The following is a 193728-nucleotide window of genomic DNA, read 5'->3' as shown; positions in this document are numbered from 1 at the left end:
GGAAATGGCTACCCTCGGCTGGGTCGACTGGTTCAACAACCGGCGCCTGCTTGGCCCCATCGGAAACATCCCGCCAGCAGAGGCTGAAGAGAACTTCTATGCACAGCACGACGTGCTCGATATGGTCGCGTGAAATGAAGCTATAGGTCTCCGGTGAAACCGGGGCGATTCATTTTTACGCTCGGATTCCTGTCCGCCTGCGGCCAGCCAGACGCGGCCATCGGCCTCTGCCCTGTGCCGGACACCCTCCAGCAAGGCGGTTTTTCCGTGGCCCGGATCGGCCTTGATAATGGCCAGCCGGGGCAGGGGAGCGTCTTGCGAGATCACATCGCACAAGGCGTCCAGTTCGCCTGTGCGCTCGAATAGCGCGCTTTGCGTCCCGCACTGCGGGGGCATCGTGCCATGGCGCGTATTGCCGGGCTGGGGCTTGCGGTGGTCCGTCTGGGCTTGGATGCCTTCTGGCACCAGCGCCGCAATTTCCTCGGCGGCGCGCAGGGTTCCGGGTGCAGCCTGCGTCATCATCAGGGCCGCGCGGTTCATTGTGTTTCCAATGGCGTCGTAGCGCCAGCACCGCGCGTCACCGACAACCCCGACCAGCGTTGCGCCCCGAGCCAGCCCGATGCGCATCTCCACAGATGCACGGCGTCCTTGCTCAAGCAGATCGGCCGCCGCCTCGAAGGCGCGCAATGTGTCGTCCTCATGCGCGACGGGCGCCCCGAAGATGCAGGAAATATAGGTTCCCTTGGCGTCCGTGTTGACGTTAAGGACAGTGCCGCCACGCGTTTGGACCGCCCATTGGGTCTCTCGAACTGCGCGTGCCGCAGCCTGCATCGCGTTTTCAGCCTTCGCAGGGTCCATGATTTGCAGGAAAAGGGCGGTCAGCGTGCGGATCTCTGCCATTTCGCCCAACGTGCCCAAGGTCGCGGCACGCCTGAGCATTGCCCGCGCGGAACTGGGGATCCAGGCCAGCGCGGTTTCAGTATCGACGGGTCGCAAGGGGCGCGGGCTTACAGGGTCAGCCGACACCGCGTTGAGTATTCCGGCATGCGCCTGCGGCAGCTCGATCACCTTTGCGCCGCTTGGTTGAAGAAGCGTTTGCGTCCGCGCGCAGACAAGTATCGGCAGGTCGGCCCTCCTTGGCAGGTGGTCGAGTTCGGCCAACCGGGTCATGACCGGACCGCCCGCAATTTCAAGCCGGCCATGTATCGGGTCGCCCACAAGGTTCTGCTTTAGCAGACCGCTGGCGATGGTCAGACGAAGCCGAGTGCCCATGTAAGAAAAAGGCTTGGCGAGTGCGAGCGCGCAGGCAGAGGCCTGTCTTGCCGCGGTTGCGTCGCCCCCGTAATCCTCTGCATCGAACCAAAGGGTCAGTGCGTCCCCGGCATGCGCGATCACCGTGCCGCGGTGCTGCGCTCCCATTCGGATGACACCTCCAAGCTGTTCTCCAAGTAACTCATGCAGGCGTTCAGCCCCGACACGCCGTCCATGCGCGGCCAAAAGGCGTTCAGATGTTTCATTGAACCCCGCAACATCGCAGAATAGCGCGCTGCCTGTTCCCGATGCGCGCCATGGCTCTGTTGTGCCTTGTGCCAGCCGAAACCGCTCCGGGACAAATCCCGACAGACCCTCGTCGCCTATGTCGTTCATGTCCCTCTTGCCCCTTTTGCAAAGGTTGTGCCGTCCTCTGCTTGCCGCCGTCTGACTGTCCAGCCTAACACGTTTTGTTCCTTCAGATCAGAGTTATCCCCAGATTACGCAACCAACACGAACACCATCACCAGATAAGTGAGCTGGTGGGCAAGCTGATCCAGACCGAAGAGCCGCCAGAAGTCGTTCGACTGCACCCCAAGGCTTCGACGGCGGACAATCCGCTCTTTGGCCCAGTCAATATGATAATGCGCAAGCCCTTCACCGACCAGAACCGCGACAATAGGTGAGCTGAAGCCCATCACTGGCAGCAGGATAAGCGCACTTCCCGCGACATGGACAAGCCCATGCCAGACGCCACCGGCGTAACCGTAGCGCCCCTTCTCGTTGCGCATCCGCTTTGTTTGCAACAGGAAGTCCGCCGCGAAATGCTTGCTTTGCAGACCTGCGATAATGCGCAGCAGATCGGCGCTTGTCATGTCGTGGGGACCGGGAGATCGGCGCGGCAAACACGTCGTCGTGCCTGCGCCGCGCCGCAGCCGTGCCGTGGCTTTAAGGCGCAATCATTGGCCCTGGTTTTGTTAAATCTGCGCATGCATGGATCCAAGCGTTCTGGCTTCAAACGCCGGAACCTTAGCGCGGCTCTGAAAACTCGGCTGTGACCGGGATCACAGCATTTCGCTGAGTCGCGCCAGCCGTTCCATATCCGGTATCTCGATCCGGCGGCCAACCTTGCGGATGTGGCCATCGTGGCGCATGGCAATGATTTGCCGGTTCACCGCCTCTCGGCTGACCCCCAGCATACGGGCCATTTCCTCTTGCGAGAAGGCCCGATCAAACACCATGCCGGTCGGCGTAGCTTTGGCATGCGACTGGGCAAGATCAAGCAGCTTTCGGCACAGTCGGGAACGCAGGGGCAGGAAGGCGGCCTCGATCAGCGCCTCATTGGACCCTCTAAGCCGTTCTGCAAGCAACTTTACCAGGTGGCGCGAGATCGCGGGTTCTTGCTTTTGCAGACGTCCGAAATCGGGCGCATCCAGATACAGTAATTGCCCGGGTCCGATGATAGAGGCGCTGGCGGACCGTGGCTGACCGTCAATCAATGCCATCTCGCCGACAGCGTCCCCGCCGCCCAAGAGCGCAAGTGTAAGTTCATTGCCCTCGGCGTCCCCAAGCCAGACACGAACATGTCCCTCTGCAATCAGGTATAACCCATCAGGCTGATCGCCTTGCGAAAATAGCATGTGGCCCGCCTTTGCATGGACACGCACACAACAGGCGGCAATGCTCTCAACGATACGATCGTCGAGGCCGGAAAATAACGCACAGCGCTTCACTGCCTGAAATGCCGTGATCTTGCGCGCCGCCATTGCTCTTCTGCCTTCTCGCAACACCTTGACCTGAATTTCGGCAGTGCCAATCCACGTCAATATAGTGTCGAAAGCGGTCTGCATTTGCAACAATGTGATCCAACGGGACGGGCGGCGCACCGCGTTTTGAAAGCGGCGGCTTATATTTTGCCCACCATCCGGTCTGGTCGGTCGCCCCTGCCTGATTGCGCATCACCGCCCGCGGCTGTCAGCGCATTGGCAAACTGGCCAGTGTTTGGATCAAGGCATCGGCTTGCATCGGCCACCCCGGAAGGCGCACATCATAACCGCGCATACCACAGGCGGTTGCTGCATGCAGCCCTTCCGCGCTGTCTTCCAGCACGATGCAATCCTGACGGGCGACGCCAAGTCGCGCGGCGGCGGTCAGGTAGAGATCGGGCGCAGGTTTTGGGTCGCGGGCGTCTTCGCGGGTAATTACCAGGTCGAAGAGGTGGCGCAATCCGGTAGCGGCCAAAAAGGCCTCGGCAATGGGCGCTTCGCTATTTGTGACCACGGCCATCGGCAGACGCCCATGCGCCTTGCGGGCCAAATTGACGACAGTCGGGTTTTCGCGCGCCGCTGCGGCGTTCAGGACCGTTTGCGCAATACTGTCCGACGTGGCGCGGGGCAAATCCAGTGCAACCGGGTGCTCGGACCGGAAGCGCGCAAACAGGTCGTCGCGCCCCATGCCCGTCAGCGCCATATACCAATCACGGGTCATCCGCGCCCCTTGCTGCAAGAGGGCGTCCGAGATCGCCTTGAAATGCAGATCGCCCGTCAGCAACAATGTTCCGTCGCAATCGAACAGAAGCGCCGCAGGCATCGCGATGTCGGGTAGTCCCGTCCCCGATCTGCATTGGTCAGGGGAGTGCAGCTGTGTCATGTGTCCAGTCTTTCGCAGTAAGACGCGCCAATGCGCGCTGTAGGGCTTCGTAGGTCAGTGGTTTGGGCAAGGTGATGATCCGTCCGGGAAACTGCGCGCTGAGCGGGTCGCTATGCGGCAGATGGCCTGAAACGACAATCGCCTGCACATTGGGCCAACGCGTGAGGGCGAATTCGGCCAGTTGCCATCCCGCGATCTGCCCATGCAGCGACAGATCGGTGATGATCAGGTCAAACGGTTTTGCAAGCTCCGACAGGGCGGTCTGTGCGTCGCAGGCAAGTTCCAGCCGGGTCGCCATAGGGGCCAGCAGCTTCTGTGCGGCAATGCGGTCCTTGGGGTTGTCCTCTACCAACAGCACATCGCCAAGGTTGCCCGATATCTGCTGTGCTGTGCAAAGCGGCAGGGACAGGCGGACCGTGGTGCCTTTTCCCAGCTCAGAGGATATCTGCACATCGCCCCCGGATTGGCCGATAAACCCGTAGACCATGGCAAGCCCCAGCCCGGTGCCGGTGCCATCGGCGCGGGCGGTAAAGAAGGGTTCCATTGCATGCGCCAGCACATCGGGCGCCATTCCTGCGCCGGTATCGGCCACCTCTATGACCGCATTGGGGCCGGATTGCCGCACGCTCAGCGTGACACGGCCTTTGCCGGTGATGGCCTGACCCGCGTTCAGGCACAGGTTCAGAAGGGCGCTCTCCATCTGGCCGGGGTCTACGCGCACGGGCAAAGGTGCCGCGCCGGTAGAGATGTCCAGTTCTATCCCGTCGCGCAGCGCGAATCCGACCAGATCGGCGATGCCGTCAACCAAAAGCGGCAGGTCAACGGTTTCGGGCTCCAGATGCTGACGCCGCGCGAAAGCCAGAAGCCGCCCGGTCAGCGATGCTCCCAGATCGACCGCCGAACTTATGCTCTGACGCAGCGCGGCTTGGCGCGCGGGCGAGGCCGTGTCCATCATGTGCAGGTTGCCAGCGATGGTCGACAGGATATTGCCGAAATCATGCGCCACTTCGCCCGAAACCTTTCCCAAGGCTTCGATGCGCTGGATCTGGCGCAAACGATCTTCCATCTGGCGGCGCTCTGTGGCGTCTGCGATCAGCACCACCGCCCCGCCACCGGGCAGCGCGCTTTCCCGTAATTCGATCACCGACCCGGTGGCGCTAGACAGGCTGGACAATCCGGCGGGGCCGTCGGTGTCTTGCCAGCCAGCGGACTCGATGACCTCGGCCAGTTTCGGGCGGTCTGCGAACTGTGCAGGCTCGACCCGCAAAAGCGGTGCCAGTCGCTCATTATACGCCACGATCTGCCCTTGTTCCGACAGGATCGCCACGCCGTCGCTGATCCCGGCCATCATGTTTTCATAAAGCGCTGTGCGTTGCTCCATTTGCCGGTGCGAACGGTCCAGCCGCAGCGCATTGGCCCGGAAAGCCCGGAATGCATGAAACAGCTTGCCGATCTCGTCGCCCTGACCTTCGCCGCGTGGCAGGCGTGTCTGGCGGTCGCCCCCGGCAAGGCGCATCATCGCATCGGAAATCGCGCGCAGATTGGCCGTTACATGGCCCGACACATACAGGGCCGCTGTCAATGCCAGCACGGCACTTGCGACCACCACCGCCAGCAAGGTGGATTTGGCCAGCGCGATCGCGGTTGTGGTGCTTGCGCGCTCTGCCGCGATCAGCATTTGCGCGTCTTGCGTAACGGCGGCGGCATGCGCGGTGACGGCAGCGGCACCTTGGCGAATACGCACCAGCGCGGCTTCGGCCCCGATCTGGCGTGCCAACTCAAACCGCCGCAATTCGAATAGCCCGTTTGGGCCTTCGGCCACCTGACGCAGCCGGGCAAGCCCCGGATCGTCGCGCAGCATCGCCAGTCGGCTGGTCAGCCGCACATATTCGCGCTGAAACTCCCCCACGCCAATCAGGTTCTCGGCGCGTCCTGCACCCAGAAGGGCGGCTGCGACACTTTGCAAAGACAACCCGCGTTGACGATTGGCGAGTGTCGCATCAGGCCGGGCCGAGAGCGCCGCGAAGTCGCGTTCCAGCGTGGCAAGCTCTGCATTCAGGCGCAAGGTTCGGTCCCGCAATTCGGCGCGGGCAGAGTTGTCGCGCACGACAGCCGCGATCGCGTCTTTGGTCTGGACCAAGGCGTATTGCAGATCGTGGTCTGCGGGCAAACCGGCGCTGAGGACTTCAACAAGTTCGGTTGCTTCCTGGCCTTCCTGCGCAATGCGGAACGGGCTGTCCAAGGTCAGCAGATAGGGCGCGAGCGTAGCAAGATCGGCGGCCTTGCGCGACAAGGTCAAGGCGCGGTCCACGCCCAACACGGTTTCGCCCAGCAACCGGTCCAGCCTGTCATTGCCGCGGGTCAGTGCCCCCCATGCGATCAACCCGACACACAGCACCGCCACCGCCAAGGCGCCAAGCGCCACCAGCAACCGGGCGCGAACAGACAAGCGCCACGGCAGACGCATCATGGTTGAGGTCCGGTCACGAATATATAGCCTTGTCCGCGACGGGTCTGCAAATGCACGGGTTTTGACGGCACATGTTCGACCTTGCGGCGCAATCGCAGGATCAGCACATCAATCGTGCGGTCCATGTATTGCGACAGGTCATTGCCCAGTTCGGTCAACAATTCGGTGCGCGGGATAACCCGGTTGGGATGGCGCAGGAAATACTCCAGCAACCGATACTCGGCATTGGTCAAGGCAATTTCAGACCCGTCGGGACCAAGCAATTCGCGGCGGCTTTGGTCCAGCCGGAACTGGCCGAAAGCGCGGATTGTGCTGGCGCTACGGTCGGTCGGCTGAAGCGCGGGATGGCCCGCGCGGCGTAACACGGCGCGCAAGCGGGCCAGCAATTCGCGTGGGTTGAAGGGTTTCATCATGTAATCATCCGCGCCGGTTTCCAGCCCGATGATCTTGTCCATCTCGTCGCCGCGCCCGGTCAGCATCATGATGGGCAGCCCAAGGGTCTCGCGGATGCGGATTGCAAGGGTCAACCCATTCTCGCCGCTCAATCGCAGGTCGATCAGCGCCAGATCAACGCGCGGGCGCGGCCCCAGTGCCATGAAAGACGCCCCGTCTGCCAAGGGCAGCGGGGTAAAGCCGTTCTCGGCCAGCAATTCGGCAACACTGCGCCGCAAGTCCGGGTCGTCATCAATGATTGCAACGACAGGACCGCCCGGCACCGCCGGGTCACAGGTGGTGGCCTGTGCACCCCAATTCGTGGACGTCTCCTCCATCGCGCCCGATCCTCCTGCGCCTATCTTGTCGCAACTGACGCGCACCGCAATCGGGATCGTATGCGCAGAATGACAAGCTTGCGGGTGTTTTGTAATATTGTTCATCATTTCGCTGCCCTGATGACAGGTTGTTAACCTGCCGTGTCTCGTCCCATAGCCACGTCTGTGGAACAGTTCGACTGCACCGCCGCAAGAGAGAGGCGGTCAATTCGGGAGGAGAGTTACATGAAATTATCCAGCATCAGCGCGATTGCGCTGTCTACTGCCTTGGTCGCCGCAGGTGCGGCCCAAGCGCAAAGCCTGAACGTCGTATGTTCCAACGAACAGTCTTGGTGCGACCTGATGGCCCAAAATTTCAAGATCGATACCGGCATCGATGTGGCCATGGTGCGTAAATCCACCGGCGAGGTTCTGGCACAGGTCCGCGCCGAGGCCGGCAACCCGAAGGTCGATGTCTGGTGGGGCGGCACGGGCGACCCGCATCTGATTGCCGCCAATGAGGGTCTGAGCACCCCGTCTGGCGTAGACACGTCTGGCCTGTTGGGCTGGGCGCAGAACATGGCCGATATGTCTGAAGGCCGCGCCATCGGCGTGCATGTGGGCCTTCTGGGTATGCTTTACAACACAGAGGTTCTGGCCGAAAAGGGCTTGCCCGCTCCGGCCTGCTGGCGCGATCTGGCCAAGCCCGATTACAAGGGCGAAGTGACCGTGTCGAACCCGCAATCGTCGGGCACCGCCTACACCCAGCTTGCAACCCTTGTGCAGTTGTTCGGAGAGGATGAAGCCTTTGCCCTGCTGGCCGATATCGGCAGCAATGTGAACCAGCACACGAAATCCGGCTCTGCGCCCGGCAAGATGGCTGCGCGTGGGGAAACCACCATTGCAGTGGGCTTCATGCATGACATGGTCAACCTGAAGAAGCAGGGCTTCCCGGTCGAGATCGTCTCTCCCTGCGAAGGCACGGGCTACGAGGTCGGTGCAGTCAGTGTTATCAACGGCACGCCCCATATGGAGGCCGCGAAAGCCTGGGTCGAGTATGTCATCAGCCCAGACGCGCAGTCGCGCGGGCTGGAGGTGGGCGTGTTCAACATTCCGTCGCACCCGGCCTCTGCCACCGACCCGGATGCGCCGGATATGACCTCTGTCAAGCTGATCGACTATGATTTCGCAACCTATGGCGCGTCGGAAACCCGCGAGCGCCTGCTGGCCCGCTGGGAAGGCGAGGTGAAATCCAAGGGCGGCAATTTCGAGTGATCGACTGACGCCAGAACGACCCGCGCCGAAATGGCGCGGGTCTTGCTTTCACGCAGGATGAACACGATGCAACGCACGGCGAAGCTATGGCTTCTGATCGGGCTGGCGGCTTATGCTGTTTTGCCCTGGTACATGGTCCCCGGCGGGTTCTGGTCCTTCGGCTGGCTACAGGCATGGTCTGCCGATGCGCGCCCGGCGCTTGTCTGGGCGCTGGGGGGGCATGCATGGTTGCTTGCGCCGGTAATCGGGCTGTTGGGTGCGGCGCTTGCGCTGGCAACGACGCGCGGCCTGGCGCTGGCCCGCGCCCTTGTTGTCAGTGGTGCGCTTGGTCTGTTGCTGATGGCCGGGCAGGGGCTGGCTATCCTTGGCAACCGCGCCCGGTTCGAGGCTTTGGACGGGCTGACCCAACCGGGAATGGGCGCGGGCGCATTGCTGGTCGCGGCGGCGCTGTTGTTCATCTTGACCACGGGAATTTCCGGGCTTGGACGCGGACGGGGCGATGTGTTCATTACCGGCATGGTCGGCGCAATCGTCGCGCTGGTCGGGGTATTCGTGTTCTACCCCATGAGCTTTATCCTGATCCGCGCGTTCGAGCTGCGCGGCGGGGCGGGCCTTGGCGTGTCAGAGTTCCTGCCGCGCTTTCTGGCGCCCGACATCTGGTCCATCGCATGTCTGTTGGGCACCGGCTATTGCGGCGCGGCGATGAATTCGCTGCTGCTGGGCTTGGCCACCGCGACGGGCACGACCATCATGGGGCTGGCCTTCGCGCTGATTTTCACGCGCACGGCCTTTCCGGCCAAACGGTTCCTGCGGGTGCTGACGATCCTGCCCATCATCACGCCACCCTTCGTGATCGGGCTGGTGTTGATCTTGCTGTTCGGACGTTCCGGCACCATCACGGAATTCTTCTCTGATGCGTTCGGTTGGGAAAAGACTCGCTGGCTATACGGCTTCTGGGGCGTGTGGCTGGCGCAGATGCTGTCTTTCACGCCGATTGCCTTTCTGGTGCTGATTGGTGTGGTCGAAGGCGTCAACCCCTCGGTCGAAGAAGCCAGCCAGACGCTGGATGCAAATCGCTGGCAGACCTTTCGCTTTGTCAGCCTGCCGCTGATGCGTCCGGGATTGGCCAATGCGTTCCTGCTGGGTTTCATTGAAAGCCTTGCTGATTTCGGCAATCCGCTGGTGCTGGGCGGAAATTTCAACGTGCTCTCGACAGAGATCTACTTTGCCATTGTCGGCACTGTCGCGGACCCGGCCAAGGCCGCGATCCTGTCGCTGACGCTGCTGTCCATGACGTTGGGCGCTTTCCTGGCGCAGCGCACATGGCTGGGCAAAAAGAACTACGCCACCGTCACCGGCAAGGGCGATAGCGGACAACATGCAGGTCTGAACCCGGCGCTGCGCTGGGCCTGTTATGCGCTGGCGCTGCCCTGGGCGCTGTTCACGATGGTGCTGTATGCGCTCATCATGTTCGGCAGTTTTGTCAAACTTTGGGGCTATGACCACACGCTGACGTTGGAGCATTACCGCCGCGCCTTCGGCATTGTCGTGCGCAACGGCGTTCATCTGACCGGCTCTGCTTGGGACAGCTTCCTGACCACGCTGACCATTGCGGCCATTGCCGCGCCCTTGACCGCGGCTGTCGGGCTTGCCACCGCGTATCTGCTGGTGCGGCAGAAATTCGCCGGCAAGGACGCGTTCGAGTTTTCGACCATGCTGTCTTTCGCCATTCCCGGCACGGTCATCGGGGTGGCCTATGTCATGGCCTTCAACTTCCCGCCCATAGAGCTGACCGGGACCGGGCTGATCCTGATTATCGTCTTCATCTTCCGCAACATGCCGGTGGGTGTGCGCGGCGGGATCGCGGCCATGAGCCAGCTTGACCGCTCGCTCGACGAAGCCTCTGTCACGCTGGGGGCCAGCAGTGCCACAACGCTGCGTCGGGTTATTCTGCCCTTGATGGGGCCGGCCATTCTGGCTGCGCTGACCTATTCTTTCGTGCGCGCGATCACCTCTGTCTCGGCGGTGATCTTCCTTGTGTCGGCGCGTTACAACATGGCGACCAGTTTCATCGTTGGCCGGGTCGAGAATGGCGAATTCGGGATCGCCATTGCCTATGCGGCGGTGCTGATCGTCACCATGCTGCTGGCCATCCTTGCCCTGCAATTGCTGATCGGGCGGCGCAAACTGCGCCGGGCCGACCGGCTTCAAGCCACCTGAGGGAAGACCATGAAAGGTTCCGTCCGTTTTGAAAACGTCACCAAACGCTTTGGCGATGTCGTCGCGCTCAAGCCGCTATCCTTGGACATAACGCCGGGCACGCTGGTGACGCTGCTGGGGCCTTCCGGCTGCGGCAAGACCACGACGCTGCGCCTGATCGCGGGGCTGGAAAGCGCCAGCGAAGGCCGTATCCTGATTGGCGGGCAGGATGTGACGCATCTGTCGGCCACCTATCGGGCGGTTTCGATGGTGTTTCAGTCCTATGCGCTGTTTCCACATATGAGCGTGTTGGAAAATGTGGGCTACGGGCTGCGGGTAAAGGGGATGCCCAAATCAGAGGTCAAGGCGCGGGCCGAACACGGGTTGGAGCAGGTCGGCCTGAAAGGCTTTGGCGAACGCCTGCCGTCGGAACTATCGGGCGGACAGCAACAACGCGTCGCGGTTGCCCGCGCAATCGTGCTGGAACCCGAAGTGCTGCTGCTGGATGAACCGCTTTCCAACCTGGATGCGAAGCTGCGCCGCCATGTCCGCGAGGAAATCCGCCAGATTCAGCAGCAGTTGGGTCTGACCGCCGTATATGTCACCCATGACCAGGAAGAAGCGATGGCCGTCAGCGACCGAATTATCGTGATGAAGAATGCCGAAATCGCGCAAGAAGGCACGCCGCAAGACCTGTATGACCGCCCCGCCAGTGCCTTCATTGCGGATTTCATCGGGGATGCGAATCTGCTCGATGTTGAGATCTGCCGTTCGGGGCAGGACACAGAAATTGTGCTGCTTGACCGCAAGCTGACCCTGCCGGTGCAAAGCGCGGCGACAGGTGCGGCGCAAATGGTTCTGCGCCCGCATGATATCCGCCTTGAACGCAGCCCGGCCCCCGACCGGCTGCCCGCAAAGATCGTCTATGCCGCTTGGTTGGGAAATACGGTTCAATACACTTTGGCCACCGAAGCCGGATCAATCTTCGTCATCGCACCGCCGCAGGCAGACCCGTTCTGCACCGGCGACACTGTTTATCTGGCCTTCGATCCGCAAAAGGTGCGTCTGGTCACAAGCTAGTGTTTCCAGCGTTCCAAATGGCGCGCGCAGGGCTTTCAAGGGGTTTCCCCTGCGTATGGCAGGGATGATCCTGCCTGCCGCGCTTGACTTCGGCCACGCCCCCGCCCATGACACGCGCATTACACTTCAGCAGCGGATACAGGGCGTATGGCAAGCAGTGATGGTAAAAAAGACGGGCTTTGGGAGAATATCAAAACGATCTTCTACGCGCTCTTGATCGCAGGGGTGTTCCGCACCTTGTTTTTCCAGCCATTCTGGATTCCATCCGGGTCGATGAAGGAAACCCTGCTGATCGGGGATTTCCTGTTCGTCAACAAGATGGCCTATGGCTATTCGCGCTATTCCTGCCCCTTCGCGATTTGCCCGATTTCGGGACGGATATTTGCGTCTGACCCCGAACGCGGTGACATTGTCGTGTTCCGGCACCCCGGCACCGGGGCGGATTACATCAAGCGGTTGATCGGGCTGCCGGGCGACACCGTGCAGCTGCGCGACGGGCAGATCATCCTGAATGGCGATCCTGTTCCGCAAACCCCTGATGGCAATTTCGTCGAGGAATACGCGCGCCAAGGGTCGTCCGGCCAGTTCCCACGCTGCGAGAACGCGCCTGTGGGCCAAGGTGGTGATTGCCTGAAATCCCGCGTGGTAGAAACGCTTCCAAATGGCGTCAGCTACCCTGTGCTGAACATTACCAGCACCGGTGCCGCCGACAATACGCCGGTCTTTACCGTCCCGGCGGGAGAGTTCTTTTTCATGGGTGACAACCGTGACAATTCGCTCGACAGCCGGATGCCGCGCAGCGTGGGTGGCGTGGGCTTCGTGCCGTTCGACCATCTGATCGGACGGGCGCGCCATGTTGTCTTTTCCGCCGAAGGACGCTCGCTTTACATGTTCTGGACATGGCGGGGGGATCGCTTCTTCGAGGGGCTTCGGTGAAGCTCTCGCGTGAAATCAATGCGTTCATGCAACGGCTTGGGCATGAGTTCGACCGCCCCGAACTTTTGCTGCGCGCGCTGACGCATCCGTCCATCGCCACGCCTGCGCGACCCGACAACCAGCGGTTTGAATTTTTGGGCGACCGTGTCTTGGGGCTGGTGATGGCAGAGGCGTTGCTGGCGGCCGACAAAACTGCCCGCGAAGGCCAGCTTGCACCGCGTTTCAACGCGCTGGTGCGCAAGGAAACCTGCGCCGAGATCGCGCGCGCGATTGATCTGGGCGCGGTGCTGCGGCTTGGCCGGTCCGAGATGATCTCTGGCGGGCGACGCAAGCAAGCAATTCTGGGCGATGCGATGGAAGCGGTGATTGCCGCCGTCTATCTGGACAGCGGCTTCAACGTGGCGCGCGATGTCATCCTGACGCTTTGGGGCGACCGTATCACACAGGTCGAGGCGGATTCGCGCGATGCCAAGACATTGTTGCAGGAATGGGCGCAAGCGCGCGGAATGGCCCTGCCGGATTATACCGAGGCCGCGCGCTCCGGCCCGGACCATGCGCCGGTTTTCACGATCGATGTGCGGCTGGAGAATGGCGCGACCGCACAGGCCACCGCCGGCAGTAAACGGCAGGCAGAGCAGCAGGCAGCGAGCGCGCTTTTGGCGCTTTTGGATCGGCCAGAGTGACTGGACAGAGAAAACCGGGCGGCGTGAACTGAACCGTGTGTCAGAGCCCGCCCGGCGCCCCGTTGAGCGGCCCGATCAGGTAAAGCCCGAACACAAGCCCAAGCGCCATCAGCGCATAGACCACAATAACAGAGGCATAGCCCAAAGCAGGCCGATACCATGCCGCCCTGTATGTATAAAGCTTGAGGTCAATCAGTTTATAGGCATAGGCCGCAACGCCAAGGGATAGCGCGAAGCCGATGATATCAGAGGTGAAAACCCCAAGCCCCGGTAGCCTGCTGGCGATTATGCTGGCCACGAACAGGCCTATCCAATGATTGAGATACATCGGAAACGAGATGCCACCCGCCCACTTGCCCAGCCGTGTCCGATGCCCCGGACGGGCACAAAGCAGCACGACGACCACGGCTAAGAGCGGAACCAGATACCTGTATTCGACGGTTCCGGCGACCCAGAAGGCAATTGCCAGCCCGCCTGCACCGATCAGGGCCAGAATAGCCCCTGGATGTATGTGCCAGTTTCCGAAACGGCGCTGCAAGAGCGCGGCCAGAACACCGGCGGAGACGCTGCCATACCAGGTGCCAAGTAGGGTCGCCAAGATGGCGATTGCCACCCATGTCATCCAGTATTTCGCAAATGATACGAACAGGATCACGATCGGGGCCATAAGGTAGAATTGCTCTTCGACGGCAATCGACCAGAAATGCGCGCCAGTGCCGTTCATTGGCAGGGCTGCGATCACCTCGGGGGTCTTTTGAATGAAGAAGTTGTGAGTAAATGTAAGGTCATAAGCAAGGCTTTGCCAGAAATATGGCGCGGCACCTTCTTTCAGGTAGGCGACGCTGTAAAGCAGGGTAACTGCGGCAAAGAAAGGTAGCCAGATGCGTATCGTGCGGTTGTAAAAGAACCTTGGCAGGTCCGCTTTGTTCATGTTCAGAATGATGCCGCCGATCAGAAAGCCGCTGAGTGCGAAGAATACCTGCACGAACAAATCGCCCGCGAAATTGAAATGCTCCACCGATCCGGCATGGACCCAGAAGACGGCCGAAGCGAGGAATATCCTTAACCAGTCGAAGTCGGGGTAATCGGTCGTGCTGATAGGTGCAAGAGCCGCGCGATGCCGGTCTTTGATAATGAAATCTGACTCTGGCGGTTTGAACATTGCTGGCTTTCCACATTTTGCGCATGTGTGAACTATTGCGAAAACGCGTCAGAATTTGGGCAAACTCGGGTCTGGGTTGCGGTGCTTGCGCTGCATCATGCGTCGCTTTGCATTTATGGGCCGGGGTGGCTGGCTGCTGCGCGGGGTTCGCCCATAAGCTCTGGCGGGATGGCGCGAAACCAGCTAAACGCGGCAGCTAAAGGCAAACGGGGCTTCTTCCATGACCACACGCGCGGGCTTTATTGCCCTTATCGGCGAACCAAATGCAGGCAAATCCACCCTGACCAACAAGATGGTGGGGGCGAAGGTCAGCATTGTCACGCACAAGGTGCAGACAACGCGCACACGCATTCGCGGCGTGGCCCTTGAAGGCGCGGCGCAGCTTGTCTTTGTCGACACGCCGGGGTTGTTTCGCCCGCGCCGCCGTCTGGACCGCGCCATGGTTGCGGCTGCGTGGGGCGGGGCTGCCGATGCCGATGTGATCGTCCTGCTGATAGAGGCGCATCGCGGGCTGACCGACGGAGTGCAGACCATCCTTGATACACTGCGTGAGCGCGTGAGCCCAAAGCAGACCGTGGCGCTGGCCATCAACAAGATCGACCGGGTGAAGTCTGAAGCACTATTGGCGCTGACCGCAAAGCTGAACGATGCCTATCCATTTGCGCAGACCTTCCTCATTTCTGCCGAGCGCGGGCATGGCGTGGACGATCTGCGCCGCTGGCTGGCCGGGCAATTACCCGAAAGCCCATGGCTTTACCCAGAAGACCAGATCGCCGATCTGCCCATGCGCATGATTGCGGCGGAAATGACGCGCGAGAAGCTGACCCTGCGCCTGCATGAAGAATTGCCCTACCAGTTGACGGTCGAGTCCGAGAATTGGGAAGAGCGCAAGGACGGTTCGGCCCGCATTGACCAGACGATCTATGTCATGCGCGACGGTCACAAAGGCATTGTGCTTGGCCATAAGGGCGAAACCATCAAGGCCATTTCCACCGCCGCGCGGGCCGAAATTGCCGAATTCCTTGGCCGGCCCGTCCACCTGTTCTTACAGGTAAAAGTGCGTGAGAACTGGATGGAAGAATCCGAGCGCTATTCCGAAATGGGGCTGGAGTTCCGCGACGGCAACGCATGACCGGAGCGCGGCTGGCCACAGGTATCTGGGTTGCGGCCTATCTGCACCGGCTGCAACTGGCGGGGATTCCCGCCTATGTAATTGCCAAAGGCGACACCACGGCGGGCGCGGTGCTGGTAAAGCTGGCACGGATGGATTGCACCGCCTGCGCCTACACCCGCCGCTTTGATTTCGAGCAGGACGCGCGGGTCTGGGATGTGCTCTGCGATGGGCCAGAGGCCGAAGTCGATGCCGCGATCAGCCGACAGCGCAGCTTTGACAGCGACCTATGGGTGATCGAGCTTGAGGACGCGCGCGGTCGCCATCTGTTGGATGAGGACGGGCTTGGCTAGGCACGTTCTGGACCAGACTGGCCATTTTGGCGAATGGCTGCAAGGGCGACTGGGGCCGAATGGACCGGTGGCTCTGGTCAGCCTGTCATGTCCTATACCGGTCTTGCGGGCCACATATCTGCCCGGACGCGGTGCGCTGCGGCTGCAAGGCGCGGGTCTGACCGCTGGGCGTGCGCAGCGCTTCTTGCAGGATCTGGGCTGCAATCTGCCGGGCCGGGTTCGGCTGCGCCCTCATGTGCCCGCGGGACAGGGCAGGGGCGTGTCAACCGCAAGCCTTGTTGCGCTGGCGCGTCTGGCCGGGTTTGCCGGTCCCAAATCTGCGCTGGCCCGCGCTTGCCTGCGCGCCGAAGGGGCAAGCGATCCGCTCTGGCACGCGCAGCCCGAACACCTGCTCTGGGCGTCGCGGTTGGGGGTCGGTCTTCAGCCTTTGCCTGCCTTGCCCCACTACGAGATCGTCGGGGGTTTGTGGGGCAGGGGGCAACGCACCGATCCGTGCGACATGCGCTTTCCGGGTATCGAGGATCTTGTCGTGCAATGGCGTCAGGCGCGCAAGCTGGCAGAGTTCGCGGCGCTGGCCTCTGCCAGCGCGGAACGGTGCCTTGCCCTGCGCGGCCCAATGAATGACCCGACCGCGCGGCTTGCCGCTCAGACTGGCGCGCTGGGATGGGTGGCTGCCCATACCGGTAGTGCGCGCGGGCTTGTTTTCGCGCCCGGCACCGTGCCGCATGGCCTAACCGCACAGATGCGTGCTGCCGGGTTTCGGGACGTTCTGACGTTTCGCGGGGGCGGTGATGTCCCCGCTCAGACCGATTGGAACCCGCGCAACAATTGACGCAATCCCAGCAGCGCGCCGACAACAATGCTCAGGAACACCACCGGGGCCGAATAGGAGAGCGTTGCCATGGCAGAGGCGCCTTGGCCGACCGAACAGCCCATGGCGATCACGCCACCAACCCCCATCAGGCTTGCTCCGGCAACCTGACGGCCCAGCTCGCGGGGGTCTTCGCAGGCTTCCCACCGGAACCGTCTGCGCCACGCGGCAGCAAGTGCCGCACCCAGAACCACGCCCAGAACAGAGCCGATGGCAAAATTCAGCCCGCCCGCACTGGCGGTCATCAGATACAGAATCGCGCGGCCCAGTGGCACGGTGAAGGTAAACCCCTCAACCGGCACGGCGTCGAGCGTGGCGCGGTGCAGCGCCGATGTTGCGATAAACGCCCCTGCAATGGCCAGACCGACAATCACAGACCAGCCGATGGTCGCCCGGTTGCCGCGCAGGTCGGGATGCCGGAGTGCGACCCAGATCAGCCCCAATGCAATCGGGGCGGCGAAAAGTAGCGGCGGCAGGTCGGTCAGCCGCGCGAAAGCGTGGGCAAAGCCTTGGGGCACCGTGGTTTCCACCTCTGGAAACAGGGCCACGCGCAGCGGCGATAGCGGCCCGGCCAGCGTGATGAACCCGGCAATCGCCATGATGATGACAATCAGGAATGACCGCAGATCGCCGCCTCCCAGCCGGATCAGCGCGCCGAAGCCACAATTCCCGGCCAAGGCCATGCCATATCCGAATACCAACCCCCCAAAAACTGCGGCGAACGGGTTAAACACGATCTGGTGGTAGGGGCTTTCAGATATAAGCGCGAAGCCCAACGCATCTGCGCCGAACAAGGTCAGAATAGCGATGCCAAGAACAACGCCCCAAAGCCGCGCACGGCGTTGGTCGCCGCCATAGGCAGCGCTTTCAATTGCACCCAAAGTGCAGAAATCACCCATGCGCGCCGCCACGCCCAGAATGATGCCGATCAGAAGACCAGCACTACCGGCCAACACCGGCGCGGGTAAATCCCACATTCAATTCCTCCAATGGGTTGGCCCGCACAAGATGCGGGCCTGCCGTATATCAGAGTATACAGAATGCCCGATGCAGCGTCACGAAAAATCAGGAATTGGCCTGCGCGCAGAACATGTCATAGACCACCGCGATCAGGCGTTCCGCCTTTTGGTCGTGCAGCGCGTAATAGATGGTCTTGCCTTCGCGGCGGCAGGTCACGATCCCTTCCAGACGCAATCGCGCAAGTTGCTGGCTGACGGCCGCTTGGCGTGATTGCAGAAGGTCTTCCAATTCGCCCACCGATTTTTCACCGGTCGACAGATGGCACAGGATCATCAGGCGACCTTCATGCGCAAGCGCCTTCAAAAAGGCCGATGCCGCCTGCGCCTGATCCAGCATATCGGTTGGTGCAAGGCTGCTGCAAGTGCCGGGCTCTGCCGGGTCATGTTGCTCCAGGTCCAAACTCTGCGTGTCCAGAGACATATCTCTTTCCCCCAATAAGCCGCTTACCCTTCGGCTGTATGAAAAATATTCAGTTGCAGTTGCTTGAATATGTAGAGCGCTGTCCAGCTTAGAACAAGCCTGCGCCCTAGCATTAGATCAATATGTTCGCGTCAAAGCCGAACTGTCGGGAAAATTGCCCATAAATCCGGCAAAGATCGGTACAAAAACAAACACCCGCCAGCGAACCGGCGGGTGTTCAAATCTGCAAAGCAGGTTTGCTCAGGCGTCGCGCGGGTCTTCGCTGTCGCCTTTGCCGCGCGGATCGTAATCGTCATCATCCATCCCGGCGCTGCCGATTTCATCGAACAGTTCAGAGATTTCGAATTCCGCGGCTGCTTCTTCCTCGGCGGCCAGTTCCTGAATGGACTTGCCAGAGGCCTGCAATTCAGCTTCTTCGACCGAGCGGGCCACGTTCAGACGAATGTCCGAAGCGACTTCGGGGTGCAGGTTCAGCGTGACGGTGTGAATGCCGAGGATCTTGATCGGCTGACCAATCACGATCTGGCGGCGTTCAACGGTGACAGCAGCTTCTGCCAACAGGTCTGCCACGTCGCGGGTGCTGACGGAACCATAGAGCGCGCCTGCATCCGATGCCTGACGGATCACGACATAGGTCGTGCCATTCAGACGCTCGGCCACAGCAGCGGCTTCTTTTTTGGTTTCAAGGTTCTGCGCTTCCAGATCGGCCTTGCGGGCTTCGAACGACTTCACATTGTCGTCCGACGCGCGCAGCGCCTTGCCTTGCGGCAGCAGGAAGTTGCGCGCATAGCCGGGCTTGACGCTGACGACATCGCCCATCTGGCCAAGCTTGGCCACGCGTTCCAGTAGGATAACTTGCATGTTTTGTGCTCCTTACTTCACGGCGTAGGGCAGAAGCGCAAGGAAACGGGCGCGCTTGATGGCGCGGGCCAGTTCACGTTGCTTCTTGGCCGACACGGCGGTGATACGCGAGGGCACGATCTTGCCACGCTCGGAGATGTAGCGTTGCAGCAGGCGCGTGTCCTTGTAGTCGATTTTCGGAGCATTGTCGCCCGAGAACGGGCAGACCTTGCGGCGGCGGAAAAACGGTTTTGTAGCCATGGATCAGCTCTCCTTACGATGCGCGGCGGCGCGGTTCGCGCTCGTCACGTTTCTGCATCTGGACCGAAGGGCCCTCGGCGTGCGCGTCGACCTTGATGGTCAGAACGCGCATGACATCGTCATGCAGGCGCATCAGGCGTTCCATTTCCTGCACGGCAGCGGCGGGCGCGTCCGAACGCAGAAAGGCATAGTGGCCCTTGCGGTTCTTGTTGATCTTGTAGGACATGGTTTTCACGCCCCAATATTCGTGATCAACCAGTTTACCGCCATTATCGGCCAGAACCGTGCCGAAATGTTCGATAAGCGCTTCGGCCTGCGTGTTCGACAGATCCTGACGCGCGATCATGACATGCTCGTAAAGCGGCATGCGATCTCCATTCATGTGCTGGGCGCATTTCAAAAAGCAGGGCAATGACCTTTCCGCCCCTGCCTACGAGAGCTGCACCGGTGAAAGCTTCGCGGAAAGATGTGTCCCCTTAGCGGCAAACCGGGCAGGGTGCAAGCGCGCGCCGCGTGCGCGCAAACAAATGCGCGCACTCTTGTCAGCGCGCCATGTCTGTCGCATAAGTGGCGCAAGAATGTTTCGCAAAAAGGGGGCTTTCATGGCTCATACTCCTCTGATGACATCGCTTGGCGCCGATAGCTCGCTTGTCCGCAAGGTCGCTATGGTGGCCTTCGGTTCGGTGCTGGTGGCAATGTCCGCGCAAATCAGCGTGCCGATGTTCCCGGTCCCGATGACGTTGCAGACACTGGCCATCATGCTGATCGGCCTGACCTACGGGGCGCGTCTGGCGGGGGCCACGCTGGTGGCTTACCTTGCGCAAGGTGCGATGGGCTTTCCGGTATTCGCCGGGGGTGCGGCAGGACTTGCACCGCTGATGGGGCCGACCGCTGGCTTCCTGTTCGGATTTGTTGCAATGGCCTTCGTCATGGGCTGGCTGGTCGAGCGCGGGTTTGACCGTGGCTTTGGCCTGTTCGGTGCGGCGCTGATCGCAACCGCGCTGTTGTTTGTGCCGGGGATTGCATGGCTGACCGCCGTCACGCCGCTGAACCTGCAAGGCGCATTCATGGCCGGGGCTGCACCCTTCTTGCTGGGTGAACTGGTCAAAGTGGCTGTTGCTGCGCTGATCGTCTCTGGCGCGTTCAAGGCGCTGAAAGACCGTGTGACGTAATTACGCTAAAGTTTTGAAAAGGCGGGTCTTTGGCCCGCCTTTTTTTATGCGTTGTTGATGTGCAGGCGGCTGAGGGCGGCTTCGCACAGACCCAACTCCAACCACGCACAGCCCGCGCAAAGCGTCTGCAAATCGCCGGGCGCAACATGTGCGCGAATGCGTGCTTGCGCGTCGTCCCATGTCAGGCAATCGCCATCCGCCAGCCGCAAGGCGGCAGCATGGCGCTTGTCCAAAGCTGTAATCTTGGCGGATTTCGCGCAACCCAGACCGCGTTTATGCGGGCAGGGCGCGCAAATTGCATCGGCCTGATGTGTCACGTGCAACACCACATCGCCACCATCCGGCCCGCGCAGACGGTTCACGATCTTGGCCATATTGGCGGTGAAGCTGTCGGAATAGCCCTTGCCCTGAAACCCCAGCGCGCAGAGGAAATGATGCGGCCGAAACCGGATCATTCCGCCGCGTGTTTGGGCTGAAATCCGCGTTCCAGCATGTCGTGTGGGGCGACCGGATATTCGCCCGAAAAACACGCGTCGCAATATTGCGGGCAGGCATCGTTGCGGCCCTCGGCCTCGCCCGCTGCCCGATACAAACCGTTCAGCGACACAAAGCGCAGGCTATCCACGCCGATATGGTCGCGCATCTCATCTTCGGTCATGCGCGCGGCCAGCAGGTTCTCGCGGTCAGGGGTATCGACCCCGTAGAAACACGGCCATGCGGTGGGAGGCGAGGCGATTCGAAAATGCACCTCTTTCGCACCCGCTTCCAGGATCATTTCCTTGATCTTCTGACTGGTCGTGCCGCGCACCACCGAATCATCGACCAGAATGATGCGCTTGCCGCGAATAAGCGCGCGGTTCACGTTCAGCTTCAAGCGCACTCCCATGGAGCGGATCTGCTGCGATGGCTCGATAAAGGTGCGCCCCATATACTGGTTGCGCGTAATCCCCAGCGCGAATTCGATACCCGATTCCTGACTGTAGCCAATGGCGGCAGGCGTGCCGCTATCGGGCACAGGGCAGACAAGGTCTGCATCGACCGGGGCTTCGCGTGCCAGTTCCACCCCGATACGGCGGCGGGTTTCATAAACCGACCGCCCGCCGAAAAAGCTGTCGGGGCGCGAGAAATAGACATGCTCGAACAGGCAAAACCGCGATTTCTGCGGCGCGAAGGGGCGCATGGTTTCAACGCCTTTGTCGGTGATGACCACCATTTCGCCCGGCTCGATCTCTCGGACGAAATCGGCCCCGATAATGTCGAGCGCGCAGGTTTCCGATGCCAGCACCCATCCGCCGTTCAGGCTGCCCAAGACCAACGGGCGCACGCCCAGCGGGTCACGCACGCCGATCAACTTTGTGCGCGTCATGGCAACCACCGAAAACGCGCCTTCCGCCCGGCGCAGCGCGTCCTTCATCCGTTCGGGAATGGTTTTCTGGAACGAGCGCGCCATCAGGTGAATCAGGCATTCGCTGTCGGAACTGGACTGGAAAATAGAGCCGCGTTCGATCAATTCGCGCCGGATCGCATCGGCATTCGTGATATTGCCGTTATGCGCAAGCGCCGCGCCGCCCATGGCGAATTCGCCAAAGAAGGGCTGCACGTCACGGATTTGCGTGGCACCCTTGGACCCGGCAGTTGAATACCGCACATGGCCGATCCCAATGCGCCCCGGCAGCGTTTCGATCACACCTTGTTTCGTGAAATTGTCACGAACAAGTCCGAACCTGTGGGCAGACTGAAACCCCGATTCGGCATGATGCGTGATGATCCCACCCGCTTCTTGCCCGCGATGTTGCAACGCATGCAGGCCCAAGGCCACAAAACTTGCGGCATCGTCCATCCCGATACATCCGAATACGCCGCATTCTTCGCGTAGCTTGTCATCATCGAACGGGTGGCTGAGCATGGGGGCAACTCGCGGCTGGCCTGAAGTTGCGCCCCCTCTAGCGTATTGTGATGGGGCTGTCACCTGTTTGTCGGTCAGCTTGCGGTGCGCCGCAGGGTCATCAGGTTCGCGATGCCATGAAACGCGGCCGCGAACATTTCGGCCATAAATGCCGTGCGCAAGCGGCGGGCCTCATGTTCCAGACGGGTCAGGTCGGCCATGTCGGCGGCGAAATCGGGGCGGTCTTGCATCATATGCTCCATGCAAAGGTTTACAGGTTTGACGCTTATCTAGATGCCGCGTTGCAGCATTGCATCCGACAGTTTCGCAATCCCGCTTTGCGCCAATTGCAAGGCTCACCGGTTACCATTGATTTGTTAGCGCTAACTTGCTACATCCTTATCAAACGCCGCACAGCCTTTGACCGGAGGATACGCCATGCCGCTCAACCCAACCATAGATGCCGTGACCGACCGCATCCGCGCGCGCTCCAAAGCCAGCCGCGATGCTTACCTGGAGCGCATAGCCCGCGCGGCCGAAGCGGGACCGGTGCGCGCGCATCTGTCTTGCGGCAATCAGGCCCATGCCTATGCCGCGATGGGCGATGACAAAGACGCGCTGGCGGGCGGGCGCGCGCCCAATCTGGGGATTGTGACGGCCTATAACGATATGCTCTCGGCGCATCAGCCGTTCGAGCATTACCCGGAGAAAATTCGCGCTGCCGCCCGCGCCGTGGGGGCCACCGCGCAGGTCGCAGGCGGCGTGCCCGCCATGTGTGACGGTGTGACCCAAGGTCAGCCGGGGATGGAATTGTCGCTGTTCTCGCGCGACACGATCGCCTTGGCCGCCGGTGTCGCCATGAGCCACAACTGTTTTGACGCAGCCGTTTATCTGGGCGTGTGCGACAAGATCGTGCCGGGCTTGATTATCGCGGCGGCCACCTTCGGCCATGTGCCGACGGTCTTTGTGCCGGCCGGGCCCATGGTCAGCGGCCTGCCCAATGACGAGAAAGCGCGCGTCCGCCAGCAATTCGCCAAGGGCGAGATCAGCCGCGAGGAATTGATGAAAGCCGAGATGGCCAGCTATCACGGCCCCGGCACCTGCACTTTCTACGGCACGGCCAATACCAACCAGATGTTGATGGAATTCATGGGCCTGCACCTGCCCGGTGCCAGCTTCGTCAATCCCGGCACGCCTTTGCGAGAGGCGCTGACCACGGCGTCTGCCCAACGCGCGCTGGAAATCACGGCGCTTGGCAATGACTACCGCCCCGCCGGGCAAATCCTGGATGAACGCGCCTTCGTCAATGGCATGGTCGGGCTGATGGCCACGGGCGGCTCCACCAATCTTGTGCTGCATCTGCCCGCCATGGCGCGCGCGGCTGGCATTCACCTTGCGCTCGAAGATTTCGCCGACATTTCGGCAACCGTCCCGCTGATGGCCAAGGTCTATCCCAATGGTCTGGCCGATGTGAACCATTTCCACGCCGCCGGGGGCTTGGGCTTCATGATCGGCGAATTGCTCGAGGCCGGGCTTCTGCATGATGATGTCAGCACCATCGCGGGTGACGGTCTGAGGCGTTACGCTCAGGAACCCAAGTTGAAGGATGGCGCGCTGGTCTGGGAAGATGGCGCGGGCGAAACCCTCAACGCCAAGATCCTGCGGCCCATGTCCGACCCGTTCCAGTCCACGGGTGGTCTGACGCAGCTTTCCGGCAATCTGGGGCAGGGCGTCATCAAAGTGTCGGCCGTGGACCCGTCGCGCCACATCATAGAGGCCCGGGCCCGCATTTTCCACGATCAGGTATCGGTCAAGACAGCCTTTCAAGCGGGCGAGATCACCGAAGATACGATCATCGTTGTCCGTTTTCAGGGTCCGGCGGCCAATGGCATGCCGGAATTGCACTCGCTGACGCCCATCCTGTCGGTGTTGCAAGATCGCGGGCTGAAGGTCGCGCTTGTTACCGATGGGCGCATGTCGGGTGCCAGCGGCAAAGTGCCCGCCGCGATCCATGTCGCGCCCGAAGCTGCCAAGGGCGGCCCGCTCGCCAGGCTGCGTGACGGCGACAAGCTGCTGCTCGATGCGACCACTGGCGCGCTCGACGTGCTGGAACCCGATTTCGACAGCCGCACGCCCCTGACCATCGACCTGTCCGAAAACGATTACGGCATTGGGCGCGAATTGTTCCGGGCGTTCCGGGCCACAGTGGGCGATTCCACCGAAGGGGCGGGCGTCGTCATCTGACCCATTCATCCTTGCAAAAATATCCCGGGGGAGGGGCGCGGCCGCGCACCGGGGGCAGCGCCCCCAAAAAGGCAACGGCCAGCGCCCCCCTTTAATTTTTGGGGCTCAGTTTCCAGCGGGCCTCGTTCTCCTCGATGGCGCGGATACGGTCCTCGGTGGAGGGATGGCTCATCATCCATGCGGGCATTCCGCCGCCGACCCCGGTCAGCGTGTTCAGCTTGAGGAACAGCGATTTCTGCGGTCCGGTCCCAATTCCGGCTTTGACCATCAGCGCAGACGCGTAGGCATCGGCCTCATATTCATCATTGCGGCTAAGTTTCGACGCCAGCAGCGATGTCAGCGCATTGGCAATCAGCACGCCCAGGCCCGGAAGAAAGCGGTTGAACACCGCCGCCAAGGCCATGCGAATGGCATTGGTGCCGGAAAAGTCGATCATCCGTTTGCGGGTATGGCCAAGGGCGACATGGCCCAACTCATGCGCGATGACGCTGGCCATTTCCGCCGCAGTCACCTCGCCTGCGCGATACTTGTTGTAAAAACCGCGCGTGATGAAGATGCGCCCATCGGGCGCGGCCAGCCCGTTCACCGGCTCTATCTCGTAAATATGCACCTTGATTGCAGGCACGCCGACCGCTCCCGCGAAGTGATCCGTCAGCGTTTTCAGCTTCGGGTCGGCCAATTCGGTCGAATGCGCGTCCAGCTCGCGCTTGGTGCGCCAGCTAGAGAAAAGATACATCACCAGCGCGTAGCCGATGGCCAGAAGAATGGGTGAGAGTTTCAACATGTCCCAGATATGGGGCGTTGCGGCCTCTCTGGCAATGCGGTTTCAACGCCGCAGGCGCGCCAGTTTGCCTTGTTTGCGCAATTGGTGTTAGCTGGCCGCACAAGGGTCGCGCGGCGACCATGTCAGAACAGGGGCGACGCATGCGGATCGAAAGCTGGGGCGGTGCGCGTATTCTTTTCCAGATGGCGGCTGCACCGGAATACGGGCCGCATCTGCAAGCCCGCATCCAGCCGCTTATCACCGGCATCGGCCCGATAGAGGCGGCGGTGGTCATGGCCGCGACCCTTGAAGGGCTGGCCCGTGACGGGGGCCTGCCTGATCTGGTGGTCAGCCTTGGGTCTGCCGGCGCGGCGCGTCTGGAGCATTGCGCGGTGTATCAGGCCAGCCACGTGGCCTATCGCGACATGGATGCCTCTGCGCTGGGGTTCGAAAAAGGGGCCACCCCGCTGCTGGACCTGCCCGCAATTCAGCCGCTTGCGCCTCTGGTGCCGGGTCTGGCCTTGGCCAGCCTGTCGACCGGGGCAAATGTCGTGACGGGTGCGGGATATGACACGATCGCGCAGGATATGGTCGATATGGAAAGTTTCGCCGTGCTGCGCGCGTGCCAACGCCACGGTCTGCCCCTGATCGCGCTGCGCGGCATATCCGACGGTGCGACCCCACTGGAAGGGCTGCATAGCTGGACCGAATACCTGCATATCGTTGATGAAAATCTGGCACTTGCGCTGGATCATCTGCGCGCGGCACTGGAACAGGGCTTGCCGCTCTAGCCGCCTGTTTGCGCGACCACAGGGCCGCACCCTTGCGCAGCCCCGCAAACCGGACTACGCAAGTGCCATCTTTTTGACAGAGCCGGAGACACATCATGGCCAGACCCAAAATTGCACTTATCGGTGCCGGACAGATTGGCGGGACGCTCGCGCATCTCGTCGCCCTCAAGGAACTGGGCGATGTCGTCCTGTTCGACATTGCAGATGGCACCCCGCAGGGCAAGGCGCTGGACATTGCCGAATCCGGCCCGTCCGAAGGGTTCGATGCGGCGCTGAAGGGCACCACCGATTACGCCGATATCGCGGGCGCCGATGTCTGCATCGTGACCGCCGGCGTGCCGCGCAAACCGGGGATGAGCCGCGACGACCTGCTGGGCATTAACCTGAAGGTCATGAAATCCGTGGGCGAGGGGATTGCCGCCAATGCGCCCGACGCGTTCGTGATCTGCATCACCAACCCGCTGGACGCGATGGTCTGGGCGCTGCGCGAGTTTTCCGGCCTGCCGCATAACAAGGTTGTCGGCATGGCAGGCGTTCTGGATTCGGCGCGCTTCCGTCACTTCCTGAGCGTGGAATTCAACGTCTCCATGCGCGATGTGACCGCTTTCGTGCTGGGCGGCCATGGCGACACGATGGTGCCCCTGACCCGCTATTCCACCGTGGCCGGCATTCCGCTGCCCGATCTGGTCAGCATGGGCTGGACCACCCAGGACAAGCTGGATGCCATCGTGCAGCGCACCCGCGATGGTGGCGCCGAAATCGTTGGTCTGCTGAAAACCGGGTCGGCCTTTTACGCGCCTGCGACCAGTGCCATTGAAATGGCCGAAGCCTACCTGAAAGATCAGCGCCGCCTGCTGCCCTGTGCCGCCTATTGCGACGGCGAATTCGGGCTGAAGGGCATGTATGTCGGCGTTCCCACCATCATCGGCGCGAATGGCATCGAGAAGGTCATCGACATCAAGCTGGCCAAAGATGAACAGGCGATGTTCGACAAATCCGTTGATGCGGTCAAAGGGCTGGTTGAGGCCTGCAAGGGGATCGACCCGACGCTGGCGTAACCCGGCACACCCCATGATCCCGAGAAAGGGCCGCCCGAGTCGCGGCCCTTTTTCCGTTTTGCCGCGCATAAGGCTGTGGTAGCGCAACCGTTTGCTATTTGTGATCACAGTTTTCAATCAAGTGATCACAAAATTCCGATTTCGCGCAGGTTGCGAGATTTTGACGCAGTTTGTCATTGTTTTTTGTCATGATTCTGCCATGCACGGCGCAACTGAAAGCCGAAATGGGACAGTGTCATGAATATTCACGAATACCAGGCCAAGGGGCTGCTGCGCTCTTACGGGGTGCCGGTGTCGGATGGTCGCGTTGTGCTGCGCGCCGAAGAAGCGAAAACCGCTGCGGGCGAATTGGACGGCCCGCTTTGGGTGGTCAAGGCGCAGATCCATGCAGGCGGTCGCGGCAAAGGCAGCTTCAAAGAAGCGTCGGCTGGCGAAAAAGGCGGTGTGCGTCTGGCCAAGTCGGTAGGCGAGGCGGAAGAAATGGCCAAGCAGATGCTGGGCCGCACGCTGGTCACGCATCAGACCGGCCCCGCAGGCAAGCAGGTTGGCCGTATTTACATCGAAGACGGCTCTGACATCGAGCGCGAATTGTATCTGGCGCTGTTGGTCGACCGTGTCAGCAGCCGCATCAGCTTTGTCGTGTCCACCGAAGGCGGCATGGACATTGAAGAAGTGGCGGCCAACACGCCCGAAAAAATCCTGTCTTTCTCGGTCGATCCGGCCACGGGCATTCAGGGCTTCCACGGCCGCCGTGTGGCCTTTGCGCTTGGGCTGCAAGGCAAGCAGATCAAGCAATGCGTCGATCTGGTCGGCAAGCTTTACAAGCTGTTCGTCGAGCGTGACGCCGAGATGATCGAAATCAACCCGCTGATCGTCAGCGACTCGGGCGATCTGAAATGCCTCGACGCGAAGATGGGCTTCGATTCCAACGCGCTTTACCGCCAGTCCGACATTCTGGCCCTGCGCGATGAGACGGAAGAAGACCCCAAGGAACTGCAGGCCAGCAAATACGACCTGAACTATATCGCGCTCGATGGCGAGATTGGCTGCATGGTCAATGGCGCAGGTCTGGCCATGGCGACAATGGACATCATCAAGCTGTATGGTGCCGAACCCGCCAACTTCCTGGACGTGGGCGGTGGTGCAACGACAGAGAAGGTGACGGAAGCCTTCAAGATCATCACATCCGATCCGAACGTCAAAGGCATTCTGGTCAACATCTTCGGCGGCATCATGCGCTGCGACATCATCGCCGAGGGCGTCATCGCCGCGGTCAAAGAAGTCGGCCTGCAAGTGCCGCTGGTGGTGCGCCTTGAAGGCACGAATGTGGAACAAGGCAAGGAAATCATTGCGAATTCCGGGCTGAACGTGATCGCGGCGGACGACCTGAAAGATGGCGCGCAGAAGATCGTCAAAGCGGTGAAGGGGTAAGACTAATGGCTGTTCTCGTAGATAAAAACACCAAGGTCATCTGTCAGGGCTTCACTGGCTCGCAGGGCACCTTCCACTCTGAACAAGCTATCGCTTATGGCACGCAAATGGTCGGCGGCGTCACGCCCGGCAAAGGTGGCCAGACCCATCTGGACCTGCCGGTGTTCGACAGCGTGCATGAAGCAAAGGCCAAGACAGAAGCCAACGCGTCGGTCATCTATGTGCCGCCGCCCTTCGCGGCTGATTCCATTCTGGAAGCGATTGACGCCGAGATGGAACTGATCGTCTGCATCACCGAAGGCATCCCGGTGCTGGATATGATGCGCGTGAAGCGCGCGCTGGAAGGCAGCCGGTCCAAGCTGATTGGCCCGAACTGCCCCGGTGTCATCACGCCAGACGCTTGCAAAATCGGTATTATGCCCGGCCATATCCACCGTCGCGGGTCCGTCGGCGTTGTGTCGCGCTCTGGCACGCTGACCTATGAGGCCGTGAAGCAGACCACTGATGTGGGCCTTGGGCAGTCGACCTGCGTGGGCATTGGCGGCGACCCCATCAAGGGGACCGAGCATATTGACGTTTTGGAATGGTTTTTGGCCGATGATGAGACGCATTCGATCATCATGATCGGGGAAATCGGGGGGAGTGCCGAAGAAGAAGCCGCGCAATTCCTGAAAGATGAAGCCAAGCGCGGGCGCAAGAAGCCCGTTGCCGGGTTCATTGCCGGGCGCACAGCGCCTCCCGGTCGTCGCATGGGCCATGCCGGCGCAATCGTGGCTGGCGGCAAAGGCGGCGCAGAGGATAAGATCGAAGCGATGAAAAGTGCGGGCATTGTCGTGGCGGAAAGCCCCGCCGGTTTGGGCGAGGCGGTTCTGGCAGCTATCGGCAAATAGCCGCGCGCCCGCCCAAGGAGTAACGGGAATGACCTTCAGTAACGCCATTATCAGCGGGTTTCGCAACGCCTTTACCTTTAAGGGCCGCGCGCGCAGGCCGGAATACTGGTGGTTTTTCCTGTTCGTTTTCGGCGGTGCTTTTCTGCTTGGGCTGTTGGAAATGGCGATCTTTGGATCGGGGCGCGGCGCGTTGGTCGCGCTTTTCCAGCTTGCCGTTTTCATCCCGTTCCTTGCGGTTGGCTGGCGGCGATTGCAGGATACGGGCCGCCCCGGTTGGTGGTTGCTGATCCCGTCGGGAATTGTCGTTGTCAGCACGCTGATGAGCGGCAGCCTGACCCGCGCCATGTTCGCCGGTGGCATTGGCGGCATCGGTCAAAGCGGCGGCGTGTTCAGCGGAAGCAATGTCGCGGTCGATGTCTCTATCACGACTTTTGTGGCGCTTGGCGTGGCGCAGCTTTGCGCGGGCATGGTGATTGTGTGGTGGATGTCGCGGCCCAGCCAGCGCGGCGCCAATGCTTACGGCCCGGAACCGCGCGTCCGGTAACGCGCAGGCACTCTTCTCGACCTTACAGGTGATGAAATGAACGATCACAGCCCGAATAACGGCATGACCAGCGAGAGCTTTCTGGCCGGTCACAACGCCGACTATGTCGAAGCCTTGCAGGCGCGCCACGCGACAGACCCCGCGTCGGTCGATGATGTCTGGCAGGCCTATTTCCAGTCACTGAACGAGTCTGCGCAAGACGCGCAGGCCGCGGCGAATGGCCCAAGCTGGGCGCGCGGCGACTGGCCGCCCATGCCCGCGGATGAGCTGACCTCTGCCCTGACCGGCGAATGGCCGGCCCCGCCCGAGCAGAAGGACGCCGCCAAGAAGATCACCGGGAAAGCCGCAGAAAAAGGCATCAGCCTGTCGGATGCGCAGGTGCGCGCGGCCGTGCTGGATTCGGTGCGCGCGTTGATGATTATCCGGGCCTACCGTATCCGGGGCCACTTGGTGGCAGAGCTGGACCCGCTGGAGATGCGCAAGGAAGAACCGCATCCCGAACTGGACCCGCGCAGCTATGGTTTTACCGATGCGGATATGGACCGCCCCATCTTCCTCGACAATGTCCTGGGGATGGAGGTTGCAAGCCTGAACCAGATCCTCGACATTCTGAAACGCACCTATTGCGGTACTTTCGCGCTGCAATTCATGCATATTTCCGACCCCGAACAGGTTGGCTGGCTGAAAGAACGGATCGAAGGGCTTGGAAAGGAAATTGCCTTTACCAAGCAAGGTCGCCGCGCGATTCTGAACAAGCTGGTCGAGGCCGAGGGCTTTGAGAAATTCCTGCATGTCAAATACATGGGCACCAAGCGTTTTGGTCTGGACGGGGCCGAAGCGACGATCCCGGCGATGGAGCAGATCATCAAACGCGGCGGTGCGCTTGGGGTGAAGGAAATCGCCATCGGGATGCCGCATCGGGGCCGTTTGAACATTCTGGCCAACGTGATGGGCAAACCCTACCGCGCCATTTTCAACGAATTTCAGGGCGGCAGCTTCAAGCCCGAAGATGTCGATGGCTCTGGCGATGTGAAATACCATCTTGGCGCGTCTTCGGACCGTGAGTTCGACGGCAACGCCGTGCACCTGTCGCTGACCGCCAACCCCTCGCATCTGGAGGCGGTGAACCCCGTTGTCTTGGGCAAGGTCCGCGCCAAGCAAGATCAGGTCAACGACACCGAACGCCGTTCGGTGCTGGGTATTTTGCTGCATGGTGACGCGGCGTTTGCCGGTCAGGGTGTGGTAGCCGAAGGCTTTGGCCTGTCCGGCCTGCGCGGTCATCGCACCGGCGGCACCATTCATATCGTGGTCAACAACCAGATCGGGTTTACCACCGCGCCCAGCTTCAGCCGGTCCTCGCCCTATCCGACCGACATTGCACTGATGGTCGAAGCGCCGATCTTCCATGTCAACGGCGACGACCCGGAAGCGGTCGTCCACGCCGCCAAGGTCGCCACCGAATACCGCCAGAAATTCCTGAAAGATGTGGTCATTGATATCATCTGTTATCGCCGCTTCGGCCATAACGAAGGTGATGAACCGATGTTCACCAACCCGTCGATGTATACACGCATCAAGAAGCACAAATCGACGCTTCAGCTTTATACGGAACGGTTGGTGCAGGATGGTCTGATCCCCGAGGGTGAAATCGAGGACATGAAGGCCGCCTTTCAGGCGTTCCTGAATGACGAGTTCGAGACTGGCAAAACCTACAAGCCCAACAAGGCCGACTGGCTGGATGGGCGCTGGTCTCACATGAACCGCAAGGGTGAAGAATACCAGCGCGGCCAGACCTCTATCGCGCCCGAGACGATGGTCCAAATCGGCACTGCGCTGACCACGATTCCCGAGGGTTTCAATATTCACAAGACTGTCGCGCGGCAATTGGACGCCAAGAAAGAAATGTTTTACAGCGGCAAGGGGTTCGATTGGGCCACCGCCGAGGCGCTTGCTTTCGGCAGCCTTGCCGTTGAGGGCTACCCCGTGCGCCTGTCAGGTCAGGACAGCACGCGCGGCACGTTCAGCCAGCGCCATTCCGCCTTTGTCGACCAGCAAACCGAGGACCGCCATTACCCCTTGAACCACATCAAGGAAGGTCAGGCGCGGTATGAGGTCATCGATTCCATGCTGTCGGAATACGCGGTGCTGGGGTTCGAGTATGGCTATTCCTTGGCCGAACCGAACGCTTTGGTGCTGTGGGAAGCGCAATTTGGCGATTTCGCCAATGGCGCGCAGATCATGTTCGACCAGTTCATTTCGTCGGGCGAAAGCAAATGGTTGCGCATGTCGGGGCTGGTTATGCTGCTGCCGCATGGATTTGAAGGGCAGGGGCCGGAACATTCCTCGGCCCGATTGGAACGGTTCTTGCAACAATGCGCGCAGGATAACTGGATTGTCGCCAATTGCTCGACCCCGGCGAACTACTTTCACATCTTGCGCCGGCAGTTGCACCGCACCTTCCGCAAACCATTGGTGCTTATGACGCCAAAGTCGCTCTTGCGCCACAAGATGTGCATCTCAGAGGCCAGCGATTTCACTGACGGGTCCAGCTTCCACCGGGTGCTGTGGGATGACGCCGAACGCGGCAACAGCGATCTGAAACTGAAAGCGGATGACAATATCCGCCGCGTCGTCATCTCTTCGGGCAAGGTCTATTTCGACCTGCTGGAAGAACGCGATGCGCGCGGGGCGGATGATGTCTACTTGCTGCGCTTGGAACAGTTCTACCCCTTCCCGGCCATGTCGCTGCTGAAGGAACTGGAACGCTTCCCGAATGCCGATGTGGTCTGGTGCCAGGAAGAACCCAAGAACCAAGGCGCGTGGTCGTTCATCGAACCGAACCTTGAATGGGTTCTGGGCCGTCTGAAAGGCAAGACCAAACGTCCAAGCTATGTCGGTCGCGTGGCTTCTGCCTCTCCGGCAACGGGGCTGGCCAGCCAACACAAAGCACAACAGCATGCGCTCGTGAACGAAGCGCTGACAATCGAGGGATAACAAAACTATGTCCACCGAAGTTCGAGTGCCCACTCTGGGCGAAAGCGTAACCGAGGCGACCGTCGCCACATGGTTCAAGAAGCCCGGCGACCCGGTTGCAGCCGATGAAATGCTGTGCGAGCTGGAAACCGACAAGGTGACGGTCGAAGTGCCCAGCCCCGTCGCGGGCACAATGGGAGAGATCGTCGCACAAGAAGGTGAGACTGTCGGTGTCGACGCGCTATTGGCGATGATCGGTGCGGGCGAGGCGGCGGCCCCGGCCCCTAAGTCGGAACCAAAAGCCGAAGCCTCCAAGGTAGAGGCTGTGGACGTGATGGTGCCTGCATTGGGCGAAAGCGTGTCAGAAGCCACGGTTGCAAGCTGGTTCAAGAAACCGGGCGACGCGGTCGCAGTCGATGAGATGCTCTGTGAGCTGGAAACCGACAAAGTGTCGGTCGAAGTGCCCAGCCCCGCGGCCGGCGTATTGGGTGAAATCCTTGCTGCCGAAGGTGCGACCGTGCAGGCTGGCGGAAAATTGGCGGTGATCTCGGGTGAGGCTGGGGCGCAAGCCCCCGTGGTGCCCGATGCGGCCCCGGCAATGGGCGGCACGGGCGGCGCAAGCCGCGATGTGGAAGATGCGCCATCGGCCAAGAAGCTGATGGCCGAAAAAGGGCTGTCGCGCGATCAGGTTGCTGGCTCTGGCCGCGACGGTCGCATCATGAAGGAAGATGTGCAGAAGGCAGGGTCGGCCCCGGCGCCGCAGGCTACGCCCGCGCCGACCGCGCCCGCCCAACCTGCCCAAACCCCGCGCGCCCCCAGCACCGCCGATGACGCCGCCCGCGAAGAGCGTGTGCGCATGACCAAGCTGCGCCAGACCATCGCGCGCCGCCTGAAAGAAGCGCAGAACACCGCCGCCATGCTGACCACCTATAACGAGGCGGATATGGGCGGCATCATGGAGCTGCGCAACGAGTACAAGGACGCGTTTGAAAAGAAGCACGGCGTGAAGATGGGGTTCATGTCCTTCTTCGTGAAAGCCTGCTGTCATGCCCTGAATGAAGTGCCCGAGGTGAATGCCGAGATTGACGGCACGGACGTGGTCTACAAGAATTACGTTCATATGGGTGTCGCGGTGGGCACGCCGAACGGGTTGGTGGTGCCGGTGCTGCGTGACGCCCACAAGATGGGCTTTGCCGAGATCGAAAAGACCATCGCCGCCATGGGGCGCCGCGCCCGCGACGGCAAGCTCTCGATGGCCGATATGCAGGGCGGCAGCTTTACCATCTCGAATGGTGGCGTCTATGGCTCGCTCATGTCCTCGCCCATTCTGAACCCGCCGCAATCGGGTATTTTGGGCATGCACAAGATCCAGGAACGCCCCATGGTCGTCAAAGGCCAGATCGTTGCGCGCCCGATGATGTATCTGGCGCTCAGCTACGATCACCGGATCGTGGACGGCAAAGGCGCCGTGACCTTCCTTGTGCGGGTGAAAGAGGCGCTGGAAGACCCGCGCCGCCTGTTGATGGACCTGTAAGCAAGCGTAGCGCGCGTTGCTTGGCAGCGCGCGCAACCCGGCCAGCAAGGGCTGTTTATGACCTCCTCCTCGCAAACCAAGCCATTGAACGACGTTTTCGCGGCGCCCTTGCGTGACCATGCCGCGCAGCGCGCCGCGACCGATCCCGCGTTCCGGTCGCTGCCCGATGCGTTTGCCAACCGCAACAGGTTGCACCAGTATTTCCTCTATACCTTCGTGCCGCGCAATCTGGCCTGGGCGTTCAAGCCCAATAACAAGGCCGGCTCCAGTTCGGTGCTGGCATTTCTGTTCGCGCTGGAATTTGGTCAACCGCTGAGCGCCGAGATCGCCAATCCGTTCGAGCAAGACACGATCACCCACCGGCTGGCAGAGGCGCGGCTTCTGGCACGCCTGCCCGAACATCCTGATGTGTCTGATGCGCAGGCCGCCTTGGGGCAATGCCTGCGTTTCACAACGGTGCGCCACCCGGCCAGCCGCGCGCTATCGGGGTATTTCTATATCTGCCGCGCGCAGCAAGCCGGGTCCGAAGCTTTCGCCCGTCATCGCCTGCGCATGACCGCGCTTGTGGGCTTTGACTGGGCGCGCCACATTGGCACGCCCGACGGGTTTGTGCGGTTCCTTGATTGGGTCGCCGCCGAAGACGCGCTTGGCGGTTGGATGGCCGATGCTCATTTCCGCCCGCAAACCACCAATATCCGCCCAGAAATCCTGCGCCCGGACATCATCGGTCGCACCGAAGACTTTGGCAGCTTTTATGCAGAGGTTTGCGCGCGGCTGGGTCGCGAACTGCCCCATAGCGCAATGCAGCCGCGGAACCGGCAGCCTAAAACCGACCCGACCCCGTTTTTCACCCCGGAGGCGCGCGCCCGCATCGCGTCCATCTTCGCGGCCGATTTCGCGGCTTTCGGTTACGAACCCGACCGGATAGAGGGGGTTGCATGAGCTTAGAGTTGATCTGCCTCGCCAGCGCTGGCCTGCTTTGGGCCGCGCAACTGGCGCATGTCGCGTTGAGGGCCAATCTGGAAATCGGGTCGCGCTATTTTATCTCGCCACGCGACACCGATCCACCGCAGCCGCTTTCACCGGGCACTGCGCGGCTACAGCGCGCCTATCAAAACCATCAAGAGGCGCTGCTACTCTTTGCCGTGGCCGTGACCACTGTCACACTCGCAGGCAAGGAAAGCCTGCTTACCGGCGCGCTCGCGCTTGCCTATCTGGGCGCACGCTTCCTCTTTGTGCCAGCCTATCTGTTTGGCTGGCAACCTTGGCGTTCGGTCTTCTTCGGAATCGGATATCTTTGCTCTATCCTGCTCCTTGTGATTGCGCTTCTCTAGTGTTTCATCCTTGCCCAAATATCCTCGGGGGGTGAGGGCCGACAGGCCCGAGGGGGGCGAAGCGCCCCCTGACCCCGGCAACAAAAAGGAAATCTCATGTCCTACGATCTCATCGTCATCGGTTCCGGCCCCGGCGGCTATGTCTGTGCCATCCGCGCGGCCCAGCTTGGCCTGAAGGTGGCCTGCGTCGAAGGGCGCGAGACCTTGGGCGGCACCTGCCTGAACGTTGGCTGCATCCCGTCGAAGGCGCTGCTGCACGCCACGCATCAGTTGCACGAAGCAGCCCATAATTTTGACGCGATGGGCCTGACCGGGGCGAAGCCCAAGGTCGACTGGAAAAAGATGCTGTCTTACAAGGCCGATACGATCGGTCAGAACACCAAGGGCATCGAGTTTCTGTTCAAAAAGAACAAGGTCGACTGGTTGAAAGGCTGGGCCAGCATCCCCGCGCCCGGTCAGGTGAAAGTGGGCGACACGGTGCATGAGGCCAAAAAGATCGTCATCGCCTCCGGGTCGGAAAGCAGCCCGCTGCCGGGCGTAGAGGTGGATGAAAAGGTGATTGTCACCTCGACCGGCGCGCTGGAACTTGGCAAGATTCCGAAAAAGCTGGTCGTGATCGGCGCAGGTGTGATCGGGCTGGAAATGGGCTCTGTCTATGCGCGTCTGGGGGCAGAGGTGACGGTGGTCGAATACCTTGACCGCATCATCCCCGGCAATGATGCAGAGGTGGCCAAGACCTTCCAGAAGCTACTGACCAAGCAGGGCCTGAAGTTTGTTCTGGGTGCGGCGGTGCAGGGGGCCACGGCGACCAAGACCAAGGCCACCGTCACCTACAAGCTGCGCAAGGATGATAGCGAACACACGCTCGATGCCGACACGGTGCTGCTGGCCACGGGGCGCCGCCCCTATACCGATGGTCTTGGGCTGGAGGCGTTGGGGGTCGAGATCACCAAGCGCGGCCAGATCGCCACCGACAGCCATTACAAGACCAGCGTTGACGGCATCTACGCGATTGGCGACGCGATCGACGGCCCAATGCTCGCGCATAAAGCCGAGGATGAAGGCATGGCCGTGGCCGAAGTGCTGGCGGGGCAGGCGGGCCATGTCAATTACGGCGTTATTCCCGGCGTGATCTACACCTGGCCAGAGGTCGCGTCCGTGGGTGAAACCGAAGAGACGCTCAAGGATCAAGGCCGCGCCTACAAGGTTGGCAAGTTCAGCTTTATGGGCAATGGCCGCGCGAAGGCGAATTTCGCGGCGGACGGGTTTGTTAAAATCCTTGCCGATAAGGACAGCGACCGCATCCTTGGCGCGCATATCATCGGGCCTTATGCGGGCGACCTGATCCATGAAATTTGCGTGGCTATGGAATTTGGCGCCGCTGCCGAAGACTTGGCGCGCACCTGCCATGCGCACCCGACCTATTCCGAAGCGGTGCGCGAAGCGGCGTTGGCCTGCGGCGACGGTGCGATCCACGCCTGAGGCCGGTTGGTCGCAGAAAAAGCCGCGCGACAGGCTCGCGCGGCTTTTTGCGTGCTTAACGCACGCCGATTCCCAGTTGCATCAGCGTCCGGCGCATCGGAGCTGCTGAATACATCGCGTTCAGTGCTGCGGCGCGGGCGTCGCGCAAGGGGCGTGCGTCCAGCATCGACGCGCGGTTCAGCATCCCCACGCCCGTCACCCGCAGCGCGACATCGGGCATACGTTGCCGTGTATAGGCCGCAAGCGGTGCGGCTTCGCCCAGATTGTCCGGCGTCATCAACCGGGTCAGCGCCGTCAGATCGGCCATAGACATATTCAGCCCTTGCGCCCCGATGGGCGGGACGACATGCGCGGCTTCGGCCATCAGCGCCGTGCGCTGCCCGTGAAACCGCTCTGCAATCTGGCTGATGATCGGCCAGACTGTGCGGCGCGAGGCCAGCGTTAACCGCCCGAACAGCCCGCATGACCGGCGGTTCATCTCACGTTCGAACTCGGGCACGGGCAGGGCGGCCAGGCGCGCGGCCTCGACCCCGGTTTCCATCCAGACAATGGCGGAACAGGGTTTTCCGTCACGGTCGGGCAGCGGCACGAAGGTGAACGGGCCACCAGAGCGGTGAATCTCTGTCGAGACATTCTCATGCGGAACCGGATGTGTGACGGCGAAGGCCAGCGCCTTTTGCCCAAAGCGCGTGGTGCGCACCCCGATACCCAGCGCCTGCCGCATCGGTGAATTGCGGCCATCAGCGGCGACCAGCAGCCGCGCCTCGACCGAGGTGCCATCGCTCAGTCCCACGATGGCAGCACTTTCACGCGTTGTCAGGCGGCGCGTGCCAATACCGGGTCGAAAGGTGACATTGGGCAGCTCTTCCAGCCGCGCGACGCATTCGCGGCGCAGCAGCCAGTTAGGCAGGTTCCATCCGAAAGGTTGCTCTGAAATATCGGCGGCGTCAAAGTCATGGCTGACACGCGGTTCGGGCTGGTCGCCACCCGCATCGACAATGCGCATCACCTGCAAGGGGGTGGCGTGAGCTTTGTAACGTTCCCAAAGGCCCGCAAGTTCCAAAACCGCGACCGAGGGTTGCAAAAACGCTGTGGTGCGCAGATCCGATGTCGGGTCTGCTTCGGCCATCACCGGGGGCGTCGGGTCCACGCATAGAACGCTGTAGCCCTGCGATCCGAAGACAGCCGCCGCACTTAGCCCCGCAATTCCGCCACCCGATACGACAATATCAAAACGCGCCCGCATCTGCTCTCTCCTTCTACGTGGAGCACAGCATAATACGCGCGCGTCAAAGGGCAATGCGGCAGCTTGCCCTGTTACATGCCTTCGGTGACAATCCGCAGCAGGATAAGGACCATCCCAAGAGCAGCCGGCACCATGACCGCGACCAGCCCGACCAGACCAAAGATTGCTGCCGACCCGCCCAAGACGGTCAGGAACACCGCGATGGCGACCCAGATCGCGACAGTCGAATTCGGGTCCTTGGCGGTGGCGTTGGTATTTCCGGCGTCGAGGGTCATGGTCATTGGGTGGTTCCTCCAAAAGATTTGAAGTGGAAATACGTTTTCGCACGCGGCAGCGCAGCATGGCAGATTGTCGCGCGGCACAATCGCGCAGGTGTCCGGCCTAGCGTGTCAGCGCAGCCAGAAACCCTGTCAAATCGGGGGTGTGATGGTGGATGTGGATGGCATCTTCCGGGTCTGGCGCAACATGCACGGTGCGCAAGCCCATGGCATGTGGTGCCGCCAGATTGCGGGGATCATCCTCGAACATAGCTGCGGCCTTCGGGTCCAGCCCATCCAATGCAAAGACCGTTGCAAAGGCATCGGCTTCGGGCTTTGGCCGATAACCGGCATGTTCCACGCCATAAAGCGCACCAAACAGACCATCCAGCCCGCGCGCTTCCAGCACACGCTGAGCATAGGGTGCCGACCCGTTGGTGTAGACAATTTTGCGCCCCGGCAGCGCCGCGATCCGGGCGCGCAAATCCGCATCCGGCGAGAGCACCGAAAAGTCGATATCATGCACCGCGATCATATAAGGTTCGGGGTCCATGTCATGCTCGCGCATCAGCCCGGCCAGCGTGGTGCCGTAGCGTTGCCAGTAATCATGGCGCATCCGGTCCGCCGCCGCGCGCTCCAGCCCCAGCGCGTCCATGATATAGGCCGTCATGCGCCTGTCGATCTGGTCGAACACCCCCATATGCGAGGGGTAGAGAGTGTTGTCGAGGTCGAAGACCCAAGTGCGGACATGGCTGAAAAAAGCGGCTGGCATGGGACGTAGCATAGCCGCGCGGCGCAGAGTGGCAAGGATTGCGGGTTGTCTTTCTGTCAAAATCGCTGTTTTGTCGAAGTCCACGACACAAGAGCACAAGATGACCGAGACCAAACTCCTCAAGGACGCGTATTCCCTGATACTGGAAGCGATAGATGTCGGCGTTTACAAGCCCGGCGACCGTTTGGTGGAATCGGAACTGGCGGATCGTTTCGGCGTGTCGCGCACCCCGATCCGCGAAGCCCTGCAACGGCTGGAAACGCAATCCTTGCTGACACGCGACGGGCGCTCGCTGATCGTGGCGTCGCTTGACCACAACCAACTGGCCGAACTTTATATTGTGCGCTCGGAACTGGAGGGGCTGGCCGCCCGGCTTGCGGCACGCCACGCGACCGATGAAGAAGTGCGGTTGCTGCGGATCATGATAGAGGAAGACGCGCGGCTGATGGGCGACCCTCAGGCGCTAAGCCGGGCCAACCGCCGGTTTCACAAGCAGATCCACCTTGCCTCGCATAATCGCTACCTTGTGCAACAACTTGACCTTGTCCATCGGTCGATGGCGCTCTTGGCCAGCACCTCGATTTCGGTGGCCGGGCGGGGCGAACGCACGCTGGAAGAGCATTCCGCCATTGTCGAAGCCATTGCCTCTGGCGACGGCGACGCTGCCTACAATGCGCTGAAAGAACACATCTCACGCGCATTTGAGACCCGCTTGCGGCAGGACTCGATCGCGGCGGAGCGTTTTTCGCTTTAGCTTTGCATAAGGCGCCCGCGACAGCTTATCAAACCGCGTTCGATGCCATGCCCTCGGCCCGGCTGCGCGCTTCGTGCAAGAGCGCGGTCATCACCAGCACATGTTAAGCGGGATGCCAGCTTGCGTCGTGATTGCGCCGCGCGCGCTCCATTTCGGCCTCGCGGCGCACAAGGGTATCCTGCGCCGTGGCCGCGTCGGGCAAGCCTTATCCCAGCGGCAGGCCCAACAGGCGCCCAAGGCTGCGCGCGCGGTCATATTGCGCCAGCCCATGTCGTGCGGCGACAACCATAAGGCGAGGCCGGATCGTGGTTTGCAAGCCATGTGTGGATTGGTCCATCTGCGAACTCCTGAAACAAACAGAGCTGAATAATCGCACAGCTTTCCAAGTGTTGCGTTTTCAGCGTGCCTCAGCGCGCGCTGCGTTCAACCGTGTTTAGGGATTTCCCGGCATCCTTGCGCAATCGGATCACGGTTAACCGCCCGGTAATAAATGCAACTATAGGCTGTTTTTCGAAAAGGAGCACGGCGCGGCATGTCAGCACAAACCCGCGTGGACCCCGGTTGCACCTTGGTGGTCGGCGCATCCTTGCCCGACTGGGTGCCCAAGGGCGCACGGCTTTACCTGTCGCACACGGCAGAAGGCCTGTCGCTGCGTGCGCTTGCGCGCAATTCCGGGTGCCATGCCTCGACCGTGCTGCGCCAGGTCCGCCGGTTTGAGAACCGGCGCGACGACCCTTTGGTGGATGATGCGCTGAACCGGCTGGACCAGGTGCTGCGCGAACCACCGCCCCCCCAAAACAAGACGGAGCGTTCCGATATGGCCCAATCCACTTGCCTTGTGCATGACGCCACCGCCCCCACGTGGTCCTCTGGCGACCTTGTGTCAGTGTTGCGCGATCTAGATATGCCGGGCGCACAGCTTGTCGTGGCCCCCGACATGCCCAAGGCGATGGTCTTGCGGGACATGGGGCAGGGCCGCACCGAACGGGTGCGCGTGTTCGACCGAACTCTGGCCGAAATGCTGGCGCTGAAGGCGTGGATTACCTGTTGTCGCGAAGGTCGGGTGCGCAGCTATGTCGCAAGCCCCGAAGGCTTGGCCGCGTTGCGGGCGCAGGATGATGACAGCCCCACGGCCCGCCGGGTCCGCTACGGGACAGTGGAAACCCCGATCGCCGTTCTGGCGCGTCGGCGCGACAAGTCGGGCACAGCCTTTCTTGTGCCCGAACTGGTGCATGCGGCCGACCGGCTGCGCGAGGATTTCGTGATGGCGCAACTTGACCGGCTGGAGCCGATGCCCGTGGACCGTCTGACCCGCGCGCTTCAGAAACGTGCGCTGCCCGGCCCCAATATTGCCCCACCCGGCACGCGGGCTGCGCGGGGCCGAGTGCTGGGCGCGCTGCAAGACCTTGGCCCTGGCCTGTCGGACATGGTGCTGCGCGTTTGTTGCCACCTTGAAGGGGTGGAAAGCGCCGAACAGGCAATGGGCTGGTGCGCGCGCTCGGGCAAGATCGTGCTGCGCATTGGGTTGCAACGCCTGAAGCTGCATTACGACCGGCTGGGCGCGGATGATATGCTCATGGGCTAAAGCACGCCGCGCAAAATTGTGAACCGGTTTTGCGTTTGCGGGACATTCGTTATCAACAGGTTAGAGCGTATCGCGTAACCGCGATACATTCTAGGCGGTGGCTTTCTCGTAGCTTTCCTGCGCGGCGATCCAAAGCGCCTCGGCACGGTCCATCGCGTCCATCACCTCGGCGTATTTGGCTTGCCATACGCGCAGATCGCCGGCGCGCTCTTCTTCATAGATCGCAGGGTCGGCCAACTTTTTCGCCAGCTTGTCGCGCATATCTTCCAGCTTGGCGATGCGCGCTTCGGCGCGGCTGACCTCTTGGCGCATAGAGCTGATCTCGTCGCGGCTGGCGCGTTTGGGTTTTGGCGCCGGGGCACGGGCGGGTTTGTCGTCCCCTGCAAGAAGCGTCGCGCGATAAGCGTCCAGATCCCCTTCATAGGGGCGCACATTGCCGTCCTTGACCAACCATAGCCGGTCCGCGACCAGCGACAGCAAATGCATGTCATGGCTGACCAGAATGACCGCGCCGGTATAGGCGGTCAGCGCCTCGACCAGCGCCTCGCGGGATTCGATGTCAAGGTGGTTGGTCGGCTCATCCAATATCAGCATATGCGGCGCATCCAGCGTCGCCAGCAGCAGAGACAGCCGCGCCTTCTGCCCGCCCGACAGTTTGCGCACGATGGTTTCGGCTTGCTCGGCCATCAGCCCAAAACCCGCCAAACGCGCGCGCAGGCGCGGCGGGGCTTCATGCGGGCGTTCGCGCTGCAAATGCTGCAAGGGTGTCTCGTCGAGTTCCAGCTCATCGACCTGATGCTGGGCGAAATAGCCCACCCGCAGCTTGGTCGCGCGCGTCAGTGTGCCGCTGCCGTCCAGCTTGCCAGCCAGCAGCTTTGACAGCGTCGATTTGCCCTCCCCATTGCGCCCCAACAGCGCGATGCGGTCATCCTGGTCAATCCGCAGGTCCAAGCCCCGCAGCACCGGCGGGCCGTCATAGCCCACGCTTGCTCCTTCCAGCCGCAGAATGGGGGGCGATAGCTCCTCGGGTTCGGGAAAGCTGAACACATGGCGCGCGGCCTCGGCAGGGGGTGTGATGGGCGACAGCTTCTCCAGCATCTTCAGCCGCGATTGCGCCTGCTTGGCCTTGGTCGCCTGCGCGCGGAAGCGGTCGACGAATTTCTGCATATGCGCACGCTTGGCCGCCACCTTGTCAGCCTCGGCGGCAAGTGCGGCGCGGCGCTCGGCCCGCAGTTTGGCAAACCCGTCATAACCGCCGGTATACAGCGTCAGCTTGCGGTCTTCGAGGTGCAGGATGTGCCCCACCGCGCGGTTCAACAGGCCCCGATCATGGCTGATAATCAGCACCGTATGCGGGTAGCGCATCAGGTAGCCTTCCAGCCACAAAGCGCCTTCCAGATCCAGATAGTTGGTCGGTTCATCCAGCAGCAACAAGTCGGGCTGCGCGAACAACACCCCGGCCAAAGCCACCCGCATCCGCCAACCGCCCGAGAAATCGGAACAAGGCCGCGCCTGCGCTTGCGCGTCAAAGCCCAAGCCTTTCAGGATGGTCGCCGCGCGCCCTTCAGCCGACCATGCGTCAATATCGGCCAGCCGCGTTTGCACGGCGGCAATGCGTTCCGGGTCCGTCGCGGTCTCGGCTTCGGCCATCAGCGCCGCGCGCTCGGTATCGGCTTCCAGCACCGTGTCCAGCAAGGATGTGGACGAGGACGGCACCTCTTGTGCCACGCCGCCGATCTTGGCGCGGGCGGGTAGGTCTATCTTGCCGCCTTCGAGCGGGTATTCGCCGCGCAATATGCGAAAGAGCGTGGTTTTCCCCGCCCCGTTGCGCCCGACAATGCCCACCTTGTGGCCAGTCGGAATGGTCGCAGAGGCACCCTCAAACAATGGGTTGCCCTGCATGGCGAAGGTGATGTTGTCAATCCTGAGCATGGCGCTGCATTGCCTGACAAGCGCGGAAGGGTCAAGCAGCCCTCTTCATCTTGCCGCAAATACTCTCAGGGGGGTGTGGGGGGCAGAATGCCCCCCCACGTCTGGCCAGGTTCAGCCCGCGCTCGACATCAGCGCCGACAGGTTGCCCCGATGCTGGTGCATCACCAGCCGGTTCAACGCGTTGACATAAGCCTTGGCGCTGGCAACCACTGTGTCAGTGTCCGAGGACTGCCCGGAATAGACCACGCCATCCAGCGCCAGCCGCACACTGACCGTGGCCTGTGCATCGGTGCCCTCGGTCACGGCATGAACCTGGTACAGTTCCAGCCGGGCCTCATGGGGGTGCAGCATTTTCACCGCGTTGAAGGTGGCATCCACCGGGCCATCCCCGGTGGCATCGACAAAGCGTTCGACGCCGCCAATGCGCATTGTCAGTTCTGCTTCCTGCGGCCCCTCGGTGCCACAGATTACGCGCAGGCGCTTGACTTGCAGATAGGCATCCTCATCCGACAGGCTCGTTTCGGCCATCAGCGCGATCAGGTCGTCGTCGTAAACTTCCTTCTTGCGATCGGCCAGCGCCTTGAACCGCACGAACACATCCTTCAACTGGTTGTCGCCCAACTCATAGCCCAGTTCCGACAGCTTGGCGCGCAATGCCGCGCGGCCCGAATGCTTGCCCATCACAAGGTTTGTCGCCGCCAAGCCAATATCCTCGGGGCGCATGATCTCGAAGGTTTCTTTGTTCTTCAGCATCCCGTCCTGATGAATACCGGATTCATGCGCAAACGCGTTCTTGCCGACGACAGCCTTGTTATACTGCACCGGAAAGCCCGACACGGCGGCAACCATGCGCGACAGGCCCATGATCTTGGTGGTGTCGATGCCGGTGGCGTAGGGCAGAATGTCGCCGCGCACGCGCAGCGCCATGACCACCTCTTCCAAAGCGGTGTTGCCCGCGCGCTCGCCCAGACCGTTGATCGTGCATTCCACCTGCCGCGCGCCCGCCTCAACAGCGGCCAAGGCGTTGGCGGTGGCCATGCCAAGGTCATTATGGCAATGCGTGGCGAAGGTGATCGCATCGGCACCGGGCACGCGCTCCAGCAACATACGGATCAGCTCGGCCGACTCGCGCGGGTAGGTATAGCCCACCGTATCGGGAATGTTGATCGTGGTCGCGCCCGCCTTGATCGCGGTTTCCACCACCCGGCACAGGAAATCATGCTCGGTGCGGGTGGCATCCATGGGCGACCATTGCACATCATCGCACAGGTTGCGCGCATGGGTGACGGTGTCGTGAATACGCGCGACCATCCCGTCCATATCCAGCGCCGTGATGTCGCGGTGCAGGGGCGAGGTGCCGATGAATGTATGAATCCGCCCTTGCGGCGCGTGTTTCACAGCCTCCCATGCGCGGTCGATATCGCCAAGATTGGCGCGCGCCAGCCCACAGATCACGGCGTTGCGGGCGTTTTTCGCAATCTCCGAGACGGCCTGGAAATCGCCCTCGCTGGCAATGGGAAAGCCCGCTTCAATGATATCCACGCCCATCTCGTCCAGAAGGCTCGCGATTTCCAGCTTTTCGCTGTGGGACATGGTCGCGCCGGGGCTTTGTTCGCCATCGCGCAGGGTGGTGTCGAAAATCAGGACGCGGTCCTGTTTGCTCTCGGTCATGGGGGTATTCCTTGGGGTCTGCTGCGGTTGGTCCGGGCGCATCTCACCTCTGAGCGGCGCGCCCGTCCGGCACGCTCAGAGGCCCCTAAGTAGAGCCAGGCTTTCAAGCGCAATCGCGCGGATATGGTGCAGCATGGTCATATTCGCGACTATAGGCGCGGGCGCGCGGGTTGAAAAGCCCCGAAATCGGGCCTTAGCGCCGCGCGCGCGGGCCGAAGAGCAGCCACAGGATGAACCCCAGAAGCGGCAGGAAGAACACGATCAGACACCACAGCACCTTGCGCCCGGTAGAGGCGCCGGAATTGATCGTCGAAATGATCGCCCACAGCGCGAGCGCGAGGATGATGAAACCGCCAATGCCGGTGAGTTCGAGCATGATGCCTGTCCTTCGGTAGCGTCGCGCGAGGGTAGCAGGTTTGGGGGTGGGTGCAATCTCATCACCCTGCCACATTAACGAACAAACCTTTTCACTCCGAAAGTCTGACTATCCATCTTTGAATTCGTCATCGCGATAGGTGACCCAATCAGGTAGACGAGTCTCGTTCTCATCCAGTGCTTTGTAGTCTCGGACAGCCAGATGCCTTCTTCGCTCAGCTTCAATCCGAAGCATTTCTTGCTTACCCAAATATATCGTTTGGATTATTTTAACTTCATCGTCGCCAAGATTCGAAATTGGATGTGTTACCAAGTGAGTGTCGAGAGCGACGCTGTAGTATAGGCGAACGCAATCACATATTCTATCAATCGCGTTTGTTACATCACGTCTACTTCCTCGTGTTATCAAAACCCCTCGATTATTCCTCGCATCATCATCCGAATGTGCCAACAGCTTGTTGCGAAGAGTTTTCGCGAAAGCAGACGCTGCGACGGCCTCTGAAATGCTCTTTTGTATTTCTTCCTTGGAACGCTCTTCAATGAGGTCTTCGAGTCTAGTTATCGATACATTTTTAGACTTTCCTTTGAGGCTAGTCTTTGGATCACTGAGGCGACAAATACGAAATATTACTTCATGCCATAGCGAATTCTCAAGAACGAGAGCAGTCGTTCCCGAGATCGAGTTGAGCATGTCAACTCTTTCTTTGCTAGTTCCAAAAAATGACCGATAAATTCGCCAGTGTAGTCTTAAAGATGCGCAATCCGTTCGCAAATTATCTACAAGCTCTCCATTCTCTTGACCAAGGGTTTGAATTAGCTCTTGCCGTGCTTCAGCGGCGGACCGTTCCATACCAAATCACCATGATTTTTTGTTTCAGCATACACGAAGAGAAACGAGGAAAATCACCCTCACCCCCTCTGCAACTTCACCGGCTCCGTCCGGGCCAGCCGCAGCACATGCGCCATGAAGGGTTTCGCCGAATCCTCTTCCCGCACCGCCGCATACAGCCGCCGCGTTAGCCCCTGCGCTGTCAGCCGTTTGGTGACGTAATCCGAATGATACCGCACCTCGCGCAGCACCCAGTCGGGCAGGACCGACACGCCGCGCCCGGATGCGACCAGCAGCAGGATGACCGCTGTCAGTTCCACCGGGCGCACCGCGCGCGGCTCCACCCGTGCAGGTGTCAGAAGCTGGGTGAACACGTCCAGCCGCGTGCGCTCCACCGGGTAGGTAATCAGCGTCTGGTCGCGGAAATCCTCGGCCTCGATGAATTCTTTCTTGGCCAGCGGGTGCCCCTTGGCGGCGACGAACACCGGTTCATAGTCGAACAGCGGCAGGAATTGCACCCCGTCCAGATCCTCCGGGTCAGAAGAGATCACCAGATCCACCTCCTCGCGCCGCAACGCGGGCAAGGCGTCAAACGCCAGACCGGGGCGGATATCGACATCGACATCCGGCCACGCCTTGCGGAACTGCTCCAGCACCGGGAACAGCCAGTCGAAACAGGCATGGCATTCGATGGCAATATGCAGCCGCCCCGAACTGCCCTTGACCAGCCCGGTGAATTCATCCTCCAGCGCCGTGACACGCGGCAGGATGTCTTCGGCGGCGCGCAGCATTTTCAGCCCGGCCGCCGACAGCTTAAGGGGTTTCGAGCGGCGCACGAACAATTCCACCCCCGCCTGATCCTCCAGCCCCTTGACCTGATGCGACAGCGCCGATTGCGTCATATTCAGCAGGTCGGCGGCGCGCGCCAGCCCGCCCGCATCGTGAATGGCCTTGATCGTGCGCAGGTGGCGGAATTCTATATGCATGTCGCGCTCATAATCATGATGAAGATAATGAATTGGTTTCACATCCGTAGCTGTGGCACAAGATGCGAAATCAACCGGAGTTTTATCCATGTCTGCACCGCGCGTCTCGTTTGAATTCTTCCCGCCCAAGACGCTGGAAGCCAGCTTCAAGCTGTGGGACACGGTGCGCATGTTGGCGCCGCTTGGCCCGGAATTTGTGTCCGTGACCTATGGCGCGGGCGGCACCACGCGGCAGTTGACGCATGAGGCGGTGACAACCATCGGCAAACAGTTCGACCTGAACGTTTCCGCGCACCTGACCTGTGTGGACGCCACCCGCGCGGAAACATTGGCCATTGCCGACAGCTACGCCAAGGCGGGCGTGTCGGAAATTGTGGCGCTGCGGGGCGATCCGCCGAAAGGGCAGGGCGGGTTCACGGCACATCCCGAGGGGTTCGCCAATTCGATCGAGCTGATCGAGGCGCTGGCCGCGACCGGCAATTTCAACCTACGTGTGGGCGCTTACCCGGAACCGCACCCCGAAGCCGCCGACAGCTTGGCCGATGTGCGGTGGTTGAAGCGCAAATTCGCCGCCGGCGCGCATTCTGCGATCACCCAGTTCTTTTTCGAGCCGGACACCTTCCTGCGGTTTCGCGATGCCTGCGCGGCCGAAGGGATTGACCGCCCGATCATTCCCGGCATTGTCCCGATTGAGAACTGGCCCGGCATTCGCAAATTCGCGCTGGCCACGGGGGCCACTGTGCCCGCTTGGCTGGATGATGCCTTCGAGAAGGCCAAGCGTGACGGGCGTGAGGATCTGCTGGCGACCGCGCTGTGCACCGAGCTATGCGACAAACTGATGCGCGAGGGTGTGCAGGACCTGCATTTCTACACGCTGAACCGCCCGCATCTGACCCGCGATGTCTGCCACGCGCTGGGTGTGCAGCCGCAGGTCGCGCTGGAGAATGTCGCCTGAGAACATTTGCGTTCTGGAAAGAAAAAGCCGCATTCAATGATGCGGCTTTTTTGTATGTGCGGGGCGCGGTTCAGTTCCAGCAGGATACAAGCACCGTCAGATCGCCCGCAACCCGCGTCAACTGTTCGGGCGGGACTGTGACACCGCTGCGTAGCGTCCCGCTGGAGACGCCGTTTTCCGACAGAAAGCCCCGGATCGCGTCGGCCGAGACGGCGAAATTCACCTCTGGCGGCAGTTGGCGGTTGTCCATTGGTGGCTGCCCCGAAAGCAAGCCCAGAACCGCGCCGTTCGGACCAAAGACCGGCCCGCCCAGATCGCCCTGTGCCACGGTGGCGTTCAGACGCAGCACACCGGCCTCGCCGTTTAGCCCGCCCTCTGCATCCAGCCGACCAAAGGTGAGCACCGGGCGGGTCAGCATATCTTCAAAGGAAAACCCGGAAATCGTGATCTCTTGCCCGAGCGGCATATCGCCTTCGGCGAATTGCGCGAAGGCCAGTGGCACCAGCGGTGTTTCGGGTTCCAGCACGGCGATGTTCAGCGCGTCATCGCGGGCACGGACGCGGGCTGTGTAAGCCTCATCAAGGGTGACGCGGTCGCATTGGGCGACAGCCGCGGCGGTGGTCACGGTTGTGCCGGTCGCGTCGATATAGAAGCCCGACCGTGAATAATCAGGCCGCCGGACGCTCAGCCCCGCCAGCAGCGCGCTGCGCGCGACCTGGCTGGCCTGGCCGGTGCTTTCGGGAAGGGTGCCGCCGAAGGTCGTGAAGCTATCTTGCATCATCGGCAGCACGCGGGCCATCTGGTCGTCGCGCTCGGGCGTCCAGACCAGTGTGTAGCCCTTGATTTGCCCGTTGCGGAACTCTGCGACGGTATGCGACCGCAAGTTTTCAGTCTGTCCGGTCAGGGTGAAGGAATTCGACCGTCGTTCGCGCTCCCCGTCCAGAGGGACGATTTCCAGCGTTTGCATGATCTCATACAAGCCGAACAGGGTCGCCTGATTGCCGGGCTGGCTGAGCAGCAAGACCTGCACACCGCTGTCATCTTTGGCCATGAAATGCGAGAAAGGCGCCTCGTGACGGTCGAACGCGACCATGGCCAGCGGCAGCGCAATCTCTATGCCCGCATCTTCGTCGCGAATGGTCTGCATCCCCAAAGCGGCCAATTCGCCCTGATATTCGGCCAGCAATTGCGCGCGCTGGCGGGTGGTCAGCACCCCGGTATCGTCGAACCCGCGATCTGCCTGCCATGCCGCCATGGATCTGCGCGTGCCGGGGCCGAAAGCGGCGTCAATGCGTTGCGTGTAAAAGCCGAACCATTGCAGCGCGGTTTGCAGTTCGGCGCGGGCGTCGCGGTCGAGTTGCCGCTCGGAGGCCTGCGCCTCGCGCAGGGTTTCCTCGGGCTCTGGTTCGGGTGCGGCCACGACCAGAGGCTCCGGCTCTGCGGCCGGAGCAGCTTGCGACGTCACAACAGGCGCCACAGCCGCCCCGTCTGTCGGGAAAAACCGCGCGCCGTAATTCTCGCCATTCGACACGAAAGCGTCGGCCGGTATGGCGCGTTCGGCGCGCAACTGGCGGCGAACCTCGAAAGCGTCGGTATCGGTCTCAAATGGGCCAAGGGTCAGCGCATACCAGTCCGAGGGCAATTGAAACCCGCTGACATTGCCGATGCTGGATTGATATTCTTGCGCGCGGGTCAGCGCCACATCCAACTCGCGATGCGCTTCAAGTTGCACCCATCGGCTGTCTTGCGCAAGCGCCGGACCAAGCGCCAACCCCGAAACGCCTGCGGCCAGAAATGCCGCAATGCTGAAATACCGTGTCATTTTGTTCAATTCCTTCCCCGTATCCAGTTGCCGGACCCAAGCGCCCGGTTTCGGCGTTGACCCTTGACGGATGCTTGCCTATGCAGACGCAGCTTTACGAGATTGCGCTGACATGGCAAGGGGCCGACATGGCGGAAGCCGCTGAAAACCGTTCACAAAAGCCTGCATGCTTTCAGGAAATCATCCTGAGGTTGCAAAACTACTGGGCCGCCAAAGGCTGCGCGGTGCTGCAACCCTATGACATGGAAGTGGGCGCGGGCACGTTTCACCCGGCCACGACCTTGCGCGCTTTGGGAACCAGGCATTGGGCCGCGGCCTATGTGCAACCCTCGCGCCGCCCGACCGACGGGCGCTACGGTGAGAACCCGAACCGCTTGCAGCATTATTACCAGTATCAGGTCATCATCAAACCCTCGCCGCCCGATCTGCAAGAGCTGTATTTGGGCAGCTTGCGCGCCATCGGGATTGATGATGCGCTGCATGACATCCGCTTTGTCGAGGATGACTGGGAATCGCCCACGCTTGGCGCTTGGGGTCTGGGCTGGGAAGTCTGGTGCGACGGTATGGAAGTGTCGCAATTCACCTATTTCCAGCAGGTCGGTGGGCATGATTGCAAGCCGGTCTCTGGCGAATTAACTTACGGCTTGGAACGTCTGGCGATGTATGTTCTGGGCGTGGATCACGTCATGGACATGCCGTTCAACGCGCCCGATGCGTTGATCCCGCTGACATATGGCGATGTGTTCCGCCAGACCGAACAGGAATATTCGCGTTGGAATTTCGATCAGGCGGATACCGACACGCTTTTGCAGCATTTCAAAGATGCCGAAGCCGAATGCCAACGCATCCTGACCGCCGACACCACCGACAGCGCAGGTCGCAGCATCATCATGGCGCACCCGGCCTATGACCAATGCATCAAGGCGTCGCATCTCTTCAACCTGCTCGATGCGCGCGGCGTTATTTCCGTGACCGAACGCCAAGCCTATATCGGGCGGGTGCGGGCGCTGGCCAAAATGTGCGCCGATGCTTTCGTGCAGACCGAAGCGGGTGGGGCATAATGGGCCGTTTCCTTGTTGTCATTCTGCTGGCCAGTGCCGCTTTGGGCGGCGCGGGCATGTGGTATTTGCAGGTTTACGGCTATTACGACACGCTGCCGGAACAGAACAGCATTGCGCTGACCTATGCGGGCGACACAACGCCGACCGAGGTGCCCGTGACCGGGTTCGAAGGGATCGATGCGATTTCCTCTCCGATCCGGTTTCGCGCCTGTTTCACGCTGGCAGAGCCTGCCGATTTCGCGCCCTATGACAATGCAACCCCGCTAAACGCCCCCGGCTGGTTCGACTGTTTCGACGCTGCCGCCATTGGCGCGGCTCTGGACAATGGCAGCGCGCAGGCCGTTACGGCGCAGGCCAATATCACCTACGGCATTGATCGCGTTGCCGCCATTTTCTCCGATGGTCGCGGCTATGCGTGGCACCAGATCAACGCCTGCGGCACCGCGCATTTCGATGGTGACCCGGTGCCGCCGGGCTGCCCCCCTCCGCCCCAACGGACCGAATGACCCATGGCTGACCTATTGATCGAACTCTTCTCCGAGGAAATTCCGGCGCGGATGCAGGCGGGCGCGTCGGACGCGCTGAAAAAGCTTGTCACGGATGGGCTGGTAGAGGCGGGGCTGACCTATGCCCATGCGCAAGCTTTTGCCACGCCGCGCCGTCTGGCGCTGGCGGTGCAGGGGCTGACGGAGCATAGCCCGACCCTGCGCGAGGAACGGCGTGGGCCAAAGGTTGGCGCGCCGGAAAAGGCCATTGAGGGGTTCCTGCGCTCAACGGGTCTGAGCATGGACGACCTGAGCATTCAGGACGACAAGAAGGGGCAGGTTTACGTTGCCACCGTCACGACCGAAGGGCGCGCCGCCCCCATGATCGTGGCCGAAGTGCTGGAGCGCACGATCCGCAACTTCCCATGGCCGAAGTCGATGCGCTGGGGCGAAGGCGCGTTGCGCTGGGTGCGGCCATTGCATTCCATCCTGTGCATCCTGTCGCGTGAGGATGGGGCCGAAGTGGTCCCGTTGGACGTGGACGGGATCGTGTCGGGTGACACCACGCGCGGGCATCGCTTCATGGCGCCGGATACGTTTTCTGTCGCGAATTTCGAGGATTACGCGGCGAAGCTAAAGCGTTCCAAGGTGATCTTGGACCCATCCGAGCGCGCGGGCCATATTTGGAACGAGGCGTCGCAGTTGGCCTTCGCCCAAGGGTTGGAACTGGTCGAGGATAAGGGCCTGCTGGCCGAGGTCGCGGGACTGGTCGAATGGCCTGTGGTGTTGATGGGGCGGATTGAAGAACAGTTCTTGGACCTACCGCCGGAAGTGCTGCAAACCTCTATGAAGGAACACCAGAAGTTTTTCTCGGTGCGCGACCCGAAATCTGGCCAGATCGTGGGGTTTGTCACGGTCGCCAACCGCGATACGGCGGATCAGGGCGCGACCATTCTGGCGGGGAATCAAAAGGTTCTGGCGGCCAGGCTGTCAGATGCGAAATTCTTCTGGGACAACGACTTGCGGCTGGTTTCTGATGTGAAACTCGAAGGCATGGGGGCAGGGCTGTCCGATGTGACCTTCCACAACAAGCTGGGGTCACAGGCCGACCGGATTGACCGCATCGCGGCGCTGGCGAGAGAGATTGCGCCGCTGGTGGGGGCCGATGCCGAAATGGCAGAACAGGCCGCCCGCGTGGCCAAGGCCGATCTGCGCTCGGGCATGGTGGGGGAATTCCCGGAACTTCAAGGGGTTATGGGGCGGTATTACGCGCTGCAAGGTGGCTATGCGCCGGAAGTGGCCGATGCCTGCCGCGACCATTACTCCCCCCTCGGCCCGTCCGACGCTGTGCCCACCGCGCCGGTGACGGTTGCCGTGGCTTTGGCCGACAAGCTGGACACGCTGACCGGGTTCTGGGCGATTGACGAAAAGCCCACCGGCTCGAAAGACCCTTTCGCGCTGCGCCGATCGGCGTTGGGGGTTATTCGGTTGGTGTTAGAGGGGCAGTTAACGATCCCTTTGAAGCTATATCTGCCAGTTCAATTATGTGAGCACCTCGGCATTTCCCACGATATGCTTGATGAGGAACTACTAGATGGTCCGACAGCCGAGGACGAGGGTTTGTCAAAGATCATGAAAATAAAAGCAGGCTTCGAAAAGGGCTTATTTGACGAAGAGTTGGCGCTCTTAGGGCTTTCACAAGTTCTGTCTGACAAAAAGCGTGCGCTTTCTGAGTTGGAGAGTTCAAATATTTTGTTGCAAAGAATGCTTGAAAGTGCGGTTGGCTTAACCTCGTTTTTCCACGACCGCCTCAAGGTTTACCTGCGCGATCAAGGCATCCGGCATGACGTCATCGACGCCTGCCTTGCCATGCCCGGCAATGATGACCTGACGCTTCTGGTCAAACGCGCCGAGGCGTTGAGCGATCTGCTGAAAACCGACGATGGCGAGAACCTGTTGCAGGGCTTCAAGCGGGCGAACAACATTCTGACGCAAGCCGAGGACAAGGACGGGGTGGAATACAGCTTCGGCCCCGATCCGAAACTGGCCGAAACCGACGCGGAACGCGCGTTGTTCGCGGCGCTGGACCAAGCCGAGGCCGCGATCACCCCCGCCATGCAATCCGAGGATTTCGCCACCGCCATGCAGGCCATGGCGGGACTGCGCGCGCCGATTGATGCGTTTTTCGACGCCGTTCAGATCAATGCCGAAAACCAGATCCTGCGCCGCAACCGCCTGAACCTGCTGCACCGTATTCGCGCGACCTGCTTGCAGGTGGCGGATTTGACGAAGGTGAGCGGCTGACCCTCGCCCGTGGTTAACAGGCGCGTAGCGCCCCACGGGCAGCGGATGGCCGGTCCGGCGGCCAGCCGCTTTGGCTGACGCAAGTGCGTCGTTGGCAGGTCCGACGGATTTGGCTGCCATAAAGTGCCTATCGCCACGGACGGAAGCGGCAGGCCCCGGCCATCCGCTGCCCGCTAGCCCGCCGCATCCTGAAACCGCCACCCCTTGCGGCGGGGCACGCGCACGGCGAGCATCGGCTTTAGCAGCGGTTGGGCGTAGCGGCGCAGGTCAAGCGCTTCATGCACGCCCACAGACGGCTCTCCGTCGATGACCGTCCGCACGGCAGAGCGGGTGTAGAACGGCGCGTCCAGCATGGGCATGATCTGTCGTGGCACAACACCCGCATCCGCCCGCGTTTCGCGCCGCACGGCCCATAGGCTGCGGGCAAAGCGCGCGCGGGGCGGGGCGGTGATATGCTCCATCCGCCCGTCGCGGTGGAAATGCAAAGCCGTGGATTGTTCCGACCCGTCGCGCAGCACGGCATCGTAAAAGCAAGTGGCCCCGTGGCTGCGCGGGAAGCGGCCCCATGTCCAGTAGTTGAAATCATCTTCCAGCGCCGCTGACCCGAAATTGGCATCAAAATAGCCGTGGCCCTGCCATGTGTGGCCGGGCGACAGGTCTACCTCTATGCGCGCGATGGGGGCGAAGGGCTGCCACGAATGGCTACCGTCCGGTGTCAGGTCGTGCACCTGCCCGAACAGCGCTTCGGGATGCAGCGTGATCGTGCCGCGCACCCGGCTGATAAGCGGGGGGGAGGAGATCTCATTGACCTCGATCACCAGCTTGTCGCCCTCCCAGCGCATCGACGACGGGCCAACCTCGAACACATCTTCGGACTGGCGCAGGGCCGCGCGGCCCCGGTCGGTCATGGTGAACCGCCCTTTGGGGCCATAGGTCGCCACGTTGATGCAGCAATGATTGGCCGGATCGCGCCGCCCGGACCATTTATACCACGGCGAGAAAACCGACCCTATGAACCCGATGACCGAGATGGCGCGGGTGCCGCAATCGCTGATGCCGTCGACATACCACCAAGCATAGCCGTTCGGGCCGACCTGACGGGTGAAATCCGGTCGCTGAGCGCCGCTGCCGCCGCGTGCCCCCCCGAGATCAGCGCCATCGGCACGCCCGCTCCCGGATGCACCCCGCCCCCCGCCAGATACAGACCCTTGATTTTCGTGCGCGCCGTGGGCCGCAGGAAGGTCGCGGCGGCACCGTTCGGTGATAGCCCGTAGAGTGCCCCCTGGCTGTGCGGGAACAGCGCCGCGAAGTGTTGTGGTGTCGTCAGGCTGTCCGCTGTGGGGCGCGGGGTCAGATGCAGGCCGAAACGCGCCAGCCGGTCGAAGGGGTGAGTTTGACATGATGGCTCTTTCTCGGCTTCGCCCGGCGTGGTTGCAGGCGCATTAAGGATGAACTGAAACCGCTCTGGCCCCTGCGGCGCGTGGCCCGATGCGCGGTCCTGCGCGCAGACATAGATGGTCGGGTCTTGCGGTGTGCGGCCCTTGGACAGCGGCGCGAATTCCGCTTGCGGGGTGTCTGCGAAAAACAGGGTGTGATAGGCCAGCGCGTCGCGGCCCAAACCCTTGGGCGCGACTTCGGCGGCAAAGGTCCAGACGCGCGCCGACAGGCTGCGCGGATGGGTCTGGCGGCGTTTGGGCGCTTTGGCGGGTTGCTCCAACAGGTAGGGCAGCGCCGCCGGGTCGCCATTGAAGACGATCTGGCGGGTGCCTATGCGTGTGCCATCGGCCAGATGCAGGCCGGTGGCGTGGCCATGTTCGGTCAGGATGCGCGCAACAGGTGTGTTCAATCGCAGCGTTCCGCCCAGACGTTCGAACACCGTGGCCAAGGCATGTGCCAGCCGCGCCATGCCGCCTTGCACCGCCCAGACGCCCGCCGCTTCGGCCTGCCAGACAAGCCCCAGCACGGCGGGGGCCAGAAGCGGGTTGCCGCCGACATAGGTTGCATAGCGCCCGAAGAGCTGGCGCAGGCGCGGGTCCGACAGGCGGGCGTGCAACATGGCATCCAGCGACCGTCCGGGCGCGAGCCACGGCAGGGTTGCGCGCGCTGCGAGCGCAGCACGGGCAGAGGCCAGAACGCCGGGGCGGGCGCTGCGCATGATGGGCGCGTCAAAGGCTTGGAACAGCGCGCGGGTCTCGACGCTGAAACGCTCGAACTCGCGCGCGGCTTTGGCCCCCATCGCATCGGCAATGGCGGCGGTGTTTTGGGCCGGGTCATGCGTCAGGTCCAGCCGCGTGCCATCGGTCCAGAAATGCCGGGCCAGAATGGGAAGGGGCGTTAGGGTGACGTGGTCTTCTGTCGCGCTGCCTGTGGCGGCGAACAGGTCATCCAAGACATCGCGCAGGGTCAGCACCGTTGGCCCGGCATCGACCGGGCCTGCGTCCGTGGGCACCGTGCGCATCTTGCCGCCCGGCCAGCCATGCGACTCGTATATCGTCACCTCATGCCCGGAGGCAGCAAGACGAATGCCCGCGGCCAGCCCGCCCATCCCGGCGCCGACAATGGCGATCTGGTGATCTTCAAGGGTCATGTCAGGAATTCTTGACTCTTTGTGCGAAACTGTCCAGTGTAATTTACACATACATGTCCATTTGTTCTGACAGATGCAGCCAAGGGAGGTCGCCATGGACCTGAGCCACCGAATCGACAAGGCGATGAGCGCCGCGATTTCCCGCGCCCAAGGGGCAAGCGCGCCCGATGGCGCGGTGCCGGGTCGCTTGGCCGCAGCGCTGCATTACGCGGTCACGCCGGGTGGCGCGCGCATCCGTCCCACGATCTGCCTGTCGGTTGCCAAGGCTTGCGGCGATGACCGCCCTGCGATGGCCGATTCGGCAGCGATTGCGCTAGAGCTGATCCATTGCGCGAGCCTTGTGCATGATGATCTGCCTGCCTTTGACAATGCCGATTTCCGGCGCGGCAAACCGACTGTGCATCTGGCGTTTTCCGAACCCTTGGCGGTGCTGACGGGTGACAGCCTGATTATTGCGGCATTCGACGAGTTGGGCCGCGCGGCCGACCAAGACGCCGCGCGCGCGTTGAAACTGGTGCGTTTGCTGGCACGACACACGGGCATGCCGCATGGCATTTGCGCGGGGCAGGGCTGGGAAAGCGAGGCACAGGTCGATCTGCGCGCCTATCATATGTCGAAAACCGCCGCGCTGTTCGTGGCTGCAACCCAGATGGGCGCGCTGGCCGCCGGGCAAGAGCCCGAACCCTGGGAAGAACTTGGCGCGCGTATTGGCGAGGCGTTTCAGGTGGCCGATGACCTGCGCGATGCGCTCTATGACGAAGCCGCGCTTGGCAAGCCCGCCGGTCAAGATGCCGCCAATGCCCGCCCCTCGGCGGTCGAGGAATTGGGCGTGCAAGGTGCCATCAAGCATTTGCAGGATATCCTGTCGGGCGCGATTGCGTCCATTCCGTCTTGCCCCGGCGAAGGGCAGTTGGCGCAGCTTGTCCGGCTTTATGCCGAGCGGATGACCCCTGTCGCACCGGTTCGGGTGTAAACTATGTCTGACATGACCGCCCCAGAGCAGCCCTTCCGACCGGCGGGGCTGGTGAACCGGCTGGCGGCGTCCCCCCGGTTTCAGGCGTTTTGCGCACGGGTTCCCGGATTGCGGGGCATTGCCCGGCGCGAGGGCGCGGCGCTGTTCGATCTGATGCAAGGCTTCGTGCAAAGCCAGATGCTGACCGCCCTGGTGGAATTGCGTGTGTTGCACATGCTGGCCGATGGGCCTGCGACGGCAGATGCCCTGGCCCTGCGCGCGCAAGTGCCGCCCGAGCGTATGGCGATCCTGGCGCAAGCCGGGGCCGCGATGGGCGTGATGGTCCGGCGTGGCGCGAAGTTCAAACTGTCGCGGCGCGGTGCGGCGTTCCTGGGTGTGCCAGGGCTGGCCGACATGGTGCGGCACCACTCGGTTCTGTATAATGACCTGACCGACCCGGTTGCCTTTATCCGGGGCGAAACCGATCCCGATCTGGCGCGGTTCTGGCCCTATGTCTTCGGCGCGACTGGCCCGATGGACCCGGATGTAACCGCGCGCTATTCGCGGCTGATGACCGACAGTCAGGGCCTTGTGGCGCAAGATGCATTGCGCAAGCTGGACCTGCGGGGCGTCACGCGGCTGTTGGATATTGGCGGTGGCACCGGCGCGTTTCTGCGCGCGGTGCGCGCGCGCTATCCAGATATTGCCCTGTCGCTGTTTGACTTGCCCGATGTGGTCGCGCAAGCCGCTCTGCCTGCCGATGTCGCGCGCCATGGCGGGTCTTTCCGCGCCGATCCGCTGCCGGGTGGGGCCGATGCGATCAGCTTGGTGCGGGTGCTTTACGACCATGCCGATGCCACCGTCGAGGCGCTGTTGGCATCAGTCTATGCCGCCCTGCCACCGGGTGGGCGCGTTCTGGTCATCGAACCCATGTCGGGCGGCCCAAAACCCGACCCGCAAACCGATGTGTATTTCGCAGTTTACACTTTGGCCATGCAAACCGGGCGCACGCGTTCGGTTGGTGAAATCAGCGCCGCGCTCGCAAAAGCGGGTTTTACGGGCATTTCAGCGCCCAAAACCGCCCGTTCCTACGTTACAGGGGTGGTCGAGGCGCGCAAACCAGCACTGCCTAAAGATCGGGCAAAATAACTGTCAATAAAGATTGACAGTTGGTGCTGTATCATTAAGATTACACATAGGGGCCGAGTCACGTCAGTGTGACACCCCCTTGAAGGACGAACGAGGACGCTCTGTGCAGACCCAAGCCATCATCCTTTCCGCACCCCGCCAGTTGAAGCTGGGTGCTGTGAAATTGACAGCCGCGGGCCCGCAGGATCTGGTCATCCGTGTCGACCATTCGGGCGTGTCCACCGGCACCGAAAAATTGTTCTGGACCGGCGACATGCCGCCATTTCCCGGCATGGGCTACCCGCTGGTTCCCGGCTACGAGGCTTGCGGCGAAGTGATCGAGGCGGGTGCCGATAGCGGCTACAAGCCCGGCGAGCGCGTGTTTGTGCCCGGTGCGAATTGCTTTGCGCCCGGCGAATCGGGTCCGGTGTTTGGCCTGTTCGGCGCGGCGTCGCGCCATCTGGTCAGCAATGCCGCCCGCGTTACCCGTGTTGACCGCGCCATGGGGGCAGAAGGCGCGCTGCTGGCCTTGGCCGCAACTGCGCGCCATGCTTTGGCTGGGCCGAATGCCACTATGCCAGAGCTGATTATCGGCCATGGCGTGCTGGGCCGCCTGATGGCGCGCATTGCTATCGCGATGGGCGCACCAGCCCCCACGGTGTGGGAGGTGAACCCGGCGCGCAGCACCGGCGCCGAAGGCTACGAGGTGCTGCACCCCGACGCCGACCCACGCCGCGATTACAACGTCATTATGGACGCATCGGGCGCCGAAGGGCTGCTGGACAGCCTGATCGGGCGCATTGCCAAGGGTGGCGAAGTGGTGCTGGCCGGGTTTTACACCAAGCCCATCCAGTTCAATTTCGTGCCCGCCTTCATGCGCGAAGCACGCCTGCGCATCGCCGCCGAGTGGCAGGCCGAGGATCTGATCGCCACGCGCGAGTTGATTGACACGGGCCGCCTGTCGCTCTCCGGCCTGATTACCCACCACGCACGCCCCGACCGGGCTGGCCCCGCCTACGAGACGGCCTTCAGCGATCCTGACTGCCTGAAGATGATCATCGACTGGGAGGCAACTGCATGACCCTCGACATACCGAACCTCAAAGACTTCGACCAGCGCCTGCGCGACGAGGCCAATGAAGAGCCGACGCTGGAAGTGCCGCAATCGGAGCCGACCAAGCACACCCAGATCATCGCGATCTATGGCAAGGGCGGGATCGGCAAGTCGTTCACGCTGGCAAACCTGTCTTGCATGATGGCCGAAATGGGCAAGCGCGTCTTGCTTATCGGCTGCGACCCGAAATCCGACACCACCTCGCTTTTGTTTGGCGGCAAAGCCTGCCCCACGATTATCGAGACATCCTCTGCCAAGAAGCTTGCCGGCGAGGAAGTGGCCATCGGTGATGTCTGCTTCAAACGCAACGGCGTTTTCGCGATGGAACTTGGTGGTCCGGAAGTGGGCCGCGGTTGCGGTGGTCGCGGCATTATCCACGGCTTTGAACTGCTGGAAAAGCTGGGCTTCCACGATTGGGATTTCGACTATGTCCTGCTCGATTTCCTGGGCGATGTGGTCTGCGGCGGCTTCGGCCTGCCGATTGCCCGCGACATGGCGCAAAAGGTGATCCTGGTCGCCAGTAACGATCTGCAATCGCTGTATGTGGCCAATAACGTCTGCTCGGCGGTGGAATATTTCCGCAAGATGGGCGGCAATGTCGGCGTGGCCGGGCTTGTCATCAACAAGGATGACGGCACCGGAGAGGCGCAGGCTTTCGCCAAGGCCGTGGACATTCCGGTTCTGGCCGCCATCCCGGCCCATGACGATCTGCGCAAGAAATCCGCCAATTACCAGATTGTCGGCACCTCTGCCGGGCAATGGGGGCCGATGTTCGAAGGTTTGGCCGATGCCGTGGGCATTGCCCCGCCCGTGCGCCCGGTGCCGCTGGATCAGAACGGCCTGCTGGGCCTGTTCGACAGTAAGGATACCGGCGGCGACGTGGTGCTGGAACCGGCAACCGACACCGATATGCGCGGCAAGAACGCGGTGGAAAAGGTTTCGCTGGAAGTGGTCTATGACGATGCCTGAGGATTTCGGAGCACCCACGGGGGGCCAGCCCCCCGCCGCCTGCGGCGACTCCCCCCGGAGTATTTCGGGCAAGATGAAGGGTGAAGTCAGCTACGATGCCGCAGCCGAAGTTGAGGTTGACGTGCTGGACAGCGATTTGCCTGAGGCGGATGCCCCAGAAGCTGTCGCCCCCGACGGTATGGGCTGCCATGCGCCTGCCGAGCAGATGGCCGCGCAAGCGCGCGCCTCTGGCAATGGGGCGGTGCTGGACCAATTCGCCAAGGATTACCCGCAAGGGCCGCATGACCGCCCCGAATCCATGTGCCCTGCCTTTGGGTCTTTGCGTGTGGGCCTGCGGATGCGGCGTGTGGCGACGGTTCTGAGTGGTTCAGCCTGCTGTGTGTATGGCCTGACATTCGTGTCGCATTTCTACGGTGCGCGGCGCTCGGTCGGCTATGTGCCGTTCAATTCGGAAACGCTGGTCACGGGCAAGCTGTTCGAGGATATCCGCGATTCCGTGCATGAAATGGCCGACCCGGAGCGCTATGACGCGATCGTGGTGACGAACCTGTGCGTGCCCACCGCCAGCGGCGTGCCGCTGCGGCTGTTGCCCAAGGAAATTAACGGGGTGCGGATTATCGGCATTGATGTGCCGGGGTTTGGCATTCCGACCCATGCCGAAGCGAAAGACGTGCTGGCCGGTGCCATGCTGAACTATGCGCGCCAGGAAGTGGCCGCCGGGCCGGTGCCTGCGCCGAAAGCGGGCCGGTCTGATCGCCCGACCGTGACGCTGCTGGGCGAGATGTTCCCCGCCGACCCGATGATGATTGGTGCGATGCTGGCCCCGATGGGCTTGGCTGCTGGCCCTGTTGTGCCCACGCGCGAATGGCGTGAGATGTATGCCGCGCTCGATTGCGGGGCGGTGGCGGCGATCCACCCGTTCTATTCGGCGGCGGTGCGCGAATTTGAAGCGGCAGGCCGCCCCATTGTCGGCTCTGCGCCCGTGGGCGTGGACGGCACGCATGACTGGCTGGCCGCGATTGGCGATGCGATGGGCGTGAACCCCGCGCAGGTGGCTGCGGCGCAAAACGCCTTCATCCCCGCGATCAAGGGCGCGCTGGCCGCGAACCCGATCAAGGGGCGGATCACCTTGTCGGGCTATGAAGGCTCTGAATTGATCGTCGCACGCCTGCTGATCGAAAGCGGCGCGGATGTGGCTTATGTAGGCACGGCTTGCGCGGCCTCGCGCTGGAGCCAAGCCGACCGCGAGTGGCTGGAAGCGCGCGGCGTGGCCGTGAAATTCCGCGCGTCGCTGGCAGATGATCTGGCGGCAGCGGATGGGCTTGACCCCGACTTGGTCATCGGCACCACGCCCGTGGTGCAGCACGCCAAGCAAAAGGGCACGCCGTCGCTCTATTTCACCAACCTCATTTCCGCGCGCCCCTTGATGGGGCCAGCCGGGGCCGGGTCTTTGGGTGAAGTTGTCAACGCTGCAATCGCCGGGAAAGAGCGCATGGACAAGATGCGCGACTTCTTTGAGGGCGTGGGCGAGGGCGACACGGCAGGTATCTGGGAAGGGTCGCCAAACCTGCGCCCTGATTTCCGCGCCGCGCACCAAAAGAAGCTGGACAAAGCTGCGCGCGCTGCCAAAGCGCAGGAGATGATCTGATGCTGATACAAGATCACGACAGGGCAGGCGGGTATTGGGGCGCGGTCTATGCGTTCTGCGCCGTCAAGGGCTTGCAGGTGGTTATCGACGGCCCGGTGGGCTGCGAAAACCTGCCAGTGACATCGGTGCTTCATTACACCGATGCGCTGCCGCCGCATGAATTGCCCATTGTCGTTACGGGCCTCGGCGAGGAGGAGTTGGGTCGGGACGGAACCGAGGGCGCCATGAAACGCGCCTGGAAAACGCTCGACCCCGCTTTGCCCGCCGTGGTGGTGACAGGGTCCATTGCAGAGATGATTGGCGGCGGTGTGACCCCGCAAGGCACCAATATTCAACGCTTTTTGCCGCGCACCATCGACGAGGACCAGTGGGAAGCCGCTGACCGTGCGATGACCTGGATCTTCACCGAATTCGGGATGACCAAGGGCCGGATGCCGCCGGAGAAGAAGCGCGAAGAGGGCGCTCGCCCGCGCGTGAATATTCTGGGGCCGATGTATGGCACGTTCAACATGCCGTCTGATCTGGCCGAAATCCGCCGCCTTGTCGAAGGCATCGGGGCAGAGGTCAACATGGTCATGCCACTGGGCGCGCATCTGGCCGAGATGCGCAACCTTGTGAATGCCGATGTGAACATCTGCATGTATCGCGAATTTGGGCGCGGATTGTGCGAAGTTTTGGGCAAGCCTTATCTGCAAGCGCCGATCGGGATGGACAGCACGACGAAATTCCTGCGCCAGCTTGGGGACATGCTGGGGCTGGACCCGGAGCCGTTCATCACCCGCGAGAAGCATTCGACGCTGAAGCCGATGTGGGATCTGTGGCGTTCTGTCACGCAGGATTTCTACGCCACTGCCAGTTTCGCCGTGGTCGCCAATGAAACCTATGCGCGCGGGCTGCGGAACTATCTGGAAAACGATCTGGGCATGCCCTGCGCCTTTGCGGTGGCCCGCACGCGCGGCAAGAAAACCGACAATGGCCGCGTGCGTGCCATGATGGCGGAAAAACGTCCGCTGATCGTATTCGGGTCCATCAATGAGAAGATGTATCTGGCCGAATTGAAGGCCGGGCACGGACCTGCGCCTGCGTTCATCCCCGCGAGCTTTCCGGGCGCGGCGATCCGCCGTCATACCGGCACGCCGATGATGGGCTATGCGGGCGCAACCTATGTCTTGCAGGAAGTCTGCAACGGGCTGTTTGATGCCTTGTTCCATATTCTGCCACTGGGCAGCGAGATGGACGCGGCAGAGGCCACGCCCGCCGAACTGAGACGCGACCTGCCGTGGTCCGATGCGGCGAAAGCCGAACTGGACCGCATTGTCGCACAGCACCCCATTCTGACCCGTATCTCGGCGGCGCGCACCATGCGTGACGCGGTCGAGAAAGCCGCGCTGGCCCAAGGCGCGGACGAGGTCGACACCGCATTGGTTCGGGGTATTGCCCCCGCGCCGGCCAGAGCCTGATAGCAGGAGGAACCAACCATGGCTGACTACACCGTCAATACCCCGAAGGCTTATCATCAACCGCGTGATGGCGGCTGGGAATACAGCTTTTATTTCGCCACCGTTTTCGCGTTGGCGCTGGTTGTGGGTTTGCTGACCTGGTCGTGGCGCATCGTCACCACGGGCCGCCTGCCGCGCCTTGGCCCATGGGGCCGCGCCGTGGCTGATGCCCGCGCGATCGCGCCGATCATTTACCGCAGCTAAGGCGCTGCGCGACAAGAATTCCCGCGGGCTGCGTCCGTGGGTAGGGCAGGGGGAAACCCTTGCCAACCCCGCCGCAGGGGGTGCGGCACAGTCTTATATCCGGAGGATACTATGGCTGAAAATTCTGATCTGTCGTTTACAGGTCTCACCGACGAGCAGGCCCAGGAACTGCACTCGGTCTATATGAGCGGGCTTTGGCTGTTTTCGGTCGTTGCCATCGTGGCTCATTTGGCCGTGTTCATCTGGCGTCCGTGGTTCTGAGGGGGATTGAGAAATGAGCAAGTTTTACAAAATCTGGCTGATCTTCGATCCGCGCCGCGTTTTCGTGGCACAGGGCGTGTTCCTGTTCCTTCTGGCCGCGATGATCCATCTCGTGCTGCTGTCGAACCCGTCCTACAACTGGTTCACGATTGCTGCCGAGAAGTACGAGCGTCCGCTCGACTAAACATAGTGCCGCGGGCATGGGCAGTCATGCCTTTGCCCGTGGCCAACTTCACCATTCATTGACGGCCTTGACGGCCGCCGCACCTTAGCGGAGGGAAGCATGGCGCTGCTGAGCTTCGAGCGCAAATACCGTGTGCCAGGTGGCACATTGGTCGGCGGAAACCTGTTCGACTTTTGGGTCGGGCCGTTTTACGTCGGTTTTTTCGGGGTAACGACCGTGTTCTTCGCGGTTCTCGGAACGCTCTTGATCTTTTGGGGGGCCGTGCTGCAAGGCACCTGGAACCCCTGGCTTATTTCAATAAATCCCCCACCCCTGTCCTATGGGTTGGGTCCGGCACCGCTGCTTGAAGGCGGGCTATGGCAGGTTGTGACCATCTGCGCGATCGGGGCCTTCGTGTCCTGGGCGCTGCGAGAGGTCGAAATCTGCCGCAAACTGGGCATGGGCTATCATGTGCCCTTCGCCTTTGGTGTGGCGATTTTCGCCTATCTGACGCTGGTTGTCATTCGCCCTGTGCTGATGGGTGCTTGGGGACATGCGTTCCCGTATGGCATCTGGACGCATCTCGATTGGGTGTCGAATGTCGGCTACACTTACGGCAACTTCCACTACAACCCGGCGCATATGATCGCGGTGACGTTCTTCTTCACTACGACACTGGCGCTGGCGCTGCATGGAGCGCTGGTTCTGTCGGCAGCAAACCCCAAGAAGGGCGAGCTGATGAAGACGCCCGACCACGAGGACACGTTCTTCCGTGACTTGATCGGGTATTCGGTCGGCACGCTGGGCATTCACCGGGTCGGTCTGCTTCTGGCGCTCAATGCCGGGTTCTGGTCGGCGGTCTGTATCGTCATCTCTGGCACCATCTGGTTCGACCAGTGGGTCTATTGGTGGGATTGGTGGCTGAACCTGCCTTGGTGGTCCGATATCGCAGGAGGCGTCAATGGCTGAGTATCAGAACATCTTTACACAGGTGCAGGTGCGCGCCGCCCCGGAAATGGGTCTGGTTGAAGGCGTAGAGCTGGAAAACCGCACCAAGTCTGCCAGCTTCTCGACCTTGTTGGGCTGGTTTGGCAATGCACAGCTTGGGCCCATCTATCTGGGCACGCTGGGTGTTATCTCACTGGCGACCGGCATCATCTGGTTCGTGATGGTGGGTCTGTGGTTCTGGGATCAGGCGGGCTATAACCCGGCGGTCTTCCTGCGCGATCTGTTCTGGCTGTCGCTGGACCCGCCCGCGCCGGAATATGGCCTGAGCATCCCGCCGATGCGTGAAGGGGGCTATTTCCTGATTGCGTCCTTCTTCCTGCTCATCTCGGTCATGACCTGGTGGGCGCGGACCTATCTGCGGGCAGAAGCCTTGGGCATGGGCAAACATGTGGCCTGGGCCTTCGCCTCTGCCATCTGGCTGTTCCTTGTGCTGGGTCTGTTCCGTCCGCTGCTGATGGGATCGTGGTCGGAAGCAGTGCCTTACGGTATCTTCACCCACCTTGACTGGACCAACCTGTTCAGCCTGCGCTACGGCAACTTGTTCTACAATCCGTTCCACGCGCTTTCGATCGTGTTCCTTTATGGCTCGGCCTTGCTGTTCGCCATGCATGGGGCAACCATCCTTGCTGTCTCTCGCTTCGGCGGCGACCGCGAGCTGGAGCAGATCGTGGACCGTGGCACGGCAAGTGAACGGGCGGCCTTGTTCTGGCGCTGGACCATGGGCTTTAATGCCACGATGGAAGGTATCCACCGTTGGGCCTGGTGGTTCGCAGTTCTGACCACGCTGACCGGCGGGATCGGTATCCTGCTGACCGGCACGGTCGTGGATAACTGGGCGATCTGGGCTGAAACGCGCGGCTATCGTCCCACCTACTGATCGAGGAGGTCAACATGGCACAGCATGACTATATCGAAGAGTCGCCCGGCCAAAGGCTGCGCAACTGGATCCTGTCAGAAATGTTGCGGGGTGCTGGTTATGCCGCCGCGGTGCTTCTGGGGATCGGTGCGATCATCGGGCTGATCTGGGTCGTCGGGCAATTCCTGCCCGAGGACAGCAAGAACGCGCCGCCGCCGATGCCCTATAGTGCATTGGAAGCGCCGGTGCCAACCGCGACGGCCTAAGCGCCGGGTGGTTCAAGGAATTGGGGCAGGGCGGTTTGCCCGGCCTGCCCCTCAAGAGGTTCGAACCATTAGCCGGTTCGAACACGGGCCGTGACGCCCGGTTCCCTTTCCTGTTGGCGACAGGAAACTGGTGCCGTGCGGGTCAAGCGCCCCACGGCATCTTTTTTCATATAAACCCGCCGCATCGAAAGGGAACCCCCATGGACCAAAGCCGCACCCCGCATCTGGACCGTGTTGCAGGCCCCGCCGATATGCGCGATTTCGACCTGCTTGAGCTGACCGCGCTGGCCGATGAACTGCGCCAGGAAACGATTGAAACCGTCAGCCGCACGGGCGGGCATCTTGGATCATCGCTTGGTGTGGTAGAACTGACCGTGGCCCTGCACGCGGTCTTTCGCACCCCCTTTGACAAGCTGATCTGGGACGTGGCGCACCAATGCTATCCGCATAAAATTCTTACCGGTCGCCGCCACCGCATGCATACCTTGCGCCAGGAAGGCGGGCTGTCGGGCTTTACCAAGCGCAGCGAATCCGTATTCGACCCGTTCGGCGCGGCGCATAGCTCGACAAGCATTTCGGCGGCTTTGGGCTTTACCATTGGCCGCGACATGGGCCAGCCCACGGGCGACGCGATTGCGGTCATCGGCGACGGGTCGATCACCGCTGGCATGGCGTATGAGGCGCTGAACAACGCCGGTGCCGAAGGGCGGCGTATGTTCGTTATCCTCAACGACAACGACATGTCCATCGCCCCACCGGTGGGCGCCATGAACAGCTACCTCAACCGCCTGAACGCGCCCCATGCGTCGCTGTCCGAAGTGGCCCAGGGCTTCATGTCGGCCCTGCCGCAATCCTTGCGCGAACAGGCTTTGGCCGCGCGTGCCCGCGCCTGCGGTGGGCCGCCCGATGCCACCATGTTCGAGCATCTGGGCTTTACCTATATCGGCCCCATTGATGGCCATTCCATGCCCGACCTGATGGCGACCTTGCGCATGGCGCGCGACCGTGCAGAAGGGCCGGTTCTGATCCATGTGCGCACCGTCAAGGGCAAGGGTTATGCGCCCGCAGAGGCGTCAGGCTGCTGCTATCACGGTGTTTCGAAATTTGACGTGGCGACCGGCGCGCAGGCCAAATCCAAGCCCAATGCGCCCAGCTATACTGGCGTGTTCGGGCGCGCGCTGACCGATGCGGCGGCGCGTGATCCGAGTATCGTGGCGGTGACCGCTGCCATGCCCGGCGGAACAGGGCTGGACATTATGCAAGACCGGTTCCCCCGCCGGGTGTTCGATGTGGGGATTGCCGAGCAACACGCCGTGACCTTCGCGGCGGGCATGGCGGCATCGGGCCTCAAACCCTTCTGCGCGATTTATTCCACCTTCCTGCAACGCGGCTATGACCAAGTGGTGCATGATGTGGCGCTGCAAGGCCTGCCCGTGCGCTTTGCCATCGACCGCGCGGGGCTTGTGGGCGCGGATGGCGCGACCCATGCGGGCGCGTTCGACGTGGGCTTCATGACCAACCTGCCGGGCATGGTGGTTATGGCGGCCGGGGACGAGGCGGAACTGGTCCACATGACAGAAACCGCCGCGGCCTATGACGACGGCCCCATCGCACTGCGCTACCCGCGCGGGAATGGGGTGGGCGCGCAAATGCCCGAGCGCGGCCAGGTTTTGGAAATCGGCAAAGGCCGTGTCGTGGCCGAGGGTGAGCATGTCGCCTTCCTGTCCTTCGGCGCGCATCTGTCCGAAGTGCGGCTGGCTGCCGAGTCGCTTGCGGCGCGCGGGATCACCTGCACCATTGCCGATGCCCGTTTTGCCAAGCCGCTCGACCATGGCCTGATCGACCAACTTATCCGCCATCACGCTGCGGTTGTCACGGTCGAGCAAGGGGCACAGGGCGGCTTTGGGGCGCAGGTTCTGCATTACCTTGCCAATTCTGGGCAGTTGCAATCGGGTGCCGCATTGCGCTGCATGACCTTGGCCGACACATTTATCGAACAGGCCAGCCCCGAAGTGATGTATGCTCAGGCAGGGCTAAGCGCGCGCGACATTGCCGCGACCGCCTTGCAGGCGCTGGGGCTGGAGGCGTTTCCATCCAGTGCGACACAGCCTCTGCGCGCTTGAGACTTGCGTTAAGAAACGACAGGAAGGAATTGAAATAAATGGCACATTCAGAATTCAAGGAAGCCCCGCCGCTGCATGGCTGGGCCATCGCCGTTGGGGCGGGCGCGCTGATGTTTGGCGTCTCGCTTGTTGTCATCGGGATTGATGGGAACGGCTCTGTCGCAATCGGTGCGGTTGTCGCGCTCGTCGTGGGGCTGATCTTTACCGTTGCCGAGCGCGCCCCGAAAACCGCTGTTGTGGCGGAAACCGTTGCGGAACCTGCCGCAACGCCCGCGCCGGTTTCAGAGCGGTCCGCCGCGCCAGAGGCCAATCTAGCGCCAAAAGCGGCCGCCGCACCTGAGACGACAGAAGCCGCATCTGCCGCGCCGGCCGCTGAAAAACCCGCCTCCACACCCGCTGCCGCGCCCAAGGCGGCTGTGGCGGAACCGGCGACCACTGAAACGGCGTCACCTGAAGCCAGCAAACCCGCCGGGCTGGATGCTCCTATGGGCGAAAAAGACGACCTAAAGCGCATAAGCGGTGTCGGTCCGGTGCTGGAAGGCAAGCTGAACGGGCTTGGCTTTTATCATTTCTGGCAGATCAGCCGCTGGACCCGTGCAGAGGTCGATTGGGTTGATGGTTATCTGAGCTTCAAGGGCCGGATTGACCGCGACAACTGGATTTCGCAGGCCACCAAGCTGGCAGAGGACTCGCCCTCGAAACCCCCGGCCTAACGCTTGCCCCCACAGGGTCGCGGGCCATATCGTGGTCCGTGACGCTGCGCTGAAGGGCAAGACATGGTTAACGCACCTCCCATTACCACTGGCCGCGCGCTGGATTTGCTGCTGGCCGGGTGGGATGCGCAGAGGCAAGGCGCGCTTACCACGTCTTGGATGCTGCATGGCCGCCCCGGCATTGGCAAAACCGAAGTGGTGCAGACGCTTGCCAGCCGCATTGGCGCGCGCCTCTATGACCTGCGCCTGACCACGATAGAACCGCAAGACCTGCGCGGCTTGCCGTTTTTCGACATGGACCGCCAGCGCACAATCTGGTTCCGGCCAGAGGATTTGCCGGATGATCCCACAACGCCATCGGTGCTGTTTCTGGACGAATTGACCGCCGCCGCGCCGCAGTTGCAGCCCACGGTTTACGGGTTGTTGCAGGAACGTCGCGTCGGGCCGCACCGCTTGCCGGATAGCTGTTTCGTGGTGGCAGCAGGCAACACGGTCGAAGATGGGGCCATCGCTTACGAGATGGGCAGCGCCTTGTCGGATCGGCTGGTGCATCTGAACCTAGTGGCAGAGGCGGGTGATTGGGTGCAGGGCTTTGCTGTGCCGCAGGGGCTGGACCCTGCCGTGATCGCCTTCATCCGCACCCGGCCTGACCTGCTGGACACGAACGAGGCCGCGTTGCGCCGGGGCGACATGATCGCCTGCACGCCAAGGTCTTGGGCGCGGGCATCGGCCTTGATGGGCGCTTTGCCCGACCGCGCTTTGCGCAACACCGCGATTGCGGGTGTGCTGGGCGAAGCGGTTGCCGCCGAATTCCTGTTAATCGCAGATGAAATCGCGGCGACCGTGCAGCTTGATGACCTGTTAGAGGCAACGGCGAAGGCGCGCGCAGAGCTTTACCCGCCCTCCATGCATGGCATGACCGCGCTGATCTATGCGCTGGTGGCGCGGGCGGATGCGGGCAATATGGGTGTTATCATAGAGATCATGGCCGAAGCGCGCAGCTTGCGAGCGCCACCCTTCAGCGCGATGCCCTTGGCAGAATTGGGCGCGCATGGGTTCGAGATGCTGATCCGCAAGGCTTTGGACAATGACATGGCCGAGGCTTTTCTCGACTCGTCCGCTTATGCCGCCTATGCCGAGGAGCGGCGCGCAGCAGGGCTGGAATGACGCATTCGGCGCGGGCCACGCGCGCGTTGCAAACGCTGACCGAACGCGACCCCGCGCTTGCCGCACTCTCGCTGTGGTGTCAGCACCGGGATGTCGCCGTGTTGGATGTTCCGGCAGAAACCACCGGCACAACCATCCGCTATGGCCCTGATTTCGAAACCCTCTCCCCGCATGAGCAAATCGGGCTGGCGGGCCATCATATCTTGCATGTGGCCTTGCAGCATTCCGACCGAATGGCGGCCATGGCCGCGCGCATGGGAGATGGGTTCGCACCCGACCTGTGGCAGATCGCATCGGACGCCATCGTGAACGAAGCCATCTTGCAGGCGGGGCATGCCTTGCCGCGCCCGGCGCTGACGCTGTCGAAGCTGCTGGGCAGGTTGAACGAACAGGGCGGCTTGGCCGATTGGGATTGCGAGCGGCTGTATCGCCGCATGGCCGACACGCCAGAGGGCGCAGGCCGCGCACGCAGGCAAGCGGCAGAGGATGGGCAAAAGCCCGACTTGCAGCCGTCCGGGGGGGCGGGCGGCGACAGAGGCACCGATCGCGGCGGCACCGGCCAAGCCGAGTGGCGTGCGCATTTGGCCCGCGCCATGACGGCGGGGGCGGCGGCGGGGTTCGGGCTGGGCGTGCTGGGGCGGCGCATGGCTGATCTGCCCACACCGCGCACCCCGTGGGAAGTGATTTTGCGTCGCTTGCTGGCCCGCGCGACGCTGCACCGCCCCGAACCTGCGCCCTTGCGCCCGGCGCGCGCGTGGCTGGCCGGGGCAGGGCGCGCCTTGCAGGACCACGCGCCTTTGCCGCCGTTTCAGCCGCGCATGACGTGGCAGGCCAGCGCCCCGCGTCTTGTGCTGGGCTTGGATTGCTCGGCCTCGCTGAGTGATGACAGCCTGCGCCTGTTGCTGGCCGAAATGCTGGCGATTTCGCGGCGCGCGCAGGCAAGTTTGCACCTGCTGACATTCGATGAGGGGCTGCATCATGACATGCCCCTTGACCCGGCCACCGCGCGCGCAACCCTGCACGGGCTGGAACTGCCCGAAGGGGGTGGCACCGATTTCCGGCCTGTCATCGCGCGGGCGGCGGAGTTGGCTCCGTCGGCGCTTGTGATCTTGTCGGATATGGACGGGCCCACCGGGCCACGGCCCCGCTTTCCGGTTATCTGGGCCGCGCCGCAACCCGACCCGCCGCACGCGCCGTTCGGGCATGTGCTGTCACTGGGCGCCTGAGCGCGCGGCCATCATCGCGGCCAGACGCGCATGGGCCGACACTTCGCGCGCCTCCAGCCCGATATCATGCAACGCGATCTTGCGGGCCAAGCCGATTTTTTGCAATTCGCGTTCGGTCAGCGGTGGCTGCAAGAGCGTGCTTTCCACCAGCGCCCGTTCGTCGCGGGACAGGTCCAGAATGTCCGGCCCATCCTCGGATTGCACCGACACCAGCGATAGGGCGGGCACGCGCAGCATCTCGGATTGTTCAATCACAAGGTGCAGGCGTCCTGCCTCGATCCCGCGCCCGGCGGCGATTTTGGTCAGGATTTTGCGCGCCCGGTCGCGCAGCAGGTCCAGCCCGCGCTCGGCCTCTGCCTCTGACACCAGCGTGTGGCGTTGGCCGGGCGGCACGCGCAGCAGCCGTCCTTCGACCAGATAGATCAGGATCAGCATGGGGATAGGGGCCTGCGCGATGGCCAATGCATATTCGCGCCAGATAAGCGTTGCCACCACGAAGGGCGACAGCGCCGCAAAATAGCGCAGGAATTCGACCTCGAATATCAGCCGTGCCCATAGCCCAAAGCTGCCCCCGCGCGGCCACAGCGTGGTGCGGCCCATGAACTTGCGCGGCACGCGGCGGATATGCAGCGCGCCTCGGTTCAAAACGGTCGAGCGAGAGATCAGAAACATGGCGCATAACTGCGGCCCCTGCGCGGGGTGTCAAGTTTCGCTTTTCCTGCGCGCGTCGCTGGCCTACATCCGTTGCCATGAGCGATGATATGCTAGATGCGCGCGGCCTGCGGTGTCCGCTACCTGTGTTGCGTGCGCGCAAGGCGCTGTTGGCCATGCCGCCGGGCGCAGAGTTGCGTGTGCTGGCAGATGATCCGGTCGCGGTGGTGGACATGCCACATTTCTGCGCCGAGGCCGGGCACGACCTGCTGTCGCAGTCGGACCTGCTGGGCGCGCAGCTTTACGTCATCAAGCGCGGGCCGGGCTAACCCTCTTCGCCATGCGCGCCGCGTTCGCGGTAGGGCGTGGTGTCGTAATGCGCGCGGTAGCATTTGGAAAAATGCGAGGGCGAGGTGAAGCCTGCGGCCAGCGCCACGTTGATAACGCTCATATCGGTCTGCATCAGCAGGTTGCGGGCGCGTTCCAGCCGCAATTCCATGTAATAGCGTTTCGGGCTGCGGTTCAGGTAGCGGCGGAACAGGCGTTCCAACTGGCGGGTGGACATGTCCACCGCTTCGGCCAGATCGGACGGGCTGATCGGGTCTTCTATGTGGCTTTCCATGATCTCGATGACCCGCGCCAGCTTGGGGTGGCGGACGCCGATGCGCGCCGGGATCGACAGGCGCTGCGTGTCGCGGTTGGTGCGGATCGACGAATAGACAAGCTGGTCTGCCACCGAATTGGCCAGATCGCTGCCATGCGCCGACGCGATCAGCGCCAAGGTCAGGTCCAGCGACGCAATGCCCCCCGCCGCCGTCACCCGCGCTCCATCGACCACGAAAACCGAGCGTGACAGATCAACCTCTGGAAAATCCTCTGCCATGGCGTTGAAGTTTTCCCAATGGATGGTGGCGCGTTTGCCATCCAGCAGCCCGGCCTTGGCCAAGGCCCATGACGCCGTGCAGATTCCGCCGATGCGGTTGCCATAGCGCGCGCGTTTGCGCAGCCATGACAGCACGGTCGTATTGGTTGCGCGTTGCACATCGACCCCGCCACAGACCACGATCAGGCTGTCATGGGGCAAGTCATCCTGCTTGGTTGTGACGGAAATCTCGGTGCCGTTGGAACATTTCACAGGCCCGCCATTTTCGCTGACAAGCTGCCATGTATAGAGCGTTTGTCCCGCAACACGATTGGCCAGCCGCAACGGTTCTATCGCTGCGGCAAAGGCAATCAGCGTAAAACGGTCCAGAAGCAGGAACGCTACATGGGCCGGGTTGGGCTGGCTGGAAATCTTGGACATTCTGAACGATCACTGACGTCGCGGAGTTGCGCGACACAATCAGGTTTCATTTTCCCGTGCAAGAGCAAACGCATTTGCAAGCCATGGATCGCTTTTGTATAGGGACGACAGGCGCGGCATGGTTGCGCAATCAGTTACCCGGAGGGCATGATGACACAAGGCTGGACGAAATCTTCATGGCGGCAAAGGCCGCGCATCCAGATGCCCGACTATCCGGACTCCGATGCGTTGGCGCAGGTCGAAGCGCGCCTGTCCAGCTACCCGCCGCTGGTCTTTGCCGGCGAAGCGCGCGCGCTCAAGCGCAAGCTGGGGGCTGCGGCGCGCGGTGACGCGTTCTTGCTGCAAGGTGGCGACTGCGCCGAAAGCTTTGCCGAATTCAACGCCGACAGCATTCGTGACACGTTCAAAGTGCTGTTGCAGATGGCGATTGTGCTGACCTATGGCGCGAAAGTGCCGGTGGTGAAGGTGGGCCGTATGGCCGGCCAGTTTGCCAAGCCGCGCTCTGCGCCCATGGAAATCGTGGACGGTGTGGAATTGCCCAGCTACCGGGGCGATATCATCAACGGGTTCGAGTTTACGCCGGATGCTCGCATCCCCGACCCGGCGCGCATGTTGCAGGCCTATACGCAAGCGGCGGCCAGCCTGAACCTGCTGCGCGCGTTTTCGACGGGTGGCTATGCCGACATGCACCGTGTCCACGCCTGGACGCTGGGCTTTGCCGAGGGCGAAAAGGCCGAGCGTTACCGCGAAATGACCGCGCGGATTTCCGACACGCTGGATTTTCTGACGGCAGCGGGCATTACCTCTGAAACCAGCCGCGACCTGGCCACGGTGGATTTCTACACCAGCCACGAGGCGCTGTTGCTGGAATACGAAGAGGCGTTGGCCCGCGTGGATTCGACCAGCGGACAGAACATCGCAGGCTCTGGCCATCTGATCTGGATCGGCGACCGCACGCGCCAGCCCGATGGCGCGCATGTCGAATTCTGCCGCGGTGTGCAGAACCCGATTGGCCTGAAATGCGGCCCCTCGCTGACAGCGGACGACCTGAAAGTGCTGCTGGCCAAGCTGAACCCGGAGAATGAGGCAGGCCGTCTGACCCTGATCGCGCGCTTTGGTGCAGGGCAGGTGGGCGATCACCTGCCGCGCCTGATTAAAGCGGTGCAGGAAGAAGGCGCCAATGTGCTCTGGACCTGCGATCCGATGCACGGCAACGTCATCAAGTCGTCCACCGGGTATAAAACCCGTCCGTTCGAATCCATCCTGCGCGAGGTGCGCGAGTTCTTTGCCGTGCATAATTCCGAAGGCACCATCCCCGGTGGCGTGCATTTCGAGATGACGGGCAAGGATGTGACCGAATGCACCGGCGGTCTGCATGCTGTCAGCGATGAAGACCTGTCGAAGCGTTACCACACCGCCTGCGATCCGCGTCTGAATGCCAGCCAGTCCTTGGAACTGGCCTTTCTGGTGGCCGAAGAATTGGTTGGCCGCCGCGAAAAACTGGCCGCCGCGAGTTAAGCGCGCGACCGGTGCGATCAGGGCCGGGCGGCATAACGCCGTTCCGGCCCTTTTTTCATCAGCGTTTGCCGCCGATAATAACGCGCAACATTGGCGCGCTGTCCTCGATCACGGGTGCGGTCCGGGCGGTGGCAAAGCGGCGCGGGCGCCGCCCGATCTGGCCGCGCCGTTCCAGCACACCCAGCACATGGGTAATCCGACCATCTGCCCCGGTAAGCGGCATCAAGGCCAGTTGAGCGGTCATTTCTGGCTGGCCAAAGCCCGGTTCCGCCTGCAAGGCCAGCATTGCCCGCACCCCGCGCCCGACCTGTTCCAGCGCGGCCATGATGTCGTCGCGCGCGTCTGATCCGAACAGCGCGGTCAGCGGCATGCCGCGCAAATCCATACCCATCACATCTTCTACCCCGTGACCGCAGAGCCGGATGCGCGCCACGCGCGGGCTGACCAGTTCGCCAAGAAAGACATGCGGCAATGCCTCTGCCAGCGCGGCGGGGTCCAGCGCGCCGCGTGCGGGCAAGGCATGGCGGGTGCGTAACCCGGCCCAATGGGCACAGACCTTGGCGACCAGCGGAAACGCATCTTCTACGTCCGGGCGGGGGGTGAAGGTGGTGTCACTCATGGCATGTCTCTTTACGCAATCGGTGCCGGGCACCGGGTTTCATCTTTGAGCAAGCTCTATTAACACGATCTTAATAGACCAGATTTTGTCCATTTTCTGCCACATTCTGGACACAGGGTTAACCGGCGCTGTCCGGGGACAGGAGCACCGATGCTGAATTCCATGACCGGCTATGCCAGCCATCTGGGCGATGCCGAGCTGTCGGGCCTGCGGATAGTTTGGGAATGGGATCTGCGCGCGGTCAATGGACGTGGGTTGGATATTCGGTTGCGCTTGCCAGAAGGTTATGGATTCCTTGAAAAACCTCTGCGTGACAAGGTGGCGGCCAAGGTCACACGCGGCAATCTGGCACTGTCCTTACGGCTGCGCCAAGACCGGGCAGAGGGTGCACCTGCGATAGAGGAAGCCGCGCTCGCGGGCCTGTTCCAGACCCTTCTTCATGTCCAAAGGCAGGCCGCAGGGGCCGGTCTGGACCTGCGCGCGCCGACCTCGCTAGAGGTGCTGACATGGCGCGGGCTGAACCCTCAGGGCCAAGATTCCGCCACATTTGACCCGGCAGAATTGGGCCAGCTACTGCTGGCGGATGCCGATGTTCTGCTGGGGGCATTCTGCGCCGCGCGCGCCTCTGAAGGGGCCGCCTTGCAGACCATCCTGTCGGAACAGATTGCCCAGACCGAAGCACTGCTCGCGCAGGCGCGCGCGCAGGTGCCATGCCGGGCCGAGGCGATGCGCGCGCAGTTCCAGACCATTCTCGCGCAGTTTTCCGATATATCGCCGCCGGACCCGTCGCGGCTGGAACAGGAATTGGCGGTGCTGGCGGTCAAGGCCGACCTGACAGAAGAACTGGACCGGCTGGACGCGCATTGCGCCAGCGCCAAGACATTGCTGGCCGAAGGTGGCGCGGTGGGTCGCCGTCTGGAGTTTCTGACGCAGGAATTTAACCGCGAGGCCAACACCCTATGCGCCAAGGCGCAGCATATGGAGTTGACGCGCATCGGTCTGGCGTTGAAAAGCGTCATCGACCAAATGCGCGAGCAAGTTCAGAACCTGGAGTAGTTGCATGATCCGACGCGGGCTTCTCATCATCCTGTCATCGCCCTCTGGTGCGGGCAAATCCACGCTGGCCAAGCGCCTGATGGCCTGGGATGACAGCCTGCGCTTTTCGGTCTCTGCCACCACGCGCCCCCCGCGCGAGGGCGAAGTGGATGGGCGCGAATATTACTTCAAGACGCATCAGGACTTCGCCACCATGATCGCGGCGGGCGACATGCTGGAACATGCCGAGGTGTTCGGCAATTTCTACGGCTCGCCCAAAGGGCCGGTTGTTCAGGCAATGGAGGCCGGGCGCGACACGCTTTTCGATATTGATTGGCAAGGCGGGCAACAGATCCGCAATTCCAGCCTGGGCAAGGATGTGATCTCTATCTTTATCCTGCCGCCGTCGATTACCGAATTGGACCGCCGTTTGCGCAGCCGTGGGCAGGATAGTGACGCCGTGATCGACGACCGGATGCGCAAGTCGCGCGATGAGATAAGCCATTGGGCGGAATATGATTATGTTCTTGTCAACGCGGATCTGGACGCCACCGAAGCGCGTCTGCGCAGCATCATAGAAGGCGAGCGGCTGCGGCGTGACCGCCAACCGGGCCTGAATGATTTTGTGCGCGGTCTGAATACCGAATTCGACCGCAACCGTGGCTGACGCGCGCGTTTAACCTTCCAGCAAGGTTTTAAAGGTAGCGTCGCGCTATCTGTTGGCGTTGAGGGGGTGCATATGATCGTCTTGCATGTTGTAATCGCGTTGCTCTTTGGTTTGGTCGGATTGGTCTATGGGCTGATGCTTGGCCTTTCGGCGGGTCATCTTGGGGTGCTTTACGGGTTGTGCGGCGGGCTTGGGTTGCTGTTGTCGATTACGGCACGCATGGCTTTGGCCGAGATGTCGGATTGGGCGCGCAAACCGGCGCAAGGCGGGTAGCGCGGGCAAAGCGTGTCATGGTGCACTGGGCCTGCGGAATTTGGGCAAGGGATGCGCATGGACAAATCGGCACATCGGGACGCAGCAGCCAAACGCCGGGCTGTAGCCCATACAGGCAACGGTGCAGATGCGGCGCAACATGCCTGTCGCGCCGTTGCGCACCATCTGGAGGGTGCTTTTGGCAGCAAGCTGTCACGGGTTGTGCTGGCCGGGTATATGCCCATGCGGTCCGAAATCTCTCCCCTACCGCTTATGATGGCGCATCCCGGCCCGGTTTGCGTGCCGGTGATCGTCGCGCGCGACACGCCGCTGGAATTTCATCGCTGGACCACCGACGCCGCGATGCAACCGGGGCGCTTCGGGGCAGAGATTCCGCTGCTGGCAGAGAAGATTGTGCCGCAGGTGCTGATCGTGCCGCTTCTGGCTTTCGACCAGCGTGGCTATCGGCTGGGCTATGGCGGCGGGTTCTACGACCGCACATTGGCGCAGTTGCGCGCGCGGGGCGAGGTGTTGGCGATTGGCCTTGCCTATGGCGCACAGGCGCAGCCAGCCGTCCCGATCGAGCCGACGGATGAACCGCTGGACCTGATCGCCACTGAAGCGGGGCTTTTGCATGTCCAAGGGCGCGGTGTGGCTTAGACGACAGGCTCTGCTCGTTCCGCCTCCCTGTTATTGCCTTGAAAAAGACCAGCGCAAGGCTGCTGCGACCCGTTTCGCGGGGGGGCGGCAAGGTAACGCTCAGACCCGCCATTTGGCAATGGACCCCACGTCCGAGTGACATGCTTTACGCGGATAATGGCGCCAGATGCAGCCCGTTGCCATAATCCTGCACATGCCAGCGTGCAGGCGGGGTCATCCGGGCGCGCAGACGTGAGAGTTGCCATGCCGCGCCCACAGGCTCTGTTGCGGAAAGGTCCCGCGCCGGGCAGGGGGCCATGTGCCAGCGGGTTTCCACCCCCGGCGTGCCACCCTCGCCGGGTGTCAGTACCAGCGCGCGAACCCCGCCACCCGGACGCCGCGCGCAGCCTTCCTCTGCGGCCAGATGCAGGCGGCGCAAAGGTGTCATCGCCACGGGTTCGGCCAGATCGACCACCACCAACGCACAGGCGCCGCTGCGCAAGCCATCCTCGGCACAGCCCAGCAGTTCGGTGTCGCGCGTGGCGTCGGCCAGAATCAGCCCGCCCGGCGCGGCCCAGTCCGCCAGCCCTTGCGGATAGGGCCGGTCGGGATTGTGCCGCAGCCGCAACCACAGCACTGGCGCTGCCCAGCCCATGACCCAAGCCGTCAGAACCCGCCGCGCCGGGCCGCAGAATTCATGCGCGCGCCCCGGTGCCAAGACCAGAGTATCGGACACGGCGCATTTGGAAACGTCCAGCATTTCACCCCAATGTTTACACTTTGTTCTATATATTGGAGATATCCTGCCGCAAGGCAAGAAAACGGTTTAACTTGGGGGCAGAGCGGGTAAATTGCGGCCAACCTTGTTCGCAAGAAGGAATATACATCATGCGCAAACGGACGCTGGGCCGCAGCGATCTGACGGTTTCGGAATATTGTCTGGGCACCATGACCTATGGCAGCCAGACGGAGGAGGCTGACGCCCACCGCCAGATGGATATGGCTTGGGACGCCGGGATCAACTTTCTGGACGCCGCAGAAATGTATCCGGTCAACCCCGTCACGCTGGAAACCGCGGGCCGGACAGAGGAAATTGTTGGCCGCTGGCTGGCCAGCCGCAAACCAAACGGCGCGGTCATTGCCACCAAAATCACCGGCGAAGGGTCTGTCGCCGTGCCCGGCGGTGTGCCGATTTCGGGCGACCGGATGCGCGCGGCGGTTGATGCGTCGCTTGCGCGGCTGCAAACTGACTGCATCGACATTTATCAGTTGCACTGGCCCAATCGCGGGTCCTACCATTTCCGCAAAAGCTGGGGCTTTGACCCGTCGGGCCAGAACCGGGCCGAAACGGTCGCGCATATGCGCGAGATCCTGACCTTGGCGCAAGAGCTGATCGCCGCTGGCAAGATCCGCCATATCGCGCTGTCGAATGAAAGCGCCTGGGGCACGGGCATGTGGCTGCGCCTGGCCGAAGAAGAGGGGCTGCCTCGCGTTCTGACGCTGCAAAACGAGTATTCGCTGCTGTGCCGCTATTTCGACCTGGATATGGCCGAGCTGTGCGTGAACGAAGATATTCCGCTGCTGGCCTATACCCCCTTGGCCGCTGGTTTGCTGACCGGGAAATACGCAGGCAACGTTACCCCCGACGACTCGCGCCGGTCGCGCAACGGTGATCTGGGTGGCCGTATCACGGGGCGCGTGTTCGAGGCCGTGTCGGGCTACATGGCAATTGCCAACGAGCACAATATCGACCCGGTGCATATGGCGATAAACTGGACGCTGTCGCGCCCCGCGACCACGCTGCCGATCATCGGGGCGACCACATCCGAGCAATTGGCGCATATTCTTGCAGGTCGGGATGTGCAGATCACAGCTGAGATGCGCGCCGCCATTGAGCAGATGAACCGTGCCATGCCGATGGTGTTCTGAGCTGTCATCAGCGTGTCGCGCGCGCCAGATAGGCCGCGCGTGACATCTGCCGGAGTGTGCCATGACCTTGCCCCCCCTGCGCGCGGTGCTGTTCGACAAGGACGGCACGCTGTTTGACTTTGCGGCCAGTTGGGCGGGCTGGATGGCGGGCGTGATCGACACGCTATCCGAGGGCGACACGGCCCGCGCCGACGCCATCGCGCGGGCGGTGCGGTTTGACCGTGCGGCGCGGGCCTTCCATCCGTCCTCGCCCGTGATTGCCGGAACGCTCGATGAGGGTGCCGATCTGATCCGTCCGCATATCGCGCCGGACCGCGCCGAAGGCCTGGCGGACTATCTGCTGGAGAGCTCGAAACACGCCGCCATGGTCCCGCCGGTGCCGCTGGCGCCCCTGCTACAGGGGTTGCTTGCGCGCGGGCTGGTGCTGGGCGTGGCCACGAATGATGCCGCTGAATCCGCCCATGCGCATTTGGACGCCGCCGGGATTGCCGGGCAATTCGCACATGTGCTGGGGTATGACAGCGGCTACATCCCCAAACCCGCGCCCGATATGCTGCTGGGCTTTGCAGCGCGCGCCGGGTTGCCGCCGGGCAGCGTGGCCATGGTGGGCGACAGCACACATGATCTGCTTGCCGGCCGCGCGGCGGGAATGGTCTGCATTGGCGTGCTGACGGGCCTGGCGGATGAGGCGACGCTTGCGCCCCATGCCGATCTTGTATTGCCCGATATCGGGCATTTGCCGGATTACCTGGGGTAGGTAATTTCGGGGGCTGCCGCCCCCCTGCGGCTGCGCCGCATTCCCCCCGCGAGTATTTAGGGCAAGATGAAGCTCAGTTGAAGATTGTGAGTGTCGGGTCCTGTTCTGCGTAATGGGCCAAGCGGCTGGCGAGGCTTCCGACATGCAATTCCAGCTTATGCCCGTCCGGGTCAGTCAGGTAGAGCGAGGCGCCTTCCGAGCGGTTTTCCTTCCATCGGGGCATGGCCTTCAGGCGGTCGAAGAGGCGCGCAAACCCGTCTGCTGAGACTGAAAATGCCACATGGCTGTGATCTTGCGCGGGCTGCGGCGTGCCAAATTCAAGACATAGCCAAAGCGCACCCCCCTCCAGATAGGCCAGGCGCGGACCGCGCGCGCGCACGTGCAGGCCAAGCGCATCGCGGTAGAAGCCAAGCGCGCGATCAATGTCAGACACGACGAGCGTGACGTGATTGACGGCCGAAATGTCAGAAGCGTTCGCCATCCTGCTGCCATGGTTTGACAAGGTTGCCGAAGCGGGTGAACTGGCCCTCGAAGCTGAGCTCGACTGTGCCGATTGGGCCGTGGCGCTGTTTGCCGATGATGACCTCTGCCTTGCCATGGACCGATTCCATCTTGGCCTGCCAGGTCGCCATTTTGTCCAATTCATCTTCGCCCGGTTTCTCGCGCTCGCGGTAATATTCGTCGCGGTAGACGAACATGACCACATCGGCGTCCTGCTCGATCGAGCCGGATTCGCGCAGGTCCGACAGTTGCGGCCGCTTGTCTTCGCGCGATTCCACGTTCCGCGAGAGCTGCGACAGCGCGATGACGGGGATGTTCAATTCCTTGGCGATGGCTTTCAGCCCTTGGGTGATTTCCGACACTTCTTGCACGCGGCTTTCCTTGGTTGAGCCGCGCAAGAGCTGCAAATAGTCGACCATCAGCACATCCAGCCCATGCGTGCGCTTCAGGCGGCGGGCGCGGGCGGCGACTTGGGAAATGGGCAAAGCGGGCGTGTCGTCAATGTAAAGCGGGCAGGATTCGAGCGATTTTGCCGCCTCTACGAAACGACGGAACTCGGCTTCCGACATGTCGCCCCGGCGGATCTGTTCGCTGGGCACTTCGGCGGCTTCGGACAGGATACGCGCGGCCAATTGTTCGGCGCTCATCTCCAGCGAGAAGAACCCGACTGCGCCGCCCTCGATGGCGCCTTCGGTTCCGTCGGGCCTGCGCCCGGTGCGATACGCCTTGGCAATGTTGAATGCGATATTCGTGGCAAGCGAGGTTTTCCCCATGGAGGGCCGCCCGGCCAGGATGAGCAAATCCGACGGGTGCAAGCCGCCCAGCTTCTTGTCCATGTCGATCAGCCCGGTCGAGATGCCGGCCAGTCCCCCGTCGCGCTGATAGGCGGCGTTGGCCATTTGCACGGCATCGGTCACGGCTTTCAGAAAACTCTGGAAGCCGCGCTCGGCCACGCCCTGTTCGGCCAGCTTATACAAGCGCTGTTCGGCTTCGACGATCTGCTCTTTGGGTTCCGACGCCACGTCCATTTTCTGCGCCTGCGCGGCAATATCCTGCCCCAGCCGGATCAGGTCGCGACGCACCGCCAGATCATAGATCATCTGCGCGTAATCGCGCGCGGCATAGGCGGAAATGGCGGCGGCGGCCAGACGCGCCAGATAGGCCGCCCCGCCCAGCTCTTTCAGCCCCTCGTCATCTTCCATGAACGCTTTCAGCGTCACCGGAGAGGCCAGCGCGTTCTTGGCGATGCGCGCGGTCGCGATCTCGAATATCCGCTGGTGGACGGGTTCATAGAAATGATCGTGCTTCACCAGCGAGGATATGCGGTCATAAATATCGTTATTGACCAGAATCGCGCCCAGAAGCTGTTGTTCCGCTTCAATGTTATGGGGCAGGGTTTCCGCCGGTCCTTCGGGGCGGATCGTGCTGATTTCGTTCATTTGGGCCATGCCACCGCTATATCTGGTAAGTGAATACCTTTAGCGGATTCGGGGCCGTTTCGCAAATTGTATAGTTCTGTGGATAAGCCATGGAAAAGCGCCCGTCATGCCCCGGTCTTGCCCCTGCGCGGCCCTTGGGCTAAGGCCAAGCGCGAAAGATGACCCCAGCAGGAGCGCCCGAAATGGCCAAGACCAAAGGCCCCCGCCGCCCCAAGGCGCAGACCCCGAAAGGGTTCCGTGATTACTTTGGCAGCGATGTGACCGCGCGCAAGGCGATGTTGGACAAGATTGCAGAGGTCTACCACCGCTACGGGTTCGACGCGTTGGAAACCTCGGCGGTCGAGACGGTTGAGGCCTTGGGCAAGTTCCTGCCCGATGTGGACCGCCCGAATGAAGGCGTGTTCGCGTGGCAGGAAGATGACGACTGGCTGGCGCTGCGCTACGACCTGACGGCCCCCCTGGCCCGCGTGGCGGCGCAATACCGGCAGGATTTGCCGACGCCGTATCGGCGCTACGCGATGGGGCCGGTCTGGCGGAACGAAAAGCCGGGGCCGGGGCGGTTTCGGCAGTTTTATCAGTGTGATGCGGATACGGTCGGGGCGGCGTCTGTGGCCGCCGATGCCGAGATTTGCGCCATGCTGGCGGATGCTTTGGAAGCTGTGGGGATCGCGCGCGGGGATTATGTGATCCGGGTGAATAACCGGAAGGTGTTGGATGGCATAATGGAAGCTGTCGGACTCCTGCGAGTCGGAGAACCAGAATACAAAGCCAAAGAACGAGGGATCGCTATTCGCGCTTTGGACAAATGGGATCGGCTTGGAGAGCATGGAGTCGAAAAGCTGCTTTCCACGGGGCGCAAAGATGAATCTGGTGACTTCACTGAAGGTGCCGGTTTGGATCATCTTCAGGCGCTGTGGGTTACAACACTACTGATGCAGAGACTTAATAGCGTTGAAGCAACACTCGACGTTTTCCGGGAGAAACTCGCGGAATCTGCAATTGGTCTCGAAGGCGTAGACGAACTTCAGCAAATCGCTTCGCTCCTCGACGCCCAAGGCTACGGCCCCGACCGCATCATCATCGACCCCTCTGTTGTCCGGGGCCTTGGCTATTACACCGGCCCGGTGTTCGAGGCGGAGTTGACCTTTGAAATCCTCGACGAAAAGGGCCGTCCGCGTCAGTTCGGTTCTGTCGCAGGCGGTGGGCGCTATGATGATTTGGTCAAGCGCTTCACCGGCCAGACGGTGCCTGCCACCGGCGTCAGCATCGGGGTGGACCGTTTGCTGGCCGCGCTCGACGCCAAGGGCAAGGGGCCAAGCCGCGCGCAAGGCCCGGTGGTCGTGACGGTCATGGACCGCGCAAGAATGGCCGATTACATGGCGTTGGTGAATGAATTGCGCCAAGCGGGCATCCGCGCCGAGATGTATCTGGGCAACCCCAAGAATTTCGGCAACCAGTTGAAATACGCCGACAAACGCGAAAGCCCCGTCGCCATCATCATGGGCGAGGATGAAGCGCAAAAAGGCGTGGTGCAGGTCAAAGACCTGATCCTTGGCGCGCAGATCGCCGCCGATGCCTCTGTCGAGGAATGGAAAGCGCAGTCCCAACAAGTGGAGGTGGCGCGCGCCGACATGGTCGCCACCGTGCGCGAGATACTGGCCCGCTACGCATGAGCCGGGCCGAGGATATAAGCGCGGCTCTGCTGGCGCAGATGCTGGATGCGGGCGCGCAGCGCGTGACGCCCGACATTCTGCAACCGGCGGAAACGCTGCTGGACCTGTATGGCGAGGACATTCGCGCGCGCGCCTATGTCACCCATGACCCGGCCTTGGGCGAAATGATGCTGCGCCCTGATTTTACCGTGCCGGTGGTGCAGGCGCATATGGCAGATGGGGCGGAGCCTGCGCGCTATGCTTATTCGGGCGCGGTGTTTCGCAAGCAATCGGCCAGCCGCGCGCGGGAATACCTGCAAGTGGGGTATGAGCTGTTTGCGCGCGACACCGCGGCGCAGGCCGATGCCGAGGTGTTCGCTTTATTCGCGCGGCTGCTTGAGGGTCACGCTTTGCGGCCCGTCACCGGGGATATGGGGATTGTCAAAGCGGCTGTATTGGGCTTGTCCACCACCGAGCGGCGGCGCGCGGCCTTGTTGCGCCATATCTGGCGGCCGAAGCGGTTCCGCGCGCTGCTGGAGCGGATGCGCGGGCAGGGGCCGCTTGCCGCTGACCGTGCGGCTTTGGTAGACCGCTTGCGCGCGGCACCCGTGGCAGAGTTGATCGCTGAAGCCGGACCGCAACTGGGCCTGCGCGGCGCCGATGAGATCGCCGCGCGTGTGGCGGCTTTGTTGGAGGATGCAAGCGCCGCACCCATACCCGATGACCAAGCCCAAGCGCTGGAAGCACTGTTGTCACTGGCCGCCCCCGCACGCGCGGCGCTGGCGCAGATGCGGGGCATGGGCTGGGCAGCGATTACGCCTGCGCTGGACCGGCTGGAAGCGCGGCTGGCGGCGTTGGACGCCAAGGGCATAAACACCGAAACCCTGCCATTCGAGGCCAGTTTCGGGCGCACCAATATGGAATATTACGACGGGTTCGTCTTTGGTTTTCTGGCCCGCGACGACTTGCCACCGGTGGCCACCGGCGGGCGCTATGACGCGCTGACGGCGGTGCTGGGGCAAGGGCGCGCCATCCCTGCGGTGGGCGGTGTGATCCGGCCAGACATGCTGGCGGCTTTGGAGGATGCGCAATGACCCTGAAACTGGGTGTGCCGTCCAAGGGGCGGCTGATGGAGCAGAGTTTCGACTGGTTCGCCGCGCGTGGTCTGACCTTGTCGCGCACCGGGTCCGCCCGCGAATACGCAGGCGCGGTAGACGGCGTGGATGGCGTGGAACTGGTGCTGCTCTCGGCCAGTGAAATCCCGCGCGAATTGGCGGCGGGGCGCATTCATCTGGGCGTGACCGGGTCCGACCTTGTGCGCGAGACGCTGCCCGATTGGGCCGCATCGGTCGCGGAACTGGCGCAAATGGGGTTTGGCCATGCCGACCTGATCCTTGCGGTGCCGGTCACTTGGGTCGATGTCGAGACATTGGACGATCTGGATGCTGCGGCGGCAGCGTTCCGCGCGCGCCACGGCTTCCGGCTGCGGATTGCGACCAAGTATCATCGGTTGGTGCGCGAGCATCTGCGCGCGCATGGTGTGGCCGATTACCAACTGGTCGACAGCCAGGGCGCGACAGAGGGCACGATCCGTAACCTGACGGCGGAAGCGGTGGCCGATATCACCTCTACCGGGGAAACATTGCGCGCGAACCATCTGAAAATTCTGAAGGGCGCGCCGGTGCACCAGTCGCAGGCAACGCTTTTCGCATCTCGCCTTGCCGATTGGTCAGACGCGCGCGCCGTGCTTGCGCGCGTGACATCCCAGCTTGGAATCGGGCAATCCGACAGCATTCCGCCATTGCTGTAAAAGGTTTCTTTCCAGCCCAGCAGGTTTCGCGCTAAGTTATTCTCTGATGTAATGGCGAGGTCTTGCGTGAATATTTCGGAGCATCCCCAGACGCGAGTGCGCCCTCTTGCCGCGCCGATCTCTGATGGCAGCCAGAACGGCAACCCGCCAGAGCTGACCTTCTGGCGGCTGGTCGCAGAGGACCTGCACACTCATAGAGGCGATTTCCTGGCGCAGGGGTTCTGGTGCCTCTTCTGGCACCGGTTCGGAAATTGGCGCATGTCGGTGCGGTTCAAGCCCGCGCGTGTGGTGTTGACGGCGATTTACCGCACCATGTTCCGTGCCGGTCAATGGATTGGCGGCATGGAGCTGCCCTATACGGTGCAGGTTGGGCGCAGGGTTCGGCTGGAGCATTTCGGCGGTATGATCCTTGTGGCCCGCGCGATTGGCAATGACGTGGTGTTACGCCAGAATACGACCTTGGGCATTCCGCGCGATGATGACATCAACGCGCGTCCGGTTCTGGAGGACCATGTCGATATTGGTGCCGGTGCGGTGGTGCTGGGGGATATTACCGTGGGGCGCGGCGCGCTGATCGGGGCCAATGCCGTGGTGGTCAAGGATGTCCCACCCGGCGCGGTTATGGTCGGTGTTCCGGCAAAATGCATCCGGATGCGCGACCCCTCAGAGATCGACGGCACCGGGGCTTCGGGATGACAGATGCCGGCAAGCGGTTCCGGCGGCAGGTGTTCTATATTCCGGGTTACGACCCGTTTCCGCCCAGACGTTACCGCGAATTATACCGCAGCGAAGGTGCCGAACAGGCGAAAATTTCGGGCTATTCCCTGCGCCAGAAACCCTACAAGGGTGATGGGCCTTATGGCTGGGTTGTCACGTCGCTGATGAATGGCAGGCCAGCCGAAAGCCGAATTCAAATTCTGCAATGGTCTGATATCGTGCGCGAATCCATGTCGGCGGGCATCTGGGCCACCTATGCTCTGCTGGTCCGGACGGCGTGGATTTACCTGTCCACCGGGGCGCTGTTTCGCCTGTTTCGGCTACGGGCCGGGCCGGGGATTGCGGCGATGTATCCGGTCGTGATGTTGCTGGGGCAGTTGTTGGTCGCCGTGCTGGCCGCGCTGGGGTTGGGATGGGTGCTGGCCTTGGTTGTGCCCGGTTGGCTTGGCTATCTGTTGGGGCTGGCCGTGATCTGGCCGGTGCTGGAAGGGTTCCGCCGGATCGACGGCAAATTCTTCGTGCATTACCTGCTGCTGGATTTTGCCTTTACCGCCAAACACAAGGGCCGCAACCCGCCCGAACTGGAAGCGCGGCTGGACGAGTTCGCCGCGCTGATTGCCGCGGCCTTGGCCGACCCGGACCTCGACGAGGTGCTGGTCGTCGGCCACTCGTCCGGCGTTCACTTGGGCGTGTCGGTGCTGGCGCGCGTCGTGGCGGGCGATGTGCCGCCGGGCAAGCTGGGGTTCTTGTCGCTGGGCCATGCGGTACCAATGCAATCCTACCTGCCAGAGGCGCAGGGGCTGCGCGCCGATCTGGCCGCGCTGTCGCAATCGGACAAAGTGTTCTGGCTGGATGTGACCGCGCCGGGCGATGGGTGCTGCTATGCGCTATGTGACCCGGTGGCTTGTTCCGGTGCGGGCAGTGATAACCAGAAATGGCCGCGAATCATTTCGGCGGCCTTCACGCAAAGCCTGACGCCGGAAACCCACCGCAAATACAAACGCCGGTATTTCCGGCTGCATTTTCAGTATCTTTGCGCCTTCGATGCGCCCAAGGACTATGATTATTTCCAGATCACGGCGGGGCCGATGTCTTTGGCGGATCGATTCGGGGCGCGCAAACCTTCGGCCAGTGTGTCGCGCGCGTGTTATCTGCCGGGGGCTGCGTGACGCGTCCGCCCATGCCACAGCACCGCGCCGACCGTGTGGCGCTGTGGCGGCATGTGCTGATGTTCCGGCGCGATATTCTCTCGGCGCAGCCTGCAAAGCTGTATCGTGCGAAAATGGCAGAGATGCGCTTGCCGTTTTTGCGCTCGGTTATGGTCAACACGCCCGATCTGGTGCGGCTGGTGCTGCAAGAACGCGCGCCGGATTTCCCGAAATCGGGCCGGGTGCGCGAAGGGCTGCGACCGCTTCTGGGCAATTCGGTTTTTGTGACCAATGGCGCGACATGGGCGCGGCAGCGCCGCATGATCGACCCGGCTTTTGAAGGCGGGCGCCTGCGCGAGACCTTCCCGGCCATGTGGGCCGCATCCGAGGCGATGGCCGCGCGGATTGGTCCCGGCTGGGCAGAGATCGAGGCGATGACCAGCCACGCCGCCGCCGATGTGATCTTCCGCACGCTGTTTTCCGTGCCGATAGAGGACGCGCGGGCGGCAGAGGTCTACACCGCGTTTCGGGCTCATCAGCGCGCCGCACCGATCCTGAACCTTGCGGCACTTCTGCCCCTGCCGGGCTGGCTGCCGCGCCCGATGCCTCGTCACGCGCGTGCCACCGCCGGGCGCATTCGCGCGCTGATGACCGGCATGACCGAAGCGCGGGCGGCGGCTATTGCGGCAGGCACCGCGCCGGATGATCTGGCGACCAAGATCATGACCACCCGCGACCCCGACACCGGTGCAGTGTTCGAGACGGGCGAAATGGTCGATCAGGTCGCCATCTTCTTTCTGGCGGGGCATGAAACCAGCGCCTCGGCCTTGGCGTGGACGCTGTATCTGATTGCAACCCATCCCGAATGGCAGGCCGAATTGGCGGCAGAGGCGCAGGCCATCCGCCCGCATATTGGCGGCCCCGCACCCGAATTCGGAATTCTGCGCCAGTTCCCCCGTATCCGCGACACGGTCCGAGAGGCTTTGCGGCTGTATCCGCCGGTCCCGATGATGGTGCGCGAGGCTGCGCGGCCGGAAACCTTCCGCAACCGTCCGGTTCCCGCCGGTGCGCAGGTTATTGTCAGCCCGTGGCATATGGGCCGCAACGAACATATCTGGCCCGACCCGCACGAATTTCGTCCCGACCGCTGGGCAGAGGATACGACCCGCGCGCAGGCCCGCGATGGGTATATTCCGTTTTCCGCCGGGCCGCGTGTCTGCCCCGGCGCGGGCTTTGCCATGGCAGAGGCCGTGCTGATCCTTGCGCGACTGCTTGCCGAATGGGAGCTTCGCGCCGACCCGGACCGCGTCCCCGTTCCCGTGGCGCATATGACGGTGCGCGCCAAAGACGGGATATGGCTGGAGCTGCGGCCTCGTGCGGCAGGGTAAAACATTCAGCTATTTGAATTGACGCCCTTTGACCGCATTGTTAGCGTTCGGCCAAGAATTGCGCCGGGTCACATGGTGCGGCGGGCGGGCAGCACAACCGGGGGAAACGCGCATGACGGATGATCTGAGCCTGCACTGGAATACCGCCTATCAGGCCCGCGAAGAGACCGCGCTGACATGGTTCGAGGATGCGCCAGCGCAGTCCTTGCAGCTTGTGCGCCGCTTTCTGCCAGAGGGCGGCACGCTGATTGACGTGGGCGCAGGGGCGTCACGGTTGGTTGACCACGCGCTGGCTGAGGGGGCAGGCGGGGTGACGCTGTTGGACCTGTCGGACAGCGCTCTGGCGATCACCCGCGCGCGCTTGGGCGATGCGGCGCAGAATGTCACCTTCGTGACCGCAGATATTCGGACATGGCAGCCTGACCTTGCTTATTATCTGTGGCATGACAGGGCGGTGTTTCATTTCCTGACCAAGGCCGAGGATCAGGCGCAATACCTTGCCACGCTGGCCAAGGCGCTGCGCCCCGGCGGCGTTGCGGTTATGGCCACGTTCGACCTGACAGGACCGGAAACTTGTTCGGGTTTGCCCGTGCAGCGCTATGCGCCCGCCACGCTGGCCGCACTTGTGGCCAAGGTTGCGCCGGGTGTCTTTGCGCCGATTGAAGCCGAGCAAGCGCCGCATCATACCCCGAAGGGCAATGTGCAGCAGTTTCAGTTCAGCGTGTTTCGAAAACTGGCAGGTCAGGGCTAAGCGGGCGCATGACCCGCAGCCGAATTAAGAAAAGGAACACCAAGATGAAACCCTGTGTTGTGCTTTGCGTTGTCGCCGGTGCTTTGCCCTTGGCAACCAAGGCGGATGTTCTGGAAATTCAGGCGGTTACTGAAAACGTCTGGGCCATCGTTGGCCCGTTGGAACAGCGCAACCCCGAAAACCTTGGTAACAATGCCACCTTTGGGCTGGTTGTGACCGATGCGGGAACCGTGCTGGTGGACCCCGGCGGGTCATGGCAAGGGGCCGAGATGCTGCATAATACGATCCGACAGATCACCGATGCGCCCGTGACCCATGTCATTAACACGGGCGGGCAGGATCATCGCTGGTTGGGTAATGGGTACTGGCAGGCGCAAGGCGCAACCGTGATCGCCTCTGACGCCGCTGTGGCGGACCACAAGGCGCGTGGGTCAATGCAGATGACCGGGCTATCGCAGCTTATCGGCGCGGGGTTGGACGGAACCGCGCCAAGCTATGCCGATGTAAGTTTTTCCAGCGATTATACACTCGACCACGGTGGTCTGAGCTTCCAGATCATGCACCGGGGGCGAGCGCATACGCCGGGTGACAGCTTTGTCTGGCTGGAAAGTGCCGACACCATGTTCACCGGCGATATTGTCTATGTCGAACGCATTTTGGGCAATGGCGGGCAATCCAACGCGAAAAGCTGGATCGCGACGTTCGATGCGTTGGCCGCGTTCAGCCCGGCCCATATCGTCCCCGGCCATGGCCACGCGACCGACATGGCCACAGCGCGGGCAGATACCTATCAGTATCTGAAAAACCTGCGTGACCAGATCGGCGCCCTGCTGGACGAGGGCGGCAGCATTCTGGACGCGCCGGGCATAGACCAGTCCGCATGGGCGCATCTTATCGAATTTGACAGCCTTGCCGGGCGCAACGCGCAAACGACCTTCGAGCAAATGGAATGGGAATGATGTCTGCTCCCCGGCGTCACGCCGATTTGCGTGCTTTCCTGTGCGGTGGCGTTGCGCGGCGCAACCTCGATGGGTAAGCTGAAGCCTTAGCGCGGGTCTTGCCCGCCAAAGTCTGCTTGCGAGGACCACATGCGCCACATTCTGCTGACAGCTTTTCTGGCTCTGTTCGTCTTGCCCCTGCGGGCGGAAAACGTCGCACTTGTCCTTGACGGCGCTGAGTATCGCAGCCTTCCCGACCCCTCCGGGACGGAACTGGCCGATCAGGCCCAAGGGGTTCTGGCGCGTGCCGGGTTCGAGGTGGTGATCGCCCGCGATATGCCTATTGGTGATTTGCGCGCCGAACTGGCTGCCCTGCAAGCGCGGCTGGAGGAGGGCGATATTGCGCGTCTGGTGATCGTCGCGGCCGGGTGGTTCGTGGCGTCTGACAGCGGTGCGTGGTTCCTTGGGGCCGATGCCGATCAGCCCGGCCTTGCAACCATCGACGGGGCTGGCCTGCGGCTTGATACGGTCATGGAACTGGCAAGCTCTGCCAGCGGAGCGGCGCATCTTTGGCTGGTGACGCCAAATACAAGGGCCTTGCGCGACGAATTGGGGTTCGGGTTGCGCGCGGGTCTGCCAGACAGGTTGCCGGTGCCGCGACAGGTCGCCGTCATGCGCGGCGATCTGCGCGGGACGCTTGCCGGGATGGGGGCGGTTCTGACCCCCGGCACCACCCTTTCCGAAGCCTTGGCCGTCAGCCCGGACCTGCGCGCCGAAGGCACTGTCCCAACGCTTGTGCCCTTCTTGCCAGAGGGGTTCGCTCCGGTTGCCCAAGCCGATCGTGACGCCTGGCAAAACGCCCGCGATCTGGACACAGAAGCTGCCTATAATGAGTATCTTGCGCAATTTCCCAACGGGTTGAGCGCGCAGGAAGCGCGCCTGCGCAGAGATGCGCTGCGCAACACGCCCGAACGCATAGAGGCCGATCTGGCGCTTAGTCGCGCCGAGCGCCGCGCCATTCAGCGCGATCTGACAACGCTGGGCTTTAACACGCGCGGCATTGACGGACTGTTCGGGCCGGGCACGCGCGGGGCCATTCGCGGCTGGCAGTCGCGCTTCGATCTGGAGGTGACAGGCTTTCTGACCCGTGACCAGATTTTCCAGCTGGCCGGGCAAGCGGCCCGCCGTGCCGCAGAGATTGAGGCCGAAGAACGCGCCCGCCGCGAAGCTGCCGAACGCGCCGACCGTGCCTATTGGGATGGCACCGGCGCCGGCGCGGATGAGCCGGGGCTGCGTGCGTATCTGGACCGCTACCCCGAAGGCATATTCGCGGCCCTTGCGCGCGAACGCCTGGCAGACCTGGAAGCAGAGACCCGTGCGCAGGCCGAGCGCGCGGCATGGCGGCGCGCAGATGCAAGCGATACGGCCGAGGGGTATCGTCGCTATCTGTCGGAATTCCCCGATGGTCGTTTTGCCCCGGAAGCACGGCTGCGGCTGGAACGGCTGGAACCGATCAGGGATGTGCCCGCCCCCGACCGCCCCCCGGCCGAGGTTCTGGAACAAGAAGAAGCCTTGCTCATGACACCCGCGCTGCGCCTGCTGGTCGAGCGCCGGTTGCACGATCTGGGGTTCGACACCGGCCAGATAGACGGCAATTTCGACGACCGCACCCGCGCGGCGGTGCGGCAGGCGCAGGCCCGGTTCGGGCTACCGGTGAATGGCTATGTCCGGCAAGGCCTGCTGGATGCCATGCTGCAAGATGCATTGCGCGGTTTGTTCCGGTAGCTTGCCTTGGCCGCACGGCTGGGGTAGCTCGGCGCGAACATTGTCCAGCCGGAGCATAGCCGATGCCGAATGCCCTTTCCGATGATCGTCTGATCCTTGCCCTCGATGTGCCCAATGCCGTTGCCGGGCTGGAGATGGCCGCGCGGCTTGGCGATTCGGTGTCCTTCTACAAGATCGGGCTGGGTATGCTGACCGGCGGGGGGCTGGCGCTGGCCAATGAGTTGAAACAGGAACACGGCAAGCGCATCTTCCTCGACATGAAGTTCTTTGACATTCCGGCCACCGTCGAAAGTGCCGTGCGCGGGATTGCCGCCTATGACCTCGATTTCCTGACAGTGCATGGCGATCCGTCGGTGGTCGCGGCCGCCCGCGCCGGAGCCGCAGGGTCTGGGCTGAAAATTCTCGCGGTGACGGTGCTGACATCCTCTGATCGCGCCGATCTGGATAGCGCCCAGATCCGCCCCGGAACCGTGCCCGAAATCGTGCTTGCCCGCGCCAGCGCCGCATTCGATGCAGGCGCGCATGGGGTGATCGCCAGCCCGCAAGAAGCCGCCGCCATCCGCGCGCTGCCCAATGCGCAGGGACGGCTGATTGTCACTCCGGGCGTGCGGCCCGCAGGGTCCGCCAGCGATGACCAGAAGCGCATTGCCACGCCCGCACGCGCCTTGTCGGATGGGGCCGATCATATCGTTGTGGGCCGCCCCATCTGGCGCGCCGACAACCCGCGCGCAGCGGCGCAGGCGGTGTTGGCCGAACTGCCTGCGCGCTAGGGTGTGGTGACAAAGCCTGCCGCGCGCAGCTCTGCGTGGTCGGGATACCACATCGGCGATTGCGGCAAGCTCGCCAGTTTGCGCACGAAGGGCTCGGCGATCGCCTGGGCGCGGTATATCGCCATGTCGCGCGCCATTTCCCGGCGCGGGTCGATCATGCCGAAATACGCGTTGCCGGGGCGCAGCCCATAGCCATGCAGCCCGATCCGGGCCTCTGGGTCCAGTGATCGCGCCGTTCCGCCCGCAAAGATCAACGCGCAGGCAGAGGCGCAATGCCCCTCGACATGCGTGGCAATCCCGCGCGCTTTCAACACGGTGACGGCCCCGCGCGCCTCGGCAATATAGCCGCCTTGGCTGTTGAGGAGAATTCGCTTTACGTTCGGGTGCTCGCGCGCAAGCGCCCGCAGGTCGCGCGTCAGTCCGAAATCAACCAGCCCGGAAAACCGAAAACTCGTTCCATCCTCGGACAATGCAAGATTGTAATCCGGTGGCGGCGTGGTCCGCAGCTCTCGGGTCGTGTCGGTCATTGCCATGCCAATTCCGACCATCGACAAACCCGTCAGGGCAACAGCCAAAAGGCCGCGCAACACGATCACGTCTATGGGAGGCTTTCTTTCCATAGGCCGCCGACATAGCGCGTATCTCGGCTATTTCATCCTTGCCTAAATATCCTCAGGGGGGTGAATGGGCCGCAAGGCCCAGAGGGGGGCGCGAGCGCCCCCCCAAACGATGCCTACAAAACGCGCTCGACCATCATTTTCTTGACCTCGGCAATCGCCTTGGCGGGGTTCAGCCCCTTGGGGCAGGTCTTGGCGCAGTTCATGATCGTGTGGCAGCGATACAGCTTGAACGGGTCATGCAGGTCATCCAGACGCTCGCCCGTGGCCTCGTCGCGACTGTCAATCAGCCAACGATAGGCGTGCAGCAGGGCGGCCGGCCCAAGATAGCGGTCACCATTCCACCAATAGCTGGGGCAGGACGTGGAACAGCAGGCGCACATCACGCATTCATAAAGCCCGTCCAGCTTTTCGCGGTCCTCGATCGACTGGCGCCATTCTTTGGCGGGCGTGTTCGACTTGGTTTCCAGCCAAGGTTTGATGCTGGCGTGCTGCGCGTAGAAATGCGTCAGGTCCGGGATCAAATCCTTGATGACGGGCATATGGGGCAGGGGATAGATTTTCACATCGCCCTTCACCTCGTCCATGCCGAAAATACAGGCCAGTGTGTTGTGCCCGTCAATATTCATCGCGCAAGACCCGCAGATGCCTTCGCGGCAGGACCTGCGGAAGGTCAGCGTCGGGTCGATCTTGGTCTTGATATAGATCAGCGCGTCCAGCACCATCGGCCCGCAATCGTCAAGGTCGACAAAATACGTGTCAACGCGCGGGTTGTCGCCGTCATCGGGCGACCAGCGGTAAATCTGGAACTTGCGCAGCGCGCCGCCGCTTTCGGGCTTCGGCCAGGTTTTGCCGGTGCGCATCTGGCTATTCTTGGGCAGGGTCAGTTGGACCATGGGTGCCTCCTTACATCAGGAACGGGGCAAGCCCGTCTGTGGCTAGACATCTAATCGTTTCAGGGCGTGTGGCAATCTGCACCACCAGCGCGCTGGTCTCGTCGCTGACAGTCGGCTGGGCGCCCGCCAGCGCCAGCCGGGTAAGTTCCCCCGCGCTGGCATTGTCGATCACACAATCGCTGGCCGGTTCCAGCGGGACGCCGGGAAAGCGTTCCGCCAGCACCGGGTTGACGCTGCGCTTTGCCGCGTCGCGCGCCAATTCGTCTTGCAGACCGGCGCAGGCCGACAACGCCAAGGGCGCCGCGATGAGCGCTGCGCGGATCAATAGACCCGCGCTTTCGGCGCGATCTTTTTCAGGTCGATCCCGCCCTCGTTATGGCCGGTCAGCGGGTTCAGATGCACCGGGCGATAATCCAGCGCGACTTTCTCGTCATTGACCCAAGCCAGCGTGTGCTTGCGCCATGTCTCGTCGTCGCGGTCGGGATAATCCTCGTGGGCATGCGCGCCACGGCTTTCCTTGCGCGCTTCAGCCCCGACGATGGTGGCCATGGCGCAGGGCATCAGGTTGTCCAGCTCCAGCGTTTCCATCAGATCGGTGTTCCAGATCAGTGAGCGGTCGGTGACTTTCAGATCGCTCATCTTGCCAGCCACGCCCGTCATTTTCTCAACGCCCTCGGCCAGCGTTTTGTCGGTGCGGAACACGGCGGCATCGGCCTGCATGGTTTTCTGCATCTCCAGCCGCAACTCGGCAGTGGGGGTGCCGCCGTCGAAATTGCGGAACTTGTCAAACCGTTCCAGCGCGCGATCCAAGCTGGCTTTGTTCAGCTCTGGATTGGGCGCTTTCGGGTCCACGATCTGGCCTGCGCGAATGGCGGCGGCACGGCCGAACACCACAAGGTCGATCAGGCTGTTCGAGCCCAGACGGTTCGCACCATGCACGCTTGCACAAGCCGCTTCGCCCACAGCCATCAAGCCGGGCGCAATGCGGTCGGGGTTCTCTGAATCGGCATTCAGCACCTCGCCCCAGTAGTTGGTGGGAATGCCGCCCATGTTGTAATGCACGGTCGGCAGTACCGGGATGGGTTCCTTGGTCACGTCGACCCCGGCAAACACACGGGCGGATTCGGAAATGCCCGGCAGGCGCAGATGCAGCGCCTCTTTCGGCAGGTGCGACAGGTTCAGGTGGATATGGTCCTTGTTCGGCCCAACCCCGCGCCCTTCGCGAATCTCAATCGTCATGCAGCGCGACACCACATCGCGCGAGGCCAGATCCTTGTAGGTTGGCGCGTAGCGTTCCATGAACCGCTCGCCTTCGGAGTTGGTGAGGTAGCCGCCCTCGCCACGTGCGCCTTCGGTAATCAGACAGCCCGCGCCGAAAATGCCGGTCGGGTGGAACTGCACGAATTCCATGTCTTGCAGCGGCAGACCTGCGCGCGCGACCATGCCATTGCCGTCGCCGGTGCAGGTATGCGCAGACGTGGCGCTGAAATAGGCGCGGCCATAGCCGCCCGTGGCCAGCACAACCATCTTGGCGTTGAACACATGCAGCGTGCCGTCATCCAGCTTCCAGGCCATGACGCCCTGGCACTGTCCATCGTCCGACATGATAAGGTCGGTGGCGAAATACTCGATGAAGAACTCGGCCTTTTGCTTGACCGACTGACCATAGAGTGTGTGCAACATCGCGTGGCCGGTGCGGTCGGCGGCAGCACAAGTGCGCTGCACGGGCGGGCCTTCGCCAAATTCCGTAGTATGGCCGCCAAAGGGGCGCTGGTAAATCTTGCCATCTTCGGTGCGCGAAAACGGCACGCCGTAATGCTCCAGCTCATAGACCGCCTTGGGGGCTTCGCGGGCAAGATATTCCATCGCGTCCGTGTCGCCCAGCCAGTCCGACCCCTTGACCGTGTCATACATATGCCACTGCCAATTGTCCGGCCCCATATTCGACAGGCTGGCGGCGATCCCGCCTTGCGCGGCCACGGTGTGGCTGCGGGTCGGGAACACCTTGGTCACGCAGGCGGTTTTCAGCCCTTGCTCGGCCATCCCGAGTGTCGCGCGCAAGCCAGCACCGCCGGCGCCAACCACGACCACGTCATAGGTGTGTTCTTCAATCTTGTATTCAGACATGTCTTTTCCTCAGGCGCTGAACAGGACAGTGGCAACCGACAAAACGCCAGCCGCGCCAAGCGCCCAGCACAGCAACATATTGACCAGCAACGCGGCAGTGCGCTGCGTCTTGTTTGGAACATAGTCCTCTATCACGGTCTGCAAGCCCTGTTGCAGATGCGCGAAAGCCGCGATGATGAACAACACTGCGACAAGCGCGTGCCACAGGTTGGAATAGGTGGCCACGAATGCCTCATGCCCGCCGCCCAATGTGCGGCCAAAGGGGAACAGGAACAGCAGCGTCAGCGGGATCAGCGCAATCGAGGTGACACGCTGGCTCCACCAATGATGCAAGCCCTCTCCGGCGGCCCCATGGCCATGGGCGCGGGAATAGTCGGATTTATAGCTCATGATCGTCCCCTTACACGGCCAGAATGGTCAGGATGGTCAGCACCACAGTGGCCCCGAACACGATGTAGCTGGTCTTTTCGACCGTCTCGACATCCATCATGCGGCCAGTGTCCCAGATCAGGTGGCGCACCGAATTCAGCATGTGAAACCACAGTGCCGCGAGCGACCCGATCAACACGATATGCCCCAGGACAGAGGTCAGCAGCCCGTCGACAAATTCGAAATAGGCGGCGTCAAACGCGCCTGCGGCAAACCACCAGACAATCAGGACAGAGGCCAGCGTCATCCCCACCCCGGTAATCCGGTTCAGGATCGACGTGATCGCGGCCAGCGGCAGTCGATAAATCTGAAGATGCGGGGAAAGCGGGCGTTTGCCCCGGTTCACATCGGCCATGCAAGGCTCCTCTCTTTTGTGGCTTGGTCGCATGCGACCCGGCTCTTGGGGTTGTGCATACCTAATTTCACGCGAATGTCACGCTTCCTGCGCCAGGGTAGCTGCAAAAAACACCACGTTTCCGCTAAAATTTGTCGGATCAGTCAGTTTGTGATCGCACGATCGGCCCATGTGATCACAAATATCGACATTCTGTGATCACCTTTCCGACTCAGCCCTGCGCGGCTCACATCGGCATCAGCACCCAATAGTCGAAATCCAACAGCACATCGCGGTGGTATTTGCCCTCGGCCCCGCGCAGCACGAACGGGTCGCCCTTGGTGGCCACTGTGCGCAGCCGCAGCGCGCCCACGCCCGGTACCGAAGTTTCCGCCCGGTCCAGAACTTCCGACCATGCCCGGATCGTGTCGCCTGCGAAACAGGGGTTGGCGTGGCTGCCGCCGTTGATGGCAACAATCATCTGCGCATTGGCCAAGCCATTGAAGGACAGCGCACGCGCCACCGAAATCACATGCCCGCCATAGGCCAGCAGCTTGCCATCCACGCGCTGCGTCCGGTCGAAATGCACTTTCGACGTGTTCTGCCACAACCGCGTGGCCAGCATGTGCTCGGCCTCTTCCATGGTCATGCCGTCAAGATGGTCGATCTGCTCGCCCACGGCATACTCGCCCCAGCAATGCGGCGCACCGGCCAATGCGCAATCATAGCTGTCGAAGGTCAGACCCTCTGGCACCACCAGATCGCCTGCATCCACCGCGCCAGCAAGCTCCGGCACCACTGTATCCGGCGCAGGCGCGTCCAGATCGCCCTTGCGCACCATCACCCAGCGCACATAATCGATCACCATTTCATCGCGCTGGTTCAGGCCCGTGGTGCGCACATAGACCACGCCGGATTTTCCGTTCGAATTCTGCTTCAGCCCGATCACTTCGGATGTCGCGCGCAGCGTGTCGCCCGGATAAACCGGCCGTAAGAACCGACCTTGTGCATAGCCCAGGTTGGCCACGGCATTGACGCTGATATCCGGAACAGATTTGCCGAACACGATATGGAACGCCATCAGGTCATCGACCGGGCTTTCGGGCAAGCCGCAGGCGCGGGCAAACTCATCGGACGAATACAGCGCCCCCCGCGCCGGATAAAGCGCATGATAAAGCGCGCGCTCCCCCCCCGATACCGTGCGCGGCACAGCATGGGCAATCTGCTGGCCGACATGGTAATCCTCGAAAAACCGCCCCTTGCTGGTCTTGCTCATCGCCTCATCCTTCATCTTGCCGCAAATACTCGCGGGGGGATCGGGGCCATCTGGCCCCGATGGGGGCGGCAGCCCCCCAAACTTATAGACTTCCGAGCTTCAGCTCGGGCCGATAGGTCACATCATCCATCTCTTTGACCACAGCCTGTGCGCAGCGCATCACGCCGCTTGCAGGATCAGCCGCATAGGCGGGGCTGCCATGCAGCACCCAGCCCTTGGACAGCGCTTCCGTGACCTTGTGGCAAAACGCCGATGTGTCCTCGGCGGTCAGCAAACGGTAGGCCAGCATTACATCGCTCCGCCAAAGGGCCACGGTCCCAGCCAGCCATGAATCTGGCCCACGACAAGCATCAGGAACAGGGCCGACACCAGTGCCACGCCTTCGCGCCAGATCGCGGCTTCGGGGGGGCGGGTCCAGTCACGGTTCGCGCGGTTGATGACAATGACCGACACCACCGCCCAAGCCAGCAGGCCGCCAAACAGGATAACCCCCTGCACGCTGCCAACGACCAGCAAATGCGCCACCGCCCAAGCCTTGAAGCCCGACAATTGCGGATGGCGAACCTTTTGCGTCAGCCGGGTTTTCAGCCCCGATGCGGCGTAGAAATAGAAGCCGATGAACACCAGAAGGTTGTTCAGATGCACCATCCATGCCGGTTCAACCCACAGCCAGATCGGGTCGGCCCATTTATAGCCAATGACCATCAGCACGATCGACAGGATAACAGCCCCCGTGACCGCAAGTCGCCCGGTATCGCCCATCGCGGCCCGCTTTTCCGGCATCACGCGTTTGAACAGATGCGCCGCCCACCACAGGGCAACGCCCAAGATCAGCACGATAGTTCCCATTTGGCTTACTCCCTAGCTGGCGAGGGCTTCCGCCTTCGCAAGGATTTGCTTCGCGGTGACTATGTGCAGATTCTCGACGATCTTTCCATCCAGAACCGCCACGCCTTCGCCGCGCTTTGTCGCTTCATCAAATGCTGCGATCTGGCGGCGTGCGGTGTCAATCTCGTCCGAAGAGGGCGCAAAGATCGTATTTGCGATATCCAGTTGCGACGGGTGGATCAGTGTTTTGCCATCAAAGCCCATATCGCGGCCCTGTTCGCATTCGGCTTTCAGACCAGCACCATCGCGGAACGCGTTATACACCCCATCGACCGCGACCAGCCCGCGCGCTTTTGCCGCCAGCAACCCCATCTGCAAGGACGTAAACAGCGGCATCCGGTCAGCGCGGTAGCGCAGCCCCATATCCTTGGCCAGATCATTCGTGCCCATGATGAACCCGGCCATGCGCGGCGCGCTGGCAATTTCCAGCGCATTCAAAATGCCAAGCGGTGATTCCATCATCGCCCAGATCCGGGTGTTGGCGGTTTCCGCGCGGGCGTCCAGACGGCGGGCAAGATCTTCGATATGCGCGGCGGAATCGACCTTGGGCAGCAGGATCGCTTCGGGCTTGGCGCTGGCGATCACGTCCAGATCATCGGCGCCCCATTCGGTGCCGAAATCGTTGATCCGCACCAGCTTTGCGCGTGGCCCATAGTCCAGCTCTTGCAGCGTGTCAGCCAGCAGGCGACGGGCGCGCGGCTTTTCCTCGATCGCCACGGCATCTTCCAGATCGAAGATGATCGCATCGGTCGGCAAGGTCGTGGCCTTGTGCAGCGCGCGCTCTTTCGAGCCGGGAATATACAGAACCGAGCGGAAGGGGCGCATGTCCATCGTCAATACCTCGCGTAACAATCTTGCGTTGGTTCCACCAGTTTCGGATACATTTGGCAAGGCCAAATTTGCTGCATTGCGGCATTTGGGTATACTTTTGTGCGCAAACATGGCGCGCGCGCCGTGTTAACCGTGTTTTCGTGCCTGTCGGGCAGCCTGATCGCCGTGGGGTCATCGCCAGCAGGAGCCGACATATGCGCCTTTCCCTTGCCCTTTGCCTTGCCGTGTTTGCCAGTCAGGCGCAGGCCCAGACCATGCCTTGCGCCCCGCGTGCGCAAGTGCTCGACATGTTGGCGCAAGCCGAACAGACCCGCCGCGCGGTGGGGCATGCGGGCCAAGCGGTCATGGAAACCTTCGCCTCTGACGCGGGTGCGTGGACGATCACCATCAGCCTGCCCGATGGGCGCATGTGCTTGCTGGCAAATGGGCAAGACTATACCGCCCGAGACGAGCTTTTTCCCGCATCCGGCATGGCTTTGTAAGGGTTTCCATTGATCGGGTGCCGGTGCATCGGATATGGCGGCGTTACCAGCGAAAGGCTCTGCCATGACTCATCTGTTGCACCGCTCCATCCATTCCGCCCCGCGTGTCGCTCGTGCAGCAACGGGCATTCACATCACAGATGCCGAGGGGCGCGCCTATATCGACGCCTCTGGCGGCGCGGCGGTGTCTTGCCTTGGGCATGGCCACCCCGATGTGCTCGCGGCGCTGCATGAGCAACTCGACAAACTCGCCTACGCGCATACCGGGTTTTTCACCTCTGACGTGGCCGAAGAGCTGGCCGACCGGCTGGTGGCCGATGCGCCGAGCGGTCTGGACCATGTCTACCTTGTATCTGGCGGCTCCGAAGCCGTGGAAGCGGCGCTGAAAATGGCGCGGCAGTATTTCACCGAGACCGGCCAACCCCAGCGCCGCCACATCATTGCGCGGCGGCAAAGCTATCACGGCAATACGCTGGGTGCGTTGGCGGCGGGTGGCAATGAATGGCGGCGCGCGCAGTTCAAGCCGCTGCTGATGGACGCGCATCATATCGCGCCCTGTTTCGCTTACCGCGAACAAATGGCGGGTGAAACCGATGCCGAGTACGCCACACGCGCAGCCGGAGAGTTGGAGGCCAAGATCCTCGAACTTGGCCCCGACACCGTCTGCGCCTTCATCGCTGAACCCGTGGTGGGGGCAACGGCAGGGGCGGTGCCCTCTGTGGGCGATTACTTCAAACAAATCCGCGCGATCTGCGACAAATACGGCGTGTTGTTGATACTGGACGAAGTGATGTGCGGCATGGGCCGCACCGGGTCGCTTTATGCCTGCGAACAGGATGGGATTGTGCCGGACCTGTTGACCATCGCCAAGGGTTTGGGCGGCGGCTATCAGCCGGTGGGGGCAACGCTGCTAAGCGACCGGATTTATCAGGCGTTTGCAAAGGGGTCCGGGTTTTTCCAGCACGGTCACACCTATATGGGCCACCCGATGGCGGCGGCGGCGGCCTTGGCGGTGCAAAAGGTCATCACGCGCGACAATCTGCTGGGCAATGTGCAGGCCATGGGCGCGCATCTGCGGGCGCGGTTGCAAGCCAGTTTCGGCCAGCATGCGCATGTCGGCGATATCCGCGGACGCGGGCTGTTTCAGGCCATCGAACTGGTTGCCGACCGCGACACGAAAGCGCCGTTTGACCCGGCGCGCAAACTGCACGCCCGCATCAAGGCCGAGGCGATGGCGCGTGGCCTGATGGTCTACCCGATGGGCGGCACGATTGACGGAGTGCGCGGCGATCATGTGTTGCTGGCGCCACCGTTTATCGTGACGAAAGACAATGTCGACCAGATCGTCGGGCGGCTGGCAGAGGCAGTGGACGCGGCATTGGTGGCGTAGGGCCAGGGCAGCGGCGGGCCGCGGTCTGCCGCACCCGCCCATGGATATGGGCACTTTATGGCGGCCAAGTCCGAATGACCTGTGAACGGCGCGCCTGCGGCCCACGGACCAGACACTAGAACTTCAACGCGTGGTGCAGAATAGTCGGCACAACCAGCTCTTCCTCATCGACCAGATGGCGGTCCAGAAACCGCTCGAACCCATCCAACCGCGCCAGCATCGTGCCCGCGCTGGCCTTTTGGTCTGCGCCTTTGTCTTGCAGCGCGCGCAGATGTGTATTCGCGGCCTCTGTCAGCGCGGCCAGTTGCGAATCCAAAGCATGATGATCGGCGTCCAGCAACTCGAACCCATGCGCCAGCCGTGCTTCGGCCTGCGCCAGCACAGGGAAATAATGCGCGTCCTCTATATGATGGTGGCCGTGCAGCTCATTTATCAGGAACCCGCCAAGCCGTGCTGTCATCTGCCCGTGCTGGCGCGCATCGCGCCCCTTGTCCAGAAAGCCGCGCGTGTCGTCTTGCCATTGCGCAAGTGCGCGGCGGAACATCAGGTGCCGCTCCAGCCAAAAGCGGGTTAGCCCGTCGAAATTGCGGTGGCTTTCCCACATGTCGCGGGGGTATTGCTCTAGCAGCACGCGAAGTGCGTCGGGCAGGCCGTCGCGTTTGGCAAGATCAGTCTGGGGCATGGGATGTCCTTTCGCAGCCGCTCAGATAAGCCCCTGCGCGGCCGCTTCAACCCCGCCTGCGCCTGCGTCCTTCGCTTCCGCCGGTGTTGAAGCTGACCTGCGGCAACGTCACAACGCGCGAGAGTTCCGGGAACGGCGCGGTCGCATGGGGCAGGGCATTGGCAGCGACGAAATGTTCCTGAAAGCGCGGCTCTATTGCGGTTTCAACCTTGTGAATGCGGGTCACGGTGCGCTCAATGCCTGCGCGCGCCGCTTTGGAGCACAGCGCCATGCGTGCGCCGGTGCCTGCCGCGTTCCCGGCACTTGTCACCCGGTCCAGATGCGCATCAGGGATCATGCCCAGAACCATCGCGTGTTTGGGGCTGATATGCGCGCCGAATGCACCGGCCAGCACAATGCGGTCCACCGTGTCGGTGCCGATTTCATCCATCAACAGCCGCGCACCCGCATAGAGCGCGGATTTCGCAAGCTGGATCGCGCGGATATCGCCTTGGGTCACGGTAATGCGCGGGCCGCCCGTGGCACTGGCATCATGGATCAGGTAGGAATGCGTGCGCCCTTCGGCCACGCTGCGCCAAGTGCCGGTCTGTTCATACGAGCCGATCAGGCCCGAATTATCCACCAGCCCGGCCATCCGCATTTCGGCCACGGCTTCGATAATGCCCGACCCGCAAATGCCGGTGACATTGGCGTTGAACTCGGGGTCATCCGACCACAGCTCCGACCCGATCACGCGAAAGCGCGGTTCCTTGGTGTCGGGGTCAATCTCGATGCGTTCAATTGCGCCGGGGGCGGCACGCTGGCCCGATGAAATTTGCGCGCCCTCAAAGGCAGGGCCGGTGGGCGAGGAACAGGCCAGAACGCGGCGCTTGTCACCCAAGAGGATTTCGGCATTCGTGCCGACATCGACGATCAGCACCAGATCATCCGATTGCTCTGGCGCTTCCGACAGGGCCACGGCGGCGGCATCGGCCCCCACATGCCCGGCGATACAGGGCAGCAGGTAGGCGCGCGCGGCGGGGTTCAGCGCGGTCAGGTCCAATTCAGCGGCCCGCAGCGACAGCGCGCCCGATGTGGCCAGCGCGAAGGGCGCTTGCCCCAATTCGACCGGGTCCACCCCCAAAAGCAAATGGTGCATGACCGGGTTGCACACGATCACCGTTTCCATGATCTGGCGCGCGTTGCAACCAGCGTCGGCGGCAAGCTCTGCGATCAGCGTGTCCAGCGCCTCGCGCACTGCGCGGGTCATGTCCACATCACCGCCGGGGTTCATCATGGCGTAGCTGACGCGGCTCATCAGGTCTTCGCCGAAGCGGATCTGCGGGTTCATAATGCCGGCGGAGGCGACCACCTGCCCACCCTGCAAATCGCAGAGATGCGCGGCGATGGTGGTGGACCCCAGATCAATCGCCAGCCCGTAAAGCGCGCCCTCATACAGCCCCGGCCAGATATCCAGCACTTGCGCCGCGCCGCCCGAATGGTCGGAAAACAGCGCAATCGTGACCTGCCATTGGCCCGCGCGCAAGGCGGGTTGCAGCTTGCGCAGCACGTCCAGACCCATCGAAATCTCGGGCACGTCCCATTGCGCGCGCAATGCCGCTGCCAGCCGTTCCAGATCGCCCGAAGGTTCGTGCATGTCGGGTTCCGTCACCTCGACGAAAAAAAGCCGCGTGGCCGGGTCCATGACCATGGGGCGCGTGCCCGCGTCCTTGCGGATGACCTGCTTGTGAAGCTGGCTTTCCGCGGGCACGTCGATAACCACATCGCCCATGATCTGTGCCTGACAGCCCAAGCGGCGGCCCGATTTCAAACCGCGCTTGTCGTGGTAGCGTTGCTCGACCGCGTTCCAGTCGGACAGCGCATCTGCCGCGACATGCACGCCATGTTTGGAAAAATCGCCATAGCCCGGTGTGATCTGGCATTTGGAGCAGATGCCACGCCCGCCGCAGACCGAATCAAGGTCCACCCCCAATTGGCGTGCTGCTGTCAGAACCGGCGTGCCAAGGGCAAACCGCCCCCGTTTTCCAGAAGGCGTGAAGATGACCAATGCGTCCGACATGTGCTGCTACCCGTTCAAACCTGCGCGATAGATACGCTGTTGCGTGGCGCAGAGAAGGGCTGAGAACGTCACCTGCCGGGGAAAAAGCGTCAGCGGCTGACCAGAACCGCGACTTGACTATAACGCACCACACGCGATGCGGTAGAGCCGATGAAATAATCGCTCATGCCCGGCTTGTGGCTGGCGATCATGATAAGGTCGGCGTGGGATTCCCTGGCGCAAGCCAGAATGTTTTCCGACGGGCGCCCGCCGCGCAGATCGACATCGACCCGCTTGGCCTTGGCAGCGGCGGCCAGCGAATCAAGCTGCTCCCGGATTGCTTTGCGATGCGCAAGCAGCTGTTCCTTGGCGACCGCAGCGGTCAGATAGGCCGGAACTTCGTCCAGCACATGCACAAGCGTGATGCTGCCGTCCGGATCGACCAGCTTGTTGGCCCGCTTAATCAACTCGCGGCTGGTGGCCCCTTTGTTGAACAGGGCCACGGCGACGACGATGGATTTATACATGCTCCACTCCCTAGCTGTTGGCTGTTACAGGGTGGCATAGGGGCGGCGCCTTGGCAAACCGCCCCGATCCCGTCAGCGCGTGACCAGCACAGAGCATTGAGCGTGCCGCACAATACGCGCCGCCGTGGAGCCGATGAAATAATCGCTCAGGCCGGGCTTGTGGCTGGCGATCATGATAAGATCTGCCGTGGTTTCTTTTGCCGCCCCAAGGATGGACGCAGAAGGCTGGCCATGGCGGATGATCGCCTTGACCTTCAGTCCCTCAACCGACGCGGCCATTGCATCAAGCTGTTCCTGCACATCGCGTTGGCGCGCATTCATATGTTCCTTCGGGATAGACGCCGCGACATAGCCCGGCACTTCTTCAATGACATGAACAAGAGTGACGGCCCCGCCGGGGTTGAGCAACGTCTTGGCCTTGTTGAGTGCCGCGCGGGTGGTTGCGCCTTCGTTAAAGAGCGCGGCGGCGATGACGATGGAGTCATACATGATGGGGGTTCCTCTCTGGGTTGGGTGTCTGGGCCAAAAGCACCGATATGGTGGAATGGCGTGTCAGTTCGGTGGCGGAGCTGTCGTGCAAAAACTTTGGCATACCCGGTAAGCGGCTGGCCAGCATGACCAGATCGACCCTGTCTTCTTCGGCCATGGCACGAATCTGCGCCTCGACTGGCCCATCGCGCAACACCGGCAGAATGCGTGGATCTGCGCCGCCACTCAGCGCCAGCAGCCCTGCCATGGCGGTTGCGCGCAACTTAAGCGTGACAGGGCCGCTTAAAATATGCAACAGGCGGATGGTGCCATCCGGGTCGCACAGCTTTTGTGCCTGTGCCAACACCTGTCGTGCGCGGTCGGGTTTCGCCAAATCGACGGCGACAAGGATTCTGGCATACATAAGCAGTTCTCCTGCGATATGTGCCAAGTATCGGTGACTTGCGCGCGCATTACATTGATATCGGTCAAACCGGCAGAAATTCGCCCCTGTTTCAGCTTGAAACCAGCCGTGATAGGGCCAAGGCTTGCGCCGGTGCGTCAATCCGCGCATTCAGGCACAAAAGAAAACGGATTGAGGGCATATGGGTATTTCACTTGTCATTCTTGCCGCGGGGCAGGGTAGCCGCATGGACTCGGATTTGCCGAAAGTGCTGCACAGCTTGGCGGCCTGTCCGCTTGTTGTCCATGCCATGCGCGCGGGCCGCGCTTTGGACCCGGCGCGCGTGGTTGTGGTTGTGGGTCATGGCGGCGAACAGGTCGCCCGCGTGGTGACGGATGAAGACCCCGAAGCCATTATCGTCACCCAGACAGAGCAGCTTGGCACGGCGCATGCGGTCGGTCAGGCGCGCGCGGCGCTGGAAGACCAGCCCGGCGATGTCGTGGTGCTCTATGGTGACACACCCTTTATTCGCCCGGAAACGCTGGATGCGTTGCAAACCGCGCGCGCCTCGCATGACGTGGTTGTGCTGGGCTTTCATGCCGCCGATCCGGGGCGCTACGGGCGGCTGCTGGCCCATGGCGACCGGCTGGAACGGATTGTCGAGTTCAAGGACGCAACAGAGGATGAGCGCGCGATCACGCTGTGCAACAGCGGGGTTCTGTGTGCCGACCGGGCCACACTGTTCGACCTGATCGCTCAGGTCGGCAATACCAACGCCTCTGGCGAATATTACCTGACTGACGTTGTTGGCTTGGCCCGTGCGCGCGGCCTGACGGCCGGGGTTGTCACTTGCAACGAAGCCGAAACCCTGGGCATCAACACCCGCGCGGAACTGGCAAGCGCCGAGGCGGCGTTTCAGGCCCATGCCCGCACAGAGGCGCTGGAAAATGGCGTCACCCTGCAAGCCCCCGACACGGTCATCTTCGCGCAGGACACATATCTGGGCCGTGATTGCGTGATTGAGCCTTATGTCGTGTTTGGCCCCGATGTGACGGTCGAATCGGGCGCGACCATACGCGCGTTCAGCCATCTGGAAGGGGCGCATGTCAGCCGCGGCGCGGTGGTCGGACCCTATGCCCGCCTGCGCCCCGGTGCCGAACTTGCCGAAGATGTGCGCGTTGGCAATTTCGTGGAAATCAAGAACGCCCAACTGGGCGAGGGCGCCAAGGTCAACCACCTGTCCTATGTTGGCGATGCCGATGTGGGCGCGCATGCAAATCTGGGCGCGGGAACCGTAACCTGCAATTATGATGGCGTGTTCAAGCACCGCACCACCATTGGGCAGGGCGCCTTTATCGGGTCATCGACCATGCTGGTCGCCCCTGTCACCGTGGGCGCAGATGCGCTGACCGGGTCGGGGTCGGTCATCACCCGCGATGTGCCAGACGGCGCGCTTGCGCTGGGTCGCGCAGATCAGGTGACAAAACCGGGATTGGGCGCCAAGCTGATGGATAGACTGCGCGCGCGCAAAGCGTCTCAGAACAAGGGATAAGGCACATGTGTGGTATCGTTGGCATCCTTGGCAAACATGAAGTGTCGCCCGCCATTCTGTCGGCGCTGAAACGGCTGGAATATCGCGGATATGACAGCGCCGGCATTGCGACCGTCAACAAGGGCGTGCTGGATCGCCGCCGCGCCGTTGGCAAGTTGATTAACCTGTCCGACATGATGGTGCATGATCCGCTGCCGGGGCGCGTGGGCATTGGCCATACACGCTGGGCCACGCATGGCGGGCCGAGCGTTGCCAATGCGCATCCGCACCGCGCAGGCCGCGTGGCGGTGGTGCATAATGGCATTATCGAGAATTTCCGTGCGCTGCGCGAAGAGCTTACCGCCGACGGCGCGCAATTCCAAAGCCAGACCGATACCGAAACCATTGTGCAACTGACCTCGCGCTTGCTGGATCAGGGGCGCACACCGCTCGAGGCCGCGCGCGAAACGCTGGCGCGGCTGGACGGCGCTTTCGCACTGGCCTTCGTGTTCGAGGGTGAGGATGATCTTATCATCTGCGCGCGGCGCGGTTCGCCCTTGTGTCTTGGTCATGGCACCGATGAAATGTTCCTTGGCTCGGATGCGATTGCCCTCGCAGAGATCACCGATCGCATCACTTATCTGGAAGAGGGCGATCTGGCGGTCCTGACCCGTGCGGGCGCGCAGATTTACGATGCCGACGGCAACCAGACCAACCGGCCCATGACGCGCATCAATCTGGATACCGCGCAGGTCGATAAATCGGGCCACAAGCATTTCATGGCCAAGGAAATGGCCGAACAACCCGCCATCCTGAAGGCCGCTCTTGGGTTTTACAGCGGGGTGGACAGCGACACGCTGGAATTGCCGGATGGCCTTGATTTCACGCGCACCGACCGCTTGATTATGGTCGCTTGTGGCACGGCCTATTATGCCTGCCAAGTTGCGAAATACTGGTTCGAGAAATACGCGGGCCTGCCGGTGGAATTGGATATCGCCAGCGAATACCGCTACCGCGACCCGGTTCTGGGGCGCGACAACATGGCGCTTTTCGTCAGCCAATCGGGGGAAACCGCCGATACATTGGCCGCGTTGCGCCATGTGCGCCCGCATGTCGCACAGGTCGTGTCGGTGGTGAATGTGCCAACCTCGTCCATTGCGCGCGAAAGTGACGTGGCCTTGCCCATCCATGCCGGGCCAGAAATTGGCGTAGCCTCGACCAAGGCGTTCACCGCACAGCTTCTGGTGCTGGCGGTGCTGGCGCTGGAAGCGGGGCGCGCGCGCGGGCATCTGAGCGCCGAAGACTATGTCCGCCTTGTCGAAGACCTGCGCAGCCTGCCCGGATTCATGGCTCAGGCCTTGGACCGCGAGGGTGAGATTGAACGTCTGACCAAGATCCTGTCTCAGGCGCGTGACGTGTTGTTCCTTGGGCGTGGCACGATGTATCCAATGGCATTGGAAGGTGCGCTAAAGCTAAAGGAAATCAGCTATATACACGCCGAAGCTTATGCAGCAGGCGAGCTGAAACACGGCCCGATTGCCCTGATAGATTCCGAGTTTCCGGTGATCGTGTTTGCGCCGCATGACGGCCTGTATGAAAAGACCGTGTCGAACATGCAGGAAGTGATGGCGCGACAGGGGCAGGTTTTGCTTATCAGCGATCCGGCGGGGATAAAGGCGGCGGGCGATGTGCCCCACACGCTGCAAATGCCCCCGGTGCCGGATTTGATAGCGCCGATTGTCTATGCCGTGCCGGCCCAGCTTATCGCCTATCATACGGCGCTGCACCGGGGCACCGATGTGGACCAACCGCGCAATCTGGCGAAATCGGTGACGGTAGAGTAACGCCGCGCCCTTCCCATCGCTGTCAAAGCGGGCTATGCGACATTCATGTCTTTGAAGGTAACAGATCTGGCCTGCGCCCGTGGTGGGCTGCCCCTGCTGGAAGGGGTCAGCTTTGTGTTGGAACCCGGTCAGGCCTTGGTGCTGCGTGGCCCCAATGGCTGTGGCAAGACCACGGCCTTGCGCACCATTGCAGGCTTGCAGCCCGCGACCGCCGGCACGTTTGATTTTCTGCCCGACAGCATCGCCTATGCGGGCCATGCGGACGGGTTGAAAGCCACCCTGAGCGTGACGGAAAACCTGACCTTCTGGGCCGCGATCTATGGCACCAGCGGCATTGACCACGCGCTGGACCGGATGAACCTGCGCCAGCTTGCCGACCGCGCGGCGCAAAACCTGTCGGCCGGGCAAAAGCGGCGGCTTGGGCTGGCGCGGTTGATGGTCACAGGCCGTCCTGCTTGGGTGCTGGATGAACCGACCGTATCGCTGGATGCGGCATCGGTGGCGCTTTTTGCCGAGGTGGTGCGCGCGCATCTTGCGGCGGGCGGCATGGCCTTGATGGCCACGCATATCGACCTTGGCCTGCCCGAAGCGCGGGTGCTGGACCTTGGCCCTTACAAGGCGCGGATGCCCGAACCCTCTAGCGGCTTTGACGAGGCGTTCCTATGATTGCGCTGCTGATCCGCGATATGCGACTGGCCTTTCGCGCCGGGGGCGGCTTTGGCCTTGGGCTGGCGTTTTTCCTGATCTTGGCCGTTCTGGTGCCTTTGGGCGTGGGGCCAGAGCGCGGCACGCTGGCGCTGATCGCGCCGGGCATTCTGTGGGTGGGCGCGCTGTTGGCCTGCCTGTTGTCGCTAGACCGCATTTTCGCGCTGGATTACGAGGATGGCTCGCTGGATTTGCTGGCAACCGCGCCCGTGCCGCTGGAAGGGGTGGTCAGCATCAAGGCGCTGGCCCATTGGCTGACCACGGGCGTGCCGCTGGTGCTTGTCTCTCCCGTTCTGGGGTTGCTGCTGAACCTGCCCGTGCCCGCCTATGGCTGGCTGCTGCTGTCGCTGACGCTTGGCACGCCCGCACTGTCGGTCATCGGCACGTTTGGTGCGGCGCTGACGGTGGGGCTGAAACGTGGTGGGCTTTTGCTGTCACTGCTGGTGCTGCCGCTTTACATCCCGACCCTTGTGTTCGGGGCCGAAGTGGTGTCGCGCGGCGCGCAAGGATTGGCCGTTGGCACACCCTTGGCCCTTCTGGCCGGTATTACCGCAGGGGCTGTGGCATTATTGCCCTTTGCCTCTGCCCATGTGATCCGGATAAACCTTCGGTGATCCAAACTTGTTTCGCTTGAGAGCGCACCCACCCAAAGATAGGTAATCCTCATGTCGTCACTCTGGGAATATGCCAACCCGCTGAAATTCATGCGCACCACCGATTGGTTATTGCCGATCGTGGCGGTTGCGGCTGTGGTTGTGACCACAACAGGGCTGATCTGGGGGTTCTTCTTCACGCCCGATGATTTCCGCCAAGGCTCTACCGTGAAGATCGTCTTCCTCCATGTTCCGGCCGCGTTGATGGCGATCAATGCATGGTTGATGATGCTGGTCGCCTCGCTGGTCTGGTTGATCCGCCGTCACCATGTGAGCGCGCTTGCCGCCCGTGCCGCCGCCCCGGTGGGCGCGGTGATGACGGTGATCGGGCTGATTACAGGTGCTGTCTGGGGCCAGCCGATGTGGGGCACATGGTGGGCATGGGACCCGCGTCTGACATCCTTCCTGATTCTGTTCCTGTTCTACCTTGGCTACATCGCCATGTGGTCGGCCATTGACGACCCGGACACGGGCGCGGACCTGACGGCCGTACTGTGCCTTGTCGGGTCGGTCTTTGCGGTGCTGTCGCGCTATGCGGCGAATTTCTGGAACCAGGGGCTGCATCAGGGCGCGTCGCTGTCGGTTGCCCCCGGAACGCGCATGGACTGGGCCTATAAAGCCCCGCTTTACACCTGCATGGTCGGCTTCGGGCTGATCTTTCTGGCGCTGGTTCTGACGGGCACCCGCACCGAAATTCGCGCCCGCCGCATGAAAGCACTGGCCGCACGGGAGCGCATGGCATGATGCCCGATCTTGGACGTTACGCGGTCGAGGTTACGTCGGCCTATCTGGTCTCGCTAGGGCTGCTGGTGGCACTGGCGCTGTGGTATGTTGCGCGCGGTCGCCGGGTGCGCCGCGACTTGGACGCCTTTGAGCAGAAACGAGGAAAGAATGGGTAAGATCCGCCCACTAATGCTGTTGCCGCCGCTGCTGTTTCTGGGGCTGGCGGTGATGTTCTATATCGGCAATTTCCGCGAAGGTCGCAACGATCTGCCGTCGGCCCGTGCCGGTCAGGAAGCGCCCGCGCTTGGCGTGCAGCAACTGGGCGAGCGGACCCTGCTGACCGATGCCATGCTGCGCGAGGGCGAGGTGACGCTGGTCAATTTCTGGGCGACATGGTGCCCGCCCTGCCGCGCGGAACACCCATTTCTGGAAGAATTGGCGGAAGAAGGCACGATCATTTATGGCGTGAACTACCGCGATCAGGCTGACAAGGCAGAGGATTTTCTGGATGAGTTGGGCGACCCGTTCGCGGCCATCGGGTCTGACCCGGCTGCGCGCACGGGGCTGGACTGGGGCGTGGTCGGCCTGCCCGAAACCTTCGTCGTTGCGGGCGATGGCACCATCGAATTCCGCTATGCCGGGCCAATCACGCGTGAGATCATGGAAAACCGTATCCGCCCGGCTATGGAGCGTGCTGCGGCACGCTAAACCGCAAAGGCCCAACGTGAAAGCTCAGCGCGGCACCCCCTTGCCGCACTTTTTCATGGCCGGTGGAAAATCTAAAGGGCGCGCGTGAAAACCGGTATTTTCGCCGCAGCTTTTGATCGAAATCAAAGAAGCTTACGGGTTTTGCCGTGATTTTGATCCTGCAGAACAGGAAGCCGGGCGCGCCCGTGAAAGGACTTGCATCGTGATCGAGATTATCGCGCAATCCCCCTTTGCAGAGATTGCGGCCCTTCTGGTGTTGGCCGCCATTACCGGCTTTGTCGGGATCATCCTGCGCCAGCCATTGATTGTAAGTTTCATCGCCGTGGGATTGATCGCCGGGCCATCCGCGCTGGATCTTGTGCACTCGGACGCCCAGATCAGCTTGCTGTCGCAATTGGGCATTGCGGTCCTGTTGTTCCTTGTCGGGATCAAGCTGGATGTCAAACTGATCCGGTCGCTTGGGGCGGTGTCCTTGCTGACGGGTTTGGGGCAGGTCGCGTTCACCTCGATTTTCGGCTACTTGATCGGGCTTGCGCTTGGGTTGGGACATATCACCAGCTTGTATGTCGCCATTGCGCTGACCTTTTCGTCCACCATCATCATCGTAAAATTGTTGTCCGACAAGCGCGAGATTGACAGCCTGCACGGCCAGATCGCCCTTGGCTTCCTGATCGTGCAAGACCTTGTGGTGGTGCTGGCCATGATCGTGTTGTCGGCCATCGGGATCGGTGCTGCGTCGGACGGGCACGGCGGCGGGTCAGTGCCCATGGTGCTTGCGTCTGGTGTGGCCATGGTCGGATTGGTCATCTTGTTCGTGCGTTTTGCCGCCGACCCGTTGACCGAAAAGCTGGCCCATGCGCCGGAATTGCTTGTGATCTTTGCGATTGCCATGGCAGCCATGTTCGCGGCTGTCGGCGATCTGGTCGGATTGGGCAAGGAAGTTGGGGGGCTGCTGGCTGGTGTTGCTCTGGCGTCAACCCCGTATCGCGAAACGATTGCCGCGCGCCTTGCCCCGTTGCGTGATTTCCTGCTGCTGTTCTTCTTCATTGCGCTGGGGTCCGGGTTGGACCTGTCGCTGTTGGGCACCCATGTTCTGGGCGCGATTGTGTTTTCGCTTTTCGTTTTGATCGGCAACCCGCTGATCGTGTTGGCCATCATGGGGGCGATGGGCTACCGCAAGCGCACCGGGTTTCTGGCAGGTCTGACCGTGGCCCAAATCAGTGAATTTTCGCTGATCTTCATCGCCATGGGTGTGACCATCGGCCATGTGCAGGAAGATGCGCTTGGGCTTGTGACCATGGTGGGCCTCGTGACCATCGCGGCCTCTACCTATATGATTACCTACTCGCATCAGCTTTATGCCCTGCTTGATCGCTACCTTGGCATATTCGAGCGCAAAGGCACGCCGCGAGAGCCGTCAGAGGCTGGCATGCATCGCAACGACAATCATGCGGTTATTATTTTCGGTTTGGGGCGGTTTGGCACGGCCATCGGGCTTCGGTTGCAAAAACGGGGCATCAAGGTGTTGGGGGTGGATTTCAATCCAAGCGCCATCAGACGTTGGCGCAACTTGGGACTGGAAACCGAATTCGGTGATGCAAGCGATCCCGAATTCGTGTCGGAACTGCCCTTGCCGGATGCGAAATGGATCGTCTCTACCGTGCCGATCCACCCGACCGGGCTAAGCCATGAAGATACGCGCAGCACGCTGATACAACTGACCCGCATGTCGGGGTTTCCGGGGCGCATTGCGGTCGCATCGCATAATGCGCGCGATACTGAGGAGTTATTCGCCTCTGGGGCCGATGTGGTGCTGGAGCCGTTCCATGACGCTGCTGACCGGGCGGTCGAGTTGCTCTGCGGGGCCGAAAGCGAAGAGCGCCTGGCGATACCGACCATAGAGTCTGAAGAACGCGAAACGACCTAATCGCGCAGCACGAAGGCCAGCACTTCTTCCGCGCCGCCCGACACCAGAACCAGTTCCCAACGCCCGGTCCGGGTGAATTGCGCTTCGGCGCTGTCGCCCTGCGGGACCAGCGGAACATCGTCGTTGCCTGTAAAACGCAGACGCACCTGATCGACCCGGTCCAGCGGTGTGACAGACAGCAGCGCCTTGAAGTCGCCATCAATCGCAATCTCTGCACGCAGGGGCGGCATGATTTCGGTTGTGTCCAGCACGAGGCGTTGGTTTGGACCGACAATTGGCAACGGGTCACGCACAAAGAACGTCACCGACGCCATGATCGCGACAAAGGCCAGAAACAGCCCAAGAGTGACGAATGCAACGATGCGGGTGGCCATGCTCTCTCCGGTTTGATGGCGCGACGATAGCCCGAGATTTGGGCAAAGGAAAACCCCGGCACGGTGGCCGCGCCGGGGTCTGTCGAGAATGTGAAGCGGTTACGCGGTTTTGGCGAGGTCGCGCAGCACGTAGTGCAGCACGCCACCATGTTCGACATATTCCTTCTCGATTCCGGTATCGATCCGGCACTTGAGCGTGATCGTCTTTTCCGTTCCATCGGCATAAACGATCGTGCAGGACACGTCGGAAAGTGGTTTCAGATCACCTTCCAAGCCGCTGATATTGATGATCTCGTCACCCGTCAGGCCAAGGCTTTCACGGGTATCTCCGCCGGTGAATTCGAACGGGATGACGCCCATGCCGACCAGGTTGGAACGGTGGATGCGTTCGAACGATTCCGCGATCACCGCTTTGACGCCCAACAGGCTGGTGCCCTTGGCCGCCCAGTCGCGGCTTGAGCCAGCGCCGTATTCCTTGCCGCCGATCACCACCAGCGGCGTGCCGTCTGCCTGATAGGCCATTGCAGCATCGAAAATGGCAGATTGCGCGCCGTCCGGCCCCTTGGTGTAGCCGCCTTCAACCCCGTCCAGCATGGCGTTGCGGATGCGGATATTGGCGAAGGTGCCGCGCATCATCACTTCGTGGTTGCCACGGCGCGAACCGTAAGAGTTGAACTCGCGCACCGGAACCTGGCGTTCTTCCAGATAACGGCCCGCGGGTGTGCCGGCCTTGAAGCTGCCTGCCGGGCTGATGTGGTCGGTCGTGACCATATCGCCCAGAAGTGCCAGAATGCGCCCACCTTTCAGGTCGGAAATCGTGCCAGCCTCGGCGCCCATGTCGCGGAAATAGGGCGGGTTCTGAATGTAGGTCGAAGACGCTGGCCAGTCATAGGTTTCCGAGTCGGGCGTCTTCACGCCTTGCCATTTCTCATCGCCCTTGAACACATCGGCGTATTTCGACTGGAAGGCTTCGCGCGTGACGGTTGCTTCCACCAGATCGGCCACTTCTTTCTGGGTCGGCCAGATGTCTTTCAGGTAGACGTCCTTGCCTTCGGGCGTTTGCGCGATCGGGTCTTTGGTGATGTCGATATTCATATCACCGGCCAGCGCATAGGCCACCACCAAGGGCGGCGAGGCGAGGTAGTTGGCGCGCACATCCGGGGAAATGCGCCCTTCAAAGTTCCGGTTGCCCGACAGAACACTGGTCGCGATCAGGTCATTGTCGTTGATCGCCTTGGAGATTTCCTCTTGCAGCGGGCCAGAGTTGCCGATGCAGGTGGTGCAGCCATAGCCCACAAGGTTGAAGCCGATTGCGTCCAGATCGTCTTGCAACTCTGCCGCTTCCAGATAGGCCGACACGACCTGAGAGCCGGGCGCGAGCGAGGTTTTCACCCAAGGCTTGCGGGTCAGACCAAGCGCGCGCGCCTTGCGCGCCACCAGACCGGCCCCGATCATCACATAGGGGTTCGAGGTGTTGGTGCAGGAGGTAATGGACGCGATCACCACCGAGCCATCGCGCAGTTCGTAATCTTCGCCTGCAACAGCAACGGTTTTGCGCGGGTCGGCCGGGGCGGTGGGGGCAGGGCCTTCATCCGCCATCTCTGTCGCTTCGTCATCGGCGGCAACGCCGCGATATTCCGACACCACGTCCAGAAACTTTTCTGCGGCCTGATCCAACGGGGTGTGATCCTGCGGGCGTTTTGGGCCGGAAATGGCGGGCACAACGGTGCCCATGTCCAGCTCCAGCGTGGAAGTGTAGACCGGCGCGTAATCCGCCCCGCGCCAGAAGCCGTTTTCCTTGGCATAGGCTTCGACCAGCGCCACGCGGTCCTCATCCCGGCCCGTGGTGCGCAGGTAGCGCAGGGTTTCATCGTCAATCGGGAAGAAGCCGCAGGTTGCGCCATACTCGGGTGCCATATTGGCAATCGTTGCGCGATCTGCCAGCGGCAACTGGTCCAGACCCTCGCCGTAGAATTCCACGAATTTGCCGACCACGCCATGCGCGCGCAGCATCTGCACCACTTTCAGCACAAGGTCAGTGGCGGTGGTGCCTTCGACCATCGCGCCGGTCAGCTTGAAGCCCACGACTTCGGGGATCAGCATCGACACGGGCTGGCCCAGCATCGCGGCCTCTGCCTCGATCCCGCCGACACCCCAGCCCAAGACCGCCAGTCCGTTGACCATGGTGGTGTGGCTGTCAGTGCCGACCAGCGTGTCGGGGTAGGCCACTTCTGCGCCGTTCTGGTCGGTATCGGTCCAGACGGTCTGGGACAGATATTCAAGGTTGACCTGATGGCAAATCCCGGTGCCCGGCGGCACCACGCGGAAATTGTTGAACGCTTTCTGGCCCCATTTCAGGAAGGTGTAGCGTTCGATGTTGCGCTCATATTCGCGGTCCACATTCATCTGGAAGGCGCGCGGATTGCCGAATTCGTCGATCATCACCGAATGGTCAATGACCAGATCGACCGGGTTCAGCGGGTTGATCTTCTGCGCGTCGCCGCCCAAAGCCTTGATGCCGTCGCGCATGGCGGCCAGATCGACCACGGCGGGCACGCCGGTGAAATCCTGCATCAGCACGCGGGCGGGGCGATAGGCAATCTCGCGCGGGTTCTTGCCGCCATTTGTTGCCCATTCCGCAAAGGCGCGGATGTCGTCACTTGTGACTGTCTTGCCATCCTCAAAACGGAGCATATTCTCCAGCACGACTTTCAGCGCGGCGGGCAGCTTGTCGAATTCACCAAGCCCGGCGGCCTGCGCTGCGGGTATGGAGTAGTAGGCAATGCTTTTGCCAGCGACGGAAAGGGTCTTGCGCGCACCCGCGCTATCGTGTCCGACGGTGATGGTCATGGGGCTGAGCCTCCGTAAATTAGGTGACAGGGGTCTTTGCCCCTTGCATTTGCCATTGCTTTGCGAAGCGTTCAAGGAAAAAGGAACATTTTTGTATACCGTTGTGCACAAAATTTGCAGTTGCATCGCCTGTGGCCATTCCGTCGCGGGTTGGCAAGCCTCGCAAAACCTTGATTGGCCCTTGCCGCCATGCGTGGTTAGATCGCGCTTGAAACGATGAACGGAACCCGCATGCACCTTCAGTCCGCGACCGCGATTGCCCTTGGCGCGATGATCGGCTTGGCTGATCCGGCCTTGGCACAGCAAAACCCTGTCGTGGTAGAGCTGTATACGTCCCAAGGGTGCGCCGCATGTCCGCCCGCGGATGATCTGCTGAACCAGATCGCGGATCATGACGCGGTGCTGCCGCTGGCGCTGCATGTCGATTACTGGGATTATATTGGCTGGGCCGACACGTTCGGCAAACCCGCCTTCAGCGAACGCCAGAAGGCTTATGCGCGCAAGATGGGGCGGAAATCGGTCTACACGCCACAAATGATTATTGGTGGACTGGATGATGTGCAGGGCAATGCGACCATGCAGGTCATGGCCCAGATTGCCGAACACCGGATGAACCCGCTTGGGGGCGGGCAGATCGCGATAGAAATCGTCGCGCTGGATGGCGGTGGTGTGACGATAAACGCAAGTTCGTCTGGCGTTCTGGATTACGCCGTCGATGTGCAGATCGTCCGCTTTCTGGACAAGGCCACGGTCGAGATTATGGCGGGTGAAAATGCCGGGCGCGAGATCACCTATCGCAACATCGTCACCGACTGGATGGTGCTGGATGCGTGGGACGGGCTTGCGCCGTTCAGCTACACACTGTCCGAAGCCGTGCCCGATGGCACCGGCCTTGCCGTTCTGGTGCAGGAACAGGGGCTTGGCCCAATTCTTGGGGCCGCGCGCTATCCGTGACACCGGGCTTTGAGGATAAGCCCTGACGCCGCGTTGGGGCTGGTCGTTCTGTGTCTGCGCTCCATATTTACGGAAACCTGCAAAGGACTTTGCCGATGTCGATTACCCTCACCGTCAACGAAACCGACTACCAGACCGATGCCGCGCCCGACACACCGCTTTTGTGGGTGTTGCGTGACGAGCTGGGCCTGACCGGCACCAAATTCGGCTGCGGGATTGCCGCTTGCGGGGCTTGCACCGTGCATGTGGACGGGCAAGCGGTGCGGTCCTGCCAAGTGCGGTTGGGTGATCTGTGGGGCCCTGTCACTACCATCGAAGGGCTTGGCGGTCAGACGCCCTTGCAAGCCGCGTGGGAGCGTCATCAGGTCGCGCAATGCGGCTATTGCCAGTCTGGCCAGATCATGCAGGCGGCGGATTTGCTGTCCAACAACCCCGCGCCCACGGACGAGGATATTGACGCGGCCATGGGCGGCAACCTGTGCCGCTGTGGCACCTACACGGCCATTCGCGCCGCGATCCATGACGCGGCCAAGATGGGTGGGGCACAATGAGCCGCCTTGGAACCATCACCCGGCGCACGCTTCTGGTGGGCGCGGTCGCGGTAGTTGGTGGCGCGGCCTTCGGGATATATCAGGTCCGAAAGCCGGTCGAAAACCCGCTTGCCCCGGATCAAGGGGCCACGCTGAACCCTTATGTCATCATTGACCAGTCGGGCATAACCATCATCGCGCCGCGTGCAGAGATGGGGCAGGGCGTTCACACCACGCTCGCCGCTTTGGTGGCCGAAGAACTGGACGTGGATTTTGCCGGTATCCGGGTCGAGCATGGCCCGCCCTCTGCAGCCTATTACAACGGTGCGTTGATGCATGGTGCGCTGCCTGTTGCCGATTACGCCATGAAGGCGTGGCAACATACGGTTGTTGGCGGTCTGGCGGCGGTCAGCAAGCTGTTGGGTTTGCAGGTGACAGGCGGGTCCACTTCGACGGTCGATGCCTATGAGAAGATGCGCTATGCCGGGGCTGGCGCGCGCGAGGCTTTGAAAGCCGTTGCCGCCGACCGTTTGGGCGTGGACCGCAGCGCGCTGCGCACCGAAGACGGGTTTGTGATTGCCCCCGATGACACGCGCATCGCCTATGCCGACTTGGCAGAGGACGCCGCCGCACGCCCGGTCCCGGATGTGGACCTGCGCCCGCAATCCGACTGGAAGCTGCTGGGCCGGGCTTTGCCACGCAGCGACATGCGCGCCAAGATCACCGGCCAAGCGCAATACGCGACCGATATTCAACTGCCGGGGATGAAATTTGCCACGGTTCGCATCTGCCCGCATCTGGGTGGTGGTATGGCAGGCTTTGACCCTGCGCCCGCGCTGGCCATGCCCGGTGTCGAACAGGTGTTTGACATGGGCAATGGCGTGGCCGTCGTTGCCCGCAATACATGGGCCGCGATGGAAGGGGCGAAGGCGGTCGATGTGACATGGACCGACTCTCCCTTGCCCGCCGATATGGACGGCATGTTCGCCGCGATTGAAGCGGCGTTCGATGCAGAGCCGAACTCCACCCTGCGCGACGATGGCGATGTGTCCGCCTTGCCCGATGGTGCGATCAGTGCCGAATACCGCGTGCCCTTCCTTGCCCATTCCACGATGGAACCCCAAGGCGCCACCGCATGGCTGCAAGATGGGCACCTGACGATCTGGGCAGGCAATCAGGCTCCGCGCCTGTGTGTGCAAAAGGCTGCCGAAACATCGGGGCTGAATGAGGATGCGATCACCCTGCATACGACCTTTATGGGCGGCGGGTTCGGGCGGCGTGCGGAAACCGACGCAGTGGCGCAAGTCGCGCGCATTGCCGCTGCCATGCCCGGCACCCCCATTCGGCTGACATGGTCGCGTGAAGAAGATATGCGCCATGATTTCTACCGCCCCGCCGCCATGGCGCGGATGCAAGGCGCGGTGACTGGTGGCCGCATCAGTCATTTCAACGCCGCGATTGCGGCCCCTTCGGTGACGCATGCCGCAATGACCCGGATCATGGGCCGCGCACCCGGTGGGTCTGACAAAGGCCATGTCGAAGGCGCGTTCGACCAACCCTATGCGATCCCGAATTACCGCGTGGCGGGGCATCTGGCGGAATTGGACGTGCCGATTGGCTTCTGGCGCTCGGTGGGCGCGTCTTTCAACGGGTTCTTTCACGAAAGCTTCATTGATGAGCTGGCCCATGCCGCAGGCGCGGACCCGTTGGCGTTCCGCTTGGCGCATGTCGCGCCCGAAAGCGCGGTTGCGGCGGGTGTGCTGACCCGTGTGCGCGAGATGTCGGGCTGGGATACGGCGCTGCCAGAAGGGCGCGCGCGCGGCGTGGCGATGACATGGTCTTTCGGCACCCCCACGGCGGTGGTGATCGAACTCGCGCGGGACGGCGACCGCATCCGCATGGACCGCGCCTTCATGGCCTGCGATCCGGGGCTGGCGCTGGACCCCGGCATTATCCGCGCGCAGATGGAATCGGGGCTGATTTATGGGCTGTCGGCGGCGGTGTTGGGGGAAATCACCTTTACCGACGGTCGCGCCGACCAAGCCAACTTCCCCGATTATGACGCGCTGCGCATGGTCAACGTGCCGCGCATAGAGGTGGCGATCCTGCAAGACAATCCGCATATGGGTGGGGTGGGCGAACCGGGCACGCCGCCCTCCATGCCCGCGCTGGCCAACGCGCTATTCGCGCTGACCGGCACCCGCGCGCGCAGCTTGCCTTTGCGCACTATGGCGGATTTCGGGGTGTCGTAAGGCGTTACGCGATCTGCGAATTGTCACAAAGGGCTGATGGCTCAGGGGTTGAAAACTGCGGCTTGATGATGCCCCATAATGCAAAGACAAGACGCGCACTTGCGAGGCCGGGGGGCGGTGCGCTAATCAGTCGGTCATGTCTATTGAGAAAACGATTTTGAAAGCCCGCGGGCTTGCCAAACAAGGCGCTTCTTCGGAAGCGCGTGCACTTTATATGTCCGTTCTTGATAAATTTCCCAAGAACAAGCGCGCTCTGGAAGGTATCAAGGCACTTCCGGACGCTGGCGGTGCGCCGGATGCCTCCGCTCTGATGATCCGGACCCTGTTCAATTATTACAATAGCGGTCGGATGAAAGAGTTGGTTCTTGCAACTGATGCGGCGGTCAAAGTGTATCCTGACCATACCGTCTTGTTGCGTCTGCGTGCCGCGGGTCAGGCGGCGTTGGGTCAGGCCAAGGATGCGATTGCAACCTACAACACCATAATCGCGCTTAATCCGACAGATGCCGACGCATTTGGAAACCTTGGCAATATTCAAAAAACCCTAGGGCAGGACGAGGCCGCTCGGCAAAGCTTCTCCAGGGTGTTGGAACTTCGGCCGGGTGATGCAACGGCGCTTAACAACATTGGCAACATTCACGTCGATCGCGGGGAGCTTGACGAAGCGCAGAGGTGTTTCGAGGCTGCTTTGAAGACAGCCCCGGATTACGGCCCAGCCCTTAACAATTTGGGCAACGTGCTGAAAATAAAAGGAGACACAGAGCAAGCTGCCAAGGTGCTTTCAGCGGCTGTCGCGCAGAACGAAGCGACGGCGGAGGCGTATTGGAACCTTGCTTGCGCCCAGAAATTCGATGCGGGCGCGCCCGAAATCGGACGGATGGAAGACATGCTCAGGCAATCCCGCCTGACCGATCGTGAGAGAATGCTTCTTGGGTTTTCCTTGGGAAAAGCACATGATGACAGCGGCAATACCAAGCGGGCCTTTGAGTATCTTTCAACCGCGAACAGCTTTCAGAAAGCGTTGCTCGCTTACCGCGTAGAAGATGATATCGACCGTCTCGCGTCTCAGATGGCGATATTTGCTGAAACTGCCATCCCTTTCGATTCTGTGGTTTCCGAAACCCAATCCGCTGCCCCTACACCTGTTTTTATCGTTGGAATGCCAAGGTCAGGCACAAGCCTGATTGAACAAATGTTGTCGGCACATTCCGAAATTCATGGTGGCGGCGAACTTCCGCACTTGGACGATGCCCTGTCGCCCCTTGATTGGCAGAGCGATGTTGAATTCTTGGCTGCCGGGATGCAGATTCGCGAGAACTATCTGGCGCATCTTGAGGCCATACGCGGGCGCGCTGCGTATGTGACGGATAAGCTGCCGCTTAATTTCCGGTGGATCGGGGCGATCTTTGCGCTGTTTCCGCAGGCAAAGATCATCCATGTGGTGCGTGATGCACGCGCGACATGTTGGTCCAACTTCAAGCATTATTATTCGGGTAACGGGAACGGGTTTGCCTATAATCTTGATGATGTGGTTGCCTATTATCTGGCCTATTCAAAGCTGATGCAGCATTGGGAGCAGGTGTTCGGGGGCCGGATTTTCCGTCTGGACTACGATCAGTTGACAGCAGATCCAGAGCCATCCATGCGCGATCTCCTCCGATATCTTGAACTTGACTGGCAGGATGTGTGTTTGGCGCCGGAACAGAACCGCCGCGCCGTTTACACGTCATCTGCAACGCAGGTCAGGCGCCGGATTTATCAAAACAGCTCGCAGGATTGGGAGCGGTTCGCGGACTTTGTCGGGCCTGCGTTTGATCCGCTGCCCTAACATGGTCCCGAATTCCACGCCGCGCGCGTCCTCGACCGCAAGCGGGTATTTCAGGGTCATCCACAGGGCGGCTTTACCGTTTCGCGATCAGAACAGCGGTTGCGCCCGCATAAAGCGCCAAACCACCGCCGGGCAGACGCAAGAAGCCTGTGGCCGCCTCCATCGCGTCCAGAAACCGGGTTTCCAGATTGCGCAGGTTGGCCGGGCAGGGAAGGCGGGTGCTTCCCAGATCGCTTAGCACAAGGCGCGTGCCATCAACGGTCGCGCGCCCCAGATATCGGTTGCAGGTTGTGCGCCCCGTCAGGCGGCCTGTGTCAAATTGCAATGTAAATGATGGGTTGCCTTCGGCTGCGCGCGGCAGGGCATGGCCCGACATATGCGTCACTTGCCAGGCCGGTCCTTCCAGCGCCCGCAGCGGGTCGCCCGCACAGCCGGCGCTTTTGGTCACGTCAGGGCCGATAAGCGTTGCCTGCAATGGGAAAGGCATAGTGCTGCGCACCAAGCGGCACGGCGTGTCGTCCAAGGTCAGTTCATACGCCCCAAACGAGAGACGCATCCGGTTTTCTGCCGCAGGCGCGATGGTTGTGGCCAAGCGCTCTGCCGGGGTGCCAGCGGTGGCTTGCCGCGCGCCTGCCAAACTCAGGACAGAGCCGTCAAGCCCGGTCGTCAGCCGCCATGTCGCATCCTGCCCCAGTGCGGTCAGCGGCAGAATTGGGCGCGCGGGGATTGGTTGGCAGGTTTCCAGCAGTGCCCCATCCGCGCGTTCGAGTTGCACAAGGCCGGGGGCGCGGTTGGCGGTGGTCCCGTCGGGCGCGGTGAAGCTATTGGCAAGCGTTGCGGGTTCAAATGCCGTCCCGTCCAGGGTAAACCCGCTTTCCGCTGGCCTAAGCGACACCACGCGGCCGGTATCGCAGAGGTAATCTTTACCGAAACTGGCGGTCAGGGCCGCAGTTAATCTTATCCGGTCCGGGGGTTGCCCGCCCTCGACCGGCGCGCGCAGGCTTTGCAGGGCGAAAGCGCCCTCCAGCAGCGCGCCGACCTGCACCGTGGTCGCTTGCCGTGACAGGCTGGGCAAGGACAGGACCGTGGTTTGTGTGCCTTCAGGCAAGGGCGTGCGCTGCGTATCCAATACCGCGCCCGATGCGTCACGGGTCACGGTCACGATCTCGACCGCCGGGGCCGCCCCATTGGGCCAGTCAAGCGCCAATGCCACGTCACGCGCCTGCGCCCCTTGTGCAAGGGCTGTGACCGTGCAGGCAAGGGCAAAGACTCGCATGGGCTGTCCCTGGCCGAAGCCGCGCAAGAAGCGTCAGGCGCGCTCGGAATACTCGAAGGTTTCGGTGTTGACGACGATATCCTCATCCTGCCCGACAAAGGGCGGCACCAGAACGCGCAAACCATTGTCCAGCAGGGCGGGTTTGAAGCTGTTCGCGGCGGTCTGGCCTTTGACGACCGGCTCTGTTTCCACGATCTTGCAGACCACCTTTTGCGGCAGCGCCATGTTCAGCGCTTCTTCGCCGTAATATTCTACGGTCACGGTCATGCCATCTTGCAGGAAGGGGCGGCGCTCGCCCAGCAATTCGGCATCCAGTTCGACCTGTTCGAACGTGTCCATGTCCATCACGACCAGACGGCCATCGGTTTCATACAGAAATTGCTGGTCTTTCTGCTCCAAGCGCACACGCTCAACCTTGTCATCCGACCGGAAGCGTTCGTTCAGTTTGCGCCCGTCGCGCAGGTTCTTCATTTCGACTTGCGCAAAAGCGCCGCCTTTGCCGGGCTTCACATGCCCGACCTTGACCGCTGCCCACAGGCCGCCATCATGCTCCAGCACATTGCCGGGGCGAATTTCGTTTCCGTTAATCTTGGGCATGGGGTAAACCTTGGCAATGGCGCGACATTTCTTTGGCGCATGCTATATCGCGATGGGGTATGGCACGCAAGAACAGGATATGGACGGCACTATTTGCGTGCCATGCAAAAATTGCATGGCTGGTATGCATTCACGGGCTAGCGAATCAACCCGCAAAAAGGGTAGGCAGGCGTTCGCGGTGAATGCAAGAGCAAGAACAAAGGACTCAATATGTTTGATGCGGCGGATGGAACGGCGTTTACCCATGAGCAGGGTGCACGCGCTCGCAAACTTTTTGCGGCGGTGGTGCTGGCGGCGCTGGATGATGCGATCGCCGACGACAAGAAATATGGCAATGGCCCAGAGCAGATTGCCCGCTGGGCGCGCTCTCGTGATGGGCGCGAAGTGCTGAGCTGTGCCGGGATCGACCCCAATGAGCGCGTTGTGTCCGGGCTGATGGAATTTGTCAGCAAGGGCGTGCGCACCTCTGTGGCGCTGTCGCGCGAAGAGAGCGAGCGCCGGGCTGCTGCCGAGGCAGAGGCCGAAGCGGCCTGATCTGACGATAAACGCCGAGACCCGACTTAAAAACCCGCGCCCTTGTCCGGCGCGGGTTTTTTAATGGGTTAAAGCGTAACGCCCAGATGCTCGGCCAGAAAGTCCAGCCGGTCCTGACCCCAGAACCGCGCGCCATCAACCACGAAGAACGGCACGCCGAATACGCCGGCCTCGACAGCGTCTTCAAGATTGCGGGGGTAGATCTCTGCACCTTGTAGCAGGCCGGTAAAGGCCAGCCCGGTATCAAAACCCGCCGCCGCAAGGCAGTCGCGGATCACGTCATCCTCGGCGATGTTGCGGTCCTCTTCCCAGCAGGCGCGGCTTAGCCCCGTCACCAGCCGGTCCAGATCGCCACCGCCAGCTTCCTGCGCGGCAATGATGGCATAGGCGGAAGGTGCGGGGTTGGTCGGGAAATGCGCGGGGTGCAGTTTTATCGGCACGCCCAAACGCCGCGACCAGCGCTCCAGCTCTTGCAAACGGTAGGCTTTGCGGCTGTCATCGCGGTCGGCCAGCACCTGCCCGCCGGTGCGCGGGAACAGCGCCAGGGGGTCCAGCGGTTTGTAGCGTAGGGCAACACCCGCTTTGCGCGCAATCTGCGCCGCGCGATCGCCCACCATATGTGTCCAGGGTGACATTGGGGAAAGGTAATAGTCGATCTGCGACATGCGGTGTCCCTTTTGGCAGGTTGTGACATTTCCAAGACCGTATCGGGGTGGTAAGCGGTGTCAACGCCGACTCGCAAGGACTGCCCTCCATGATCGACCGAACCGAACCCAAGCTGATTGCCGGAAATTCCAATCCAGAACTGTCCAAGGCCATCGCCCGGCGCATGTCGCTGCATCGCGGGGTCAGTGTCGGGTTGGTCGATGCGCGTGTCGAACGGTTCAACGATCAGGAGATTTTCGTAGAAGTTTACGAAAATGTCCGGGGCGAGGATATGTTCATTATCCAGTCGACCTCGCGTCCGGCGAATGACAACCTGATGGAACTGCTGATTATCGCCGATGCGCTGAAGCGTTCCTCTGCGGCACGCATTACCGCCGTGATCCCGTATTTCGGCTATGCCCGCCAGGACCGCCGCACCAAGGCACGCACGCCGATTTCGGCCAAGCTGGTGGCCAATATGATCGCGCAGGCCGGGATCGAACGGGTGCTGACGCTGGACCTGCACGCCACGCAGATACAGGGGTTTTTCGATATTCCGGTGGATAACCTGTATGCCGCGCCGGTTTTCGCGCTGGATGTGCTGCACCATTTCAAAGCGCGGCTGGATGACGTGATGATTATCTCTCCCGATGTGGGCGGGGTGTCGCGGGCGCGCGAATTGGCCAAGCGGGTCGGCTGCCCGTTGGCGATTGTCGACAAGCGGCGCGAGAAGGCGGGCGAAGTGTCGGAAATGACCGTGATCGGGGATGTCAGCGGCAAGACCTGTATCATTGTCGATGACATTTGTGACACCGCGGGCACGCTGTGCAAAGCCGCCGAAGTGCTGATCGAAGCGGGCGCAACCGAGGTTCACAGCTACATCACCCATGGTGTGCTGTCCGGCCCGGCGGTGGAGCGGATTACCAAATCGGTGATGAAATCGCTGGTCATCACCGATTCCATCGCGCCGACCGATGCGGTGAAAGCTGCGCCCAATATCCGCATTGTCGCCACGGCGCCGATGTTTGCCCAAGCCATCCTGAACACCTGGAAGGGCACCTCTGTGTCGTCCTTGTTCGACACAGAGACGTTGCAGCCGATCTATGAGGGGCTGTATTCCAGCGTTTAAGTGCGGGGGGCGCGCGCTGCGCCCCTTTCTAGTCTTTGCCGGTCCAGCCGCCCCGGTCAGAGGGCGGTAGGCTGTCGCGCGGGTCATAATCGTTGATATCCGGGCGTTTGTGGCGCTGCGCGTTCCAGCGCGATAGCCCCAGCCAGATCGCCAGACCCAGAGCGGCCCAGATAAAGGCCTGAACCACCACGGGCAGCCCCGGCACCAGCCAGACGACCAACCCAAGAAGCGCTGCGGCCACGGCAAAACCAAGCGCCACATAGGCGGTGGTCAGCATTTCGCCAATCAGCAGGATAACGGCAATCAGACCCCAGACGGACCAGTCGGGCAGCATAAACATGTCCATCCGTCACATCTCCTTCAGGATGGCGGCCGCTTCGCGGAAGCTGTTCGACGGACCACCCGGCAGCATGATAAGCTTGGCGTTGGGCGATTTGGCCAGGCCTTCCAGCGCCTCGACCTGCATCCGCGCGGTCTGGAAAATCAGCGCCTGTTGCGCGCTGTCCGTATCTAGCGACAAAGCCAGCATCCGGTTGGATTCCGCGTTGGCCTGCGCGATGGCGCGAATGGCATCAGCGCGGCGCTGCGCTTCATAAAGCTCAGCATCGGCGTTCAACTCGGTCGCGCGGCGCTCGCCCTCTGCACGGGTGATGGCGGCACGCCGCTCGCGCTCTGCGGCCAGCACTTCGGCCATCGCCGTTTGCGTGACCGCGTTCAGCGTGACATCGGTAATTTCCGAGCGCGAAATGCGAATGCCATAGGTCTTGCCCGCATCTTCCAGCGCCGTCAACAGCGCCAGATTCAACGAGCCGCGATCCGATTGCACCGCGTCCAGCTCCACCTTGCCCAGTTCCGAACGCACCAGCGATTGCACCAAGCCAATGACCAATTCGTCGATCTTGTTCACGCGGAACACCGCAGCCTCTGCGTTTTCAATGCGGTAGACCACCAACAGCTTTGCGCCGAACACAACGTTATCGGCGGACACCACCTCTAGCTGGATATCGTTCAGCACCTGATCGTTGACCGGAACGCGCGTATGGACCTTGTCCAGAAACGGCACGATCACGTTCACGCCCGCATCCAGCGTGCGGTGATACGCGCCAAGCCGGGTGATGACGAAATTCTGCGCCTGCGGCACAATTTTCAGGCCCATCAGTACGACCAGAACAATCAGGACGGCCAAGGCAAGGATAAGTTCCATGTTAAGACACCTTTGGAGGAAATGCGGTTGGCGCAAGCATAGCGCGCAAAATTGGGAAAAAGAATGTTATTCGGCAGGCTGTTCCGGGGCAAGACGACGCGCCGCCAACATCAGCGCCAGTGCCGTGCAGGCACACAGCGCCATGCCCGTAATCAATGGCAAGGGCGTGCCGTTATAGGCCAGCGAAATCGGGATCGCGACCATGACCGACCCCACCGTAGACAGCGATTGCACCACCGATGCGCCAACCCCCGCCATATGCCCCAAGGGTTGCAGCGCCAGGGCATTGAGGTTGCCGAAGGTCAGCCCGATTGCGAAAAACGCCGAGCACATGAAGGCAAAGAAAAACGCGAAATCCCACGGGGCAGGCAGGTCGAACTGCAACAGTGCCAGAAACAACACGGACACGACGGCTTGCCACAGAAAGGCGGCGGTCGCGATTCGCTTCATGCCCAGCCGCATGACCAGCTTGGCATTGACCACGCTGGCGCTGCCGGCGACGAGCGCGGTAATGCCGAACCATAGCGGAAAACTGGCGGCGCGGTCATAGACGTCGGCAAAGATCATCGGCAGGTTGGACAGCCATGCAAACATGGGTGCAAAGGCGAATATCAGCGCCACAACATAAATCATCACGGCGGGCGTGGTGGTAATTTCCGCCACCGCCGCCCAGATATTGCGCAGGCTCAGGGCGCGCCGCCGCTCGGGGGGAAGGGATTCCGGCTGGCGCAGCATCAGCCATGCCGCAGCGATCAGGCCAAAAGCGACAAAGGCCAGAAACACCGCGCGCCAGTCGGCAAACCAGATGATTACCGCGCCGATCGAGGGTGCGATCGCGGGCACAAGAATGAACAGCGTCATGATGATGCTGGTCACGCGCGCCATGGCGCGCCCCTCATACATGTCGCGCACCATTGCGGTGGCGATGACGCGCGGGGCCGCCGCCCCCAGCCCTTGCAAGAAGCGCGCGGCCAGCAGCCCGTCTATGCTTTGGGCCTGCATGGCGATCAACGCGCCCGTGATATAGGCGGTAATCCCCACCAGGAGCACCGATTTACGCCCGAAAGCGTCAGAGACCGGCCCGCAGATCAGCGTGCCAAGCCCCATGCCAAGGACGAAAATGGTGATTACCAATTGCCCCTTTTGCGGGGCATCCGGCGACAGCTGGTCGCCGATGGTCGGCAAAGCGGGCAGCATCGCGTCAATGGAAAACGCGACCGACGACATCATAAGCGCCATCAGCGCGACGAATTCCCCGAAACGCAATGGTCGGGTCGGGCGCGGCCAATTCATGGCCGTTCCGCCAATTCGTCGATGACCTGCACCCAAAGCTCTGTGTCTTGCGCGCCGGGCACAGCGTGCTGGCCGGCTACAACGAAAAACGGCACGCCCTGAATGCCGCGCGCGCGCGCCGTGCGGTCGGCGTTTATGACGGCGTCGCGATCTGCCCCCGCATCCAGCAGCCGCGCAGTCAGGGCGGGGTCCATGCCAATGCGCGCGGCGATATCCAGCAGCACGTCACGGGCGCCAATATCTTGCCCATTCTTGAAATAGGCGCGGAACAGGTTGCTGACGGCAGCGTTTTGCTTGCCCTCCAACCCGGCCCAATGAATAAGCGCATGGGCGGCCAGCGTGTTGGGTTGGCGCGTGATCGCGGGCAGGTTCAGGTCCAGCCCCACGCCTTCGGCACGTTTTACGACGGGGCCATAAGCCGTGACCAGATCGGCGCCGAATTTCAGCTCCAGATAGTCCTGCCGGTCCATCCCTTCGGTGGGCATATCAGGGTTCAGCATGAACGGATGCCATGTGACCGCGAACGGGTGGTCAGGCCGCGCCTCCATCGCGCGTTCCAGCGCGACTTTGCCGATATAGCACCACGGGCAGACCGGGTCGGAATAAATCTCAAGCGTTATCATCGTCTGCCTTGAACTGCGCCTGCACGGCGCGCCGGGAAAGTTTGCCATTCGCCCCGCGCGGAAGGCTGGGCAAGTGGCGGTAAAGTCGTGGCTGCTTGTAACGCGCCAGACGTTCGGCTGCAAAGGCCATCAAGGCGGTTTCCTCGACCTGTGCCGCAGCAGTGTAGAAGGCCGCGATAATCCGCACATTGGGGCGGATTTCGACATCGGTCACAACAATCTCGTCAATGCCGGGGTGGTTGGCCAAAGCCCCCTCCACCTCTAGCGGAGAGACGCGGAACCCGCCTGCATTCATCATGTCATCATCGCGGCCCAGATAGCTGATCGCACCGTCCTGCGCTCGGGCCACGCGGTCGCCGGTCACGAACCAGTCGTCCTGCAAGGGCAGATGCGGCACGCCGTCTGGTCCCAGATACCCCAGCATCAGCCCCGGATCGCTGCGATGAATGGCCAAGATACCCTCCTCCCCGCCGATGATCTTGATCCGTCGGCCCGCTTGCGGATAGCCCAGCGCACCCATCGGCGCAGGCCGCGCGGGGTTGGCAGAGATATAGGTCGAACATTCCGACATGCCGAGCGCCTCGTAGATCTCAACTCCCGTGGCCGCGTGCCACGCCGCACGCGTGGCATCGGGCAGCTTTTCACCCGCTGACAGGGCGTGGCGCAGTCGCGGCAGGTCGCGGGCTTTGCCATCTGCCAAAAGCTGGCGGTAGACACCCGGCACGGCGGCAAAGATCGTGGCGTCATGCCGCCGCATCAACAGGCTTAGAGGCGCGCCGGGTTCGACCACCAAGGCGGTCGCGCCAATTGCCCAAGGGTCCATCAGCCCTGTGCCCATAGTATAGGTCCAGTTAAACGCGCCAGCGTGCAGCATCCGGTCATTGGGCCGCAGGTGATACCAGCCATCCCACATCATGCGCCGCGCCCAGATCGCGCGATGGGCATGGACAACGGCGCGCGGGTGGCCGCCACTGCCAGAGGTGAACACGATATAACCGGGCCGGTCGGGCGACCCCATGACGTAATCACAGGGCGGCAGATCGCGCATGGCGCGCAAGCGATCCAGCGTCAACACCGGGGCAGGGTGGTCGGGCTGGGCCACCCCCTCTGCCGCGATAACCAAAGCGGGCGCAAGGTCGCGCGCCATGGCGGTAATTTCCGGGGCGGTCAAAGCGGTCGATGTTGGCACCGGCACCAGCCCTGCGGCAATCGCACCCAGAAAGGCGATCGGAAAATCCACACTATTGCCCAACCGCAACAGCACCCGCGCGCCCGGTGCCAGGCCCAATGCGGCCAGCCCCGTGCCGGTGCCACGCACGGCTGCTTGCAGGCGTGCATAGGACCAGCGCTCGGCGCCGCTGGCGCGCAGGATTTCCAGCGCGATCTTGTCGGGCGTCTGCGCGGCGGCGGCCAACACATGGGCGGCCAGGTTAAACGGGGCGGGGCAAGCGGCAATCATGCCATGACATAGGCGCGCCGCAGTGAAAGATGCAAGCGCCGCGCGCACAAGCGTTGACGCAGGCCACCTGAACAGGCAAGGGGCGCATCATGCGGAGCAATCCCGGTCCGTATATGAAAGGCGCTGTGCATGATCCTGACAATTGACGTGACCATGCAATATACCTTGGAACCGGGTGATCCGGTTTTGCTGACGGTTGCGGTTCTGCCATCCGACACGCAAACCATCCTGAGCACGGCGTTTCAGGCGCAGTCTGCGCGCCTGCATTGGCTGGACCAAGCCGGGTCGGCGGGGCAGCGTGTCTGGGTCATGTCAGAGGGCGCGCAATTGATGGCGCAATATTCCGCGCGTGTCGCCATTGACCGGCCTGCGCCGCCGCTGACAAGTCTGGCCGCCGAGCAAATGCATGCTTTGCCCACGGATGTGCTGGCGTGGCTGCGGCCTTCGGTGTTTTGTCCGTCAGATCGTTTCGAGCCTTTCGTGCAGACGGAATTCGGGCATCTGCAAGGGGGCGCGATGATCGCCGCGATGCGGGACTGGGTGGCGCGCAGCTTGCGCTATGTGCCCGGTGCGTCAGATGCGGGAACCAATGCGCTTGATACGTTCGTAACGCGGCAAGGTGTGTGCCGTGACTATGCGCATTTGCTCTGCGCGTTTGCGCGCGCGGGCGGGGTGCCGGCGCGCTATGTGTCGGGCTACAGCCCCGGTGTGACGCCCCCCGATTTCCACGCTTGCGCCGAGGTCTGGCTGGACGGCGGTTGGCAGCTTGTGGACCCGACGGGGATGAGCACGCCCGATACATTCGTGGTGATCGCCGCCGGACGTGATGCAAGCGACGTGGCGTTTATGGAAACGGCGGGGATGGCGAGTGTGATGTTTCAGGACGTGCGGGTCGGCTGGGGGTAGGCGGCGCGCTTCCGGCCAGATGCCTTTTGCCGCGCGGCACTGACCGCTGGATGGGCTAAGGCGCGCTTTGCCGCCGCGCAAGATGGTGCGGTGCCGATCCGGGTTGATCCACATACGCCAAGCGCAGCCCTTGCGTGGCTTTGTAAAGCAAGGTGGACCCGTCCGGGATTATGCCCCGGACGGCAAGCGTTAAACGGTGTGAGAGCACAGGCTCAATCCACGAATGCCTTTTCGACGACATATTCGGCGGGTGCGCTATTGGCACCTTCGGACAGCCCGGCCGTTTCGAGCACGGCCTTGATGTCGAGGTTGAACGCCAATGACCCGCAGACCATGGCGCGGTCATTCGCAGGGTCCATCGGAGCGATGCCAAGATCGGAAAACACTTGTCCAGAGGCGATATTGTCTGTGATCCGCCCCATATGCGCGCTCTTTTCGCGTGTGGTGGTGGGGTAGTAGTGCAGCTTGCCCGCGACCAGTTCGCCGATTAACGGATCGTCGGGCAGGGCTTCGATCAGGTCGCGGCCATAGGTCAGTTCGTCCGCCTCGCGGCAGGTATGCATGACGATGACCTGTTCGAATTTCTCCCATGTCTCTGGGTCGCGCAGCAGCGACGCAAAGGGCGCAATGCCGGTGCCGGTGGCCAGCATCCACAGCCGCTTGCCTGGCAAAAGCGCGTCGATTACCAGCGTGCCAACAGGTTTGGGGCGCAGGATAATCTGCTCTCCCGGCTGAATATGTTGCAGGCGAGAGGTCAGCGGGCCGTCAGGCACCTTGATGGAATAAAATTCCAGCTCCTCGTCCCATGACGGCGAGGCAATGGAATAGGCCCGCAGCAGCGGTTTGCCATTATCCCCGATCAGCCCGATCATTACAAATTCGCCCGACCGGAATCGCAGCGATTGCGGCCGTGTGCAGCGAAAGGCAAAGAGCCGGTCGGTGTAATGCGTGACCGACGTGACGGTCTGCGCATCGGGCAGGGTTGGGGTTGCCTTGGCAACGGGGGACTGGTCGGTCATGGCGGCAACTCTCTTGGGGGCGCTTATGGTAAAAACTCTGGGTCGTCATACGGATTTGCGTGGTCACTAAGCCTTGATGCAGGTCAAGATCAAGAGAGGCGCGCGCGATAAGGACAATGCCGTTGATGTCTGTGGGAATTTGTTCCGCAAGTTCCTTTCAAAATCCGAAAAAATGGAATAATGTTCGCCAACATACGAAGGAGAACCCCTCATGTCGGCGGAATTGGACGATCTGGATCGGCGCATACTGGCGGAACTGCAACGCGATGCCAGCCAGTCCCTCGATGAGATTGCGCGCAAGACCGGGTCCAGCAAAACCCCGGTCTGGAACCGCATTCGCAAATTGCGGGCGGCAGGCGTGATCCGCAATTACACCGTGTTGCTGGACGAATACGCGCTGGGGCTGGAAGCGTGCTTTTTCGTGCTGGTGCGCACCTCATCCCACGAGGCCGCGTGGCAAGCGGCGTTTCTGGACGCCGTGCGCGCCCGGCCCGAGGTGATGGAGGCGCACAGGCTTGCGGGCGATATCGACTATATCCTGAAGGTCAAAGTCGCCAATGCGCGCGCCTATGACAGGTTTTACCAATCGCTGATCGCAGATGTCAGCATTTTCAACGTGACGGCACTTCTGTCGATGGAAGAGATCAAATTTACCACCGAGATCCCGGTTGAGCAAATGCAGGCCTGACCGGTTCCGATTATTTGCAAGAGAGGAAGGCCACATGCGTGCGCTCTATGCCGGTCTGATTATGCTCGGCTTCTCTGTGCTTGTCGCGCGTGCAGACCCGTTGCCGCAGCTTTACGATGTGACGGGAGTAGCGGCCGGGGATAGGCTGAATATTCGCGCTGCGCCCGCTGCCGCGTCCGACATTATCGGCGCACTCGACCGCGATGCGCGCGGCATAGAGGTCGTGGCGCGCAATCCAGCCGGAACATGGGGTCAGGTCAATGCGGACGAGCGCGCGGGATGGGTTTCAATGCGCTATCTGGCGGCCCGTGGTGTGAGGATAGACCATTACAATCTGCCCGACGGGCTGGGTTGTTATGGCACCGAACCGTTCTGGTCGCTGGCCAATACCGGTGGCGCCTTGCGCTATCAAACTCCGGACGGCCCGGCGCGCGACCTGCCGATCTCGATTGCGCAGGATAGCCGCCTTGCTGACGACCTGCGCCGCATGATCCGGTTTGCAGGGTTGGATGGGCCGGGTGTGGGGTTTATGTACCCCGCCACTTGCACAGATGGCATGAGCGACCGCGTATTCGGCCTGTCGATCAGCGTCATGCTGGGACCGGACAGCCCCATGCTGAACGGGTGTTGCAGCCTTAGTCGGTAAGGGCGGCCACCCATCGCTCCAGCCGCGCGCGGTTTGCGCCCATGTCGGAATGGCCAAAACGGGCGCGGGCAAAGCCGGTCAGCATGGACCCGTCGCCCGCCGGTTCGATCAGCACGGTTGTATAGTCGGGAAAGCCCATAAGGCGCGACCGTGTCAGGTAGGTCATATGCCCATCCGACACGCGGCCCGCGATCAGGGTCGCGCCATCGGCGGTGGCAATGTCGTGGAACGTCTCTGCCAAACGCTGCGGCGGCATGTCGTAGATCGGGGCAGGGGCATCACCGTCGCCCATCCGCAGCAGGTGAAAATTGGGCGTGGCAGGCCGCGCTTCTCTGCGCGGGTCCAGATGCCAGCGTGCCGGGTCACTGGGGGCGATGCGGACCCAGAGCGCCCCGGCTACCACGATCATTCCCAGAAGGATCAGGATCAGTTTCAACATTGGGTGCCCCTGTCTTGCCTGCAAAACACATGGCTGTTTGCGCGGCTCAAGGCAAGGCGGCCCTGAACGATTGCCAAAACCCTAAGCACTTGCGATTTTGTGAGCCGCCGTGAAGTCGGTTCGCTTTGACAGCGCCGAAAATGCCCGGATAACTGGGGACAGGGTAATGTTTGCGCCGCCAAAGCGGTAAATTCGGCATAAACTATGCTCAAGATCAACGTATCCTGTGCCGGATGCTGCTAGATTGACCGCACAAGATCAGAAGCGCGCCGCCGCGCGCATCACGACTGGAGGGACACATGCCAAGCGATCCGCTGACATTCTGGCTGAAAGGGTCGATGTTCTGGGCCACGGTATTTCGGGCGCAGCATCGGGCGTATCTGAACATGCTGTGCAACATGGCCAACACCATGCCGCGCGAAAGCGCCGCTGCGGTTGCTGCCGAAGCCGAAAGCCTGCGCCGCGCGGCGCCCAAGCCGACGCCGTTGCACCGGCGCCCGCGTGTCGCGAAAAAGCCGACACCGGCGGCCAAGACCGTGCCGGCCTGAACGGTCACTCCCGCGCAAGGTCGGACAGAATCGGGCAATCGGGCCGCGCGTCCCCCGCGCAGGCCGAAACAAGATGCGCCAGTGTCCGGCGCATTTCCTGTAATTCTGCCAGTTGTGCATCGATCCGTTCCAACTGTGCGCTGGCCAGCGATTTCACATCCGCGCTGGCACGGCTTTTATCGGTATAAAGCCCGATCAACTGCCGGCATTCCTCGGTCGAGAAGCCCAAAGCGCGCGAGCGCCGCAGGAAGGCCAGCTTGTGCAGGTCTTCCTCGGAAAAGTCGCGATACCCGTTCTCGCGGCGCGTGGGGGTGATAAGCCCGATCTCTTCGTAGAAACGGATGGTTTTGGGCGGCAAGCCAGAGCGTTTTCCGGCATCGGAAATATTCATGCGACCTCCTGCACGCGGATATACCGCAAGCGTAGCGCGTTCGACAACACAAAGACCGAACTGAGCGCCATCGCACCTGCCGCCAGCATGGGCGACAGCATCAGCCCCGTCGCGGGGTAGAGCAGCCCTGCGGCCACCGGAACCAGCGCAGTATTGTAGGCAAAAGCCCAGAACAGGTTCTGGCGAATGTTGCGCATGGTCTGTGCCGACACGTCCAGCGCCGCAATCACCGCGCGCGGCTGGCTGGAGGCAAGGACGATGTCGGCGGCCTCGACCGCGATATCGGTGCCGCTTCCAATGGCAAGGCCAACATCGGCCTCTGCCAAGGCAGGGGCATCATTGATCCCATCGCCCACAAAGGCGACCGGACCATGCGCCGCGCGCAGGTCTTGCAGCGCGGTGAGCTTGTCCTTGGGCATCACCTCTGCGACGACATGGTCTATGCCCAGATCGCGCGCCACGGCTTGCGCCGTGGCGGTTGCATCGCCAGAGATCATGGCGACGGTCAGCCCTTTGCGGTGCAGCGTTGCAATCATATCGGCGGCCCCCGGACGCAATTTGTCGGCAACACAGATCAGCGCCACCGCCACACCATCGACCGCAAGATAAAACGGGGTTTCGCCCAGGTCTGCGGCTTGGCTTGCAGCCTCGGCCAACGCGTCGACCGGGACGTTTTCGGCCTGCATCAGTCGCGCTGCGCCCAAGAGCACCGATTGGTTCCCAACCTGTCCGCGCAAGCCCAGCCCGGTCAGGGATTTGATCGTCTCTGCCTGTGGCACCGTCAGGCCGCGCGCGGCGGCGGCGTCGCGCAAACTATGCGCAATTGGATGGTCCGAATCGCGCTCGAGTGCCGTCGCCAGCGCCAGTGCTGCCTCTTCTGACAGGCCCGGCGTGGCCACGACACGCGACAGGCTTGGCCGCCCTTTAGTCAGCGTGCCGGTCTTGTCGAAAGCCACAACGCGCACGCGCTCCAATGTTTGCAGCGCGCTGCCCTTGCGAAACAGCACCCCCAGTTCCGCCGCGCGCCCGGTGCCGACCATAACGGATGTGGGTGTCGCCAGCCCCATAGCACAGGGGCAGGCGATGATTAGCACCGACACACCCGCGACCAGCGCAAGGTTCAGCCCCGCGCCAAAGGCCAGCCATGTCACGACCGTCAGCGCCGCCACTGCCATCACCACCGGCACGAAATAGAGCGTGACCTTGTCCACCAGAGCCTGCACCGGAAGTTTCGCGCCCTGAGCGCGTTCAACCATGCGGATGATCTGCGACAGCACGGTTTGCCCACCTGTCGCGGTCACGCGCATGTCGAACGCGTCGCCCGAATTGACGGTGCCGCCCACCAGCCGCGCGCCCTGTTCCTTGACGGCGGGCAAGGGTTCGCCGGTAATCATGCTTTCATCAAGCGTGGCGTGGTCGGACAGCAACTCGCCATCCGCCGCAAGCCGTTCGCCTTGCCGCAGGCGCAGCGTGTCGCCCTGCACGATGTCATCCAGCGCGACCTCTGTTTCCGCGCCATCCACCAGCTTGCGGGCATGACGGGGTTGCAGCCCGACCAAACGCGCGATGGCGGCACCCGTGCGCCCCCGCGCCCGCGCTTCCAGCCAGCGGCCCAGCAGAATCAGCGTGACGATGACGGCAGCGGCCTCGAAATAGACCGCCTGCGCGCTGTCGGGAAGCAGGCCGGGCGCAAAGAGCGCCACGGTGGAATATCCCCAAGCCGCGAGCGTGCCAATGGCGACAAGACTGTTCATGTCGGGGGCGCCGCGTGCCAGCGCTGGCAGGCCACTGGTGTAAAACCCGCGCCCCGGCCCCAGCAAAACCGCCGTGGTCAGCAGGAACTGGCCCAGCCAGAGCGGGGTCTGACCAAAGCTGTGCAGCAGCCAATGATGAAAGGGTGGCACCAGATGCCCGCCCATTTCGACCACGAAGACCGGCAAGGTCAGCACAAAGGCCAGCATAACGCGCCGCGACAGCGCGCGCGCTTCGGCGGCTTGCCGCGCGCTTGGGTCCGGGCTGTCGGTATCGGTGACGGGTTTGGCGGGATAGCCCGCCGCACCAAGCGCGCGCGCAAGGTCTGGCGCGGCCCCGGCATCCAGCACATCCGCCTGCACGCGACCTGTGCTTAAGTTGGCACTGGCGCGCAGCACCCCCGGCTGAGTGGCAAGCGCCTGTTCGACCCGCGCGATACAACTGCCGCAGCTCATGTTGCCAACGTCAAATTCCAAGGTGTGAACCTGCATCGGATAGCCCGCGCGGCGCAGCGCGGTTTGCAGCTCGGTCAGGCCGGTTTCGGGCCGGGCCGACACTTCGGCGCGGTGCGTGGCAAGGTTCACGCGGGCCGAGAGAACGCCCGGAACCGAAGCCAAAGCGCGTTCCGCCCGGCCAACGCAGCCCGCACAGCTCAATTTCTGAACCTCAAACCCCATCTCCGTGATCTGCTCATCGGGGGATATCTGCTTGTTCACGACTCACCTCTGATCTGTGTTCGCCAGACAGATAGGGCTTCCATAAGATGGAAGGTCAAGCCGTGCGTTGCAAAAGGGCCAAAGCGGCTGCATGCAGCTTTGCATTGGCCGCCGCCAGAACCTGTCCGCCCGCATGGGCTGGCCGGCCCTGCCAATCGGTGACAACCCCGCCTGCAGCCTGAATAACCGCAATCGGCGCGCAGATGTCGTAGCTGTTCAAGCCGGCTTCGATAACAAGGTCGATATGCCCCGCCGCCAGCAGCGCATAGGCGTAGCAATCCATGCCGTAGCGGGTGAGCTTGCTGGCCTGCGCCACGCGCTGAAACGCCGCGTGCTCGTCTTCGGTGCCAATTTCGGGGAAGGTGGAAAACAGGATGGCATCGTGCAGGTCGCGCGCGGCGCGGGTCTGCAATGGGGTCGTTCCATGCGGGCTGCGCAATTGTGCCAGCCCAAGCCCGCCGATAAAGCGTTCGCCTGTATAAGGTTGGTCGATCACGCCCAGAAATGGGCCATCCAGATCACATACTGCGATCAGCACGCCCCAGGTCGTGGTGCCGCTGATATAGGCGCGGGTGCCATCGATCGGGTCCAGCACCCATTGTAGCCCGCTGGTGCCGCTTTTCATGCCGTGCTCTTCGCCCAGAACCGCATCTTCCGGGCGTGCCGTTTGCAGAATGTCGCGCATCGCGGTTTCAGCGGCGCGGTCGGCCTGTGTGACCGGGTCGAACCCGGTGTGCAGTTTGTTGTCGGTGGTCAGTTCCGGCTTGCGGAAATGCCGCAGGGCTTCGGTTCCGGCGGCATCGGCCAGCTTGCCGCAGAGGGCAAGCAGGCTTGTTCTGTCGTCTGTGGTCAGATCGGCGCGGCGCATGGCGAATGTCCCGAAAGCGGCATAGAGACAGGTTCTATCGCCCCGGCGCCGGGATGCAAGCCGTTCAGGCCGCGTCGCCCAAGGCGCGCGCCAGATCGAACAGTCGCCGCCGCTGCGCTTCGGGAATGGCGTAATAGGTGCGCAGCAGGTCCAGCGTTTCCTTGCTGCCCATAAGGTCGGGGGCTGGGGCGTCTGCGTTGTCCTCGGCCGCGTCGAGCCCCTCGAAGAAGTGGCTGACAGGCACATTCATCGCGGCGGCAATGTCCCACAGGCGCGACGCAGAGACACGGTTCGCCCCGGTTTCGTATTTCTGGATTTGCTGAAAGCGGATGCCCACGCAATCGGCCAGTTGTTGTTGGGTCATGCCAATCATCCAGCGCCGATGCCGCATTTGCTGCCCAACATGACGATCTACAGGATGTGTCATTTGCTACCTCTTTTTGCCGTGTCTACTCATACGCGTTAAGGGGGCTGGACCCGACGGGCTGTTACAATCGAATCTTCACTACCCCGAGTTGCAACGTGGCGCGATTCCGTTGGAAAATGTATAAAAAGCGGTGCGTTCCTGCACGAACGACGGGAATTCGCAATTTGCATTGCATTTTGCAAAACAACCATAAAGAGAGTTGCGGAATGCGCAGACCCGCCGCGCTGAGAAGCCACTTGCGCCTGTCATCGCATGGCGGCAGGCTGGGCAAAATACCCAGAGGTGTCCGATGCGCGCATTTCGGCTGACCGCTTATGACGCACCACCCAGCATGGTGCAGATGGATGTGCCCGCTCCCAAACCGGATGAACTGCGGCTTCAAGTTGCCGCGTGCGGGCTGAACTTTGCCGATCTTTTGATGATGCGCGGCACATATCAGGAAAGGGTCCAGCCGCCCTATACGCCGGGCATGGAGTTTGCGGGGACGGTTGATGCGGTCGGCGCTTCTGTGACGGGCTTTCGCAAGGGCGACCGCGTGGCCGCATTTGCCGGGCAAGGCGGGCTTGCCGAATACGCGCTTTGCAAGGCCGAAAGCTGTGTCAAAATGCCCGATGCCATGCCCTTCACCGATGCCGCCGCCTTTCTTGTTGCCTATGGCACGTCGCATCTGGCACTTGCGCACCGGGCGCATCTGCGGCCGGGCGAAACGCTTGTTGTGCTAGGCGCCGCCGGTGGCGTGGGGCTGACAGCGGTTGAGATTGGCGCACGGATGGGGGCGCGGGTGATTGCCGTGGCGCGTGGCGCCAACAAGCTGGCGGTGGCACAGCAAGCGGGGGCCGAAATCTGTCTGGACAGCGGTGCCGACCCGTTCGACCTGCGCGCCGAGTTGAAGGCGCTTGGCGGTGCCCATGTCATTTATGATGCCATCGGAGAGCCGCTGGCCACCCCCGCCATGCGCGCGCTGCACCCCGAAGGCCGCTTCCTGACCATCGGCTTTGCCGGGGGCAAGCCGCCTGCTTTTCCCGCCAATATCCTGCTGGTCAAGAACCTGAGCGTTATTGGCCTGTATTGGGGGGGATACCTGCGCTTTGCGCCGCAGATCATGGCCGAGTCTATTTCCACCCTGTTCGACTGGTATGAAAACGGCCATCTGCGGCCCCATATCAGCACTGTCCTGCCGCTTGAAGATGCGCTTGATGGGTTGCAGATGCTGCGCGAAAGACGCTCAACCGGGAAAATTGTTATCACGATTTGATCAGACTTTACCTATTTTCCCGAATTCCTGTGTGTTTGACTCCGGTTTTACTTGAAAACCGCGCTTGGCGTGTAAATATCTAGCACCAAGGTGTTTCATCCACCCCCAAGTTTCGCCAACGGAGGATTCAATGGCAGATTTCAACACGATGCGCGCGCAGGTCAGCGGCGCTCGCGCTGAACAGATCGATATCGGGTTGCGCGCCCACATGAACAAGGTCTACGGCACCATGTCCGTGGGTATGTTGATTACCGGGGCGGCCGCATGGGCCATCGCCGGGCTGGCCACCACGACCGACCCGTCGGCGGCCGTCGCGCAACTGGGCAACGGCACCTACCTCAACAGCCTTGGCAGCGCGATCTATATGTCGCCGCTACGCTGGGTCATTATGTTTGCACCGCTGGCTTTCATCCTGTTCGGCTGGGGGTCGCTCATGCGCCGCGCCTCTGCCGCAGGTGTGCAGCTTGGGTTCTTCGTCTTTGCCGCAGCCATCGGTCTGTCGCTCAGTTCCATTTTCCTGATCTTCACCAGCTTCTCGATCGCGCAGACCTTCCTTGTGACGGCAATCGCTTTTGGCGGGCTTAGCCTGTATGGCTACACCACCAAGAAAGACCTGTCCGGCATGGGCACGTTCCTGATTATGGGCGTGATCGGCCTGCTGGTCGCGATGGTTATCAACATCTTCCTGCAAAGCCCGGCCATGATGTTCGCCATCTCTGCCATTGGCGTTCTGATCTTCGCCGGTCTGACCGCGTTCTACACGCAGCAGATCAAAAGCGAATACGTCGCACATGCAGCGGCCGGCGATCAGGAATGGCTGGACAAGGCTGCGATTGATGGCGCGCTGTCGCTCTACATCAGCTTCCTGAACATGTTCCAGTTCCTGCTGATGTTCATGGGCCAGCAAGAATAAACCGACTGAATTTGGCGTAAGGGCCGGTCGGTTGACCGGCCCTTTTTCATGGGAAAACCGCATGGGCCTTCAAATTGTGATGCAACTGCGCACGGCGTGGCGCGTAATCGCGGCCAAGCCGAAACAGGTGCAGCGCCTGCTATTGCCGCCCTTTCTGTTGGCAATGGCGCTAAAGGCTTGGATCAGCGTGCGGCTGACGGGCGACGTCTGGCCCGACCTGCCACCCGCCGCGCCTATAAGCTATGAATTGGCGGTGCGCGCGGCCCTTGGGCTGGCTTTGGCGGTTATGGGGTTGCTTTGGCACCGCGCAATCTTTTTCGGCCCGCGCGCGCCGCTCTCAGCACGGTTAATGCTGCGCTATTGGGGGCAGGGGGCGGCGCTGAGTGTGCTGGCGCTGCTGCCCTTCGTGCCGCTTGCCTTGGGGCTTGTGCCGCGACCCGCCATCTTCGCCGCCGATGCCATCTCGCTCTGGCTGGTGCTAGTGTTTGGCGTGGTGCTTGCCCAAAGCGCGGGCGGTAAAGGCGTTGCGTGGCGCGCGGTCTGGACCGGGTCTCAGGCGATTGCGGCCGCGGCTCTCGCAGTCGGGCTGGCGCTCTTGTTGCAGGCTCAGACCGTTGCCGTCCTGGCCATGGCAACGCTGCATGGTGGCGCGGCCTTCCTGCTGGATGGGGCGGTCACCTTCGCGTTGATCGCGACGGTCCTGACGCTGATGGCGCGGCCCGGCACCGCGCCCCGCAGAACATAAAAAACCGCGCCTATGGGCGCGGTTTTTAAAACTGCCAAAGAAGATGCAAGATTACTTGATCTTGCCTTCCTTGTATTCGACATGCTTGCGCAGAACGGGGTCGTATTTGCGCACGGACATCTTCTCGGTCATGGTGCGGGCGTTTTTCTTGGTTACGTAGAAATGCCCGGTCCCCGCGGTCGAGTTCAGACGGATTTTGATCGTGGTTGGCTTCGCCATGTCATTCTCTCCTGCACCGGTCCGCCAGCGCTACACGCGCCCTGACCGCAAATTCTTGAACCTGCCTTCTAATCGGACCCGCGCGCGTGTCAACCGGATTCGCCGGTGTTTTGGCCTGCGCGCGGGGTTTTTCGCCTTAGCGCGCGCCTGCGAACCGGGTTTCCCAATCCGCGCGCTGCTCATCCGTGATCTTGGCGAACAGGACATCGGGCACCGCGAAGGCGTGGCCGGCGGGCAGGTTGTATAGCGCCGCGCCCAGATCCTCGGGCCATGTCCAGTCGTCGCTGCCTATGGCCGCCATCAAGCTGGCCGCCGCATCGGGGATGAAGGGGCGCGACACGATGGCGTAAACCCGGATCAGGTTCAGCGCCAAACGGATCTGCGCGGCGGCTTGCTCCGGGTCGGTCTTGAAGGTCGACCAGGGCGCCGCGTCTTGCAGGTATTCGTTACCAAGCACCCAGAAGGCGCGCAGCTCGGATGCGGATTTGCGAATTTCCATCGCCTCCATGTGCCCCTCATAGGCGCGCAGGCGGGTGGTCAGGTCCGCGATCAACCGTGCCTCTCGCGCCCCATACGCGCCGCCCTCTGGCACCACCTCGCCAAATTTCGAGCGGCAGAATTTCGTCACGCGGCTGGCCAGATTGCCCAGCACATCGGCCAAATCCTTGTTCACCGAGGCTTGGAAATTCTCCCATGTGAATTCGGCGTCAGAGCTTTCGGGCGCATGGCTGAGCAACCACCAGCGCCAGTAATCGGCGGGCAGCAGCGACAAGGCCTGATCCATGAACACGCCGCGGCCAAGCGAGGTGGAAAACTGCCCGCCATCATAGTTCAGGTAGTTGAAGGACTTGATGTAATCGACCATCTTCCAAGGCTCGCCCGACCCCATCAGCGTGGCGGGGAAAGACAGCGTGTGGAACGGCACATTGTCCTTGCCCATGAATTGCACATAGCGCACATCTTCCGCGCCCTCGTCATTGCGCCACCAGCGCCGCCATGCGCTGTCATCCAGCCCCTGCGCTTCGGCCCATTCGGCGCTCGCGGCGATGTATTCGATGGGCGCATCGAACCAGACATAGAACACCTTGCCATCCATGCCCTGCCATGGCGCACCGTCAAATTGCGCGGGAACACCCCAATCCAAATCGCGGGTAATGCCCCGGTCCTGCAAGCCATTGCCGTCATGCAGCCATTTCTTGGCGATGGATGTGGTCAGCACCGGCCAACCGTTCTGACTGTCGATCCACTTATCCAGCCGGTCGCGCAGCGTGGATTGGCGCAGGAACAGGTGTTTTGTTTCGCGCACTTCCAGGTCGGTCGCGCCGGAAATGGCAGAGCGGGGGGCGATCAGGTCGGTCGGGTCAAGCTGTTTGGTGCAATTCTCGCATTGGTCGCCGCGTGCGCGCTCATACCCGCAATTCGGGCAGGTGCCCTCTATGTAGCGGTCGGGCAGGAAACGGCCATCGGTATGCGAATAGACCTGCTCCTCGGAGACTTCCTCTATCAGCCCGGCTTCGCCCAATCGCGCCGCCAGATGCTGCGTCAGCGCGTGGTTCTGCGGGCTGGAGGAGCGCCCGTAATGGTCAAAGGACAGCCGGAAACCGCGCGCCAGTTCGGCCTGAGTGTTGTGCATTTCGGCGCAGTAATCCGCGACCGGTTGGCCTGTCTTGGCGGCGGCCAGTTCGGCGGGTGTGCCATGTTCGTCTGTGGCGCAGATAAACATCACCTCATGCCCGCGCCCACGCATGTAGCGTGCGTAAAGGTCGGCGGGCAGCTGGCTGCCGACAAGGTTGCCCAGATGCTTGATGCCGTTGATATACGGCAAGGCCGACGTAATCAGGATGCGCGCCATATTGCCCTCATGAACCCTAGTTTGCGCATGGGTTTAGACCTATCGCCGCGCAGGGAAAACCCCTCTTAGCCCTTTGTCGGCGGCTCAAGGCATTGCGCGAGCTTTGCAAAGGCTCCGCGCACCCCATGCGGGGCCATTTCCCCCATGAACGCATCCAGCGCGGGCCAGACCGCGACCGCGCGGTCCAGCAGCGGGTCAGAGCCGGGCTCATACAGCCCCGCCTGTATCATCATTTCGGACCTGTCATAGGCGCCCAGCAGGCGGCGCGCTTCTGACAGGCGGGCGTTTTCTTCCGGGCTGGCAGCGCGCGGCAGCGACCGGCTGACAGAGCGCAGCACATCCACCGCCGGAAAACGCCCGCGTTCGGCAATGGCGCGATCCATGACCACATGACCGTCCAGCACCCCGCGCAAGATGTCGGCCACCGGTTCTTCCATGTCGGACCCGGCAACCAGCACAGTGAAAATGGCGGTGATCGCGCCCACGCCATCCATGCCCGGCCCGGCGCGTTCGGCCAGTGCCATAATGCGGTGCGACAGCGAGGGCGGGTAGCCGCGCAGGCTTGCATCCTCGCCGCTGGCCAGCGCCACTTCGCGATACGCTTCGGCCATGCGCGTCACGCTATCGGCCAGAAGCAGCACATGCTTGCCTTGGTCGCGGAAATGCTCTGCGACAGCCATCGCAGCTTCGGCGCAGCGCTGCCGCGTGAGCGCAGGCTGGTCCGAAGTTGCGGTGACGATAACGGCGCGCCTTAGCCCTTCTTCCCCCAGCACATCCTCCAGAAACTCGCGCAATTCGCGTCCGCGTTCACCGATCAGCCCGATGACGACCACATCCGCCTGCACCCGCCGCGCGAAATTGCCCAAGAGCATGGTCTTGCCCACGCCAGAGCCGGCAAACAGGCCAATACGTTGCCCCGCCACCACGGGCAGAAACGTGTTGAACACGGCCATGCCAGTGTCCAGCCGTGCGCCCAGACGCCCGCGCCGTGCGGGGGGTGGGGGCGACGCGGCGACATTGCGGGGGCGCTGCCCCATCGCCAGAGGCCGCCCGTCCAGCGGCGCGCCGAACGGGTCGATGACCCGCCCGATCCAGCGGTCATCCGGGGCAAGTTGGCGCGGTCCCAACAATTCGGCACGGTCCCACAGCGCCAGCCCGACCGGGTCGCCATTGGGAAAGACATGCACGCGGTCACCTTCCAGTCGCACAACTTCGCCTAGGATTGGCGCGCAATGCGCCGGTTCCAACGACACCCAATCGCCCAGCCGCGCATCCTGTGTCAGTCCGGCCAGCACAACGCATTGCCCGTGGCTTTCAACAACGCGGCCAAACAGCCGCACCGGGCGCAGGCTGGCCACGGTGGCGCGCAGTTCCTCGATCCGATCCATGATCCCCCGTTTTGCTTAAAAACCCAGATTCGCAGTCTTGCTTACCGAACATTAAGCGAATCAGCCTTAAGGCTTTGTGTATCGAATTGATGGGAGAAGCCCTCATGCTAGACACACCAGCCATTATGCGGCTGTCACAGGCGATGGCGCGCCACGCGGCGCAGCGCCAAGTGGTCATTTCGCAAAACGTGGCCAATGCCGACACGCCGGGTTATCGCGCCCGCGACGTGGCTCCTTTCGGCGCGTATCTGCAACAGCCCGGCATTGTGGATGACCTGCGCGCCGGTCGCGTGCAGCATTTGTCCCCGGCGCGCCTGTTGGAAACCGCCGATTCCCGCGCCCCGAACGGCAACACCGTCTCTCTGGAACGCGAGATGATGCGCGCCGCCGAAACCAGGCAGTCGCATGATCTGGCGCTGGCCATCTATGGCTCGGCGCGGGGTATCTTGCGCACAGCACTTGGCCGATAGGGGGCGCATATGGCAGACCTGTTTTCAACCTTCGCCATTGCCTCTGCCGGAATGGACGCGCAATCGCGCCGTCTGCGGCATGTGGCGGAGAATATCGCCAATGCCGACACACCCGGCTACCGGCGCAAAACCATCGACTTTTCCAGCCAGTTTGACCGCGCCCGTGGCGTAACGACCGTGGCGACTGGCCCGGTAAAGCTGGACCGGGGCGAGCTGCCGCGCATCTATGACCCCGGCCACGCGCTGGCAGATGGCGACGGGTATTACCGTGGCTCGACCGTCAACACCATGGTCGAGATGGCCGATGCCCGCGAAGCCGGGCGCAGCTATGAGGCAAATTTGGCGATGTTCGACCAGGCGCGGCAGATGTCGCAAAGCCTGATCGACCTTCTGCGCCGGTAATCAAAGGATATTGAACCATGCAAATTCCGTCATCTCTGGCCATTAACGGCTATGATCGCGCCCGCGACGCCGCCCAACCCGGCCCGGCCACGCCGCGCGCCGAAGCGGCTTTCGGGCAGGCCATGGGCAGTTTCGTCTCTGGCTTGCAAGCCTCGGAACAGGCCGCGACGGCGTCCATGGTCAGTGGCGCAGATCCGCACGCGCTGGTGCAGGCGCTGGCCGATACCGAATTGGCCGTGCAAACCGCCGTCAGCGTGCGCGACCGTGTGGTGGAAGCCTATCTCGAAATCCTGCGGATGCCGGTCTAACACGATGGATGAGGTGATCTTCTTCGATACATTGCGCCAAGGGCTGTGGGTCGGCACGCTGATATCCGCGCCCATTCTTGGCGCGGCGCTGGTGGCGGGGGTGGGTGTTGGGCTGTTCCAGGCGCTGACCTCCATTCAGGAAATGTCGCTGACGTTCGTGCCGAAGCTCTTGGCCATCGTCGCGGTGTTCTGGGTGTCGATGAGCTTCATGACCGCGACGCTGGTCAGCTTGTTCCATGATGAACTTCTGCCATTGATCGCGGGGGGCTGAAATGGATAACGCGTCATACATTATGCTTACCCGCATGTCGGGGCTGCGGCGTGAATTGCAGGTGGTGGCCCATAATATCGCCAATTCCGCGACCACGGGCTACCGCCGCGAAGGGGTGCTGTTCTCGGAATTTGTGGTCGGGATGGGCCGGACAGAGCCATCGGTCTCCATGGCGCTGGGCAATACCCGACAGACGGTTCAGCTACAGGGTGCCATGTCGCAAACCAATGGCCGGTTCGATTTCGCGGTCGAAGGTGACGGGTTCTTCCAGCTTGAGACCGCGCAAGGGCCACGGCTGACCCGCGCGGGTATTTTCACACCCAATGCTGCGGGCGAATTGGTCAACCCTGATGGCCATCGGCTGCTGGATGCGGGTGGCGGCGCGATCTTTGTGCCGCCCGGCGCGCGCGATGTGACGTTGGCGCGCGATGGCACGCTGTCTGCCGATGGTGTGCCGCTGGGGCAGGTCGGGCTGGTCCTGCCCGCCGACCCTGTCACGCTCTCGCGGGCGGCGGGCACGCTGTTTTCGGTCGAGGGCGATGTCCTCCCGGTCGAAAACCCGCAAATTCTTCAGGGCTTCCTCGAAGATTCGAATGTCGATCCCATGATCGAGCTATCGCGCATGATCGATGTGCAGCGCGCCTATGAGCGCGGACAAAGCCTGATGCAACGTGAGGATGAGCGCATCAAGGGCGTGATCCAGACACTTGGCCGTTAACCAGAACCGGAGGTTCGAATGAAAGCCCTGCAAATCGCCGCGACCGGCATGACCGCGCAGCAAATGCGCGTCGATACGATTTCCAACAATCTCGCGAATATGAGCACCACGGGCTATAACGCCCGGCGCGCTGAGTTTGCCGACCTGCATTACCAGCAATTCGCCCGCGCCGGGGCGATCACCGCAGCCGATGGCACCGTGCTGCCGACCGGTGTGCAGGTGGGGCTTGGCGTGCGCCCCGCCGCGGTCGGGATGCAGATCCAGCAAGGTGCCTCGGCCTATACCGGCAACGATCTGGATGTCGCAATAGAGGGCAAAGGGTATCTGGAAGTGACCCTGCCGAATGGCGACGCCGCCTATACCCGCGATGGTGGCCTGAAGCGCACCGGCGATGGTCTGATCGTGAATTCCGAAGGCTACGAGGTCGCCCCCGGACTGGTCATCCCGAATGACGCGCGCGACCTGAGCATCAATTCCGAGGGCGAGATTTTCGCCTATTTCATCGGCTCTATCCAACCGCAACGGCTGGGGCAGTTGAACCTGTCCAATTTCACAAATGAAAAAGGGCTGGAGGCGATTGGCTCGAACCTGTTTCTGGAAACCGAAGCCTCTGGTCCCGCCCTTCAGGGTGTGCCGGGGCAGGACGGGCTGGGCACCTTGCGCCAAGGCTATCTGGAAGAAAGTTCAGTCGACCCGGTGCGCGAGATGACCGAACTTATCAAGGCGCAACGCGGTTACGAGTTGAACGCCAAGGTCATCACCGCCGCCGATCAGATGATGGGCGCCACGACGCAAATGCGCTGATGTGGGGTCTTGTGCTGCTTTTGCTGCTGCCGATGCCGGTCTTTGCCGATGCTTTGGTCGCGACCCGGCTTATCCGCGCGACAGAGGTGGTGCGCGAGGGCGATGTGGCTGTGCAACGCGGGCATATCGCCGGCGCGGCCACCGACCCGGTGCAAGTGGTCGGGCTGGAAGCGCGTGTCGCCATCTATCCGGGCCGCCCGGTGCGGCTGGCCGATCTGGGGCCTGCCGCCGTGGTCGAGCGCAATGATTCCGTTGTGATGGTCTACCGCCAAGGCGGGCTGACCATCTTGTCCGAAGGGCGCGCGCTGGGTCGCGCTGCGCTGGGCGACATGGTGACGGTCATGAACATCGCCTCGCGTCAATCGGTGCAGGGCCGTGTCACCAGCTTTGGTCAGGTCGAAGTCGGCACGATGACGACGCCATGAGAACGACGCCATGAGAACGACGCCATGAGAGATGCACCCCCTGCTGCAAAGGAACGCCCATGCGCCTGCTGATCCTGTGCCTGTCCTGCCTGCCGCTGATGGCTTGCGATCCGCTGTCTCACGTGGGCCGCGCGCCAGAGTTTACCGCGCCGGAAGACAGTTTCGAACATGCCGCGTTATATCGCGTGCCGCTGCCCGAAGACAGCGCCGCGCAGAGGCCCAATGACCGCGCCTCGTTGTGGTCGGCGGGGCAGCGCTCGCTTTTGGGCGACCGGCGCGCCTCGTCGCCGGGCGACATCATGACGGTCGTCATTGAAATCAACGACAGCGCGCAAATCTCGAACTCTACCGCGCGGGGGCGCAGCGGCAGCACCAGCATGGCCGGGCCGTCCCTTTTCGGCATACCAGAGGCGATTGATCGCCGTTTGCCGGGAGGGCTGAGCATTGCCGCCGGAGTCGAAACTCAGGGCGGGACAGAGTTCTCCGGCAATGGCTCTGTCAGCCGCAATGAACAACTGACCCTGCGTGTCGCCTCGACCGTGGTCGAGCGGCTGCCCAATGACATCCTGCGCATAGAAGGGCGACAGGAAGTGCGGGTTAACCACGAATTGCGCGAATTGCTTGTCACCGGCTATGTCCGCGCCGCCGATATCTCGCGCCAGAATGAGATCGGCTATGACAAGATTGCCAATGCCCGAATTTCCTATGGTGGGCGCGGCATTATTTCGACCATGCAGCAGCCGCGCTACGGGGCGCAGATTCTGGACATCGTCACGCCCTTTTAAGGGGCTTAAGGAGGGACCATGGCAAAGATCTTGCCGATCTTGCTGATGCTGCTGGGGCTTGCAGGCGGTGTGGGGGCGGGGTTCGTGATGCGCCCGGCGCCCGAACCGCTGCCTGAAGGCGAAGAGGTTGTGGCGCCGCCGATCTCTGCACCTGTGACCGAGCTTTACGAACTGGAGGGACAGTTTCTGGTGCCGCTGGTCGAGGGTGGCCGCGTCGCCTCTATTGTGGTGATCGAACTGGCCTTGGAAATCGACGATACCGCCAATCTTGCCGTTGCCGGCAAGGAACCGCTATTGCGCGACCGGATGCTGCAAATCCTGTTCGATCATGCCAATATCGGCGGGTTCGATGGTATGTTCACCTCGAATAATAATATGGCGTTGTTGCGCCGGGCGCTTCTGGATGCTGCAACGCAGGTCATGGGCCCGCGGGTGGTGTTCGAGGTGCTGATTACCAATATCCTGCGCAACGGTGCTTGACCCCGTCGCCCGCATGACCCAGCCTCTGGGCAAACACATGGAGGCTGGTATGCGCGACACGACCGATCTGGACCAAGACATGATGCAGGCGCTGGCGCGTCTTGCGGTGCGCGTGGGGCTGAACCTGCAACCCGAGCAGGAACTGGTGATGACCGCGCCCACAAGCGCGCTGCCATTGGCCCGCGCCATTACCGCAGAGGCGTATCGCGCCGGGGCGAAACTGGTAACGCCGGTGTTCAGCGACGCAGAGATTGCGCGCGCCCGCTACATTCATGGCCAGGACGCGGCGTTCGATCATGCGCCCGGCTGGCTTTATGACGGCATGGCGCAGGCCTATGATGCCGGGGCCGCACGGTTGGCGCTGGTGGGCGAAGACCCGTTCCTTCTGTCGGATCAGGACAGTGCGCAGGTTGGGCGTGCCAACCGCGCCAACGCAACCGCCTACCGTCCGGCGCTGTCGCATATTGCGGAATTTCGCATCAACTGGTCTATTATCGCTTGCCCGACGCTCGCCTGGGCCGCGCGGATATTCCCCGACCTGCCAGCGGCAGAGGCGCTGGCGCGGCTGGCGGCATCTGTTGCGAGCACCGCGCGTCTGGACCAAGACGACCCGGTATCGGCTTGGGCAAGTCATAACGCAGGGCTTGCGCGGCGCTGTGCCATGCTTAACGCAGCGCGCTTCGACACGCTGCACTTTACCGGCGCGGGCACCGATCTGCGGGTCGGTCTGGCCGAAGGGCATTTCTGGCAAGGCGGGGCGACACAGGCGCGCAATGGTGTGATCTGCAACCCGAATATCCCGACCGAAGAGGTGTTTACCACACCCCATGCCGCGCGGGTTGACGGGGTGGTGCGCGCCACCAAGCCACTGTCGCATCACGGCACCCTGATAGAGGGGATCGAGATGCGCTTTGAGGGCGGGCGCGCAGTGTCTGCCACCGCGACGCGCGGTCAGGATGTTCTGTCGCAGATGATCGGCACCGATGAGGGTGCTGCGCGCTTGGGTGAAGTGGCTTTGGTGCCGCACAGCTCGCCCGTGTCGCAATGCGGGCATCTGTTCTACAATACCTTGTTCGACGAGAACGCGGCGTCGCATATCGCTATGGGCCAATGCTACGCGTCTTGCCTGGAAGGGGACGATCTGTCGCCCGATGCGATCGCGGCGCGCGGCGGCAATTCCAGCCTGATCCATGTGGATTGGATGATCGGTGACGGGCGCACGAATGTTGACGGGCTGCGCACGGGCGCCGACCCGGTTCCGCTGATGCGTGCGGGCGAGTGGATGATCTAGCGCGGTTTCGCGCGCAACCCTTCAAGCGCCTGTGCCCGGCCGAGACTGCGCGCGCATCTGGCTTTCTGCGCCATGACCTGCGCGGTCTGCCGGGCCAGTATGGGGTTTAGGCGGATGCGATTTTGCTCGGCCCAGCGCGCATGGGCCAGCCTGGCCGCGTTAAGCGCTGGGTCAGCATCTATCTCGACCCGTGTCGACAGGCGCGCGATCTTCTCGGCCAGCGCCTGACGCGCGCGCGTCAGCTTGCCCAGCCGGGCAAGGTCGCGATCGCGCAACACGGCTGCCAGCCGCGCCAGTTGTTCCAGTGATGCGCCGCTCATGCCCAGCGGCCCTTGGCGGCTTTGCTGCGCATCGCTTCGGCAAAGCGGATGGCGGCGGCGACAGCGCCGTAATGGTCGGGCGCGATCTCTGCGCCAATCTCGACGCTGGCATGCAGCGCGCGGGCTGTGGGGGGGTCACGGTGCAAGGGCACATTGGCTTGCGCCGCGCGTTCCCGGATGCGGGCTGCAATCTCGTCCGTGCCCTTTGCCACGCAGACCGGCGCGCCCAGATCGGTGGCGGACCATTTCAGCGCTACGGCGTAATGTTCGGGGTTCACGATTACCACATTCGCTTGCGGCACATTGGCCAGCATCTGGTTGGTGGCAATCTCGCGCCCCCGCCGCGTGCGTTCCTGTTTGGCATAGGGGTCGCCCTCGGCGGATTTCATCTCGTCGCGCATTTCTTTATGCGACATCCGGTTCTTGCGCAGGTGCTCGGCACGCTGCCAGAAGAAATCTATCGCGCCGATGACCATGGACAACACAAAGACCAAAAGCAAAAAGCGCAGGACCATTTGCATCAGTTCGGTCGTGGCGAGGGCAGGGGTCAGATACAGGCTGTGCAGGATATCGGGCAATTCATGCAGCACGAACACCCAGAGCACCGCAGAGATGACCGCGAGTTTCACCGTGCTTTTGGCAAATTCGAATAGACCACCCCGCCCGAACTTGTTTTTCGCATTCGAAATCAGCGAGATGCGCGAGATTTTCGGTTGCAGCTTTTCTGGCGCAAAGATCACGCCGCGCTGGGCGAACAAGACCGCCCAAACCAACAAGAACGGCAGTGCAAAAAGCGGCAGGCTGGCGAAGACGGCATCGGTGATGATGGTTCCGATGACAGGGCGCGCGCCCCCGGCGGCAAGCTCGGCCAGACTATCAGCCTGTTGCAGCAGCACTGCCCCCAACTCTCCGACACGGGTGATACTGGCCTCGCCCAGGGCGATGGCGGCAATCAACAGCCCCAGATAGGCGGCGGAGGTGTTGATGTCGGTGGATCGCGGCACCTCGCCTTTGCGGCGCTGCTCGTCGAGTTTTCGCTCGGTCGCCTCGAATTCCTTCTCGGCGCTGTCCTCTTCGCTCATGGTGTGGCCCCGACCGGTTCGGCAATGAAAGCCGTGAATGCGTCATGCCAGATGGGCAGAATGAGCGGTGCGGTCAGCAGCAACAGCGCCAGCCCTGCAAAGGTAATCGCCGGAGCACCGACAAAGGCGACCATGAGTTGCGGCATGGCCTTGTTGATCGCGCCAAGTGCGACGTAGAACACCAGCGACAGAATGACGAAGGGCATGGCCAGGGTGAAGGCCAGCGCGAAGGCGCGTGAAACCTGCGCCACGCCCCAATCGCCCATGTCACTCGCAGCGGGAAACTCTCCGGGTGCGATGAACTGGTAGGAGAGCAACAGGAATTCCGTGAGCCGCACATGCAGCCCCAGCGTGACCGCCAGCGCCAGCCCGCCCATGACAAGGATTTGCGACATGGCTGGTTGCGGGTCCACGCCCGCGCCGCCAAAAAACTGCGAGAGCGACGTGGCTTGCGCGGCTATGGTGCCCGCAATCTGCAACACCATTACGAACAGCCGCAACCCGGCACCCAGCGCAAAGCCTGCGACGGTTTCGGTGGCAACCAGATACAGCAATGGCACGGGGCGTTGCGGCAGGGGCGGCAGCTCGGGGGCAAGCGCGGGGGTGATGACTGCGGTGAAGGCCAGCGCCAGCGCTACCCGCACCCGCATGGGAATGACAGATTCGCCGAAAGCCGGCAGCATGGTCATCATCGCCCCAACGCGGAGGAAAACCACGAGTGCGGCCTGCAAGGTCGGGCCAAAACTTGCGCCCAGATCGGACAGGGCCGCGATCAACTCGGAACTCATGCCGCGACGGTTCCGACCAGTGCGGGGCGCGCCTCGAACCCGATTTCCTCGTAGCTGAGCACCGGCGCGCTAAGACCTTTCGCAACCATTGCCGTTCGCAGGAACCGGCGGCGGCGTGACGAGGTGACAACCGCCGGACTGATGCCGCTTGCGCCAAGACCCGACAGCTTTTCCGCAATGCCACTGGTCAGGCGTCCGAAATCTTCGGGCGGCAAGGCGATATCGGCGCTGCCCTGGTCGCCCGATAGCTGGTAGGTGGCGAACAGGTCTTCCCATTCCGGGGCAAGCTGCACCAGCGGCACCGTGCCATCGGGTCGTTTCAGTTTCGAGACAAGCTGAAAGCCCAGTCGCTGGCGGACATGTTCGCACAAGGTTTCCGGCGACTGGCCCGTGCCACGCAGTTCGGCCAGCGCTTCAAGGATCAGCGGCAGATTGCGGATTGAAACGCGCTCGTCCAGCAACAGGCGCAGCACGCCCAACAGCGAATCCAGCGGCACTTTGTCGGGGATCAGTTCGGACAGCAGGCGTTTGTTGGCATCGCCGCGCGTGGCGTCGCTCAGGCTGCCCAATTCATCCAGCACGCGGTTCAGGGTGCGATAGGTCAGCAGCCGCCCGAGGTTGGATTTCAGAACTTCCAGCAGGTGTGTGGCCAGCACTTCGATGGGTGCGACAACGGTTGCGCCCGAAAGCGCGGCAGTTTCCTGTGCGGCACGGTCGATCCAGCGGGCCGGGGCGCGGTAGACGGGCTCGGACACATCCTCTCCCGGTGTGGCAAGGGTTTTGTCTGCGCCGATCAGGGCCAGCACCTTGTCTTGGTGCAAACGGTCGCGGGCTTGTTCCACCCCGTGGATCAGGATGGCATAGCTGCCCGCGGGCAAGTTCACTTCGTCTGTCAGGCGGATTTCGGGCAGGATCAGCCCGAATTCACGCGCGACATGGGCGCGGATATTGCTGATGCGGGCATCCAGCCCAAGGCCGGGGTCCAGCACCATCGGCACAAGGTCGGGCGCGAATTGCACATGGATTTCATCAAGGTCCAGAATGTCGCCCAAACCGGGTGCGGCGGGCGCGGTGTCTTGCGGGACGGGGGCGGGTTCGGCTGCCAATGTGGCTTTGCGGTGGGCAAGCCATGCAAGCCCCAGCAACAGCGCCGCCCCCGCGATGAAGGGCAAGAAAGGCAAGCCCGGCACCAGTGCAAAGAGCGCCATAAGCACGCCCACGGTGGCCAGTGCAGAGGGGTAGCGTCCCAACTGGTCGAAAAGCTGGCTGTCGGTGGCGCCATTCGCGCCACCCCGCGCCAGCAGAAGTGCGGCCGCAATAGAGATGATGACGGCGGGGATCTGGCTGACCAGCCCGTCGCCCACGGTCAGGATGGCGTAGGTCTCGAACGCGGCGCCCAGTGACATGCCGTGGATCATGGTGCCGTTTATCAGCCCCATCACGATATTCAGCAGCGTAATCAGCAGCCCCGCCACCGCGTCGCCCTTGACGAATTTCGACGCCCCGTCCAGCGAGCCGTAGAAATTGGTTTCCGCCTGTTCGGTTTCGCGTCGGCGCCGTGCCTCTGCATGGTCGATGGCGCCGGCGGACATGTCGCTGTCGATGGCAAGCTGTTTGCCCGGCATCCCGTCCAGCGCAAAGCGCGCGCCGACTTCGGCCATGCGGCCTGCGCCCTTGGTGATGACGATGAAATTGACGATGAGCAGAACAAGAAAGATCACGACGCCCAGAAAGACAGAGCCGCCCATGACGAAATTGGCAAACCCCTGGATCACGCCGCCCGCCGCATCGGTGCCGGTATGCCCCTCGCCGATGATGAGTTTGGTCGAGGAGACGTTGAGCGACAGCCGCAGCATGAGTGAGGCCAGAAGCACGGTCGGGAAAATGGAGAAATCGAGTGGTCGCTGGATGAACAATGTGACGGTGAACATCAGGATCGCCAGCCCGAAAGACACCGCCAGCCCAAGGTCAAGCGCCCAGGCCGGGATCGGCAGGATCATCATCACGATGACGGCCATCAGCGCGAGCGCCAGCAGGATCGTCGGTTGGAACAGGGTGCGCGCGTCGATCTTCATCATGGTGCGCTGCCCCCAAGCTGGATAAGGGGGGTGCTGCCGTTCAGCACGGAGGCGGGCACGATAGAGCCGCGGGCGCCCCCGCCTGCGTTCCGGTCCGCACCGCTCAGAAGTGCAAAGCTGTTGCCGGATTGTCGAGCAGGCGGCTGCGGGTTTGCGGGCACGGGCGGCAGCTGCGCGATAACGCTGTCATAGGGTGCAAGGTAGCGCGCCGCGTGTTTGGGCGTGCGCGAGTGATAAGCCCCGACCGCCGCTTTCCAATCGCCCAATCGCTGATAGTGGCCCAGCAGGAAGCGGGCTGCGTAATCGGCGTTTTGCACAGGGTCGAGCATGGCGTCGAGGCTGGAGAAATTCTTGCCATGCCAGTGATAGTTCAACTGGAAACATCCGAAATCGAGATTGCGTTGCCCCGTGGCGAGGATTGCGCGCGCGGTCGCCTTGGCCTTGGCTTTGCTGGTCAGCCAATGGCTTTTCCCGCCCGCATTCAGCGCCCAGGGCCAGGGGCGCAAACGGCCCCCTTGGCTGCGACCGGTTTCCAGAAGCGCAACCGTGCGCAGCACATTCAGCGGCACGCCATGTTTGCGCGCAGCAGTTTGCGCAGCCTGTGTGCACAGGGCTGCATCAGATTTCGCCAGCACAGGCCACGCAAAGATTGCGATGAGCAGCGCAAATGCGGCGGCACCGCATAGCCGTGAGGGTTTCAAACCAAAACGGGCAAGTCTGGGTTCAGGCACGGCACACTCCGATTCGACCGCTTCTGCGAGTTCGAGATCAGGTGTAGCCTTGGGGTGGTTACGATAAGGTAAGCGTCAGGGCAGCAGCGGTGCGATCTTGTCCCAATGCAGGCTCAGCGCGCCCGCAATGGGCAAAAGCGCCAGTGCTGCAAAAAGCGCGTCATGCCGTTTGTCCCAAACGCCGGTATGCTTGGCCAATGCCGCAACCGCCGGGTAGACCAGCACGGCCGCAACCGCCTGGCCCAGAAGCGCGCCCGGCAGCCCGGCCAAGGCCGCGCCGGCAACGAAACAACAGGTCTGCACCGTGGCACGAAACGCGATGACCCAGAAAAAACGCCGCGAATCGCCGCGCGCCAGCGCCGCTTGGTCATAGGTCAGCATGATAAGCGACAGCATTTGTGCGCAGCTTATCATGACGATAATTGGCCCGGCCTCTGCGTAGCGGTCGTCGTAAAGCAGGTCGATCAGCGCCGGTCCAATCAGCGCCATGATGGTCAGAAGCACCATGACCGTGCCGGTCAGCCCCAAACGCATACGTCGGATCTTGCGGTCATGTTCACCATCGCGCCCCGCGAACATTTCGCGGTAGGACGGGATCAGCAGTTTCGACATCATGGTATGCGCCATCAGCACCGGGAAGAAGGCAAGGAAATAGGCGATATTATAGATGCCCAGCTTTTCCACGGTCAGGAACACGCCCAAGATGGCGCGGTCGCCCTGCAACAACACAAAGCCAAAGGCCGAGGAGAGCATGATCCAGCCGCCAAAGCGCAACAGCTCGCTGCCAGCCGCTTTTTCCCAGCGCAGGTGGTTGCGCGGGCCGGACAGCAAGCTCCATTCCATGACCAGCTTCATAAGCCCGGTCACAAGCACGCCCGCAACCAGCGCCCAATAGGTCTGATATATCAGCGCCAGCGTGACCATTGCGACAATGCCGACAAGCTGCGAGCCAAGCTCGATCCCCATGATCCGACCAAGCTGCAAGTGCCGCTGCGCCGAGAAGACCCGCGTGGGCGCGGCCCCCAGCATAACCAGCGACAGACCGCCCAAGGGCAGAATCCATAACAATTCGGGGGCCTCATAGAGCCATGCGGCGGGCCATGCCAGCGCACAGGCCACCAGCCACAAGAACACCCCGCGCATCAGGTTCAATGTCCAGGCGGTGTTCAGGAAATCGGGATCATCCCCGCGTTTGTTCTGCATGATGGATTGCGGAACGCCGGTATCCGACAGCATGGTCAGCCCGGTCAGCACCATCGCCATCAGCGCCATCAGCCCGAATGCTTCGGGGAAAAGCAGCCGCGCAAGAACAAGGTTCGAGGCAAAGCGCATTCCTTGCGACAGCACGAACCCGCCAGAGGTAAAGGCCGCGCCGCGCATCACGCGCTGCGCGAAGCTGCGGGGGGCTTGGGGAGTGACGCCTACGCTCATATTTCTGTGGCCTTTTGCCTTGTTCAAGCGTCGGGCTACCCCCGAAACCCGGCAATCTTGTGACGCCGGTCAGGTAACTTTCGCGCGGGTGTGAAATTCGGGGCGGTCCCAGCGGCCACTCGTCATGATATCGCACAGAATATCGGCGGCTTGGGCCACGTCTTCGCGCGACAGGTAAAGCGGGGTAAAGCCGAAGCGCAAAATGTCAGGCGCGCGGAAATCGCCGATCACTCCTTCGGCGATCAGCGCTTGCATGATTGCGTAACCCTGCGCGTGGCGGAAGCTGACCTGACTGCCGCGGCTTTTGTGGTCGCGCGGGGTGGCAAGGGTCAGATCGGGGCAGGCGGCCTCGACCCGTTCGATGAACATATCCTGCAACTCCAGCGACCGGGCGCGCAGATCGGCCATGTCCACGCCGTCCCACACATCCAGCGCGGCATCGAGCGCGGCCAGTTGCAACACCGGGGGCGTGCCCACGCGCATCCGCTCAATTCCCGCGCCGGGGCGGTAATCGAGGTCAAAGGCAAACGGTGCTTCGTGCCCCAACCAGCCCGAAAGCGCCGGGCGCACTTTGTCGGCCAAGCGGGGTGCCACATAGATGAAGGCCGGGCCGCCGGGGCCGGAATTGAGGTATTTGTAGCTGCACCCCACGGCAAAATCGGTGTTCGCGCCGGTTAGGTCCACCGGGATTGCACCCGCCGAATGCGCCAGATCCCAGACTACCAGCGCACCCGCCGCATGGGCCTTGGCGATGAGGCGTGCCATGTCATGTTTGCGCCCAGTGCGGTAGTCCACTTCGGTTATCATCAGCACGGCGACATGGTCGTCAATCGCGTCCTCGACCGCTTCGGGGACAACGGTTTTCAGCGCGTAATCCGCCCCAAGCGTGCGGCACAGTCCTTCGGCCATATACAGGTCGGACGGGAAATTGCCGGTATCGGACAGGATCACCCGCCGCTCGGGCCGCAGTTCCAGAGCAGAGGCCAGCGCCTGATAGACCTTGATCGACAATGTGTCGCCCATGACCACGGTGCCCGGCTGCGCCCCGACCAGCCGCCCCACACGGTCGCCCACGCGCGCGGGCAGGTCCATCCATCCGGCCTTGTTCCAGCCGGTAATCAGCATCTGCCCCCATTCATCGGCAATGGCCCGCGCGACGCGGTCCTTTGCTGCACGCGGCAGGGGGCCGAGCGAGTTGCCGTCCAGATAGATCACCCCCTCGGGCAGATCGAACATGGTGCGGGTGTGGGCAAAATCGGTCATGGGCGGTGTCCTTCATTATCCTCTATCGGTGGCGGGACGCGGGGCAAAGGTCAAGACACTTGCAATTCAGATGCGCGTAATTGAATGTCGCCATGTATTCCGTAGGAGGATGTTATGCGCAATTTACTGGTCCCGGTCCTTGCCGCGCTTATACTGACCAGCGCACCGCTGCGCGCCAGCGACCTTGCTGACGAGATCGGCGGCTATCTGGATTTCGCAGGCTATGTCGAGGGCGTGATCCAGCCCGCGCAACTGACCGAAGATATTCTGCCGGGGGTCACATTTGTCGATGTGCGCAGCGCCGACAGCTTTGCAGCCGATGCGATTGACGGCGCGATCAATATTGAATGGCGCGAGATCGTCGCGCGCGCTGATGAGCTGCCCGATACCGGCCTGGTGGTGATGTATTGCGATACGGCGGTGCTGTCGTCGCAGGCCATGCTGGTCGCCCGGCTGATGGGGCATGACAACGCGCTGGTGTTGCAAGGCGGCCGCGCGGCGTTCCAGCCATGAGGCTGACACTGGATTACCCGCCGGTCTGGTTGCTGGGCGCTTTGGGGCTGGCCAAGGCGGAAGCCCTGCTGCTTGGCCCGGCATTTCAGGTCGGGGCGCTGACGGCCATTGGCAACCTGATATTCTGGGCGGGGCTTGCGATCATGGCCATTGCGGCATTCAGTTTCTTGCGCGCGCGGTCAACCATTGTGCCGCATGAAACACCTGCCAAGCTGATTACCGGCGGGTTATACCGGCTATCGCGCAACCCGATTTACCTGGCCGACCTGCTGCTCTTGGGTGGCTTGGCCTTGGTTTGGGGGTCGGTGGTCGGGCTGGTGCTGGTGCCTGTGCTGGCGCGCATCCTGACGCGGCGATTTATCGAACCCGAAGAAGCCCGCTTGTGCGCGGCCTTCGGGCCAGAGGCCGAAGCGTTTTTCCAACGCACCCGCCGCTGGCTGTGATCGCGGCGCGCAACGCGCCAAGTCGTCGCGACACCGGGTCGCATGTTGGTCCGGATTGGTCGGAAATGCTCTGCCACTCTTGCAAATCGGGACGATTTCCGCAATGGACGTTGCGTCAGGATGAGGGAGGGATGCTGCACCGCCGCAGCGTGCTTATCGTAACGTTTATTGGTGCCTTGTGAAATATTCTTGCGCGGGCTATGCAGGCGCAAGATCGAAAAGAACGCGGGACCTGCCCGCATCACAGGCGCTACAACCAGCAAAGGGGGACGACGCGTGAAAGTCGGGGCCTTAAAAGAGATCAAGTCGGGCGAAGCCCGTGTGTCGCTGACGCCGGACTCTGCGGCGCAGTTGCAAAAACTGGGGCATGAGTGTTTCGTGCAGTCGGGCGCAGGCGTTGCTGCCGGGTTCAATGACGCGACCTATGAGGGCGCGGGTGTGACCGTGGTGGCCGATGCGCAGGCGCTGGTGGATGCGGTTGATATCGTCATCAAGGTGCGTGAGCCGGAAGAAGCCGAGGTCACGCGCCTGCGCGCGGGGCAGACGCTGATTTCCTTCTTCTGGCCGGCCCAGAACGAAGCCATGCTGGAGGCCGCGAAAGACACCGGCGCGACCGTGATCGCGATGGACATGGTGCCGCGTATTTCCCGCGCCCAGAAGATGGATGCGTTGTCATCCATGGCCAATATCGCGGGTTACCGCGCGGTGATCGAGGCGGGCAACAATTTTGGCCGTTTCTTTACCGGTCAGGTGACGGCGGCCGGCAAAATCCCGCCTGCGCGCGTGCTGATCGTGGGGGCCGGTGTGGCCGGTCTGGCCGCCATTGGTACCAGCACCTCGCTTGGGGCCATCACGATGGCCTTCGACGTGCGCCCGGAAGTGTCCGAGCAGATCGAATCGATGGGCGCGGAATTCGTGTTCCTTGAATTTGACGAACCGGCGCAGGACGGCGCGGCAACGGGTGGCTATGCCGCCCCCTCCAGCCCCGAATTCCGCGAAAAGCAACTGGCGAAGTTCCGCGAACTCGCACCCACAACAGATATCGTCATCACCACGGCGCTTATCCCGGGCCGCCCTGCGCCAAAGCTCTGGACCGAAGACATGGTCAAGATGATGAAGCCGGGATCGGTTATCATCGACCTTGCCGCCGAAAAGGGCGGCAACTGCGACCTGACCGTGATGGATGAGCGCGTTGTCACGGAAAACGGCGTGATTATCGTTGGTTACACCGATTTCCCGTCGCGCATGGCGACGCAATCGTCCACGCTCTATGCGACCAACATTCGCCACATGCTGACCGACCTGACGCCCGAGAAGGACGGTGTCGTCAACCATAACATGGAAGATGATGTCATCCGCGGCGCGACCGTGACCCATGCGGGCGAGATCACCTTCCCGCCGCCGCCCCCAAAGGTGGCCGCGATTGCGGCCAAGCCGAAGGAAAAGGTGAAGGAACTGACGCCCGAAGAAAAGCGCGCCAACGAGGTGGCCGCGTTCAAGGCACAGACCAAGCAACAGGTGACGCTGATTGCGGTCGCGGCAGTTCTGCTGCTGGCCGTGGGGCTGGTCGCGCCCGCCAGCTTCATGCAGCATTTCATCGTGTTTGTGCTCTCGGTGTTCATTGGCTTCCAGGTTATCTGGAATGTCGCGCATTCGCTGCACACGCCACTGATGGCGGTGACGAACGCGATTTCGTCCATCGTTATCCTTGGCGCGCTGATCCAGATCGGATCGTCGAGCCTGCTGATCACCGTTCTGGCGGCGGCTGGCATCTTCATGGCGTCGATCAATATTTTCGGCGGCTTCCTCGTGACACGGCGCATGCTCGCCATGTTCCAGAAATCGTAAGGCGGGGGATCAGGTATGGAATACGGATTCACGATTGCGACCTATGTGGTCGCGGCAGTTTTGTTCATCCTGTCGCTTGGCGGGTTGTCGGGCCAGGAAAGCGCGAAACGCGCGGTCTGGTATGGCATTGCGGGCATGGCGATCGCCATTATCGGCACGCTGATCGGACCGGGGCAGGGGCTTTGGATGGCGTCGTTGGTGCTGATCGCACTGGGTGCCGCCGTGGGCTACCAACTGGCCACCAAGGTTCAGATGACCCAGATGCCAGAGCTGGTGGCCATCATGCACAGCCTTGTCGGTCTGGCGGCCGTGATCGTCGGCTTCAACGCCGACATCATGATTAATGCGATCTCTGCGATTTATTCCGCGAATGAGCTGATCTTCGGCGCGGTGGGCGCAGATGGGTATACCGCCATTGGCCTGCCCAAAGAGATCAACGATGGGCTGTCGTCCTTCGGTCAGCTGATTGCCAAGAAATCTTCAGTCGAGATTACGATTCTGCGGGTCGAATTGGTTCTGGGCATCTGGATTGGGGCTGTCACCTTCACCGGGTCGGTTATTGCTTATGGCAAGCTGGCAGGCAAGGTCGACACTGGCGCCAAACAACTGCCTGGCGGCCACTTGCTGAACGCGGCTGCGGCGGCTGGGTCTTTGCTGCTGATGTTCGCCTACCTTGGCGGCATGGGCAGCTGGACGCTGGTTCTGCTGACGCTTCTGGCGCTCTTTATCGGGTATCATCTGATTATGGGCATCGGTGGTGCCGACATGCCGGTGGTGGTCTCGATGCTGAACAGCTATTCGGGCTGGGCGGCAGCGGCCATCGGTTTCAGCCTTGGCAATGACCTGCTGATCGTGGTGGGCGCGCTTGTTGGCTCCAGCGGTGCAATCTTGTCCTACATCATGTGCAAGGCCATGAACCGCAGCTTTGTCAGCGTCATTCTGGGCGGCTTTGGCGGTGCAGCCAAGGGCGACCAGATGGCGGTTGAAGGCGAACAGGTCGCAATTGACGCGGGCGGCGTGGCCAGCGCACTGAACGAGGCTGATAGTATCGTCATCGTGCCGGGCTACGGCATGGCCGTGGCGCAAGCCCAGCAGACGGTCGCGGAACTGACCCGCAAGCTGCGCGCGCAGGGCAAAGAGGTGCGTTTCGCCATCCACCCCGTGGCAGGCCGCTTGCCGGGGCATATGAACGTGCTGCTGGCCGAAGCCAAGGTGCCTTACGACATCGTGCTGGAGATGGACGAGATCAATGATGACCTGTCATCGACGGATGTTGTGATCGTCATCGGCTCGAACGACATCGTGAACCCCGCGGCGCAAGACGACCCGAACTCGCCCATCGCCGGTATGCCGGTGCTGGAGGTCTGGAAAGCGAAACAAGTGTTCGTGTCCAAGCGCGGGCAGGGCACCGGCTATTCCGGCATCGAAAACCCGCTCTTCTACAAGGACAACACCCGCATGTTCTACGGCGATGCAAAGGCCAGCTTCGACAGCTTGCTGCCGATGATCGACTGATCTGGCGGGAACACCCAAACTTGCAACCGCCGCCCTTCGGGGCGGCGGTTTGCATTGAACCCACCTGTTGCCCGGTTGCAAGTATGCGCCGGGACACCGCATACGGGCTTTCCTTTGCGGCGGTGCAGAATATGCTTTAAGGCCAAACGCACACAGTGCCAGCCCAAGGTCAGCCCCATGCCGCCCATCCAGGACCATCCCGACCGTTATGCTATGGTCAACGAATTGCACGCGCGCCCGGCGGCCAAGATCACGGCCCCGGCGACGGCGACCTTCCTTGCGATCAAGCCACCCCGCTTTGCGGCCAAACGCTCGCGCGGGGACGATCGGGCGCATCTGCTGGCGCTGCTGGAGCGGCATGGCGCCGTGCACCCCGCGCCCGATGCCACGCATTTCTCGACCGATATGGGCCGCTACCACATGAAGTGGGAAAGCCATACAGAGTTCGTGACATATACCACCTTTGAGCAGGGGCTGACCGACCGGCCTTTTGATCCGTCCAGCTTCGATGTCTACCCGGCGGACTGGCTGGCCGACGCACCGGGCAATCGCCTGACATCCATCATCATGCGCGTAGAGGTGATGCCCGACAATCCCGACGACATGATCGACAAGATGCTGGACTGGTTCGTTCCCGAAAGCCTTGCCGCATCGAGCGTTCTGGACGGGGTCGGGGTCATTGCCAGCGATTTCCGGATTGATGCGGCGGGCCATATCCGCATGGCGCTGTTTGTGAAAAAGGGCACCGGGGGGCGGCGCGTGGGGCGCATCGTGCAGCGCATGTGCGAGATAGAGACCTACAAGACAATCTCCATGCTGGGGCTGCTGCGCGCGCGCGGCATGTCACCGCAAATGGGCGCGCTGGATGATGAACTGACCCGGTTGACCCGCGCCATGAACGATGGCGGCTCGAAATCTGAAGAAACGCTGGAACAGCTTTTGCGCATTTCGTCCGAGTTGGAGAATATGGTGGTCGAATCCTCGTTTCGGTTCGGCGCAACGGGTGCCTATGAGGCGCTGGTGCATCAACGTATCGAGGTTTTGCGCGAGGCGCGGTTCAATGGCCGCCAGACCCTGAATGAATTCATGATGCGCCGGTTTGACCCGGCCATGCGGACCGTCAAATCCGCCGAAGCGCGGCTGGCCAAGATGGCCGAACGCGCCATGCGGGCGGGGCAGTTGTTAAGCACTCGGGTGGATGTGGAACGCTCGGCCCAGAACCAGGAACTGCTCGCCAGCATGGACAAACGCGCCGACCTGCAACTGCGCCTGCAACACACGGTCGAGGGGCTGTCGGTCGTCGCCATCAGCTATTACGCGGTGAATCTGGTGGCCTATCTGGTCATGCCCTTGGCGGAACCTGCGGGCGTGTCGAAACCCGTCGCCATGGCGGTGCTGGCCCCCGTGGTGGTGCTGGGGGTCTGGGGGATGGTGCGGCGGATCAGGGCGAAGTTTGAGTAGAGGGTTCCTATTTCTACAGCTTGGAGTTGACTTCGTTTGTGCTAGTATTCCAAAGGAACAACTCAGAGCAAGGACACGATATTGTCTCGTTGGAAGAATGAATTTGAGAGTCATCCTATTCATGAAACGCTACGCCACGCATCTGCTTGGTTAGATGTAGAAGTCGAGGACACGGACCTAGAGTTCGAAGAAGAACGAAGGCGTTTGCGAAAAATTCTCGAAACGCTGGCGAGCGTCATCTCTGGTTTGGATGGGGACTTCGTTCCACAAAAATTAATTGACCAGCTTCAACAACACCTTCAGCAGCCTCCATTTTTTCAACAGCTACAGGCATATGCTGCTTCGCCACAGACAAGTTACTTGCAGGCTGCAAACAATCACATCAGTCAATATGCTCCTCAAGTGTATCAGTTGGCGGGCCTTTCGCGTTCTCTCGAATCTGCGCGGGTAATTAAAAAGGCGGAGGAAGCCTTCGTTTCGTTTTCTACATCAATGGAGGCATCCGCTAACGAAAGCCATTCGCGCTTAGATGAGGTTATGACTTCATTACAAAAAGTCGATGAAAGACAGTCAGCACTTCAAAAAGCCATAGACGATCTTGAGGTGACGACGCAGCAAAGAATAGCAGAATGGCAGAGTGCTTTTACAGAGATACAGACCGAAAACGCTAAAGAGCATTCGGACGCGCAAATTGGGCGAGAGAAGCAGTTTGGCGACTTCTTAATAGAAACGAAACAAAAATCTGAGGCACAAAGAAGCGAGCTTGCCGAAGAACAAGAAAGAAGACTTCAAGAAATTATTAATCGTTTAACCGAAGACGGAGAAGCAATAATAGAAGATATGCGGCAAAAGCATATCTCCGTGCTCGAAATTCATAAATTAGTTGGTCGTGATAGTGTTGCTGGTGGCTATCAAAAGAGTGCTGGTGAAGAAAAGGCAGAAGCGGACCGCTGGCGTTGGATTTCTTTAGGGTGCCTGACGCTGGCAGTTTTTTGGCTTGGTATTAAGTATTTTTTCGGATTCCAACAAAGCGCGGATGCGGGTATGAATTGGCCAGAAATTATAACAGCATCTTCTCTCACTGCGATCTTTTTGCTAGCTGCAGGATATACTTCGCGACAATCAAAGATCCACCGAGACAACGAGAAACAGCTTCGATCTTATGCTCTTGAGACGAAAGCTCTGGATCCGTTCATCGCCAGCTTGGAGATTTCTGAACAGCAGGCTATTAAAGCGGAGTTGGTGAGACGTATGTTTGGGCAACAAAACTCGACGACCACCGGAAAGTCGTCATCGTCTACTGATGCAACGGTTCAGTCAGCTCTAGAAAGACTACCAGATGCTATTGCTCAAAGCTTGAAGAAGGTTTTAGGCAAAGGGTAGCGTGCTGGTGTCAAATTATAGCGCATTGGTGCCCTCAAGCCGCCCGATCCGCCGTGAACTGCAACCGCGCCAGTCGCGCGTATAGCCCGCCCTCGGCCACCAGTTCGTCATGCTTCCCTTGCGCGACGATGCGGCCTTCCTCGAATACCACGATCCGGTCGGCCTGCTTTACCGTTGCCAGACGGTGCGCGATCACCAGTGTGGTGCGGTCTTTCGACAGGTGGTCGACCGCGTGTTGCACGGCGGCCTCTGACTCGGCATCCAGCGCCGAGGTCGCCTCGTCCAGCAGCAGGATCGGCGCGTCGCGCAGGATGGCGCGGGCGATGGCGATGCGTTGGCGTTGCCCGCCCGACAGCATCACGCCGCGCTCGCCCAACTCGGTCATATACCCTTTGGGCAGTTTTTCGATAAACTCATCGGCGGCGGCGGCGGTTGCGGCGGCCTTCACTTCGCCATCCGTAGCACCGGGCCGCCCGTAGCGAATGTTTTCCAACGCCGAGGTGGCGAAGATCATCGGGTCTTGCGGCACCAGCGCCATGACCTGCCGGAAATCGGTGCGGGCCATGTCGCGCAGGTCCATCCCGTCGATCATCACAGCGCCTTGCGCTGGGTCATAAAACCGCATCAGCAGTTGCAGGATGGTGGTTTTGCCCGCACCGGAGGGGCCGACCAGTGCCACGGTTTCGCCCGGTTGCACATTGAGCGTGACGCCGTTCAGCGCGCGCTCATCGGGCCGTGTGGGGTAGGTGAAGGTCACGTTGTCGAACCGCACCTCGCCGCGTGCCGGGCGGGGCAAGGCGCGGGGCACGTCAGGGTCCAGAACCGTGTCGATGGCGACCAGCAGTTCCACCAGCCGTTCTGTCGCGCCCGCTGCGCGTTGCAGCTCTGACCAGATTTCCGACAGCGCGCCCACGGACCCGGCGACGATCACCGCGTAAATCACGAATTGCGCCAATTCCCCCGGTGTCATGATGCCCGCCGACACATCGCGCGCGCCGACCCAAAGCGTGCCAAGAATGCCCGCGAAGACAAGGAAAATGACCACCACGGTCAGCAACGCACGGGTAAAGATCCGTTTGCGCGCCACGTCGAAGCTGACTTCCGTGACGCGGTCGAATTCGGCGCGGCTGGTGGCTTCGGCGGTATTGGCCTGCACGGTCTGCACGGCGCTGAGGGCTTCGGACGCGTTGCCGGAACTGGCGGCGATCCAATCCTGATTTTCGCGCGACAGTTTGCGCAGCTTGCGCCCCATGACCACGATGGGCACGATGATGACCGGCACCATCAGCAGCACGAAGCCGGTCAGCTTGGCCGAGGTCAAGCCGAGCAGTACCAGCCCGCCCAGCAGCATCAGCGCGTTGCGCAGCGCGATCGACACCGACGACCCGATGACCGACTGAATAAGCGTGGTGTCGGTGGTCAGGCGCGAGAGCACTTCGCCCGTCATGATCCGTTCGTAAAACGCGGGCGAGCGGTCGATGACGCGGGCAAAGAGCGCCTTGCGGATATCGGCCACGATGCGTTCGCCCAAGCGCGTGACGAAATAATACCGCAGGCCGGTGCCAAGCGCGAGCAGCCCCGCCAAGCCCAGAGCTGCACCGAAATATTGGTTCAGCATGGCCATTTCACGGGCCTCGAACCCGTCTACCACGCGGCGCACGGCCAAGGGCAGCGCCAGCGTAATCGCGGCGGTCGAGACCAGTGCCGCAATCGCCACGATCAGCAAGATGCGGTAGGGGAGGATGAAAGGCCAAAGACCGCGCAGGGCCGAGATATTCTTCGATTTGGCCCGCGCGTCGCGCGCGGCGGTCGTGTCGGTCATGGCGTCTGGCTCTTGCTGCTACCCGGTTGGTGTAGTCAAGCGCCGCCAATGGGGCAAGCCCTTGGCCGCACGCATTGGGGTCCAGGCCGCGACAATCTGGCGCGGTGGGGTATTTTACCGCCCGCATAGCTTGCGCGTAACTTTCATCAGTATCGCGCCATCACTGTCGATTTTCTTCGCGTGACTGCCGTGCAGGCAGGGCATTTTCGGAAAAACGTGTGTCACATGTTTGTTATGTCGCCGTCACTGACTGAAAAGATCAGGCAACAGGAGAGTATTATGACAGAAATATATCTGATCGCGGTGGATGGCAGCAGCGCCAGCCACCGTGCGCTAAGTTACACGATCGACCGCGCCAAGGCGGCAGATGCCAAGGTGGTGCTGGCCCATGTGCTGGAATGGTCGCCCTATTCCTTCCTGACCAAAGAAGAACTGGAAGAGCGTCATGCGCGGCGCTTGCAGGAAGTGGTGCGGGCCGAAACCATGATCCTTGGGCCGATGCAGAAGACCTTGTCAGAGCATGGGTTGGCGGCGGACTGCGTGGTCCGCTACGGCCATGTGGCCGAAACCTTGTGTGATATCGCCAAGGAGTGCGACGCGACGCAGATCGTGGTCGGACGGATGGGCCAGTCCGGGCTGACCGCGCGGCTGTTTGGTTCTGTCGCAGGCAGCTTGGCGCAGGTTGCGCCGGTGCCTTGCACAATTGTCCCGTAATGCCAGGAGGCACGCTTATGACACGTTATGGTATCGCTGCCATTTTGGCGCTTTTGACCGCGGCCCCGGCGCAGGCCAATATTGGAGAAACGATTGACGGGGTATTTTCGGCTGCGACCGGGTGGTTCGTGGCGCTGATCTTCGCGAACCTGCCCGGAACCAGTATCCCATGGATCGTGGGCTGGCTGGTGATCGGCGCAGTTGTTTTTTCGCTCTATTTCGGGTTTATCCAGTTTCGCGCCTTTCGCCATGCGCTGGACCTTGTGCGCGGCAAATACTCTAACCCCAAGGACGCGGGCGAGGTCAGCCATTTTCAGGCGCTGGCAACGGCCCTGTCGGGCACCGTGGGCTTGGGCAACATTGCCGGTGTGGCGGTTGCGGTCAGCATTGGCGGGGCCGGGGCCACGTTCTGGATGATCCTTGCGGGTATTCTGGGCATGGCGACCAAGTTTACCGAATGCACTCTGGGCGTGAAATACCGCAATGAATACGCCGATGGCACCGTTTCGGGCGGGCCGATGTATTACTTGGAAAAGGGCTTTCGCGAGCGCGGCCTGCCGCTTGGCAAGTTCATGGCGGTGCTGTTTTCCATCTTTTGCGTGCTGGGCGCCTTGGGCGGCGGCAACATGTTTCAGGCCAATCAGGCCGCCAGTCAGGTGCAAAGCGTGCTGGGCGTGCCTGCATGGGTGACAGGGCTTGTGCTGTCGGGAATCGTGTTCGTGGTGATTATCGGCGGCATCAAATCCATCGCACGGGTGACGGAAAAGGTCGTGCCAATCATGGGGATCGGCTATCTGGGTGTTGGCCTGCTGATCCTGATCGCCAATGCAGATATGATCCTGTGGGCTGTTGGCGAAATCTTTCGCGGGGCGTTTACCGATAGCGGGATCGTGGGCGGCATTGTCGGCGCGATCATTCAAGGGTTCCGGCGCGCGGCCTTTTCCAACGAAGCCGGGATCGGGTCTGCCGCCATCGCCCATTCAGCGGTGCGCACCAACGAGCCGATCACCGAAGGGTTTGTCTCTTTGCTGGAACCGCTGATCGACACGGTCATCGTGTGCACCATGACGGCGCTGGTCATTATCATCACGCAACAATTGATGATCGACGCAGAGACAGGTCGTTACATCCTGAATGATGCGGGCGGCGTGGCCACTGTGGGCAATGTTGCGCCGGGTGTGCCGCTGACCTCTGCGGCCTTTGGGTCGGTCTTTGGCTGGGCGCCTTATGCGCTGTCGGTGGCCGTCATCCTGTTTGCGTTTTCGACCGTGATTACATGGTCGTATTACGGGATGAAGGGCTGGACCTACCTGTTTGGCGAAGGCAAGTCCAAGGAACTGGTCTTCAAGGTCATGTTCTGTTTCTTCGTCTTTGTTGGGGCCGTGTCGAGCCTTGGGTCGGTGCTGGATTTCTCGGATGCCGCATTGTTCGCCATGGGCGTGGTCAACGTGATTGGCTTGTATCTGCTGATGCCAATCGTGAAACGCGAGCTTGACAGCTACATGCACCGCCTGAAATCGGGCCAGATCAAAGCCTATAAATAAAAGACTGGCCGGGCCGTGATGGCCCGGTCATCCCGGCTCAGACGGCCTTTTGCATACGCAGAAAGGTGAACAGGCCCAGTTTGGTCAGGTGCTTTTCTTCGACCAGATTCAGCGCGCTGACCCCAAGAACGCGGTCCTTGGGGAAGTTGGAATGCCAGCCAAGTAAATCGGCAAAGGGTGCGAATTTACGTTCGAACCACGCCAGCCAACCTTCGTCACGGGCAAAATGATTGACCACCAGAATTTGCCCGCCGGGTTTGCAGACACGGGCCATTTCCGCCATGACCTGTTCGGGGTCAGGCACCACAGAAATAAGGTGCATGGCGACGACCGTGTCGAAACTGTTATCGGGGAAGTCCAGATTGCGCGCGTCCATCTGGCGCAAATCCTTGACGTGGGTCAGGTTTTCCTCGTCCACCTTCGCGCGCGCGCGGTCCAGCATGTCGTCGGAAAAATCTATCCCCGTGACGCTGATTCCGGGCGCATAGAATGGCAACGCAAGCCCGGTGCCGACACCCACCTCCAGCACGTCACCGCCAATCTGGTTGGCGACCTGTGTGGCGTGATGTCTGCCGGCATGGGTGATCTTGCCAAAGGTCGCGTCGTAGATCGGCGCCCAGCGTTTATAACTGTTCGTGATGGCTTCCGGTTTCATGTCATCTCCCTGCTGTTGCCTCAGAATTGAGGAAGGTGCCGGAAGATTCAAGAAACATTACTGTCAGGCGCAGCAATTATAGCCTACATCGAAAAGCTGATGCCGCAACCGCAACTGGAAGAGGCATTGGGATTGTCGATGACGAAGCGTGCGCCGATCAAATCCTCTGAAAAGTCGATGACAGCATTCTCCAGGAATGGCAGCGACACCGGGTCGACCAGCACTTTATGCCCGTCGCGCTCCAGCACAAGGTCATCTTCGGCCGGGTCATCAAAGCGAATGTCATACTGGAACCCGGAACAGCCGCCACCATCGACAGCGACCCGCAAGGCCTTGACCTCACCGGCATCTTCGGCAATCTCGGCCAAGCGGGCAAAGGCCCGGTCACTGACGCGTGGAGGGATGGCGAGGGACATGGATGCGCCTTTTCGTGGTGTATTCCTGATAACTCCACTCTGATATAAGCGCGCAAACCGCGCGGGGCAAGCCGGACGGAGAGATCATGTTGAAACCCTTTGCCACACAGCCCGAGCAATCGCGCGGGCGTGCGCATACTGAAGCGATGAGCACGTTTCGCTCGCCGTTTCAGCGCGACCGCGACCGGATCATCCATTCGAGCGCGTTTCGACGGCTGAAACACAAAACGCAGGTCTTTATAGAGCATGAAGGCGACTATTACCGCACGCGGCTGACACATTCGATAGAGGTGGCACAGGTGGCGCGCACTTTGGCCGCCGCTTTGGGGTTGAACACCGATCTGGCCGAAGCGATTGCGCTGGCGCATGATCTGGGCCACCCGCCTTTCGGACACACGGGCGAAGATGCGCTTTGCGAATTGATGGCGCCCTATGGCGGCTTTGACCATAACGCCCAAGCCCTGCGCATCGTGACCAAACTGGAACGCCATTACGCCGATTTCGACGGGCTGAACCTGACATGGGAAACGCTGGAAGGTATTGCCAAGCATAACGGGCCGGTGACAGATGCCGCAGGACATCCGCTAAAGGGTGCGGCGTTGCCCTATGCGCTGGCCGAATGCAATGCGGGGTTCGATCTGGAATTGTCGGGCTATGCCAGCGCCGAAGCGCAAGTTGCGGCCATTGCTGATGACATCGCCTATAACCACCATGACCTGCATGACGGCTTGCGCTCTGGCCTGTTCACCGAAGCGGATTTGATGGAGCTGCCAATCACCGGCCCGGCTTTCGCCGAGGTGGACAAGCTGTATCCGGGGCTGGAGGTGATGCGTCGCCGCCATGAGGCGTTGCGCCGGGTCTTCGGTGTGATGGTGGAGGATGTGCTGCTGGTGGCAGGCACCCGGCTTGGGCCGGCAGATTTGCAGACGGCGCAGGATATCCGCGATCTGGGGCTGACGATCATCCGGTTTTCAGACCGGCTGTTTCGCGAATTGAAGGTGATCCGGCAGTTCCTGTTCACCCGCATGTATCGCGCCCCCAGCGTGGTCGAGATGCGCGCGAAGGTCACGACGATGGTGGAAGACCTGTTCCCGCTATTCATGGCGCGGCCGGAGCTGTTGCCGGTAGAATGGCGCAAGGATGTCGAGAGCGCACGTGATGAAACGGCGCTGGCACGGATTGTGGCGGATTATGTCTCTGGCATGACCGACCGTTTCGCGATTCAGGAACATGCGCGGCTTGTGAGGCCGCCCGACCGGTAAAGGGGGCGCCGCTTGGCCCCCATCGAGGGGGCCGCGCGGCGGCGCGTGACCGCGCGGGGGCGTTGCCCCCGTCGCGCGGCTGCGCGACTCCCCCAGGATATTTTTGCAAGGATGAAATCGAGGAGATGACAATGAGTGAACATGAGAGCCTTGTGCGCCGGATGGCCTGGCCTGAAACTGTGTCGCGGGCCGTGGGCACGCCGATACAGCCGTCTGTGGTCTATGCCTCGCCCGACCCTGACACGCTGGATGCGCAATATGAGGGCCGCGCATCGGGCTATACCTATGCGCGCGAAGGCCACCCCAATGCCGATGTATTGGCGCGCAAGCTTGACCAGTTGGAAGGCGCGCGGGATGGGCTTGTGCTGGGGTCTGGCATGGCGGCGGTTGCGGCGGTTCTGATGGGGCTGACCCGCGCGGGCGATCATGTGTTGGGGGGCGACCAGCTTTATGGGCGATCCTTGCGTTTGATGCGCGAGGATTTGCCGCGTTTGGGGATTGCCACCTCGCTGGCCGATCCGACCGATGCGGCGGCATTTCTGGCCGCGATCCGGCCCGAGACAAAGCTGATCCTGCTGGAGGTCGTGTCGAACCCGACGCTGCGGGTGGCCGATATGGAGGCGATCATCGCCGGTGCAAAGGCGCGCGGCGTATTGGTGGTCGTAGACAACACCTTTACGACGCCGCGTGGATATGTGCCGTTCGACCACGGTGCCGATGTGGTGGTGCATTCGGTGACAAAGATGCTGGCAGGGCATTCGGATGCGACCTTGGGTTATGTGGCCGCAGGTGACGCGGGCCATCACAAGGCAATCTATGATTTCGCGGTGACGGTGGGGCTCACCCCCAGCCCGTTCGATTGCTGGCTGGCGGAGCGGGGGCTGTATTCTTTCGAGCTGCGCTATGACCGGGCAGAAGCGAATGCGGCGGCGCTGGCCGATCATATCGCGGGCCTTCCGGGGGTGACGCGCGTGCTTTACCCCACGCGCCCCGACCACCCCGACCACAACCGCGCCGTGGCGCTGCTGGGCGCGCGCGGTGGTCATATGGTGAGTTTCGAGATTGCAGGCGGGCGCGCGGCTGCCAACCGGTTGACGCAGGCTGCCCCGAATATTGCCTTTGCGCCGACGCTTGGCGATATCGGCACGACATTGTCGCATCCGGCCAGTTCCTCGCACCGGGCGCTTGGGGTCGAGGGGCGCGCCGCACTTGGCATCACCGAAGGCTTCTTTCGGGTCTCGGTCGGGGTGGAGGAGATCGGGATGCTGTGTTCCGAATTCGAAACGGCGATCCGCGCGGCGGTCTGATCGTCCGGCTTGACAGCGGCGGGCTTGCTGGCGGATGCTGTGATACGGTGTCGCAGAGGCTGCGGCCCGCCAGCGAAGGAGGAACGCTCATGCTTGTCAGTCAGATCGTGCGCAACAAGGTCGGTGGCGGGGTTGTCACCCTGCCGCCCGGCAGTTCGTTGACCCAGGCCGCGCAAATGTTGTCGGACAAGCGCATCGGTGCGGTGGTGATATCACCCGATGGCACGGCGGTTGAGGGGATCTTGTCGGAGCGCGATATCGTGCGCGAACTGGGGCGGCGTGGTGCCGCCTGCATGGCAGATACGGTCGATGGGGTTATGACCCGCAACGTGTTCAGCTGCACCCCGAGTGACGATGCGGATATGGTGCTGCAAACCATGACTGCGAAACGGTTTCGTCATTTGCCCGTCATGGAAGATGGCAAGATGATCGCTCTGATTTCCATCGGGGATGTGGTCGCGGCGCGCCTGTCGGAGTTGCAACTTGAGAAAGACGCGCTGACCGGAATGATCGCAGGCTATTGATGCGAAGGGTTGCGTTTTGCGGCGCAATATTGTTGCGTGGCGCAAAACCGCGAGGGACAGAATGCGCATCGGATTATACCCCGGAACCTTTGACCCGCTGACGCTGGGCCATGTCGACATCATCACGCGCGCGGCGCTGCTTGTGGACCGGCTGGTGATCGGCGTGGCGATCAACCGCGACAAGGGGCCGTTATTCACGTTGGAAGAACGTGTGGCGATGATAGAGGCGGAAGTGGCCGTGTTATCGGCGCGCACGGGTGTCGAGATCGTGGCGCATCCGTTCGAGAACCTGCTGATCGATTGTGCTCATGAGGTGGGAGCGTCGATCATCATTCGTGGGCTGCGCGCGGTCACGGATTTCGAATATGAATTCCAGATGGTCGGTATGAACCGCGCGATGGATGACAGTGTCGAGACCGTGTTCCTGATGGCAGAGGCTCGGCATCAGGCGATTGCGTCGAAACTGGTCAAGGAAATCGCGCGGTTGGGCGGGGATGTCACGAAATTCGTGCCCCCCGCGATTCGTCTGGCGCTGCTGGAAAAGCTGGGTCAGCGCCCGTAAACAGCCTGCGCCGCGATCTTGGCGGCATCGGGTTGGTAGATATCAAGGTCGATTGCCACGTTGAGCGGCATGGCTTCGATCTCTGCCTTGGTGCGGGCGTATGCGGCGCGTTTTTGCAGGCGTGTCTGAAGTGTGCTGAGAAGCGCGGTCATGTCAAAGGCTCCAATTGGTGTTTGCGTTAACTTGAGCCAGAGATGGGACATGCTGCGCCGCAACACAAGCGACAGGGATGCAAGGCCGCGTTGCATGGGGTGCAAGTGTTTGCGGTAACTGCGCAACAGAGCGCCAGCGGCGGGCCGGGGACTGCCGATCCGACCGATGTTTGGCAGCGCTTTATGGCAGCCAAATCCGCAAGTCATGCGATCTGCGTGACTGTGGTAGCCAATCGGCAGGCCGCGGGACGGCCCGCCGATGGCGCGGCGGGCTGCGCCCTTGTTCCGCGCCAAAAGCGCAAGACAAAAAAAGGGCGCCCCATCGGAGCGCCCTTTCCACGTTCAAGCCTGGGCCAGATCACATCCGCGATGCGACGTTTTCCCAGTTCACCAGCTTTTCCAGAAAGTTCGACAGGTAAGCAGGGCGCTTGTTGCGGAAATCGATGTAGTAGCTGTGCTCCCACACGTCGCACCCCAGAAGTGCTGTCTGACCAAAGCAGAGCGGGTTCACGCCGTTTTCGGTCTTGGTGACGCGCAGCGATCCGTCCTTGTCCTTGACCAGCCAGCACCAGCCAGAGCCGAACTGGCCCGCACCTGCGGCGGCGAAGTCTTCCTTGAACTTGTCGACGGAACCGAAGCTCTCGACCAGCGCCTTTTCCAGCTCGGACGGCATGCTGCCGGTGCCCGGCCCCATCATCTCCCAGAACTGGACGTGGTTCCAGTGCTGGCTGGCATTGTTGAAAATGCCCGACTGCGCCACAGCGCCCGACTGATAGGTGCCGGTGATGATGTCTTCGACCGATTTGCCTTCCCACTCGGTGCCGGCGATCAGCTTGTTGCCATTGTCGACATAGGCCTTGTGGTGGATGTCATGGTGGAATTCCATGGTCTCGGCGCTCATGCCCAGATCGGCCAGCGCGTCATGCGCATAGGGAAGGTTGGGAAGTTCGAATGCCATGTTTTTCCTCGTCTCTCGTTATGAATTGGCTGCCTTGTATAAGAGACCTCTGACCGCTTGCGTCAAGGGGTCGCGCCAAATTTGATGAAGCGCGACCCGGCTGATTGGCCTAGCGGGTGCGGTCCGCCGGGTCCAGCCCCGCGCCTGCGCCATGCATCCCGCCGGACACTTCTTCGGTCGCCTCTCCGGCCAGTTCCTTTGGCAGGATAAGGTTCAAAAGAATGGCGATGAAGGCCGCAGGCAGGATGCCGGATGTCAGCAGCACGCGCGGCGTATCTGGCAGGTGTTGCAGCGCCGAGGGTTCAAGCTGCAAACCCAGCCCCAGCGACAGCGCGATGGCGAAAATCACCATGTTGCGGCGGTTCCAATGCACGTCTGACAGCATCGAAATGCCTGCGGCCACGACCATGCCGAACATCACGATCACACCGCCGCCCAGAACTTCGATGGGGACGGTCGAGATTATCGCGCCCACTTTTGGGAACAGCCCCGCCACGATCAGCAGCACAGCCCCAAAGGTCACGACATGGCGCGACATGACGCCGGTCATGGCGATCAGGCCGACGTTTTGGCTAAAGCTGGTATTGGGCAGCGCGCCGAACAGGCCAGACACAGCGGTGCCCAGACCATCGGCATAGGTCGCGCCAGAGATTTCACGGTCGGTCGCTTCGCGCCCGGCGCCGCCCTTGGCAATGCCCGACACATCGCCCACGGTTTCGACCGCAGACACAAACGCCATGGCGCAGAACCCGATAATCGCGGCGGCGGTGAATTCCAGCCCGAAATGCAGCGGGTTGGGCAGGGCGAAGACGGCAGCGCGTCCGACATTGCTAAAGCTGACCATCCCCAGTGCAAACGCCACCGCGTAACCCGCGAGCAAGCCCAGCAGCACGGCGGAAATGGCCAGCATCCCACGGGTGAAGAATTTCAGGCCCAAGGTGACGAAGATCACGACCAGCGCCACCGACCAGCTTTGCAGGTTGCCGAAAGACTCGGTGCCCATGGCCGGCACGCCACCGGCGGCATATTGCACGCCCACACGCACCAAGGCGAGGCCGATCATGGTCACGACAAGACCCGTCACCAGCGGCGGCAACGCGAAGCGGATGCGCCCGATCACGGTGCCGAGGGCTGCGTGAAACAGGCCGCCCACAAGAATGCCGCCCATGACGGCCGCCATCGCATCCACGCCTTTGCCCGCGACCAGCGGGATCATAATGGGAATGAAGGCGAATGACGTGCCCTGCACGATGGGCATACGCGCGCCGATGGGGCCGAAGGTGATGGTCTGCATCAAGGTCGCCACGCCTGCAAAGAACATAGACATTTGCAGCATGTAGATCAGGTTCGGGAAATCGGGCGAGTTCGAGCCAAAGCCGAAGCCGGCCGCACCAGCCACGATGATCGCGGGCGTGACGTTCGACACGAACATCGCCAGCACATGCTGCACGCCCAGCGGGATCGCTTTGTAAATGGGCGGCATATAATCCACGTCGCGCAATTGCGCGGCCGTGCCAAGGGAATTTTCTGTCATGGTCTGTCCTCCTCCAAAGACACGCGAGACCATCCCGCCAAGGCGGGTTTGTCGCGTCGGGTCGTGTTATGTTCAGGCGGTGTGCACCTCCCAGGGGGTGGTGAACCAGTGCTCCTCCAGGTTCGGGGTGGGGCCGATGCGGTCTATGACCGCGAACAGCCCCGGCGCGGCAAGGGGTGTCAGAACCCCGTGCCAGACGTTGCGGTGAAAGTTGATCGCCTGCGCGCCATTGGTCACGAAGGCGCGGGGCGTGCCGGGGGTGCCGTCATGGTCGGGCGCGACGATGACCAGGAACGGGTTTTGGTGCATTGGCACGAAGGCCTGAGAGCCATCGGGGTGCCGTTCGACCATGTCCAGCGCATAGGGCAGGGCGCGCGGTTGGGCATTGAAAATGGATATCCCCGCGCGGCCATCTGGTGCAAAATCGAGCGCCGCGCGGTCGTGGAACCGCCCGCAGAGCCCCTGATTGATAAGCTTGTCAGGCGTGCCGGTGGCGTCCAGCACATCGCCAAAAGGCGCGAAGGCTTGCGCCGTCAGGGGTTGAGTGAACAACACCTGCGTCATGCCCGGCCCTTGCCGTCGTGTCGTGAGTATTTTTGGCAAGATGAAGCTATCATGGCAGGAGTTCCGCCAGCCGCAGCGCGCCGATCCGTTCCACCTGCGCGCAGGCGGTGGCGCATTCGGTCGCGGTGTCATTGGCAATGCGGGTCTGGAACGCGGCCAGTATACTGTCTTTGGTGTTGTCGCGCACAGCGATGATGAAGGGAAAGCCGTGTTTGGCAACATAGTCGGTGTTCAGGCGCTGGAAGCTCGCGCGCTCTGCATCGGTCAGCGCATCGAGGCCCGCGCTCGATTGCTCGGCGGTGGATTCGGGGGTCAGGCGCTTGGCGCTGGCCAGCTTGCCCGCAAGGTCGGGATGGGCGCGCAAGACCTGCATGCGGGCCTCTGCGCTCCCGCTGCGAAAGGCACGCGCCATGGCATGGGCCAGCCCTGCCGCGCTGTCATGTGCGGGGCCAAGTTCCAGCGCATGGGCGGCTTCGGCCACCCATGGGGAGTGTTCATAGATGCCGCCGAACTTGGCCACGAACGTGGCGCGGTCCATTTGGTGGGGGCGCGCGACGCGTTTATGCGGATGATGCGCGGCCCAATGGTCGGCAATCTGGCCCCGCGTGGCGAACCACACGCCGTCATGCGCCATGGCATGATCCAGAAACCGCATCAGCCCCGCGATCTTGCCCGGACGCCCGACAAGGCGGCAATGCAGCCCGATGGACAGTATCTTGGGCGCACCTGCCTGCCCTTCGGCATAAAGCGTGTCGAAGGCGTCTGTCAGGTAATCTTCGAAATCGCGGCCCGTGACCCAGCCCGGCGCGGTCGCAAAGCGCATGTCATTGGCTTCCAGCGTGTAGGGCAGGATAAGTTGATCGCGGTCGCCAAACTCCATCCAATGCGGCAGGTCGTCATCATAAGTATCTGATATCCAGTCGAAACCGCCGGTTTCTGCCACCAAACGCACGGTGTTGGCCGAGCAGCGCCCGGTATACCAACCGCGCGGCGCTTCGCCTGTCACTTCCGCGTGCAGGCGGATGGCTTCGGCAATGGCGGCGCGCTCCTCATCCTCTGGCATATCGCGGTGTTCGACCCATTTCAGCCCATGGCTGGCAATCTCCCACCCCGCGCTTTGCATGGCGGAGAGCTGTTCGGGGCTGCGCGCCAGGGCGATCGCGACGCCGAAGATGGTCACGGGCAGATTGCGACCGGTGAGCAGGCGGTGCAACCGCCAGAACCCGGCGCGCGCGCCATAGTCGTAAATCGATTCCATGTTCCAATGGCGCTGGCCCGGCCAAGGGGCGGCGCCGGGAATGTCGGACAGGAACGCTTCTGACGCGGCATCGCCATGCAGGATGCAATTCTCGCCGCCTTCTTCGTAGTTCAGCACCAGTGAAATGGCGAGTTTTGCCCCGCCTGGCCAATTGGCCTTGGGCGGCGTTGCGCCATAGCCGGTCATGTTGCGTGGGTAGCGTTGCACATTGGCCTCCGGGTTCGGTCGTGATTATGTGTTAATACAGAATAATCATTTCTGCTTTCTGGAATTTCTTGAAAGACCTGCGCGCCGGGTGCAAGCCCTCGGGCTGGTATTTGCCGCGAGCTTGCGGCTAGATGCGTGCAAAGCACACAGCAGGAGAGCACCATGGCCGGATTTCTGACCACCCATGTTCTGGATACCGCCCGCGGGTTGCCAGCCGCCGGGTTGGAGATTGTGCTCTATCGGCTGGACGGTGCCGAGCGCGCGGAACTGGCGCGCATGACCACCAACGCGGATGGGCGCACCGACAGCCCGATCCTGCCACAGGGCCAGTTTGCCACGGGCCGGTATGAACTTGTTTTCGCCGCCGGGGATTATTTGCGCGCGACCGGGCAGGCAGGTGACGCCCCGCTGTTTTTGGACGAGGTTCCGATCCGCTTCGGGATCAGCGACCCCGAGAGCCATTACCATGTGCCGCTTTTGCTGTCGCCCTTCGGGTTTTCCACCTATCGCGGCAGTTGAGGCCACACGCGCCAAGACGCTTGACCCTTGTGACCGCCACGCGCATAGCTTGGGGGCAAGGCAGGAACGGGCATGGCAGATCGTCTCGTCATTTATTCGACGGCACCGGCGCAACAGCGTCAGGATGGGCTGTGGCTGGATGCAAAATTCGTGCAGGGCATGGAACGGCATGTGGCCGAATGGCCGGGGCCGGTATCGGTTGTGCTGCGCGATGCAGAGTTGCCCTTGCCTTTCGGGGTGCATTGCCCGCCCGGATCTTTGGGCTTTGACCTGGCGGTCATTCCGCGCGGTGCGCCCATCTTGCCGCATCTGGGGCGCGACGTGGCGCTTTTGGTGGCGGCGGCGGATGACCACGAGGCGCTCGATTTCCCGGCAGTGGTGCACGGATTGGGCGTAAAACTTGTCTATGTGCTGGAATACACGCTTGGCACCCGGTTGCGCATTCTGTGGATGGACCGCAAGCGAAACCCGCTGCGCCGCGCGCGCTCCGCGCTGTGGACGTTGAAACAAGAACATCGCCTGCGCGCGGCTTTGCGCGGGGCGGATGCGGTTCAGTTCAATGGCTACCCGGCCTATGAGGCCTATCGCGGGCTGGTGCGTGATGCGCATCTGTATCTGGACAACCGGTTAAGCGCGTCGATGATGGCCACAGAGGCAGAGATGACCGCCCGCGCGGACCGTCTGCGAAATGGCGCGCCCTTGCGGCTCATCCATTCCGGGCGGTTGGAGCCTATGAAGGGCGCGCAAGACCTGTTGCCGGTCATGGACATGCTGGCCGCGCGCGGCGTTGATGCCACGTTGGATATTTACGGCACCGGCAGTTCGGGCGCCGAGATTAGCGCCGGGCTTGACCGGTTCGAAGGCCGCGTCCGTCTGCATGACCCGGTTGATTTTGCGCGCAAGCTGGTGCCAGTTAATCGCACAGAGGCCGATGTGTTCCTGTCCTGTCACCGTCAATCGGACCCCTCCTGCACATATCTGGAGGCGATGGGCTGCGGGCTGGCCGTGGCCGGGTTCGATAACGCGATGTGGCGCGGTGTTCAAACCCGCAGCGGCGGTGGCGGGCTGGCCCCGCTTGGCAATGTTTCCGCGCTGGCCGATGTTGTCGCCGGATGGCACCATGACCGAGAGGCGTTGGTGACGGCCAGCGCCAAAGCCCGCGCCTTTGCCGTCGATCACGACTTCGACCGCGTGTTTTCGGCCCGGATGGCCCATTGGCGCAAGGTGGCGGAACTGGAGAACTGAGCGATGCGACAGCCACGCGGACACATTGGACGACTGAAGGCAAGCTGACATGTGGAGATCTCTTGGCCCCGCCATGGCGCGTGCCACCACAACCGAAGCCCTGCGCGCAAGCCTGGGTGCGCTTCTGGCGATTGGGCTGATCGCGCTTTTCCTGCTGTCGCCAGAGATCGACACGGAATTCGGGCTATATCTGGTTGCGCCATTCGGGGCCTCGGCGGTGATGCTTTTTGCCATTCCCAACAGCCCGCTGGCGCAACCGTGGTCGGTTATCATGGGCAACACGTTGGGGGCGCTCATCGGGGTGGCGCTGTGTTACATTGTGACGGATGCGACGTTGCGGGTTGCCTTGGCCGTGGCGGCGACGGTGTTCGCAATGGCGCTGGTGCGGGCTTTACACCCACCTGCGGGCGGGGTTGCGATGGCGGCGGCTTTGCACCCGGAAGAGATATTCCCGCTGGGCTTCTGGTTCGTGCTGACCCCGATCGGGCTGGGTGCAGTGTCGCTTGTCGTTATGGCCATGATCTATGCGCGCCTGACCGGGCGGATATATCCGTTCCGCCAATATGACGCATCCGACAGGCAACGCGGCGGGGTTCGCAGCGCAAGCGCGCGGCTTGGCCTGACGGAAGAGCAGTTGACGGCCCTGCTGGAACGTTACCGGCAATCCTCTAACCTTGGCGCGGCGGATCTTGCACGGCTGATCGGGGCGGCGCAGATGCAAGCGGCGGCGCAGTTTGCCGGCCCGCTGACCGCCCGCGATATCATGTCACCCGACCCGGTGACGGTTGCGCCTGACACGCCCTTGGGCAAGGTGGCCGACCTGTTTCAGCGGCATCGGTTCACCACGCTGCCCGTCGTCGAAGATGGCGGCAGCTATGCGGGTGTCATTCACCAGATCGACCTTATTGCGCGCGCTGCCCGTGACGCGCGTGTGCTCAAGGGCAGGTTTGGCGCGGCCATGTCGCGGTTGTTGGGGCAGGGGCTTGCACCGTCCGAAACGGCCCGCGACATCATGCGCGGCGGGGCAGATGGCCTTGCCCCCGACACTCCATTGGCCGCGCTATTGCCAATGATGGCGGATGGCGAGGTGCATGCCGTCCCGGTAATAGAGGCGGGCCGGGTCGTCGGCGTGGTGTCGCGCACCGACCTTGTCGCGGTGCTGGCGCGGCGCGCGGCTGTCGATGCCGGTTAACCGCCTGCGATGGCTGCGCGCATATGCGCGGCGATGAAATCGACGAACAACATGACCTTTGGGTCGCGCAACCGCCTGTGCGGCGTCAGCACCGCCAAGGTCACGGGCAAGGGCGGCGTATCGGTTGCGACCGGCACCAAAGCCCCATTGGCCAGATGGTCCGCAACCTCGAACAGCGGCTTGAGGATAATCCCGCGTCCGTCCAGGGCCCAGCCTGTCAGAACGTCCCCGTCATCCGATTCGAATGGCCCGGATATCTTGTAGCGCTTCGGCCCCTCTGGCGTTTGCAGCGCCCATTGAAATTCGGTCGCCCCCGGAAAGCGCAGGGTCAGGCAGTCATGCCCTTCGGCCACCAATGCGGCCCCGTCGCTTGGCAAACCCCGTCGCGCGATATAGGCGGGCGCGGCACATAAAACGCGCGGGCATTCCGCCAGAACGCGCATTTTCAGCCCCGAATCTTCCAGTGTTCCCAGATGAAAGGCCAGGTCCAGCCCTTCGGCTGTCACATCCACCTTGCGGTCGGACAGGCGCAGCCGCAGGTCGATCTGAGGGTGCGCATCTTTGAAGGCGGGCACATGCGGGGCGATCAAACGCCGCCCAAGGCCCAAAGGGGCGGCCACGAACAAGGTGCCGCGCGGTTGGGCGCTTGCATTGGTCAATGCCGCTTCCGCTTCTGCCACGGCATCCAGCACGCGCTGTGCGCCGTCATAGAACAATCGCCCGTTCGACGTGGGCTGCAGCGACCGCGTGGTGCGGTTGAACAGCCGTACGCCCAGATGCTTTTCCAGTTCGGCCACGCGCGACGACGCCACGGCAGGCGACGTGCGCTGGTCACGCGCCGCCGCCGACATGCTGCCCAATTCATAGACACGCACGAACATGCGCAGGTTGCTAAGGTAGGCCATGTTTATTTTCAGGCTGCATTTGAAAGTGATGGGTGTTTTATGGAATTAACAGAAAGCGCCGCGCCGGTATAGCCTGCGCGAAACACCAAAACGAAAGGGCCAATCATGTTCGAGCTTGCCGTCATCGGCGCATGGGCCGAGTTTGCCGTGCGCTGGCTGCATGTCATCACCGCGATCGCGTGGATCGGCTCCAGCTTTTATTTCATTGCGCTGGATCTGGGGTTGCGCAAATCCCCCAGCCTTGCCCCCGGTGCCCATGGCGAGGAATGGCAGGTCCATGGCGGTGGGTTTTACCACATCCAGAAATATCTGGTTGCCCCCGACAAGATGCCCGACCACCTGATCTGGCACAAATGGCAAAGCTACTGGACATGGATGTCGGGCTTCGTGCTGCTGGTGCTGGTCTATTACGTCGGCGCGGAATTCTACCTGATCGATCTGGAGAAGATGGATTTGCAGGTCTGGCAGGCGGTGGGCATTTCCGTGGCCTCGCTGGGTTTGGGCTGGGTCATTTATGACCGCCTGTGCAAATCGCGCTTTGGCGAGGACAACACCCGGCTGATGGTGTTCCTGTTCGTGCTGCTGGTCATCATGGCCTGGGGCTACACGCAGGTGTTCACGGGCCGCGCGGCACTGCTGCATCTGGGCGCGTTCACCGCCACGATCATGTCGGGCAACGTGTTCTTCATTATCATTCCGAACCAGAAGATCGTTGTCGCTGACCTGAAAGCAGGGCGCACACCAGACGCCAAATACGGCAAGATCGCCAAGCAACGCTCGACCCATAACAACTACCTGACGCTGCCGGTGCTGTTCCTGATGCTGTCCAATCACTACCCGCTGGCCTTTGCGTCGGACTATAACTGGCTGATCGCGGGGCTGGTGTTCCTGATGGGCGTGACCATTCGGCATTTCTTCAACTCGCTGCATATGGGGCAAGGGTATAAATGGTGGACATGGGCCGCGACTGCTGTGCTGTTCGTTGGGGTCGTGATTCTGTCGGTCTTGGGCCAGCCGAAGGCCGCGCAAGACGACCTTGCCAGCCTGACGCCCACCGCAGCCCGATTTGCCGCGGATGCGGGCTTCGAGGATGTCTATTGGACGGTGCAGGGCCATTGCTCCATGTGCCACGCCGAGGAGCCGCTCTGGCCCGGCCTGCATTGGGCGCCCAAGGCCGTCGTGTTGGAAACCGAGGCACAGGTCGCGCGCGCGGCACAGGCGATCTACCTGCAATCGGGCGTCAGCCACGCCATGCCGCCGGGCAGCACGTTGCTGATGGATGACTACGCCCGTCAGGAAATACGCGACTGGTTCGAGCGCGCGGCAGGGTCGTGACGAGCGGATAGAAACTCTGCCAAGGCCGCGCTGTGGCCCAGCCCAAAAATCCAGCCTTCTTCCGGCAATGCTTCGGGGGGCGGTGGGGCGAACAGCGCCTTTAGCCCGCCCGCCCGGTCCATTCTGTGCAACGCTTGCGCCAGAAGCGCGACTTGGGCAGCATCGCGCACGGTTTCGGGGTCCGCCGCGCGCACCGGTCCATCGACCAGCGCGGTGTAGGTTTCGACCAGCACAATGGGGGTGTCCGGCGGCTGGAACGGCCAAACCGCAACCGCGCCCAAGACTTGCGCGCGCAGCCGTGCCAATATTGGCAAGCCGACAAGGTTCTGCGCGCCGACCGCGCCCGCGCCCGCCAATTGCCAGCTTGATTTCGGGTAAAGCCCTTGTGCGCGGGCAACGGCTTCGGTCAGCCGAAACTCTGCCAGCCCTGCGGGCAGGGCCGGTTTGCGCCGGGACAGCCCCGGAACATCGGCCCGCGCGCCATTGCCCCAGAACGGCCCATCGCCCGCGAAATGTCCGTTGGCCATGGCCGCCACCTCGCGCAGGTTATGGCGGTTGGCCGCGTCATCGCGGATGTGGTGCGCCAGCCAGTCCCAGACCGCAAGCGCATCGGCCTGTCCGGTGATGACCGGGGCGAAGCCGCGCGGAAACCCGAAAGACAGATCACAGGCCAGAAGCAGCCGCGCCTTGCGCGCAAGCGTGTCTTGAAACATCTTCGCCAAATGCGCTTCGGCCAGCGCGCGCGTGGGCAGGTTATCGGCCCGGACGCCAGCCGACCCGGCCACCCCCAGCCAGATCGAATCGCGCCCCCGTTTCGGGGTGCTGGCAGAGGACCAGTCCAGAACCGCGATGCTGTCGAACGTCATAACTGCGCTTTCGTTTGCATGGGAATCCCGCTAACCAAAGCTGACGCGGAAAGGTTTGATGTCAATGCATTACACTTGGTCAGGGCGGCTATGATCGCGCCTTCTGTTTTCCTGACGGGGCTGGGTGTCGGGCTTGGACTGATCCTTGCCATCGGCGCGCAGAACGCGTTTGTCTTGCGTCAGGGCTTGCGCGGCGAGCATGTGCTGGCCGTGGTGCTGGCCTGTGCCGTGTCGGACGCGGTGCTGATCGTGCTGGGCGTGACCAGCTTTGCGCGGATCGCAACGGTTCTGCCATGGCTGGACCCGGTGATGCGCTTTGCGGGTGCGGCGTTCTTGGGCTGGTATGGCTGGCGCGCGGCGCGCAGCGCGTTTCGCTCGACAGAGGCGCTGGTCGTGGCCGGGCAAGCGCCGCCAGCGCCCTTGGGCCGGGTTCTGGCCACCTGTCTGGCCCTGACATGGCTGAACCCGCATGTGTATCTGGATACGGTGGTGCTGCTGGGCACCATCTCGACCCGCTTTCCGGGGGATGAATTCAGCTTCGGGGCCGGGGCGGTAACGGGGTCTTTCGTCTTCTTCTTCAGCCTCGGCTATGGCGCACGCCTGCTGCGGCCTTTGTTCGCGAGTGCCAAGGCATGGCGGGTGCTGGACGGGTTGATCGCGCTGGTGATGTGGGGGATCGCGGTGAAGCTGGTGATGGGGTGAGGGGGCAAGCCCTTGCGCGGAGTTTTCTTTCCCAGCGCGGAACGAGGGCGAAGCCCGCCGCGCCAGCGCCATCGCGGCCCGACGCGGTGGCGCTTTGGCTGACCTTGGCGAAACGATTTTCGGAGGAGGGGCTGGGCCGCCATAAAGTGTCTATATCAGCCGTGACAAGCGCCACCGCCCGCGATGTCACCGCCGCTCTTTTGTGTGATGCATGACCATAAGCGAAAGCTAACAATACGGCTCAGCATATCAGACTCAGGCCCCCGCCTCTTGCAACCACCCCCACACGCGCACCGGCGTCAGCGGCATGTCCACATGCCGCACCCCGCGCTCCCAAAGGGCATCCAAAGCAGCGTTGGACAGAGCGGCCAAGGCGCCCACGGTCCCCGCCTCGCCACAGCCTTTCATGCCCAGCGGGTTGTTCTTGGACGGCACCGGAACGCTTTCAAACCCGATCATTGGCAGGTCGGTTGCGCGCGGCAGGGCATAATCCATGAAGCTGCCCGACAGGATCTGGCCGTCCGCGTCCAGGGCAAGGTTTTCCATCACCGCTTGCCCAAAGCCCTGCGCGATGCCGCCATGCACCTGCCCCTCGGCCAGCATGGGGTGCATGAGGTTGCCAAAATCATCTACCGCCAGGTAGCGGTCCAGCCGCAGTGCGCCGGTTTCCGGGTCAATCTCGACCTCGCACAGATGCGCGCCGTTCGGGTAGCAGCGGTCGTCTAGCGTGATGCGGGCGTCATGGCGCAACAACGCCTCCTCGCCGGCTTGGCGGGCCAGTTCCGCCGCCTCTATAAGTGTAAAGCGCTGGTTGGTGCCGGAGGCGGCGAAAATGCCGCTCTCGAAGTCAAACGGCGCGCCAGTGTGCCGTGTCAGGAACTCGGCAAAACCCGCGACCATCTGGCGGGTCATCTGATAGGTCGCCGTCGATTGCACCGTAACCGAGCGCGAGCCCCCCGTGCCCCCGCCTTGAGCGATCCGGTCGCTGTCGCCTTGGACAATCTCGATGCGATCCTCGTCAATGCCGGTCAATTCGGCCAGGTAGCGTGCATAAACGGTTTCATGCCCTTGCCCGTTCGATTGCGTGCCGACAAACAGGCGCACGCCGCCATCATCCGTGAATTCGAGCGCCGCGTTTTCGGATGTGTCGCCCAGGATCGCCTCGACATAATAGGCCAGCCCCATGCCGCGCAGCAGGCCCTTTTCGGCGCTGGCGGCGCGGCGCGCGGCAAAGCCTGCCGCATCGCCCAGTTCTGCCGCACGCTGCAACAGGCGCGCGAAATCGCCCACGTCGATGGTTTCGCCCATCGGGGTTTTATAGGGAAAACTTCCCGGAGCGATCATGTTGCGCGCGCGCAGGTCGAACGGGGACACGCCCAATTCCCGCGCCGCCATGTCCAGCGTGCGTTCCAAGAGCGTGACCGCTTCGGGCCGCCCCGCGCCGCGATAGGCATCGACCGGTGTGGTGTTGGTATAGACGGCCTGCACATGCAGATCGGCCACGGGAATGTCATACACCCCCGTCAGCACCTTGGAAAACAGCACCGTCTGGATGTTCTGGCCGAATTGCGAATTATACGCCCCAAGGTTCGTGGTGGAGCGCACGCGGTAGCCGATGATCTTGTGGTCCGCGTCCAAGGCCAGTTCCGCCGTGCTGGTCAGGTCGCGCGCGCCATTGTCCGACGCGATGGATTCCCCGCGCTCGGCCACCCATAGAATGGGCGCGTCAATCGCGCGCGCCGCCGCCGCCAGCGCGTAATGCTCAGGGTAGACCATGACCTTCATGCCAAAGCCGCCGCCCACATCGGGGGTGGTGACATGCACGGCGTCCGGGTCCAGCGACAGGGCTTTCGCCAACTCGGTTTTCAGCCGCCACACGCCTTGGCCGTTGAAGGCCATGTGCAGCCTGCCGTTGTCCCACTCGGCCATCGCGGCGCGTGGCTCTATGCTCGCCGCGGTCACGCGGTTCTGGCGCACGTCCAGCGTGGTGATATGCGCGGCACGGGCGAAGGCATCGGCCACCGCGTCTGCATCCCCCAAACGCCAGTCGAGCGCGAGATTGCCGGGGGCTTCATGGTGAATTTCCGCCCCGCCGGGTGACAGGGCCAGCGACACGGGCAATTCGTCATAGTCGAGCGTGATCGCGTCCAGCGCATCCAGCGCCTGTTCGCGGGTTTCCGCGACGACGAGCGCGACGGGTTCCCCCACATGGCGCATCACATCATGGGCCAAGATCGGCCTATGCGGGGCCGCGCCCTTGCCGCCCCGCGTGTCAGGGAGTGTTATGGCGTAGACCGACGCGGTGACTCCCATGGCGATCAGGTCCGCGCCGGTCAGGATGGCGCGAATGCCGGGCAGGGCGCGGGCGTCTTCCACATCGATCGCGGTGATGCGCGCATGGGCCACGGGCGCGCGCAGGAACACGCCGTGCAGGGCATTCGCAGGGGCGATATCGGCAAGGTAGCGGCCTTGCCCGGTCAGAAACCGCATATCCTCGCGCCGCGTGCCGCCCTGAGATTTCCCGAATGCCTGCATGGTCATGCTCCTTCTTTGGAGCAAGAGGATAGGGGATGCAGTCAGGGGTGCAAGAGGCCCTTATGACATGGGCGGCGGTTCATCGACCGGGTTGCCGCTGCTGTCGGTCCATGTAACGGTCGTTTCACCGTTCTCATTGCGTGTGACCTTGTGGTAGGTTGACCCGTCAGACATGGTGTATTGCTCGGTGAACTCGGAGCCGCCGCTGCCGTTACATGTCACGGAACCGCCTGCCACTGCAAAGCACGAAGGCGCCCACGCATGTCCCCAAGCCATCCCGGCGCTGACGATCGTCGGGCCGGTATAGCAGTCGAACCCGGCCGGACCACCCGCAGACCCCAGGCACCCGAGCGAGGCGACTTCTGCGCCCGACAGCGAAGTCGAGATATCGCCGCTCAGGTCATTTGTGCCGGTGCGCACCGCTGCGGTCGTGGCTATCCCCAGCCCGACGGTCGCGGCGGTCAGAACCACCCAATCCACGGTCACGGCGCCCGACTCCGAGGTAATGAAATGTCTGACATGGTCGACACCGTTTTCCAAAATCGACACGGCGTTACCCCTTACGTTAAACTCAACTGCGGACAGGGTATCGGAACAAATTGGCAGGAATCGGGCCGTGTTGGGTCGCGGCCAAGGCATGTCGGGCCTGCCTTGGGCAAAGACGCGGCACGCCGCGCCCGCCCGAGGTGGGTGCGTGACGTTCGCTTACGGATGCGTCAGCTTTTCGGCAAGCGACCGATAACTGTCAGAAACGCCTGAACCAACGGGTGTTCCACGCCAAGGAAAAAGACCGCTGCGGTTGGCACACCGACAGTAGCGAGTGAAACTGTTGCGACGCCTGCGGCTTTTCCGGCACCCTGTTTGTAGTTGCTCAAGAACCCCTCTTTCTTCGCCAAAGCCTCTGCCGCTTCGCGTGCTATTGTTTCGTCGGCGAGTTGACGGGTAAGGCGGTCCACAAGCTGTTCCAGCTGCGAAATGCGCAGTTCCAGATGCGCGGTCTGTAACGGATCGTCTGGTGGCGTGGTTTCGGGCGCCAGTTCGCGCAACACATCCGCGAATTCCTGCATGGTCTGCAAGGGTTCGGGAAGTTTGTTGTCAAGATTGGCGGGAACGCCGCGCAGCGCGGTTTCGATCTGCGTTGCGAAACTCTGCGCGCTGATGCGCGTGACGGTGGCATTGCGGATCAGATGCTGGATTTGCGTTTGCGCGATCTTGATCTTCTGCTGCTCTGACGCACCCCCGCTCGGCTTGGGCGGTGAGCCATCCGGGGTGGCGGCGGGGGTATAGGGTTCCGGCCAAGGCGGTAGGCTGCGTATGTAGGCAAGGGTTTGGCGGGCACGGGTAGCATGGTCGCTTAATTTTGCCAAATCCGCTATTTTGGGGTCACTCTCGATGGCCGGTGTGTTGTTGAAAGTTAGGCCAGGTGGAAGCCCGCGTTCAAGCCCTGTAAGTTCAGAGATGGGTCGTAGATCAATAACTTGAGTCCCGTCGAGTGTCAGGCATTCTATGGAACGCAGTTTGCTGATCGGAGTGAGGTCATGGATCAGAGTATTCTTTAAACCCAAGTCTTCTAGGCTGGTTAACTCGGCCAGCCAAGGAGAGTGTCCGATCTTCTGTGTAACCGGGATCTGGTCCATGCTTCCTGAGAGGAGCAAGGACGATGACGATTTCCAAGGAACTGCTGGACGAACTTCTGAAGGGCTGCGAGCGCCCTGAAGATCTGC

198 protein-coding genes and 1 pseudogene are annotated in these 193728 nt (G+C 62.1%); 111 read left to right on the top strand and 88 right to left on the bottom strand.

Annotated elements, in window-relative coordinates; genetic code table 11:
• A pseudogene (locus M3N55_RS08405) lies at nt 1-133 on the top strand (IS3 family transposase); the annotation flags it as partial.
• Here the strand turns inward: M3N55_RS08405 and M3N55_RS08400 are convergent.
• From M3N55_RS08400 to M3N55_RS08375, 6 genes are all read right to left on the bottom strand, one after another.
• Entirely contained in the window at nt 97-1647 is a 1551-nt protein-coding gene (locus tag M3N55_RS08400; protein ID WP_249058080.1) for an adenylate/guanylate cyclase domain-containing protein, read from the bottom strand. The pseudogene M3N55_RS08405 and the gene M3N55_RS08400 overlap by 37 nt on opposite strands.
• Before the next feature lie 104 nt (nt 1648-1751).
• On the bottom strand, nt 1752-2126 hold the full coding sequence (locus M3N55_RS08395; RefSeq protein WP_249058079.1) for a DUF3307 domain-containing protein: 375 nt from the start codon (nt 2124-2126) through the stop codon (nt 1752-1754).
• Between the two features lie 189 nt (nt 2127-2315).
• On the bottom strand, nt 2316-3017 hold the full coding sequence (locus M3N55_RS08390) for a Crp/Fnr family transcriptional regulator (RefSeq protein ID WP_283163920.1): 702 nt from the start codon (nt 3015-3017) through the stop codon (nt 2316-2318).
• A 208-nt stretch (nt 3018-3225) separates the two neighbouring features.
• Entirely contained in the window at nt 3226-3900 is a 675-nt protein-coding gene (locus tag M3N55_RS08385) for an HAD family hydrolase (RefSeq protein ID WP_249058077.1), read from the bottom strand.
• Nucleotides 3878-6370 (bottom strand): ATP-binding protein, encoded by a 2493-nt coding sequence (locus tag M3N55_RS08380; protein ID WP_249058076.1) that lies wholly within the window; start codon nt 6368-6370, stop codon nt 3878-3880. Before M3N55_RS08380 ends, M3N55_RS08385 begins: the two co-directional genes overlap by 23 nt.
• On the bottom strand, nt 6367-7248 hold the full coding sequence (locus tag M3N55_RS08375) for a response regulator (protein ID WP_249058075.1): 882 nt from the start codon (nt 7246-7248) through the stop codon (nt 6367-6369). The genes M3N55_RS08380 and M3N55_RS08375 overlap by 4 nt, the downstream gene beginning before the upstream one ends.
• 117 nt (nt 7249-7365) lie before the next feature.
• Between M3N55_RS08375 and M3N55_RS08370 the strand changes: the two genes are divergently transcribed.
• The 5 genes from M3N55_RS08370 (at nt 7366) to rnc (ending at nt 13292) form a co-directional block, all read left to right on the top strand.
• Nucleotides 7366-8394, top strand: coding sequence for an ABC transporter substrate-binding protein (locus tag M3N55_RS08370; protein ID WP_249058074.1), 1029 nt, complete (start codon nt 7366-7368; stop codon nt 8392-8394).
• Between the two features lie 66 nt (nt 8395-8460).
• Nucleotides 8461-10614, top strand: a complete 2154-nt coding sequence (locus M3N55_RS08365; RefSeq protein ID WP_249058073.1) for an ABC transporter permease — start codon at nt 8461-8463, stop codon at nt 10612-10614.
• A 9-nt stretch (nt 10615-10623) separates the two neighbouring features.
• Complete coding sequence (locus tag M3N55_RS08360; RefSeq protein WP_249058072.1) at nt 10624-11673, top strand: ABC transporter ATP-binding protein; 1050 nt, start codon at nt 10624-10626, stop codon at nt 11671-11673.
• 147 nt (nt 11674-11820) lie between these two features.
• Nucleotides 11821-12609 (top strand): signal peptidase I, encoded by a 789-nt coding sequence (gene lepB / locus M3N55_RS08355; RefSeq protein ID WP_249058071.1) that lies wholly within the window; start codon nt 11821-11823, stop codon nt 12607-12609.
• Entirely contained in the window at nt 12606-13292 is a 687-nt protein-coding gene (gene rnc / locus M3N55_RS08350; RefSeq protein ID WP_249058070.1) for a ribonuclease III, read from the top strand. Before lepB ends, rnc begins: the two co-directional genes overlap by 4 nt.
• Before the next feature lie 40 nt (nt 13293-13332).
• On the opposite strand, the gene M3N55_RS08345 is transcribed toward rnc, so the two are convergent.
• Nucleotides 13333-14454, bottom strand: a complete 1122-nt coding sequence (locus tag M3N55_RS08345; protein WP_249058069.1) for an acyltransferase family protein — start codon at nt 14452-14454, stop codon at nt 13333-13335.
• Nucleotides 14455-14674: 220 nt separating this feature from the next.
• Between M3N55_RS08345 and era the strand changes: the two genes are divergently transcribed.
• Genes era through M3N55_RS08330 form a run of 3 tightly spaced genes read left to right on the top strand, consistent with a single transcriptional unit; the run spans nt 14675 to nt 16750 of the window.
• Nucleotides 14675-15586 (top strand): GTPase Era, encoded by a 912-nt coding sequence (era, locus tag M3N55_RS08340; RefSeq protein WP_249058068.1) that lies wholly within the window; start codon nt 14675-14677, stop codon nt 15584-15586.
• Nucleotides 15583-15918, top strand: a complete 336-nt coding sequence (locus M3N55_RS08335) for a DUF1491 family protein (RefSeq protein WP_249058067.1) — start codon at nt 15583-15585, stop codon at nt 15916-15918. Before era ends, M3N55_RS08335 begins: the two co-directional genes overlap by 4 nt.
• Nucleotides 15911-16750, top strand: coding sequence for a propanediol utilization protein (locus M3N55_RS08330; RefSeq protein WP_249058066.1), 840 nt, complete (start codon nt 15911-15913; stop codon nt 16748-16750). The genes M3N55_RS08335 and M3N55_RS08330 overlap by 8 nt, the downstream gene beginning before the upstream one ends.
• Here M3N55_RS08330 and M3N55_RS08325 read toward each other — a convergent pair.
• From M3N55_RS08325 to rpsF, 5 genes are all read right to left on the bottom strand, one after another.
• Nucleotides 16720-17766: a YeeE/YedE family protein gene (locus tag M3N55_RS08325; protein WP_249058065.1), complete on the bottom strand. Its 1047-nt coding sequence runs from the start codon at nt 17764-17766 to the stop codon at nt 16720-16722. The genes M3N55_RS08330 and M3N55_RS08325 overlap by 31 nt on opposite strands.
• A gap of 88 nt (nt 17767-17854) precedes the next feature.
• Nucleotides 17855-18229, bottom strand: a complete 375-nt coding sequence (locus M3N55_RS08320) for an ArsR/SmtB family transcription factor (RefSeq protein WP_428982628.1) — start codon at nt 18227-18229, stop codon at nt 17855-17857.
• Between the two features lie 240 nt (nt 18230-18469).
• Nucleotides 18470-19090, bottom strand: a complete 621-nt coding sequence (rplI, locus tag M3N55_RS08315; protein WP_249058064.1) for a 50S ribosomal protein L9 — start codon at nt 19088-19090, stop codon at nt 18470-18472.
• A 12-nt stretch (nt 19091-19102) separates the two neighbouring features.
• Nucleotides 19103-19330 carry a 30S ribosomal protein S18 gene (rpsR, locus tag M3N55_RS08310; RefSeq protein ID WP_013961325.1) on the bottom strand — a complete coding sequence of 76 codons (228 nt, stop codon included), beginning with the start codon at nt 19328-19330 and terminating at the stop codon, nt 19103-19105.
• A 13-nt stretch (nt 19331-19343) separates the two neighbouring features.
• The gene (gene rpsF / locus M3N55_RS08305; RefSeq protein WP_249058063.1) at nt 19344-19697 is read right to left on the bottom strand and encodes a 30S ribosomal protein S6; all 354 of its coding nucleotides are present in this window, start codon (nt 19695-19697) and stop codon (nt 19344-19346) included.
• A gap of 235 nt (nt 19698-19932) precedes the next feature.
• On the opposite strand from rpsF, the gene M3N55_RS08300 reads away from it, so the two are divergent.
• Nucleotides 19933-20502: a biotin transporter BioY gene (locus tag M3N55_RS08300; protein ID WP_249058062.1), complete on the top strand. Its 570-nt coding sequence runs from the start codon at nt 19933-19935 to the stop codon at nt 20500-20502.
• A 44-nt stretch (nt 20503-20546) separates the two neighbouring features.
• Here the strand turns inward: M3N55_RS08300 and M3N55_RS08295 are convergent, their stop codons facing one another.
• From M3N55_RS08295 to M3N55_RS08285, 3 genes are all read right to left on the bottom strand, one after another.
• Nucleotides 20547-20957, bottom strand: coding sequence for a DUF1284 domain-containing protein (locus M3N55_RS08295; RefSeq protein WP_249058061.1), 411 nt, complete (start codon nt 20955-20957; stop codon nt 20547-20549).
• Nucleotides 20954-22408: an amidophosphoribosyltransferase gene (gene purF, locus M3N55_RS08290; RefSeq protein WP_249058060.1), complete on the bottom strand. Its 1455-nt coding sequence runs from the start codon at nt 22406-22408 to the stop codon at nt 20954-20956. The genes M3N55_RS08295 and purF overlap by 4 nt, the downstream gene beginning before the upstream one ends.
• A 74-nt stretch (nt 22409-22482) precedes the next feature.
• The gene (locus M3N55_RS08285) at nt 22483-22638 is read right to left on the bottom strand and encodes an RSP_7527 family protein (RefSeq protein ID WP_249058059.1); all 156 of its coding nucleotides are present in this window, start codon (nt 22636-22638) and stop codon (nt 22483-22485) included.
• 187 nt (nt 22639-22825) lie between these two features.
• On the opposite strand from M3N55_RS08285, the gene edd reads away from it, so the two are divergent.
• Nucleotides 22826-24631: a phosphogluconate dehydratase gene (edd, locus tag M3N55_RS08280; RefSeq protein WP_249058058.1), complete on the top strand. Its 1806-nt coding sequence runs from the start codon at nt 22826-22828 to the stop codon at nt 24629-24631.
• A gap of 91 nt (nt 24632-24722) precedes the next feature.
• Here the strand turns inward: edd and M3N55_RS08275 are convergent, their stop codons facing one another.
• Nucleotides 24723-25415 (bottom strand): M48 family metallopeptidase, encoded by a 693-nt coding sequence (locus M3N55_RS08275; protein ID WP_249058057.1) that lies wholly within the window; start codon nt 25413-25415, stop codon nt 24723-24725.
• Nucleotides 25416-25555: 140 nt separating this feature from the next.
• On the opposite strand from M3N55_RS08275, the gene M3N55_RS08270 reads away from it, so the two are divergent.
• The 10 genes from M3N55_RS08270 (at nt 25556) to lpdA (ending at nt 37431) form a co-directional block, all read left to right on the top strand.
• Nucleotides 25556-26185, top strand: coding sequence for a 5'-methylthioadenosine/S-adenosylhomocysteine nucleosidase (locus M3N55_RS08270; RefSeq protein WP_249058056.1), 630 nt, complete (start codon nt 25556-25558; stop codon nt 26183-26185).
• 95 nt (nt 26186-26280) lie between these two features.
• Nucleotides 26281-27243: a malate dehydrogenase gene (mdh, locus tag M3N55_RS08265; RefSeq protein ID WP_249058055.1), complete on the top strand. Its 963-nt coding sequence runs from the start codon at nt 26281-26283 to the stop codon at nt 27241-27243.
• A 237-nt stretch (nt 27244-27480) separates the two neighbouring features.
• On the top strand, nt 27481-28674 hold the full coding sequence (gene sucC / locus M3N55_RS08260) for an ADP-forming succinate--CoA ligase subunit beta (RefSeq protein WP_249058054.1): 1194 nt from the start codon (nt 27481-27483) through the stop codon (nt 28672-28674).
• Nucleotides 28675-28679: 5 nt separating this feature from the next.
• Nucleotides 28680-29564, top strand: a complete 885-nt coding sequence (gene sucD / locus M3N55_RS08255; protein ID WP_249058053.1) for a succinate--CoA ligase subunit alpha — start codon at nt 28680-28682, stop codon at nt 29562-29564.
• Between the two features lie 28 nt (nt 29565-29592).
• A complete protein-coding gene (locus M3N55_RS08250) occupies nt 29593-30108 on the top strand; it encodes a DUF805 domain-containing protein (protein WP_249058052.1) in 516 nt (171 codons plus the stop codon).
• A 36-nt stretch (nt 30109-30144) separates the two neighbouring features.
• Entirely contained in the window at nt 30145-33102 is a 2958-nt protein-coding gene (locus M3N55_RS08245; RefSeq protein WP_249058051.1) for a 2-oxoglutarate dehydrogenase E1 component, read from the top strand.
• 7 nt (nt 33103-33109) lie between these two features.
• Complete coding sequence (gene odhB, locus M3N55_RS08240) at nt 33110-34615, top strand: 2-oxoglutarate dehydrogenase complex dihydrolipoyllysine-residue succinyltransferase (protein ID WP_249058050.1); 1506 nt, start codon at nt 33110-33112, stop codon at nt 34613-34615.
• 57 nt (nt 34616-34672) lie between these two features.
• Complete coding sequence (locus M3N55_RS08235) at nt 34673-35557, top strand: sulfotransferase family 2 domain-containing protein (RefSeq protein ID WP_249058049.1); 885 nt, start codon at nt 34673-34675, stop codon at nt 35555-35557.
• Nucleotides 35554-35949 carry an MAPEG family protein gene (locus tag M3N55_RS08230; protein WP_249058048.1) on the top strand — a complete coding sequence of 132 codons (396 nt, stop codon included), beginning with the start codon at nt 35554-35556 and terminating at the stop codon, nt 35947-35949. The genes M3N55_RS08235 and M3N55_RS08230 overlap by 4 nt, the downstream gene beginning before the upstream one ends.
• Nucleotides 35950-36045: 96 nt before the next feature.
• Complete coding sequence (gene lpdA, locus M3N55_RS08225; RefSeq protein WP_249058047.1) at nt 36046-37431, top strand: dihydrolipoyl dehydrogenase; 1386 nt, start codon at nt 36046-36048, stop codon at nt 37429-37431.
• Nucleotides 37432-37486: 55 nt separating this feature from the next.
• Here lpdA and M3N55_RS08220 read toward each other — a convergent pair whose 3' ends face one another.
• The 3 genes from M3N55_RS08220 to M3N55_RS08210 form a co-directional block, all read right to left on the bottom strand.
• A complete protein-coding gene (locus M3N55_RS08220; protein ID WP_249058046.1) occupies nt 37487-38677 on the bottom strand; it encodes a UbiH/UbiF family hydroxylase in 1191 nt (396 codons plus the stop codon).
• Nucleotides 38678-38748: 71 nt separating this feature from the next.
• Nucleotides 38749-38958, bottom strand: coding sequence for a hypothetical protein (locus tag M3N55_RS08215; protein ID WP_249058045.1), 210 nt, complete (start codon nt 38956-38958; stop codon nt 38749-38751).
• 100 nt (nt 38959-39058) lie between these two features.
• A complete protein-coding gene (locus M3N55_RS08210) occupies nt 39059-39706 on the bottom strand; it encodes a pyrimidine 5'-nucleotidase (protein WP_249058044.1) in 648 nt (215 codons plus the stop codon).
• Nucleotides 39707-39806: 100 nt separating this feature from the next.
• Between M3N55_RS08210 and M3N55_RS08205 the strand changes: the two genes are divergently transcribed.
• Nucleotides 39807-40460: a GntR family transcriptional regulator gene (locus M3N55_RS08205; protein WP_249058043.1), complete on the top strand. Its 654-nt coding sequence runs from the start codon at nt 39807-39809 to the stop codon at nt 40458-40460.
• A 205-nt stretch (nt 40461-40665) separates the two neighbouring features.
• Here M3N55_RS08205 and M3N55_RS08200 read toward each other — a convergent pair whose 3' ends face one another.
• Nucleotides 40666-40797: a DUF6477 family protein gene (locus M3N55_RS08200; RefSeq protein WP_249058042.1), complete on the bottom strand. Its 132-nt coding sequence runs from the start codon at nt 40795-40797 to the stop codon at nt 40666-40668.
• Between the two features lie 195 nt (nt 40798-40992).
• Here M3N55_RS08200 and M3N55_RS08195 point away from each other — a divergent pair, with 195 nt between their 5' ends.
• A complete protein-coding gene (locus M3N55_RS08195; RefSeq protein WP_249058041.1) occupies nt 40993-42045 on the top strand; it encodes a DUF6456 domain-containing protein in 1053 nt (350 codons plus the stop codon).
• A gap of 90 nt (nt 42046-42135) precedes the next feature.
• On the opposite strand, the gene M3N55_RS08190 is transcribed toward M3N55_RS08195, so the two are convergent.
• From M3N55_RS08190 to M3N55_RS08170, 5 genes are all read right to left on the bottom strand, one after another.
• Nucleotides 42136-43977, bottom strand: coding sequence for an ABC-F family ATP-binding cassette domain-containing protein (locus tag M3N55_RS08190; protein ID WP_249058040.1), 1842 nt, complete (start codon nt 43975-43977; stop codon nt 42136-42138).
• 111 nt (nt 43978-44088) lie between these two features.
• A complete protein-coding gene (locus M3N55_RS08185; RefSeq protein WP_249058039.1) occupies nt 44089-45648 on the bottom strand; it encodes a 2-isopropylmalate synthase in 1560 nt (519 codons plus the stop codon).
• A 193-nt stretch (nt 45649-45841) separates the two neighbouring features.
• On the bottom strand, nt 45842-46024 hold the full coding sequence (locus tag M3N55_RS08180) for a PLD nuclease N-terminal domain-containing protein (protein WP_249058038.1): 183 nt from the start codon (nt 46022-46024) through the stop codon (nt 45842-45844).
• Between the two features lie 108 nt (nt 46025-46132).
• Nucleotides 46133-46873: an AbiU2 domain-containing protein gene (locus tag M3N55_RS08175; RefSeq protein WP_249058037.1), complete on the bottom strand. Its 741-nt coding sequence runs from the start codon at nt 46871-46873 to the stop codon at nt 46133-46135.
• Nucleotides 46874-46932: 59 nt separating this feature from the next.
• Nucleotides 46933-47838: a LysR family transcriptional regulator gene (locus tag M3N55_RS08170; protein WP_249058036.1), complete on the bottom strand. Its 906-nt coding sequence runs from the start codon at nt 47836-47838 to the stop codon at nt 46933-46935.
• A gap of 88 nt (nt 47839-47926) precedes the next feature.
• Here M3N55_RS08170 and metF point away from each other — a divergent pair, with 88 nt between their 5' ends.
• Nucleotides 47927-48793 (top strand): methylenetetrahydrofolate reductase [NAD(P)H], encoded by an 867-nt coding sequence (gene metF / locus M3N55_RS08165; RefSeq protein WP_249058035.1) that lies wholly within the window; start codon nt 47927-47929, stop codon nt 48791-48793.
• A 70-nt stretch (nt 48794-48863) separates the two neighbouring features.
• Here the strand turns inward: metF and M3N55_RS08160 are convergent, their stop codons facing one another.
• Nucleotides 48864-50615 carry a serine protease gene (locus M3N55_RS08160; protein WP_249058034.1) on the bottom strand — a complete coding sequence of 584 codons (1752 nt, stop codon included), beginning with the start codon at nt 50613-50615 and terminating at the stop codon, nt 48864-48866.
• A 128-nt stretch (nt 50616-50743) separates the two neighbouring features.
• On the opposite strand from M3N55_RS08160, the gene M3N55_RS08155 reads away from it, so the two are divergent.
• From M3N55_RS08155 to glyS, 3 genes are read left to right on the top strand one after another with little or no spacing between them, the layout of a single operon-like run.
• A complete protein-coding gene (locus M3N55_RS08155) occupies nt 50744-51676 on the top strand; it encodes a glycine--tRNA ligase subunit alpha (RefSeq protein WP_249058085.1) in 933 nt (310 codons plus the stop codon).
• Nucleotides 51676-52182 (top strand): DUF6446 family protein, encoded by a 507-nt coding sequence (locus tag M3N55_RS08150; protein ID WP_249058033.1) that lies wholly within the window; start codon nt 51676-51678, stop codon nt 52180-52182. The genes M3N55_RS08155 and M3N55_RS08150 overlap by 1 nt, the downstream gene beginning before the upstream one ends.
• 3 nt (nt 52183-52185) lie before the next feature.
• The gene (glyS, locus tag M3N55_RS08145; RefSeq protein WP_249058032.1) at nt 52186-54465 is read left to right on the top strand and encodes a glycine--tRNA ligase subunit beta; all 2280 of its coding nucleotides are present in this window, start codon (nt 52186-52188) and stop codon (nt 54463-54465) included.
• Between the two features lie 173 nt (nt 54466-54638).
• On the opposite strand, the gene crtC is transcribed toward glyS, so the two are convergent.
• Both crtC and crtD read right to left on the bottom strand, forming a co-directional pair.
• Nucleotides 54639-55520, bottom strand: coding sequence for a carotenoid 1,2-hydratase (crtC, locus tag M3N55_RS08140; protein ID WP_249058084.1), 882 nt, complete (start codon nt 55518-55520; stop codon nt 54639-54641).
• Nucleotides 55475-57052: a 1-hydroxycarotenoid 3,4-desaturase CrtD gene (gene crtD / locus M3N55_RS08135; RefSeq protein WP_249058031.1), complete on the bottom strand. Its 1578-nt coding sequence runs from the start codon at nt 57050-57052 to the stop codon at nt 55475-55477. The genes crtC and crtD overlap by 46 nt, the downstream gene beginning before the upstream one ends.
• A gap of 94 nt (nt 57053-57146) precedes the next feature.
• On the opposite strand from crtD, the gene M3N55_RS08130 reads away from it, so the two are divergent.
• The 16 genes from M3N55_RS08130 (at nt 57147) to M3N55_RS08055 (ending at nt 72348) form a co-directional block, all read left to right on the top strand.
• On the top strand, nt 57147-58025 hold the full coding sequence (locus M3N55_RS08130) for a polyprenyl synthetase family protein (protein WP_249058030.1): 879 nt from the start codon (nt 57147-57149) through the stop codon (nt 58023-58025).
• A gap of 3 nt (nt 58026-58028) precedes the next feature.
• A complete protein-coding gene (locus tag M3N55_RS08125; RefSeq protein ID WP_249058029.1) occupies nt 58029-59153 on the top strand; it encodes a methyltransferase in 1125 nt (374 codons plus the stop codon).
• A gap of 103 nt (nt 59154-59256) precedes the next feature.
• Nucleotides 59257-60213, top strand: coding sequence for a chlorophyll synthesis pathway protein BchC (gene bchC / locus M3N55_RS08120; RefSeq protein ID WP_249058028.1), 957 nt, complete (start codon nt 59257-59259; stop codon nt 60211-60213).
• Between the two features lie 74 nt (nt 60214-60287).
• Entirely contained in the window at nt 60288-61214 is a 927-nt protein-coding gene (locus tag M3N55_RS08115; protein WP_428982632.1) for a chlorophyllide a reductase iron protein subunit X, read from the top strand.
• 73 nt (nt 61215-61287) lie between these two features.
• On the top strand, nt 61288-62862 hold the full coding sequence (gene bchY / locus M3N55_RS08110; protein ID WP_249058083.1) for a chlorophyllide a reductase subunit Y: 1575 nt from the start codon (nt 61288-61290) through the stop codon (nt 62860-62862).
• On the top strand, nt 62862-64322 hold the full coding sequence (gene bchZ, locus M3N55_RS08105; protein ID WP_249058026.1) for a chlorophyllide a reductase subunit Z: 1461 nt from the start codon (nt 62862-62864) through the stop codon (nt 64320-64322). The genes bchY and bchZ overlap by 1 nt, the downstream gene beginning before the upstream one ends.
• Nucleotides 64323-64340: 18 nt before the next feature.
• Nucleotides 64341-64565 (top strand): cytochrome PufQ, encoded by a 225-nt coding sequence (gene pufQ / locus M3N55_RS08100; protein ID WP_249058025.1) that lies wholly within the window; start codon nt 64341-64343, stop codon nt 64563-64565.
• Nucleotides 64566-64676: 111 nt separating this feature from the next.
• The gene (gene pufB, locus M3N55_RS08095; protein WP_249058024.1) at nt 64677-64826 is read left to right on the top strand and encodes a light-harvesting antenna LH1, beta subunit; all 150 of its coding nucleotides are present in this window, start codon (nt 64677-64679) and stop codon (nt 64824-64826) included.
• A 13-nt stretch (nt 64827-64839) separates the two neighbouring features.
• A complete protein-coding gene (pufA, locus tag M3N55_RS08090; RefSeq protein WP_249058023.1) occupies nt 64840-65010 on the top strand; it encodes a light-harvesting antenna LH1, alpha subunit in 171 nt (56 codons plus the stop codon).
• A 99-nt stretch (nt 65011-65109) separates the two neighbouring features.
• The gene (gene pufL, locus M3N55_RS08085; RefSeq protein WP_249058022.1) at nt 65110-65958 is read left to right on the top strand and encodes a photosynthetic reaction center subunit L; all 849 of its coding nucleotides are present in this window, start codon (nt 65110-65112) and stop codon (nt 65956-65958) included.
• The gene (pufM, locus tag M3N55_RS08080; protein ID WP_249058021.1) at nt 65951-66874 is read left to right on the top strand and encodes a photosynthetic reaction center subunit M; all 924 of its coding nucleotides are present in this window, start codon (nt 65951-65953) and stop codon (nt 66872-66874) included. Before pufL ends, pufM begins: the two co-directional genes overlap by 8 nt.
• A 14-nt stretch (nt 66875-66888) precedes the next feature.
• Nucleotides 66889-67119, top strand: a complete 231-nt coding sequence (pufX, locus tag M3N55_RS08075; protein WP_249058020.1) for an RC-LH1 core complex protein PufX — start codon at nt 66889-66891, stop codon at nt 67117-67119.
• Between the two features lie 200 nt (nt 67120-67319).
• Nucleotides 67320-69242 (top strand): 1-deoxy-D-xylulose-5-phosphate synthase, encoded by a 1923-nt coding sequence (gene dxs / locus M3N55_RS08070; protein ID WP_249058019.1) that lies wholly within the window; start codon nt 67320-67322, stop codon nt 69240-69242.
• Between the two features lie 38 nt (nt 69243-69280).
• Nucleotides 69281-69955: an NADH:quinone oxidoreductase gene (locus M3N55_RS08065; protein ID WP_249058018.1), complete on the top strand. Its 675-nt coding sequence runs from the start codon at nt 69281-69283 to the stop codon at nt 69953-69955.
• A gap of 63 nt (nt 69956-70018) precedes the next feature.
• Nucleotides 70019-71122: an AAA family ATPase gene (locus M3N55_RS08060; protein WP_249058017.1), complete on the top strand. Its 1104-nt coding sequence runs from the start codon at nt 70019-70021 to the stop codon at nt 71120-71122.
• On the top strand, nt 71119-72348 hold the full coding sequence (locus tag M3N55_RS08055) for a vWA domain-containing protein (protein ID WP_249058016.1): 1230 nt from the start codon (nt 71119-71121) through the stop codon (nt 72346-72348). Before M3N55_RS08060 ends, M3N55_RS08055 begins: the two co-directional genes overlap by 4 nt.
• Here M3N55_RS08055 and M3N55_RS08050 read toward each other — a convergent pair.
• Nucleotides 72334-73020: a hypothetical protein gene (locus M3N55_RS08050; protein WP_249058015.1), complete on the bottom strand. Its 687-nt coding sequence runs from the start codon at nt 73018-73020 to the stop codon at nt 72334-72336. The genes M3N55_RS08055 and M3N55_RS08050 overlap by 15 nt on opposite strands.
• A gap of 89 nt (nt 73021-73109) precedes the next feature.
• Between M3N55_RS08050 and M3N55_RS08045 the strand changes: the two genes are divergently transcribed.
• Nucleotides 73110-73328: a sulfurtransferase TusA family protein gene (locus M3N55_RS08045; RefSeq protein WP_428982627.1), complete on the top strand. Its 219-nt coding sequence runs from the start codon at nt 73110-73112 to the stop codon at nt 73326-73328.
• Here the strand turns inward: M3N55_RS08045 and M3N55_RS08040 are convergent.
• Nucleotides 73325-74302 carry a GlxA family transcriptional regulator gene (locus tag M3N55_RS08040; RefSeq protein ID WP_249058013.1) on the bottom strand — a complete coding sequence of 326 codons (978 nt, stop codon included), beginning with the start codon at nt 74300-74302 and terminating at the stop codon, nt 73325-73327. The two genes, M3N55_RS08045 and M3N55_RS08040, sit on opposite strands and share 4 nt — an antisense overlap.
• A gap of 150 nt (nt 74303-74452) precedes the next feature.
• Between M3N55_RS08040 and M3N55_RS08035 the strand changes: the two genes are divergently transcribed.
• A complete protein-coding gene (locus M3N55_RS08035; protein WP_249058012.1) occupies nt 74453-75820 on the top strand; it encodes a class II 3-deoxy-7-phosphoheptulonate synthase in 1368 nt (455 codons plus the stop codon).
• 58 nt (nt 75821-75878) lie between these two features.
• Here the strand turns inward: M3N55_RS08035 and M3N55_RS08030 are convergent, their stop codons facing one another.
• Nucleotides 75879-76439 carry a PAS domain-containing protein gene (locus tag M3N55_RS08030; RefSeq protein WP_249058011.1) on the bottom strand — a complete coding sequence of 187 codons (561 nt, stop codon included), beginning with the start codon at nt 76437-76439 and terminating at the stop codon, nt 75879-75881.
• Between the two features lie 150 nt (nt 76440-76589).
• On the opposite strand from M3N55_RS08030, the gene M3N55_RS08025 reads away from it, so the two are divergent.
• The 4 genes from M3N55_RS08025 to M3N55_RS08010 all read left to right on the top strand — a co-directional run bounded on the left by M3N55_RS08025 (nt 76590) and on the right by M3N55_RS08010 (nt 79053).
• On the top strand, nt 76590-77495 hold the full coding sequence (locus tag M3N55_RS08025; RefSeq protein WP_249058010.1) for a YicC/YloC family endoribonuclease: 906 nt from the start codon (nt 76590-76592) through the stop codon (nt 77493-77495).
• A 4-nt stretch (nt 77496-77499) separates the two neighbouring features.
• Entirely contained in the window at nt 77500-78141 is a 642-nt protein-coding gene (gmk, locus tag M3N55_RS08020; RefSeq protein ID WP_249058009.1) for a guanylate kinase, read from the top strand.
• 72 nt (nt 78142-78213) lie between these two features.
• Nucleotides 78214-78414, top strand: a complete 201-nt coding sequence (locus tag M3N55_RS08015) for a hypothetical protein (RefSeq protein WP_249058008.1) — start codon at nt 78214-78216, stop codon at nt 78412-78414.
• Between the two features lie 57 nt (nt 78415-78471).
• Nucleotides 78472-79053, top strand: coding sequence for a 5-formyltetrahydrofolate cyclo-ligase (locus M3N55_RS08010; protein ID WP_249058007.1), 582 nt, complete (start codon nt 78472-78474; stop codon nt 79051-79053).
• A gap of 145 nt (nt 79054-79198) precedes the next feature.
• On the opposite strand, the gene M3N55_RS08005 is transcribed toward M3N55_RS08010, so the two are convergent.
• Entirely contained in the window at nt 79199-79792 is a 594-nt protein-coding gene (locus tag M3N55_RS08005) for an ImuA family protein (RefSeq protein ID WP_249058006.1), read from the bottom strand.
• 128 nt (nt 79793-79920) lie between these two features.
• On the opposite strand from M3N55_RS08005, the gene M3N55_RS08000 reads away from it, so the two are divergent.
• Both M3N55_RS08000 and M3N55_RS07995 read left to right on the top strand, forming a co-directional pair.
• Nucleotides 79921-80961 carry an aldo/keto reductase gene (locus M3N55_RS08000; RefSeq protein ID WP_249058005.1) on the top strand — a complete coding sequence of 347 codons (1041 nt, stop codon included), beginning with the start codon at nt 79921-79923 and terminating at the stop codon, nt 80959-80961.
• A gap of 61 nt (nt 80962-81022) precedes the next feature.
• Nucleotides 81023-81718 (top strand): HAD family hydrolase, encoded by a 696-nt coding sequence (locus M3N55_RS07995; protein ID WP_249058004.1) that lies wholly within the window; start codon nt 81023-81025, stop codon nt 81716-81718.
• Between the two features lie 73 nt (nt 81719-81791).
• Here M3N55_RS07995 and M3N55_RS07990 read toward each other — a convergent pair whose 3' ends face one another.
• Both M3N55_RS07990 and M3N55_RS07985 read right to left on the bottom strand, forming a co-directional pair.
• A complete protein-coding gene (locus M3N55_RS07990) occupies nt 81792-82199 on the bottom strand; it encodes a VOC family protein (RefSeq protein WP_249058003.1) in 408 nt (135 codons plus the stop codon).
• Entirely contained in the window at nt 82183-83658 is a 1476-nt protein-coding gene (locus tag M3N55_RS07985; RefSeq protein ID WP_249058082.1) for a replicative DNA helicase, read from the bottom strand. Before M3N55_RS07985 ends, M3N55_RS07990 begins: the two co-directional genes overlap by 17 nt.
• 182 nt (nt 83659-83840) lie before the next feature.
• Here M3N55_RS07985 and hisS point away from each other — a divergent pair, with 182 nt between their 5' ends.
• The 10 genes from hisS to pyrF all read left to right on the top strand — a co-directional run bounded on the left by hisS (nt 83841) and on the right by pyrF (nt 94617).
• Nucleotides 83841-85331: a histidine--tRNA ligase gene (gene hisS, locus M3N55_RS07980; protein ID WP_249058002.1), complete on the top strand. Its 1491-nt coding sequence runs from the start codon at nt 83841-83843 to the stop codon at nt 85329-85331.
• A complete protein-coding gene (locus M3N55_RS07975) occupies nt 85328-86404 on the top strand; it encodes an ATP phosphoribosyltransferase regulatory subunit (RefSeq protein WP_249058001.1) in 1077 nt (358 codons plus the stop codon). The genes hisS and M3N55_RS07975 overlap by 4 nt, the downstream gene beginning before the upstream one ends.
• Complete coding sequence (gene hisG / locus M3N55_RS07970) at nt 86401-87120, top strand: ATP phosphoribosyltransferase (protein WP_249058000.1); 720 nt, start codon at nt 86401-86403, stop codon at nt 87118-87120. Before M3N55_RS07975 ends, hisG begins: the two co-directional genes overlap by 4 nt.
• 66 nt (nt 87121-87186) lie before the next feature.
• Nucleotides 87187-87816 (top strand): serine O-acetyltransferase, encoded by a 630-nt coding sequence (locus M3N55_RS16760; protein WP_346429261.1) that lies wholly within the window; start codon nt 87187-87189, stop codon nt 87814-87816.
• Nucleotides 87813-89006: a hypothetical protein gene (locus M3N55_RS07955; RefSeq protein ID WP_249057999.1), complete on the top strand. Its 1194-nt coding sequence runs from the start codon at nt 87813-87815 to the stop codon at nt 89004-89006. The genes M3N55_RS16760 and M3N55_RS07955 overlap by 4 nt, the downstream gene beginning before the upstream one ends.
• Nucleotides 89003-90373 (top strand): cytochrome P450, encoded by a 1371-nt coding sequence (locus tag M3N55_RS07950; protein WP_249057998.1) that lies wholly within the window; start codon nt 89003-89005, stop codon nt 90371-90373. Before M3N55_RS07955 ends, M3N55_RS07950 begins: the two co-directional genes overlap by 4 nt.
• A gap of 112 nt (nt 90374-90485) precedes the next feature.
• Entirely contained in the window at nt 90486-91124 is a 639-nt protein-coding gene (locus tag M3N55_RS07945; protein WP_249057997.1) for a class I SAM-dependent methyltransferase, read from the top strand.
• A 44-nt stretch (nt 91125-91168) separates the two neighbouring features.
• Nucleotides 91169-92083, top strand: coding sequence for an MBL fold metallo-hydrolase (locus M3N55_RS07940; RefSeq protein WP_249057996.1), 915 nt, complete (start codon nt 91169-91171; stop codon nt 92081-92083).
• Between the two features lie 129 nt (nt 92084-92212).
• Nucleotides 92213-93847, top strand: a complete 1635-nt coding sequence (locus tag M3N55_RS07935; RefSeq protein WP_249057995.1) for a peptidoglycan-binding domain-containing protein — start codon at nt 92213-92215, stop codon at nt 93845-93847.
• 62 nt (nt 93848-93909) lie between these two features.
• A complete protein-coding gene (pyrF, locus tag M3N55_RS07930) occupies nt 93910-94617 on the top strand; it encodes an orotidine-5'-phosphate decarboxylase (protein WP_249057994.1) in 708 nt (235 codons plus the stop codon).
• Here pyrF and M3N55_RS07925 read toward each other — a convergent pair.
• The 10 genes from M3N55_RS07925 to M3N55_RS07880 form a co-directional block, all read right to left on the bottom strand.
• Nucleotides 94614-95237, bottom strand: coding sequence for a COG3904 family protein (locus M3N55_RS07925; protein ID WP_249057993.1), 624 nt, complete (start codon nt 95235-95237; stop codon nt 94614-94616). The two genes, pyrF and M3N55_RS07925, sit on opposite strands and share 4 nt — an antisense overlap.
• 113 nt (nt 95238-95350) lie before the next feature.
• Complete coding sequence (locus M3N55_RS07920; protein ID WP_249057992.1) at nt 95351-96130, bottom strand: succinate dehydrogenase iron-sulfur subunit; 780 nt, start codon at nt 96128-96130, stop codon at nt 95351-95353.
• A 10-nt stretch (nt 96131-96140) separates the two neighbouring features.
• Nucleotides 96141-96455 (bottom strand): hypothetical protein, encoded by a 315-nt coding sequence (locus M3N55_RS07915; protein ID WP_249057991.1) that lies wholly within the window; start codon nt 96453-96455, stop codon nt 96141-96143.
• Entirely contained in the window at nt 96452-98257 is a 1806-nt protein-coding gene (gene sdhA, locus M3N55_RS07910) for a succinate dehydrogenase flavoprotein subunit (RefSeq protein ID WP_249057990.1), read from the bottom strand. The genes M3N55_RS07915 and sdhA overlap by 4 nt, the downstream gene beginning before the upstream one ends.
• A gap of 9 nt (nt 98258-98266) precedes the next feature.
• On the bottom strand, nt 98267-98647 hold the full coding sequence (gene sdhD / locus M3N55_RS07905; RefSeq protein ID WP_249057989.1) for a succinate dehydrogenase, hydrophobic membrane anchor protein: 381 nt from the start codon (nt 98645-98647) through the stop codon (nt 98267-98269).
• Between the two features lie 10 nt (nt 98648-98657).
• Nucleotides 98658-99041 (bottom strand): succinate dehydrogenase, cytochrome b556 subunit, encoded by a 384-nt coding sequence (gene sdhC / locus M3N55_RS07900; RefSeq protein WP_249057988.1) that lies wholly within the window; start codon nt 99039-99041, stop codon nt 98658-98660.
• A 226-nt stretch (nt 99042-99267) separates the two neighbouring features.
• Entirely contained in the window at nt 99268-100296 is a 1029-nt protein-coding gene (locus M3N55_RS07895) for a MaoC family dehydratase (protein ID WP_249057987.1), read from the bottom strand.
• An 82-nt stretch (nt 100297-100378) separates the two neighbouring features.
• Nucleotides 100379-100585, bottom strand: a complete 207-nt coding sequence (locus tag M3N55_RS07890; protein ID WP_249057986.1) for a DUF1737 domain-containing protein — start codon at nt 100583-100585, stop codon at nt 100379-100381.
• Nucleotides 100585-101145 (bottom strand): NnrU family protein, encoded by a 561-nt coding sequence (locus M3N55_RS07885; protein WP_249057985.1) that lies wholly within the window; start codon nt 101143-101145, stop codon nt 100585-100587. The genes M3N55_RS07890 and M3N55_RS07885 overlap by 1 nt, the downstream gene beginning before the upstream one ends.
• Nucleotides 101146-101157: 12 nt before the next feature.
• Nucleotides 101158-102015: an HpcH/HpaI aldolase/citrate lyase family protein gene (locus M3N55_RS07880; RefSeq protein ID WP_249057984.1), complete on the bottom strand. Its 858-nt coding sequence runs from the start codon at nt 102013-102015 to the stop codon at nt 101158-101160.
• Between the two features lie 194 nt (nt 102016-102209).
• Here M3N55_RS07880 and M3N55_RS07875 point away from each other — a divergent pair, with 194 nt between their 5' ends.
• Together M3N55_RS07875 and M3N55_RS07870 are read left to right on the top strand one after the other, a co-directional pair.
• Nucleotides 102210-102497 (top strand): hypothetical protein, encoded by a 288-nt coding sequence (locus M3N55_RS07875; protein ID WP_249057983.1) that lies wholly within the window; start codon nt 102210-102212, stop codon nt 102495-102497.
• 64 nt (nt 102498-102561) lie between these two features.
• Nucleotides 102562-103887: an aspartate aminotransferase family protein gene (locus tag M3N55_RS07870; RefSeq protein ID WP_249057982.1), complete on the top strand. Its 1326-nt coding sequence runs from the start codon at nt 102562-102564 to the stop codon at nt 103885-103887.
• Nucleotides 103888-104002: 115 nt separating this feature from the next.
• On the opposite strand, the gene M3N55_RS07865 is transcribed toward M3N55_RS07870, so the two are convergent.
• The 5 genes from M3N55_RS07865 to M3N55_RS07845 all read right to left on the bottom strand — a co-directional run bounded on the left by M3N55_RS07865 (nt 104003) and on the right by M3N55_RS07845 (nt 108026).
• Complete coding sequence (locus M3N55_RS07865; protein ID WP_249057981.1) at nt 104003-104569, bottom strand: hemerythrin domain-containing protein; 567 nt, start codon at nt 104567-104569, stop codon at nt 104003-104005.
• Between the two features lie 46 nt (nt 104570-104615).
• The gene (locus M3N55_RS07860; RefSeq protein WP_249057980.1) at nt 104616-106628 is read right to left on the bottom strand and encodes an ASKHA domain-containing protein; all 2013 of its coding nucleotides are present in this window, start codon (nt 106626-106628) and stop codon (nt 104616-104618) included.
• 89 nt (nt 106629-106717) lie between these two features.
• Nucleotides 106718-107134 (bottom strand): universal stress protein, encoded by a 417-nt coding sequence (locus M3N55_RS07855; protein WP_249057979.1) that lies wholly within the window; start codon nt 107132-107134, stop codon nt 106718-106720.
• A 72-nt stretch (nt 107135-107206) separates the two neighbouring features.
• Entirely contained in the window at nt 107207-107623 is a 417-nt protein-coding gene (locus M3N55_RS07850) for a universal stress protein (RefSeq protein ID WP_249057978.1), read from the bottom strand.
• Nucleotides 107616-108026 carry a universal stress protein gene (locus tag M3N55_RS07845; protein ID WP_249057977.1) on the bottom strand — a complete coding sequence of 137 codons (411 nt, stop codon included), beginning with the start codon at nt 108024-108026 and terminating at the stop codon, nt 107616-107618. The genes M3N55_RS07850 and M3N55_RS07845 overlap by 8 nt, the downstream gene beginning before the upstream one ends.
• Nucleotides 108027-108207: 181 nt before the next feature.
• Here M3N55_RS07845 and glmU point away from each other — a divergent pair, with 181 nt between their 5' ends.
• The 8 genes from glmU to M3N55_RS07805 all read left to right on the top strand — a co-directional run bounded on the left by glmU (nt 108208) and on the right by M3N55_RS07805 (nt 116096).
• Nucleotides 108208-109557, top strand: coding sequence for a bifunctional UDP-N-acetylglucosamine diphosphorylase/glucosamine-1-phosphate N-acetyltransferase GlmU (glmU, locus tag M3N55_RS07840; RefSeq protein ID WP_249057976.1), 1350 nt, complete (start codon nt 108208-108210; stop codon nt 109555-109557).
• Nucleotides 109558-109562: 5 nt separating this feature from the next.
• The gene (glmS, locus tag M3N55_RS07835; protein ID WP_249057975.1) at nt 109563-111380 is read left to right on the top strand and encodes a glutamine--fructose-6-phosphate transaminase (isomerizing); all 1818 of its coding nucleotides are present in this window, start codon (nt 109563-109565) and stop codon (nt 111378-111380) included.
• A 45-nt stretch (nt 111381-111425) separates the two neighbouring features.
• Nucleotides 111426-112046 (top strand): heme ABC exporter ATP-binding protein CcmA, encoded by a 621-nt coding sequence (gene ccmA / locus M3N55_RS07830; protein WP_249057974.1) that lies wholly within the window; start codon nt 111426-111428, stop codon nt 112044-112046.
• The gene (gene ccmB, locus M3N55_RS07825) at nt 112043-112699 is read left to right on the top strand and encodes a heme exporter protein CcmB (protein ID WP_249057973.1); all 657 of its coding nucleotides are present in this window, start codon (nt 112043-112045) and stop codon (nt 112697-112699) included. The genes ccmA and ccmB overlap by 4 nt, the downstream gene beginning before the upstream one ends.
• 51 nt (nt 112700-112750) lie before the next feature.
• Nucleotides 112751-113482 carry a heme ABC transporter permease gene (locus M3N55_RS07820; protein WP_249057972.1) on the top strand — a complete coding sequence of 244 codons (732 nt, stop codon included), beginning with the start codon at nt 112751-112753 and terminating at the stop codon, nt 113480-113482.
• On the top strand, nt 113479-113637 hold the full coding sequence (gene ccmD, locus M3N55_RS07815; RefSeq protein ID WP_249057971.1) for a heme exporter protein CcmD: 159 nt from the start codon (nt 113479-113481) through the stop codon (nt 113635-113637). Before M3N55_RS07820 ends, ccmD begins: the two co-directional genes overlap by 4 nt.
• Nucleotides 113630-114169 (top strand): DsbE family thiol:disulfide interchange protein, encoded by a 540-nt coding sequence (locus M3N55_RS07810; RefSeq protein ID WP_249057970.1) that lies wholly within the window; start codon nt 113630-113632, stop codon nt 114167-114169. Before ccmD ends, M3N55_RS07810 begins: the two co-directional genes overlap by 8 nt.
• 202 nt (nt 114170-114371) lie before the next feature.
• Entirely contained in the window at nt 114372-116096 is a 1725-nt protein-coding gene (locus M3N55_RS07805) for a cation:proton antiporter (protein ID WP_249057969.1), read from the top strand.
• Here the strand turns inward: M3N55_RS07805 and M3N55_RS07800 are convergent.
• Together M3N55_RS07800 and acnA are read right to left on the bottom strand one after the other, a co-directional pair.
• Complete coding sequence (locus M3N55_RS07800; RefSeq protein WP_249057968.1) at nt 116093-116470, bottom strand: hypothetical protein; 378 nt, start codon at nt 116468-116470, stop codon at nt 116093-116095. The two genes, M3N55_RS07805 and M3N55_RS07800, sit on opposite strands and share 4 nt — an antisense overlap.
• A gap of 99 nt (nt 116471-116569) precedes the next feature.
• Nucleotides 116570-119320 carry an aconitate hydratase AcnA gene (acnA, locus tag M3N55_RS07795; RefSeq protein ID WP_283163915.1) on the bottom strand — a complete coding sequence of 917 codons (2751 nt, stop codon included), beginning with the start codon at nt 119318-119320 and terminating at the stop codon, nt 116570-116572.
• 231 nt (nt 119321-119551) lie between these two features.
• Here acnA and M3N55_RS07790 point away from each other — a divergent pair, with 231 nt between their 5' ends.
• The 4 genes from M3N55_RS07790 to M3N55_RS07775 all read left to right on the top strand — a co-directional run bounded on the left by M3N55_RS07790 (nt 119552) and on the right by M3N55_RS07775 (nt 124884).
• Nucleotides 119552-120274 (top strand): DUF1223 domain-containing protein, encoded by a 723-nt coding sequence (locus tag M3N55_RS07790; RefSeq protein ID WP_249057967.1) that lies wholly within the window; start codon nt 119552-119554, stop codon nt 120272-120274.
• A 95-nt stretch (nt 120275-120369) separates the two neighbouring features.
• Entirely contained in the window at nt 120370-120825 is a 456-nt protein-coding gene (locus M3N55_RS07785) for a (2Fe-2S)-binding protein (protein ID WP_249057966.1), read from the top strand.
• Entirely contained in the window at nt 120822-123056 is a 2235-nt protein-coding gene (locus M3N55_RS07780; RefSeq protein ID WP_249057965.1) for a xanthine dehydrogenase family protein molybdopterin-binding subunit, read from the top strand. The genes M3N55_RS07785 and M3N55_RS07780 overlap by 4 nt, the downstream gene beginning before the upstream one ends.
• Before the next feature lie 136 nt (nt 123057-123192).
• A complete protein-coding gene (locus M3N55_RS07775) occupies nt 123193-124884 on the top strand; it encodes a tetratricopeptide repeat-containing sulfotransferase family protein (RefSeq protein ID WP_249057964.1) in 1692 nt (563 codons plus the stop codon).
• Between the two features lie 73 nt (nt 124885-124957).
• Here M3N55_RS07775 and M3N55_RS07770 read toward each other — a convergent pair whose 3' ends face one another.
• The gene (locus tag M3N55_RS07770; RefSeq protein ID WP_249057963.1) at nt 124958-126160 is read right to left on the bottom strand and encodes an META domain-containing protein; all 1203 of its coding nucleotides are present in this window, start codon (nt 126158-126160) and stop codon (nt 124958-124960) included.
• Nucleotides 126161-126193: 33 nt separating this feature from the next.
• The gene (gene efp, locus M3N55_RS07765; RefSeq protein WP_249057962.1) at nt 126194-126757 is read right to left on the bottom strand and encodes an elongation factor P; all 564 of its coding nucleotides are present in this window, start codon (nt 126755-126757) and stop codon (nt 126194-126196) included.
• A 210-nt stretch (nt 126758-126967) separates the two neighbouring features.
• Between efp and M3N55_RS07760 the strand changes: the two genes are divergently transcribed.
• Nucleotides 126968-127291 (top strand): DUF6280 family protein, encoded by a 324-nt coding sequence (locus tag M3N55_RS07760; protein ID WP_249057961.1) that lies wholly within the window; start codon nt 126968-126970, stop codon nt 127289-127291.
• A gap of 68 nt (nt 127292-127359) precedes the next feature.
• Here M3N55_RS07760 and M3N55_RS07755 read toward each other — a convergent pair whose 3' ends face one another.
• Nucleotides 127360-127956, bottom strand: coding sequence for a 2-hydroxychromene-2-carboxylate isomerase (locus M3N55_RS07755; protein WP_249057960.1), 597 nt, complete (start codon nt 127954-127956; stop codon nt 127360-127362).
• Nucleotides 127957-128045: 89 nt separating this feature from the next.
• On the opposite strand from M3N55_RS07755, the gene M3N55_RS07750 reads away from it, so the two are divergent.
• Nucleotides 128046-129065, top strand: coding sequence for a ribose-phosphate pyrophosphokinase (locus M3N55_RS07750; RefSeq protein ID WP_249057959.1), 1020 nt, complete (start codon nt 128046-128048; stop codon nt 129063-129065).
• A 28-nt stretch (nt 129066-129093) separates the two neighbouring features.
• Here the strand turns inward: M3N55_RS07750 and M3N55_RS07745 are convergent, their stop codons facing one another.
• The 5 genes from M3N55_RS07745 to M3N55_RS07725 form a co-directional block, all read right to left on the bottom strand.
• Nucleotides 129094-129411, bottom strand: a complete 318-nt coding sequence (locus M3N55_RS07745; RefSeq protein ID WP_249057958.1) for an NfeD family protein — start codon at nt 129409-129411, stop codon at nt 129094-129096.
• Between the two features lie 3 nt (nt 129412-129414).
• The gene (locus M3N55_RS07740) at nt 129415-130269 is read right to left on the bottom strand and encodes an SPFH domain-containing protein (protein ID WP_249057957.1); all 855 of its coding nucleotides are present in this window, start codon (nt 130267-130269) and stop codon (nt 129415-129417) included.
• Nucleotides 130270-130335: 66 nt separating this feature from the next.
• Nucleotides 130336-131562 carry a multidrug effflux MFS transporter gene (locus tag M3N55_RS07735; RefSeq protein WP_249057956.1) on the bottom strand — a complete coding sequence of 409 codons (1227 nt, stop codon included), beginning with the start codon at nt 131560-131562 and terminating at the stop codon, nt 130336-130338.
• Nucleotides 131559-132185: a DsbA family oxidoreductase gene (locus tag M3N55_RS07730; RefSeq protein ID WP_249057955.1), complete on the bottom strand. Its 627-nt coding sequence runs from the start codon at nt 132183-132185 to the stop codon at nt 131559-131561. The genes M3N55_RS07735 and M3N55_RS07730 overlap by 4 nt, the downstream gene beginning before the upstream one ends.
• The gene (locus M3N55_RS07725) at nt 132172-133644 is read right to left on the bottom strand and encodes a class I adenylate-forming enzyme family protein (RefSeq protein WP_249057954.1); all 1473 of its coding nucleotides are present in this window, start codon (nt 133642-133644) and stop codon (nt 132172-132174) included. The genes M3N55_RS07730 and M3N55_RS07725 overlap by 14 nt, the downstream gene beginning before the upstream one ends.
• A gap of 129 nt (nt 133645-133773) precedes the next feature.
• Between M3N55_RS07725 and M3N55_RS07720 the strand changes: the two genes are divergently transcribed.
• Complete coding sequence (locus M3N55_RS07720; RefSeq protein WP_249057953.1) at nt 133774-134550, top strand: transglutaminase-like domain-containing protein; 777 nt, start codon at nt 133774-133776, stop codon at nt 134548-134550.
• Between the two features lie 212 nt (nt 134551-134762).
• Here M3N55_RS07720 and M3N55_RS07715 read toward each other — a convergent pair whose 3' ends face one another.
• Nucleotides 134763-135569: a ferredoxin--NADP reductase gene (locus M3N55_RS07715; protein ID WP_249057952.1), complete on the bottom strand. Its 807-nt coding sequence runs from the start codon at nt 135567-135569 to the stop codon at nt 134763-134765.
• Nucleotides 135570-135780: 211 nt separating this feature from the next.
• Here M3N55_RS07715 and M3N55_RS07710 point away from each other — a divergent pair, with 211 nt between their 5' ends.
• Entirely contained in the window at nt 135781-136257 is a 477-nt protein-coding gene (locus M3N55_RS07710) for an Lrp/AsnC family transcriptional regulator (protein WP_249057951.1), read from the top strand.
• A gap of 34 nt (nt 136258-136291) precedes the next feature.
• On the top strand, nt 136292-136903 hold the full coding sequence (locus tag M3N55_RS07705; RefSeq protein WP_249057950.1) for a COG3650 family protein: 612 nt from the start codon (nt 136292-136294) through the stop codon (nt 136901-136903).
• Here the strand turns inward: M3N55_RS07705 and M3N55_RS07700 are convergent.
• On the bottom strand, nt 136893-137342 hold the full coding sequence (locus tag M3N55_RS07700) for a DUF1499 domain-containing protein (RefSeq protein ID WP_249057949.1): 450 nt from the start codon (nt 137340-137342) through the stop codon (nt 136893-136895). The two genes, M3N55_RS07705 and M3N55_RS07700, sit on opposite strands and share 11 nt — an antisense overlap.
• 299 nt (nt 137343-137641) lie before the next feature.
• Between M3N55_RS07700 and M3N55_RS07695 the strand changes: the two genes are divergently transcribed.
• Nucleotides 137642-137890: a hypothetical protein gene (locus M3N55_RS07695; RefSeq protein WP_249057948.1), complete on the top strand. Its 249-nt coding sequence runs from the start codon at nt 137642-137644 to the stop codon at nt 137888-137890.
• A gap of 4 nt (nt 137891-137894) precedes the next feature.
• Here M3N55_RS07695 and cueR read toward each other — a convergent pair whose 3' ends face one another.
• The 4 genes from cueR to M3N55_RS07675 all read right to left on the bottom strand — a co-directional run bounded on the left by cueR (nt 137895) and on the right by M3N55_RS07675 (nt 142044).
• Nucleotides 137895-138281: a Cu(I)-responsive transcriptional regulator gene (cueR, locus tag M3N55_RS07690; RefSeq protein WP_249057947.1), complete on the bottom strand. Its 387-nt coding sequence runs from the start codon at nt 138279-138281 to the stop codon at nt 137895-137897.
• Nucleotides 138278-140749 (bottom strand): heavy metal translocating P-type ATPase, encoded by a 2472-nt coding sequence (locus M3N55_RS07685; protein ID WP_249057946.1) that lies wholly within the window; start codon nt 140747-140749, stop codon nt 138278-138280. The genes cueR and M3N55_RS07685 overlap by 4 nt, the downstream gene beginning before the upstream one ends.
• A gap of 55 nt (nt 140750-140804) precedes the next feature.
• Nucleotides 140805-141617, bottom strand: coding sequence for a histidinol-phosphatase (hisN, locus tag M3N55_RS07680; RefSeq protein ID WP_249057945.1), 813 nt, complete (start codon nt 141615-141617; stop codon nt 140805-140807).
• Between the two features lie 64 nt (nt 141618-141681).
• Nucleotides 141682-142044, bottom strand: coding sequence for a helix-turn-helix domain-containing protein (locus M3N55_RS07675; RefSeq protein WP_249057944.1), 363 nt, complete (start codon nt 142042-142044; stop codon nt 141682-141684).
• 289 nt (nt 142045-142333) lie between these two features.
• Between M3N55_RS07675 and M3N55_RS07670 the strand changes: the two genes are divergently transcribed.
• From M3N55_RS07670 to M3N55_RS07660, 3 genes are all read left to right on the top strand, one after another.
• The gene (locus tag M3N55_RS07670; protein ID WP_249057943.1) at nt 142334-143299 is read left to right on the top strand and encodes an NADPH:quinone oxidoreductase family protein; all 966 of its coding nucleotides are present in this window, start codon (nt 142334-142336) and stop codon (nt 143297-143299) included.
• Between the two features lie 130 nt (nt 143300-143429).
• Complete coding sequence (locus M3N55_RS07665; protein ID WP_249057942.1) at nt 143430-144212, top strand: Bax inhibitor-1/YccA family protein; 783 nt, start codon at nt 143430-143432, stop codon at nt 144210-144212.
• A 61-nt stretch (nt 144213-144273) separates the two neighbouring features.
• Complete coding sequence (locus M3N55_RS07660; protein WP_249057941.1) at nt 144274-144957, top strand: hypothetical protein; 684 nt, start codon at nt 144274-144276, stop codon at nt 144955-144957.
• Between the two features lie 51 nt (nt 144958-145008).
• Here the strand turns inward: M3N55_RS07660 and rpmG are convergent, their stop codons facing one another.
• The 3 genes from rpmG to M3N55_RS07645 all read right to left on the bottom strand — a co-directional run bounded on the left by rpmG (nt 145009) and on the right by M3N55_RS07645 (nt 148419).
• Nucleotides 145009-145176 (bottom strand): 50S ribosomal protein L33, encoded by a 168-nt coding sequence (gene rpmG / locus M3N55_RS07655; protein WP_249057940.1) that lies wholly within the window; start codon nt 145174-145176, stop codon nt 145009-145011.
• 136 nt (nt 145177-145312) lie between these two features.
• Entirely contained in the window at nt 145313-147028 is a 1716-nt protein-coding gene (gene metG, locus M3N55_RS07650) for a methionine--tRNA ligase (RefSeq protein WP_249057939.1), read from the bottom strand.
• A 65-nt stretch (nt 147029-147093) separates the two neighbouring features.
• Nucleotides 147094-148419: a FliI/YscN family ATPase gene (locus M3N55_RS07645; RefSeq protein WP_428982630.1), complete on the bottom strand. Its 1326-nt coding sequence runs from the start codon at nt 148417-148419 to the stop codon at nt 147094-147096.
• Nucleotides 148420-148520: 101 nt separating this feature from the next.
• Here M3N55_RS07645 and M3N55_RS07640 point away from each other — a divergent pair, with 101 nt between their 5' ends.
• The 10 genes from M3N55_RS07640 to M3N55_RS07595 are packed head-to-tail and all read left to right on the top strand — an operon-like array spanning nt 148521 to nt 154370.
• Complete coding sequence (locus M3N55_RS07640; protein WP_249057937.1) at nt 148521-148886, top strand: FlgB family protein; 366 nt, start codon at nt 148521-148523, stop codon at nt 148884-148886.
• A 9-nt stretch (nt 148887-148895) separates the two neighbouring features.
• Complete coding sequence (flgC, locus tag M3N55_RS07635) at nt 148896-149288, top strand: flagellar basal body rod protein FlgC (RefSeq protein WP_249057936.1); 393 nt, start codon at nt 148896-148898, stop codon at nt 149286-149288.
• Nucleotides 149289-149305: 17 nt separating this feature from the next.
• A complete protein-coding gene (fliE, locus tag M3N55_RS07630; protein WP_249057935.1) occupies nt 149306-149596 on the top strand; it encodes a flagellar hook-basal body complex protein FliE in 291 nt (96 codons plus the stop codon).
• A gap of 4 nt (nt 149597-149600) precedes the next feature.
• Nucleotides 149601-149867, top strand: a complete 267-nt coding sequence (locus M3N55_RS07625) for a flagellar biosynthetic protein FliQ (protein WP_249057934.1) — start codon at nt 149601-149603, stop codon at nt 149865-149867.
• Between the two features lies 1 nt (nt 149868).
• Nucleotides 149869-150585 (top strand): flagellar hook-basal body complex protein, encoded by a 717-nt coding sequence (locus M3N55_RS07620; protein ID WP_249057933.1) that lies wholly within the window; start codon nt 149869-149871, stop codon nt 150583-150585.
• An 18-nt stretch (nt 150586-150603) separates the two neighbouring features.
• A complete protein-coding gene (gene flgG, locus M3N55_RS07615; protein WP_249057932.1) occupies nt 150604-151389 on the top strand; it encodes a flagellar basal-body rod protein FlgG in 786 nt (261 codons plus the stop codon).
• Nucleotides 151389-151814, top strand: coding sequence for a flagellar basal body P-ring formation chaperone FlgA (gene flgA, locus M3N55_RS07610; protein WP_249057931.1), 426 nt, complete (start codon nt 151389-151391; stop codon nt 151812-151814). The genes flgG and flgA overlap by 1 nt, the downstream gene beginning before the upstream one ends.
• Before the next feature lie 59 nt (nt 151815-151873).
• Nucleotides 151874-152599, top strand: coding sequence for a flagellar basal body L-ring protein FlgH (gene flgH, locus M3N55_RS07605; protein ID WP_249057930.1), 726 nt, complete (start codon nt 151874-151876; stop codon nt 152597-152599).
• An 18-nt stretch (nt 152600-152617) separates the two neighbouring features.
• Complete coding sequence (locus M3N55_RS07600; RefSeq protein WP_249057929.1) at nt 152618-153079, top strand: flagellar basal body-associated FliL family protein; 462 nt, start codon at nt 152618-152620, stop codon at nt 153077-153079.
• 49 nt (nt 153080-153128) lie between these two features.
• Nucleotides 153129-154370 (top strand): aminopeptidase, encoded by a 1242-nt coding sequence (locus M3N55_RS07595; RefSeq protein WP_249057928.1) that lies wholly within the window; start codon nt 153129-153131, stop codon nt 154368-154370.
• Here the strand turns inward: M3N55_RS07595 and M3N55_RS07590 are convergent.
• The 7 genes from M3N55_RS07590 to kynU form a co-directional block, all read right to left on the bottom strand.
• Nucleotides 154367-154690 (bottom strand): hypothetical protein, encoded by a 324-nt coding sequence (locus M3N55_RS07590; RefSeq protein WP_249057927.1) that lies wholly within the window; start codon nt 154688-154690, stop codon nt 154367-154369. The genes M3N55_RS07595 and M3N55_RS07590 overlap by 4 nt on opposite strands.
• The gene (locus tag M3N55_RS07585) at nt 154687-155772 is read right to left on the bottom strand and encodes an EscU/YscU/HrcU family type III secretion system export apparatus switch protein (RefSeq protein WP_249057926.1); all 1086 of its coding nucleotides are present in this window, start codon (nt 155770-155772) and stop codon (nt 154687-154689) included. The genes M3N55_RS07590 and M3N55_RS07585 overlap by 4 nt, the downstream gene beginning before the upstream one ends.
• On the bottom strand, nt 155769-156560 hold the full coding sequence (locus M3N55_RS07580) for a flagellar biosynthetic protein FliR (protein ID WP_249057925.1): 792 nt from the start codon (nt 156558-156560) through the stop codon (nt 155769-155771). The genes M3N55_RS07585 and M3N55_RS07580 overlap by 4 nt, the downstream gene beginning before the upstream one ends.
• Entirely contained in the window at nt 156557-158635 is a 2079-nt protein-coding gene (flhA, locus tag M3N55_RS07575; RefSeq protein WP_428982629.1) for a flagellar biosynthesis protein FlhA, read from the bottom strand. The genes M3N55_RS07580 and flhA overlap by 4 nt, the downstream gene beginning before the upstream one ends.
• A complete protein-coding gene (locus tag M3N55_RS07570) occupies nt 158635-159369 on the bottom strand; it encodes a transglycosylase SLT domain-containing protein (RefSeq protein WP_249057923.1) in 735 nt (244 codons plus the stop codon). The genes flhA and M3N55_RS07570 overlap by 1 nt, the downstream gene beginning before the upstream one ends.
• A gap of 75 nt (nt 159370-159444) precedes the next feature.
• Entirely contained in the window at nt 159445-160800 is a 1356-nt protein-coding gene (locus M3N55_RS07565; protein WP_249057922.1) for an oligosaccharide flippase family protein, read from the bottom strand.
• 69 nt (nt 160801-160869) lie between these two features.
• Nucleotides 160870-162063 (bottom strand): kynureninase, encoded by a 1194-nt coding sequence (gene kynU / locus M3N55_RS07560; protein ID WP_249057921.1) that lies wholly within the window; start codon nt 162061-162063, stop codon nt 160870-160872.
• Between the two features lie 114 nt (nt 162064-162177).
• Between kynU and M3N55_RS07555 the strand changes: the two genes are divergently transcribed.
• The 6 genes from M3N55_RS07555 to M3N55_RS07530 all read left to right on the top strand — a co-directional run bounded on the left by M3N55_RS07555 (nt 162178) and on the right by M3N55_RS07530 (nt 169226).
• A complete protein-coding gene (locus M3N55_RS07555; RefSeq protein WP_249057920.1) occupies nt 162178-162576 on the top strand; it encodes a rhodanese-like domain-containing protein in 399 nt (132 codons plus the stop codon).
• Nucleotides 162573-163019, top strand: coding sequence for a methyltransferase family protein (locus tag M3N55_RS07550; RefSeq protein WP_249057919.1), 447 nt, complete (start codon nt 162573-162575; stop codon nt 163017-163019). Before M3N55_RS07555 ends, M3N55_RS07550 begins: the two co-directional genes overlap by 4 nt.
• A 276-nt stretch (nt 163020-163295) precedes the next feature.
• Nucleotides 163296-164867 (top strand): Re/Si-specific NAD(P)(+) transhydrogenase subunit alpha, encoded by a 1572-nt coding sequence (locus M3N55_RS07545; protein WP_249057918.1) that lies wholly within the window; start codon nt 163296-163298, stop codon nt 164865-164867.
• 15 nt (nt 164868-164882) lie between these two features.
• Nucleotides 164883-166382, top strand: coding sequence for an NAD(P)(+) transhydrogenase (Re/Si-specific) subunit beta (locus M3N55_RS07540; RefSeq protein WP_249057917.1), 1500 nt, complete (start codon nt 164883-164885; stop codon nt 166380-166382).
• A gap of 177 nt (nt 166383-166559) precedes the next feature.
• Nucleotides 166560-167843: a DUF3422 family protein gene (locus M3N55_RS07535; RefSeq protein WP_249057916.1), complete on the top strand. Its 1284-nt coding sequence runs from the start codon at nt 166560-166562 to the stop codon at nt 167841-167843.
• Nucleotides 167844-167924: 81 nt separating this feature from the next.
• Nucleotides 167925-169226: an ATP synthase subunit B family protein gene (locus M3N55_RS07530; protein ID WP_249057915.1), complete on the top strand. Its 1302-nt coding sequence runs from the start codon at nt 167925-167927 to the stop codon at nt 169224-169226.
• 34 nt (nt 169227-169260) lie between these two features.
• On the opposite strand, the gene M3N55_RS07525 is transcribed toward M3N55_RS07530, so the two are convergent.
• Entirely contained in the window at nt 169261-171048 is a 1788-nt protein-coding gene (locus tag M3N55_RS07525; RefSeq protein WP_249057914.1) for an ABC transporter transmembrane domain-containing protein, read from the bottom strand.
• A 279-nt stretch (nt 171049-171327) separates the two neighbouring features.
• Between M3N55_RS07525 and M3N55_RS07520 the strand changes: the two genes are divergently transcribed.
• Together M3N55_RS07520 and M3N55_RS07515 are read left to right on the top strand one after the other, a co-directional pair.
• Nucleotides 171328-171762, top strand: a complete 435-nt coding sequence (locus tag M3N55_RS07520; RefSeq protein WP_249057913.1) for a universal stress protein — start codon at nt 171328-171330, stop codon at nt 171760-171762.
• A 17-nt stretch (nt 171763-171779) separates the two neighbouring features.
• Entirely contained in the window at nt 171780-173306 is a 1527-nt protein-coding gene (locus M3N55_RS07515; RefSeq protein ID WP_249057912.1) for an alanine/glycine:cation symporter family protein, read from the top strand.
• 37 nt (nt 173307-173343) lie between these two features.
• On the opposite strand, the gene M3N55_RS07510 is transcribed toward M3N55_RS07515, so the two are convergent.
• Both M3N55_RS07510 and M3N55_RS07505 read right to left on the bottom strand, forming a co-directional pair.
• Nucleotides 173344-173961, bottom strand: coding sequence for a class I SAM-dependent methyltransferase (locus tag M3N55_RS07510; RefSeq protein WP_249057911.1), 618 nt, complete (start codon nt 173959-173961; stop codon nt 173344-173346).
• A gap of 83 nt (nt 173962-174044) precedes the next feature.
• Nucleotides 174045-174377 carry a HesB/IscA family protein gene (locus M3N55_RS07505; RefSeq protein ID WP_249057910.1) on the bottom strand — a complete coding sequence of 111 codons (333 nt, stop codon included), beginning with the start codon at nt 174375-174377 and terminating at the stop codon, nt 174045-174047.
• Nucleotides 174378-174463: 86 nt separating this feature from the next.
• On the opposite strand from M3N55_RS07505, the gene M3N55_RS07500 reads away from it, so the two are divergent.
• The 4 genes from M3N55_RS07500 to coaD all read left to right on the top strand — a co-directional run bounded on the left by M3N55_RS07500 (nt 174464) and on the right by coaD (nt 178032).
• Nucleotides 174464-175639 (top strand): deoxyguanosinetriphosphate triphosphohydrolase, encoded by a 1176-nt coding sequence (locus M3N55_RS07500; protein WP_249057909.1) that lies wholly within the window; start codon nt 174464-174466, stop codon nt 175637-175639.
• 125 nt (nt 175640-175764) lie between these two features.
• Complete coding sequence (locus M3N55_RS07495) at nt 175765-176946, top strand: trans-sulfuration enzyme family protein (protein ID WP_428982626.1); 1182 nt, start codon at nt 175765-175767, stop codon at nt 176944-176946.
• A gap of 89 nt (nt 176947-177035) precedes the next feature.
• A complete protein-coding gene (locus M3N55_RS07490) occupies nt 177036-177470 on the top strand; it encodes a CBS domain-containing protein (RefSeq protein ID WP_249057907.1) in 435 nt (144 codons plus the stop codon).
• Nucleotides 177471-177531: 61 nt separating this feature from the next.
• Nucleotides 177532-178032: a pantetheine-phosphate adenylyltransferase gene (gene coaD / locus M3N55_RS07485; protein WP_249057906.1), complete on the top strand. Its 501-nt coding sequence runs from the start codon at nt 177532-177534 to the stop codon at nt 178030-178032.
• Here the strand turns inward: coaD and M3N55_RS07480 are convergent.
• The 5 genes from M3N55_RS07480 to puuE form a co-directional block, all read right to left on the bottom strand.
• Entirely contained in the window at nt 178020-178184 is a 165-nt protein-coding gene (locus M3N55_RS07480) for a hypothetical protein (protein ID WP_249057905.1), read from the bottom strand. The two genes, coaD and M3N55_RS07480, sit on opposite strands and share 13 nt — an antisense overlap.
• Before the next feature lie 358 nt (nt 178185-178542).
• Complete coding sequence (locus M3N55_RS07475) at nt 178543-179142, bottom strand: superoxide dismutase (RefSeq protein ID WP_249057904.1); 600 nt, start codon at nt 179140-179142, stop codon at nt 178543-178545.
• Nucleotides 179143-179251: 109 nt separating this feature from the next.
• On the bottom strand, nt 179252-180676 hold the full coding sequence (locus tag M3N55_RS07470) for a uracil-xanthine permease family protein (RefSeq protein WP_249057903.1): 1425 nt from the start codon (nt 180674-180676) through the stop codon (nt 179252-179254).
• Between the two features lie 72 nt (nt 180677-180748).
• On the bottom strand, nt 180749-181240 hold the full coding sequence (locus tag M3N55_RS07465) for an ureidoglycolate lyase (RefSeq protein WP_249057902.1): 492 nt from the start codon (nt 181238-181240) through the stop codon (nt 180749-180751).
• A gap of 49 nt (nt 181241-181289) precedes the next feature.
• Nucleotides 181290-182705, bottom strand: coding sequence for an allantoinase PuuE (gene puuE, locus M3N55_RS07460; protein ID WP_249057901.1), 1416 nt, complete (start codon nt 182703-182705; stop codon nt 181290-181292).
• A 162-nt stretch (nt 182706-182867) separates the two neighbouring features.
• Between puuE and uraH the strand changes: the two genes are divergently transcribed.
• The 3 genes from uraH to M3N55_RS07445 all read left to right on the top strand — a co-directional run bounded on the left by uraH (nt 182868) and on the right by M3N55_RS07445 (nt 185661).
• Nucleotides 182868-183224: a hydroxyisourate hydrolase gene (gene uraH / locus M3N55_RS07455; RefSeq protein WP_249057900.1), complete on the top strand. Its 357-nt coding sequence runs from the start codon at nt 182868-182870 to the stop codon at nt 183222-183224.
• 72 nt (nt 183225-183296) lie between these two features.
• The gene (locus tag M3N55_RS07450; RefSeq protein WP_249057899.1) at nt 183297-184469 is read left to right on the top strand and encodes a glycosyltransferase; all 1173 of its coding nucleotides are present in this window, start codon (nt 183297-183299) and stop codon (nt 184467-184469) included.
• Nucleotides 184470-184518: 49 nt separating this feature from the next.
• A complete protein-coding gene (locus M3N55_RS07445) occupies nt 184519-185661 on the top strand; it encodes an HPP family protein (protein ID WP_249057898.1) in 1143 nt (380 codons plus the stop codon).
• Here the strand turns inward: M3N55_RS07445 and M3N55_RS07440 are convergent.
• Nucleotides 185658-186566: a LysR family transcriptional regulator gene (locus M3N55_RS07440; RefSeq protein WP_249057897.1), complete on the bottom strand. Its 909-nt coding sequence runs from the start codon at nt 186564-186566 to the stop codon at nt 185658-185660. The genes M3N55_RS07445 and M3N55_RS07440 overlap by 4 nt on opposite strands.
• Before the next feature lie 105 nt (nt 186567-186671).
• Here M3N55_RS07440 and M3N55_RS07435 point away from each other — a divergent pair, with 105 nt between their 5' ends.
• Nucleotides 186672-187901 carry a urate hydroxylase PuuD gene (locus M3N55_RS07435; protein ID WP_249057896.1) on the top strand — a complete coding sequence of 410 codons (1230 nt, stop codon included), beginning with the start codon at nt 186672-186674 and terminating at the stop codon, nt 187899-187901.
• On the opposite strand, the gene M3N55_RS07430 is transcribed toward M3N55_RS07435, so the two are convergent.
• On the bottom strand, nt 187859-188767 hold the full coding sequence (locus M3N55_RS07430) for a molybdopterin guanine dinucleotide synthesis (RefSeq protein WP_249057895.1): 909 nt from the start codon (nt 188765-188767) through the stop codon (nt 187859-187861). The two genes, M3N55_RS07435 and M3N55_RS07430, sit on opposite strands and share 43 nt — an antisense overlap.
• 90 nt (nt 188768-188857) lie before the next feature.
• On the opposite strand from M3N55_RS07430, the gene M3N55_RS07425 reads away from it, so the two are divergent.
• Complete coding sequence (locus tag M3N55_RS07425) at nt 188858-189469, top strand: LysE/ArgO family amino acid transporter (protein ID WP_249057894.1); 612 nt, start codon at nt 188858-188860, stop codon at nt 189467-189469.
• A gap of 255 nt (nt 189470-189724) precedes the next feature.
• Here M3N55_RS07425 and M3N55_RS07420 read toward each other — a convergent pair whose 3' ends face one another.
• The 3 genes from M3N55_RS07420 to M3N55_RS07410 all read right to left on the bottom strand — a co-directional run bounded on the left by M3N55_RS07420 (nt 189725) and on the right by M3N55_RS07410 (nt 193371).
• Nucleotides 189725-192004: a xanthine dehydrogenase family protein molybdopterin-binding subunit gene (locus tag M3N55_RS07420; RefSeq protein WP_249057893.1), complete on the bottom strand. Its 2280-nt coding sequence runs from the start codon at nt 192002-192004 to the stop codon at nt 189725-189727.
• Nucleotides 192005-192064: 60 nt separating this feature from the next.
• Entirely contained in the window at nt 192065-192553 is a 489-nt protein-coding gene (locus M3N55_RS07415; protein WP_249057892.1) for a hypothetical protein, read from the bottom strand.
• Nucleotides 192554-192720: 167 nt separating this feature from the next.
• Nucleotides 192721-193371: a hypothetical protein gene (locus M3N55_RS07410; protein ID WP_249057891.1), complete on the bottom strand. Its 651-nt coding sequence runs from the start codon at nt 193369-193371 to the stop codon at nt 192721-192723.
• Nucleotides 193372-193728: the final 357 nt, after the last annotated feature.

The organism is Roseinatronobacter domitianus, from assembly GCF_023336755.1.
Classification (GTDB): domain Bacteria; phylum Pseudomonadota; class Alphaproteobacteria; order Rhodobacterales; family Rhodobacteraceae; genus Roseinatronobacter; species Roseinatronobacter domitianus.
This window is presented reverse-complemented; position numbering and strand designations above follow the sequence as displayed.

What these genes read in the sequence shown, in the direction of transcription:
- M3N55_RS07880 (WP_249057984.1), bottom strand. Translation starts at nt 102,015, where the DNA reads ATGGACATGCGCCCCTTCCGCTCGGTTCTGTATATTCCCGGCTCGAAA.
- M3N55_RS08275 (WP_249058057.1), bottom strand. Translation starts at nt 25,415, where the DNA reads ATGTTGAAACTCTCACCCATTCTTCTGGCCATCGGCTACGCGCTGGTG.
- M3N55_RS08375 (WP_249058075.1), bottom strand. Translation starts at nt 7,248, where the DNA reads ATGATGAACAATATTACAAAACACCCGCAAGCTTGTCATTCTGCGCAT.
- M3N55_RS07490 (WP_249057907.1), top strand. Translation starts at nt 177,036, where the DNA reads ATGCTTGTCAGTCAGATCGTGCGCAACAAGGTCGGTGGCGGGGTTGTC.
- M3N55_RS08250 (WP_249058052.1), top strand. Translation starts at nt 29,593, where the DNA reads ATGACCTTCAGTAACGCCATTATCAGCGGGTTTCGCAACGCCTTTACC.
- M3N55_RS07720 (WP_249057953.1), top strand. Translation starts at nt 133,774, where the DNA reads ATGATCCTGACAATTGACGTGACCATGCAATATACCTTGGAACCGGGT.
- M3N55_RS08000 (WP_249058005.1), top strand. Translation starts at nt 79,921, where the DNA reads ATGCGCAAACGGACGCTGGGCCGCAGCGATCTGACGGTTTCGGAATAT.
- mdh (WP_249058055.1), top strand. Translation starts at nt 26,281, where the DNA reads ATGGCCAGACCCAAAATTGCACTTATCGGTGCCGGACAGATTGGCGGG.
- M3N55_RS08210 (WP_249058044.1), bottom strand. Translation starts at nt 39,706, where the DNA reads ATGCCAGCCGCTTTTTTCAGCCATGTCCGCACTTGGGTCTTCGACCTC.
- edd (WP_249058058.1), top strand. Translation starts at nt 22,826, where the DNA reads ATGCCGCTCAACCCAACCATAGATGCCGTGACCGACCGCATCCGCGCG.
- M3N55_RS08230 (WP_249058048.1), top strand. Translation starts at nt 35,554, where the DNA reads ATGAGCTTAGAGTTGATCTGCCTCGCCAGCGCTGGCCTGCTTTGGGCC.
- pyrF (WP_249057994.1), top strand. Translation starts at nt 93,910, where the DNA reads ATGCCGAATGCCCTTTCCGATGATCGTCTGATCCTTGCCCTCGATGTG.
- M3N55_RS08045 (WP_428982627.1), top strand. Translation starts at nt 73,110, where the DNA reads ATGCTAGATGCGCGCGGCCTGCGGTGTCCGCTACCTGTGTTGCGTGCG.
- pufQ (WP_249058025.1), top strand. Translation starts at nt 64,341, where the DNA reads ATGGCTGACTACACCGTCAATACCCCGAAGGCTTATCATCAACCGCGT.
- M3N55_RS07740 (WP_249057957.1), bottom strand. Translation starts at nt 130,269, where the DNA reads ATGGAACTTATCCTTGCCTTGGCCGTCCTGATTGTTCTGGTCGTACTG.
- M3N55_RS07620 (WP_249057933.1), top strand. Translation starts at nt 149,869, where the DNA reads ATGGATAACGCGTCATACATTATGCTTACCCGCATGTCGGGGCTGCGG.
- hisS (WP_249058002.1), top strand. Translation starts at nt 83,841, where the DNA reads ATGGCCAAGACCAAAGGCCCCCGCCGCCCCAAGGCGCAGACCCCGAAA.
- M3N55_RS07445 (WP_249057898.1), top strand. Translation starts at nt 184,519, where the DNA reads ATGTGGAGATCTCTTGGCCCCGCCATGGCGCGTGCCACCACAACCGAA.
- M3N55_RS07855 (WP_249057979.1), bottom strand. Translation starts at nt 107,134, where the DNA reads ATGTATAAATCCATCGTCGTCGCCGTGGCCCTGTTCAACAAAGGGGCC.
- M3N55_RS07510 (WP_249057911.1), bottom strand. Translation starts at nt 173,961, where the DNA reads ATGAAACCGGAAGCCATCACGAACAGTTATAAACGCTGGGCGCCGATC.
- M3N55_RS08215 (WP_249058045.1), bottom strand. Translation starts at nt 38,958, where the DNA reads ATGACCATGACCCTCGACGCCGGAAATACCAACGCCACCGCCAAGGAC.
- pufM (WP_249058021.1), top strand. Translation starts at nt 65,951, where the DNA reads ATGGCTGAGTATCAGAACATCTTTACACAGGTGCAGGTGCGCGCCGCC.
- M3N55_RS07555 (WP_249057920.1), top strand. Translation starts at nt 162,178, where the DNA reads ATGCGCAATTTACTGGTCCCGGTCCTTGCCGCGCTTATACTGACCAGC.
- glmS (WP_249057975.1), top strand. Translation starts at nt 109,563, where the DNA reads ATGTGTGGTATCGTTGGCATCCTTGGCAAACATGAAGTGTCGCCCGCC.
- M3N55_RS08320 (WP_428982628.1), bottom strand. Translation starts at nt 18,229, where the DNA reads ATGTCTCTGGACACGCAGAGTTTGGACCTGGAGCAACATGACCCGGCA.
- M3N55_RS07450 (WP_249057899.1), top strand. Translation starts at nt 183,297, where the DNA reads ATGGCAGATCGTCTCGTCATTTATTCGACGGCACCGGCGCAACAGCGT.
- M3N55_RS07995 (WP_249058004.1), top strand. Translation starts at nt 81,023, where the DNA reads ATGACCTTGCCCCCCCTGCGCGCGGTGCTGTTCGACAAGGACGGCACG.
- M3N55_RS07750 (WP_249057959.1), top strand. Translation starts at nt 128,046, where the DNA reads ATGATCGACCGAACCGAACCCAAGCTGATTGCCGGAAATTCCAATCCA.
- M3N55_RS07595 (WP_249057928.1), top strand. Translation starts at nt 153,129, where the DNA reads ATGCGCGACACGACCGATCTGGACCAAGACATGATGCAGGCGCTGGCG.
- glmU (WP_249057976.1), top strand. Translation starts at nt 108,208, where the DNA reads ATGGGTATTTCACTTGTCATTCTTGCCGCGGGGCAGGGTAGCCGCATG.
- fliE (WP_249057935.1), top strand. Translation starts at nt 149,306, where the DNA reads ATGCAAATTCCGTCATCTCTGGCCATTAACGGCTATGATCGCGCCCGC.
- M3N55_RS07940 (WP_249057996.1), top strand. Translation starts at nt 91,169, where the DNA reads ATGAAACCCTGTGTTGTGCTTTGCGTTGTCGCCGGTGCTTTGCCCTTG.
- M3N55_RS07885 (WP_249057985.1), bottom strand. Translation starts at nt 101,145, where the DNA reads ATGGGAACTATCGTGCTGATCTTGGGCGTTGCCCTGTGGTGGGCGGCG.
- M3N55_RS07440 (WP_249057897.1), bottom strand. Translation starts at nt 186,566, where the DNA reads ATGGCCTACCTTAGCAACCTGCGCATGTTCGTGCGTGTCTATGAATTG.
- crtD (WP_249058031.1), bottom strand. Translation starts at nt 57,052, where the DNA reads ATGACCCTTGAAGATCACCAGATCGCCATTGTCGGCGCCGGGATGGGC.
- coaD (WP_249057906.1), top strand. Translation starts at nt 177,532, where the DNA reads ATGCGCATCGGATTATACCCCGGAACCTTTGACCCGCTGACGCTGGGC.
- M3N55_RS08160 (WP_249058034.1), bottom strand. Translation starts at nt 50,615, where the DNA reads ATGACACGGTATTTCAGCATTGCGGCATTTCTGGCCGCAGGCGTTTCG.
- M3N55_RS08245 (WP_249058051.1), top strand. Translation starts at nt 30,145, where the DNA reads ATGAACGATCACAGCCCGAATAACGGCATGACCAGCGAGAGCTTTCTG.
- M3N55_RS07745 (WP_249057958.1), bottom strand. Translation starts at nt 129,411, where the DNA reads ATGGACATGTTTATGCTGCCCGACTGGTCCGTCTGGGGTCTGATTGCC.
- M3N55_RS08025 (WP_249058010.1), top strand. Translation starts at nt 76,590, where the DNA reads ATGCTGAATTCCATGACCGGCTATGCCAGCCATCTGGGCGATGCCGAG.
- flgG (WP_249057932.1), top strand. Translation starts at nt 150,604, where the DNA reads ATGAAAGCCCTGCAAATCGCCGCGACCGGCATGACCGCGCAGCAAATG.
- M3N55_RS07550 (WP_249057919.1), top strand. Translation starts at nt 162,573, where the DNA reads ATGAGGCTGACACTGGATTACCCGCCGGTCTGGTTGCTGGGCGCTTTG.
- M3N55_RS07945 (WP_249057997.1), top strand. Translation starts at nt 90,486, where the DNA reads ATGACGGATGATCTGAGCCTGCACTGGAATACCGCCTATCAGGCCCGC.
- M3N55_RS08295 (WP_249058061.1), bottom strand. Translation starts at nt 20,957, where the DNA reads ATGATCCGGTTTCGGCCGCATCATTTCCTCTGCGCGCTGGGGTTTCAG.
- M3N55_RS08015 (WP_249058008.1), top strand. Translation starts at nt 78,214, where the DNA reads ATGATCGTCTTGCATGTTGTAATCGCGTTGCTCTTTGGTTTGGTCGGA.
- purF (WP_249058060.1), bottom strand. Translation starts at nt 22,408, where the DNA reads ATGCTCAGCCACCCGTTCGATGATGACAAGCTACGCGAAGAATGCGGC.
- M3N55_RS08285 (WP_249058059.1), bottom strand. Translation starts at nt 22,638, where the DNA reads ATGCAAGACCGCCCCGATTTCGCCGCCGACATGGCCGACCTGACCCGT.
- M3N55_RS07500 (WP_249057909.1), top strand. Translation starts at nt 174,464, where the DNA reads ATGTTGAAACCCTTTGCCACACAGCCCGAGCAATCGCGCGGGCGTGCG.
- M3N55_RS08235 (WP_249058049.1), top strand. Translation starts at nt 34,673, where the DNA reads ATGACCTCCTCCTCGCAAACCAAGCCATTGAACGACGTTTTCGCGGCG.
- M3N55_RS08155 (WP_249058085.1), top strand. Translation starts at nt 50,744, where the DNA reads ATGGCGGAAGCCGCTGAAAACCGTTCACAAAAGCCTGCATGCTTTCAG.
- M3N55_RS07870 (WP_249057982.1), top strand. Translation starts at nt 102,562, where the DNA reads ATGACTCATCTGTTGCACCGCTCCATCCATTCCGCCCCGCGTGTCGCT.
- M3N55_RS08030 (WP_249058011.1), bottom strand. Translation starts at nt 76,439, where the DNA reads ATGAGTGACACCACCTTCACCCCCCGCCCGGACGTAGAAGATGCGTTT.
- metG (WP_249057939.1), bottom strand. Translation starts at nt 147,028, where the DNA reads ATGGCGCGCATCCTGATTACGTCGGCCTTGCCGTATATCAACGGCATC.
- M3N55_RS08190 (WP_249058040.1), bottom strand. Translation starts at nt 43,977, where the DNA reads ATGCTCAGGATTGACAACATCACCTTCGCCATGCAGGGCAACCCATTG.
- M3N55_RS08360 (WP_249058072.1), top strand. Translation starts at nt 10,624, where the DNA reads ATGAAAGGTTCCGTCCGTTTTGAAAACGTCACCAAACGCTTTGGCGAT.
- M3N55_RS07505 (WP_249057910.1), bottom strand. Translation starts at nt 174,377, where the DNA reads ATGTCCCTCGCCATCCCTCCACGCGTCAGTGACCGGGCCTTTGCCCGC.
- M3N55_RS08335 (WP_249058067.1), top strand. Translation starts at nt 15,583, where the DNA reads ATGACCGGAGCGCGGCTGGCCACAGGTATCTGGGTTGCGGCCTATCTG.
- ccmD (WP_249057971.1), top strand. Translation starts at nt 113,479, where the DNA reads ATGATGCCCGATCTTGGACGTTACGCGGTCGAGGTTACGTCGGCCTAT.
- odhB (WP_249058050.1), top strand. Translation starts at nt 33,110, where the DNA reads ATGTCCACCGAAGTTCGAGTGCCCACTCTGGGCGAAAGCGTAACCGAG.
- M3N55_RS08400 (WP_249058080.1), bottom strand. Translation starts at nt 1,647, where the DNA reads ATGAACGACATAGGCGACGAGGGTCTGTCGGGATTTGTCCCGGAGCGG.
- M3N55_RS07535 (WP_249057916.1), top strand. Translation starts at nt 166,560, where the DNA reads ATGCCGCCCATCCAGGACCATCCCGACCGTTATGCTATGGTCAACGAA.
- bchY (WP_249058083.1), top strand. Translation starts at nt 61,288, where the DNA reads ATGAAGGGTGAAGTCAGCTACGATGCCGCAGCCGAAGTTGAGGTTGAC.
- M3N55_RS07585 (WP_249057926.1), bottom strand. Translation starts at nt 155,772, where the DNA reads ATGAGCGAAGAGGACAGCGCCGAGAAGGAATTCGAGGCGACCGAGCGA.
- M3N55_RS07730 (WP_249057955.1), bottom strand. Translation starts at nt 132,185, where the DNA reads ATGATAACGCTTGAGATTTATTCCGACCCGGTCTGCCCGTGGTGCTAT.
- M3N55_RS08325 (WP_249058065.1), bottom strand. Translation starts at nt 17,766, where the DNA reads ATGTGGGATTTACCCGCGCCGGTGTTGGCCGGTAGTGCTGGTCTTCTG.
- M3N55_RS07465 (WP_249057902.1), bottom strand. Translation starts at nt 181,240, where the DNA reads ATGACGCAGGTGTTGTTCACTCAACCCCTGACGGCGCAAGCCTTCGCG.
- M3N55_RS07480 (WP_249057905.1), bottom strand. Translation starts at nt 178,184, where the DNA reads ATGACCGCGCTTCTCAGCACACTTCAGACACGCCTGCAAAAACGCGCC.
- M3N55_RS08395 (WP_249058079.1), bottom strand. Translation starts at nt 2,126, where the DNA reads ATGACAAGCGCCGATCTGCTGCGCATTATCGCAGGTCTGCAAAGCAAG.
- M3N55_RS07420 (WP_249057893.1), bottom strand. Translation starts at nt 192,004, where the DNA reads ATGCAGGCATTCGGGAAATCTCAGGGCGGCACGCGGCGCGAGGATATG.
- M3N55_RS07700 (WP_249057949.1), bottom strand. Translation starts at nt 137,342, where the DNA reads ATGTTGAAACTGATCCTGATCCTTCTGGGAATGATCGTGGTAGCCGGG.
- M3N55_RS07430 (WP_249057895.1), bottom strand. Translation starts at nt 188,767, where the DNA reads ATGACGTTCGACAGCATCGCGGTTCTGGACTGGTCCTCTGCCAGCACC.
- M3N55_RS07895 (WP_249057987.1), bottom strand. Translation starts at nt 100,296, where the DNA reads ATGAGCAAGACCAGCAAGGGGCGGTTTTTCGAGGATTACCATGTCGGC.
- M3N55_RS07715 (WP_249057952.1), bottom strand. Translation starts at nt 135,569, where the DNA reads ATGACCGACCAGTCCCCCGTTGCCAAGGCAACCCCAACCCTGCCCGAT.
- ccmA (WP_249057974.1), top strand. Translation starts at nt 111,426, where the DNA reads ATGTCTTTGAAGGTAACAGATCTGGCCTGCGCCCGTGGTGGGCTGCCC.
- M3N55_RS07640 (WP_249057937.1), top strand. Translation starts at nt 148,521, where the DNA reads ATGCTAGACACACCAGCCATTATGCGGCTGTCACAGGCGATGGCGCGC.
- M3N55_RS07860 (WP_249057980.1), bottom strand. Translation starts at nt 106,628, where the DNA reads ATGTCGGACGCATTGGTCATCTTCACGCCTTCTGGAAAACGGGGGCGG.
- M3N55_RS07425 (WP_249057894.1), top strand. Translation starts at nt 188,858, where the DNA reads ATGATCGCGCCTTCTGTTTTCCTGACGGGGCTGGGTGTCGGGCTTGGA.
- M3N55_RS07985 (WP_249058082.1), bottom strand. Translation starts at nt 83,658, where the DNA reads ATGAACGAAATCAGCACGATCCGCCCCGAAGGACCGGCGGAAACCCTG.
- flgC (WP_249057936.1), top strand. Translation starts at nt 148,896, where the DNA reads ATGGCAGACCTGTTTTCAACCTTCGCCATTGCCTCTGCCGGAATGGAC.
- sdhD (WP_249057989.1), bottom strand. Translation starts at nt 98,647, where the DNA reads ATGAGCTATAAATCCGACTATTCCCGCGCCCATGGCCATGGGGCCGCC.
- M3N55_RS08150 (WP_249058033.1), top strand. Translation starts at nt 51,676, where the DNA reads ATGGGCCGTTTCCTTGTTGTCATTCTGCTGGCCAGTGCCGCTTTGGGC.
- M3N55_RS08385 (WP_249058077.1), bottom strand. Translation starts at nt 3,900, where the DNA reads ATGACACAGCTGCACTCCCCTGACCAATGCAGATCGGGGACGGGACTA.
- cueR (WP_249057947.1), bottom strand. Translation starts at nt 138,281, where the DNA reads ATGAATATTTCCGATGCCGGAAAACGCTCTGGCTTGCCGCCCAAAACC.
- M3N55_RS08040 (WP_249058013.1), bottom strand. Translation starts at nt 74,302, where the DNA reads ATGTCCAAGATTTCCAGCCAGCCCAACCCGGCCCATGTAGCGTTCCTG.
- M3N55_RS07580 (WP_249057925.1), bottom strand. Translation starts at nt 156,560, where the DNA reads ATGAGTTCCGAGTTGATCGCGGCCCTGTCCGATCTGGGCGCAAGTTTT.
- M3N55_RS07735 (WP_249057956.1), bottom strand. Translation starts at nt 131,562, where the DNA reads ATGAATTGGCCGCGCCCGACCCGACCATTGCGTTTCGGGGAATTCGTC.
- M3N55_RS07780 (WP_249057965.1), top strand. Translation starts at nt 120,822, where the DNA reads ATGAGCCGCCTTGGAACCATCACCCGGCGCACGCTTCTGGTGGGCGCG.
- M3N55_RS07665 (WP_249057942.1), top strand. Translation starts at nt 143,430, where the DNA reads ATGGCAGATTTCAACACGATGCGCGCGCAGGTCAGCGGCGCTCGCGCT.
- M3N55_RS07875 (WP_249057983.1), top strand. Translation starts at nt 102,210, where the DNA reads ATGCGCCTTTCCCTTGCCCTTTGCCTTGCCGTGTTTGCCAGTCAGGCG.
- sucC (WP_249058054.1), top strand. Translation starts at nt 27,481, where the DNA reads ATGAATATTCACGAATACCAGGCCAAGGGGCTGCTGCGCTCTTACGGG.
- lpdA (WP_249058047.1), top strand. Translation starts at nt 36,046, where the DNA reads ATGTCCTACGATCTCATCGTCATCGGTTCCGGCCCCGGCGGCTATGTC.
- flgH (WP_249057930.1), top strand. Translation starts at nt 151,874, where the DNA reads ATGCGCCTGCTGATCCTGTGCCTGTCCTGCCTGCCGCTGATGGCTTGC.
- M3N55_RS07925 (WP_249057993.1), bottom strand. Translation starts at nt 95,237, where the DNA reads ATGGAAAGAAAGCCTCCCATAGACGTGATCGTGTTGCGCGGCCTTTTG.
- M3N55_RS08195 (WP_249058041.1), top strand. Translation starts at nt 40,993, where the DNA reads ATGTCAGCACAAACCCGCGTGGACCCCGGTTGCACCTTGGTGGTCGGC.
- M3N55_RS07865 (WP_249057981.1), bottom strand. Translation starts at nt 104,569, where the DNA reads ATGCCCCAGACTGATCTTGCCAAACGCGACGGCCTGCCCGACGCACTT.
- M3N55_RS08345 (WP_249058069.1), bottom strand. Translation starts at nt 14,454, where the DNA reads ATGTTCAAACCGCCAGAGTCAGATTTCATTATCAAAGACCGGCATCGC.
- M3N55_RS08205 (WP_249058043.1), top strand. Translation starts at nt 39,807, where the DNA reads ATGACCGAGACCAAACTCCTCAAGGACGCGTATTCCCTGATACTGGAA.
- flhA (WP_428982629.1), bottom strand. Translation starts at nt 158,635, where the DNA reads ATGAAGATCGACGCGCGCACCCTGTTCCAACCGACGATCCTGCTGGCG.
- uraH (WP_249057900.1), top strand. Translation starts at nt 182,868, where the DNA reads ATGGCCGGATTTCTGACCACCCATGTTCTGGATACCGCCCGCGGGTTG.
- pufX (WP_249058020.1), top strand. Translation starts at nt 66,889, where the DNA reads ATGGCACAGCATGACTATATCGAAGAGTCGCCCGGCCAAAGGCTGCGC.
- M3N55_RS07590 (WP_249057927.1), bottom strand. Translation starts at nt 154,690, where the DNA reads ATGAGCGGCGCATCACTGGAACAACTGGCGCGGCTGGCAGCCGTGTTG.
- rplI (WP_249058064.1), bottom strand. Translation starts at nt 19,090, where the DNA reads ATGCAAGTTATCCTACTGGAACGCGTGGCCAAGCTTGGCCAGATGGGC.
- pufB (WP_249058024.1), top strand. Translation starts at nt 64,677, where the DNA reads ATGGCTGAAAATTCTGATCTGTCGTTTACAGGTCTCACCGACGAGCAG.
- M3N55_RS07470 (WP_249057903.1), bottom strand. Translation starts at nt 180,676, where the DNA reads ATGACAGAAAATTCCCTTGGCACGGCCGCGCAATTGCGCGACGTGGAT.
- M3N55_RS08055 (WP_249058016.1), top strand. Translation starts at nt 71,119, where the DNA reads ATGACGCATTCGGCGCGGGCCACGCGCGCGTTGCAAACGCTGACCGAA.
- M3N55_RS08060 (WP_249058017.1), top strand. Translation starts at nt 70,019, where the DNA reads ATGGTTAACGCACCTCCCATTACCACTGGCCGCGCGCTGGATTTGCTG.
- M3N55_RS08300 (WP_249058062.1), top strand. Translation starts at nt 19,933, where the DNA reads ATGGCTCATACTCCTCTGATGACATCGCTTGGCGCCGATAGCTCGCTT.
- M3N55_RS08065 (WP_249058018.1), top strand. Translation starts at nt 69,281, where the DNA reads ATGGCACATTCAGAATTCAAGGAAGCCCCGCCGCTGCATGGCTGGGCC.
- M3N55_RS08005 (WP_249058006.1), bottom strand. Translation starts at nt 79,792, where the DNA reads ATGCTGGACGTTTCCAAATGCGCCGTGTCCGATACTCTGGTCTTGGCA.
- M3N55_RS07695 (WP_249057948.1), top strand. Translation starts at nt 137,642, where the DNA reads ATGCCAAGCGATCCGCTGACATTCTGGCTGAAAGGGTCGATGTTCTGG.
- M3N55_RS08370 (WP_249058074.1), top strand. Translation starts at nt 7,366, where the DNA reads ATGAAATTATCCAGCATCAGCGCGATTGCGCTGTCTACTGCCTTGGTC.
- lepB (WP_249058071.1), top strand. Translation starts at nt 11,821, where the DNA reads ATGGCAAGCAGTGATGGTAAAAAAGACGGGCTTTGGGAGAATATCAAA.
- M3N55_RS07725 (WP_249057954.1), bottom strand. Translation starts at nt 133,644, where the DNA reads ATGATTGCCGCTTGCCCCGCCCCGTTTAACCTGGCCGCCCATGTGTTG.
- M3N55_RS07770 (WP_249057963.1), bottom strand. Translation starts at nt 126,160, where the DNA reads ATGCGAGTCTTTGCCCTTGCCTGCACGGTCACAGCCCTTGCACAAGGG.
- M3N55_RS07785 (WP_249057966.1), top strand. Translation starts at nt 120,370, where the DNA reads ATGTCGATTACCCTCACCGTCAACGAAACCGACTACCAGACCGATGCC.
- pufA (WP_249058023.1), top strand. Translation starts at nt 64,840, where the DNA reads ATGAGCAAGTTTTACAAAATCTGGCTGATCTTCGATCCGCGCCGCGTT.
- glyS (WP_249058032.1), top strand. Translation starts at nt 52,186, where the DNA reads ATGGCTGACCTATTGATCGAACTCTTCTCCGAGGAAATTCCGGCGCGG.
- M3N55_RS08220 (WP_249058046.1), bottom strand. Translation starts at nt 38,677, where the DNA reads ATGCGGGCGCGTTTTGATATTGTCGTATCGGGTGGCGGAATTGCGGGG.
- M3N55_RS08180 (WP_249058038.1), bottom strand. Translation starts at nt 46,024, where the DNA reads ATGCTCGAACTCACCGGCATTGGCGGTTTCATCATCCTCGCGCTCGCG.
- rpsF (WP_249058063.1), bottom strand. Translation starts at nt 19,697, where the DNA reads ATGCCGCTTTACGAGCATGTCATGATCGCGCGTCAGGATCTGTCGAAC.
- M3N55_RS07955 (WP_249057999.1), top strand. Translation starts at nt 87,813, where the DNA reads ATGACAGATGCCGGCAAGCGGTTCCGGCGGCAGGTGTTCTATATTCCG.
- M3N55_RS07710 (WP_249057951.1), top strand. Translation starts at nt 135,781, where the DNA reads ATGTCGGCGGAATTGGACGATCTGGATCGGCGCATACTGGCGGAACTG.
- M3N55_RS07790 (WP_249057967.1), top strand. Translation starts at nt 119,552, where the DNA reads ATGCACCTTCAGTCCGCGACCGCGATTGCCCTTGGCGCGATGATCGGC.
- M3N55_RS08175 (WP_249058037.1), bottom strand. Translation starts at nt 46,873, where the DNA reads ATGGAACGGTCCGCCGCTGAAGCACGGCAAGAGCTAATTCAAACCCTT.
- M3N55_RS08125 (WP_249058029.1), top strand. Translation starts at nt 58,029, where the DNA reads ATGTCTGACATGACCGCCCCAGAGCAGCCCTTCCGACCGGCGGGGCTG.
- flgA (WP_249057931.1), top strand. Translation starts at nt 151,389, where the DNA reads ATGTGGGGTCTTGTGCTGCTTTTGCTGCTGCCGATGCCGGTCTTTGCC.
- M3N55_RS07755 (WP_249057960.1), bottom strand. Translation starts at nt 127,956, where the DNA reads ATGTCGCAGATCGACTATTACCTTTCCCCAATGTCACCCTGGACACAT.
- M3N55_RS07760 (WP_249057961.1), top strand. Translation starts at nt 126,968, where the DNA reads ATGTTTGATGCGGCGGATGGAACGGCGTTTACCCATGAGCAGGGTGCA.
- M3N55_RS07850 (WP_249057978.1), bottom strand. Translation starts at nt 107,623, where the DNA reads ATGTATGACTCCATCGTCATCGCCGCCGCGCTCTTTAACGAAGGCGCA.
- dxs (WP_249058019.1), top strand. Translation starts at nt 67,320, where the DNA reads ATGGACCAAAGCCGCACCCCGCATCTGGACCGTGTTGCAGGCCCCGCC.
- M3N55_RS08380 (WP_249058076.1), bottom strand. Translation starts at nt 6,370, where the DNA reads ATGATGCGTCTGCCGTGGCGCTTGTCTGTTCGCGCCCGGTTGCTGGTG.
- sucD (WP_249058053.1), top strand. Translation starts at nt 28,680, where the DNA reads ATGGCTGTTCTCGTAGATAAAAACACCAAGGTCATCTGTCAGGGCTTC.
- M3N55_RS07495 (WP_428982626.1), top strand. Translation starts at nt 175,765, where the DNA reads ATGACAATGAGTGAACATGAGAGCCTTGTGCGCCGGATGGCCTGGCCT.
- M3N55_RS07820 (WP_249057972.1), top strand. Translation starts at nt 112,751, where the DNA reads ATGTCGTCACTCTGGGAATATGCCAACCCGCTGAAATTCATGCGCACC.
- pufL (WP_249058022.1), top strand. Translation starts at nt 65,110, where the DNA reads ATGGCGCTGCTGAGCTTCGAGCGCAAATACCGTGTGCCAGGTGGCACA.
- M3N55_RS07935 (WP_249057995.1), top strand. Translation starts at nt 92,213, where the DNA reads ATGCGCCACATTCTGCTGACAGCTTTTCTGGCTCTGTTCGTCTTGCCC.
- rpsR (WP_013961325.1), bottom strand. Translation starts at nt 19,330, where the DNA reads ATGGCTACAAAACCGTTTTTCCGCCGCCGCAAGGTCTGCCCGTTCTCG.
- acnA (WP_283163915.1), bottom strand. Translation starts at nt 119,320, where the DNA reads ATGACCATCACCGTCGGACACGATAGCGCGGGTGCGCGCAAGACCCTT.
- M3N55_RS07845 (WP_249057977.1), bottom strand. Translation starts at nt 108,026, where the DNA reads ATGTATGCCAGAATCCTTGTCGCCGTCGATTTGGCGAAACCCGACCGC.
- gmk (WP_249058009.1), top strand. Translation starts at nt 77,500, where the DNA reads ATGATCCGACGCGGGCTTCTCATCATCCTGTCATCGCCCTCTGGTGCG.
- M3N55_RS07890 (WP_249057986.1), bottom strand. Translation starts at nt 100,585, where the DNA reads ATGCTGGCCTACCGTTTGCTGACCGCCGAGGACACATCGGCGTTTTGC.
- M3N55_RS07975 (WP_249058001.1), top strand. Translation starts at nt 85,328, where the DNA reads ATGAGCCGGGCCGAGGATATAAGCGCGGCTCTGCTGGCGCAGATGCTG.
- M3N55_RS07670 (WP_249057943.1), top strand. Translation starts at nt 142,334, where the DNA reads ATGCGCGCATTTCGGCTGACCGCTTATGACGCACCACCCAGCATGGTG.
- M3N55_RS08130 (WP_249058030.1), top strand. Translation starts at nt 57,147, where the DNA reads ATGGACCTGAGCCACCGAATCGACAAGGCGATGAGCGCCGCGATTTCC.
- M3N55_RS07600 (WP_249057929.1), top strand. Translation starts at nt 152,618, where the DNA reads ATGGCAAAGATCTTGCCGATCTTGCTGATGCTGCTGGGGCTTGCAGGC.
- M3N55_RS07520 (WP_249057913.1), top strand. Translation starts at nt 171,328, where the DNA reads ATGACAGAAATATATCTGATCGCGGTGGATGGCAGCAGCGCCAGCCAC.
- M3N55_RS08050 (WP_249058015.1), bottom strand. Translation starts at nt 73,020, where the DNA reads ATGTTTCTGATCTCTCGCTCGACCGTTTTGAACCGAGGCGCGCTGCAT.
- M3N55_RS08365 (WP_249058073.1), top strand. Translation starts at nt 8,461, where the DNA reads ATGCAACGCACGGCGAAGCTATGGCTTCTGATCGGGCTGGCGGCTTAT.
- M3N55_RS07705 (WP_249057950.1), top strand. Translation starts at nt 136,292, where the DNA reads ATGCGTGCGCTCTATGCCGGTCTGATTATGCTCGGCTTCTCTGTGCTT.
- M3N55_RS07920 (WP_249057992.1), bottom strand. Translation starts at nt 96,130, where the DNA reads ATGGTCCAACTGACCCTGCCCAAGAATAGCCAGATGCGCACCGGCAAA.
- era (WP_249058068.1), top strand. Translation starts at nt 14,675, where the DNA reads ATGACCACACGCGCGGGCTTTATTGCCCTTATCGGCGAACCAAATGCA.
- ccmB (WP_249057973.1), top strand. Translation starts at nt 112,043, where the DNA reads ATGATTGCGCTGCTGATCCGCGATATGCGACTGGCCTTTCGCGCCGGG.
- metF (WP_249058035.1), top strand. Translation starts at nt 47,927, where the DNA reads ATGTCTGCACCGCGCGTCTCGTTTGAATTCTTCCCGCCCAAGACGCTG.
- M3N55_RS07475 (WP_249057904.1), bottom strand. Translation starts at nt 179,142, where the DNA reads ATGGCATTCGAACTTCCCAACCTTCCCTATGCGCATGACGCGCTGGCC.
- hisG (WP_249058000.1), top strand. Translation starts at nt 86,401, where the DNA reads ATGACCCTGAAACTGGGTGTGCCGTCCAAGGGGCGGCTGATGGAGCAG.
- M3N55_RS07515 (WP_249057912.1), top strand. Translation starts at nt 171,780, where the DNA reads ATGACACGTTATGGTATCGCTGCCATTTTGGCGCTTTTGACCGCGGCC.
- M3N55_RS07540 (WP_249057917.1), top strand. Translation starts at nt 164,883, where the DNA reads ATGGAATACGGATTCACGATTGCGACCTATGTGGTCGCGGCAGTTTTG.
- M3N55_RS07525 (WP_249057914.1), bottom strand. Translation starts at nt 171,048, where the DNA reads ATGACCGACACGACCGCCGCGCGCGACGCGCGGGCCAAATCGAAGAAT.
- sdhC (WP_249057988.1), bottom strand. Translation starts at nt 99,041, where the DNA reads ATGGCCGATGTGAACCGGGGCAAACGCCCGCTTTCCCCGCATCTTCAG.
- rpmG (WP_249057940.1), bottom strand. Translation starts at nt 145,176, where the DNA reads ATGGCGAAGCCAACCACGATCAAAATCCGTCTGAACTCGACCGCGGGG.
- M3N55_RS08390 (WP_283163920.1), bottom strand. Translation starts at nt 3,017, where the DNA reads ATGGCGGCGCGCAAGATCACGGCATTTCAGGCAGTGAAGCGCTGTGCG.
- M3N55_RS07675 (WP_249057944.1), bottom strand. Translation starts at nt 142,044, where the DNA reads ATGACACATCCTGTAGATCGTCATGTTGGGCAGCAAATGCGGCATCGG.
- M3N55_RS07990 (WP_249058003.1), bottom strand. Translation starts at nt 82,199, where the DNA reads ATGGCGAACGCTTCTGACATTTCGGCCGTCAATCACGTCACGCTCGTC.
- M3N55_RS08185 (WP_249058039.1), bottom strand. Translation starts at nt 45,648, where the DNA reads ATGACCGAGAGCAAACAGGACCGCGTCCTGATTTTCGACACCACCCTG.
- M3N55_RS08270 (WP_249058056.1), top strand. Translation starts at nt 25,556, where the DNA reads ATGCGGATCGAAAGCTGGGGCGGTGCGCGTATTCTTTTCCAGATGGCG.
- M3N55_RS07810 (WP_249057970.1), top strand. Translation starts at nt 113,630, where the DNA reads ATGGGTAAGATCCGCCCACTAATGCTGTTGCCGCCGCTGCTGTTTCTG.
- M3N55_RS07660 (WP_249057941.1), top strand. Translation starts at nt 144,274, where the DNA reads ATGGGCCTTCAAATTGTGATGCAACTGCGCACGGCGTGGCGCGTAATC.
- bchZ (WP_249058026.1), top strand. Translation starts at nt 62,862, where the DNA reads ATGCTGATACAAGATCACGACAGGGCAGGCGGGTATTGGGGCGCGGTC.
- hisN (WP_249057945.1), bottom strand. Translation starts at nt 141,617, where the DNA reads ATGCGCCGCGCCGATCTGACCACAGACGACAGAACAAGCCTGCTTGCC.
- M3N55_RS07800 (WP_249057968.1), bottom strand. Translation starts at nt 116,470, where the DNA reads ATGGCCACCCGCATCGTTGCATTCGTCACTCTTGGGCTGTTTCTGGCC.
- M3N55_RS08035 (WP_249058012.1), top strand. Translation starts at nt 74,453, where the DNA reads ATGACACAAGGCTGGACGAAATCTTCATGGCGGCAAAGGCCGCGCATC.
- kynU (WP_249057921.1), bottom strand. Translation starts at nt 162,063, where the DNA reads ATGACCGATTTTGCCCACACCCGCACCATGTTCGATCTGCCCGAGGGG.
- M3N55_RS07775 (WP_249057964.1), top strand. Translation starts at nt 123,193, where the DNA reads ATGTCTATTGAGAAAACGATTTTGAAAGCCCGCGGGCTTGCCAAACAA.
- M3N55_RS07625 (WP_249057934.1), top strand. Translation starts at nt 149,601, where the DNA reads ATGGATGAGGTGATCTTCTTCGATACATTGCGCCAAGGGCTGTGGGTC.
- sdhA (WP_249057990.1), bottom strand. Translation starts at nt 98,257, where the DNA reads ATGTCTGAATACAAGATTGAAGAACACACCTATGACGTGGTCGTGGTT.
- M3N55_RS08200 (WP_249058042.1), bottom strand. Translation starts at nt 40,797, where the DNA reads ATGGACCAATCCACACATGGCTTGCAAACCACGATCCGGCCTCGCCTT.
- M3N55_RS07565 (WP_249057922.1), bottom strand. Translation starts at nt 160,800, where the DNA reads ATGAGCGTAGGCGTCACTCCCCAAGCCCCCCGCAGCTTCGCGCAGCGC.
- efp (WP_249057962.1), bottom strand. Translation starts at nt 126,757, where the DNA reads ATGCCCAAGATTAACGGAAACGAAATTCGCCCCGGCAATGTGCTGGAG.
- M3N55_RS08170 (WP_249058036.1), bottom strand. Translation starts at nt 47,838, where the DNA reads ATGCATATAGAATTCCGCCACCTGCGCACGATCAAGGCCATTCACGAT.
- M3N55_RS08010 (WP_249058007.1), top strand. Translation starts at nt 78,472, where the DNA reads ATGGACAAATCGGCACATCGGGACGCAGCAGCCAAACGCCGGGCTGTA.
- M3N55_RS07435 (WP_249057896.1), top strand. Translation starts at nt 186,672, where the DNA reads ATGTTCGAGCTTGCCGTCATCGGCGCATGGGCCGAGTTTGCCGTGCGC.